The sequence below is a fragment of the Propionispora sp. 2/2-37 genome, from assembly GCF_001298735.1.
Taxonomy (GTDB): Bacteria; Bacillota; Negativicutes; order Propionisporales; family Propionisporaceae; genus Propionispora.
In genome coordinates this window covers 1-210,957 of sequence record NZ_CYSP01000008.1, presented here as the reverse complement: position 1 = coordinate 210,957, position 210,957 = coordinate 1, and the positions used below count along the sequence as shown (strand labels likewise).

The 210,957-nt window shown below is 45.8% G+C and carries 212 protein-coding genes, 2 tRNA genes, 1 pseudogene and 4 riboswitches; of the genes and pseudogenes, 182 read left to right on the top strand and 33 right to left on the bottom strand.

Annotated elements, in window-relative coordinates; translation table 11 throughout:
• Positions 1–134: 134 nt before the first annotated feature.
• The 4 genes and pseudogenes from mqnE to P22_RS10655 all read left to right on the top strand — a co-directional run bounded on the left by mqnE (position 135) and on the right by P22_RS10655 (position 4,044).
• Positions 135–1,217: an aminofutalosine synthase MqnE gene (gene mqnE, locus P22_RS10670; RefSeq protein ID WP_054260211.1), complete on the top strand. Its 1,083-nt coding sequence runs from the start codon at positions 135–137 to the stop codon at positions 1,215–1,217.
• Between the two features lie 90 nt (positions 1,218–1,307).
• Positions 1,308–2,237, top strand: coding sequence for an ABC transporter ATP-binding protein (locus P22_RS10665; protein ID WP_054260210.1), 930 nt, complete (start codon positions 1,308–1,310; stop codon positions 2,235–2,237).
• A gap of 126 nt (positions 2,238–2,363) precedes the next feature.
• Positions 2,364–2,974 (top strand): annotated as a pseudogene (locus P22_RS21010) (ABC transporter permease).
• A 152-nt stretch (positions 2,975–3,126) separates the two neighbouring features.
• The gene (locus P22_RS10655) at positions 3,127–4,044 is read left to right on the top strand and encodes a DUF2156 domain-containing protein (protein WP_306341165.1); all 918 of its coding nucleotides are present in this window, start codon (positions 3,127–3,129) and stop codon (positions 4,042–4,044) included.
• A 105-nt stretch (positions 4,045–4,149) separates the two neighbouring features.
• Here P22_RS10655 and P22_RS19935 read toward each other — a convergent pair whose 3' ends face one another.
• Positions 4,150–5,106: an HD domain-containing phosphohydrolase gene (locus tag P22_RS19935; RefSeq protein WP_069972805.1), complete on the bottom strand. Its 957-nt coding sequence runs from the start codon at positions 5,104–5,106 to the stop codon at positions 4,150–4,152.
• Between the two features lie 337 nt (positions 5,107–5,443).
• Between P22_RS19935 and P22_RS10645 the strand changes: the two genes are divergently transcribed.
• On the top strand, positions 5,444–6,349 hold the full coding sequence (locus P22_RS10645; RefSeq protein WP_054260207.1) for a DMT family transporter: 906 nt from the start codon (positions 5,444–5,446) through the stop codon (positions 6,347–6,349).
• A gap of 37 nt (positions 6,350–6,386) precedes the next feature.
• A complete protein-coding gene (locus P22_RS10640; protein WP_156318928.1) occupies positions 6,387–7,082 on the top strand; it encodes a TVP38/TMEM64 family protein in 696 nt (231 codons plus the stop codon).
• A gap of 82 nt (positions 7,083–7,164) precedes the next feature.
• On the opposite strand, the gene P22_RS10635 is transcribed toward P22_RS10640, so the two are convergent.
• Positions 7,165–7,659 (bottom strand): acyl-CoA thioesterase, encoded by a 495-nt coding sequence (locus tag P22_RS10635; RefSeq protein WP_054260206.1) that lies wholly within the window; start codon positions 7,657–7,659, stop codon positions 7,165–7,167.
• 223 nt (positions 7,660–7,882) lie between these two features.
• Here P22_RS10635 and P22_RS10630 point away from each other — a divergent pair, with 223 nt between their 5' ends.
• Entirely contained in the window at positions 7,883–9,241 is a 1,359-nt protein-coding gene (locus tag P22_RS10630; protein ID WP_054260205.1) for an MATE family efflux transporter, read from the top strand.
• Between the two features lie 10 nt (positions 9,242–9,251).
• Here the strand turns inward: P22_RS10630 and P22_RS10625 are convergent, their stop codons facing one another.
• On the bottom strand, positions 9,252–9,893 hold the full coding sequence (locus P22_RS10625) for a YigZ family protein (RefSeq protein ID WP_054260204.1): 642 nt from the start codon (positions 9,891–9,893) through the stop codon (positions 9,252–9,254).
• A gap of 319 nt (positions 9,894–10,212) precedes the next feature.
• Here P22_RS10625 and P22_RS10620 point away from each other — a divergent pair, with 319 nt between their 5' ends.
• Complete coding sequence (locus tag P22_RS10620) at positions 10,213–12,090, top strand: LTA synthase family protein (protein WP_082378465.1); 1,878 nt, start codon at positions 10,213–10,215, stop codon at positions 12,088–12,090.
• Between the two features lie 64 nt (positions 12,091–12,154).
• Here P22_RS10620 and P22_RS10615 read toward each other — a convergent pair whose 3' ends face one another.
• Positions 12,155–13,417, bottom strand: coding sequence for an Nramp family divalent metal transporter (locus tag P22_RS10615; RefSeq protein ID WP_156318927.1), 1,263 nt, complete (start codon positions 13,415–13,417; stop codon positions 12,155–12,157).
• 107 nt (positions 13,418–13,524) lie between these two features.
• On the opposite strand from P22_RS10615, the gene P22_RS21170 reads away from it, so the two are divergent.
• Together P22_RS21170 and P22_RS10605 are read left to right on the top strand one after the other, a co-directional pair.
• Positions 13,525–13,854, top strand: coding sequence for a hypothetical protein (locus P22_RS21170; RefSeq protein ID WP_054260202.1), 330 nt, complete (start codon positions 13,525–13,527; stop codon positions 13,852–13,854).
• 161 nt (positions 13,855–14,015) lie between these two features.
• Positions 14,016–14,231: a (2Fe-2S)-binding protein gene (locus P22_RS10605; protein ID WP_054260201.1), complete on the top strand. Its 216-nt coding sequence runs from the start codon at positions 14,016–14,018 to the stop codon at positions 14,229–14,231.
• Here the strand turns inward: P22_RS10605 and P22_RS10600 are convergent.
• The 6 genes from P22_RS10600 to P22_RS10575 form a co-directional block, all read right to left on the bottom strand.
• Positions 14,228–15,130 carry a hypothetical protein gene (locus tag P22_RS10600; protein ID WP_054260200.1) on the bottom strand — a complete coding sequence of 301 codons (903 nt, stop codon included), beginning with the start codon at positions 15,128–15,130 and terminating at the stop codon, positions 14,228–14,230. The two genes, P22_RS10605 and P22_RS10600, sit on opposite strands and share 4 nt — an antisense overlap.
• 74 nt (positions 15,131–15,204) lie before the next feature.
• On the bottom strand, positions 15,205–16,008 hold the full coding sequence (locus P22_RS10595; RefSeq protein ID WP_054260199.1) for a triose-phosphate isomerase family protein: 804 nt from the start codon (positions 16,006–16,008) through the stop codon (positions 15,205–15,207).
• Positions 16,008–17,015 carry a 4-hydroxythreonine-4-phosphate dehydrogenase PdxA gene (gene pdxA, locus P22_RS10590; RefSeq protein WP_216598065.1) on the bottom strand — a complete coding sequence of 336 codons (1,008 nt, stop codon included), beginning with the start codon at positions 17,013–17,015 and terminating at the stop codon, positions 16,008–16,010. The genes P22_RS10595 and pdxA overlap by 1 nt, the downstream gene beginning before the upstream one ends.
• A 65-nt stretch (positions 17,016–17,080) precedes the next feature.
• Positions 17,081–18,382, bottom strand: coding sequence for a four-carbon acid sugar kinase family protein (locus P22_RS10585; protein WP_054260197.1), 1,302 nt, complete (start codon positions 18,380–18,382; stop codon positions 17,081–17,083).
• The gene (locus P22_RS10580; RefSeq protein WP_235814621.1) at positions 18,357–19,694 is read right to left on the bottom strand and encodes an MFS transporter; all 1,338 of its coding nucleotides are present in this window, start codon (positions 19,692–19,694) and stop codon (positions 18,357–18,359) included. The genes P22_RS10585 and P22_RS10580 overlap by 26 nt, the downstream gene beginning before the upstream one ends.
• A gap of 74 nt (positions 19,695–19,768) precedes the next feature.
• Positions 19,769–20,746: a MurR/RpiR family transcriptional regulator gene (locus P22_RS10575; protein WP_054260195.1), complete on the bottom strand. Its 978-nt coding sequence runs from the start codon at positions 20,744–20,746 to the stop codon at positions 19,769–19,771.
• 359 nt (positions 20,747–21,105) lie between these two features.
• Here P22_RS10575 and P22_RS21470 point away from each other — a divergent pair, with 359 nt between their 5' ends.
• Genes P22_RS21470 through P22_RS10565 form a run of 3 tightly spaced genes read left to right on the top strand, consistent with a single transcriptional unit; the run spans position 21,106 to position 23,167 of the window.
• A complete protein-coding gene (locus P22_RS21470; protein WP_235814620.1) occupies positions 21,106–21,381 on the top strand; it encodes a hypothetical protein in 276 nt (91 codons plus the stop codon).
• Positions 21,285–22,103, top strand: coding sequence for a dihydroxyacetone kinase subunit DhaK (locus tag P22_RS10570; RefSeq protein WP_306341164.1), 819 nt, complete (start codon positions 21,285–21,287; stop codon positions 22,101–22,103). The genes P22_RS21470 and P22_RS10570 overlap by 97 nt, the downstream gene beginning before the upstream one ends.
• Before the next feature lie 50 nt (positions 22,104–22,153).
• Positions 22,154–23,167 carry a DnaJ C-terminal domain-containing protein gene (locus P22_RS10565; RefSeq protein WP_235814619.1) on the top strand — a complete coding sequence of 338 codons (1,014 nt, stop codon included), beginning with the start codon at positions 22,154–22,156 and terminating at the stop codon, positions 23,165–23,167.
• 224 nt (positions 23,168–23,391) lie between these two features.
• On the opposite strand, the gene P22_RS10560 is transcribed toward P22_RS10565, so the two are convergent.
• Entirely contained in the window at positions 23,392–24,150 is a 759-nt protein-coding gene (locus tag P22_RS10560) for a DeoR/GlpR family DNA-binding transcription regulator (protein ID WP_054260193.1), read from the bottom strand.
• A 378-nt stretch (positions 24,151–24,528) separates the two neighbouring features.
• On the opposite strand from P22_RS10560, the gene P22_RS10555 reads away from it, so the two are divergent.
• The 19 genes from P22_RS10555 to P22_RS10470 all read left to right on the top strand — a co-directional run bounded on the left by P22_RS10555 (position 24,529) and on the right by P22_RS10470 (position 48,342).
• Entirely contained in the window at positions 24,529–25,383 is an 855-nt protein-coding gene (locus P22_RS10555) for a sugar phosphate isomerase/epimerase family protein (RefSeq protein ID WP_054260192.1), read from the top strand.
• A gap of 24 nt (positions 25,384–25,407) precedes the next feature.
• Positions 25,408–26,277, top strand: a complete 870-nt coding sequence (locus tag P22_RS10550) for a class II fructose-bisphosphate aldolase (protein WP_054260191.1) — start codon at positions 25,408–25,410, stop codon at positions 26,275–26,277.
• Positions 26,278–26,296: 19 nt separating this feature from the next.
• Positions 26,297–26,785, top strand: a complete 489-nt coding sequence (locus tag P22_RS10545) for a PTS sugar transporter subunit IIA (protein WP_054260190.1) — start codon at positions 26,297–26,299, stop codon at positions 26,783–26,785.
• Between the two features lie 108 nt (positions 26,786–26,893).
• Complete coding sequence (locus P22_RS10540; RefSeq protein WP_054260189.1) at positions 26,894–27,193, top strand: PTS fructose transporter subunit IIB; 300 nt, start codon at positions 26,894–26,896, stop codon at positions 27,191–27,193.
• Between the two features lie 16 nt (positions 27,194–27,209).
• Positions 27,210–28,232 (top strand): PTS fructose transporter subunit IIC, encoded by a 1,023-nt coding sequence (locus P22_RS10535; RefSeq protein ID WP_216598064.1) that lies wholly within the window; start codon positions 27,210–27,212, stop codon positions 28,230–28,232.
• Positions 28,233–28,259: 27 nt separating this feature from the next.
• Positions 28,260–29,177: a cupin domain-containing protein gene (locus P22_RS10530; protein WP_054260188.1), complete on the top strand. Its 918-nt coding sequence runs from the start codon at positions 28,260–28,262 to the stop codon at positions 29,175–29,177.
• Between the two features lie 143 nt (positions 29,178–29,320).
• Complete coding sequence (locus P22_RS10525; RefSeq protein ID WP_054260187.1) at positions 29,321–30,331, top strand: dihydroxyacetone kinase subunit DhaK; 1,011 nt, start codon at positions 29,321–29,323, stop codon at positions 30,329–30,331.
• Position 30,332: 1 nt separating this feature from the next.
• A complete protein-coding gene (gene dhaL / locus P22_RS10520; protein ID WP_054260186.1) occupies positions 30,333–30,983 on the top strand; it encodes a dihydroxyacetone kinase subunit DhaL in 651 nt (216 codons plus the stop codon).
• Entirely contained in the window at positions 30,970–31,635 is a 666-nt protein-coding gene (locus P22_RS10515; RefSeq protein ID WP_054260185.1) for an HAD family hydrolase, read from the top strand. Before dhaL ends, P22_RS10515 begins: the two co-directional genes overlap by 14 nt.
• Before the next feature lie 753 nt (positions 31,636–32,388).
• The gene (gene licT, locus P22_RS10510) at positions 32,389–33,207 is read left to right on the top strand and encodes a BglG family transcription antiterminator LicT (protein WP_054260184.1); all 819 of its coding nucleotides are present in this window, start codon (positions 32,389–32,391) and stop codon (positions 33,205–33,207) included.
• A 133-nt stretch (positions 33,208–33,340) separates the two neighbouring features.
• Positions 33,341–35,245, top strand: a complete 1,905-nt coding sequence (locus P22_RS10505) for a beta-glucoside-specific PTS transporter subunit IIABC (RefSeq protein ID WP_054260183.1) — start codon at positions 33,341–33,343, stop codon at positions 35,243–35,245.
• 46 nt (positions 35,246–35,291) lie between these two features.
• Positions 35,292–36,590, top strand: a complete 1,299-nt coding sequence (locus tag P22_RS10500; RefSeq protein WP_054260182.1) for a hypothetical protein — start codon at positions 35,292–35,294, stop codon at positions 36,588–36,590.
• 172 nt (positions 36,591–36,762) lie between these two features.
• On the top strand, positions 36,763–39,000 hold the full coding sequence (locus tag P22_RS10495) for an arylsulfatase (RefSeq protein WP_054260181.1): 2,238 nt from the start codon (positions 36,763–36,765) through the stop codon (positions 38,998–39,000).
• A gap of 306 nt (positions 39,001–39,306) precedes the next feature.
• Positions 39,307–40,551, top strand: coding sequence for an anaerobic sulfatase maturase (locus P22_RS10490; protein WP_054260180.1), 1,245 nt, complete (start codon positions 39,307–39,309; stop codon positions 40,549–40,551).
• A gap of 406 nt (positions 40,552–40,957) precedes the next feature.
• Complete coding sequence (locus P22_RS21560) at positions 40,958–41,038, top strand: hypothetical protein (RefSeq protein WP_373432671.1); 81 nt, start codon at positions 40,958–40,960, stop codon at positions 41,036–41,038.
• Between the two features lie 80 nt (positions 41,039–41,118).
• Positions 41,119–42,477: a prolyl oligopeptidase family serine peptidase gene (locus P22_RS10485; protein WP_054260179.1), complete on the top strand. Its 1,359-nt coding sequence runs from the start codon at positions 41,119–41,121 to the stop codon at positions 42,475–42,477.
• Positions 42,478–42,519: 42 nt separating this feature from the next.
• Positions 42,520–43,935 (top strand): glycoside hydrolase family 1 protein, encoded by a 1,416-nt coding sequence (locus tag P22_RS10480; RefSeq protein WP_054260178.1) that lies wholly within the window; start codon positions 42,520–42,522, stop codon positions 43,933–43,935.
• A gap of 56 nt (positions 43,936–43,991) precedes the next feature.
• On the top strand, positions 43,992–47,615 hold the full coding sequence (locus P22_RS10475) for an alpha-L-rhamnosidase (RefSeq protein ID WP_069972804.1): 3,624 nt from the start codon (positions 43,992–43,994) through the stop codon (positions 47,613–47,615).
• 415 nt (positions 47,616–48,030) lie between these two features.
• A complete protein-coding gene (locus tag P22_RS10470; RefSeq protein ID WP_054260177.1) occupies positions 48,031–48,342 on the top strand; it encodes a PTS sugar transporter subunit IIA in 312 nt (103 codons plus the stop codon).
• Between the two features lie 101 nt (positions 48,343–48,443).
• Here the strand turns inward: P22_RS10470 and P22_RS10465 are convergent, their stop codons facing one another.
• The 4 genes from P22_RS10465 to P22_RS10450 all read right to left on the bottom strand — a co-directional run bounded on the left by P22_RS10465 (position 48,444) and on the right by P22_RS10450 (position 52,451).
• The gene (locus tag P22_RS10465) at positions 48,444–48,788 is read right to left on the bottom strand and encodes a hypothetical protein (RefSeq protein WP_235814617.1); all 345 of its coding nucleotides are present in this window, start codon (positions 48,786–48,788) and stop codon (positions 48,444–48,446) included.
• 130 nt (positions 48,789–48,918) lie between these two features.
• Positions 48,919–49,938 carry a Gfo/Idh/MocA family protein gene (locus tag P22_RS10460; RefSeq protein WP_054260175.1) on the bottom strand — a complete coding sequence of 340 codons (1,020 nt, stop codon included), beginning with the start codon at positions 49,936–49,938 and terminating at the stop codon, positions 48,919–48,921.
• Complete coding sequence (locus P22_RS10455; RefSeq protein WP_235814616.1) at positions 49,938–51,359, bottom strand: sugar porter family MFS transporter; 1,422 nt, start codon at positions 51,357–51,359, stop codon at positions 49,938–49,940. The genes P22_RS10460 and P22_RS10455 overlap by 1 nt, the downstream gene beginning before the upstream one ends.
• A gap of 237 nt (positions 51,360–51,596) precedes the next feature.
• A complete protein-coding gene (locus P22_RS10450) occupies positions 51,597–52,451 on the bottom strand; it encodes an AraC family transcriptional regulator (protein WP_054260174.1) in 855 nt (284 codons plus the stop codon).
• A 478-nt stretch (positions 52,452–52,929) separates the two neighbouring features.
• Between P22_RS10450 and P22_RS10440 the strand changes: the two genes are divergently transcribed.
• From P22_RS10440 to P22_RS10415, 6 genes are all read left to right on the top strand, one after another.
• On the top strand, positions 52,930–53,655 hold the full coding sequence (locus tag P22_RS10440; protein ID WP_054260173.1) for a cysteate racemase: 726 nt from the start codon (positions 52,930–52,932) through the stop codon (positions 53,653–53,655).
• A 113-nt stretch (positions 53,656–53,768) separates the two neighbouring features.
• Complete coding sequence (locus P22_RS10435) at positions 53,769–55,172, top strand: DASS family sodium-coupled anion symporter (protein WP_054260222.1); 1,404 nt, start codon at positions 53,769–53,771, stop codon at positions 55,170–55,172.
• A 50-nt stretch (positions 55,173–55,222) separates the two neighbouring features.
• Positions 55,223–56,653 (top strand): aspartate ammonia-lyase, encoded by a 1,431-nt coding sequence (locus tag P22_RS10430; RefSeq protein ID WP_054260172.1) that lies wholly within the window; start codon positions 55,223–55,225, stop codon positions 56,651–56,653.
• Positions 56,654–56,766: 113 nt separating this feature from the next.
• A complete protein-coding gene (locus P22_RS10425) occupies positions 56,767–57,663 on the top strand; it encodes a LysR family transcriptional regulator (protein ID WP_054260171.1) in 897 nt (298 codons plus the stop codon).
• 319 nt (positions 57,664–57,982) lie between these two features.
• Positions 57,983–59,167 (top strand): SAM-dependent methyltransferase, encoded by a 1,185-nt coding sequence (locus P22_RS10420; RefSeq protein ID WP_054260170.1) that lies wholly within the window; start codon positions 57,983–57,985, stop codon positions 59,165–59,167.
• Positions 59,168–59,478: 311 nt separating this feature from the next.
• Entirely contained in the window at positions 59,479–59,865 is a 387-nt protein-coding gene (locus P22_RS10415) for an MBL fold metallo-hydrolase (protein ID WP_235814615.1), read from the top strand.
• A gap of 385 nt (positions 59,866–60,250) precedes the next feature.
• Here the strand turns inward: P22_RS10415 and P22_RS19930 are convergent, their stop codons facing one another.
• The 3 genes from P22_RS19930 to P22_RS10400 all read right to left on the bottom strand — a co-directional run bounded on the left by P22_RS19930 (position 60,251) and on the right by P22_RS10400 (position 63,035).
• Positions 60,251–60,427 (bottom strand): ribbon-helix-helix domain-containing protein, encoded by a 177-nt coding sequence (locus tag P22_RS19930; RefSeq protein ID WP_069972803.1) that lies wholly within the window; start codon positions 60,425–60,427, stop codon positions 60,251–60,253.
• A gap of 137 nt (positions 60,428–60,564) precedes the next feature.
• Positions 60,565–60,753 (bottom strand): ribbon-helix-helix domain-containing protein, encoded by a 189-nt coding sequence (locus tag P22_RS10410; RefSeq protein WP_054260169.1) that lies wholly within the window; start codon positions 60,751–60,753, stop codon positions 60,565–60,567.
• Between the two features lie 1,412 nt (positions 60,754–62,165).
• Positions 62,166–63,035, bottom strand: coding sequence for a LysR family transcriptional regulator (locus tag P22_RS10400; protein ID WP_054260167.1), 870 nt, complete (start codon positions 63,033–63,035; stop codon positions 62,166–62,168).
• A gap of 124 nt (positions 63,036–63,159) precedes the next feature.
• Between P22_RS10400 and P22_RS10395 the strand changes: the two genes are divergently transcribed.
• The 7 genes from P22_RS10395 to P22_RS10365 all read left to right on the top strand — a co-directional run bounded on the left by P22_RS10395 (position 63,160) and on the right by P22_RS10365 (position 69,013).
• The gene (locus tag P22_RS10395) at positions 63,160–63,417 is read left to right on the top strand and encodes a hypothetical protein (protein ID WP_054260166.1); all 258 of its coding nucleotides are present in this window, start codon (positions 63,160–63,162) and stop codon (positions 63,415–63,417) included.
• Between the two features lie 140 nt (positions 63,418–63,557).
• Positions 63,558–63,812, top strand: coding sequence for a hypothetical protein (locus P22_RS21155; protein ID WP_235814614.1), 255 nt, complete (start codon positions 63,558–63,560; stop codon positions 63,810–63,812).
• A 1-nt stretch (position 63,813) separates the two neighbouring features.
• Positions 63,814–64,215, top strand: coding sequence for a phenylalanine--tRNA ligase beta subunit-related protein (locus P22_RS21150; protein WP_235814613.1), 402 nt, complete (start codon positions 63,814–63,816; stop codon positions 64,213–64,215).
• Positions 64,216–64,288: 73 nt separating this feature from the next.
• Positions 64,289–65,209 (top strand): DMT family transporter, encoded by a 921-nt coding sequence (locus P22_RS10385; RefSeq protein ID WP_054260165.1) that lies wholly within the window; start codon positions 64,289–64,291, stop codon positions 65,207–65,209.
• An 892-nt stretch (positions 65,210–66,101) separates the two neighbouring features.
• On the top strand, positions 66,102–66,806 hold the full coding sequence (locus tag P22_RS10375) for a hypothetical protein (RefSeq protein WP_054260163.1): 705 nt from the start codon (positions 66,102–66,104) through the stop codon (positions 66,804–66,806).
• Positions 66,807–67,004: 198 nt separating this feature from the next.
• Positions 67,005–67,691, top strand: coding sequence for a DUF2971 domain-containing protein (locus P22_RS10370; protein WP_054260162.1), 687 nt, complete (start codon positions 67,005–67,007; stop codon positions 67,689–67,691).
• A 176-nt stretch (positions 67,692–67,867) separates the two neighbouring features.
• Positions 67,868–69,013, top strand: coding sequence for a DUF362 domain-containing protein (locus P22_RS10365; RefSeq protein ID WP_054260161.1), 1,146 nt, complete (start codon positions 67,868–67,870; stop codon positions 69,011–69,013).
• 48 nt (positions 69,014–69,061) lie between these two features.
• Here P22_RS10365 and pflA read toward each other — a convergent pair whose 3' ends face one another.
• The 3 genes from pflA to P22_RS10350 form a co-directional block, all read right to left on the bottom strand.
• Positions 69,062–69,784 carry a pyruvate formate-lyase-activating protein gene (gene pflA, locus P22_RS10360; RefSeq protein WP_054260160.1) on the bottom strand — a complete coding sequence of 241 codons (723 nt, stop codon included), beginning with the start codon at positions 69,782–69,784 and terminating at the stop codon, positions 69,062–69,064.
• Between the two features lie 22 nt (positions 69,785–69,806).
• A complete protein-coding gene (gene pflB, locus P22_RS10355; protein WP_054260159.1) occupies positions 69,807–72,035 on the bottom strand; it encodes a formate C-acetyltransferase in 2,229 nt (742 codons plus the stop codon).
• Between the two features lie 75 nt (positions 72,036–72,110).
• A riboswitch (ZMP/ZTP riboswitch) is annotated at positions 72,111–72,190 on the bottom strand.
• An 86-nt stretch (positions 72,191–72,276) separates the two neighbouring features.
• Positions 72,277–73,158 (bottom strand): hypothetical protein, encoded by an 882-nt coding sequence (locus P22_RS10350; protein WP_054260158.1) that lies wholly within the window; start codon positions 73,156–73,158, stop codon positions 72,277–72,279.
• A gap of 227 nt (positions 73,159–73,385) precedes the next feature.
• Between P22_RS10350 and P22_RS10345 the strand changes: the two genes are divergently transcribed.
• The 40 genes from P22_RS10345 (at position 73,386) to P22_RS20520 (ending at position 113,536) form a co-directional block, all read left to right on the top strand.
• Entirely contained in the window at positions 73,386–74,537 is a 1,152-nt protein-coding gene (locus tag P22_RS10345; RefSeq protein ID WP_054260157.1) for an NAD(P)/FAD-dependent oxidoreductase, read from the top strand.
• A complete protein-coding gene (locus tag P22_RS10340) occupies positions 74,515–74,760 on the top strand; it encodes a hypothetical protein (protein ID WP_054260156.1) in 246 nt (81 codons plus the stop codon). Before P22_RS10345 ends, P22_RS10340 begins: the two co-directional genes overlap by 23 nt.
• A 344-nt stretch (positions 74,761–75,104) precedes the next feature.
• Positions 75,105–76,214 (top strand): citrate/2-methylcitrate synthase, encoded by a 1,110-nt coding sequence (locus P22_RS10335; protein ID WP_054260155.1) that lies wholly within the window; start codon positions 75,105–75,107, stop codon positions 76,212–76,214.
• Between the two features lie 95 nt (positions 76,215–76,309).
• On the top strand, positions 76,310–78,250 hold the full coding sequence (locus tag P22_RS10330) for an aconitate hydratase (protein ID WP_054260154.1): 1,941 nt from the start codon (positions 76,310–76,312) through the stop codon (positions 78,248–78,250).
• Positions 78,243–79,238 (top strand): isocitrate/isopropylmalate dehydrogenase family protein, encoded by a 996-nt coding sequence (locus P22_RS10325; RefSeq protein WP_054260153.1) that lies wholly within the window; start codon positions 78,243–78,245, stop codon positions 79,236–79,238. Before P22_RS10330 ends, P22_RS10325 begins: the two co-directional genes overlap by 8 nt.
• 371 nt (positions 79,239–79,609) lie before the next feature.
• A complete protein-coding gene (locus P22_RS10320) occupies positions 79,610–79,849 on the top strand; it encodes a hypothetical protein (protein ID WP_054260152.1) in 240 nt (79 codons plus the stop codon).
• 37 nt (positions 79,850–79,886) lie between these two features.
• Complete coding sequence (locus tag P22_RS10315) at positions 79,887–81,179, top strand: hydantoinase/carbamoylase family amidase (RefSeq protein ID WP_054260151.1); 1,293 nt, start codon at positions 79,887–79,889, stop codon at positions 81,177–81,179.
• The gene (locus P22_RS10310; RefSeq protein WP_054260150.1) at positions 81,180–82,508 is read left to right on the top strand and encodes an amidohydrolase family protein; all 1,329 of its coding nucleotides are present in this window, start codon (positions 81,180–81,182) and stop codon (positions 82,506–82,508) included. It abuts the gene before it with no gap.
• 37 nt (positions 82,509–82,545) lie between these two features.
• Positions 82,546–83,748: an aconitase X catalytic domain-containing protein gene (locus P22_RS10305; RefSeq protein WP_054260149.1), complete on the top strand. Its 1,203-nt coding sequence runs from the start codon at positions 82,546–82,548 to the stop codon at positions 83,746–83,748.
• The gene (locus P22_RS10300; RefSeq protein ID WP_216598063.1) at positions 83,748–84,158 is read left to right on the top strand and encodes an aconitase X swivel domain-containing protein; all 411 of its coding nucleotides are present in this window, start codon (positions 83,748–83,750) and stop codon (positions 84,156–84,158) included. The genes P22_RS10305 and P22_RS10300 overlap by 1 nt, the downstream gene beginning before the upstream one ends.
• Before the next feature lie 9 nt (positions 84,159–84,167).
• Positions 84,168–85,142, top strand: coding sequence for a C-terminal binding protein (locus P22_RS10295; RefSeq protein ID WP_054260147.1), 975 nt, complete (start codon positions 84,168–84,170; stop codon positions 85,140–85,142).
• A gap of 112 nt (positions 85,143–85,254) precedes the next feature.
• On the top strand, positions 85,255–86,277 hold the full coding sequence (locus tag P22_RS10290; protein WP_054260146.1) for an ABC transporter substrate-binding protein: 1,023 nt from the start codon (positions 85,255–85,257) through the stop codon (positions 86,275–86,277).
• A 112-nt stretch (positions 86,278–86,389) separates the two neighbouring features.
• Positions 86,390–88,417: a urocanate hydratase gene (locus P22_RS10285; RefSeq protein WP_054260145.1), complete on the top strand. Its 2,028-nt coding sequence runs from the start codon at positions 86,390–86,392 to the stop codon at positions 88,415–88,417.
• Between the two features lie 7 nt (positions 88,418–88,424).
• Positions 88,425–89,675, top strand: coding sequence for an imidazolonepropionase (gene hutI / locus P22_RS10280; protein ID WP_054260144.1), 1,251 nt, complete (start codon positions 88,425–88,427; stop codon positions 89,673–89,675).
• A complete protein-coding gene (locus tag P22_RS10275; RefSeq protein WP_156318925.1) occupies positions 89,660–90,520 on the top strand; it encodes an ABC transporter permease in 861 nt (286 codons plus the stop codon). Before hutI ends, P22_RS10275 begins: the two co-directional genes overlap by 16 nt.
• A 37-nt stretch (positions 90,521–90,557) precedes the next feature.
• The gene (locus P22_RS10270; protein ID WP_054260143.1) at positions 90,558–91,346 is read left to right on the top strand and encodes an ABC transporter ATP-binding protein; all 789 of its coding nucleotides are present in this window, start codon (positions 90,558–90,560) and stop codon (positions 91,344–91,346) included.
• On the top strand, positions 91,339–91,971 hold the full coding sequence (locus P22_RS10265) for a HutD family protein (RefSeq protein WP_054260142.1): 633 nt from the start codon (positions 91,339–91,341) through the stop codon (positions 91,969–91,971). The genes P22_RS10270 and P22_RS10265 overlap by 8 nt, the downstream gene beginning before the upstream one ends.
• A 57-nt stretch (positions 91,972–92,028) precedes the next feature.
• A complete protein-coding gene (locus tag P22_RS10260; protein WP_054260141.1) occupies positions 92,029–93,003 on the top strand; it encodes a C-terminal binding protein in 975 nt (324 codons plus the stop codon).
• 22 nt (positions 93,004–93,025) lie between these two features.
• Complete coding sequence (locus P22_RS10255; RefSeq protein ID WP_172675832.1) at positions 93,026–94,891, top strand: thiamine pyrophosphate-dependent enzyme; 1,866 nt, start codon at positions 93,026–93,028, stop codon at positions 94,889–94,891.
• Position 94,892: 1 nt separating this feature from the next.
• Positions 94,893–95,510, top strand: coding sequence for a 2-oxoacid:acceptor oxidoreductase family protein (locus tag P22_RS10250; protein WP_054260139.1), 618 nt, complete (start codon positions 94,893–94,895; stop codon positions 95,508–95,510).
• Between the two features lie 15 nt (positions 95,511–95,525).
• Positions 95,526–97,559, top strand: a complete 2,034-nt coding sequence (locus tag P22_RS10245) for an acetate--CoA ligase family protein (protein ID WP_054260138.1) — start codon at positions 95,526–95,528, stop codon at positions 97,557–97,559.
• A 251-nt stretch (positions 97,560–97,810) separates the two neighbouring features.
• A complete protein-coding gene (locus P22_RS10240) occupies positions 97,811–98,473 on the top strand; it encodes a TerC family protein (RefSeq protein WP_054260137.1) in 663 nt (220 codons plus the stop codon).
• 498 nt (positions 98,474–98,971) lie between these two features.
• Positions 98,972–99,610, top strand: coding sequence for an ABC transporter permease (locus P22_RS10235; protein WP_054260136.1), 639 nt, complete (start codon positions 98,972–98,974; stop codon positions 99,608–99,610).
• A 23-nt stretch (positions 99,611–99,633) separates the two neighbouring features.
• On the top strand, positions 99,634–100,554 hold the full coding sequence (locus tag P22_RS10230) for a glycine betaine ABC transporter substrate-binding protein (RefSeq protein ID WP_054260135.1): 921 nt from the start codon (positions 99,634–99,636) through the stop codon (positions 100,552–100,554).
• 105 nt (positions 100,555–100,659) lie between these two features.
• Complete coding sequence (locus P22_RS10225; RefSeq protein ID WP_054260134.1) at positions 100,660–101,634, top strand: ABC transporter ATP-binding protein; 975 nt, start codon at positions 100,660–100,662, stop codon at positions 101,632–101,634.
• A gap of 19 nt (positions 101,635–101,653) precedes the next feature.
• On the top strand, positions 101,654–102,310 hold the full coding sequence (locus tag P22_RS10220) for an ABC transporter permease (RefSeq protein ID WP_054260133.1): 657 nt from the start codon (positions 101,654–101,656) through the stop codon (positions 102,308–102,310).
• Between the two features lie 184 nt (positions 102,311–102,494).
• A complete protein-coding gene (locus P22_RS10215) occupies positions 102,495–103,673 on the top strand; it encodes a MalY/PatB family protein (protein ID WP_054260132.1) in 1,179 nt (392 codons plus the stop codon).
• Positions 103,674–103,860: 187 nt separating this feature from the next.
• Positions 103,861–104,547: an HAD family hydrolase gene (locus tag P22_RS10210; protein ID WP_054260131.1), complete on the top strand. Its 687-nt coding sequence runs from the start codon at positions 103,861–103,863 to the stop codon at positions 104,545–104,547.
• Positions 104,548–104,578: 31 nt separating this feature from the next.
• Positions 104,579–105,100 carry a MarR family winged helix-turn-helix transcriptional regulator gene (locus P22_RS10205; protein ID WP_216598062.1) on the top strand — a complete coding sequence of 174 codons (522 nt, stop codon included), beginning with the start codon at positions 104,579–104,581 and terminating at the stop codon, positions 105,098–105,100.
• 159 nt (positions 105,101–105,259) lie between these two features.
• Entirely contained in the window at positions 105,260–106,078 is an 819-nt protein-coding gene (locus P22_RS10200; RefSeq protein WP_054260130.1) for a nitroreductase family protein, read from the top strand.
• 61 nt (positions 106,079–106,139) lie between these two features.
• Positions 106,140–107,303, top strand: coding sequence for an ABC transporter substrate-binding protein (locus tag P22_RS10195; RefSeq protein WP_054260129.1), 1,164 nt, complete (start codon positions 106,140–106,142; stop codon positions 107,301–107,303).
• A 26-nt stretch (positions 107,304–107,329) separates the two neighbouring features.
• The gene (locus tag P22_RS10190) at positions 107,330–108,202 is read left to right on the top strand and encodes a branched-chain amino acid ABC transporter permease (protein ID WP_054260128.1); all 873 of its coding nucleotides are present in this window, start codon (positions 107,330–107,332) and stop codon (positions 108,200–108,202) included.
• Complete coding sequence (locus P22_RS10185) at positions 108,202–109,179, top strand: branched-chain amino acid ABC transporter permease (protein WP_054260127.1); 978 nt, start codon at positions 108,202–108,204, stop codon at positions 109,177–109,179. The genes P22_RS10190 and P22_RS10185 overlap by 1 nt, the downstream gene beginning before the upstream one ends.
• A gap of 3 nt (positions 109,180–109,182) precedes the next feature.
• Positions 109,183–109,944 (top strand): ABC transporter ATP-binding protein, encoded by a 762-nt coding sequence (locus tag P22_RS10180; protein WP_054260126.1) that lies wholly within the window; start codon positions 109,183–109,185, stop codon positions 109,942–109,944.
• Position 109,945: 1 nt separating this feature from the next.
• Positions 109,946–110,671: an ABC transporter ATP-binding protein gene (locus P22_RS10175; RefSeq protein WP_054260125.1), complete on the top strand. Its 726-nt coding sequence runs from the start codon at positions 109,946–109,948 to the stop codon at positions 110,669–110,671.
• Position 110,672: 1 nt separating this feature from the next.
• A complete protein-coding gene (locus P22_RS10170; protein ID WP_054260124.1) occupies positions 110,673–111,176 on the top strand; it encodes an L-2-amino-thiazoline-4-carboxylic acid hydrolase in 504 nt (167 codons plus the stop codon).
• 114 nt (positions 111,177–111,290) lie between these two features.
• Positions 111,291–112,019: a thiamine diphosphokinase gene (locus tag P22_RS10165; protein ID WP_054260123.1), complete on the top strand. Its 729-nt coding sequence runs from the start codon at positions 111,291–111,293 to the stop codon at positions 112,017–112,019.
• Positions 112,020–112,079: 60 nt separating this feature from the next.
• Positions 112,080–112,182: riboswitch (TPP riboswitch) on the top strand.
• A gap of 86 nt (positions 112,183–112,268) precedes the next feature.
• A complete protein-coding gene (thiT, locus tag P22_RS10160; RefSeq protein WP_054260122.1) occupies positions 112,269–112,886 on the top strand; it encodes an energy-coupled thiamine transporter ThiT in 618 nt (205 codons plus the stop codon).
• Positions 112,887–112,968: 82 nt separating this feature from the next.
• Positions 112,969–113,157: a hypothetical protein gene (locus tag P22_RS10155; protein ID WP_054260121.1), complete on the top strand. Its 189-nt coding sequence runs from the start codon at positions 112,969–112,971 to the stop codon at positions 113,155–113,157.
• Positions 113,158–113,374: 217 nt separating this feature from the next.
• Entirely contained in the window at positions 113,375–113,536 is a 162-nt protein-coding gene (locus tag P22_RS20520; RefSeq protein ID WP_156318923.1) for a hypothetical protein, read from the top strand.
• 69 nt (positions 113,537–113,605) lie between these two features.
• Here the strand turns inward: P22_RS20520 and P22_RS10150 are convergent, their stop codons facing one another.
• Positions 113,606–114,835, bottom strand: a complete 1,230-nt coding sequence (locus P22_RS10150) for an aminopeptidase (protein ID WP_054260120.1) — start codon at positions 114,833–114,835, stop codon at positions 113,606–113,608.
• 44 nt (positions 114,836–114,879) lie between these two features.
• Complete coding sequence (locus tag P22_RS10145; RefSeq protein ID WP_054260119.1) at positions 114,880–116,358, bottom strand: class I adenylate-forming enzyme family protein; 1,479 nt, start codon at positions 116,356–116,358, stop codon at positions 114,880–114,882.
• 262 nt (positions 116,359–116,620) lie between these two features.
• Between P22_RS10145 and P22_RS10140 the strand changes: the two genes are divergently transcribed.
• Both P22_RS10140 and P22_RS10135 read left to right on the top strand, forming a co-directional pair.
• Positions 116,621–118,180, top strand: coding sequence for a DUF4127 family protein (locus P22_RS10140; RefSeq protein WP_054260118.1), 1,560 nt, complete (start codon positions 116,621–116,623; stop codon positions 118,178–118,180).
• Between the two features lie 76 nt (positions 118,181–118,256).
• The gene (locus tag P22_RS10135; RefSeq protein WP_054260117.1) at positions 118,257–118,820 is read left to right on the top strand and encodes an NUDIX hydrolase; all 564 of its coding nucleotides are present in this window, start codon (positions 118,257–118,259) and stop codon (positions 118,818–118,820) included.
• 137 nt (positions 118,821–118,957) lie between these two features.
• Here the strand turns inward: P22_RS10135 and P22_RS10130 are convergent, their stop codons facing one another.
• Positions 118,958–121,636 (bottom strand): sigma 54-interacting transcriptional regulator, encoded by a 2,679-nt coding sequence (locus tag P22_RS10130; protein ID WP_054260116.1) that lies wholly within the window; start codon positions 121,634–121,636, stop codon positions 118,958–118,960.
• Between the two features lie 329 nt (positions 121,637–121,965).
• Between P22_RS10130 and P22_RS10125 the strand changes: the two genes are divergently transcribed.
• From P22_RS10125 to P22_RS10080, 10 genes are all read left to right on the top strand, one after another.
• Entirely contained in the window at positions 121,966–122,301 is a 336-nt protein-coding gene (locus tag P22_RS10125; protein WP_054260115.1) for a PTS lactose/cellobiose transporter subunit IIA, read from the top strand.
• 13 nt (positions 122,302–122,314) lie between these two features.
• Entirely contained in the window at positions 122,315–122,623 is a 309-nt protein-coding gene (locus P22_RS10120; protein WP_054260114.1) for a PTS sugar transporter subunit IIB, read from the top strand.
• A 36-nt stretch (positions 122,624–122,659) separates the two neighbouring features.
• On the top strand, positions 122,660–124,069 hold the full coding sequence (locus tag P22_RS10115) for a GH1 family beta-glucosidase (RefSeq protein WP_054260113.1): 1,410 nt from the start codon (positions 122,660–122,662) through the stop codon (positions 124,067–124,069).
• A gap of 66 nt (positions 124,070–124,135) precedes the next feature.
• Positions 124,136–125,476 carry a PTS sugar transporter subunit IIC gene (locus P22_RS10110; RefSeq protein WP_054260112.1) on the top strand — a complete coding sequence of 447 codons (1,341 nt, stop codon included), beginning with the start codon at positions 124,136–124,138 and terminating at the stop codon, positions 125,474–125,476.
• Between the two features lie 223 nt (positions 125,477–125,699).
• Positions 125,700–127,007, top strand: coding sequence for an S-layer homology domain-containing protein (locus tag P22_RS10105; RefSeq protein WP_054260111.1), 1,308 nt, complete (start codon positions 125,700–125,702; stop codon positions 127,005–127,007).
• A gap of 428 nt (positions 127,008–127,435) precedes the next feature.
• A complete protein-coding gene (locus P22_RS10100) occupies positions 127,436–128,500 on the top strand; it encodes a hypothetical protein (protein WP_054260110.1) in 1,065 nt (354 codons plus the stop codon).
• A 140-nt stretch (positions 128,501–128,640) separates the two neighbouring features.
• Positions 128,641–129,621, top strand: a complete 981-nt coding sequence (locus P22_RS10095; RefSeq protein WP_054260109.1) for a zinc ribbon domain-containing protein — start codon at positions 128,641–128,643, stop codon at positions 129,619–129,621.
• A 340-nt stretch (positions 129,622–129,961) separates the two neighbouring features.
• A complete protein-coding gene (locus P22_RS10090) occupies positions 129,962–132,133 on the top strand; it encodes a PAS domain-containing sensor histidine kinase (protein ID WP_054260108.1) in 2,172 nt (723 codons plus the stop codon).
• Between the two features lie 18 nt (positions 132,134–132,151).
• Positions 132,152–132,862: a GNAT family N-acetyltransferase gene (locus tag P22_RS10085; RefSeq protein ID WP_054260107.1), complete on the top strand. Its 711-nt coding sequence runs from the start codon at positions 132,152–132,154 to the stop codon at positions 132,860–132,862.
• Position 132,863: 1 nt separating this feature from the next.
• Positions 132,864–133,550, top strand: a complete 687-nt coding sequence (locus P22_RS10080) for an aspartate/glutamate racemase family protein (RefSeq protein ID WP_054260106.1) — start codon at positions 132,864–132,866, stop codon at positions 133,548–133,550.
• Between the two features lie 134 nt (positions 133,551–133,684).
• On the opposite strand, the gene P22_RS10075 is transcribed toward P22_RS10080, so the two are convergent.
• Positions 133,685–134,962 (bottom strand): LCP family protein, encoded by a 1,278-nt coding sequence (locus tag P22_RS10075; protein ID WP_054260105.1) that lies wholly within the window; start codon positions 134,960–134,962, stop codon positions 133,685–133,687.
• Between the two features lie 339 nt (positions 134,963–135,301).
• Between P22_RS10075 and P22_RS10070 the strand changes: the two genes are divergently transcribed.
• The 8 genes from P22_RS10070 to rbsB all read left to right on the top strand — a co-directional run bounded on the left by P22_RS10070 (position 135,302) and on the right by rbsB (position 143,395).
• Positions 135,302–135,877: a TetR-like C-terminal domain-containing protein gene (locus tag P22_RS10070; protein WP_054260104.1), complete on the top strand. Its 576-nt coding sequence runs from the start codon at positions 135,302–135,304 to the stop codon at positions 135,875–135,877.
• 40 nt (positions 135,878–135,917) lie between these two features.
• A complete protein-coding gene (locus tag P22_RS10065; RefSeq protein ID WP_054260103.1) occupies positions 135,918–137,156 on the top strand; it encodes a multidrug efflux MFS transporter in 1,239 nt (412 codons plus the stop codon).
• A 328-nt stretch (positions 137,157–137,484) separates the two neighbouring features.
• Entirely contained in the window at positions 137,485–138,513 is a 1,029-nt protein-coding gene (locus P22_RS10055) for a LacI family DNA-binding transcriptional regulator (RefSeq protein ID WP_054260101.1), read from the top strand.
• Between the two features lie 2 nt (positions 138,514–138,515).
• Entirely contained in the window at positions 138,516–139,493 is a 978-nt protein-coding gene (rbsK, locus tag P22_RS10050) for a ribokinase (RefSeq protein ID WP_235814612.1), read from the top strand.
• Positions 139,468–139,863, top strand: coding sequence for a D-ribose pyranase (rbsD, locus tag P22_RS10045; protein ID WP_054260100.1), 396 nt, complete (start codon positions 139,468–139,470; stop codon positions 139,861–139,863). The genes rbsK and rbsD overlap by 26 nt, the downstream gene beginning before the upstream one ends.
• 46 nt (positions 139,864–139,909) lie before the next feature.
• On the top strand, positions 139,910–141,430 hold the full coding sequence (locus tag P22_RS10040) for a sugar ABC transporter ATP-binding protein (protein WP_235814611.1): 1,521 nt from the start codon (positions 139,910–139,912) through the stop codon (positions 141,428–141,430).
• The gene (locus P22_RS10035) at positions 141,414–142,364 is read left to right on the top strand and encodes an ABC transporter permease subunit (RefSeq protein WP_216598061.1); all 951 of its coding nucleotides are present in this window, start codon (positions 141,414–141,416) and stop codon (positions 142,362–142,364) included. The genes P22_RS10040 and P22_RS10035 overlap by 17 nt, the downstream gene beginning before the upstream one ends.
• A 92-nt stretch (positions 142,365–142,456) precedes the next feature.
• Positions 142,457–143,395: a ribose ABC transporter substrate-binding protein RbsB gene (rbsB, locus tag P22_RS10030; RefSeq protein ID WP_054260099.1), complete on the top strand. Its 939-nt coding sequence runs from the start codon at positions 142,457–142,459 to the stop codon at positions 143,393–143,395.
• Positions 143,396–143,575: 180 nt separating this feature from the next.
• On the opposite strand, the gene P22_RS10025 is transcribed toward rbsB, so the two are convergent.
• Both P22_RS10025 and budA read right to left on the bottom strand, forming a co-directional pair.
• Positions 143,576–145,597, bottom strand: a complete 2,022-nt coding sequence (locus P22_RS10025) for a methyl-accepting chemotaxis protein (RefSeq protein ID WP_235814609.1) — start codon at positions 145,595–145,597, stop codon at positions 143,576–143,578.
• 131 nt (positions 145,598–145,728) lie between these two features.
• Complete coding sequence (gene budA, locus P22_RS10020; protein ID WP_054260098.1) at positions 145,729–146,511, bottom strand: acetolactate decarboxylase; 783 nt, start codon at positions 146,509–146,511, stop codon at positions 145,729–145,731.
• Positions 146,512–146,886: 375 nt separating this feature from the next.
• Between budA and P22_RS10015 the strand changes: the two genes are divergently transcribed.
• The 10 genes from P22_RS10015 to P22_RS09980 all read left to right on the top strand — a co-directional run bounded on the left by P22_RS10015 (position 146,887) and on the right by P22_RS09980 (position 156,152).
• A complete protein-coding gene (locus tag P22_RS10015; RefSeq protein WP_054260097.1) occupies positions 146,887–147,822 on the top strand; it encodes an ABC transporter substrate-binding protein in 936 nt (311 codons plus the stop codon).
• Between the two features lie 3 nt (positions 147,823–147,825).
• A complete protein-coding gene (locus P22_RS10010; RefSeq protein ID WP_054260096.1) occupies positions 147,826–148,578 on the top strand; it encodes an ABC transporter ATP-binding protein in 753 nt (250 codons plus the stop codon).
• Positions 148,575–149,321, top strand: a complete 747-nt coding sequence (locus tag P22_RS10005; protein WP_054260095.1) for an ABC transporter permease — start codon at positions 148,575–148,577, stop codon at positions 149,319–149,321. The genes P22_RS10010 and P22_RS10005 overlap by 4 nt, the downstream gene beginning before the upstream one ends.
• 325 nt (positions 149,322–149,646) lie before the next feature.
• On the top strand, positions 149,647–150,669 hold the full coding sequence (locus P22_RS10000; protein WP_054260094.1) for an HlyD family secretion protein: 1,023 nt from the start codon (positions 149,647–149,649) through the stop codon (positions 150,667–150,669).
• A 170-nt stretch (positions 150,670–150,839) separates the two neighbouring features.
• The gene (locus P22_RS09995) at positions 150,840–151,103 is read left to right on the top strand and encodes a hypothetical protein (protein WP_156318922.1); all 264 of its coding nucleotides are present in this window, start codon (positions 150,840–150,842) and stop codon (positions 151,101–151,103) included.
• 43 nt (positions 151,104–151,146) lie between these two features.
• A riboswitch (FMN riboswitch) is annotated at positions 151,147–151,274 on the top strand.
• Between the two features lie 77 nt (positions 151,275–151,351).
• Positions 151,352–151,939: an ECF transporter S component gene (locus tag P22_RS09990; protein WP_054260092.1), complete on the top strand. Its 588-nt coding sequence runs from the start codon at positions 151,352–151,354 to the stop codon at positions 151,937–151,939.
• Between the two features lie 47 nt (positions 151,940–151,986).
• Positions 151,987–153,780: a bifunctional homocysteine S-methyltransferase/methylenetetrahydrofolate reductase gene (locus P22_RS09985; protein ID WP_054260091.1), complete on the top strand. Its 1,794-nt coding sequence runs from the start codon at positions 151,987–151,989 to the stop codon at positions 153,778–153,780.
• Between the two features lie 163 nt (positions 153,781–153,943).
• Complete coding sequence (locus P22_RS20515; RefSeq protein ID WP_216598060.1) at positions 153,944–154,108, top strand: hypothetical protein; 165 nt, start codon at positions 153,944–153,946, stop codon at positions 154,106–154,108.
• A 264-nt stretch (positions 154,109–154,372) separates the two neighbouring features.
• A riboswitch (SAM riboswitch) is annotated at positions 154,373–154,473 on the top strand.
• A 78-nt stretch (positions 154,474–154,551) separates the two neighbouring features.
• A complete protein-coding gene (locus P22_RS20510) occupies positions 154,552–154,719 on the top strand; it encodes a hypothetical protein (protein WP_156318920.1) in 168 nt (55 codons plus the stop codon).
• A gap of 152 nt (positions 154,720–154,871) precedes the next feature.
• Positions 154,872–156,152, top strand: a complete 1,281-nt coding sequence (locus P22_RS09980; protein ID WP_054260090.1) for a TolC family protein — start codon at positions 154,872–154,874, stop codon at positions 156,150–156,152.
• 51 nt (positions 156,153–156,203) lie between these two features.
• Here P22_RS09980 and P22_RS09975 read toward each other — a convergent pair whose 3' ends face one another.
• Positions 156,204–156,617, bottom strand: a complete 414-nt coding sequence (locus P22_RS09975) for a C-GCAxxG-C-C family (seleno)protein (RefSeq protein WP_054260089.1) — start codon at positions 156,615–156,617, stop codon at positions 156,204–156,206.
• 160 nt (positions 156,618–156,777) lie between these two features.
• On the opposite strand from P22_RS09975, the gene abc-f reads away from it, so the two are divergent.
• Positions 156,778–158,334 carry a ribosomal protection-like ABC-F family protein gene (gene abc-f, locus P22_RS09970; RefSeq protein WP_054260088.1) on the top strand — a complete coding sequence of 519 codons (1,557 nt, stop codon included), beginning with the start codon at positions 156,778–156,780 and terminating at the stop codon, positions 158,332–158,334.
• A gap of 6 nt (positions 158,335–158,340) precedes the next feature.
• Here abc-f and P22_RS09965 read toward each other — a convergent pair whose 3' ends face one another.
• The gene (locus P22_RS09965) at positions 158,341–159,870 is read right to left on the bottom strand and encodes a MocR-like pyridoxine biosynthesis transcription factor PdxR (RefSeq protein ID WP_054260087.1); all 1,530 of its coding nucleotides are present in this window, start codon (positions 159,868–159,870) and stop codon (positions 158,341–158,343) included.
• Positions 159,871–160,208: 338 nt separating this feature from the next.
• On the opposite strand from P22_RS09965, the gene P22_RS09960 reads away from it, so the two are divergent.
• From P22_RS09960 to P22_RS09930, 7 genes are all read left to right on the top strand, one after another.
• Positions 160,209–160,934 carry an amino acid ABC transporter ATP-binding protein gene (locus P22_RS09960; protein WP_054260086.1) on the top strand — a complete coding sequence of 242 codons (726 nt, stop codon included), beginning with the start codon at positions 160,209–160,211 and terminating at the stop codon, positions 160,932–160,934.
• A gap of 37 nt (positions 160,935–160,971) precedes the next feature.
• Positions 160,972–161,781 carry a transporter substrate-binding domain-containing protein gene (locus tag P22_RS09955; RefSeq protein WP_054260085.1) on the top strand — a complete coding sequence of 270 codons (810 nt, stop codon included), beginning with the start codon at positions 160,972–160,974 and terminating at the stop codon, positions 161,779–161,781.
• Positions 161,781–162,452, top strand: coding sequence for an amino acid ABC transporter permease (locus P22_RS09950; RefSeq protein WP_054260084.1), 672 nt, complete (start codon positions 161,781–161,783; stop codon positions 162,450–162,452). The genes P22_RS09955 and P22_RS09950 overlap by 1 nt, the downstream gene beginning before the upstream one ends.
• The gene (locus tag P22_RS09945) at positions 162,449–163,099 is read left to right on the top strand and encodes an amino acid ABC transporter permease (RefSeq protein WP_054260083.1); all 651 of its coding nucleotides are present in this window, start codon (positions 162,449–162,451) and stop codon (positions 163,097–163,099) included. The genes P22_RS09950 and P22_RS09945 overlap by 4 nt, the downstream gene beginning before the upstream one ends.
• Positions 163,100–163,261: 162 nt before the next feature.
• Positions 163,262–164,134 (top strand): DMT family transporter, encoded by an 873-nt coding sequence (locus P22_RS09940; RefSeq protein WP_054260082.1) that lies wholly within the window; start codon positions 163,262–163,264, stop codon positions 164,132–164,134.
• Positions 164,135–164,405: 271 nt separating this feature from the next.
• Positions 164,406–164,481, top strand: a tRNA-Gln gene (locus tag P22_RS09935).
• A gap of 6 nt (positions 164,482–164,487) precedes the next feature.
• A tRNA-Lys gene (locus P22_RS09930) sits at positions 164,488–164,563 on the top strand.
• A 131-nt stretch (positions 164,564–164,694) separates the two neighbouring features.
• Here the strand turns inward: P22_RS09930 and P22_RS09925 are convergent.
• Together P22_RS09925 and P22_RS20240 are read right to left on the bottom strand one after the other, a co-directional pair.
• Entirely contained in the window at positions 164,695–165,867 is a 1,173-nt protein-coding gene (locus P22_RS09925) for a tyrosine-type recombinase/integrase (RefSeq protein WP_054260081.1), read from the bottom strand.
• Positions 165,868–165,913: 46 nt separating this feature from the next.
• Positions 165,914–166,801, bottom strand: coding sequence for an XRE family transcriptional regulator (locus P22_RS20240; protein WP_054260080.1), 888 nt, complete (start codon positions 166,799–166,801; stop codon positions 165,914–165,916).
• A 221-nt stretch (positions 166,802–167,022) separates the two neighbouring features.
• Between P22_RS20240 and P22_RS09915 the strand changes: the two genes are divergently transcribed.
• From P22_RS09915 to P22_RS09675, 53 genes are all read left to right on the top strand, one after another.
• Positions 167,023–167,253: a helix-turn-helix domain-containing protein gene (locus P22_RS09915; protein ID WP_054260079.1), complete on the top strand. Its 231-nt coding sequence runs from the start codon at positions 167,023–167,025 to the stop codon at positions 167,251–167,253.
• 110 nt (positions 167,254–167,363) lie between these two features.
• Positions 167,364–167,555, top strand: coding sequence for a hypothetical protein (locus P22_RS09910; RefSeq protein WP_054260078.1), 192 nt, complete (start codon positions 167,364–167,366; stop codon positions 167,553–167,555).
• A gap of 11 nt (positions 167,556–167,566) precedes the next feature.
• Positions 167,567–167,752 carry a helix-turn-helix domain-containing protein gene (locus P22_RS09905; RefSeq protein WP_054260077.1) on the top strand — a complete coding sequence of 62 codons (186 nt, stop codon included), beginning with the start codon at positions 167,567–167,569 and terminating at the stop codon, positions 167,750–167,752.
• A gap of 28 nt (positions 167,753–167,780) precedes the next feature.
• On the top strand, positions 167,781–167,984 hold the full coding sequence (locus P22_RS09900; protein ID WP_054260076.1) for a helix-turn-helix domain-containing protein: 204 nt from the start codon (positions 167,781–167,783) through the stop codon (positions 167,982–167,984).
• Positions 167,985–168,120: 136 nt separating this feature from the next.
• Positions 168,121–168,498 carry a hypothetical protein gene (locus P22_RS09895; protein WP_054260075.1) on the top strand — a complete coding sequence of 126 codons (378 nt, stop codon included), beginning with the start codon at positions 168,121–168,123 and terminating at the stop codon, positions 168,496–168,498.
• Position 168,499: 1 nt separating this feature from the next.
• The gene (locus tag P22_RS09890) at positions 168,500–169,723 is read left to right on the top strand and encodes a DUF2800 domain-containing protein (protein ID WP_069972801.1); all 1,224 of its coding nucleotides are present in this window, start codon (positions 168,500–168,502) and stop codon (positions 169,721–169,723) included.
• 212 nt (positions 169,724–169,935) lie between these two features.
• Complete coding sequence (locus P22_RS09885; protein ID WP_054260074.1) at positions 169,936–170,517, top strand: DUF2815 family protein; 582 nt, start codon at positions 169,936–169,938, stop codon at positions 170,515–170,517.
• A gap of 59 nt (positions 170,518–170,576) precedes the next feature.
• Positions 170,577–170,867, top strand: coding sequence for a hypothetical protein (locus P22_RS09880; protein WP_054260073.1), 291 nt, complete (start codon positions 170,577–170,579; stop codon positions 170,865–170,867).
• A 4-nt stretch (positions 170,868–170,871) separates the two neighbouring features.
• The gene (locus P22_RS09875; protein WP_054260072.1) at positions 170,872–172,869 is read left to right on the top strand and encodes a DNA polymerase; all 1,998 of its coding nucleotides are present in this window, start codon (positions 170,872–170,874) and stop codon (positions 172,867–172,869) included.
• 2 nt (positions 172,870–172,871) lie between these two features.
• Positions 172,872–173,684, top strand: coding sequence for a sigma-70 family RNA polymerase sigma factor (locus tag P22_RS09870; RefSeq protein WP_054260071.1), 813 nt, complete (start codon positions 172,872–172,874; stop codon positions 173,682–173,684).
• Positions 173,685–173,699: 15 nt separating this feature from the next.
• Complete coding sequence (locus P22_RS09865; RefSeq protein WP_054260070.1) at positions 173,700–174,218, top strand: hypothetical protein; 519 nt, start codon at positions 173,700–173,702, stop codon at positions 174,216–174,218.
• A 133-nt stretch (positions 174,219–174,351) separates the two neighbouring features.
• Positions 174,352–174,906, top strand: coding sequence for a hypothetical protein (locus tag P22_RS09860; protein ID WP_054260069.1), 555 nt, complete (start codon positions 174,352–174,354; stop codon positions 174,904–174,906).
• A 12-nt stretch (positions 174,907–174,918) separates the two neighbouring features.
• Positions 174,919–176,280 carry a helicase-related protein gene (locus P22_RS09855; RefSeq protein ID WP_054260068.1) on the top strand — a complete coding sequence of 454 codons (1,362 nt, stop codon included), beginning with the start codon at positions 174,919–174,921 and terminating at the stop codon, positions 176,278–176,280.
• 1 nt (position 176,281) lies between these two features.
• A complete protein-coding gene (locus P22_RS09850; protein ID WP_054260067.1) occupies positions 176,282–177,268 on the top strand; it encodes a DNA-methyltransferase in 987 nt (328 codons plus the stop codon).
• Positions 177,269–177,274: 6 nt separating this feature from the next.
• Positions 177,275–178,465 carry a DNA cytosine methyltransferase gene (locus P22_RS09845; protein WP_054260066.1) on the top strand — a complete coding sequence of 397 codons (1,191 nt, stop codon included), beginning with the start codon at positions 177,275–177,277 and terminating at the stop codon, positions 178,463–178,465.
• Positions 178,449–180,863 carry a virulence-associated E family protein gene (locus P22_RS09840; RefSeq protein ID WP_054260065.1) on the top strand — a complete coding sequence of 805 codons (2,415 nt, stop codon included), beginning with the start codon at positions 178,449–178,451 and terminating at the stop codon, positions 180,861–180,863. The genes P22_RS09845 and P22_RS09840 overlap by 17 nt, the downstream gene beginning before the upstream one ends.
• Before the next feature lie 310 nt (positions 180,864–181,173).
• Entirely contained in the window at positions 181,174–181,422 is a 249-nt protein-coding gene (locus P22_RS09835; RefSeq protein ID WP_054260064.1) for a VRR-NUC domain-containing protein, read from the top strand.
• Positions 181,409–182,770, top strand: coding sequence for an SNF2-related protein (locus tag P22_RS09830; RefSeq protein ID WP_054260063.1), 1,362 nt, complete (start codon positions 181,409–181,411; stop codon positions 182,768–182,770). The genes P22_RS09835 and P22_RS09830 overlap by 14 nt, the downstream gene beginning before the upstream one ends.
• Positions 182,763–182,996, top strand: a complete 234-nt coding sequence (locus tag P22_RS09825; protein WP_054260062.1) for a hypothetical protein — start codon at positions 182,763–182,765, stop codon at positions 182,994–182,996. The genes P22_RS09830 and P22_RS09825 overlap by 8 nt, the downstream gene beginning before the upstream one ends.
• Before the next feature lie 237 nt (positions 182,997–183,233).
• The gene (locus P22_RS21380; protein WP_255351797.1) at positions 183,234–183,356 is read left to right on the top strand and encodes a hypothetical protein; all 123 of its coding nucleotides are present in this window, start codon (positions 183,234–183,236) and stop codon (positions 183,354–183,356) included.
• A 41-nt stretch (positions 183,357–183,397) separates the two neighbouring features.
• The gene (locus P22_RS09820; RefSeq protein ID WP_054260061.1) at positions 183,398–183,898 is read left to right on the top strand and encodes a hypothetical protein; all 501 of its coding nucleotides are present in this window, start codon (positions 183,398–183,400) and stop codon (positions 183,896–183,898) included.
• Positions 183,876–185,315, top strand: coding sequence for a phage terminase large subunit (gene terL, locus P22_RS09815; protein ID WP_082378458.1), 1,440 nt, complete (start codon positions 183,876–183,878; stop codon positions 185,313–185,315). Before P22_RS09820 ends, terL begins: the two co-directional genes overlap by 23 nt.
• Before the next feature lie 11 nt (positions 185,316–185,326).
• A complete protein-coding gene (locus P22_RS09810) occupies positions 185,327–186,799 on the top strand; it encodes a phage portal protein (RefSeq protein WP_216598059.1) in 1,473 nt (490 codons plus the stop codon).
• Positions 186,726–187,178, top strand: a complete 453-nt coding sequence (locus P22_RS21555; protein WP_156318919.1) for a GNAT family N-acetyltransferase — start codon at positions 186,726–186,728, stop codon at positions 187,176–187,178. The genes P22_RS09810 and P22_RS21555 overlap by 74 nt, the downstream gene beginning before the upstream one ends.
• Positions 187,168–188,937, top strand: a complete 1,770-nt coding sequence (locus P22_RS19920; protein ID WP_069972800.1) for a minor capsid protein — start codon at positions 187,168–187,170, stop codon at positions 188,935–188,937. Before P22_RS21555 ends, P22_RS19920 begins: the two co-directional genes overlap by 11 nt.
• Positions 188,921–189,091, top strand: coding sequence for a hypothetical protein (locus P22_RS20505; protein WP_156318918.1), 171 nt, complete (start codon positions 188,921–188,923; stop codon positions 189,089–189,091). Before P22_RS19920 ends, P22_RS20505 begins: the two co-directional genes overlap by 17 nt.
• A 76-nt stretch (positions 189,092–189,167) precedes the next feature.
• Positions 189,168–189,458, top strand: coding sequence for a hypothetical protein (locus tag P22_RS09795; RefSeq protein WP_054260059.1), 291 nt, complete (start codon positions 189,168–189,170; stop codon positions 189,456–189,458).
• A gap of 37 nt (positions 189,459–189,495) precedes the next feature.
• A complete protein-coding gene (locus P22_RS09790; RefSeq protein WP_054260058.1) occupies positions 189,496–190,092 on the top strand; it encodes a phage scaffolding protein in 597 nt (198 codons plus the stop codon).
• 28 nt (positions 190,093–190,120) lie between these two features.
• Entirely contained in the window at positions 190,121–191,194 is a 1,074-nt protein-coding gene (locus tag P22_RS09785; protein WP_054260057.1) for a hypothetical protein, read from the top strand.
• Between the two features lie 4 nt (positions 191,195–191,198).
• Positions 191,199–191,348: a hypothetical protein gene (locus tag P22_RS20500; RefSeq protein ID WP_156318917.1), complete on the top strand. Its 150-nt coding sequence runs from the start codon at positions 191,199–191,201 to the stop codon at positions 191,346–191,348.
• 9 nt (positions 191,349–191,357) lie between these two features.
• A complete protein-coding gene (locus P22_RS09780; protein ID WP_054260056.1) occupies positions 191,358–191,729 on the top strand; it encodes a hypothetical protein in 372 nt (123 codons plus the stop codon).
• The gene (locus P22_RS09775; RefSeq protein ID WP_054260055.1) at positions 191,723–192,085 is read left to right on the top strand and encodes a hypothetical protein; all 363 of its coding nucleotides are present in this window, start codon (positions 191,723–191,725) and stop codon (positions 192,083–192,085) included. Before P22_RS09780 ends, P22_RS09775 begins: the two co-directional genes overlap by 7 nt.
• Positions 192,085–192,678: an HK97 gp10 family phage protein gene (locus P22_RS09770; RefSeq protein ID WP_054260054.1), complete on the top strand. Its 594-nt coding sequence runs from the start codon at positions 192,085–192,087 to the stop codon at positions 192,676–192,678. Before P22_RS09775 ends, P22_RS09770 begins: the two co-directional genes overlap by 1 nt.
• Positions 192,675–193,103, top strand: a complete 429-nt coding sequence (locus tag P22_RS09765; RefSeq protein WP_054260053.1) for a phage tail terminator family protein — start codon at positions 192,675–192,677, stop codon at positions 193,101–193,103. Before P22_RS09770 ends, P22_RS09765 begins: the two co-directional genes overlap by 4 nt.
• A gap of 4 nt (positions 193,104–193,107) precedes the next feature.
• Positions 193,108–193,338, top strand: coding sequence for a hypothetical protein (locus tag P22_RS09760; protein WP_054260052.1), 231 nt, complete (start codon positions 193,108–193,110; stop codon positions 193,336–193,338).
• A 7-nt stretch (positions 193,339–193,345) separates the two neighbouring features.
• Positions 193,346–194,698, top strand: a complete 1,353-nt coding sequence (locus tag P22_RS09755; RefSeq protein ID WP_054260051.1) for a phage tail sheath family protein — start codon at positions 193,346–193,348, stop codon at positions 194,696–194,698.
• A 13-nt stretch (positions 194,699–194,711) separates the two neighbouring features.
• Entirely contained in the window at positions 194,712–195,191 is a 480-nt protein-coding gene (locus P22_RS09750) for a phage tail tube protein (RefSeq protein ID WP_172675830.1), read from the top strand.
• Positions 195,192–195,215: 24 nt separating this feature from the next.
• Positions 195,216–195,647 carry a phage tail assembly chaperone gene (locus P22_RS09745; RefSeq protein WP_054260050.1) on the top strand — a complete coding sequence of 144 codons (432 nt, stop codon included), beginning with the start codon at positions 195,216–195,218 and terminating at the stop codon, positions 195,645–195,647.
• Positions 195,648–195,889: 242 nt separating this feature from the next.
• Positions 195,890–196,687 carry a hypothetical protein gene (locus tag P22_RS09740; RefSeq protein WP_054260049.1) on the top strand — a complete coding sequence of 266 codons (798 nt, stop codon included), beginning with the start codon at positions 195,890–195,892 and terminating at the stop codon, positions 196,685–196,687.
• 68 nt (positions 196,688–196,755) lie between these two features.
• The gene (locus tag P22_RS09735) at positions 196,756–198,744 is read left to right on the top strand and encodes a tape measure protein (protein ID WP_054260048.1); all 1,989 of its coding nucleotides are present in this window, start codon (positions 196,756–196,758) and stop codon (positions 198,742–198,744) included.
• Positions 198,744–199,448 (top strand): hypothetical protein, encoded by a 705-nt coding sequence (locus P22_RS09730; RefSeq protein WP_054260047.1) that lies wholly within the window; start codon positions 198,744–198,746, stop codon positions 199,446–199,448. Before P22_RS09735 ends, P22_RS09730 begins: the two co-directional genes overlap by 1 nt.
• Positions 199,408–200,412 carry an XkdQ/YqbQ family protein gene (locus P22_RS09725; RefSeq protein ID WP_235814607.1) on the top strand — a complete coding sequence of 335 codons (1,005 nt, stop codon included), beginning with the start codon at positions 199,408–199,410 and terminating at the stop codon, positions 200,410–200,412. Before P22_RS09730 ends, P22_RS09725 begins: the two co-directional genes overlap by 41 nt.
• Positions 200,409–200,816: a DUF2577 domain-containing protein gene (locus P22_RS09720; protein ID WP_054260046.1), complete on the top strand. Its 408-nt coding sequence runs from the start codon at positions 200,409–200,411 to the stop codon at positions 200,814–200,816. The genes P22_RS09725 and P22_RS09720 overlap by 4 nt, the downstream gene beginning before the upstream one ends.
• Positions 200,817–200,820: 4 nt before the next feature.
• Positions 200,821–201,228: a DUF2634 domain-containing protein gene (locus P22_RS09715; protein WP_054260045.1), complete on the top strand. Its 408-nt coding sequence runs from the start codon at positions 200,821–200,823 to the stop codon at positions 201,226–201,228.
• Entirely contained in the window at positions 201,228–202,322 is a 1,095-nt protein-coding gene (locus tag P22_RS09710; protein ID WP_054260044.1) for a baseplate J/gp47 family protein, read from the top strand. Before P22_RS09715 ends, P22_RS09710 begins: the two co-directional genes overlap by 1 nt.
• Positions 202,315–202,941: a putative phage tail protein gene (locus P22_RS09705; protein WP_054260043.1), complete on the top strand. Its 627-nt coding sequence runs from the start codon at positions 202,315–202,317 to the stop codon at positions 202,939–202,941. Before P22_RS09710 ends, P22_RS09705 begins: the two co-directional genes overlap by 8 nt.
• A gap of 4 nt (positions 202,942–202,945) precedes the next feature.
• Complete coding sequence (locus P22_RS09700) at positions 202,946–203,656, top strand: phage tail-collar fiber domain-containing protein (protein WP_054260042.1); 711 nt, start codon at positions 202,946–202,948, stop codon at positions 203,654–203,656.
• A gap of 394 nt (positions 203,657–204,050) precedes the next feature.
• Positions 204,051–204,362 carry a gp53-like domain-containing protein gene (locus tag P22_RS21550; protein ID WP_373432670.1) on the top strand — a complete coding sequence of 104 codons (312 nt, stop codon included), beginning with the start codon at positions 204,051–204,053 and terminating at the stop codon, positions 204,360–204,362.
• Positions 204,363–204,403: 41 nt separating this feature from the next.
• Positions 204,404–204,853, top strand: coding sequence for a gp53-like domain-containing protein (locus tag P22_RS09690; RefSeq protein WP_054260040.1), 450 nt, complete (start codon positions 204,404–204,406; stop codon positions 204,851–204,853).
• 21 nt (positions 204,854–204,874) lie between these two features.
• Entirely contained in the window at positions 204,875–205,174 is a 300-nt protein-coding gene (locus P22_RS09685; RefSeq protein ID WP_054260039.1) for a Rossmann-fold NAD(P)-binding domain-containing protein, read from the top strand.
• Complete coding sequence (locus P22_RS21375) at positions 205,175–205,303, top strand: CD1375 family protein (RefSeq protein WP_255351796.1); 129 nt, start codon at positions 205,175–205,177, stop codon at positions 205,301–205,303.
• 12 nt (positions 205,304–205,315) lie between these two features.
• Positions 205,316–205,657: a hypothetical protein gene (locus tag P22_RS09680; protein ID WP_054260038.1), complete on the top strand. Its 342-nt coding sequence runs from the start codon at positions 205,316–205,318 to the stop codon at positions 205,655–205,657.
• Positions 205,654–206,175: an N-acetylmuramoyl-L-alanine amidase family protein gene (locus P22_RS09675; protein ID WP_054260037.1), complete on the top strand. Its 522-nt coding sequence runs from the start codon at positions 205,654–205,656 to the stop codon at positions 206,173–206,175. The genes P22_RS09680 and P22_RS09675 overlap by 4 nt, the downstream gene beginning before the upstream one ends.
• A gap of 21 nt (positions 206,176–206,196) precedes the next feature.
• Here the strand turns inward: P22_RS09675 and P22_RS09670 are convergent, their stop codons facing one another.
• A complete protein-coding gene (locus P22_RS09670; RefSeq protein ID WP_054260036.1) occupies positions 206,197–206,427 on the bottom strand; it encodes a helix-turn-helix domain-containing protein in 231 nt (76 codons plus the stop codon).
• A 172-nt stretch (positions 206,428–206,599) separates the two neighbouring features.
• On the opposite strand from P22_RS09670, the gene P22_RS09665 reads away from it, so the two are divergent.
• The 5 genes from P22_RS09665 (at position 206,600) to P22_RS09645 (ending at position 210,081) form a co-directional block, all read left to right on the top strand.
• A complete protein-coding gene (locus P22_RS09665; RefSeq protein ID WP_054260035.1) occupies positions 206,600–206,830 on the top strand; it encodes a hypothetical protein in 231 nt (76 codons plus the stop codon).
• Positions 206,831–207,114: 284 nt separating this feature from the next.
• A complete protein-coding gene (locus tag P22_RS09660; protein WP_054260034.1) occupies positions 207,115–207,378 on the top strand; it encodes a hypothetical protein in 264 nt (87 codons plus the stop codon).
• Positions 207,379–207,391: 13 nt separating this feature from the next.
• On the top strand, positions 207,392–207,634 hold the full coding sequence (locus P22_RS09655) for a hypothetical protein (RefSeq protein ID WP_054260033.1): 243 nt from the start codon (positions 207,392–207,394) through the stop codon (positions 207,632–207,634).
• Between the two features lie 870 nt (positions 207,635–208,504).
• The gene (locus P22_RS09650) at positions 208,505–209,335 is read left to right on the top strand and encodes a DUF2971 domain-containing protein (protein WP_054260032.1); all 831 of its coding nucleotides are present in this window, start codon (positions 208,505–208,507) and stop codon (positions 209,333–209,335) included.
• A 242-nt stretch (positions 209,336–209,577) separates the two neighbouring features.
• Positions 209,578–210,081, top strand: a complete 504-nt coding sequence (locus P22_RS09645; RefSeq protein ID WP_054260031.1) for a hypothetical protein — start codon at positions 209,578–209,580, stop codon at positions 210,079–210,081.
• A 36-nt stretch (positions 210,082–210,117) separates the two neighbouring features.
• Here the strand turns inward: P22_RS09645 and P22_RS20055 are convergent, their stop codons facing one another.
• Positions 210,118–210,282, bottom strand: coding sequence for an aspartyl-phosphate phosphatase Spo0E family protein (locus P22_RS20055; protein ID WP_072169791.1), 165 nt, complete (start codon positions 210,280–210,282; stop codon positions 210,118–210,120).
• A 447-nt stretch (positions 210,283–210,729) separates the two neighbouring features.
• On the opposite strand from P22_RS20055, the gene P22_RS09640 reads away from it, so the two are divergent.
• On the top strand, positions 210,730–210,933 hold the full coding sequence (locus tag P22_RS09640; protein ID WP_172675828.1) for a hypothetical protein: 204 nt from the start codon (positions 210,730–210,732) through the stop codon (positions 210,931–210,933).
• Positions 210,934–210,957 lie beyond the last annotated feature (24 nt).

Sequence of the window (210,957 nt, the reverse complement as noted above, 5' to 3'; positions counted from 1 at the left end):
AGCTGCTAGGCTGCAGATACATCCGAGAGATAAGTCAAGACTATCCGGAACCGAGCTATACTAAAGAGTTATGCCGGTTTAGCAGGAAGAAAGCCATTCCGTGCTGAATATACATAAGCGAAGGAGTGTCACTAATGGATGCACATTTACAGGCAATCGAAATGAAGATAAGAGATGGCGCACGACTGACAAAAGAGGATGGTTTAGCGTTATTTGCGAACCAAGATTTGGCCTGGCTGGGATCCCTGGCGGATTTTGCCCGGAAAAGAGTCAGTGGTGACTATGTATATTTCAATGTCAACCGGCATATCAATCTTACGAATATCTGCACAGCCCGCTGTAAATTTTGTGCTTTTGGCTGTGATGCCGACAGCCGGCAAGCCTATGCTATGACAAAAGAGCGGGTGCTGGAAATTGCCAGGGTGGCGACGGAAGATCCTGAACTGAAAGAACTGCATATTGTCAGCGGCCTTCATCCCCAGTGGCCGTTTGAATATTATGTAGACATTATCGCTATGCTTAAGGAAGCTTTGCCGCATATTCATCTGAAAGCCTTTACGGCAGTTGAGATATGTTATTTTGCAAAAATTTCAGGGAAATCTATACCGGAAGTATTAACCACTCTTAAAACGGCTGGAGTCAATTCCATGCCAGGCGGCGGTGCTGAAATTCTATCCGACCGGGTGCGTACAGAACTTTGTCCCAATAAGGCGACGGCAGCAGAATGGCTTAACGCTACGTATCATGCTCATCGTTTAGGTATACGCAGCAATGCCAGTATGTTGTATGGTCATATTGAAACTATGGAAGAGAGAATTGATCATCTGTTGTCATTGCGGGCACTGCAGGATGAAACCGGCGGGTTTCAGACTTTTATCTGTTTTCCCTTTCATTCGAAAAATACCGAACTGGCATATATGCCCCGTACGTCGCTGTGGGACGATTTAAAGACAATTGCCATTTCCCGTCTGCTGCTGGATAATTTTAAAAATATAAAAGCCTACTGGGTAATGCTTACCGTGCCGGTTGCCCAGTTGGCGCTGGGATTTGGCGCCAATGATATTGACGGTACGGTCAGTGAGGAAAAAATCATGCATGCGGCCGGCGCTAAGTCCGAGAAAGCTTTACAGCAGTCGACCATCATTGATGTGATCAGGCAAATCGGCCGGATCCCGGCTCAACGGGATTCTATGTATAATATTTTAAAAGTGTTATAATATAGGAAAAAGCAGCCGCATACATCGAACGACGGCTGCTTTTTCCTTCCTATCATAATCTTAAGTATGAAACAGGATTGGAGGACTGCCATGGGATGTGTTGTACGGGCAGAGAATTTAGCTAAGTCTTATGGTGAATTCAGAGCGTTAAAGGGCATCTCGTTTATCATTGCCAGCCGACAGTGTGTTGGATTTCTCGGGCATAACGGGGCAGGAAAAACAACTACCATGCGCATGCTGTACGGATTGACTACGATTGATGAGGGGACCTTATGGTTGTTCGGGGAGAAAGTGAATACTCTTACCCCTTCCCGCCTGAAACAGCGGCTGGGTATTGTCCCGCAGGAGGATAATCTGGACATTGAATTGACCGTTCTGGAGAATCTGGAGATATATGGCGGATATTTCGGCCTTAACCGTTCACAAGCCCGGCAGCGCGGACGGGAATTGCTGAGCTTTATGGGTTTGCTGGAAAAGGAAAATGCGGCAGTGGAGGCCCTGTCCGGCGGAGCAAAACGGCGGTTGGTTATTGCCCGGGCTTTATTAAATGATCCGCAAGTTATTATTTTAGACGAGCCGACCACCGGGCTTGATCCGCAGGCACGCCGGCTGGTATGGCAAAAACTGCGTCAGCTTAAAGAAGAAGGAACCACCCTGATATTGACTACTCATTATATGGAAGAAGCGGCACAGCTATGTGATCAATTGCTGATCATGAATGAAGGCCGGATACTGGCGGAAGGAAGCCCGGCACAGTTGATTCAGGAGCATGTCCTGCCCGAAGTCATTGAAGTGCGTGTTTCACCGGAACAGATTCCGCCGGATTTTATCAGCCAGATCACACTTCTGGGCGGTCAGGTTGTTCAAATTGCGGAAGATCTGTTTGTTTTTGCCCGGAATGGGAAACAATTATGGGGGCAGATGGAAATGCTGGGGATACCGCAGCATGCCTGTTATTTGCGCAGTTCTCATTTAGAAGATGTTTTTTTACTGCTTACCGGGAGGAGAGGCGGAGAATGACAGGCAGTCTTTGGGCGATTTTGCGGCGGCATATGACGGTGTTCCGCCGAACGCTGATTACCAACATGACCTATAGTTTGATAGAGCCCCTGCTGTATCTTCGGTCTGGGCAACTTTGTCGAAGACATGAACGGAATGAGTTATATTCAGTTTATTGCTCCGGGAATGGTGGCATCTTCAGCTATGTGGGCTTCGACCTTTGAGTGTACCTACGGCAGTTTTGTCCGGCTGCACTATGAAAAAACGTTTCACGCCATGCTGGCCACCCCGATTTCGATTGACGATATTGTGGCAGGTGAGATTGTGTTTGCCGCTATTAAGAATGTTGTTTTTGGTTCGGTTGTTTTATGTGTGGTGGCCGTATTAGGCCAAATACAGTCGTATTGGGCTTTATTGATACCATTGTTTTTAATTCTGCCCGGATTTGTATTTGCCATGCTGGCATTAATGTATACAGGTATTATCAAACATATTGATTACCTCAACTATTATATTACGCTTGGAGCTACTCCTGTGTTCCTTTTTCCGGGGTTTTCTTTCCGGTTTCCTCATTGCCGGAATGGGCGCAAAATCTCATCTGGCTGAATCCGTTATATCATGCGGTGGAGGTTTGCAGGTCTTTGGCTTTGGGGCAGCTACACAGCGGAATCTGGGTGCATGTGGCCGTTTTGTCTGCATTAACTTTGCTTTTGGCGAAGCTACCTGTTCGGTTAATTCGCAAACAACTGATTAGTTAGTGACAATCCCATGCTGCCGGGTATAAAAATTTCAGAGTGTCAATTCGTTAAAAATATTGTAAAATATATAGATGCAAGCTGGCGGTAAATATATAAGGTTGTGCATACATTAAAGTGACGGCTTTATATATTAGCCGTTTTAGGCAGGTAGCATCTTCCAGGGAGGGTTTATTATTAATTTTCATCCGATTACCTTAGCGGATAAGCCGCTATTTGACAGTTTTTTTCATAAGTACCGTTATGATAATGCCCATTCTAATTTCACCAATCTTTTTATGTGGCGTAACGGCTACCATATTCAGTGGGCGTTGGCGGGAGAACATTTATGCATTAAAGCGGAATGGGAGGGGGAACATTATATTTTGCCGCCGTTTGGCCCTGAAAATGAGGGCATGAATACGGCCTTGGAACAATTCATGGACTATTTTGCTGCGAACGGATGGCCTTTGGTCATCCGCGGAGCCGAACAGTTTATGGTTGCGGCACTAGACCGGTTAAAACCCGGACAGTTTCAGTGGGTGGAAGACCGGGATAATTTTGACTATGTATATAACACGCAGGATCTGATTGAATTATCCGGACGGAAATATCATTCCAAGAAAAACCATCTTAACAGTTTTAAACGGTTATACAGTCAATATGAGTATGTTGCACTTACGCCAGAGTTGGTTCCTTCCTGTCTGGATGTCGCCCGAACGTGGTGGCGCCAGCATAGTGATAACGATGATATCAATCTTGGACTGGAACAGCAGGCTATTGCTGATGTCCTGCAGAATATGGAATATCTGGGGCTTTGCGGTGGCGCTATCTCACTGGATGGGCAGGTGATTGGCTTTACGTTTGGTGAACGGCTGAATGAAGACACTGTAGTAGTTCACGTAGAAAAAGGCAATCCGGAAATACGCGGTGTGTTTACTGTTATTAATCAGGAGTATTTAAAAAATTCGTGGCAGCATATTCCTTATGTCAACCGCGAGGAAGATATGGGCATTCCCGGACTGCGTAAAGCGAAAGAGTCCTATCATCCGGTAAAAATGATTCAAAAATATGTGGGAAGATTGCTGAAATAATGCAGCCCCCAAACGTGTGGGTAATACATTCACACGTTTTTTTATTGGTTTTATGGACAAGGGTATGGCCGATAACTGTTTCGCTTTAAATAAGAAAAAAGCCTGTCAAGGCAGGCCGTTATATTTATCTTTATACAATTTCAGAAATACAGAGACAATAACAGGGTCAAGCTGGCTTCCTGCACACCGGGCAATTTGCTCGATGGCTTCCTGGTGGGGAAGACTCTCCCGGTAAGGGCGGTTGGATACCATCGCCTGGTATGTATCGGCAACGGCAATAATGCGGGAACCCAAGGGGATGGAGCTGCCGGCAAGGCTGCTGGGATATCCGTTGCCGTCCCAGCGGGCATGGTGGTGCAGGACGATTTCAGCGACATCCTTTAATAAGGGTATGCCGGCAAGGATGCGGGCTCCAATCGCCGGATGCTCTTTAACAATATTGAATTCTTCTTCAGTCAGTTTTTCCGGCTTATTGAGCACATGACCGGGGATGCCGATTTTCCCGATATCATGCAAAATGGCGGCGAAATTAATTTTAAAAAGCTGGTCATCGGGCAGCTTCAGCGCGCGGCCGATGGTCAAGGCGATATCGGCCACTTCGGAGGAATGGCTGTACGTATAAGTATCCTTAGCTTCTAAAGCGTTGACCAGGGATTCGATGACGGAAAGCAGCATATTTTCCTGTTCGTTGCTGAGTTTGTTGGCTAAATGATTGATCCGGGCAGCCAATGCCGCCAGTTCATCACTGCCGGTTACTTTCAGGTCGATATCCAGCTTACCGCACGTCAATTGCGTAATAGCGGCATCTATCCGATTGATGCGGCGGGTAAAATGGTAGTGTATCAGGCTATAGCCGCACAAGGCTGTTAGGGCTCCGGCAATGGCTAAAGCCAATAACATATTGCTTAGTTGAAAGTGTGGCGGCAAATAAACAGCCTGCCATATCATATTGTTGGAAAAAAGTCCGGAAAGAATAACCGTCAGGGTAATGAAAAAAAAGGTAAAAAGCAGACAGGCAAAGAATAATTTCACTCGTAACGAAAAGATGGATTCGATTACCATATACACCTCAAGGACAAAGGTTCACTCATGTGAGTTATTAAGCTATCTTTCGCGAAAAAAGCGCCAATACCTGCTTTTCTATGATTAATGGCTCAGATTTCTATTTAAGGCTATAGTACGGGGCAGATAAAAATATGGTTTTTAACCAAGTCAGGTATGTGGATTTTTCACGATTGAAAAACTAGTGGTATAATAAGAAAGAGTCAGTTTACCTGATTGGAGGAATGGCCATGTTGTCAAAACCTTTATTCGAGAATGATGTTCCCGTCATCCCTGTACCACGATAAAGCAGGGAGGGAAAAGTACCTCCCGTTACATTGACAATGGGAGGAATACAATGAAAAGATATCTTGGTTCATTATATTTGGCAATGGCCGCCAGTATATGGGGCGGCATGTATGTAGTCAGTAAAGTCGTCCTGACGGTTATCGCGCCTCTGGAATTAGTTTGGATTCGTTATGCAGTCGCGCTGGCGGCGCTCGTTAGCGCCGGCAGCTTGTCCAGACAGTCCTGGCGTATCCGCCGGCAGGATTTGCCGTTGATTGCCTGCATTGGCATTATCGGGTATTTTGTTTCCATTTGGGCTCAGTTTTGGGGAACTCAGCTTTCCACGGCCCAAATGGGAGCGGTGATTACTTCGGCAACTCCGGCATTTATGGTTTTGTTTGCCCGGGTGTTGCTCAAGGAAGCCATTACGGTCAAAAAAGCAGTAGCTGTTTTTCTGGCAACAGCAGGAGTGCTTTGCATTGTCGGAATCGAAGCAAACGGCAGTTCATTCCAGTTGGGCGGACTCATTCTAGGTGTTGCCGCCCTTACGTGGGCCCTTATGTCGGTACTGGTCAAAAAAGTGCCTGCCGATTATTCGGCACTGGTGGTTACTACCTATGGTATTTTGGCGGCGGCTATCGCTTTGACACCGTTATTCGTAACCCAAGCCAATATTGAGAAACTGCAGCTGGCAGTGTCGGAGCCCGCCATCTGGCAGGGAATATTATATCTAGGCATTGTATCCACTGCCGGTGCTTTCTATTTGTGGAATAAGGGGTTGCAAATGGTGGATGCCACACAAGGCAGTCTGTATTTTTTCTTTCAGCCTTTGGTAGGAACACTGCTGGGCTGGTTGTTTCTTGGCGAACAAGTCGGACTGGCATTCTGGCTGGGAGCCATACTGATTCTTAGCGGAGTTTTACTGGTTATCCGGCAGGAACAGCCGGCAGCTGCCCGGCAAGAACAGAAGGCCTAGCCGATTGCTATACGATTTCCAGGGGAGGCAGCCGTAATTGAAGGTAAACGGTATAAATCATAATCTGTTCCGTCTGATGCTATTGGGATTATTAGTTGTTGTTCTGGCAGGAATTTATTTCACTCAGCCGCAGTTTATCCGTACCATGACCGGGTATATTGTCCACGGGGATGTTAAAGGAAGTATAGCGTTCATTCAATCCTATGGTCCCTATGCTCTTGTGGTCAGTTTTGTCCTTGTGGTTATCGTTAATGTTCTGGCGGTGTTGCCGAATATTTTTTTGCTGGCTGCCAACGGTATTTTGTTCGGTGTTGTTACCGGAACCATTGTCTCCTGGTTAGCTGAATCGGTAGGTGTCATTATCAGTTTTCTGCTGATGCGCTATCTATTCCATGATTGGGCACATAGCATTATTGAGCGCAGTGAAGGGTTGAAAAGGGTTGACGAATTCAGCGGCAAGCGCGGGTTGGTCATTATGCTTCTGGCCCGTTGCATACCTTACATCCCTTCGGGACTAATCACGGCTCTGGGCGCAGTTAGCAGCATCCGGGTGCGCGATTATGTAATTGCCACCTTTATCGGCAAACTCCCCTCAGCGGCTATTGAGGTGACGATGGGACATGATATGCTGTCTTATCAAGAGCATTCGCCGCGGTTGTTGTTTTTGCTGTTGGTTTCAGTACTGGCTTACTATGCTTTTCTGCAATACCGGAAAACAGGTGGTAATCGCTGAATAACTGCCTAGCAAAAGAAGACTCAGGCTGATCCGGGGCCGGACCAGCCTGAGTCTTCTTTCGTTGTTGCTTACGTACGTACTATAAGGTGATGGTACAAACGGGCGGAGAATCTTTTTTTTGTTTGTAAGCCAGATGGCGTTGTTGGCCTTGTTCAAATAAACAGCGCTCTTCCTCGTTGGTAATCTCCAAGCCAGGCACTGGCTGCGGTTTTCCATTCTTATCAAGTGATACGAAAGTAAAGAAGGCTGTCAGGGCCGTTTTAGCCGGTTCTTCCTTAAATGAGTCCTCGACAGTTACGGTAATGGATATTTCCATCGACGTTCTGCCGGCAAAGGTAAGCTGTCCGTAGCAGGTAACTACATTACCAATGCGTATAGGATGGTGAAATTCCAGTTCATCGACTCTGGCGGTTACTACATTGGAACGGGCATGCCGTTGGGCGACAACGGCGGCGGCTGTATCCATCAATTTCATAATCTCGCCGCCGTGGACATTACCTGCGGGATTGGCATGCTGGGGCAGCATAACCGAGGACATAATTACTTTGGACTGGCTGACGGTTTTGGTCTTCATCGAATTCCTCCTGGTGTGTGATGTAAAGTGATATGAAATATTTTCAAAAAAGTAAAATTAATGAACAATAGTTATCTTTTGATATTTATACTATATCATTAACAGTCAAACCTATGCAAGAAGAAATCCCTCTTTATTAGTTTTGTATGATAAGCATACGCTGAATTTTAAGAGAACGTCAAATCATTCTAGATCATTAGTTTTATACAGCAAGAGGTGTTTTATGAAAGAAGCTCATTCCTGGAAACAAAAACTAAAGTTATTTATGTTTATTTTATACCCCATTTTGATCACGCAAGTCGCTTTTTGTGCGTTTAATTTTTTTGATACAACTATGTCCGGACACGCCGGGCGGAACGATTTAGCGGGGGTGGCTATCGGCAGCAATTTATGGATGCCGGTATTTACAGCCATCAATGGAATATTAATGGCCATTACTCCCAATCTGGCGCAATTGCACGGTGCGAAGAAACAGGCGCAAGTGCCGTACATGGTAATTCAGGGACTCTATTTGGCGCTGTTTCTTGGTATGGCCACCATTGTTGGCGGTGCTTTGGTTCTTTCGCCGGTACTTTTTCTGCTGAACCTCGAAGCGGAAGTCTACCGGATCGCCTATGGCTTTTTAGCGGCTATTTCATTAGGGGTCATTCCATTTTTTGTCAACATGGTATTACGCAGTTTTATCGATACGTTGGGCTATACCCGGGTGAGCATGTTCATCTCGGTTAGCGCCCTACCGGTCAATATTTTATTAAATTATGCATTTATTTTCGGTAAAATGGGACTGCCGGCCTTCGGCGGGATTGGCGCCGGTTATGCTTCGGCGCTTACTTATTGGTTTATGGCCGTTGTCAGCGCGATGGTCATTCACTTTTTACCACCGTTTAAAGAATACCGGATATTTGGCGCAAAGCATTCTTTATCGGTGAGTACGCTTAAAGATTTGCTGTATATCGGAATTCCCATCGGTTTTGCGATTTTTTGTGAAACCAGTATTTTTGGAGTGGTTGCTCTATTAATGGCTAAGTTTGGCACGATAACGATTGCCGCGCATCAGGCGGCAATCAACTTTGCTTCCCTGGTTTATATGCTGCCGTTAAGTATTTCCATGACGCTGACCATCATCGTTGGCTTTGAGGTTGGGGCCGGACGCCTTACGGACGCCCGCCGCTACGGATTACTGGGAATCGTCACAGCGGTTTGCCTGTCGGTCATGTCGGCACTGGGGTTGATTTTTTATAATCATCAGGTGGCTGCTTTTTATTCCGATAGTGCGGAAGTTCTTCCTTTAATTGAAGCCTTCCTGATATATGCCGCCTTTTTTCAATTATCCGATGCCGTTGCGGCTCCGATTCAGGGCATTCTGCGCGGGTATAAAGATGTAAAGGTGACCTTTATCATGGCGCTGGTTTCTTACTGGTTAATCGGTCTGCCGGTAGGTTATCTGTTAGCCAACTATACGGCTCAGGGAGCTTTCGGCTACTGGATCGGGTTTATTACCGGCTTAGCCGCCGGAGCGGTTGGCCTGGCCCTGCGGCTTTGCTATGTACAGCGTATGGCCGCCAAACTGTCATCAGTGTAATAAAAAAAGCCTACTCCGATTTTAGCGGTATATCCAGATACTGTGGATCAAGATGAGTGATTTTAGCGGTTCCTGCCGTCCAGTCATTGATTTTTGCTTCAAAGAGTTCTTCCTGGCCAACCCTTTCCAGGGTTAGAATGTTAACTCTTTCATAATATTCTTTCGTGAGAATGTGATAGCCGCCGGTACGCAGATGGTTCTCAACAATTCCCTGCAACGTATAATCAATTTCGATACCCACTGTGGCATAAAGAACCCGTTCCACCAAACCGGCGGCTTTAAGGCCGGCAGCAGCCCCTTTCCCATAGGCCCGGATCAGTCCGCCGGCACCCAGCTTAATACCGCCAAAGTAACGGGTTACTACGGCAACCGTATCTCTGAGAGCCGCCTTTTTGATAACTTCCAGGATGGGTCTGCCTGCCGTACCACTTGGTTCGCCGTCATCGTCGGCTTTTTGGTATTGTTCCTGTTCACCGATGATATAGGCCGAACAGTTGTGGGTAGCATCCCAGTGCTTTTTTTTGATCCGGGTAATGAACTGCTGGGCGCTTTCTTCCGTTTCAACCCGGTCAACGTAGATGATAAACCGTGATTTATTTACTTCCAAAACAGTTTCGCCGTAACCGGCAACCGTCCGATAGCTTGTTAGCATATTCGCACCTCATTATTAAGGCTGACATAGTATTAGCATAGCATAACTGGATTTTCTTAATCAATCTTTACGTAATACAATCCGATGCCAACTTACAATAACCCGCTGCTTATCCGGCAGCGGGTTTAAGTTGTTTCGTTTATGAGGTCCTTTAATACTGACTGCTGCATAACAACGGTATTTTTAGTGAAAATGATGCGCTGACCACAGTTATTTTAGAATTTTAGAATTTTTTACAGTTATGGCATTTACATCAATCAACAGGATTTGATATTATTTTAACGGTATAGTCGTTCTTATTTTGTCAAATGGAGGCAGAATGATGGAGTTACAGACAAAATCAGCATCCAGTCAGGGGCTGGGTCAATTTTTGTTGCAGTTAAAAGAAAAGTGCAGAAAAGCAGCCGTTCCTCATACTTTTCTTTTTCTATATACAGCTTTTTCGATTGTTTTAAAATCGGTGGTTATTATCGCCATTGTCAACAAAACACACTATGTTTTTTCTTCCTGGATTGATATGGCATACATTGTGCCTACCTATCTGGTTTATTTTGCTTTTATTTTTATTTTTTTATCCTTTTCTTTTTTGTTAAGCGGAAAAAAGCGATTTTGGTACTTCCTATCGTTTATTGTGGCGTTTTCCACTTTGTTATTGTTCGATTTATGGTATTTCCGGGCCTTTGGCACGTTTATATCCATACATGTTGTCAAACAGTATGCTAATCTGCAAAATCTCACCGGAAGCATCATGTCGATGGGCAGTATGCTGGATGTGCTGTTATTTTTAGATATACCCTTTCTGATCTATTGGTGCTGGAGACGCAGGGAAGTTTACTGCCTGGCCAAAAGAAGCATACCGGCCTGTCTGGGACTTATCGCCTTTTCCATTAGTTATCTTTCCTATGCACATTATGTTTTTGATCTTTCGGATGAGCGGGGCCAAAAGCAGTTTTTGTTTGAAATTTGCTGGACACCGATCCAGACGGTTACCGACTTGTCACCGATGGGATATCATTTATTTGATGCCTATAATTATTTTACTGATTGTCAACAGCTTGTTTTGACGGATGCCGACCAGCGGGAAATCGACAAATGGTATCAGGATAAGCAGGAGAATGTGCCGGATAATATTTATAAAGGCATGTTCAAGGGGAAAAATCTGCTAGTGATTCAGGTAGAATCGCTGGAAACCTTTTATTTAAAAAATGAATTGGACGGGCAGGAGATTACTCCGGTACTAAACCGCCTGTTAAAGCATAGCATTTATTTTCCTGATTTCTATGAACAGGTAAATGTAGGAACGACGTCCGATGCCGAGTTTATGGCCAATACCTCGGTGTATCCGGTGCGTATGGGGTCAACGTACTACCGTTATCCCGATAATACGTATAATTCATTGCCGAAATTATTTGATCATATGGGATATTCCGTGATGGCGGCTCATCCGGATAACCGGGGCTACTGGAACTGGATGCATGCCATGCAGTCCATCGGTTATGACTATTGCATAGATTCCAACTATTTTAAAATTGATGAGGTCATTGGTCTTGGCCTGAGTGACGGCTCTTTCCTGCAGCAGCTGGTGCCGTATATTAAAGAGCAGCAGCAGCCGTTTTTTACCTTTTTGATTACGATGACCAATCATGGACCATTTGAACTGCCTGATAAATATAAAACGTTGAAAGTGGACAAGAAATTTGAAGGAACCAAAATGGAAGCCAGCTTCCATACTGTACGTTATACCGATGAGCAAATCGGCAAATTCCTGGATAGGCTGGATGAAGAGGGGCTGCTGGATAACACGGTTGTAGTCATTTATGGCGACCATAACGGAGTGCACAAATTCTATAATGACGAAATACCCAAGATACAACCGGCAGAGGACTGGTGGCTTACCAACAATCATCGCGTTCCGTTCCTGATTTATCAGAAGGACTTGCCAGGTGAGGAAGTCTGGACCAAGGGCGGTCATATTGATATCTTGCCGACTATTTCCTATGTAATGGGCGTGGAAGAGAAAACCTATTCCCATACGGCTATGGGCCGCAACCTGCTGAAGACCAATAAGGATTTTGCCGTGCTGGTGGACGGCCAGTTTGTTGGACAGGCTGCGGACAGTCAGGAGGAAGAGCATGCCGTGCATGGATTGGAACTGGCAGACAAGATGATCCGCAGCAGTTATTTTGGCAAACGGTAAAATTATAGAGAAGAAAGAGGCCGTGGCTTTGCTATATAAGCCACGGCCTTTCGCACGCCGTTCACTAAGAAGACAGCAAATCTATTAACAGCAGGATATTAAGCAGGCTGACCAGTAAGCCGATGACCGACAGTATCAGCTTCAGGTGTGGTTTATTGGCGTATTTTCCCATTACCCTGGATGAGGAAGTCAAATAAATCTGCAAAAAAATAGTAATCGGCAACTGGACGCTTAGTACGATCTGTGAAATCACTAAACCGGCGAAAGGATCGGAAATAAAGTAAATGATCAAAACGGCAAACAGGTAGGTAATGGCTACGCCCCAACGCGTGTGGACATCCCTGATATTATAGGGTTCACGAAACATACCGGCGAAAATACTGCCACCGGCCATCCCGGCCGTACTGGTGGAGGAAAAGCCGGAAAATAACAGCGCCAGGGCAAAAATGGCGGAAGCCGTGCCGCCAAGCAGCGGGCGGAGCATTTCTTCGGCCTGCTCCAGTGTTCCCACATGGACGCCGACCTGAAAAAAGGTTGCAGCCGCCACCAGAATCATGGCGCTGTTAATGGCCCAGCCAATCAGCATGGAAAACAGCGTATCAAAAAATTCGTATTTTAACTGCCGCCGGATTAACGAGTCATCCTCAAGATTCCATTGCCGGCTCTGGATGACCTCGGAATGTAAAAACAGGTTGTGCGGCATAACCACGGCGCCGAGCACACTCATGACAATCGGCAGTGCGCCTGCGGGAATCTGGGGAGTTACCCAGCCTTTAGCCGCCTGCAGCCAGTCGATATTGGTCAGATAGAGTTCCAGTAAGAAAGAGAATCCAATGAGTGAGACAAAACCGACAATCCATTTTTCCAGCCGGTTGTAAGAATTGGTTAACAGCAGTGTGGAAGACATGATGGCTGCCAGTATTGCTCCCAGCATAAGCGGCAGGCCGGTCAGAATACGCACTGCAATTGCCATGCCCAGAATTTCGGCCACAGCTGTGGCAATGGCGGCGCCGACAGCAGAAAGCAGGATACCGCGGGACAGCCAGTTGGGCAGAAAGATGGCGGCGGCTTCCGACAGGCAGTAGCCGGTAGCAATACCGAGGTGGGCTACATTGTGCTGGAGTACAATCAGCATGATCGTGGACAAAGTAACCATCCACAGCAGCGCATAGCCGTAATCGGCACCGGCGGCAATGTTGGCGGCCCAGTTTCCCGGATCAATAAAGCCTACGGTCACTAAAATCCCGGGACCAAGATAGCGCAGAAATTCCCGGGCCTTTACATCCGGAAGATGGATGGTTTTTGGAAATATTTTCGACCACAGCAATTATGGGCACCTCCTTTGCTGGTTATTTGGATATTCTCTTTCCGGCAAGGCAACTCCTGCCGGATATGACCTGTCGGGGTACCGATTTGAAATGGAGGTGTGTCTTTATGATACGGAAATATCCCGGAAAGGACGTTATTTCTTTTTGCGAGGATATGTCCAGCAGCGACGGCTTTTCCCTGATGGTGGAGGCACTGGGCTTTGCGGCTCAGGTCGAAGTCCCTATTGTGATTGTCAATGCCCAGCGGGGCGGTCCCAGTACCGGACTGCCCAGGTCGATCTTAATTTCGTTGTCCATGCCTCACAGGAGAATTCCCACGCATTGTGGTGGCTCCCGGCGATGTGGAGGAATGTTTCCGGGAAACCTTCCGCTAAATATCTGGCCGATTCAGGCATTATTCATGAGTACTTTGAATTTAATGGATGAGTTGGCCTAATTGCCGGAGTTTTTCTGAATTCACCGGATAAACTATATACCGGGTCTATTTTTTGAAACTTTCCGTACCACCGGTCAACCAACAAAATAGGCACCTGTCATTTTGCCAGATGCCACATTTCTTCTTTATATGTTTATAAAAAGTTAAGGGTGGTGAGCTGTTTGGAGGAAAAGCTAAATGCGGATATCCTGGATAAATTGACCAAGATTTGCCTATGTAAAGGAATAAGCCGCGCTACGATAAAGAAAGCCATAACCGCGGGAGCGGATACGGTAGAGAAAGTACAAAAAGCCACCGGTGCCGGTTCCGGTCCTTGCGGGGGGCGGCGCTGTACTCCGAAGATCCAGGACTTGCTGGTTAATCATGTGGAAGATTAGGCCTGTTGAGGATAAATATAGAAAGCGAAATTGCTAAGATCCGAATAAAGCAATTGTTCAAAGTGGATTTGGTTGTTTGCGCTCTGCTCCACAATGATGCGATCGGGATAGACGGCTTTGACCAATCGGGCTTCGGCTATTTTTCTGTTCTTATAAGTGAGCAGCAGGGCGCCTGTTTTGGCAGAACGCGGGTCCAGTGAAACTTTCAGTCTGTTTGCTTCCGCTAAAGCCAGCCATTGCTCCAACTGATCCGTCCAGGCGATGGACTGGGAATGGAGCCTGTCAAACTCTTTCAATAGCGGAATGAGCGGCGAGCCAGGAGGTAGTCCCTTGTAGCTTTCGTCCGGTTCTACTGAAGGCAACCGGGCGGCGTTAAAACTGAAGGCCGAAGCCGCAGCCTGGCGGGGTACAATCAGTCCGATAAGTTTATAACCGCCAAGATTTTTATCGCTGTAGTTTAAAGTAAACAACGACGGCAGTCCCTCGATGTTCGGCATTTTGTAGTATAGTTTATCGGCATATACCTCGGTTACCAGGCCGGCATAAGTACCGTAGGAATCGCTTAAAATTAGCAGTGCTCCCACTTCGGCAGCTGTTATTTCCCGTGATACCAGCCAGCCTTTTTTTTCGGCAGCCGTTACCCAGTCTTTTAATGCGGGCAGGAATTTCTTGTTGCCGGAACTGCTTGTCCAGTCGGAACCCAGTGCGGCGGCATAGGCGTCAAAGCCTTTTAAAGCATAAACGGGATACCAGTTGGCGGGGATTCCCTTATATAAATCGTCGCTTGCACGGGGTAATGAGCGTATTTCGTAAGTATCCGTTTCAGCCGAAGCTGCAGTTGGCAGGAAAGCGCCGGTAACTGTTAAGCAAAATGCAACTAAAAGCAAGAGATGACGCATGGGCTGTCCGCTCCTTTAGGCTTGGAGAACTTAGAATTTCTTATGTTTATTATAACATAAAAAGTACAGCGATATTAGCACAAGGAGTGAGATTGTTGTTGTGAAGTGAGGGCCATTTCAAGCAAGTCGGCCAAACCGTCCGCTTCCAAGGCGGCGCGTCCGATAAACAGACCGTCGACATTCGGCAACGTGGACAGCTCGGCAGCGTTTTTCCGGCTAACGCTGCCGCCATAAAGGAGCGGTATGGCATTGGCAATGGTTTCTCCATATTTTTCAGCCAGCAGCTGCCGCAGCAGGGAATGAACCTGAGCTATATGGATGGTAGGAGCTGCTTCGGCCGCGCCAATGGCCCAAAGCGGTTCATAGGCCAGAATCAGGTTTGTCGCCACTTCGGGGCCAATACCGGTCAGCAGCTGTAGCAACTGATAACGAAGAAAGGCTTCTGTGAGCGGCCATTCTTCCCGTTTTTCATCCCCCAGGCAAATGATGGGAAACATACCGTGGCGCAGGACGGCATGAATCTTCCAGTTGGCCGTCTCATTCGTTTCGCCGAACCAGCGGCGACGTTCCTGATGATTGATTTCAACGAACTGGCAGCCGATTTCTTTCAGCATGGGCGCCGATACTTCGCCGGTGAAAGCGCCATAATCGTCCCAATGGACATTTTGTGAGCCGATGATGATGTTACTGCCGGAATGCTGCAGGAATTTGCAGGCATCGGACAGTACGCTAAACGGCGGCAAGATAAAGACGGATGCGGCAATCGTCTTAACCCGTTCCTGCAGGCGTGTCAAATAGGCAATTGCTTCCCGGTTGGTTTTGTTCATTTTCCAGCTTGTGCCGATTAAAGGCTTTTGATAAGAAACTGCCGGTGCCATTATACATCACCCCTTGACGATTGAATGAGCCTGATATACTGACCGGTTACCCGGATGGATTCTTCCATGCTTTTGGAGCTGGCGATGCCTTTGCCGGCGATGTCAAAGGCTGTACCATGGTCAACCGACGTGCGGACGAACGGCAGGCCGACAGTCACGCTAACGGTATTGGCCAAGTCATGCACTTTGGCGGCGATATGGCCCTGGTCATGATAGAGCGAAAGCACGGCGTCGCACTGATCAATGTCAAACAGACGGAAGACCGAATCGGCAGGGATGGGGCCGAAGGCCTGGATGCCGCGCTCCCGGGCCGTTTTTATTGCCGGAGCTAATGCTGTTATTTCTTCATCGCCGCACAGGCCCTGTTCGCCGCCGTGTGGATTCAGGGCCGCCACAGCCAGGCGGGCGTCAGGCAGGCCCAAGCGTTTCATGGCGGCGTCGCAGTTTTCAATAAAGGGCAGGACGTTGTCGTAGGTTACGTACTGGCAGGCTTTGATCAGCGGCAAATGCCGGCTTAGGAAGAAGATGCGCATTTTGTTTACATGAAACATGGTGACCGCCTGGGGAGAATTGGTGAGCCCGGTGAACATTTCCGTATGGCCGATATAGGGAATGCCGGCGCGGTGAATGGCTTCTTTTTGTATTGGCGCGGTGGCCACGCCGTCAATCTTTTTGTTCAGCGCCAGGTCAATGGCGGTTTGTATATATTCAAATGCCGCCTGACCGGCCTGGGCGCTGACGACGCCGAAGGGAACGTCGCCGTTGATATTGTCGATATCCAGGAGGTCGATGGTGCCGTGAATGTATTGTCCCTCATCCGGACTATTTACTGTGTGCAAGGTAAAATTACTGTTTAAAATGGCTAAGGCGCGTTTAACAATTTTTTGATTGCCAATCACCAGCGGGCGTATCTGGGTATAAATCTCCGGATTCTGCAGTGCACGGATAACGATTTCCGGGCCGATTCCCGCCGGATCTCCAATAGTAATGCCAATAAGTGGACGCATGAACAAGACACTCCTTTTTGACATGTAGTTATACGCTATAGATACGAAGCGTAGTCCTGCATAGTTTAATACTTAAGTATATATTTTGCACAGGTGATAACGGTATCGGCCTCCCCGATCAAACCGCCTTTGGTAACCAGGGGAATCTGGTGCAGCGGGCCGCCAACCAAAGTGCCGAAGGATATGTGCGGCTGAATTTCTTCAATCAGTTCAATGGCGGCAACCTGGTTTTCCCGGCAGAAAGCCACTGTCATGTCGCCGCCGGTCAGGTAAATACCTTTTAAATAACTGATTCCCGGTTCTAGTGCTTTACGGGCCACGCGTGCCAGGCCATAGGTGATACGCCGGGCAATATCATCCTGGGTAATGCCGCGTTTGCGGGCTTCTTCCTGAATATCAATCAACTGGTCTTTGCTGCCGGCGGCGCGAAGTCCGAAAATGTCGGCGTACTGGCTGCTTTGCCAAATATCATTGGCTATATCTTTTTCGAAAGGCTGTTCGTCATCGGTATCCAGAAAATGCCGTATATCCACATCGGTAATTTTGGCAGAACATTGATCCTGTAAGTGAGCTAACTGGCTGCGCGTTAAATCGGAAGCGCTGGCGGCGACGAAAAAAACTTTGCCGGAAGTTTTTTTCGTCGTACGCCGTCTGCCGCTATAGGCAAGTTCGCAGGCTTTTTGCGTAAACGGCCCCGGATCAACTGCAATCCAGGGGATTTCCAGCTTGTGAACGGCTTCGGCGATGGCGCCGATGTCGGTAAATGAGATGGCGTCAAAAACAATAATACGTGCCCCTTGATTTATTTGCAGTTGTATTGCCTGAGCGATGGCGGGGCTGCCCTGCATGGTGGTAGCCAAAGGAACAAAACCTTGCGGCAGTACGGTTTGTTTACGGATTTCATCGGCAAGGAAACTGCTGCCGACAGGCTTTACCGGATCTTTGCCGGCCGGCGTTTTATGTACCGGGACTCCGTTTACCAATTGATGGCCGCCGACGATTATGCGTCCGGAAGCGGGGTATACCGCTACAACACAGGCGATGGTCCCGGACGGCAGGGCGTCCAGCATGCCTTCGATTTCGGCGCCCAGGTTGCCGCGAATGGTGCTGTCGATCCGTTTGGAAAAGTGGGTAATGCCATGCTGGCAAAGTTCCCTGGTACAACTGTATACCCGTTCATAAGCCTCTCTGGCGTCCAGTGTCCGGCTGGACGCATTGATCACAATCGCATCGTAATCCGGTAAAGGAAATTTATCGATGTTCCGGTGCTCGATCGTTGTTAAGGTCCGGAAGTAACTGTTCGTTAACAAAACTCCTGCCGTATTGGCGCCGGTTAAATCATCAGCAACTACTGCCCACTCTGCCATTTATGTCTCTCCCCTCCGCTGTTTTCAATTGTACGGGTTCGTCCAAGGTAAGGATAATGATAAAACCGATGATTGCGGCCACGCCGAAATAGGTAAAGACAAAATCATAGTTTTGAAATTTATCCAGCAGGGCTCCGGCGATCATCGGGGAAAAGAAGCCGCCTAAGTTGCCGCCGCTGTTGACCAGGGCAATGGCAATAGGATAGGTGCTGCCGGTGGTTAGCCCCATGGGATACGCCGTAAAGGCGGGCCAGCCTATATTGAGTAAAAAGCCGGTCATGAACAGGGCTGTAGCCACGGCGGTGGAGCTTTCCGGCAAATTAACCATGACGATCATCATGAAGCAGGTTGAGAGCGCCGTAAGCAGCATGGTCGGTTTGCGGCGTTTATGCAGTAGCTTGTCCGAAATCCAGCCGCCCAGTATAGAGCCGATCAGACCGCCTACCCAGGGGGCCGCGGCGACGAATCCCATTTTAATGAAGGAGTAGTGTTTGGCATTGACCAGATAAGATGGAATCCAGGTCATTAAACCATACAAAACGCTTACCATCATAAAATAAGCAAAGCAATTGCCCCAGATGTTCCAAGATGTAAAAATATTTGATCTTGCGTCAATTTTCTTGATTTTTTTGGCGCGGATCAGTCTATCCAGCCAGCCTAGTGAAACGGCCTGCGTTTGGATTTGTGAAGTTTGCTCAGCAGTGCTTTCCTGGATGTAGTTTATTTCCTGTTCATTTACATAAGGGCTTTCCGCCGGCTGGTTCCGGACCAGCCAATACCAAATGCCGGCCATAATAAAGCCGGGAAGGGCAAACGTGTAAAAAATAGTCCGCCAGCCAAATTCAGTGGCAATCCATACACACAACGGTGGAATAACAATCGGGGCAAACATGGTGGAGGCGATGTACACACCGACCCCGGTTGCTTTTTCCCTGGCCGGAAACCAATTGTTAATGGTAGACGTCAGGCCCACCGGAGTAGGCCCTTCAAAGATTCCCAGTCCCAGGCGGAACCATTTAATCGCGGCAACAGACTGGGCGGTTCCGATTAAATAAGTAAACAGGGAAAATCCCAGGATGGAAACCGGCACCATGCCGCGTGCACCAAACTTACTGAGCCAGAAGCCCGCCGGAATCTGGCTTATGGCATACCCCAGGAAAAAGAAACTTGCGATAGCGCCGGCTTCGAAGTTGTTAAAATGAAACTCTTTCTGAATAAACGGCAAGGCAACGCCGATATTGCTGCGGTCAGCAAAATTGATAGCATAGGTTACAAAGATAATCGCCAGAACAACCCAACGAAAACGAGTCACAATAAATCCCCTCCTAAATATTAGTGGACATGTTGTGGACTCTCGCCGTGCTTTTGGTGCCTGACCCCTGTGAATTACACTTTTTTTACCAACAGAGATTTACGGGTTTTTTGCAGATTGGTGAGAAACAAATCTTTTTTCATTACGGCGATACTGACATAAAGAACATCAAGGATGTAGATCTGCGCAATTAAATTTTCCATAGACTCGCTGCGATACATCGATTCCTGCGAGGTGGTAATAATCTTCAGATCGCAGGCTTTGGCCAAGGGGGAGCCGGGGCGGCTGGTTAAAGCCACCGTTGTTGCCCCTGTGTTCTTGGCTTGCCGAATAGCGTCAAGTACATCTTTGCTGCTGCCGGCAGTACTGATGCCGATAGCCACATCTCCCGGCTTTAACAGGGAAGCGTACATGGATTGCAGGTGACTGTCGTTAGGGACACGCACATCCATTCCCAGGCGAAAAAACTTATTCAGCGCGCTCTGGGCGGCTACCCCGGCATTGCCCATTCCGTAAACGTCCAGGCGGGTTGCTGCAGCTATGGCTTCCACAACTCGCTTGATTTGCTGCATATCAGCATTCTGCTGGGTAAAACGGATGGAGGAAATGTGTGAATCGGCCAGTTTGGTTGCTATATCAGGTATTTGGTCTGTTTCCCCGATCTCCTCGTGTATATTCTCCAGTGGTTTAATAAAGGTCCGCGACAAAGCCAGCTTGAGTTCCTGATAGCCTGATAAACCAATGGTCTTGCATAAATGGGTTACTGTAAACTGACTAACCTGACATTGGTCGGCCAGTTCGGCAATACTCAGAGATACAACGCTTTTCGGATTTTTTAGCACATAATCCGCCACCAGCTTGGTTTGTCTGCCTAAAGCATGGTACTTTTCCGTTAGCCGGGTTAAAACCACATCGGTCTCCGCCGTTTGTATAGCTTCAGTATGGTCGGAGCCTGGGTGATCAGGTACATTCCGCTTAACGGATTCTTCGGGCGGACACGATGCACTGGCATTGATAAAGGCGCCGCTCTCATGCGAACGTGAATGAGTCATCGTACCGTTCCTCCTATGTAATTTTCTAACAATTTAGATTATATTATATAATATTATATAAGTCAATAAATTAATTTATCTTATAAAATATTATATTATGGGGTAAATAAGGGTGGATATAGTGGTGAGTTTATATATAATAAATCTAAAAACGGTACGCCTACAGAGAAACTGAGGAAGACTATATGCCTGCTATACGGCATATAGTCTTAAGGAGGAGTCTGTATGCTTGAATAAATATGGTGATTTTGTAGCAAGGGACAGCTTTTGAAGAGGAATAATAAGCGGTACTGTAACCTGGTTTGGGACATAACATGGTGGTTACCAGCTTAAAAAAGATTTATGCGGAGGTGCTGGCTGTGAGAAGACTGCTTAATGATCCGGAGCATGTGGTGGAGGAGATGCTGGAAGGGTATGTTTTGGCCCATGGTAAACATGTAAGGCTGCTGGAAGACGACGGACGGGTTATTGTCAATAATAGAAGTCCGGTCCGGGACAAAGTGGCTATTATTATCGGTGGAGGGTCGGGCATGAGCCGCTGTTTATCGGATATGTCGGGGAAGGCTTTGCCGATGCGGCTGTTGTCGGCAATATCAATACATCGCCTTCACCGGAACCATGCTATAACGCGGTGAAAGCTGTGGACTCGGGCAAGGGCTGTCTGTTTATGTACGGTAATTACGCCGGTGACGTCATGAATTTTGACATGGCCGTGGAAATGGCGGCTGCCGACGGCATACGGGTGGAGACGGTTCTGGTAACGGATGATGTGTATTCTTCGTCCCAGTTTGCCAGACGCCGGGGGGTTGCCGGTGATTTCTTTGTCTTTAAAGTAGCGGCAGCCAAGGCGGCCATGGGTGCCGGCCTGGATGAGGTGAAAGCGGCGGCCGAACGGGCGAACCGTTATACCCGGTCGATGGGGGTGGCGCTGTCGGCAGCAACCCTTCCGGCAACCGGGAAAATTATGTTTGAAATAGCCGATGGTGATATGGAAATCGGCATGGGAATTCATGGTGAACCGGGAGTCAAGCGGGGCAGCCTGGAAGCTGCCGACCGGGTCGTTGACCAAATCATGCCGTTTATTTTGCAGGATCTTCCTTTTGTCAAGGGTGATGAAGTCAGTGTACTGGTAAACGGTTTGGGCGGATTGCCCTTAATGGACCTGCATATTGTTTACCGGCGGGTGGTGCGGATTCTGCAGGGAGAGGGGATTGGGGTTCATAATTCGTTTGTTGGAAATTACGCTACCTCTATGGATATGGTCGGTATGTCCATCACTTTGATGAAACTGGATAAGGAATTAAAAAGCTTGCTGGATGCACCCTGTGATACGCCTTATTGTGTAATTAGAGACTAGCGTTAGCCAGTGGACACGGGACCGGGTATGTAAAGAGCGGAGGGGGTGATGTGTTGAAGTATATTGATTACTATGAAGTGCTCGAAGTTCCGAAAACGGCATCGGAAAAAGAAATTAAACAGGCTTACCGCAAGCTGGCCCGCGAATATCATCCCGACCTTCATCAAGGAAGAACCAAGACGGAGGCGGAAGAAAAATTCAAATTGATTAACGAAGCTTACGAAGTATTAGGTGATGCTGAAAAGCGGGCCAGGTACGATCAGCTGGGGATGGGCTGGAAAGAGGGCGATGAAATTAACGTCGATCCGTCAGACATGAACGGTTATACTTATACTGACCATGGCCCCGCTGATTTTGACCTGGGTCCTTTTGGCTTTAGCGACTTCTTTTTCAATATTTTCGGTCAGGATTTTATCCACACCCGCCAGGAAAGCAGGCGGACACAGCCAACCGCTTTTAAAGGGGAGGACATAAACGCCGAAATCGGCCTGACGATAGACGAACTGATTCATGGTACGGAAAGAGAACTATATCTTACTGCTCCCAGCCTGTGTATTGCTTGCGCCGGGCAACGTTTTACCCGCGAAGGTATATGCTGCTCTTGTAAAGGTACGGGTATAACTGATGAATTCAAAACGGTCAAAGTCAAAATACCGGCGGGACTTCATCCGGGAGCATCGCTGCGGCTTAAAGGATTAGGCGGAAAAGGATATGGAAGTGGAGCGAGCGGCGATCTGTATCTTCAAATCCGGGTAGTTCCACACGGTCCCTGGCAGATTCAAGGCAGTGATCTTGAGTCAGAGATTGTCATTTATCCTGACCAGGCCGTATTGGGTGATACCATGCAGGTTACCACTCCCCATGGTACTGTGCAGGTAAAGATTCAATCGGGTACACATACCGGACAAAAGCTTCGGCTTAAGGGCAAAGGATTGCCAAAAGAAAATGGATTTGGTGATCTGTACTTCCGCATTTGTATTGATATCTTGCCGGCAGAAACGGAAAGAGAAAAAGAACTCTACCGGAAACTCCGCGAACTTCGCCGGAACGGCAGAAAAATGTAAGGGAAAACGACGCTTTCTACATAGAAGGCTGCAGTAATCCGAATCCGGTTTGTATTTTGCCGTAGGATTTCTTGCCGCCAAGAAAAAGGCAGGAGCAAGGTCGAAGTAAGGACAAAATAAAAAACAAAAAACAGAAAGGCTCTCCTTATGCCTCAAGGAGAGCCTTTCTGTTTTTTGCAGAGACAATGGGGGACAGTTTGCGCTGATGCCCGGTTAACGGATGGTTAGTAATCCATGATGGTTAATGTCTCCGGGAAATGCTTTCTTTCTTCCGGCGATAATTTTCTTTCGGTAATCATGAAAGCAAATGCGGAAAATGTTGCATAGCGATAAAGGCTTTCTTTCCCGATTTTGCCAGTGTTGGCCATCAAAATTGTTTTTTTTGCACTTGTCATGATAGCCTGTTTTATTTCCAGCTCACGATAAGAGTGGATTGACGGTCCGTCAGCGTGAAAGCCGCTGCAGGAAAGGAAGGCAATATCAATTTTAATTTGCTTAATTGCCTGTAAAGCCCAATTGCCGACATAAGAAAAGCTTTTTTTGCGCAGTTCACCGCCGGTAATCAAAATTTGATTCGCTGAAGTTGACAATACCTGTGCGGCTATTGCCGAGTTGGAAACGATAATCAAGTCATTTCTCAAATTTAAGATTTTGGCCAGCTGCAGAGCGGTCGTGCCCGAATCGAGAAATACAACGCCGTTTTGCGGAACTTGTGTTGCCGCTCTTTGGGCGATGTGAATTTTAGCATCCAGACTTTCCTGTTCTTTTAATGCGAATTCGTTTTCCAGGTAGGAACTGGCGGCAGTAACTGTTCCATGTCCCTTGCTTAGAATATTATTTTCGTGCAGATAGGAAAGATCCTTGCGGATGGTTTCGGTTGACACCTTGAATCTTTCGGACAGTTCATTTACGGTTGCGGTACCGTTAGTAATGACATAGTTGACAATCTGATTTCGGCGCTCATTATTAATTGGCTTTGCCAAGTTAACATCCCCTATTTGTGATTATATCCAAATTATATATAGCATTAAGATTTTAAGTCAAGTAAAAAAAGAAAAATAATTAGGTTTTGTAATTGACAACAACTAAATAAAGATATATAATTTGCTTATAGTTGGTTTTGTAGCGAAAAAACAATGATTTAAGTTGGAATACAAATTGATTTATTGATTTTAGCTGGAAGCCGGCTTATCGCTGCCAAGATATATTTATTTCATGCATGAAATATGTATCCGGACGATGTGCAGGCAAATGAATTAAGAGCTAAGGCCGCTATTTTTTTACTTTGATAAGACTGAAAATTTCCATTGTAAAAAAAATAGCGAAATTTATAAATTTAATATCAATGGGAGGGAATTTAAATGCAGTTTGGTGTCGACACGTTTATTTGGACAGAAGTATTTAAGGAAAAAGATCTGTGGATCATCCAAAAGGCAGAAGAGCTGGGTTTTGAAGCTATCGACTTTGCCATTGCTCATCCGGAAACATTTCCTGTCCAGCAGGTAAAAAAGGAATTGGCCAAGACGAAACTAAAAGCCGTAACCAGCACAACCTTAAATGCAAAAAACAGTCTTATTTCCGATGAGCCTGCTGTCCGGCAAAAAGGGATCGAATCGTTGAAAAAATTGGTGGATATTAATTTGGAATTAGGCTCGGATATTCTCGGTGGCGTAAATTATGCCGGATGGGGTTGCTTAACCGGAAAACCCAAAACCGAGAAGGAATGGGAGCATTCGGTGAGCAGTATGCGTATCGTGGCCGAATATGCATTACAAAAACACCCGAAGTTGAAAATTTGTGTTGAACCGGTGAATCGGTTTGAGACCCATTTCATCAATACGGCCGAAGAGGGAGTGCGCTACTGCAAGGCTGTGGGAACAAGCAACATGGCGGTTCATCTGGATTGCTTCCATATGATCCGCGAAGAAACAAGTTATACCGAAGCTGTTGAAACCTGCGGTAAAGAGTATCTCGGATATGTCCATGTTTGCGAGAATAACCGGGGGATTCCGGGAACCGGGTTAGTGCCCTGGAAAGAATTCTTTACCGCTCTAAATCATATCGGTTATGAAGGGCCCTGTGTGATTGAGTCATTTGATCCTAGTTTTGAAGAATTGAACGGCCAGTGCGCGATTTGGAGAAAGTTTGCCGATACGGGCGAGGAATTGGCGGTGAAGGGGTTAGCTAACCTGAAGAAAATTGTTCAGGAACTATAAATAAAAACTAGGGGGAATTCAGACATGTTAGTCAACATGCAAGAAATCTTGAAAGATGCAGAAGAAAAAAAATATGCGATTGGCTGCATTAACACACCGAATGTAGAAACAATCCGGGCTATTATTGGTGCGGCGGAGGAACTGAATGTTCCCATTATTATTGATCACGCAGAAGTGCATGATCCGTTAATTCCCATTGAAAGCATTGGTCCTAAAATGGTGGAATATGCCAAAGCCGCTAAAGTGCCGGTATGTGTGCATCTTGATCATGGTACCGATTACAACTTTATTATGAGAGCCATCCGGTGCGGTTTCTCTTCTATCATGTACGATTGCAGCGCCCTGCCGTTTGAAGAAAATGTTGCAAAATTACAATCGTTTACTAAAATTGCGCATAATTTGGGGTTAACGGTAGAAGCTGAATTGGGGATCATGTCCAGCACGGAGGAAGATTCGCATGGCGGTAAGCCGCTGACCCGTAAAGATATCCGCAAAAGTTTCACAGACCCGGCTCAGGCGGCCGAATTTGCCGAAAGAACCGGAATTGATGCATTGGCCGTATGTTTTGGGACCATGCATGGCATTTATGCGGAAGAACCTTTGCTGGATATTGACCGGGTAAAAGCCATCCGGGCGGCGATGCCCAGGGACTGCCGCGTGGTCATGCATGGCGGCAGCGGTGTTGATGCGGCTCAGGTGCAGGCTGCGATCAGTGCCGGATGCTCTAAGATTAATTACTATTCCTATATGGCTAAAGCAACCAGCAAGCATGTTTATGAAAAATTAAACGCAGTGAACGGCAATGCATTCTATCATGAAATCCAGGAGGACGCTTATCACTTTATGAAAACCTATATCAAAGACGTGTTGACCGTCTTTAAAAACGGCAAATAAAAGGCAGGAGAATTTGTATATGAGTCAGATTGATTTAGCAGAAGTCTTAGTTAAAGAGGCAGTTATACTGGACGCTGGCAATGTGGCAAGCAAACAAATGGTGTTTGCTTGCTTAGCCAGCCAGTTTAAAAAGGCCGGTGTAATAAGAGATACTGATGAATATATCAAATCTTTGGAAGAAAGAGAAAGTATTGGCTCCACCTTCATGGGGAATTTTATTGCCCTGCCGCATGGCCGGAGCGAAACGGTGATAAGGCCGGGAATTGGTTTTCTCAGATGCAAAGAACCGTTCCGCTATCAGTCTTTTGATGAAGAAGGAGATGTACGGTATGTTTTTATGCTGGCGGTCTCCAAAGGGGAAGAGGGCTCTAATGAACATTTGCGCGTTTTGGCTTCCCTGGCACGATTGCTGGCACACCGGGAATTCATCGAAAAGCTGGAACAGGTTGAAACGTATGAAGAGCTGCTTGCAATCGTGAAAACATGTCAGCAGGAGATTGCAGGCTGAACCAGAGGGTGCAAGATTGATGGCTGCGCAAAATAAAGTCATCAATCCCTGCCTGCTTGGGTCGGGGTAACTGTCGGATACACAAATACGGTAAGGGAGGAAAAAACAATGAAGGTGATTGGTGTTACTTCCTGTGCGACAGGTGTTGCGCATACGTATATGGCGGCAGAGGCCATAAAAAAAATATGTAAAGAACGAGGCTACGACTGTAAGGTAGAATGTCAGGGTGCATTAGGCATTGAAAACAAACTTTCCAGCAGTGATATCGCGGCAGCTGACCTGATCGTATTTGCAAATGATGTAAAAGTAAGCAAGGAGGAAAGATTTGACGACTATACCGCTAAAATTTTTAAATGCACACCGCATCAGGTCATTCAGGATCCAACAATTATCTTTAAAAATAAATAATGGGGAGAGATGATGGATGATGAAAGAAAAGTTACGTGAGATACAAGAGGCATTATTGTCCGGGGTGTCCTATATGTTGCCTTTTGTCATTTCAGGCGGGATCTTAATCGCTCTGGGGTTTGCCATCGGTGGCTATGATATTCCCACGTCGGTCAAGGAGTTTGGCAGTTTCTCCTCCACGCTGTTTTGGGTAGGGAAAAAAGCGTTCGCGTTAATGACCCCGGTGCTGGGCGCTTATGTTGCTTATTCCATTGCGGACAAGCCGGCGATATGTGCCGGTATGGTTGGCGGTTTGTTGGCCGATTATCTGGGAGCCGGGTTTTTAGGGGCTTTGATTGCGGGTATTTTTGCCGGCTATCTTGTCAATGAATTGAAAAAAATTCCCCTTCCGGCTTCTTTGCGTTCCTTGCTGCCAACGTTAATCATTCCTTTATTAAGCGTTTCGATTATGGGACTTTTTATGGTATACATCCTCGGAGGGCCTATTGCGACGTTAAACCATGTTTTGCAAAGTTTCCTCAAAAGTTTACAGGGCGGCGGCTTAATTGTTCTCGGAATTATTCAAGGCTGTATGTTGGCGTTTGATATGGGCGGCCCTTGTAACAAGGTTGCCTATGCTTTTGCGCTTGCTGCGGCGGAAGCCGGAAACTGGGCGCCCATGTCGGCTAACTTTGTTGCTTCCATGGTACCGCCGCTGGGAATTGCGATTGCCTGCCTGGCGGCAAAACAGAAATTCACGGTTAATGAAAAGGCGGCGGTTCCCGGTTTATTTGCCGGTGCTTTTGGTATGATTACGGAATTTGCCATCCCCTTTGCCGCTGCCGACCCGCTCCGCGTTATTCCTTCTCTGATGGCAGGTTCGGCTGTTGGCGCTACTTTATCTTATCTGTTTGGCCTGACCATGAATGCCCCGCACGGCGGATTGTTCGTATTCTTCTTATCCAACAATATTTTGTTATTCTTAGTTGCTTTGCTCTGTGGCGGATTGGTTACAGCGACCTGTTTGTCCCTTGCCAAAAAGACAAAGACAGCAGAATAATCTTATGAAACCGGGAGGACTTTTATTATGGCAAAGTTAGTTGATATTCTAGAGAAATTTCCGTTTGAAGCAAAGGATAAAAAACCGATGCTAATTAGGAAACGTGATTATTCAACCGCGTTATATCCGCCGGATAACGCGTTCACCAGTGACAATACCTTTACGATGGTTTCCACCGATACTTTTATGCTGGGAATTTATGAATTGGGTCCGGGCGGTGTATTTGCTCCGTTGGATATTCATCCCGGCGATGAGTCCTATTATATTTTGAACGGCCCGGTGGTACAGCGGAGCGGCAACGGCCAGTTTGCTTACCTGCAGACCGGAGAAGGGTTATTCATGCCGGAAGGGGCATGGCATTGCTGCCATAACTTTTCCGATACCAAAGCAAGAATTTTATACTTCATTACCCCCAAGGCCTGGAGTGAAAATATTCCGCCGGCTGTTATCCCCAGTGATGAGGAAACTAAGTATTATAAGGGCGCAAATAATGACAAGCTTCCGAATATGAAAGGGAAAATAGCGGATATTTCGCGCCAGGGCTGTACGGACGATATCGGTGCGTGGCCGGTTGATCCTCACGAGGCGAGAAAAACCGGAGCCGTTTATGGAGTCAGGGATTTTGAAAAGCTGAATAATATTCATGGAACCAAACATCCCATGCTTATGCGGTTTATTACCAGCAATGATTATGGCCATTTTGGCGAATTCGTTCTTCCGAACGGCGGAGGGTACGGCCCCAGATGTTCTGATCCGGATACGCATGCCGGTGATGCGGCCCTGTATTGTATTGACGGGCCAATGACCATAAACCTGGTGGATTTACAGGAAAGTTTCGTTATGGATCCGGAAGATACATTTTTCATTCCGGCCGGTGTCAAGTACCAGCTGGTGAATTTTGAGAATCATCAGGTGAAAGCTGTTTTCGCCATCACAAAACTATAAAACAAAAAGCATACAGCCGTTGACCGCACAACGGCTGTATGTTATCTAGTGTAGTTTTTATCAAATGGAATATCGGTAAACAAGAGAAATCGATTGACTAGGTAAATAAGCATATAGGTGCACATAGTAAGGAGGAGAAATAAATGCAGAGAATCATTAATGATCCCGATTTTGTAGTGGAAGATATGCTGAAGGGGTTTGCCAAATGCCATAAAAATCTAATTCATGTTGATAAGAAAAATCCCAGAGTGGTTGTTTCGAATTTTTGCAAGAGCAAGAAAAAGGTTGGTATTGTGACCGGCGGCGGTAGCGGCCATAAGCCGGCCTTCATCGGGTATTGCGGTAAAAATATGGTAGATGCTGTTGCCGTCGGGGAGATATTTTCCTCGCCTACTGCCAAAGCTTTTTACGACGCGATTTGTGCGGCGGACCAGGGAATGGGAGTAGCCTGCCTGTATGGAAATTATGCCGGCGACAACATGAATGTAAAGATGGCGATGGAACTGGCCGCCGATGATGGGATCCATGTCAAGACTGTGGTTGCCAATGATGATGTTGCCAGTGCGCCAAAGGAAGAGATAAAAAAACGCCGTGGTGTTGCCGGCGAGGTTTTTATGTGGAAAGTCGGAGGCGCTAAAGCCAATCAGGGAGCCGATTTGGAGGAAGTCATACGGACAGCGCAGAAGGCCATTGACAATACGCGAAGCGTTGGCGTCGGCCTGGGGCCCTGTACAATCCCGGCCAATGGCAAACCTAATTTTTTAATTGAACCGGGAACGATGGAATTTGGTATCGGCCACCATGGCGAGCCGGGGATACGTGTAGAGAAATTAGCCAGTGCCGGAGAAATGGCGGCCGTCATGACCAGACTTGTGGTAGAGGATATTCCGTTTGGTCGGGGCGATGAACTGGCTGTGCTGGTTTCCGGGTTAGGTGCTACACCGGTTATGGAGCAGTATATTTTCTTTGATGAAGTGGAAAAACTTCTGAGTTGCCAAGGCATGTCGGTGTATAAATCCTATGTAGGAAACTATTTTACTTCTCTGGAAATGAATGGAATAACCTTAACCGTTATGAAACTGGATGACGAATTAAAAGAGTGCCTGGATGAAGAAGTGGAAACAATGGGGATGACTCAGGTTAGGAGGAAATGAAATGGAGTGCATTAAAAACAGTCATAATGCCGTCATCGTACTGGAAATTATCGAGGCCATTCACCAAAATGCCGGTTATTTAAGTGAAATTGACGGGGCAACCGGTGACGGTGATCATGGCATCAACATGAACAAAGGCTTTATGCTTGCCAAAGAGCGGATTACGGCGGATATGTCGTTATCCGAAGCCTTTAAGATACTGGGGCAGACGCTGGTTATGGATATCGGCGGTTCTATGGGACCGATATACGGTACGTTTTTTTCGCAGTTTAGCAAAGTTACCAAAGGGATAGAAAATATAATCCCGGAGACCGTGCTGGCAGCACTGGAGGCTTCTACGGAAAAGCTTATGGAACTGGCAGGCGCAAAACCGGGTGATAAAACGCTGATTGATACTATTTATCCAGCTAAAGAAGCATTTAAAAGAGCGCTTGAAGGCAATAAAGGATATGCAGAAGCGCTTCAGGCAATGGCCGCAGGTGCGCAAGCGGGAAAAGAGCATACCAAAGAATTGGTGGCTAAAATCGGCCGGGCGGCCAGACTCGGCGAAAGAAGCAAGGGGTTTCTGGATGCGGGTGCGACCTCCTGCTGCATTATTTTAGAAACCATGTCCGGAGCCATGCAAAGGGTGATTGTCAATGAGCAAATATAAAGGCATCATCTTTGATTTGGACGGCACACTGCTGGATACGCTGAGCGATTTGGCCAATAGTGTGAATGAAGCGCTGGAAAGTTACAGCTATCCTACACATGCCAAAGACGCATACCGGCTTAAGATCGGCAGGGGCTTTCGCAATCTGATCGAACAAAGCATGCCGGAAAATACCGATCCGGCCATTATTGATGCAGGATTGCAGCGCTTTCTTGCGGCTTACAGTGAAAACTACAACAAGGAAACAAAACCCTATGAGGGGATTGTTTCCTTGCTTACAGCCTTGCAACAAAAAGGGATAGCATTGGCTGTAAACTCAAACAAGCGTGATGACTACACCCATAATTTGCTTCGGCAGTTACTGCCGGAACTTGATTTTATCGCTGTTTACGGTGAGCGTCATGATGTTGCCAAAAAACCGGATCCGCAAGCGGCGTTGAAGATTGCCGGGCTAATGAAGCTGGAGCCGCAAGAAATAGTCTATATTGGCGACTCTAAGACGGATATGGTTACTGCGCACAATGCCGGTATGGATAGTATCGGGGTATTGTGGGGGTTTCGCGATGAAGCGGAATTAAAACAATATCATGCGACTTATCTTGTAAAGCGGCCACAAGAAATCTATGATATTATATTTCCGGAATCGGAATAATACTGCGGACTATCAGAAGGCTGGATACAATAAAGATAAGATTAAATTCAACCTGACTGTGGTTTTTAATGAGTAAGACCTGTGCCATTTGCAATGCAAAGCAGGATAGAACGCGCTGATATATGATTTTTTAGATCTTCAAAATTATTTGACTATTTACAAAAAACGTGGTACAATACCAAATAATTAATTGAACGGAATGCTGGATGGTGACATTGAGTTGGCCAAACCTTCAAAATCAAGTTTTTGGAGGTGATTTTTGTGAAATGAATAGTCTGAAGATAAGACGAAAAATGACAGGATAAGGAAAGCTGTCGGTTTTTCGTCTTTTTATTTGCTTGTCCAGAATAGCCGGACAAGCCTGATTAGCAGAATGCTTACGGTACATAAGGTATTACCCAGATTGTTGGAACGTTATTGTAAGAATTTGAACAGGAACGCATACCGTTAAAGACGCCGAATTATTGGATTGGAGCCGACCTACGAGTCTTTATTCAAAAATCAGGGTTTAAGTACAATAAAAACAACCCCAAAACACCTGGCTGATAACGGCAGATGTCGTATAAGATTGAGCTTGTAAAGCTGCTGGGTAATCAATGAGCAGACAGAAAAATATTAAAAAATGTAGGAGGAAAGATCTAATATAGCTTGATGATATGGAGATTTCTCCGCCTGTTACTCTAGCAGCAGTTTTACAAGAGATCAGGTCAAGATTAATTAAGGAGCTGATTTCACATATGATCATCAAAAAAAATACTGAATAATAATGTAATTATTTCGGAAGATACGAAGCGGCGGGAAATTGTTGCGGTAGGCAGAGGCATAGCCTTTAAAAAACGCTGCGGCGAATATGTTCCGGACAATGCCGTTGACAAGATTTATACGCTTTCCAACCACGATGTTTTAGAAAAGTTTAAGATGCTGCTGGCAGATCTTTCACCGGAATACATGGAAGTTTCCGGTAAAATCATTGAGATGGCGGAGCAGAAACTTCAGAAAAAGCTTAATGAGAGCATCTATATTTCACTTACCGATCATCTTCATATGGCAATACGAAGGTTTCGTGACGGTACCGTTGTACGGAATATGATGCTTTGGGAAATTAAGCGTTTTTATCCGGAAGAATACGCTCTGGGAGAAAAGGCGCTTGCCATCATTCATGCAAAGTTTGACTTGGATCTTCCGGAAGATGAAGCGGGCTTTGTGGCGCTCCATATTATTGATGCCCAGATGGGAAACAGGCCGCTGGCAGACAATATTACTCGCTTAATACAGGAAATTACGAATATTGTACGTTATACCTGTGCTGTGGAGTTCAATGTAGATTCACCGCAGTATTGTCGTTTTGTGACCCATTTGAAATTCTTTGCCAAGCGTATGTTTACGGAGAAGGCATCCGTAGGTGAAGTAGATGAAGAAATGGAAAAGATGGTCCAGAAAAAATATATGACGGCCCATCTATGTGTTCAAAAGATCGCGGAGTTTCTTGCCGGAAAATATCATTACGAGCTCAACGCGGATGAAAGGTTTTATCTGATCATCCATATTGCCAAGGTGGTAGGAAAGCGATAAGTTGCTGTAAGCTGATAAAGTCAGTTTTATAGAATCCCGCATAAAGGAGGATAGGTAGTACAGCCGTTTTGGATGGTGACATTAAGTTGGCCAAACCTTCAAAGTTATTTTGAAAATTTTGGAGGAATCAGCGATGAGAAAATATGAAGAACTGGCAAAGGCCATCGTGGAAGGCGTTGGCGGAAAAGACAATATCATATCGTTGGCGCACTGTTATACGAGACTGCGCTTTAAACTGCACGATGAAAAGAAAGCTGCGACGGAGACTATCAAAAATCTCGACGGCGTTGTGACGGTTGTGCAAAGCGGCGGTCAGTATCAGGTGGTTATCGGCAATGAAGTCGGTGAGGTACACGATGAAATCGTAAAGTCCCAGGGCATTGCCGACGGCAGCGCCGCCGAAAAAACAGAACCGGATAAAAATATGAATTTGCTCGATAAATTCGTAGATATTATATCCGGGATTTTTACGCCTATTTTAGGGGTGCTGGCGGCAAGCGGAATGATCAAGGGCTTTACGGCTTTGTTCGTCGCATTGGGCTGGATTGAGGAAAAAAGTGGAACTTATCAGATATTGCAAACCATTGGGGACGGACTGTTCTATTTCTTTCCGATATTTTTAGGGATCACGGCAGCGCGTAAGTTTAAAATGAATGAGTTTAGTGCCATGGCCGTAGGCGCCGCACTGGTTTATCCGACGCTTAGCGTTATTTTTACCGGACAACCGCTTTACCGGATGTTTGAAGGAACCATCTTTGCATCGCCGGTACAGCTCGAATTTCTGGGAATACCGGTTATCCTCATGAACTATGCATCCAGTGTTATTCCGATTATTGCGGCGATTTATTTTGCTTCAAAGGTGGAAAGAGGCCTTGCGAAGGTCATTCCTGCGATGGTTAAGGGGTTTATGGTGCCGTTCTTTACGCTTTTGATCGTCATTCCGGTTACCTTTATAGTCATTGGACCAATCTCTACCTGGGCTGGGCAGATTGTTGGTGCGGTTACAACAGGGGTTTTTAACTTTAGCCCGATTTTAGCGGGATTTTTTCTCGGAGCCTTTTGGCAGGTATTTGTTATTTTCGGCCTGCACTGGGGGCTTGTACCGATTATGATCAACAATATCGCAACTTCCGGGACGGATCATATTGTGGCCATGACGTTTGCGGCTTCCTTCGCCCAGACAGGAGTTGTTCTTGCAGTTCTACTTAAAACGAAACATGCGAAGCTGAAATCTCTCTGTGTACCGGCATTTATTTCCGGTATTTTCGGCGTAACGGAACCGGCAATCTATGGGATAACGCTGCCACGCAAAAAAATGTTTGTGATTAGTTGTATCGGAGCGGCTATTGGTGGAGGAATGCTTGCTTTTTTTGATTCTCAATACTATATGTTTGGCGGGTTAGGCATCTTCGGCTATCCTAGTTTTGTAAATTCGGCGATAAATGATATGGCAGGAATGAAGGGCGCCATGATGGTTTCGGCGGCAGCATTTATGCTCGGTTTGCTTATGGCATATCCGTTGTATCGCGATAAAGAAGAAATAAAATCGACTGTCGTGCCCAAGGATGGTAACGGGCTCGTCGAAAAAGAATTTTTCACAAGCCCGCTGACCGGCACAGTAAGAACTCTTGAAGATGTGCCGGATGAAACGTTTTCTTCCGGGGTACTTGGTAAGGGGGTTGCTGTTGAGCCAATCGAAGGCAGGGTGGTGGCGCCGGCAGACGGCACCGTGGCAACGCTGTTTCCGACAGGGCATGCGCTTGGTCTTATCACGGAAAAGGGGACGGAAATCCTTATTCATATCGGGATCGATACCGTTAAATTGAATGGACAATATTTCAGTACAAAAGTGAAACAAGGAGATCGGGTGAAGCAGGGACAGATTCTTGTCGAGTTTGATATGGACAAGATCCGGGAAGGGGGCTACTCGGTTATTACGCCGGTGCTCATTGCTAACTTTCAACAATATTTAGATATCATTGTGACGGAAAAGAAAGAGATTTCCTATACGGAAAATCTCATTACAGTTATTGCCTGAAACCTGATAAAAAAGTCCATAACAATTGACGGGGGAGAATTTAATAATGCATAAAAAGTTAGCGATAGTCATTATTTCTTCATTTCTACTCTGCGGTGGAACGAATGTACAGGCTGCACCCAGTTTTTTTGCCGCTGTACCGGCGACGGACTGGTCTTACGCTGCGGTAAACGAACTTATTCGCACGGGAAATATTAAGGAATATCAGGAAACTATACCGGAAGGCCGTGTGATGAGCCGCCTGGAAATGGCGATGATCGTCAGTAAAGCACAAAAAAATATGAGTGCCTTTAGCGAAGTGGATCAAAATATAATTTTGAAACTAAATGCTGAATATTTATACGATTTAAAAAAATTGGAAGTTTTAGAGAAAATTGATAAACTGGAAGAAAGTAAAGCAACAGAAAAACAAAGTTCTGCATTGGAAGTAAAAAGTGCGGAAAAGAAACCAAGTCCGGTAAACATCAGTGGTTATGTTCGGAATCGGGTAGATTATGAAAAAATAGGCGATAAGGCAAGCAATAGCCATTCAAGTAATATTTACAGCTATATCAAAATCGAAAATAAAATCAATGACAACTGGACAGTCGGCTTGGTGAATGAAAGCTATCAATGGCTTAAAACGGCAACGGGTTTAGATTCGACCATTCAGCCCGGAAACTCTACGGATTTATATTTCAGGGGACCTTTTCTTCACACAGAGGCAACGTTTGGTAAATTTAATCTTTTCACCAATGGTGGTTTTATAGCCGATTCAAAAGTAAGTGGTATGAAGATGGAATGGGGCGATAAGCTAAAATATAACTTCACTATCGGTCATTTGGAAAATGCAGAGGATCTTCAGGGAGCAAAAAATTACTATCCATCTACTGGGGGGGCTCCATCCTATCAGGCGTTTACGGTAAATTACCCTATAGCGCCAAAATCTAATATTGCAGCAGAGGTCCATAGAATGACTTATGGTGGAAAAACTAAGAATTTTTTCGAACTTGGTTATAATACGCCAATTGCTGAAAATGTTAAATTTGTGGGTCTGTGGGGTAAAGGTGATAGCACTGTCGATGACACGGGCAGTTCCGGCTACGTAACTACATTGCAATTTAGAGAAATCCATCCGATGAAAGCGGGTAGTTGGGATACGTATGTAAAATATTTCCATTTACCGCGAAATTCTAATATAGATACTACGTATAGCTGGTGGAATGGCAAGAGAGGACCACGTATTGGTGTAGACTATGTTATTGACAAAAATTTCACAGTCGGTGCGATGTACGATTTCCAAACCCCTTTGGATGGAAGCGAAAAGGTAAGGGCAGCTCGTCTTGAAATGTATCTATTCTTCTAAATTTAGTAAATGGAGAAGCGGTTTTCAGATGGTTAAACCAGTGGTTTATCAGCTTTACAACAAGCGGATTATAGGTTAATGAGCCGCTGATTTAATATTAAATAAACTCAAAAAGATTTTGGCGGAAGCATCGTGTTTCGATGTATTCCGCAAAAAATGGGGGGTAGGAAGCATGAGAAAGTATTTACAGAAAAAATACTTGAAAAAAGTATTATTAGTTGGACTTGCTTTGACGACGGTCAATGTGCCTGCCAATGTAGTGCAGGCTAGTGCAGGGACACCGGAGGGCGTGTCGGCAAACATTAAGCATGGTAGCAAGGAGAAGACAAACTTTGTGTATATCGTTATGGACGATATGGGTTTTAGTGATTTTGGGGCATATGGTTCTGAAATCAAAACGCCGAATATTGATAAATTGGCGGCAGAAGGGCTTGTTTACAATAATTTTAATGTTTGTCCACTTTGTTCGCCTACACGTGCGTCGCTTCTGACGGGACGTGACAATAATGCGGTTGGCATGGGGCATATCGCCAGTGTGGATTTGGGCCTAGAGCATCCGAATTTTCGCGGGAGAGTTACAGAGCAGGCTGCTACGGTAGCAGAAATTTTGCAGTCAAACGGCTATAGCACGATGGCGGTTGGTAAATGGCATTTAGCGCCGAATGCAGAAATCTCACCGGCTGGTCCGATGGATAGTTGGCCGTTGGGTAGAGGCTTTGACCGCTTCTATGGTTTTTTAAGTGGGGAAACGGATGAATACAATCCGTTATTGGTATATGACAATCATGCAATTACGCCGCCTAAGGAAAATTATTATTTTGAAGCTGATGTGGCGAGAATGGCAAAAGAGTTTTTGACGGATCAGGTTTCTGCATATCCTGATAAGCCATTTTTCCTCTATACGGCATTCCGTGCGGTGCATTCACCATTACAGGCACCAAAAGAATATATCGATATGTACAATGGTGTATATGATCAAGGCTATGATAAGATCCGTGAAGTACGGTTTGAGCGTCAAAAGCAGCTTGGTATTATGCCAGCGGATGCAAAACTAACGCATGATCCAAGGATTCAGCCTTGGGATTCCTTAAGTACAGATGAAAAGGCAGTGAGCGCCCGTTATATGCAGATTTACGCTGGATATTTGACATATACCGATGAACAAATTGGTAAAATCGTAGATCATCTTGAGGCACTCGGGCAATATGACAATACGATGATTGTGCTCATTTCTGACAACGGTGCGACTGATTTTGCTGGTAATGAGGGCACGGACTTTAGCTTAAAGGCTTATACCCCGATTAAAACGCCTATCGCAGACGTAAAGAAACATATCAATGAACTGGGCAATGCAGATTACGGGGTTGCATATCCGAGGGGCTGGGCGAATGTTTCAGGAACGCCATTTGAAAATTATAAAGGGTCATTATTTGCCGGCGGGGTTCGCGCACCATTGATCGTTCATTGGCCCAATGCGATTGCGGCAGGCAAGGATCATGTGCGTTCGCAGTATGTGCATGTCACTGACATTACACCAACGGTGTTGGATATCGCTAATTTGAAAGCACCGGAAACCTTTAAAGGGATTCCACAATTACCGATGGATGGGACAAGCATCGTTTCAACATTTGATCGTGCGGACGCACCGTCACCAGACAAGGAAAAGTATGCTTTACATGTGAATCAGCGTTCGATGTATAAAGATGGCTGGAAAGCAGTTTCCATCCATAAGAAAGGTACTTTTTTCGAGGAAGATCAGTGGAAGTTGTATCATGTAGCTGAAGATCTTTCAGAATCTACGGATGTAGCAGCGCAATATCCGGAAAAATTAAAAGAGCTGAAAGATGCTTGGAAAATCGAAGCTGACCGTCATGGTACTGCATTGACAGAAGTTTCTATCGGTTTGGAGAGCTTTGGAACTCGTAAAGAAAAAGTATTTAAATATTATCCAGGAACCGGGACGATATTCCATTTAGCAGGACCCAATACGCTGGATAAATCTTTTACGATTACGGTTCCGGTAACGAGGAATAAGAAAGCAGAGGAAGGTGTGCTCTTCTCTACGGGCAGCTATAATTGGGGCTATACGCTGTTTGTAAAAGATAATAAGCTTAAATTTGAATATAATTCTTTCGGACAAATTAGCCGCATGGAAGCTCCTATGCCGCTTGGCAAAGCAGAGGTTCAATTTAAGATGGAAAAAACAGGACCAATGGCTGGAATTGGACATTTGTTCATCAATGGGAAACAGGTGAGCGAAACAAAAATCCCATATCGCTTCTTCCTGAATTCGGAAACCTATGATGTTGGTCGCGATCGGTATGATGCGGTAAGCAAGGAATATAAGAAAAAAGGCGAGTTCCCTTTCTCTGGACAGTTTGATTATGTGATGGTCGAAATAGAGGATTAATCAAATGAACGATTAGAGGAGTGCTTTTAAAGTTGAACGGATCAATCTGCCAGGGGATCTGTTCAACTTCTCTATATTTTGGTTTCGTATTATATATGGCATATAGTCGATTTTATATTAAGATTAAATTTAGCTGTAACTGACGCGAGTATATAAGTGGAGTTTATTAAAATAAATTTGATTTTGTTTGATGTTGATTTAGGGATCATCAGTGTGGAGAAAGTAGTAAATCATATGGAAAAGCTTAAACTTAGAAAATGATGATTCGCCTTTGATAAAAATAAATAAGAACAAGGTGAAAGAATTATGATGCGCAAATATAACTCAGTTCATATATTAGCAAAACCGATTGGGCCTGTATGCAATTTAAATTGCCAATACTGTTTTTATACTGAAAAAAAAGCCCTGTATCCAAAGCAGGAAGATTACGTCATATCTGATAAGATTTTAGAAACTTTTATTCGTAAATATATTGAAGCGCAATCGGCATCGGAAGTACCTTTTGTTTGGCAGGGGGGTGAACCGACTTTATTAGGCGTGGAGTTTTTTCAGCGGGTGGCAGCCTTACAAAAGAAATATGCCGGAGAGAAAAAGATCGTCAATTCTCTGCAGACAAATGGTACGTTGCTGAATGAGAAATGGTGTGATTTTCTCAAAGAGCATGATTTTCTGGTTGGTCTCAGCTTAGATGGTCCAGAAAAAATTCATGATCGTTATCGTTTTGCATGTTCTGGTGAACCCTCTTTTAAAAATGTCATGCGAGGGCTGGAACTGCTGCAAAAGTATCAGGTGTCTTTCAATGTGCTAAGTTGTGTAACGAAAGAAGCATCTTACGAACCCCTGCAGATCTACCAGTTTTTTAAAAAGAATGGCGTGAAATTCATTCAGTTTATTCCAATTGTTGAACGGCTTCCGGATGAAAAGGCAGTTGCAATGGGATTGCGCCATGCAGCACCGACATCGCCGGGAGCAGTCGCTAGCGTACAGGTTGCACCATGGACAGTGGAGGCGGAAGCGTATGGTGATTTTCTCATCGCTGTTTTTGATACATGGGTAAGGAATGATGTAGGTAGAATTCACGTGATAAATTTTGAATGGGCGTTGGAATCCTGGCTGGGGTTAGATTCTACAATATGTGTTTTTGCGAAACAGTGCGGTGCAGCACTCGTTATGGAACACGATGGTGCGGTGTATTCTTGCGATCATTTTGTGTATCCAGCGTACGAATTGGGGAATATTCTTACATCGGAACCGGACGATTTGGTGCAGTCTCAAAAACAATGGCAATTCAGCTTAGCTAAAAAAGAAGGCCTGCCCGATTATTGTAAGGTCTGCGAAGCAGAATTTGCCTGCCATGGGGAATGTCCAAAACATCGTTTTCTAGAGACACCGGATGGGGAGGAAGGGCTAAATTACTTGTGTGCGGGATATAAAAAATATCTTCGGCATATTCATCCTTATATGAAAGTTATGCGGCAATTAATTGAGAATAGCTTACCGCCGGCGAAAGTAATGGATGTAATTCGGGGACCGCTCATCGTCAAACATTGAACTTTTGTCAAGAGCATCAACGCGAGAAAAGTGCGGATTTATTGCCGGCAAAGGAGAGAAAGAATTTTAGGACATAGAAGGGTATCGTGAAATTATAAAACATTTATGTTGCGGATAAAAACGGCAATGCCGCAAAAACCTCCAGATCAATACGTAGTGCCTACATATAAACGGTTTTTGGCTGCTGGAGTAAAAAATGTACAGTTTAGTTTCTTTGATGATGTACGTGACCGTACGGGTCTTTTATCAGAAAGAAGATAAAACGCCGTTTGAGTATAATGGACACTAGTCTTGGATATACGTTTATAACAATGAATGATAAGTACAATTGATGGTCGCCAAGCTACGCTTATGGAATGGCTTGCAGAACAACATAAATAATTCATAAAGTAAGAACGGAGATAACATCTACCTAATCTTTGAAGTCAAAGACAACGGCACACCGCCGCTGACGCGCTACGCGCATGTGATCGTTACGGTAGAATAAGGCCGGGCGTATCTATCCTACATATACTATTGGCTGTTTGTGCAGACAGTAGATATAGATTTTGAAAGGAAGCGAAACAGATGGGAAAAAGAGTTTGGAAAATTTTTGGCCTCGCGGCAGTGTTTGTGCTGGGGTTCGGCGTGGCTGCTGCTCCCTCTTTGGCGCACAGTACTGTGGCGACATATCGCACGGTTACGGAAGTCCATGACTGGGGGGCGGCGATTCCAAGGATTATCGTGGATCTTGGAAAAGAAGTGAAAGCAGATGCAATTGCCATGGATGCTTTCAAGGTGTATGTAAAACGAAGCATTCCCCGGACTCCTGCCGATAGGCAGGCGGCAGATTTGTATAAGAAGCTTTCTCCGAACGTGAATGATACGAAGATTCTCGGTGATACGGAAGGATACCGGGAAATCACCGGGATTTATGTAGCCGATAAAAGCGGAAAGGCAGTACAACAGGGACGCTATGCGGTGATTGAAATGGAAATAGGACCGGACATCACGCTTGGTTCTCCCCTTAATTTTGATGTGAAAACCATGCGCAACAACTGGGTACAGTGTGATTATACGATCATCCAGGAGAAGGATGTCCCGGCGGTCAAGGGAAAAATAACCGGACTTAAGGTAACGAAGACGGCAGGCAATATCCGTCCGGATATAGACATGTTCCGTTTCGGTGCAGCAGAACATGACGGCATTACTTTACATTATGCAAGCTATGAACCGGAAGGTTCGGCCAAGCATCCGCTTATTATCTGGCTTCACGGTATGGGAGAGGGCGGAACGGACCCGGCGATCCCGATTGCGGCGAATAAAGCGAACCGTTTTGCCGATCCTGTGCTGCAGGCCTATTTTGGCGGCGCCTATGTGTTGGTTCCGCAGTCGCCAACCTTTTGGATGGATGGTTTCCAGGGCTTTGGCGATGGTACTTCCAAGTATGAAGCATCGTTGATGGAACTCATCAAAGAATATGTGGCGGAACATAAGAATATTGATGAGGACCGTATCTATATCGGCGGCGATTCCAACGGCGGTTATATGACAATGCTTATGATCCGCGACTATCCGGATTATTTTGCGGCGGCGTTTCCGACCTGTGAAGCTTTGAAAGACAGCCTTATCCGGGATAAGGATATCGCGGCAATGAAAAAACTGCCGATCTGGTTTACAGCGGCAAAAACCGACCAGGTCGTACCCCCGGCGGAGTATGTCGTTCCTACGTATCAACGTCTTTTAGCTGCCGGAGCAAAAAATGTGCATTTCAGCTTTTTTGATGATGTGCATGATATGACAGGACTGTATAAGAAGGATGACGGGACGCCGTTTGAGTACAACGGCCATTGGTCCTGGATCCATGTTTATAATAATACCTGCGCAAGTATGATCGACGGCAAACTGGTTACGCTTATGGAATGGCTTGCGGCGCAGCATAAATGAGGTTTTCTGAGACTTGACAAAGAAGAGAAAGGGAGAGGAACTATGGATAAAAAATTCCCGGAAGGATTTTTATGGGGCGGCGCTGTAGCCGCCAATCAGTGCGAAGGTGCTTATAATGAAGACGGAAAAGGGTTGAGCATTCAGGATGTTATGCCGCACGGCATAGCCGCGCCGCGTACGGAGGAACCAACCGAGGACAATATGAAACTTAAAGGAATTGATTTTTATCACCGTTATCCTGAAGATATCAGGCTTTTTGCCGAAATGGGATTCAAGGTATTCCGTACGTCGATTGCTTGGAGCCGTATCTTTCCCCATGGCGATGAGGAACAGCCGAACGAAAAGGGGCTTGCCTTTTACGACAAGCTGTTTGCCGAATGCCATAAATACGGTATTGAACCGCTCGTTACCTTATCGCATTATGAAACACCGCTGCACCTTGCTAAACAATATGACGGCTGGACAAGCCGCAAACTCATCGGTTTCTATGAAAACTATGTGCGTACAGTTTTTGCCCGTTATAGGGATACGGTGAAATACTGGCTGACGTTCAACGAAATCAATTCCGTGCTGCACGAACCGTTCATGAGCGGCGGTATCTATACCGATAAGGAAAAGCTCTCCAAACAGGATCTTTACCAGGCAATCCATCATGAACTTATCGCCAGTGCACTGGCAACGAAGATTGGGCACGAAATGATGCCGGACGCCCAAATCGGCTGCATGGTCCTGAGTATGCCTACCTATCCGTTGACGCCCTCGCCGGATGATATGATAGCGGTCATGCAGGCGGAGCATATGAATTATTTCTTTGGCGACGTACATGTGCGCGGCATGTATCCGGGCTATATAAAACGTTATTTCCACGAAAATGGGATCCGGATTAATATGGAACCGGGCGATGAGGAAATTCTCAAAAATACGGTGGATTTCGTATCCTTCAGCTATTATATGAGTGTTTGTGAAACCGCTGATCCGGCGAAGAAGAAAAAAGGCAGGGGAAATCTTATGGGCGGTGTGCCGAACCCTTACCTTAAAGCATCGGAATGGGGCTGGCAGATCGACCCGCAGGGTATCCGCTATGTGCTCAATATGTTCTGGGATCGCTGGCAGAAGCCGCTCTTTATTGTCGAGAACGGCCTGGGAGCCGTAGACGAGCTTATCGATGATGGCATGGGCGGCAAAACGGTCGATGACGGGTATCGTATCGATTACTTAAATGATCATCTCCTGCAGGTGCGTGAAGCCATTGCCGACGGCGTGGACATTATGGGATATACGACATGGGGCTGCATTGATCTTGTAAGCGCCTCTACGGCCGAACTGAAGAAACGATATGGATTTATTTACGTTGACCGCAATGACGACGGAACAGGAACTTTCGCGCGTTATAAAAAGAAATCCTTTGACTGGTATAGAAAAGTGATCGCGAGCCGGGGTGAAATTCTTGAAGGCTGAAAAACAGGTTCCGGCAAATCGCCGGAACCTGTTTTTTGGGAAATTGGAGGAAAGTAATGCATAAAATAGTAAAATGGGCAGGATTTCTCTGTGTGTCTTTTTTGCTTTTTTCCGGTCGGCCGTGTTATGCGGTAGAACAGGCGGCGGAGTTTTATCTGCATAATCTGCAAGTGGAGCATATGACCGAACCGTTGGGACTGGACGAGAAAGTGCCCCATTTCAGTTGGCAGATGCAAGCCGCGGCAAAAGAGCGCGGCTTGCGGCAGACGGCGTATGAAATTATTGTAAAAGACAACCGGGGACAAGTGGTTTGGAATACAGGAAAAGTAGAGGACGGAATTTCGCTGAATATTGCCTATGCGGGTGCTCCTTTACAGCCGGAGACACGGTATACGTGGACGGTTAAAGTATGGAATCAGGCCGGGCGAGTGCAGGAAAAGTCTTCTGTGTTTGAGACCGGGCTAAATCTGGAACGCCAAGGAGAGGGGGACTGGAGCGGTGCGCAATGGATCGGCGGGGATGACGATTTACCGCTTGCGGCCCATAGCCTGGCCGTCTATAAGATCAGTTATGATATGCGTCTGATGCCGGGAGCGGAGCGGGCTGGATTCGTATTTGGTGCGAACGACAGCCGGCTTATGGATCGAAATAAAAATATGTATCAGTTGGAAAATAAAAAAGATCAAAGCTATATTAAGCTTGTAGTTGATGTGGCCGGACTGAAAAAAAGTCCGGCAGAACCGGCAAAACTCAAGATTTATCGCAGCGGGTACAGTCCGACAGATTCACCGGGGCAGCCGCTGACGTCTCTGGATATACCGCCGGAGGCCATCAATGCCGGCAATCTTTATACCCGGCATAACGTGGAAGTCAGCAGCAACCACGGAATACTTCAATTCAACATCGATGGGAAAAAGATCGAACTGCCGCAGGTGAATTTTTGGACAGCCGGTTATAATGTAAATCCTGTCGGTCCGGGCGGCGACTACATCAGCTTTCCGATGGTGGCGGATATCGGGTTTGCGCTTGATAAGGGGCAAAGGGCGGAGTTTTCTTCGGTTAGGATATTGAATTACCGCAGTCCGGGCAACACGGTGTTTTTTGAGAAAATTACGCCGGATAGGCCGTATACAGGGATATTTTCTACTAAGAAAACAGAAGGGTTTTCCGTAAGCCGCGACACCTACCTTTTGGATGGCGGAAAAGATGGTTTGCTGCTCACGGCGGACCCGTCACATGGTTCCATGCCGATGCTGCGGTCGGTGTTTAAGGTACCGGCGAAACAGATGGCAGCCGCACGGCTTTATGTAACAAGCCGGGGTGTTTATGAATTTTACATTAACGGACGGCGCGTCGGGCAGGATTATCTTGCGCCGGGATTTACCCAATACAATGTGACCCAGCTCTATCAGACCTATGATGTGAAGGAATTTATCAAAAAAGGGCAGCTGAATGCCATAGGGGCGCAACTGGCTGAAGGATGGTGGAGCGGAGCTATTTCTTTCCAGGGTGAAAATTGGAATTACTTTGGTGACAGGCAGTCGCTGCTGGCCAAACTTGTGCTTACCTATAAAGACGGTACGCAGTCAGTTATAACGACCAATCCGGAAACGTGGAAATATTTTGGACAAGGACCGGTTGTTTTAGGCAGTATTTTTCAGGGAGAAATCTACGATGCGGGAAAGGAAAAAGCCGTAGAGGGTTGGAGCAGGGCGGACTATGACGATGCTCTCTGGAAAAAGGCAAAGGCTGTTCCGGCAGATGAGAACACGGCTTTTATCGGTACATGGAAGCATTGTATGACCGGTACGGTGAAAGAGCAAAATTATGCGAATGTTTCACTTATCGGTCAAGAAGGAGCCGGAGTGAACGAAGTGCTTACGCTTACGGCAAAAGAGGTAAAAGAGGCGGCTCCACAAACGTTTATTTATGATATGGGGCAAAATATGGCCGGGGTGCCGGACATCAGGATCAAAAATGGCAAAGCCGGCACGAAGCTTACGCTGCGTTATGCCGAAATGCTTTATCCGGAAAATGAAGCAGCCGGAGCCAACGCGGGACAGCTCATGCTGGAAAATATTCGCGGTGCATTGGCGCAGGACACCTATATCCTGAAAGGCGGCGATGAACGCATTCGGCCGCGGTTTACGTATCACGGATACCGGTATCTTGAAATCACGGGACTTGATAAAGCACTGCCGCTCCGGGATGTGCGAGGGAAGGTGCTGAGTTCCGTCAGGGACATCCGGGCCGGTTACGAGACTTCCAGCGAAACGGTGAACCGGCTCTGGCAAAATATCGTATGGTCGACCCGGGCCAATTTCCTGTCCATTCCGACAGATTGCCCGCAGCGCAATGAACGTATGGGCTGGTCGGGCGACCTGTCAATGTTTGCCCGTACGGCCGGCTATATTACCGATACGGACCGCTTTTTGGATCGTCATTTACAGGCACTCAGAGATTTGCAAGATCCGGATGGCCGGTTCGGTGATATTGCACCAATTGGCAACGGTTTTGGCGGCATTCTTTGGGGAAGCGCCGGGATGACGGTTCCCTGGGAACTGTATGAGCAGTATGGCGATACGGGTATTTTGCAGAAACACTATGAGGCCATGAAGAAATATATGGCGTATCTTGATACTAACGTAGCTGCAGACGGTCTTATTGGTGAACGCACCTTACTTGAGCTTGGCGACTGGCTGGGACCGGAATACAGCAAAAATGAACCGGTATTCTTGTGGACCGTCTACCATATTTATGGCCTGGATATCATGGCGCGTACCGCAGCAGTCTTGGGGCAGCAAAAGGATGCCGATTTTTATCGTGGGAAATACATACAGCGAAAATCCTGGTTTAATAAGAAGTTTATCGACCCGGCGACACATAAAACAATAAAGTCGGACGGTTCGGTGATGGATACGCAGACTTCCTATGCCGTGCCGCTTGCGCTGGGAATTTTTGATCAAGATAATGCTCCAGATGCGGCAAAGCATCTCGTGGCAGCCTGTACACGGGAAAATACAGATGATAACGGTGTAAAACGGGGGCCGTACGCACTGATGACCGGTTTTATTGGTACCGCCTGGATCAGCAAAGCACTTTCCGACTATGGGCATAGTGATATCGCTTATAAGATGCTGGAGAATAAGGCCTATCCTTCCTGGTTGTATCCTGTACAGCAGGGCGCAACGACAATCTGGGAACGCCTGGATTCCTATACGAAAGAGAGAGGCTTTGGCGGCAACAACAGTATGAATTCGTTCAATCATTATTCCTTTGGTGCTGTAGGCGCATGGCTGTGCAATTATTCCTTAGGGATTCAGCGCGATGCTGCCGCAGCGGGATTTAAGCATTTTGTTTTACAGCCGCAGCCGGATTTTGCCGGTGCATTGCAGCGGGCAGAAGGGTATTATGATTCGCCATACGGGCGCATAGCAAGCGGATGGAGGCTGGAAGATCATCAATGGTTTTACGATGCGGTGGTTCCGGCGAATACGACGGCTACGCTTTACCTGCCGGTAAGCAGTCTGCCGGTTGCACGCAGGATTTTGGAGAACGGGCAGCCGATAGACGGGAACGAAAATATAGTGTTCAAAGGGTACCGGGAAGGCAAGGCACTGTATGAACTGCAGTCCGGTTCCTATTATTTTGTAATTCCGGATACGGGAAAAGAAATATGACTGGGAACTTTGAATGCAGTAAATAGTTTAAAAAACATTTTAGGACTATGCTTTGGGTTGGTACGGAACAATGAATATGATCCAGACTAGGCTCAGGTAAGCATGAACAGGAAAAGAGGTCGTCTAAAAGCGGGAAAGCTTTCGGACGACCTCTTGCATTTCTTGCGGGCAAGTATTCACTTGAGCTTTTTTATTTTAACAGTTAATCTCTGCTTCATAAAATATAGAGAAAGAAAAATTAAACGTCCATTACGCCGGGGAATGTCAAAATATTCGTACTTGAAACAAAAGATAATATAAACCCCTTTCGGCAAATTATGCTGGCAATATTGGATTTCGAAAAGTATGATAGAGGGAGAGAGAGTAAAAAGGTAGGAATTAATCAAGTAACTTAAAAAAAGGGGCGGGAACTTTCATGGAAAATGTAGACCAAATTGCTTTTTCTCTGATTGCCGACGCAGGTGATGCACAAGAGCTAATGATGCAGGCGCTCGAATGGGCAAAGATGGGAAAATATGAGCAGGCTGATACCCTGCTGGCACGGGCGGAAGAGAAAATGCTGAAGGCGCATCGCGTGCAGACAGGGCTGATTAAAAAAGAAGCCGAAGGGGCGGAATTTCATTGTTCCGTTTTGATGATGCATGCAATGGATCATCTGATGAATGCGATGCTGGCAAAAAAGTTAATTCAGGAAATAATCTATCTTCACAAAACATACGAAAAATAACAGGTCATGAGGTGAGCGATGAGCAATTTGTCATCAATGACTATGGATAATGACAGAACTCCTGCAAGAATTGTAAGGTAAATTCTTGCAGGAGTTTTTAGTTACCTTTTTATGATGTTTATTTGTTTTTGCAAGTATTCAATTTGATCCTGGAGTTTTTTGATTTCGGATTTTAATTCCTGAGTGCTTTTTTTCTCTTCTTTCGCTTTTTCAGCATCTTTCTTTTCTTGTTGGGCATTTATGGCGTCATTAAGTAACGTCCGCTGGGAGGCAATGACAAACATTACCTGTGCCGTTTCAACAAGTCCATTAGCCAGAACATTAAGCTCATCAATGGTTAATGACTGGGAAACAGCAACACCTAAAGCATAGAAAAACAAGCTGGTTTCATCGGGGGTTATGTCGAAAAAAATTGATTCGTCCGGGACTAGTTTGAATTCTCCCAAGATATTCCACTCCGGCAGGTAGGAATTAATATTTCTACAACATATGCACTATAATTTATATTTGTGTATTTTTGTAACATCTCTTAAAGGTTTACAGTAGCTTTCGGAATAGTCCCGGTGTGCTTCTAACTTAATATGTTATCGGCAGCACTCTTCTTTTTCTATAAGCTTCCATGGTTGTAAACGCAATCTGGGTTGACTTAGTTCCATCGTAGACGGTAATGGCCGGTTTTTCTTTTTGCTGGATACAGCGGATGAACTCTTCCATTTCAAGACGGTACGCATCAGCGAACCTTTCAGGAAAACCACTGACACATTCTTTCACTGCTCCATGTTGATTATAAATCAGACAAAGATTTTTTTCCGGAACAGGACTGATACGTATACTTCCATCTGTCCCGATAATTTCTGTTTCCACATGATAGCCATGAGGCGCCGTTCTCCCCATATGTGCAAACGCAATAGCGCCATTAGCGCACTTATACATGGCAGCTCCGGTCTCATCATCGCCGACAGCCTGGAATTCTTTATGTTTAAAGGTAGTACCTGCAGCATAGACTTCTACCGGATCGGATTCTAAAAACCAGCGCATCAAGTCAATATCATGTATCGCCATATCAATAAAAATTCCACCGGATTTTGACGAAAAATTAATAGCTCCTTCGACTAAGGCCTCGGGATCAATACCGGTTGCTTTCAGCATGTAAGGCTTACCAATAGCTCCCTGTTTGATTTTTTCTTTGGCATAAGCATACGATGGATCAAACCTTCTCATGAATCCTAAAAAGAAAGTAAGTTCTGGATGGCGTTCAACGGCTTTTTCTGCCGTTTTACATTCTTCGATCGTTACTCCTAGCGGTTTATCCGTAAAAACATGCTTGCCCGCGTCAAGGGCGGCAGCAATCTGCCAACAATGTTGATCGCTTGTCGTCACAATAACTATCGCTTCCATAGCAGCATCTTTTAGCATCTCGTGAAAATCCGGATAAACCTTCTCTACACTCAACTCGTTTTTCGCATATTCCAATTCGCTGGGAACAATAGAACAGGCTGCCGTAAGTTCAGCATTGGGAATTTTAAAGGCAAGGTTTTTCGCATGTTCTTTTCCTAATCTGCCCAGCCCTGCTATGCCAACTTTAATTTTTTCCATTATAAAGTCTCCTCTAGCTGATGTTTTGTTTCCAAGTTTTTTTTACCATAATGATGCATGAAAAACTCCTCCAGCTTTTCCAAAGACTGCCCTTTTGTTTCCGGCAGACATTTGACGACAAACCAAACTGACAATACACTCATTAAAGCAAATGTAAAAAATGTATTCGCCAGGCCCACCTGTTCAAGCAAAATCGGAAATGTTAAGCCTACACAAAAATTGGCAATCCATAATACACAGACGGCAATCCCCATTCCCAGGCCCCGAAGCCTTAAAGGAAATATTTCGGAGATAATTAACCAGTTTACCGGTCCAATTAGCCCCTGGAAAAAAGCAAGATAAACGATAATCAATGACAGCATGATAAAAGGGAAATAGGCAGCAGTATGTAAAACATTCGAAGCCACTCCGATGAGAAAAAGAGTCACCGTAACTCCTGCTAACCCGGTAATAATCATTGGACGCCGTCCCACCCGGTCCATCATGCAAATTCCGCAGTACATAGCAACTAAAGAAATAAGCCCATTGGCTATATTGCCAATTAGTGCCGCTTCTGTACTTAGTCCGCAATTTTTAAGAATTTCTGTTCCATAATACATAATAGAATTTATCCCCGTAAACTGATTGATCAAGGCCATGCCAACACCCAACAATATCAAATATCTGACCCAGGGGATGCCTAAATCTTTAACTGTCATTTGCTGAACAACAGAGCCCTTTTCTATACTCTTTTTTATTTCAGCCACTTCATTTTCGGCTTCCTTTGGTGAGCGAATTTTTTCTAAAACTTCAGTCCCTTCCTGTACCCGGTTTTTACTAATTAGCCATCGGGGACTTTCCGGCATCCGAAGCATTCCTACTCCTAGAATAACCGCCGGAACAGCCGCTAGAGAAAGCATATAGCGCCAAACTCCGTCATTTTCCCCCCAGGTGATGCCAATAATAGCATTGCAAGTGAATGCAAGGAGCTGCCCCAAGACAATCATCAACTCGTTTTTCGTCACCACTTTGCCGCGCCGGTAGAAAGGAGAGATTTCAGCTAAATAGGTGGGGACATTTACCGAAGCTCCTCCCACCGCCAAACCAAGCATAAATCTGGAAACAACCATAACCGGTACGTTCGGAGACAGCGCGCAAGAAAGCGTGGCAACAAAAAACAGCAGGGAAAGCAGAATTAATGTTTTTTGCCTACCATACACGTCCGTAATTTTTCCAATAGCTATTGCCCCTGCTGCAGCGCCTAATTGCAAAATAGCCACAACCAATCCCTGGGTAAATGCAGTTAAATTCAACTGATCAGGCAGCGACATATAAGGCAATGCTCCATTGACTACGCCTGTATCATAACCAAATAGTAAACCGCCAAAGGTAGAGATAAAAATAATCAGCGATAAATTTTTATTTGGATGTTTATTTTGCATCATTTTCCTCCATTTAAGTATTTGCACATTTTTATTTATCAGAACGTTCTGTATATTAATAATAATCATAATATAATTTGCTGTCATTAACGCTATTTGCCCGGATATTTACACGGTTTGCCCAAATAAAAAGCAGGAATGTTTTCTATAAGAAGAGATCATCTATAGAAAATATTCCTGCTTTCCCAGGCCGAGATATAAAGATTATGTCGTCAGGGTTACCAGAGTAGTTCCCGTTTACAAATCAGAAAAAATGCTGCGAAATTTACTGGGCGTCAGATTTGTTGCTTTCTTAAATGCACGAATAAAATAGGATGAACTTTGAAAACCACTTTTTTTTGCTATATCCTCAATACTGTCGGAGGTTTCGCATAAAAGTTTTTTGGTATAAACCAATCGCATATTCAACAAATACAAATGTGGCGAAGTAAGCATGACCTTTTTGAATAACCTCGTAAAATAAAACAGACTGAAATTGACATGCTCGGCAATATCCGCAATCATGATCTGCCGGTGAAAATTCTCCTGCATAAAATGAATTGCCCTGTTTATCGCTATCATATTTTCACGTGAAGAGATAGTTGAAGCTAGCGGGGGAGTTGCTGCTTCACATAAAATATTGTAAATATTTCGCGAAACAAAGATTTCATTTTCGTCTTCAATTTTTATTGTCTCCATGATTTTGTCCACGTACCGATCTATTTTGAATGCTTTTGGACTTAAAAAATGTCCATTTCCATTTAATTTGTAAATATATTCTAAGATTGGTTTTATCGTATTGCCATTAAAATGAAACCATTTTACTTGTGCGGGGATTTCCGCCCAATAATGATTGGGCTCATGACAATCTAAAAGGACAAACTCATTTTCACTAGCAGTAAAATGCTGTCCGCGCAATTCAAAATGAACTTCCCCCCTGGTGATATACTGCAACATATAAGCATCCATATAGCTCCTTTTCACACGATAAGGAGCATCTAAATTATAGGTTGCCCCCCATAAAACATAAAAAAGATTGTTTTTGGCAAATAAGCTGGCAGAGCGAAAATATATCCCGTCTTTCCAAATGACACCCTTTTCCTCTTTTGGCATAGGCAACTCCCCATCTTTACAATATTTTTTAGAGGCTTTTTTCATTATTTATATTTTATAGTAAAGACAAAGTTGACCAAAACTAACATAAAAAATAATCAAAAAAATCAGTAATTTTATTGATATATTACCAAAAAGTGAAAGTGAAATCTACTTTTATTTGGATTAAAATGTCAATTGAAACAACAAAAGGAGTTGAACATCTTCCCGTTGCAGAACAAGAAGTACATGTCATGCTTATCGAACCTAAAACAACATTAAATACAGTAAATGAAAGAACAGTCGAAAAACTGGATACTATTTAGTTAACAACCTGGATATATCAGGTGAACAATATTAATGGACCCATGCTGCATGCTGTCAGCCTGGGTCCATTTTCGGTTGATAAAAAAAGTCTATTTTTAAATAGATACTTTTAATTTTTGTTCTGGCAGAATTTTTTGTAAAATAGAAAAGAGGCTTAAGGAGGTGATAGTAAATGCTTACAGTAGGAATACTGGGCGGAATGGGGCCGCTGGCAACCGTGGATTTATTCAAGAAAATTGTTGAATGCACACCGGCGGTTATCGATCAGGAGCATTTAAAAATGATTGTCTATAGCAATCCGCAGATTCCTTCCCGGATTGACGCCATTATGAGCGGCGCGCAAAGCCCTGAAAAAGAACTGATTCAGTCCGCGCAATTTCTGGAGAAAGCCGGAGCCGATATTTTAGTCATGCCCTGCAACACCGCTCATTTCTGGTACCAGGCCATTCAGGACAGCCTTAAGATTAAAATAATCAATATGATTGAAACCGCTGCCGAGTATGTCAAAAATCATTACGCTGCTGCCGGCCTGGGAAAAATAATGCTGCTTGCAACCGCTGCCACAGTGAAAGCAAAACTATATCAAACAGCCTTTGCCGCTAAAGGTTTTATCTTAATAGAACCTCAGCCGGACGAACAAAAAATTATATCCGGTGCAATAAACGAAACAAAAGCCGGCCTGCTGGCGCAAAACTCCTTCTTGCCAGCAATGCAGCAGCTCCTGCAAAAGTATCAGCAACTGGGAGTAAACTCATTTATTGCCGGCTGCACGGAAATGCCGCTAATCTTTGATCAGCTTTCCGGCAACTATCATGAGATTGACCCAACCAAATTACTGGCTCAGGAAGTCGTTAAACAAGCTTTGGCAGATTATATTGATACAACAGTCGGCCTTTAACGGCATCTGACAAATCTGATTGCTTGTTAATGTATACATAATTTTGTATACAAAATGCAGGAATTCTGTGTTCATCGTCTAATTAAATAATGAGCTTAAGAGGTGTTTCTATGATGGCCAATAAAGCCACCAAAGGTATCTTATGCCTGTTGATGGGGGTAATAATCTGGTTTCTGCCGATACCTGACGGAGTAAAACCGGATGCCTGGCATCTGCTGGCAATTTTCACCGCAACTATCCTTGCTTTTATTTTGCAGCCGGTACCAATTGGCGCAGCCTCGATCATGGGATTGACCGTTGTTGTTATTACCGGCGTTCTCAAGCCAGGTCAGGCCCTCGAAGGGTTTAGCAATACCGTGATATGGCTGATTGTTGCAGCATTTATGTTTGCCAAAGGCTTTGTCAAAACCGGATTAGGCCGAAGAATTGCTTATCTCTTAATGAGCCGTTTTGGCGACAGTACGCTAAAACTTGCCTATACTTTATCGGCAACTGATTTTATCGTAGCGCCGTTTACACCGTCCAATACCGCCCGGGGCGGCGGCATTATCTACCCGATAACCCGCAGTTTATGTTCGGCATTTGGCTCCGAGCCCGGAACTTCGGCCGGAAAAGTCGGAAAATTTCTAATGCTGAGCGCCTATAACAGTGTGATTATTTCCGCTTGCATCTTCCTTACCGGAGCTTCAAATAATGTCGTTGTTGTTAAACTGACCCAGGAACTGTTCGGCCGGACAATTGCCTGGTCACAATGGTTTATTGCCTGCATTATCCCCGGCCTGGCTTGTAGCATGATTATACCCTATATCCTATATAAGATATATCCGCCGGAGTTAAAACAAACCCCGGAGGCCAAACAACTGGCCCGGGAAGAATTGTCCAAAATGGGCATCATGACCCGTAATGAAAAATTGCTGCTTTGCATCTTTACCATAGCTTTGCTGCTCTGGGCCACCAGCTGCATTACCGGTTTTGATCCGGCCTTTGTTGCGCTACTGGGCCTGTCGCTGATGCTGATTGTCAAAGTTCTTGACTGGACGGATGTGTTGGAGGAAAAAGGAGCCTGGGACGTATTGGTCTGGATGGGAATTTTGGTTAATATGGCCGCTTATTTGGCCAAACTTGGTCTTATTTCCTGGTTTGCCCAACTTGTGTCAGGCTATCTGTCCGGCATTTCCTGGTTTGCTGTTTTACTCTTACTATCACTTGTTTATGTTTTCATTCATTATGGCTTTGCCAGCAATACCGCTCATGTTATGGCTCTGTTCGGCGCTTTTGCCATTGTTGCGGTAGCTGCCGGAGCACCCGTACTGCTTACGGCAATTTTACTGGGGGTCTTTGCCAACAGCTGTTCCACCTTAACTCACTATGCCTGCGGAGTTTCGCCGATTTTCTTCGGTTCAGGCTACATTACGCAAAGCGAGTGGTGGCGTTTGGGGTTTGTCATTACCATTATTCATTTACTTATTTGGGTTTTGATTGGCATTCCCTGGATGAAAGTTGTCGGCATCTGGTAATATACCGGGCTTTCCCAATGATCAATATAAATTACAGGAGGAATTCACCGATGCGTTACGAACATGATTTTTTAGGAGAAATGAGCATACCTGACGATGTGTATTATGGCGTGCAAACCCTCCGGGCAATGGAGAATTTTAAAATCACCCGCCAGAAAGTGGATCCCGTCTTTATTCAGGCCTTAGCCGTGGTTAAAAAAGCAGCTGCCAAAGCCAATATGTTCACAGGGCGGTTGGATAAAACAGTTGGTCAGGCGATTGTTGCTGCGGCCGATGAAGTCATTGACGGCAAACTCCATGACCAGTTTTGCGTCGACCCGATTCAGGGAGGTGCCGGCACTTCCTTTAATATGAATATAAATGAAGTCCTCGCCAACCGCGCCTTAGAATTGATTGGCGATGTCAAAGGCAACTATGGACGCATTTCGCCTAATAACCATGTCAATATGGCCCAATCGACCAACGATGCCTTCCCAACAGCCGTCAAAATATGCGCTGCCCGCAAAGGCCGCCTTCTCGTAACTGCATTGTTAAGCCTGTCAGCCGCACTTGATAAAAAAGGCCGGGAATTTATCAGCGTGTTAAAAATGGGACGGACACATTTGCAGGATGCCGTGCCAATCACATTGGGGCAGGAGTTTGCTGCTTACGCCGCCTCTGTCCGCCGGGGTGCCGAACGTATTGATCACGCTTTGCTCAGCCTGCGCAAGGTAAACATGGGAGCTACTGCCGTCGGTACCGGTTTAAACGCGGAACCCGAGTATATCAGAGAAGTGGTCAAACAATTAACGCAAATAACCGGTATCCCCTTTGCAACAGCGGAAAATCTGGTTGATGCTACTAACAACACCGATGCTTTTGCCGATGTTTCCGGTGCTATGAAAATAACCGCGCTGTCTTTAATTAAAATAGCCAATGACTTCCGGCTGATGGCCTCCGGACCCCGCTGCGGAATCAACGAACTGTTGCTGCCGGCCCGTCAGCCCGGTTCATCAATCATGCCCGGTAAAGTGAATCCGGTTATCCCGGAAGTTTTAAATCAAACCTGCTATCAGGTGATCGGCAACGATTTGGCCGTTTCCCTTGGCGTTGAAAACGGTCAGTTTGAATTAAATGTTATGGAACCCGTAATGGCTTTTAATATCTTTAATTCGATGACTTATCTGACCAATGCTGTTGATACCTTTAACAAATTATGTGTACAAAACGTGCAGGCCAATACCGCTCAGTGCCAGGCATGGCTCGAAGGCAGCGTTGGTATTGTTACCGCCCTGCTGCCTCATATCGGTTACGAAAAAGCTTCACTGCTTGCTAAAGAAGCCTATAATACCGGCAAGCCGGTTCGGGAAATCATTTTGAATCAAGGGTTGCTGACCAAGGAAGCCCTGGAAGTTATTTTATCGCCGGAGGAAATGACCCAGCCGGGAATTGCCGGTAAAAAGCTGCTCCAGGAAAAAGGCCCGATCGCCCGGTTAGCCTGATTCTTAGCAGGCTGATAAAGTTCGCCGTTAAATCGATGTGTGTGTTATCCAAGCCACATACTCATTTAGCGGCGAATTTTATGTGTACAATAAAATACCGGAGGTACCTTCATGTGGATCTAAGATTGCTCAAATCATTTTTATTAGTAGCCAAGCTCCTAAATATTACGAAAGCGGCGGAACAGCTCGGTTTTTCACAGCCGGCCGTTACCGCTCAAATCTATAGTCTTGAAGAGGCTTTTCATGTCCGATTGTTTAAACGAAACGGCAAGAGGCTAAGCTTGACTGAAGCCGGAAGCTCAATGATCACTTATGCTGAACGCCTGGTTAGCCTGTGGGAAGAAACCAGGAATGTCATGTGTTCCTTTGAGCACAGCACGGAAACCATTCGCTTAGGCGTATCAACACAAATGATCAACTATTTCTTACCCGATATTTTAGCTGAAACCCAGTCCCAAATGCCGCAAACTTGTATCAGTATTGAAGTCTGTATGAGTACCCAGAAAGTCCTCGAAGGAATCCTGGAGCACCGCTATGACCTTGGCTTTATTCATGGCGACAACAGCTATGAACCCATTTGTCAGCACGGTATCTGGATTGAGGATGTCTTATGGGTGGCAAGCAGCAATTATATTAAGAATCATAGCAATAAAGTCAATTTAAGTAAAGACCTGCTGATCAACTACACCAAGGGAACGGTTTTTCGTCAAAAGTTCGATGAAACCGTTGGCCCCATCGAACTTCAGTCTCCCATTGAATACAGTGATTCAGCGGCGATAAAGCGAGCAGTCATTGCCGGACTGGGTATTTCCTATCTGCCCGGAACATTGGTCAGGGAAGAGATCGAGCGGGGAGTATTAGGCATTCTGGAGCAAGGTCCCCGCATGCAGTTGAAAATATCACTGATCCATCACCAGGAACAGTCGTTTAGTCTGCCGATGTATTCGCTGTTATGCGTTTTGGCACAACAGGCCGACGCGGCTAAAAGTTTGAAAGATCTGATAGTATAATTGTCATTTCATTGCCAAAAGGGCTGTCGCCAGCGATTTTTTCTACCGCTGCGGCGGTTTTTTTATCTTTTGGACAGACCGATAATCTTGCCGTGATTCGGTACGCTCGTATTTCGCAGCCTGGATCAGATTTTCGCCTCCGGATCCAACAAATCTTTAGAGTTTCCTGTTGCTGCCGCATACCAGCGCCTTTAATTCTCCCTTGAGTTGTTTTTACAAATTATTCTAGAAAAGTTGACTGATAGTTCTTGTTCCGGAAGGGAAGAATATGGGCACTGCGTATAAACAAATAGCATACGGACAGTGGGGAGGCCCATCAATGAAAAAAACGTTTGTCAAGTCATTGTTTGAGAAAATTCAACATGGTGGATTGGAGGTAGTCTATTGGGATGGAGAGAAGGTAAGCTACGGAGATAAAACACCTTATTTTACATTAATTTTTAAGAAAGAGCCGCCTGTTAACTTCAAGATCGAAGACCCCATGGTTGCTTTGGGCGAAGCCTATATGGACGAGATAATTGACTTCCAGGGCCGCCTGGATGATGCCTTGCAAATAATGCACGACAACCAGCAATATTTTACCACGGGCAATTTGACGACAAGTTTAATGGCGAAAATAGTCAATGGTGTAGCCGATAAATTGCAGCAAAAACATAATATTGAACATCACTATGATCTGGGTAATGATTTCTTTTCCTTATGGCTCGATGAAACGATGAACTATTCCTGCGCTTATTTTAAAACACCGGAAGACTCATTACACCAGGCCCAACTGCAAAAGCTAGACCATATTTTAAAAAAACTTGACCTGAAACCGGGCGAGAGACTGCTGGATATTGGCAGTGGCTGGGGCTGGCTTATTATCAAAGCGGCCAGGGAGTACGGTGCCAAAGCCCTCGGTATTACGCTGAGTGAAGAACAATATCGCGGTACGCGAGAACGAATCGCAAGCCTGGGGTTGTCGGACCAAGTCGACGTACAAGTTGTTAATTACCTGGATTTAGATGAGAAACAGCTTCAATTTGATAAAATCGTCAGTGTGGGGATGTTTGAACACGTCGGCAAGGAAAACCTGCCCAAGTATATGGCAAAGATAAATCAATTGCTGACTCCCGGAGGCTTGTCTTTGCTCCATACCATCACCCATACTACCGAAGATGTACCGAATAATACTTGGATGAAAAAATATATCTTTCCCGGCGGTTATGTTCCTTCGCTGCGGGAAACCATGTGGCTGTTGCCTGAATACGATTTTCACTTGTTGCATACCGAGAGCCTGCGGATGCATTATGCCATGACCCTTGATCGCTGGTATGAAAATTTTACTCGCCATATTGATTTAATAAGGAAGAAATTTGGCCGGCGTTTCGTGCGGATGTGGAGTCTCTATCTGCAAGGCTGTGCAGCCTCTTTCCGTATTTCCGGACTGAATGTTCATCAAATTTTATTTTCTAAAGGGCTCAATAATGATTTGCCGCCGACTTTAGAGCATATCTATCGTTAGGTATTGATTAAGTTTTGATTATTAACTATATGATTTTTGTGTTATCAATTTACAGTTTCCATCAAAAACAACCAGGTCCTTCCGTTCATGATAAAGCTGTATATTAATAAATTGACGTGGATACTATTTTCACGTCAATTTTATGTTTTATATGGCTGAATAGAAGAACATAATAATGAAGAATAAGCAGAATATGGAGGTTTTCAGTGAATTTGGGGAGAAACTGGAAGCAACATAGGATCACGTCATGGCAATAACATAGCAATAAATATTTAGCAAGCTTGCCGGATCAGAAGGAGAAGATAGTTACGTTGCCGGAACCTAGTGAGACAGGAAATAGTATAATATTTTTTAGCGGTGATGGTGCCTATGGCCCGCACTTTAAGCTAATTGGCGATAAATATGGACCGTTTGACATCACTTTTATGGAATGCGGCCAGGCAAACGCCTTGTTTGGCCAGATTCATATGGTTCCGGAAAAGGCGGTGCAAGCACAGATTGATCTTAAGGGACAACTTATGGTGCCGATTCATTGGGGCATGTTCAGTCAGTCCAATCCTAACTGGACCAGCCAGGTGGAACGGCTGATTATTGAAGCGCAAAAAAAGGATGTACAGGTAGTCACGCCAATGATTGGCGAAGTAGTTACCATTGGCGACAACAACTCCAACCGTCAATGGTGGAGAGATTACAAGTAGAATGAAGAGATTGTTCAAATACCAGAAGCAGACTGCGTTATTGTGGAAACGCCGGTACAGGAGTAGTAAAGAGCCGGAGTTATTGACATTCTTAGAGAGCGAAAAAATCTGTCGATAACCCCGATATATATTTTGGCAGTCTCCGGTCTGATTTGCCAGGACTTAGGAATTCCTTGCACAGATTGTGTTCGTTCAATTTGATTATAATAAATATTAAAAACAGAGAATAGGGAGATAGAAAAAAGACCATGTAGCTACATGGCCTTTTTGTGGATACGAGTACGAATAAACATTTCCAATTTAACGAACCCCTTTTATTCTGTATGGGCTGGGAATCTTACCCCGCCATGGAGGAATTCCCACCCAAACCCTCATTATTAATGCTTTACTTAACTTGAGTTTTCCTTTTTTTGTGCTTCTTTAATAAATCCTCGATGGCTTCATCCAGAAGCCTAGTTTTGGGGATACGGGTCTCTTGCGCAAGTTCATTAAATTGTTCCAGAAGTTCATTTTTTAACGAAGAAGTAAATCTCGTCCGATAACGTAAATAGGGTTCTGCCATCTATTTTCCTCCAATGTTGATATTCAATTATAGTGTATTAGATAAGCTATATTAATGTAATTGGTTGTATATAGTTGCATATAGTGACTATATATTGTATATTTGTATTAACTGCTCTTAAAATCAAGAAAAGCTTATTACCGATTTTCTTCTTCCTCAGTTTTAATTTTCATACCATGTTTTACTAATAAATCAGTAAGGGCTTCATCCATCAACCAACTTTTCGGCTGTCTTTTCTGTGCTGCTAACTTAAAAAATGCATCCAGAATTTCATTTTTTATAGAAGTTGTAAACCGTCTGCGATATTTTAGATCATTATAGGCCATTTTAACATTTCCCTCCCGGCTTTTAGCAGGCTCTAAAGGGATTGTACCTTTTAAGTAAACTTAATATAATTGACGTAAGGTAGCTTAAGTTTAAGATATAAGCGTGGAAAAGGGTGAAAATACCATGTCTTTTAGCAAATTAAAACAGGAAAAAACACTTACTTTCCAAATGAACGATAAAACTTATGAATGCGTTCAACTGCCAGTTGATTGCCAATTATTGTATGAAGGAAATAGTAAGAATTATTATTTGTTAGTAGACCAATCTTTGTATGAAGCTGACAATGAACGAGGCATATTTTCTTTCAGATACCTGAGAGAAATACATAAATAAAAACCGGCTTTGGGAGAGCGGTTGAAGCGGGAATATAATATTCCATTTATTTGATCTGTCTGTAATACAAAAAGATGGCTTTACTGTACAAAAATCATTCATAGGCAAGAATGTCCGCAAATCATTGATACCTATTACTTGCCTATAGTTGAAACGCCAGTCAATATATCGATATGGGCTATAGAAAATGAAGATTACTGCATGATGCTATTACCTGATGAATGATATGACAGTGATAAAGAACTCAGGGACAGGGATTTTGTTTTCATCACTTCTTGTGCGCCGAAACAATATGCCTGCCCCCGTGTTTTGTCGCGGTAGTCAAAGCAGAATCCTACGATCAGCAAATCGTCGAGCAAGCCATGCAGGAATTGCTTGTTCATTTAGGCGGAATAGAAAAGTTCATACAACCAGGTGATAGAGTCTTAGTAAAGCCGAACATGTTAGACGCTGCAGACAAAGCGTCCGGGAGAACTACCCATCCGCTGGTAGTTCCCTAAATACCTTTTCAGATGCTTAAATATCATGTTATGGACTATAGAAGACTATTCCGTAGCATGACATACTATGTTCATTAAGTAATAAGTTCATTTAATATTAGCCTGGGAGAACCGTACTATGGTAACGGTTCTGGAATGTCTTCAAGTCTTGTAGTTTCAGGGCTTGAGGGCTTCTTTTTTTGTATGATTTTCAAACAAAGGAAAAAACTGCCCTGTTCGCCCTGCTGATTCATGAGAATCTGGCTAGTTGAGAGTGTTGTTGTTCTGTTGGATTGCCTTCATTTCAAATTGATGATTGCACCATCATTCCAGAGTAGTCTGCAAAAAGAACTCTAAAAGTACAAAAATGAGAAGGATTAAACTACGGGATGTTTTGAAAGAAAACCTACCAGCAGATGAAATGAAGTTGATAGGTCTTCTTGGCATGGGGTTGCTTGCGAAAGGAGTGTGACGAATGCTAAAAACGACTTAAGTGAGAAGATTCAAGGTTTGGCTTTACTTATGGAAGTTACTTTATGATTCGTACTAATTTATTTCGTAATCTGCTTTTGATGACGAAACGCTTATCTATACACTTTTTAACAAGTTAATCGATCTACAGCATATTTGACAAATCGTTTAACCGCCGGAGATGTATTTTCCAACGATGGAAGTGCGATACCCAATGTAATCTGTTGTGGGGGGGTAAGCGGAAGTTTTACAACATCACATTGCCAATTGCGCGTGATCAACTCATTCATAATACTCATTCCTAACCCTTGTTCAATCATAGCCATAGTAGCGAAATTTTCTAACGTAGAAAATTGGATGCTCGGATTTAAATTGTTATCTTGAAACAGTGCAACTACATCAACATCACGTCCAAGCGCAGGCATGATAAAACGCTCATATTCACAATTTTGAAGCGGGTACGATGCTTCTGCGGCAAGTGGATGTGTTTTCGGCAATACGGCCAGCATTTGATCTTCAGCAAGCGGTATCCAGTCATAGGGCATCGGGTCTTTGTAACTCAAAAAGGCCACATCTGCAATTTTTTCATCTAGCCATTTAGTTACTTCCTGCCGTATCCCTTCCATCAGTTTGATTTGGATTTGCGGATAATCCTCTTGAAAAGCCCGAATAACACTTGGTAGCCAGTGTGTTGCAATACTGGAGTATGCAGCGATTGTAATGCTGCCTATCAGAAGGCCATTCATTTCAGCCGCAAGTTGGTAAATGCGATTTTCCTGCAAAAGAAATTCCCGCACAGCAGGCAAAATTTTTTCTCCATTCTCAGTTGGTATTACCCCTTTTTTATTTCGGCGCAGCAGAGAAAAACCTAGTTCGTTTTCAAGGGCACTGACAAGTTGACTTACGCCGGAGGGAGTATAATTCAAAACTTCTGCCGCCTTTGAAAAACTTCCAGCCTCAACAGCGGCCAAAAACGCCTTGCATCTTGCGCTCTCCATAAGCTCTCCTTTTAAGTTATACTAAATATAGATTATACAAATCTTAGTTTTACTTTATGATAAGTTTATTCTACAATGGGGCCAAGGAAAACACAATGCTTTTGCTGTAGGAGCGTACAGAAATATGAAGTCTTTTGATATTGAATTGGTTGGAAAAATTGGTTCAATGGCCCTAATACGGAAGGCGGAACAAGATATTGACTACAACGTATTTAGTCGTATTGGACGGGAACTACAGCCGGGAATGATTTGGGTTAGTTCCGGTGCGGTAGAAATTGGTCGTTTGGATTATATCAAGCGCACAGGCCGGGACCTGGAAGGCTACAGCATAAAAGAAGTACTTGCCGGCAACTGTCTCCGGACAGTATTCCAAATCAGATAATACAAAGTATTTTGAAGATTGGCGAGAGTAATTATCAACTGAATAAAGGGGCCAGAATAAAGAGATAACGGGCAATGTTTATTACCAGATGTATCTCTATCCTTGAAATAACATGGAAAACAACAATTGGGAGGACAACAATGAAAATATCTATATCTGATGAAATCAAAACATTATGTCCGGGAACCGCACTTGGCTTTTTGCACTACAAAATAACTGTGGAGTCCAGCTCTGCCAAACTTTTTGACATTTTTGACAGTTCTATTGCTAAATTATCCGAAGGATATACATTGGATGCTATTGTCAAAATTCGCATATCGCGGCTACCCGTCAGGCATATAAGGCGCTTGGAAAGTCACCCCATGAGTACCGTAATGCGGCAGAAGCCATGCTGAGATGGATTGTAAAGAACTCTCAGAGCTATATCATATCAATAATGTTGTGGAAGTCAATAACCTGATCTCCGTTTCCTCCGGTTACTCCATTGGCTCCTATGATTTAGGCGAGCTGAAAGGGGCTGTTGAACTACGACGCGCAGAAGATAGTGCTCGTTACGATGGCATTGGAAAGGGCAGCGTGAATATTGAGTATCTCCCTGTTTTGTATGATGATCTTGGGCCGTTTGGCAATCCAAGTAGCGACGGCCGCAGGGCAATGATACAAAGTGGCAACCGAGATATTATTTCAATTCTTTATTCTTTTGACGGAAGTGAGGGACTCAAGCCATGGATAGAGCAGTTTTCTAGGAACTTGGAACAGTACTGTGGGGTCAGAGGTATTGAAATATGGATCGTGTAATGTGCGCTGCCAGTATCTGCAAAGTAAAGGTGGAAGCGTATAAAAAGGCATAATCGGAAGGGAGTATCTTTTAATGAGAGTATTACAAAACGAAGAGTTCGAGGGATATTTACAGGTTTTTATTGCCGGTGTATTATGGGGATGCATCGGTCCTTTTATTCAGTTGATGGAGCAATATGGGTCATCATTTGTATTTACAAGCTTCCTTCGTATGGCCTTTTCCTTCGTTATTCTCGCGGTAATTACCATCACAAAGTTTGGTTTTTTTTCTCTCCGTGTAAGCAAAAAGACCCTACTATTCTGTGCGCTTTTAGGCATTGTTTGCCATGGAATCTATAATGTGTTTTATAGCATAGCCGTCACCTTGACCGGCGTGACGGTGAGTGCCGTTTTGATGAATACTGCTCCGGTTTTTACTACCGTCTTTTCTTACTTTTGGTTACGCGAAAAAATCACATGGATAAAATCTGCTGCAATGATTGTAAATATCATGGGGTGTACTTTAGCTGCAACTGGCGGAAAGTTTGATGTAATGCTTTTCTCGCTGATCGGGGTTCTGTGTGGAATAGCATCGGGTTTCTGTTATGGCATGACCGCAATCATCGGAAAATTGGCCGGAGAAAAAAGCAATGCCTTTGTTATCAGCACATATAGCTATCTGTTTGCTGCAGTCTTCCTCGTTGTTTTTATGAATCCCTGGGGACAAGCTGTTCCTCTGAACGAGAGTGTGCTTCTATTAGGATTCCTCTATGCTTTGATACCAACTGCAATCGCCTATATTTTCTATTATCAGGGTCTGCAAAAAATCACAGAGAGCAGCAAGGTACCTGTGATTGCGTCGGTTGAAGCAGTCGTTGCAGCGGTCATTGGCGTTGCGATCTTTAGAGAGCAGGTAGATATGGCGAATATTATCGGTATCTTTCTGGTAATAGGATCAATTATGTTAATGAATCATAGAACACACTCCGAAATAAGCAATACTAGCAGTGAATAATTATTGCGGCAGGCGGTATTTGGAAAAAAACAGACATTTGACAAATTGTTGTCTAAGGTATTGACTCTTAAACAGTCCTTATAATAACAGCGACATCTCAATATACGAGATATCGCTATTATTTTTTTTTCTTCAATTGGCATGAAAAACTTAACTAAAAAATATAGGGACAGGGATTTTGTTTTTATCACCTCTTGTGCACCGAAACAATATGCTTGTCCCCGTGTTTGTTTCAAAATTTGCAATGGCAATTGCAGGAGCATCATAAGGAGTTTAATCCAATACCAGAAGACGTTAGCTATTAAAGAAAAAGAGCTGATAAAACATCAACATGCCATAGAACGGTTATATGAAATGCGGGAAGAGGACAGTTTTGATAAAATTGCTTTTCTGGAACGGAAAAACTCACGCGAAGAGCAAATTCAAGCTTTGAAGCACGAAATTGGCGGTTTGAAGCTGATTATTCGGAACAGAGCAGTATTCCTTTATTGGAGAAGTTGAAGCAAAAAATTAAGGTATTTAAAGAAAAATGGCGGCATTTAGAGAGCGTACAGGAACGAAATAGGCTGTTGAAGCGGATTGTGGGGAAGATCACGTATAATCGGGAAGCAAATAATGTGTATTTGGGGATTCAATATAACTGATAAAGCGTTAATCTTGTTATGTTATAGTAGATTTTAAAGGATTTTAAAAATGCATGACGAATTAACTGTTCAGGTAATTTACTATAGAAACCTGCCTTTTACGGCGGGTTTTCTTGTTATTTGGAGCAATTCGACAAGAAATGATAGAATGTAGTAGTGAGAGTAAGTTGTTTAATCAAGAAATTGGTAGCGATATTCCATGAACATCAAGAGGCTGTATAGAATTAAAGAAATCGGGGGAATCTGCTTTGGATAAAAAGGAATTTTTTAAAATTTTGATTACATCTTTTATTACGATGATTTTTACTACTGGTGCCACGACAGTTGCAACTTACTTTCTTAATAATGATCAATTTGAAAAAAATCGTAAATTGATGCTTGACCAATTAGATAAAACTCACGAAGAATGGGTAAAGCAAAATACAATTACTGTAAATCAGGAAAAACAAAAATATCAGTCTGAATTGTTTTACAAGTTAATTGAATTGAATGCAAGAATTGATGGATTAAGAACAAATTTTGCTATAACAACTATATTCTTCTTAAATAGAGCTAGGGCAGAAGCTTACTCCAACTCTCCTAAACTAGTAGATTATTATAATAATTATTTGGACACTTATCGAAAAATTGAAATTGATTCAATGGAACAATACAAAAGCGATAAAGCAAAATTTAAATCATTACTTGAGTCTGTTCGGCAAGAATATTCAAGAGAAAATATTCCCGCAATTTCAAAAAATGTTGATTGGGTAAATCAAGAAGTAGATAATTTCTATCCCCAAATTGAATCTAAAGTATTAATTGACAATTATGTAAATCGCATTAAATCTGGTGTAGATGAAAATAACGCAAATGAGCAACTGAAAAAAGAATTTTATGAACAATGCAATGCTAATTACAAACTCTCTGAAGCATTTAATTCGTTTAAAGCTTCTTTGGATATGGTAAGATAAGTATGACGAAATAATGCAGTTGATCAAAGTGAGCAGAATACCGAGTAAAAGCCTAAGTATGTGATTATTATTTAGGGAGGATTTATTGTGAACGAATAGGATGAATACGATAAAAAGGAAAAAATTTATCGATACTTGGATTTCATCAAATTCACCGATTTACTATCTAAATCTATATTGTATTTCTCAAGGGCAGATATGCAAAATGATAAATTTGAGGGTTCATTAAGTGAAGTCAATATGTTACAAAGAAAATATATGCCATATGGCTTTGAAGAAGAGGAAACTCCAGAGTTTTACGCAAATTTAAAGAAGTTATTCTTAATAAGCTGTTGGCACAGATCAAGTATAGAATCCTATGCCATGTGGAAAATTTATTCTAATGATGCCCAAGGGGTTGCTATTGAAACTACGATTGACAATTTGCATGATAGTTTTATCTGTAATGATGAGCATTTAAGAAAAACACCTTCCGATAAATGGGGGAAGGAAGAGATGTTAACTCATGAAATAATTCCCGGTAATGTTATTTACTATGATGGCAGGTATAAGGATATTCCAGATGGATATCCTTATAAATTTAGGCGCTTTTTTTATAAACAAAAATTCTTTGAGTATGAAAAAGAGCATCGATTAATAATTAATGGAGAAAGAATATGGTTAATGGTAAAAAATGATCCTCAAAATGATTATATTACTGAATATGGTTTTATGAATAATGGCGAAAGTTTAAGTGTTGATGTAAAAAAATTAATAAATAAAGTTATTGTTTGCCCAAATGCCCATCCATGGTTTATTAAGTTAGTAATTGATATAGTAAAGAAATATGGTCTTGATGAGAAAATTGTTCAAGAATCTATGATGAGTAAAGCACCATATAGTTAAAAAAAGCGCTTCTAAAAGATAGGGATTTTAAAGAAAGATGAGGAGGATGTTCCTATTTTGTCATGCGATGTCTAGAGTAGTCTTTTGGGGCTGCTCTATTTGGTATTATAGATAAAAGCGGTTTTGAATTCCCTTCCAATATCCAGTATGATTTAGTAAAGGAGGGCTGTAATCCAATGACAAAAGTAGCAATAGTAAAAGCCGATTCCTACGACCAACAAGTCGTAGAAAAGGCTATGCAGGAATTATTGGCTGAATTTGGTGGCATGGCACAGTTTGTTCAGCCTGGAGATAGAGTATTAGTGAAGCCCAACATGCTTGAAGGGGTGGACAAAGGTAAACATGTAACTACCCATCCGGAAGTGGTCCGGGCTGTGGTTAGAGCAGTGAAGCAGGCGGGTGGCAAGCCCATGGTGGGGGATTCACCGGGGGTGGGCAGTACGCGCAAGGTGGCTGAGAAATGCGGAATTTTACAAATCTGTGAAGAAGAACATGTTCCGCTGGTTTCATTTGATGAAGCGGTAAGTATCCCGTATCCCCAGGGCCGGATGCTGAAAAGGCTGATGCTTGCCAAACCCTTCACCGAAGCGGATAAGGTCATATCAGTAGCTAAGATGAAGACACATTCTTTTATGGGTGTAACTGGAGCGGTAAAAAATCTGTTCGGTTTTTTTGTGGGTGCCGATAAGGCGCAGTTTCATTTACGGATGAAAAATATGAGTGACTTTGCCAGGATGCAGGTAGATTTGTATGAATGTGTCGCGCCGGTTTTGTCGATTGTGGATGGTGTGACAGCCATGGAGGGAGCGGGACCCCGCAACGGGGACTGCATTCACTGCGGCATTCTTTTGGGCGGGCAGTCCGGGTTTGCGGTAGATTTGGTTATGGCTGATTGCATGGGCTTTGCAGCCGAGCAGCTGCCGATTGCGGCAGCCGCCCGGGAGGCGGGGATTTCTCCGGCACTGCGGGATATTCAACTGATTGGAAGTGGGAAGGAGCGGCGGTTTCATTTTAAAGAAGCCCATACGGTGCACAGCCTGGAAGGAAGAATTCCACCCTGGCTGGTACGCCTGGGCCAGAATCAGCTGACGGCCCGTCCCGCTGTCGCCGCACAATGTATGGCTTGCGGGCGGTGTGCCGGGCACTGCCCGCCGCGAGCCATTACTATGAGGGAAGGCCGGGCGGTAATTGATTATCGCAAGTGTATTCGTTGCTATTGCTGTCAGGAACTTTGCCCGGCGGATGCCGTGCTGCTAAAAGACGGATTCTTGCTTAGGCTGGCCAAACAGGTAAAGAAGCTGAGCGGTAAAAAGAATCAATGATAAAAAGGACAGACGGATGAATTAGCCGTCTGTCCTTTTTTGCGCAGCCTATAAAACTGTAACGTTCCGGGAACGGAGCAAGGAGGCGAATTGCTCGACCTGTTGATCGCTTGCCGGTGAAACGTCGGGCAATGAATAATTGAGACCTAAGGTCTGCCATTTTTCACAGCCGAGCGTGTGATAGGCCAACAGTTCAATGACCGGTTTACCGGGAAGAGAATGGAGAAATCCGGTTAAGTCTTCCATATCCTGGAGTGAATCGGTAAGACCGGGAATTACTACATAACGGATAACCAAAGGAGTATGTTGTGACGCAATATAGCGCAGGTTGTCAAGAATGAGTTCGTTGCCGCCGGCTGTTAAGAGGTAATGTTTAGCCTTGTCTACAGTCTTTAGGCTGAACTGCACCATGTCGGTGTACGGCAGCACTTGCCTTATATGCTCCTGCGGGCAATACCCGGAAGTATCAAGCAGGGTATGAAACCCGCGGTTTTGGCATTCTTTAAACAAGGAAGCGGCAAAGTCCGGCTGCAGCAGCGGTTCGCCGCCGCTTAACGTGAGGCCGCCGTCGGAAGAAAGGTAGTAGGAGCGATACCGTTCTATATCACTTAGTACTTCTTCAACGGTAATGGTTTTATCTGTCTGTTGCCAGGTATCGGGGTTATGGCAAAAGCGGCAAGCCAGCCTGCAACCGCTTAAAAACAAAACATAGCGGATGCCCGGCCCGTCAACCGTACCAAAAGTCTCAATAGAGTGGTAGTATCCTTTCATGACGACCTCCCTTTGCCGGTGCTTATACGGCATTGTAAAAAGTGCGGCTGATAACCTCCTGTTGATGTGCGGTGCTTAAATTAACAAAATGTACGGCGTAACCGGACACACGGATAGTTAGTTGCGGATATTCTTCCGGGTGTGCCATGGCATCTTCCAGAACCTCACGCTGCAGAACATTGATATTGATATGATGGCCGCCATGATTGGCATAAGCATCCAAGAGGGCAACCAGGTTGCTGATGCGGGCGGACGGTGTTTTGCCGAGCGCTTTGGGAATGATGGAGAATGTATAGGAAATGCCGTCCCGGCAGTCATCGTAGGAAATTTTAGCAGCCGAATTGATCGCAGCAAGTGCGCCGCGACGTTCCCGTCCGTGCATGGGATTGGCGCCGGGAGCAAAAGCCTGCCCGGCTTTGCGGCCATCGGGAGTTGCGCCGGTTTTTTTGCCGTACATGACATTGGAAGTGATAGTAAGGATGGAAAGCGTATGCTTGGCATTACGGTAGGCCGGATGCTGTTTCAGCAGGCGGGAAAATTCAGCAGGCAATTCCCTGGCGAAGGTGTCTACCCGGTCGTCGTCGTTGCCATAGCAAGGGAATTCGCCTTCAATTTGGAAATCGACGGTAATGCCCCGCTCGTCCCGGATGGGTTTGACTTTCGCGTAACGGATGGCGCTTAAGGAGTCGGCCGCCACCGACAGACCGGCAATGCCGAAAGCCATAAGCCTTTCTACCTGCGTATCGTGCAAAGCCAGTTGCGCACTTTCGTAAGCATATTTATCATGCATATAATGAATTACATTCATAGTATTGACATATAGACCCGCCAGCCATTTCAAAACAATCGAATAATTGCGGCGCACAATGTCATAATCCAGATAATCACCTTCCGGTATGGGCAAAATGGGGCCGATTTGCTCACCGCTCTTTTCATCGCGGCCACCGTTTATGGCCAGCAGCAAAGCTTTGGCCAGATTGGCGCGTGCCCCAAAATATTGCATCTGTTTGCCCACCTGCATAGCCGAAACGCAGCAGGCAATGGCATAATCGTCGCCGTAGACGGGACGCATGAGATCGTCGCTTTCATACTGGATAGCGCTGGTATCCACCGAAACCTTTGCGCAGAATTTTTTAAAGGCTTCCGGCAGGGCGCTAGACCAGAGTACGGTTAAATTAGGCTCCGGAGCAGGCCCTAAATTGTATAAAGTATGCAGTATACGATATGAAGTACGGGTAACCAGCGTACGTCCGTCCAGTCCCATGCCGCCGATGGCTTCCGTTACCCAAAGCGGATCGCCGGCAAAGAGTTCGTTATATTCCGGAGTGCGTAAGTGACGGGCCAGGCGCAGTTTGATTACCAGCTGATCAATGAGTTCCTGAGCCTCTTCTTCCTGTAAGACACCGTCGGCCAGGTCGCGTTCAATATAGATATCAAGGAAGGTGGATACCCTGCCCAGGGACATAGCCGCTCCGTTTTGTTCCTTAATACCGGCCAGATAAGCAAAATATACCCATTGAACGGCTTCCCGGGCAGTTGCCGCCGGCTTGGTGATATCGAAGCCATGTTCTTTGGCCATGGCAGCGATGGCTTGTAATGCCGTGATTTGCATAGCAACTTCTTCACGCAGCTTGATCGTGTCTTCCAATATGGGATACGCAGCCAGTTCGGTTAAATCATTTTTCTTGGCAGCGATCAACCGGTCAATGCCGTAAAGTGCCACGCGGCGGTAATCACCGATAATGCGGCCGCGGCCATAGGCGTCCGGCAGGCCGGTAATGATGCCGGCTTTACGGGCTTGTTTCATTTCCTTGGTATATACGTTAAATACTGCCGTATTATGAGTTGTGGTGTAATTGTGATAAATTTCGCTGATTTTGGGATCCAGGTGATAGCCATAAGCTTCGCAAGCCTGTTCAGCCATGCGTATGCCGCCGTTGACAATAACACTGCGTTTTAACGGGGCATCGGTCTGCAGGCCGACAATGACTTCGGACGGTTTATCGATATAACCGGGACGGTGCGAAGTAATGCCCGATACGACCGAGGTATCCACGTCCAGAACTCCCTTTTTGCGTTGTTCCTCTTTTAAAAGCTGACGGCATGTCTTCCATACCGTTTCTGTTTTTAACGTAGGTCCGGCTAAAAAATTGTCGTCACCATGATAAGGTTTGTAGTTCCGTTGAATAAAGTCCCTGACGTCAATGGTTTCGTTCCACTTTCCCTGCACAAAATTTTTCCAGGCATCCATGCTGTTCCCTCCTTGATGAGTTGTGCGCCGTCAATGGCGGCTCAACATAATAAAAACCACCTGGCACAAGAAAACAAATCTTGCCCAGGCGGTCGGCTTTTCCTGGATACGGTCCATGTGGTGAACTCCACTATCCGCCAGTTCCGTATCCATAACTCTCATTCTGTAGTTTCATTATAAAATAACGGGGGACCGGTAGTCAATATGAAAATATAAAGTGCTATGCCCAGGCAGGATGAGGTCAGCCGGTAAGCGTTAAGGTACTTAAGACAGCACCGGCCGGGTTTACAAAAGTCACTACAATCGGACTTCTAAAGTTCAGGAACGACCGGTCGAGCAGCACCCAGCTATCCGTCTGGCTGACCGAGGCTGTTTCGTCGGCTTGGGGGCTTTTGGTTCTCACGGTCACCGTGAAGTCGTTTCCTGTTTGTACTACCTTGCTGATGGCAATGCCATAGCCGTCGGCGGGAACGCCGGCAAGATGAGTATAGATGACGAATTGCTTGCTGAAGTCCACGGTACCGATTTGATTTAATACGCTGTCAGGTACCTGTGCGGTTGTACCGCTTGAGCGGGGATTTGTCAGCAGCATACCAAAGCCGATACCCGGATCAAAATCCTGATCCAGCCACTGCCAGCCGTCGAAATTGGTATTTTGATAGAGGATGAGTTGACTGGCTGCCGGACTGGAGGCAGTGTAACTGTCAAACAAGTTGGCCGGTACGTAGGTTGCCGCCTGATTGGAATTTCCGATGCCGCGAATGGTGGTGATAACCCAGCCGTTGCCGCTGCGGTTTAAATCGACTTTGTAGGTCTTACCGGCTGAACGGATCTGAACTGTAGCTTTATCACGGGTCACGGATAATAAGGAGAAGCGGTCGCGGTTGACGTTAAACCCGAAGGTGGAAGCATTGTCTCTGACCTCCTGTACCGGATCGCTGACCCTAACTGTCCGGGTATCTCTGGGCTCGGAGCTTCGTTCGTAAACCTGTGTCTCCCTGCCGGGACCTTCGGCAGCATAGACGCTGGGTAACATGGCAGAGGATACAACCGCAGCTCCGGCTACGGCCGCCAACAAGCGTTTGTATTTTTTTTCACCCAATTTACGAATGATGCGCTTCATGGCTAGTTCTCCTTTGTCTTCATAAAAATAGTATCTTTATTGTTTGCTGATTTTTTTAGGCCATGCCGTGTATTTTCTGCCAGCTTTTGCGGCAGGAATAAAAATTAGACAGCATAGATCCTGACTTTGGCTAGCTTACGTTCATCGGGAATGTTACAATGGAAATATCATTCAATTCATTAACGAAATGTACGAAACAGTGATGGCGGGGTAAAAGGTGATAAAGCATGGATCGGGTTGATATTTTGATTGTTGGTGCCGGTGTGACTGGCTTGGCTGCAGCCTGTTGCCTGGCGGAACGGTGGCCGGACAAAAGCATACTTCTGCTCGAAAAACATGAGACTTTTGGACAGGAAATCACTTCGCGCACCAGCGAAGTGATTCATTCCGGCATTTATTATCCTCCGGGAAGTCTGAAAGCCCGTCTTTGCGTTGCCGGCAATCGGTTGTTGTACGATTTTTGCGAGAAACATCAGGTTCCGTACCGGCGTTCAGGCAAACTGATTATAGCCCGGGATGAGGGAGAAAGCGCTCAGCTTGCCGTGTTAGCCCGGCAGGCTCAGGAAAATGGCGTCACAGATGTAGAATGGCTGGATCGTCCGGGGATAGCCCGTCTGGAGCCTCATGTCGAAGCCGTAGCCGCTCTGCTTTCACCGTCGAGCGGCATTTTTGATTCCTATCTGCTGATGGAAAAAATGGCGAAAATAGCCCGGCGCAATGGGGCCATGCTTGTCTATCGCCAGCTTGTTATCGGTATCCGGGTGCTGGAAGCGGGGTATCAAGTAGAGTATCAAGAGGAAAACGGCGCCCGGGATGTTCTGATGTGCCGCTGTCTGGTCAATGCAGCCGGGATGCATGCCGATGCACTGGCGGCTATGGCCGGGATACCGGTCGATCAGGCCGGATACCGTATCTATCGCTGCAAAGGAGAATATTTTACGGTAACCAATGCGAAAGCGCAGCTGGTTTCCAGACTGATTTTTCCGGCAGGAATACGGGAATTGAAGGGCAGCGGCCTTCCGGTTATTAAAGATGTAAGCGGCCGTTTGCGCATTGGACCCGATGCGCACTACGCTCCTTCCGGCTCGCTGGATTATAGCGTAAATCCGGCCAATGCCGCCCAGTTTCTGGCGATAGCCGGCAACTATCTGCCTTTTCTGGAAGCGGCCGATTTGCGTCCTGACCTGGCGGCAGTCCGGCCACGGCTGCTGGTGCCGTGCGGCAGCCCGCCGCGGGATTTTATTGTTTGTCATGAAACAGAACGGGGACTTTCCGGTTTTATCAATTTGATCGGTATTGAATCTCCGGGGATTACCTGCTGTTTCAGCCTGGCGCAAATGGTAGGCGATATGCTGAATGGCGTATTTGCCGGAACATGAACTGCTGGCTGCCGGGGATCAGTTGCGGATGACAGCAGGACGACCGGCCGGTTCCGGAGTTTACAGCGGACATGTCGGCCGTACAGCAGTCGTTTGGCAGCTGCTGGACTATTCTTTGGAGAAGTTTCCATGCGGCACATGCGGCATGTATCAGCGGATGTATAGCCAAGGCTGCAGGAGATCGCCGGCTAATACAACCATCAGTTCAAGAGTTAAGTGTTGACAGACATAACAACAGAAGGCTGCCGTAAGTAATGCCCGGCAGCCTTCTGTTGTGTTTTATTATCGGTGTTTTATGGCCGGTACACATTTAATTGTATAATCTTACAATTAACAACTGGAAGCAACGGTTTTCAAAAACGGGGAAAATTTAGGCCTGAAGCATTGTTTTTGACGATTAGCAGTTATCACGAGGAATCATAGTAAAATTTTCCGCATATCTTATTGCATGTTTGTCTTGATTATATTCCCGGTAAGGCATATAATCAATAAATATACATATTTTTTATACTAAGTATACCATAAAGGTATAGAAGAAAAAGGCAAGAGGCGTAAGGGGGCTGTTATATGTCTGGATTGACGGGGATCGTTGCCTGTGAAACAGCCATATCTTCCATTGAGAACGGTGTTTTGCGATATCGTGGCTATACCATTGATGATTTGGCTACCAAGGCAACCTTTGAGGAGATTATTTACTTACTGTGGTACGGACGTTTGCCGAACCGGCTGGAGCTGACCGCCCTAAAGCAGGATTTGTTGGAAAGTGCGGTTTTGCCGAAAAAAATTTATGATTTGCTCCATCTGTATGAGCCATGGGGCAATGCGATGGCCAAGCTTAGAACTTGTGTTTCGTTTCTGACTCATTTTGACGATGAAGTCATGGACCATTCTTTTGCCGCCGATCATCGGAAGGCCATCCGGATTATGGCTAGGATGGCTGCTATAGTTGCTGCGATTGAGCGTATCCGTACTGATTTGGAGCCGATTGAACCCGATGCTATTCAGTTTACTTCGCTGGCCGAGATGTTTCTCTGGCTGTTGAAGGGGGAAAAGCCGGAACCTCTTGCGGCAAAAGCACTGGATGTGTGCCTGGTGCTGCATGCCGAGCATGAGCTCAATGCCTCAACATTTGCTTCCCGTGTCACCGTGTCCACCATGTCGGATATTTATTCCGGCATCGTATCGGCCATCGGCACATTGAAGGGGCCGCTGCACGGCAATGCCAACGAGCAGGTGGCCAATATGCTGGAGGACATTGGCGATATCAGCAGGGTTGAAGAATATATTGCCGGAAAAATAGCGCGGAAAGAACGGATTATGGGTTTTGGGCACCGGGTTTATAAGCATGGTGATCCCAGAGCGAAATACCTTAAGGAACTGGCAAAGGAACTTGGTGAATGGCGGGGCGATACGCGCTGGTATGATATGTCGGCCAAAATTGAACAACTTGTATTTGCAAAAAAAGGGCTGATGCCCAATGTGGATTTTTACTCGGCATCTGTATACACTTACCTGGGAATACCCCGGGATCTGTTTACCCTGATTTTTGCGATCAGCCGTACCAGTGGCTGGATGGCACATATTTTGGAGCAGCATGACAATAATAAACTGATTCGTCCTCGGGCCCAGTACATCGGTAAGAAACATGACCAATGGCTGCCTATCGAGGATCGCTGAAATTTTTTGAGGCAGGCCATCACGTGAAGCAGAGTTTACCGAATTTGTGTTTATAAATAAGTCGTATGATACGAATGCAACATGGGGGGATCGAAATGAAACAAACTATGACGGCAAAAATCATCAGCGAACATCTGGTGAGCGGGAAGATGACAGCCGGTGAGGAAATCGGAATCCGGATTGATCAGACGTTAACGCAGGATTCGACAGGAACGATGGCTTATCTACAGCTGGAAGCCATGAATATACCGCGCGTAAAAACCAAACTGTCCGTAGCGTATATCGATCATAACACACTGCAGACCGGCTATGAAAATGCGGATGATCATTTGTATATTCAAACTGTTGCTGCTAAGCACGGCATTGTGTTTTCCAAACCGGGGAATGGGATCTGCCATCAGGTGAACCTGGAGCGTTTCGGCCGTCCCGGCTGGACGCTGCTGGGTTCGGACAGCCACACGCCGACCGGCGGCGGCATCGGTATGCTGGCCATTGGGGCCGGCGGCCTGGATGTTGCGGTGGCTATGGCCGGCGGAGCCTATTATTTAAAAATGCCGAAAGTATGCCGGGTAGAGCTAAAAGGCAAGCTACCGGCCTGGGTCAGCGGCAAGGACATCATTCTGGAACTGCTCCGGCGCCTTACCGTCAAAGGTGGCACCGGGCGCGTATTTGAATATACGGGGGAGGGCGCCGCCAGCTTGAGTGTTCCGGAACGGGCTACTATTACCAACATGGGTGCCGAACTGGGAGCCACCACATCCCTGTTTGCCAGCGATGAGAAAACCAGGGAATTTTTGGCTGCCCAGGGACGTGAAGATGCCTGGATTCCGCTGGCTCCGGACGAGGGCGTGGTGTATGATGAGACGGTGGTCATCGATCTATCGGAGCTTAAACCGCTGGTAGCCAAGCCGCACAGCCCCGATAACGTGTCGCCGGCGGCGGAGCTGGGCGATATCGAACTGGACCAGGTAGCCATTGGCAGCTGCACCAATTCTTCTTATCTGGATTTACTTAAAGTCGCCAAGATTTTAGAGGGTAAACAAGTCCATCCCCGGGTATCACTGGTTATCGCTCCCGGATCGCGCCAGGTTTTGGGCATGCTTTCCGACTGTGGAGCCCTCAGTATCTTGTTAAGAGCCGGTGCCCGTATTTTGGAGTGTGCCTGCGGTCCGTGCATCGGCATGGGGCAGTCCCCGAAATCCGGCGGAGTGTCACTGCGCACGTTTAATCGCAATTTTGAGGGCCGGAGCGGCACACCTGATGCCAAGGTGTACCTGGCCAGTCCGGAGGTTGCGGCTGTCAGCGCCATAACCGGCAGGATCACCGATCCGTACACATATGGTGAACCTCCGGTGGTTGCTATGCCGCAGCAGTTTATTTCCGATGACAATCTATTAGTCTTCCCTCCGGAGGCGGGACAAGCCATAACCGTCGTCAGAGGACCGAATATCAAACCTTTTCCTTTAGCCAAACCGCCGGCTGAAACGTTAACAGGCCAGGCTTTGTTAAAAGTCGGCGATAATATTACTACCGACCACATTATGCCTTCCCATGCCAGTTTGCTGCCTTACCGTTCCAATATTCCGCATCTGGCCAGGTATTGCTTCAGCGGGGTGGATGCCTCCTTCCCGGAACGGGCACTGGCTCAGGGCGGCGGCCTGATTGTCGCAGGCAATAACTATGGGCAGGGTTCCAGTCGGGAACATGCCGCCTTGGCTCCTTTGTATTTAGGGATTAAGGCGGTGATTGCACAGTCATTTGCCCGGATTCACCGCGCAAACCTGATTAATTTCGGCATTTTGCCTTTACTCTTTGCCGATGCCGCCGATTATGAAGGCATTCACCTTGACGACAAGTTGGAAATCGGGGGCCTGCGCAGCCAGTTGCAAACGGCGGACACTCTGCTTGTCTCCAATCTTACGACTGGCAGGGAGATTGCCGTGAAGTGGGAAGCGACCGAGCGGGAACGGGCCATCATTCTGGCCGGAGGGCTGTTGAACTATACCCGGAATGCAGGGGGTGTGACACATGCATAAGGTTACATTAATCCCTGGTGATGGTGTGGGCCCGGAAATTGCCGGCGCTGTCCGGAAAATTTTCGCGGCTGCTCAGGCGCCTGTTGAATGGGAGATCTGCCTGGCCGGGCAGGCTGCCATAGATCAAGCCGGAGTACCGCTGCCGGACGCTACCCTGAATAGTATCCGGCAAAACGGCCTGGCCCTTAAGGGGCCGCTGACAACCCAGATCGGCAAGGGCTACCGCAGCATCAATGTTACGTTGCGCCAGACCTTCGACTTATACTGCAACCTTCGTCCGGTACAAACGATAACCGGCATTGCCAGCCGCTATCAGAACATCAACCTGGTCATTTTCCGGGAAAATACCGAAGATTTGTATGCCGGAGTGGAACATAGAGTCGGCCTGGATGCGGCCGAATCCATTAAAATTATCACGCGTAAAGCCTCGCTGCGCATTGCGGAAGCTGCTTTCCAATATGCAGTCAAACATGGACGCAAAAAAGTAACTGCCGTGCATAAGGCCAATATCATGAAGCTTTCGGACGGCCTGTTCCTGGAATGTGTCCGGGAGGTTGCCGGGCGGTACCCGCAGGTAGCTTATGAGGAAGTGATTGTCGACAATATGTGCATGCAACTGGTTATTCGTCCGGAAACCTATGATGTGCTGCTGGCGCCGAATCTGTATGGCGACATCATTTCCGACCTTTGCGCCGGCCTGGCAGGTGGTCTGGGGGTGGTTCCGGGAGCCAATATCGGTACGGAATGCGCTATATTTGAAGCGGTTCACGGTACGGCTCCGGACATTGCCGGCAAAAATATAGTAAATCCGGCAGCCATGCTGCTGTCGGGGCTCATGCTGCTGGAACATGTTGGCGAGCAGGCGGTGGCCGACCGGATACGCAGTGCCGTGGGAAAAGTAATTGCCGCCGGAAAAACCGTTACTCCCGATCTGGGAGGAACGGCAACAACCGGGGACATGACGGAAGCGATTATCAGGGAACTGTAAAAAAATTGTCTGCAGTAAAAGGGGATTTAGGCAATAAATTGGATAAACCGGTTGACAAAGACTCCCGGGTATGTTACTTTATATACAAATAATAGCGGTTGCGACAATGATGTCCAAAAATATGTATATATTTTTGGACATTTTTTGTTTTACAGGAGAGGTTTCCTGAAGACAAAAGTTATGCGGCCATCTCTAAACAAAGGCGTTTAGAAGACGATAGCGGTCTTTTAAGCGCCTTTTTGCTGCTTTATATCGCTTGCTATATAAAAGTGATCGCGATTTTTTTTGCTCGAAAATTAATGCTGTCATTATTACTGAATATTTCATGAATGGATTCATCATTCCTTGTTCAGGGCATGAGGGGGGATAGTATGGGCGTAAAACCACGAATCGGAGAACTGCAGAGCCTGATACAAAAGATGGTTGGTATTTCACAGGATTCTCCTACCTATGAGAAACTGGCAGGCTATATAGAAAAAAACTATATGAGCATTATTTTTATGACAGCCGGAGAACTGGCGGCCGAAGCCAATATCAGTCAGGGAAGCGTATCAAGGCTTTGCAGTGTTTTGAGATACCGCGCTTATAACGATTTTTTACGGAACCGATGAATGACATGATTTCCCTAATAGAAATGAGTGATCAGACTTGAACGTATATGCAAGAAAGGAAAAAGAGCAAGAAACCTGTTATCAGGTCAACGCGGGCAGGCTGGGAAGCAATTTAAAATCATTGGCTGTTTTCGGCGCCAATCATCATACCGGAGGAATTGACCGGCCCTTCGGCAGTGAGGCCGACCAGCAGGCGCGGGAATTCCTACAGGCTTTGTGGGAAAAAGAAATCGGTGTTGCCACCCGGATCGATGCAATCGCCAATATGTGGACCGTGCTGCCCGGTTCCGAACAAATACCTCCCATTGTACTGGGTTCTCACCATGATACCGTTCCCAACGGTGGGGCCTATGATGGCGCCTTGGGCGTGTTGCTGGCAACCGAGGTACTGCAGACCATAAAAGAAAATGGCATAATCCTGCGGCATCCACTGACAGTGGTTTCCTTTTCGGGGGAAGAACCCAATCCTTACGGGCTGTCAACGCTGGGAAGCAAGACGGTTTCCGGTAAACTGGGCAAGGATATTCTCGTTAAAGTAGTAAGCAAGATCGATCAAAGTTCATTGCAGAATGCCGTGTCAAAGGCAGGCGGCAATCTGGAGAATGTCGAGGAGGCTTGTTTGCAGCCCGGCGAGATCAGCGCGTTTCTGGAATGTCATATTGAACAGGGAAGGCGCCTGTTTGACAAACAACTGTCTTTGGGAATCGTGACGCACATTACCGGAATATACCGGGAAAAAATTGTTATTACCGGTGAGGCCAATCATGCCGGAACAACCGTTATGAAGGACCGGAAGGACGCCCTTCTGGCGGCTGCGGCTTTTTCGTTGGCATTTGAAGAGTGTATTAAAGAATGTAACCGTGAGGATGTGGTAGGGACCATTGGCTCATTGGAAGTATTTCCGAACGCTGCCAACATTGTTCCCGGAGAAGTGGAGCTTACGCTGGAATTCAGATGCTCGCAGACGGCTGTCGGCAAGCAGATTATTGCCGCACTGGACCGGATTGAAGAGCGGATTGCGCAAGAACGGGGGGTTACTGTCCGGCGCGAGGTTATTCTTGATCAGGCGGCGGTGGCTATGGACCGGCAAATTATTGCTGCTCTGGACAAGAGTCTTAACAAGATGGAAGAACCCTTTTTAAATCTGGTAAGCATGGCCGGTCATGATGCAGCGCACATGGTCAACTTTGCCAAAACCGGTATGCTGTTTGTTCAAAGCATTGACGGCAAGAGTCATTGTCCGGAGGAGAAGACGGATATGAAAGATATCGTCAAGGCCGGTAATGGCTTGCTGCAGGCAGTGTTGATTCTTGATAAGGAGCTGAATTAAATGAAACGTCTCTATGTGCCGGAATACGTTTACGTTGGCAATAGTTTTCAAGAGAACATGGCTGTACTGGTTACCGATACGGTCATTACCAGAGTAGGTCCGGCGCGAAGGATGCTGGCCGAACATCCGGATGCGGTAGTGGAAACCTGGGAAGACAGTGTTATGGTACCCGGAACCGTAAATGCCCACAATCATTCTTTTCAAAGCCTGCTGCGGGGCATTGCCGCCGACCGGCCGTTTCTGGAATGGCGCGACAATGCGCTTTATAAATTCTCGCCCCGCTTAACGACGGAAGATATTTATACCGGGGCGCTGTTTGCCTTCGGAGAAATGATGCGCTGCGGTGTTACCACGGTGAGTGATTTCTTTTATGTTCACAACGACGGTACCGAGAGTGATGAAGCCGTTATTCGCGCAGCCAGGGATGTCGGTATTCGCCTTTGCCTGGCCCGTACCATGTATGACTGGGACGGGGCCCCTAAAGGATATTTGGAAACGGTTTCCCAGGCGGTGGAGAATACCCGGCAGCTGGCTTTAAAATACGCCGATCAGGACATGGTAACCGTAGTCCCGGCGCCACACAGCCTGCACGCCGCTTCTCTGGAAATGATTGAGGCCGGCTACCGGCTGGCTAAGGAGCTGAATACGGCTTTCCATATTCATGTGGCCGAAGAAATGTTCGAAGTGGAGGAAGTACAGCAAAAATATGGTCTGCGGACCATTGAACTGCTGGACAAAATCGGGGTTGTTGACAGCAGTATGGTCATTATTCACGGCGTATGGCTAAGCGACAGTGAAATCGATACGCTGGGAGCCAAGGGAGGCAAGCTGGCGTATTGCCCTTCCAGCAATATGTTTTTGGCCGACGGGGTGACCAACATTCCCGGAATGCTGCAGGCCGGCGTTGTTGTCAGCCTGGGCAGTGACGGGGCCTGCAGCAATAACCGGATCAGTATTTTTGAGGAGATGCGGATGGTGGCATTGCTGCAGAAAGCCAGCACCTTGAAGGCTATGTCGGTTACCCATCAACAGGCCTTTGCCATGGGGACAGCCGGGGGCGCCGATGTGCTGGGACTGCCGGTTGGCGGCATTCAGGCAGGGTACAAAGCGGACTTTGTCGGTATTTCCACCCAGGATCTTTCCATGCGTCCCATTTCGCGTTCCGGAGAACAGATTCTCCCGAATATTGTCTACTCCCTACAGCCGACAGCCATCCATTCGGTGGTGGTTAACGGCAAAACCTGTGTGAAGGACGGCAAGCTGGTGACAGTGCCGGAAAAGACAATTCTTCAGGCGGTCGAACGGGTCATGGAAAAATTTGAAGGGTAAAAATGAGACGGATGGTTATTAGATGGAGGGGAACGAAATGAAACTAACCAAAGAAGAACAAGCCATGCTGGATGGCAAATACGGTCCCGGAACGGCACTGGCCATGAAAATACAAGTGGCCATCGGCGAAGCCTACAACGCTGAAAAGATGGTGGCTGTTTCCCGGACACACGTTGCATTGAGCAATCAGGAGGCCGATTTGTGGTTTGTGGAGAAACTGGTTGCCGGCGGTGCTGTCTGCCGTGTTTCTCCGACGGTAAACCCAGGTTTTAATTTGGAATATTTTCAGGGCATTACCACCATTGCGCCGGAGGATGAAGCCATTATCAAGAGAACGCGGGAAGCGTACCGGAAGATCGGCGCTACGCTGACCTACAACTGTACACCCTACCTGGAGAAAAACGTACCGCGTTTCGGAGAGATTACCTCTTATTCCGAATCCAGCGCAACGCCCTTTATTAATTCGGTTTACGGAGCCAGAACCAACCGGGAGGCTGCTCAAAGTGCCCTGTGTGCCGCAGTAACCGGTGTAGCTCCTCTATATGGTTATTTGCTGGATGAAAACCGCAGGGGGCAAATTCTGGTGGAAGTGGAGGCCGACATCAAAAATGATTTCGATTATCAGCTTTTAGGCTATGTCACGCCGAAAAAAACCGGTTTTAAAATTCCCGTTTTCAGCGGCATGCCCTTGAATCCGAAGCCGGAGGCCTTGATGAATTTGGGTGCCCAGCTAAATACCGGAGGGAATGTGGCGTTATATCACATTGTCGGGGTTACGCCGGAAGCGAAAACCCTTGAGGATGCCTTCCAGGGTGAAAAACCGGCGGAAATGGTTACCATTACCAACCAGGACCTGAAAGAAATGCACGAAGCCTTAACCGATAAAGGCGGAAAAATAGATTTTGCGCTCTTTGGCTGTCCGCACTTTACCATCAACCAGGTGGCAACCGTGGCTAAACTGGTGGAAGGCAAAAAGCTGGCTGTTCCCCTCTGGATCATGACTTCGTCACTGACGACCGAGCTGGCCAAACGCATGGGTTATCTGGACATCCTTAGGGCAGCCGGCGGGGATTTGGCCCAGGATACCTGTATGGACCAGCCGTGCTGGCATTTCCTTTACGGTAAAAAAGGTGTTACGGATTCACCGAAATGCGCCTACTATACCCGGCGCCGTGATATGTCTTTTGTAATCCGCAGCCTGGAGGAATCTGTTGAAATCGCATTGAGGGGTGAATGTTAGTGGAACAGGTATTCAGCTGTCATAAAATTTCCGAAGGCAAGGCTTCAGGAGAGGTGCTGTTCTCCACCGATGATTTTTGTTTCTATTTGGTTGATCCGAAAACCGGCATTGTTATTGAAAAGAATCACTGCCTGGAGGGGCGGTCGATAGCCGGCAAAGTGCTGGTGTTTCCTAACGGGAAAGGCAGTTCGGTGGTGCAGGCGGACGGCATGTACCAGTTAAAAATGAATGGGACTGAACCCAAAGCCTTGATTATTAAGAATCCGGACACTACGCTGGTAGCCAGTGCAATTATTATGGAAACTCCCATGGTGGACCGGGTGGAGGATAGCTTTTACACCGCGGCCCAAGACGGCGATTACGTGGAAGTGGATGCGGATAAAGGGACGATTACCGTCCGGAAGAAATAGGAGGCTGTTATGTCAAACAATCCGTTTATCTGGATCATTGATGAAGAATGGCCGGATTATGAAATAGAGAAGGAAATTCTGAACAAAACCTATGCGAACTGCACCATTAAGTACTCGAACTATGACAATGCCGCCGATTTGGCCGCATTTGGCGATCAAGTGGATGCCGTCATCTGCCAGGTGTATGCCTATATTACGGCGGAGATGTTGGAGAAAATGCCGAGATGCAAGGCGATTGCAGTATATGGCGGCGGTTTTGACCGCGTGGATATCCAGACCGCCAAAGCCAAGGGCATTAAAGTGACCAACGTATCCGGCTATTGTGCCGAAGACCTTGCCGACTACGTGCTGGCTGGCATCTATCATTTCAATAAACGCCTTACCGCTTATTCAGGCAGCATAGCCAAAGGCTTGTGGGGGGCCCAGGCAGTTTCCAAACCCGTTCGCAGAATTAAGGGGTCCAAGCTGTTGATTGTCGGTTTTGGGCGGATTGGCCGGGTGGTTGCCCGCCGGGCGAAGGCTGTCAATATGGAAGTACTGGCCTATGATGCGTATGTGGACCGTGAAACGATGGCGGCCTGCGGCGTGGAAAAAGTGGAACTGGCGAAAGGGCTGGCACAGGCTGACTTTGTTAGTGTCAATGCCATTTACACTCCGGAGACAGAAGGGCTGCTTTCATACCGGGAGTTCAAGCTGATGAAACCGACGGCATATCTCATTAATACGGCTCGCGGCAGAATCCTGGTGGAAGAGGATTTGATCAAGGCAGTACAGGAAGGCGTGATAGCCGGAGCTGCGGTAGATGTAATTGCCCACGAGCCGCCTGCCGGCGATGAAGCTATCTTCCGCTGCGCCAACATTCTGGTTACACCACATATTTCCTATATTTCAATTGATTCGTATACAGAACTCAAGACTCGGGCGGTGGGCAATGTGATTACCATGTTGAAAGGTGAAATTCCGGCCGATCTTGTGAATCCTTAGAAAAATTCCCATTATTATGTGGTTCTATATTTGCGAATGGAGGTGGGCTCTTTTAACGATGCTGGTTGCAGGGTGAATCGAAATTATCAGAAATAAAAAGAGGTGTGTGGAAATGGGTAAATCGTTTAAGAAAATATTTTCTTTAATCTTGAGCATGATGGTTGTTGCGGCGCTGTTTGCCGGATGTGGCGGCAGCAAAGAAGCCAAGCCGGCGGAAACTTCCGCTAAAACGTATAGCGGTACGGTAAAAATCGGGGCTTCTTCCTGGATTGGCTATGCTCCGTTGTATGTTGCCGTGGAAAAAGGCTTCTTTAAAAAGCACGGTGTTGATGTAGAAATGCAAACCATTCAGAGCGCCGGTGACAGAAAAACCGCGCTGGCTGCCGATAAGATACAGGGTATGGCCAGCACGGTGGACACTCAGGTTATGACGCAGGCCGCCGGCATTAAGATTGTACAGGTGCTGGCTCTGGATACTTCCAGCGGCGGCGACGGGGTTGTAGCCAAGAAAGAAATTGCCAGCCTGAAGGATTTAAAAGGAAAAACGGTTGGCTTGGATACCACCGGTGGTGCCAGCTATTTCTGGTTCCAGTATTTGCTGGGCAAAGAAGGTTTGAGTTTCAGTGATATCAAGGTTCAAAGCATGACTGCCGGTGATGCCGGAGCGGCTTTTGTAGCCGGTAAAATCGATGCAGCCGTAACCTGGCAGCCTTGGCTGACTAATGCCACTAAAACGGATTTCGGTCATGTTCTGGTTTCCAGTAAGGAAACTCCCGGTGTGATTGTGGATTCCCTGGCTTTACGCAAAGATTTTGTCGATAAATATCCGGACAGTGTGGAAGGTATTGTTAAAGGCTGGTACGATGCGATCGAATATATGAAAACCAACCCGGATGATGCCAATAAAATCATGGCCAAAGCTATGGGCCAGTCGGTTGAAGAGTTTACCAAATCCTTACCGGATGTAGAGTTTTATGATCAGGCCGGTAACAAGAACTATTTCGGTACCGAAGCGAAAAAAGGCTTAATTTATGAGGTAAGCGAAAAAGCAGCCGATCTGTGGTTGAAAGAAAAATTGATCCAGGAAAAACCAAATCTTGACGAAATGATTAACGGCAGCTTTGTTGCCAAATAAACAGGTGTGATACAGGCCGGCAGTGAAAGGACAGCGGTCATAAAGGCCGCTGCCGCCTCACGGCGGCAGGCATGCACGCAGAACCAATGCACAGCTGAGGGGGCAGTACCAGATGGCTTATCAAGAGCAGATTAAGGATGCCATGCAAATCCGGCTTGATGAAACTTTGCCGGATATGCCGGGGTTTGTCGAGAATATCCGCAGGGCTCCGGCCAGAAGATTCAATTTATCCAAGGCACAGACCGAAATTGCGTTGAAAAATGCACTGCGATATATTGAGCCTAAATATCATGAACGACTTATACCCGAGTTTTTGGAGGAATTGACCAGCCGGGGCAGGATTTACGGCTATCGTTTCCGCCCGGCAGGAAGAATTTACGGCCGGCCGATTGAAGAATACAAGGGAAACTGTGTGGAAGGTCAAGCATTCCAGGTAATGATGGACAACAATTTGGATTTTGAAGTGGCCTTATATCCCTATGAACTGGTTACCTATGGAGAAACCGGCAGTGTATGCCAGAACTGGATGCAGTACCGGCTGATTAAGAAATATCTGGAGTGTATGACGCAGGACCAGACGCTGGTGGTACAGTCCGGACATCCGCTGGGACTTTTCAAATCGCATCCCGGCGCTCCGCGGGTCATTATTACTAACTCCATGATGGTCGGCATGTTCGACAATCAAGAGAACTGGGAAACAGCCGCCCAAATGGGGGTAGCCAATTACGGGCAAATGACTGCCGGCGGCTGGATGTATATTGGGCCGCAGGGTATTGTCCACGGTACGTACAATACTCTGCTGAATGTCGGGCGTATGCACTTTGATGTACCGATTGACGGTGATTTAAGCGGACTCTTATTTGTCAGTTCCGGCCTTGGCGGCATGAGCGGCGCACAGCCGAAGGCGATTGAAATTGCCAACGGCGTGGGGATTATCGCCGAAGTGGATGAATCCCGGATTCTTACCCGCCTGAACCAGGGCTGGATACAAAAATCCTCCGCCGATCTGGCCGAAGTGTTTGCCTGGGCCGCACAGGCAATGCAGGAGAAAAAGGCATTGTCGGTTGCTTATCACGGCAATATTGTCGACTTGCTGGAGTATGCAGTAACAAATCAAATTAACATACACATACTGTCCGATCAAACCTCCTGTCATGCCGTGTATGAAGGCGGCTATTGTCCGCAGGGGATTTCCTTTGCCGAGCGTACCGGACTGTTAAGCAAAGACCGGGCGTTGTTCAAAAAACTGGTGGATCAAACGTTGCAAAAACACTATGAACTGATCAAAGCCTGTGTGGCGAAGGGAACATATTTCTTTGATTATGGCAATTCTTTCTTAAAAGCTATTTATGATGCCGGAGTAAAAGAAATATCGAAAAACGGCATTGATGAGAAAGACGGGTTTATTTATCCGTCCTATGTGGAAGACATTATGGGACCGCAGTTGTTTGATTATGGTTATGGGCCGTTCCGCTGGGTATGTTTAAGCGGTAAGGACAGCGATTTATTAAAAACCGACCGGGCGGCGATGGAATGTATTGATCCCGCCAGACGTTACCAGGACCGGGATAATTACAACTGGATCCGGGATGCCGAAAAAAATCAGCTGGTGGTCGGCACTAAGGCCAGAATATTGTATCAGGATGCCGAAGGACGGGTTGCGATCGCACTGAAGTTTAATGATATGGTCCGGAAAGGTGAAATTGCTCCGGTCATGCTGGGCCGCGATCATCATGATGTCAGCGGTACCGATTCGCCGTTCAGGGAAACGGCCAATATTAAAGACGGCAGCAATGTCATGGCCGATATGGCGGTCCAGTGCTATGCCGGTAATGCGGCAAGAGGCATGAGCCTGATTGCGCTGCATAACGGCGGCGGAGTCGGCATCGGCAAATCGATCAACGGCGGCTTCGGTCTGGTGTTGGACGGCAGTGCCCGGGTGGACGACATTATCAGAAGCGCTATGCTGTGGGATGTTATGGGCGGTGTCGCCCGGCGCAACTGGGCACGAAATGAGCATTCCATCGAAACTTCCATTGAATATAACCACAAGTACCGGGGCTTGAGTCAAATCACGCTGCCATACCTTGCCGATGATGCGCTGGTTACAAAAAGTGTGAAAAAATATTGGAAAGAATGATGATGTTATGAAAGGTCTAGTCATACAGAATGCCGCGGAAGTAGTAACACCTACAGGCCGGGAGGCAAAATTCGGCCCGGCTATGAACGAACTTAACCGGATTGAGCACGCTTCCATTGTTGTTCAGGACGGAATCATCCAAGCGGTTGATACGGCGGAGAGGATTGCTTTCCGCTATGACCTGAGCGGGTACGAATGTATTGATGCAGCCGGACAGAGCGTTATCCCGGGGTTCGTCGATGCGCACACGCATTTTATTTTTGGCGGATACCGGGCGGATGAGTTTATGCTGCGTCTTAAAGGCAGCACTTACATGGAGATTATGGCAGACGGCGGCGGTATCGGCAGTACGGTGCGGCAGACCCGGCAAACGACGGAAGAGGAGTTGTACCGGTCCGGGAAAGAGCGGCTGGATGCCATGCTGGCGTTTGGGGTGACCACTGTGGAGGGAAAAAGCGGTTACGGACTGGATTTGGAAGCGGAAGTCAAACAATTAAGCGTCATGCAGGATTTGGCCCGGAATCATCCGCTGGAACTGGTCAGCACCTTTATGGGAGCCCATGCCGTTCCGCCGGAATACAGCGACGAGGAAGACCGTTACATCGATTTTCTGCTGGCAGACGTGCTGCCTGTTATAAAGGAAAAAGGGTTAGCCGAGTTTTGCGATGTGTTTTGCGAACAGGGAGTTTTTTCGCTGGAGCAGTCCCGGCGTCTATTAAGCAAGGCCCGGGAATTGGGCTTTGGTCTCAAAATTCACGCCGATGAAATTTGTTCCATGGGAGGAGCTGAATTGGCGGGAGAACTGCAGGCCGTTTCCGCGGAACATTTACTGCATGCCTCCGATGAAGGAATACGGGCTTTGGCTCAAAACCGGGTGATTGCTACATTGCTGCCCAATACGGCTTTTTGTTTGAACGAGCCGTTTGCAGCGGCACGCGCCATGATTGATTCCGGGTGCGCCGTCGCCTTGGCCAGTGATTTTAATCCGGGAAGCTGTTTTAGCCATTCGGTACCGCTGATTCTGGCACTGGCCTGCATCAAAATGAAAATGACGGCGGAGGAAGCCCTTACGGCCATGACGCTAAACGGGGCTGCCGCCCTGAACCGGGCGGGAAGCGTGGGCAGCATCGAGCCGGGAAAACAGGCCGATCTGCTGCTTTTAAAATACCCCAGCTATAAATTTTTAATTTATCACACGGGTGTCAATATTGTTCAAAAAGTAATCAAAAAGGGACGTTTACTATGTACAAACCATTAGAAATATCGAAAGGAGCGGAGTTTATGCCTAACGTCAATAACGAAGAGAAATCTCTGTTCTTCATGATCAAAGATTCGTTTACTCCGCGGCAAAGCATATCTCCGCAAGTGTACGCCGTTTTGGGAGCCGCCACCTTCGGCCTGGTCCTTATCCTGTGGGCCTTGTTAACCTACGGCGGCCTGGTAGATTCCTTGTTTATGCCTACGCCGACAGCAGCGGCGAATGCTGCCGTAAAATTATTTACCGAACTGGGCTATAGCGAAGATATTCTTATTACCATTATCCGTGTCATGGCCGGGTTTGTTATAGCTGCCGTTGTGGCTGTACCGCTGGGCATTTTGATCGGAACCTATACACCGGTTGAAGCGTTGCTGGAGCCGATCATGTCCTTTATTCGCTATCTGCCGGCGTCGGCTTTTATTCCGCTCTTTATTTTGTGGATCGGTGTGGATGAGCCGGAAAAGATCGCCGTTATTATTACCGGCAGCCTGCCGCAGCTGGTGTTAATGGTAGCCGTGGCAACGAGAAAGGTTTCCGGCGATCTGATCGAGGTCGCCTATACGCTGGGAACCTCCAAGTCGGCCGTACTATGGAAGGTTATTTTGCCCTCCAGCCTGCCGGCCATTCTGGATGCGGTCCGCATGGTGCTTGGCTGGGCCTGGACCTATGTTATTGTTGCCGAACTGGTTGGCGCCTCTTCCGGTATCGGTTACATGATCATTCAATCCCAGCGGATGTTGTCGACGGCTAACATTTTTGTCGGTATCCTGTCGATCGGCCTGATTGGTTTGGCCTTTGATTATTGCTTTAAAATTTTGCAGCGTAAATTATTCCCCTGGAGCTGACAACCGGAAGCGTTAAGTGAAGTTAGGAGTGAAACACATGGAAAGTAATCATGAATATTTGGTTGTTTACGGTGTCACCAAAGAGTTTGAAAACCGGGGAAAAACCATAACGGCACTGGAAGAAACCTATTTAAACGTTGCACCTAAAGAGTTTGTTTCGATATTGGGACCGTCCGGCTGTGGAAAGTCCACGCTGCTTAGAATGGTGGGCGGATTGACTAAGCCGACCAGGGGGCAGATCATTCTCGATAAAAAAGTAATTAGAGAGCCGGGGGCCGACCGGGGTATGGTGTTTCAAGCGTATACTCTGTTTCCCTGGCTGACGGTCGTGGAAAATATTGAATATGGGCTGGCGCAGAAACATATGCCGAAACAAGAACGCCGGGAGGTTGCCCAGAACTATGTGGAAATCGTGGGCTTGAAAGGGTTTGAAACGGCTTATCCCAAAGCCTTGTCCGGTGGAATGAAGCAGCGGGTAGCTTTAGCCCGGGCGCTGGCCAACAACCCGGAAATTTTGCTGCTGGATGAACCCTTCGGTGCTTTGGACATGCAAACCCGCGGGCTTATGCAGGAATTATTGCTGGATGTATGGCAAAAATACCCCAAAACCATTTTGATGGTTACTCACGATATTGAGGAAGCGGTGTTCCTGGCAGACCGGGTGGTGGTCATGACGTCACGCCCCGGATCGATTAAAGAAATAATTAACGTAGATCTGCCCAGACCGCGTGATTACCATGTGAAAACATCGGAACAGTTTATTGAATACAAACGTCAGGCAATGGAACTAATCCATGAAGAAAGTGTGAAGAGTATCAATGCATAACCACGTCCGTATTGTGCGATGCCAAGATTGTAAAACCACCTCCTGGGCTGGCGGCAAAACCACCGAGTTGTTGATTCATCCACCGCAGGCTTCTTACCGGGAAAGAAATTTTTCCTGGCGCCTGAGTGTAGCGACAGTAGAGGATGAACAATCAACCTTTACTTCGCTGCCAGGCATTAGGAGAACGCTGCTGTTATTAAAAGGCAACGTGCTTTTGGCACATGAAGGTTACCACCAAAGATCGCTGCAGCCGCTTACCCAGGACACGTTTTGGGGAGACTGGAAAACTACCTGCTATGGTAAAGCAACCGATTTTAATATCATGACCCGTAAGCCGCATGAAGGCAAAGTGGCCGCCATATCCCTCGGTAAACAGGAAACACATCTGCTTACGTATGATGAGACAGACAGTGAAGCCCAGGTATGTACGTATGTATTGTATGTTTGGCAGGGAAGCCTCAGGATCACCGTCGACGATCAGGTGAACATGCTTTACGAGGGGGATGTCTGTCAAATAGACATAAGAAGCGGTCAAAAGCCTCCGGCAATTATTCTGGCCAATCAGGATGATGCGCCGATAGAGTGCATTGTCAGTACAATCTATACGAAAATTAGCGACAAATGAAAATGGTTGCAGTAGAGATGATTTGAGCAAGTTGCGAATTAACAGGAGGTGGAAACATTGAGACCGTTAATTTGGATTATTGATGAAGAGTGGCCCGATTACGAAATTGAAAAAGAAATTCTAACCCGTAAATTTCCCGGCTGTACGATTCGATTTTCCGGAGAGCAGTTTGCGGCCGATTTGGCTGATTTCGGAAAACTAGCGGATGCCATTATTTGTCAAATCAATATCGAGATGTCGGCCGACATCATTGAGCAATTGGAACAATGTAAAGTCATTGCGGTATATGGCGCCGGATATGACAAAGTAGACGTAAAAAGTGCGAAAAGCAAAGGGATTCCGGTTAGCAATGTACCGGGCTATTGTAACGAGGATCTTTCAGACTATGTCATTGCCAGTATCTATCATTTTAATAAACAACTGACTTCCTGGCAGCTGCCGGTTAAAGAGGGGCGGTGGGGAGCGCAGGCCGTTAAAAATCCGGTAAAGCGTGTCAGCAAGTCGACGCTTTTTATCATCGGATTTGGCAAAATCGGTCGGATGACGGCAACGAAGGCAAAAGCTCTTGGCATGAGAGTACTGGCTTACAGTCCGCATCTGACGACAGAAACAGCGGAAATATACGGAGTTGAAAAAGTAGACTGGGACACCGGTCTTGCACAAGCCGATTATGTCAGCGTGCACACTATTTTTACCGAGGCTACGGCTTCACTCCTTTCCTATACAGATTTCAGCAAAATGAAGCCGACTGCATATTTTATCAATACGTCACGCGGCGGTGTGGTAAATCAGAAAGATCTTTTAAAGGCGGTTCAAGAGAATGTGATTGCCGGTGCCGCGCTGGATGTGCTCCAGCAGGAACCGCCCAATAGGAATGATGCCATTTTATACTGTCCGCATATTTTGGTGACACCGCACATTTCCTATCTATCGGAGGAAGCGCTGTATGAACTGAAATACCGGGCGGCGGATAATGCCGCAAAAATTCTAGCGGGCGAACATACCGATGATGTAATTACGGTTCTAGATTAGAAAAAAAGTGGAGGTTATGATTATGACGGCAAAAATGGTCAGTGGCAATGAAGCCATCGCCTTAGGCGCACTGCGGGCGGGGGTTAAAGTAGTTTCGGGGTATCCGGGGACACCGTCGACCGAAGTGATCACCAGTCTGTGGAATAAGGACCTTCCGGGGACCAGCGTGGAGTGGAGCACGAATGAAAAGGTTGCTTTTGAAGTAGCGGCAGCCAGTGCCATGGTTGGTTCACGGGCAATGTGTACCATGAAAATGTCGGGAGTCAATGTGGCCTATGACTCGATTATCGGGATCGCCTATTCGGGCTGTACCGGTGGTTTAGTTATTTATGTGGCGGACGATCCGGGCGTAAATGCCGGCATGTGTGAGCAGGATTCCCGTGATTTCGCCGTAATGGCAGACATGCCGATGCTTGAACCCGGGACATTGCAGGAGGCCTATGATTTGACCCAATATGCCTTCGAATTGTCGGAAGCCATTCAGTCTCCGGTCTTTATCCGTTCCACAACGAATGTCGCTCAGTCCCATGGCATGGCGGACGTAGCGGAACGGGTCCTGCCGGTTAACGAAAAACCCATGCTGGAAAGGAATATTGCCAAATATACCAAGGCCGGAGCAGTCATCGCGATGAATCAGCACCGTGAGCTTTTGGAACGGCTGGAAAAGGCCAAGGAGCTGATTGCCGCCAAACAGCTGAACCGGCTGAAGCTGTCAAAGCAACCGGGCGGTCTGGGTATCGTTTCGGTCGGTGTTGTTAACGGCTATGTGGAAGAAGCGCTCAGTATTGCCGACGAGCTTCGTATTCCGCTGCCGGAGATTTCCTCCTTACAATTGATTAATACCATTCCTTTCGCGGTTGACGAGATGAAACAATTACTAAAACACTGCTCTACGGTGCTTGTTGCGGAAGAATTGGAACCGCTGCTGGAAAACCGTCTGTACATGGAAGCCTACAAGCTGGGAGTTAAGGTTGAATTTGTCGGTAAAAACGATGCAACTTTCAGCCGTATTGGCGAATATGATGCCAAACTGGTTTTAAAAGGGATCTGCAAGGCATTACACCTAACCTGTCCGGAAGAAGTCCTGCCGCCGGTCATCCAGCCCGAACAGCATTGCGCCGCCCGGCCGATTACAACCTGTGCCGGCTGCCCGCATCGCGGAACGTATATGGCTATTAATAAAGCCCTCCGCAATTTGAAATTTAAAAGCAATGAAATTATTGTTACCGGGGATATTGGCTGTACCATCTTAGGCATTAATCCTCCGTTTAATACACTCTGGACGGAAGTATCCATGGGAGCCAGCATTCCGATGGCACAGGGCTTCATCTACGGCGGTGTTCAAAAGCCTGTACTGGCTACCATCGGCGATTCGACCTTTTTCCATGCCGGCATTCCGGGACTGATCAATGCCATTCAGCATAACGTGAATCTGACGGTCGTGGTTATGGATAACGGCTGGACGGCAATGACCGGTATGCAGGTTAATCCGGGAACTATTCCTGATTATCAGCAGGCTTCCTGCCGGCAGCTGGATCTGGAAAAAGTGATTGCCGGACTGGGTGTAGACCACTTAATAACCGTTGATCCCTACGATCTTAAGGCAACAACGGCGGCTATAGAAAAATCGATCGCCCTGCCGGGCGTCAAAGTCGTATTGGCCCGCCGCGAATGTGCTATCCAGGCTGCACGGCGCAAAGTGGCCTACGAGCCGATTGAAGTAAACATTGAAAAATGCACCCGGTGTAAAAGCTGTATCGTCATCACCGGCTGCCCGGCTATCAGCCTGGGAGAACATGCAATTACGATTGACCGTGCACAATGCAACGGCTGCGGCCTATGTATGGCTGTTTGCCCTACGGCGGCCATTGTAAAGGAGGGCAAATAATATGAGTTGCGATATTTATATTGTCGGTGTCGGCGGTCAAGGAGTACTGACGATTGCCGAAATTATATCCAGTGTGGCCTTTAAAAAAGGCATTCCCTGCAATTTCTATCCGACCAAAGGGATGGCGCAGCGCGGCGGTTTTGTCAAAGCACAGCTTCGCCTGGGTCGCAAGACGGTCGGTCCGAATATTCCGCAGCAGGAAGCCGACCTGGTGGTGTCCATGGAATTGTCGGAATCTTTGAAGGCCATTCGGTATGTAAAACCGGGTGCAGACTTTTTGCTGTACGGTTCCAAATGGGAACCAACCGCTGTTATGCTGGGAAAAGCATCTTATCCGGCGCTTGCGCAGGTGGGTAAAGAAGTAAAAGCAGCCGGTGGCAAGCTGCATTATCTGTCGCCTGAACTGTTACCGGAGTTTCAGGGTAAACAGGTACGGGACAATCTGTTTGTGCTGGGGGCTATTTTTGGCAGCACAGGTGTTGCCATGGGCTTTACGGCTGAAGAAGTGCTGGAAGATATTACCCACCGCTGGCCGAAAGCGGCAGAGCAGAATCTGTTTGCCTTACGGGCAGGGATGAATGCCGCAGCCAAAGAGGCTGTAGACGATATTTTAGTATAAGGAAGTGTCATAACCGTGGAATATCAAGCCCTATTTTCACCGCGCGGTGTAGCCGTGGTCGGATCGGCTTCCCCCGGAAAACTGGCCAACGTATTGATTCACCGCCTTATGGAGGGCGGGTGTGAAAATATTTATGCCATCAATCCCAAAGGACAAGGGGTTGAACGTGTACCGGGTATGAGTTCGTTTGCCCCGTTGCAGGGGCTGGTCGATTTGGCTATTATCGCCGCTCCGGCGGCAACGGTTAAGGATGTACTGGAAGACTGCGGCAAAGCCGGGGTAAAGGCTGCGGTCATTATTACCTCGGGTTTTTCCGAAATCGGCAATGATGCTGCCGAGGAAGAGGTGCGGGCTGTGGCCGGACGATACGGGATACGTTTTATTGGACCGAATTGTGCCGGACTGGTCAGTACGCATAGCAAGCTGATTGCCACTCTGGAAACCAGCCCGCCTCAGGGCAATATTGCCCTGATTTCCCAAAGTGGGGCGGTAGGTGGTGTGTTTATGGCACTGGCCAGGGAACAGGGACTGGGGATTTCCAAGTTTGTCAGTTTTGGCAACGGCCCCGACTTGAATGTTATCGAACTGCTGCAGTATCTAAAAGATGATGAGGAGACCAAAGTGATTGCCCTTTATCTGGAAACAGTGAAAAACGGCCGTGAATTTATGCGGGTGGTAAAGGACGTAACCTTAAAAAAACCGGTCATTGTTGTAAAATCCGGCCGTACCGATACCGGTCAGCGGGCAGCGCTTTCTCATACCGGCTCTATGGCCGGCTCGGATAAAGTGTTTGACGCCGCCTTAAAACAAGCCGGGGCGATTCGTGTCGAAAGTGTCGAGGAAATGTTGGATTTGTGTAACGGCTTTTCTTACTTGCCGCCGCTGCCGGGGAGAAAGCTGATGATTTTAACGAATTCCGGCGGTCCCGGGGTTATGTCCGCCGACAAAGCCGATCAGGTAGGGCTTGATGTGACTGATCCCAATCCGAAATTAAAGGCGGCGCTGCAAAGCTTTTTACCCGCCCATGCCGGTATAAAAAATCCGATTGATCTTACCGTTGAGGGAACGGGCGAAGAATACCAAAAAAGCCTGGCGCAGGCGCTGCAGGAATATGATGCGGCTCTGGTACTGTATATTGGCACCCCTTATCTTAAAGCCATGCCCATTGCCGAGGGAGTTGTATCTGCTGCTGTGGGCAGCGGTAAACCGGTCGTCTCTGTACTGCAGGTTGGCTCTGACCTGAAGGAAAGTCTGGAGTTTTTGCAAAACAATCAATTGCCGGTTTTTTCGTCCGGTGAACGTGCCGTGCGTGTTCTGGCTTATATGGCGGAATATGAGGCTTATAAAGCCAAGCAGCTGGCGATACCTGTGACAACAGGCGGCGAAAGGTGCCTGGCAGGAAAATCGTCACTGCTGGAACCGGAAGCCATGGCGCTGTTACAACAGAACGGCATCCGGGTACCGGAGCATTGTTTTGCAAAAACCAAAGAAGAGGCTGTTGCCGGCTGCCGTTCTGTAGGTTATCCGGTGGTGATGAAGGTGGTTTCGCCTGATATTTTGCATAAATCGGATTGTGGCGGGGTGGTGCTGCATATTGACAGTGACGCCAAAGCTGCGCAGGCCTTTGACAATATACAGGCAGCAGCAGCCGGCTGTGATTTTCGCGGTGTGGTCATCTATCCGATGCTGAAAGGCGGACGGGAAGTCATTCTGGGTCTGACCCGGGACGTCCAATTTGGTCCGGTAGTCGCTTTCGGCTTAGGGGGAATCTATACGGAAGTGCTTAAGGACATTATTTTGCGGGTTGCGCCCATTGACCGGAACGAAGCCAAGGAAATGATAGAAAGCATCCGTACCTACCCGATTCTAAAGGGAATCCGCGGGCAGTCCAAGGCGGATCTGGAGGCGCTGGCCGATGCTATTGTAGCGTTTTCCCAACTGCCGTTCCGTTATGAGGATATTGAGGAAGCCGATCTGAATCCGGTGTTTGTATTCCCGGAAGGGCTGGCTGTTGCCGATGCCCGGATTGTTGGTGAAGCAAAAGGATGATCCTATAGAAACAAGTTGTTGACAAAATAATTTGTTTCAGGATAGAATATACACAAATCATATATTCCAAGGGGAGTAACCTTAAAAAATAAAGTCGTCAGTTCGGTGCCTGCACCCGGCTTTATTTGCATTCATTGCTGGTAAGACCTTGCCTGAAACGAATTAGGCAAGGTCTTTTTTATTGCAAAACCGGCAACGGTATGGTCATTGTCTCTTGTGATTATAATAGTAAAATAGCAGGGGGAAATAACATGGAGAATTTTTTTACACTTACCACCTTATGGAGTTTGGCGGCCATCGTATTTATTGATTTGATTTTAGCCGGAGACAATGCCCTGGTGATCGGTATGGCAGCCCGCAATCTGCCGGCGGAGCATCAGAAAAAAGCAATTTTCTGGGGAACTTTCGGCGCTATTTTAATTCGGGCCATAACGACTCTGGTGGTGGTCTGGCTGCTCCGAATTCCGGCATTAATGATTACCGGCGGCGCTTTACTGCTGTGGATTGCCTATAATCTGATCGTTGAAGAAAAGAAACATGACGTGGACGCTCCATCCAGCCTTCCGGCGGCTATCCGCACGATTATCATTGCCGACGGGGTTATGGGAATCGACAATGTCATGGGGGTGGCCGGAGTAGCTCATGGCAATATGCTGCTGGTCATTATCGGAATATTGATCACCATCCCGATCATTATTTGGGGCAGCACCCTGTTTATTAAATTGATTGAACGTCATCCCTGGCTGATTTACGCCGGTGGCGGTATACTGGCCTGGACTGCCGGCGGCATGCTGACCGGGGACCCGCTGGTTAAAGGCAGCTTTGATCCGGCAACTCCGGTGAAATGGGCCATTAACGCGGCGATTACCGCCAGTCTGCTGGCGGTTGCCTGGCGGAAAAAACATATTGTCTGAGGATTCATCAAGAGAAAATAGCAAATTATGAACAATTCAGCACAAGCTTTACGCAGGTCATTACCGGGGAAAGTTCGGACCGGACCCGCTATAGTGTGGCTTTTCTGGATATGCAGGAGGAGATAATCAATTTAATCAACCGGCCGGGACTAAGTTTTGCCGTGTAGTGGACGCCGGCGTTTACAGTCCGGAGGGGAAGGCAAAATCAATTGACGCAGACGAGGATTTATGGTATAGTATGAAAAATATGTAAATAGTCTGACCGGCTGATCAAAAGATTGAAGGCTGAGAATAATCCGCTTGGGTTATACTCGGCCTTTTGCTGTTTAGTGCATGCGGTTTGGCTGATCCGCGTATAGTGTATCATACGGGTGGTTTGGACAAAATCCTGGAGGTAAAGCCGATTGACAGGAAATGAGTCTAAAAGTATAACCTCGTACTTGGCCTCTTTGGGCTTTTGACCGCTGGCTGAGAATCTTTTAGAAAGGATTGTGTTTTATGTCTCAGGGGATGCTGGCGTATTTGCTGTGCAATCTGGATAAGTATTATGAGGCGGTTGCAATACATATCACCATTAGTGTAGCCGCCATGCTGATCAGTATTTTCATTGCGGTGCCTGTAGGCGTGTTATGTGTCAAAAAGGGAGGCGTAGCGCACTCGGTCATGCATGCCTTTACTATTTTGCGGATTATTCCCAGCCTGGCCGTATTGGTACTGGTGATGCCGGTGCTGGGTACCGGGTTTATGCCGGCACTATTGGCGCTAACGCTGCTGGCGATTCCGCCGGTGCTGATCAATACGTACCTGGGCTTTAAAAATATCAGTCTCTCGGTGCTGGAAAGTGCCTATGGCATGGGCATGGATGCCGCCAGAATCTTACTTACAATTGAATTTCCGCTGGCGATGCCGTTGATTATCACAGGCATTCGCACCGCCTGCATTGAGGTGATAGCCAGCGCGACCCTGGCTTCTTATATTGGGGCAGGCGGTTTAGGTGATTTTATTTTTACCGGCATCGGCATGAACGATATGCAAATACTGCTGATCGGGGGGATTTCGGTGGCTCTGCTTTCCATTTGCGCCGAAATAGTACTGGCAATGATACAGTATGGTGTTACCAGATATCAAAGAAACTGACAACTGAAAAGGAGAGGATAGATATGGTTCGCAAAAAGGCAAAAGTAGTAATCAGTTCTGTTCTGGCGCTGGGAGTCCTGCTCCTGGCGGTGTCCGGCTGCGGCGGCAAGGCCGAAGATGCAAGCAGGGCGAGCGGCAAGCCGATCATTACAGTCGGTTCCAAAGATTTTACGGAGTCGTTAATTTTGGGGGAACTATATTCTTTGGCATTGGAAAACGCCGGCTATAAGGTGGAAAGGAAATTGAATCTTGGCAGCGCCATAGTACATACTTCGCTGGTAAATGGCGATATTGACTTTTATCCCGAATATACCGGTACCGGGTTATTAAGTATCTTGAAAGAGCCGCCTAAGTTTGATGCCAAAGAGGTTTATGACGAGGTCAGTGCCAAATACAAGGAAAAATTCAACCTTATCTGGCTGACCCCTTCCAGTGCCAATGACTCCCAGGGATTGGTGATTACGAAGCGGGCAGCAGATCAATACCATATCCGAACCATTTCCGATTTGCAGAAGCAGGCGGCCAATATCCGGTTTGCTTCCCAGGGACAGTTCGATGAACGGGAAGACGGACTGCCGGCTCTGGCCAAGGTATACGGCGAATTTAATTTCAAGGAACGCAAGCTGTACGATAATGGCTTAAAGTATGATGTGCTGCACAATGACCAGGCGGATCTGGCGGTGGCCTACACAACCGAAGGCCAGTTGAGCAAAGATGAATTTGTTGTTCTGGAAGACGACAAGCATGTGTGGCCGCCCTATCATATGGCTCCGGTTGTTAAACAGGAAGTTTTGGAAAAGAATCCGGACATTAAAGATATTTTAAATCATGTTACGGCGAAAATTGATAACAAGACCATTATAAAATTAAATGCCGAAGTGGATATCAATAAACGGGAATACACGGAAGTAGCCAAAGAATTTTTTGAACAGCAGCTAAAGTAACCTGCGCAGCAAGCGGTACAAATAACTGTATCGTATCTGGCAGCTATTCTTTCCAAGCCGGAATTGCCTGATTCGACAGCAGGTGAAAAGAGGAGGATCGAAAAATTGGGTAGAACCGCCATTGAATTTCAGCAGGTAAGCAAACAATACCCCAATTCACCGCAATACGCCGTAAAAGAAGTCAGTGTCAGTATTGAGGAGGGCAGCTTTGTTACCATCCTGGGAACATCCGGATCAGGCAAGACCACGTTTTTAAAAATGGTAAACCGGCTATACGAGCCTACTGCCGGCAGGATTTTGTTTTTTGGTGAAAGCATACAAAATCTTAATGCGGAAGAGTATCGCCGCAAGATAGGGTATGTGATTCAGCAGATCGGCTTGTTCCCCCATATGACGATTGAAGACAATATCGCAACCATTCCCAATGTCTTAAACTGGGATAAACAGAAAATAGCCGGCAGGGTGGAAGAACTGCTGGAACTGGTCGGACTTTCGCCGCAGGAGTACCGGAAGCGATATCCCCGCCAGCTGTCCGGCGGGCAGCAGCAGCGGGTTGGCCTGGCCCGGGCGATGGCGGCGGATCCGGCGATTATGCTGATGGATGAACCTTTTGGCGCGATTGATGCCATCACCCGCCAGACCTTACAGGAAGAATTGCTGCACATCCAAAAGAAGTTGCATAAAACCATTTTGTTTGTTACGCATGACATCGGCGAGGCCTTTAAGCTGGGTGATCAAGTTATTATCATGCATAATGGCGAGATTCAGCAGTTTGCTACGCCCTGTCAGATTATGCTGCAGCCGGCCAATGACTATGTGGCGCGGCTGGTGGCAACGGAAGATACCCTGCAGCATTTAAAAGTGCTGACCGCTGCCAGCGTCATGAGTGCGGCCGATTCGCCGCATACCGGTGCCGGCCGGGTAAAAAGCGACGCCAGCCTGTACTCGGTACTGACTTTCCTGCTGGAAAGTCCGCAGGAATATGTTTTGGTAGAAGACGACCTGGGGCATATTGTTGGCAAAATCACCTGGGATGAGCTGAAGTTAAAAAATAAGCGGCATACTCCGGTATCCGCTTGAACCGGCAGGGGGGAAAACCGTGGGGACTTATTTTATGAAATATCATCAGCAGATATTGGTGCTGCTTGGGGAACATCTGCTGCTGGTCACCGTTAGTGTAGTGCTATCCCTGCTGATTGCCATACCAACCGGCTTTTGTATCGCACGGTCAAAATGGCTGTCGACGGCGGCGTTATCGCTGTTTGGCGCACTTTATTCCATTCCCAGCCTGGCATTATTTTCGTTTTTGATTCCGGTTTTCGGGCTGGGAAAGACAACGGCCGTCTTTGTGCTGATCGTTTATAATCAATATATTCTTGTCCGGAACACCTTAGCCGGTTTTCAAGCCGTCGATCCGGCCATTATTGAAGCCGGACGGGCTATGGGGCTGGATACACGGCGTTTGTTTTTTACCATTGAATTGCCGCTGGCCCTGCCGATTATTCTGGGAGGCGTACGGATTGCCACTGTTTCCACCACCGGCATTGCTACCATTGCCGCCGTTATCCATGCCGGCGGGCTGGGTGTACTCTTATTTGACGGACTACGCATGAACTATCTGCCCAAGATGTTATGGGGAGCCTTGTTAGCTTCCGTTCTGGCTTATTTAGGCAATCAGGGAATTTTGGCATTGGAAAAAAGGGCTTTGCAGCATGCGCGGGGCGAAGGCGGTAAGGCAGAACGGGCCGAAGCATAATTTTTTGATCATAGTGTCAGGGAATTGGTAAAAGCGGTGGCTGCTTTTACCGGGCAAGCGGGGAATCCTGAGGAGGAGAAGGATTTTGCCGACGACAGGACAAATTTAATATAGAGAATGGAGAACGGGATGCCGCAAACATCTATACTTTGATCCGTATAAGCAATGTAAAGGAGAGTTTCGTATGCAATATAATTTTGATACCGTTGTTGACAGAAGCAATAACTTTGCCGCAAAGTACGATGAAGTAGGACGGAAGTTTGGCCGTGACGACCTGATTCCCCTATGGGTGGCGGATATGGATTTTAAGACGGCTGAACCGGTCATTGAAGCCATACGGCAGCGGGCCGAACAGGGGATATTTGGCTATACATCCAGGCCTGAATCTTATTTTGAGGTTGCCGGTCAATGGCTGAAGAAGCGCCACGGCTGGGATGTCGACCCGGGTTTGATGATTCACAGTCCCGGCGTTGTGCCTTCGCTCAGCATGCTCATCCGGTACTTTACGGATCCGGGTGATAAGATTATTATTCAGCCGCCGGTATATTATCCGTTTTTCGATGTGGTGAGAAGCAATGACCGTGTGCTGGTGGAAAATCCTCTAAAAGTTGCTGACGGGCAGTATGTAATGGATTATGAACATTTGGAGGAGTTGGCAAGGCAAGGAGCCTCTATGCTGCTCCTCTGCAGTCCGCATAATCCGGTGGGACGGGTCTGGCATAAGGAGGAATTAGTCCGCCTGGGGAATATCTGCCTTCGCTACGGCATCCGGGTGATTGCCGACGAAATTCATTCGGATCTAATCTACTCCCGGCATAAACACACCCCGTTTGCCGGCATAGCGGAGGATTTCCGGCGCAATACCATTACCTGCCTTGCGCCCAGCAAAACCTTTAATCTGGCGGGCTTGCAGGCCTCGATCGCCATTTTCCCGGATAAAAAAAGCCGGGCCAGGTTTGACAAGGTTCTGGGGGATTTGGATATCCGCCGGAATAACTGCTTTAGTTTGGTGGCTGTGGAAGCGGCTTATCGCTATGGTGAGGAATGGCTGGAACAGGTTAACCGTTATATCGCCGCCAACTTTGCTTATATACAGCACTATTGTCGGAAGTATATTCCTGAGATCCGTCCGAACTATCCGGAAGGAACTTATTTAGTATGGGTGGATTGCCGGGGCTTAGGGCTGGACAAAAATCAATTGCATGACTTTATGATTAATAAAGCCAGGCTGGCTTTGGACGACGGATACTGGTTCGGGGATAATGCAAACGGATATATGCGGATTAATGCCGCCTGCCCGCGGAGTATCCTTGCCGCAGCATTGGAGCAGCTCCGGCAGGCGGTAGAGGAGCATATACGGTAATGTGTCAGGTTCAGATGCTTGAAGCCTGCTGCTTTACAATCACTTTCACCGAAAGGTTCAGATACAAAATAACCGGCTGAGCGCCGATAGCCGGCCAGAAAAACTGAAGGCAAAACTTTGTCCTTTTTCATAAAGAAGTTTTGCCTTTGTTAATAATGTCAAGGATACGGGAAGGAGCAGTGCTATTATGAATATTGTGTTTTGGGATATTGACGGTACCTTGATTCGTACCTCCCGGGCAGGGTTGCTGGCTCTGGAAGAAGCCGCTTTTGAATTATGGCAGAAAAGTTTTGATTTTACCCAGATTGAATCAGCGGGAATGACGGATAATTACATCGCTGCTCAAATTATTCAGCAAGTACTGGGAAGAGAGGCGCTGGCAGTAGAAATTGATTCTCTAACCAGCCGTTATGAACAATTGCTGGCCGGGCACCTGCGGCAAAGGAAAGGCTGGCTGCTGCCGTCGATTGCCGGAATTCTGGAAAGCTTATATCAGGACAGTGACTACCAACTGCTGCTTCTGACGGGCAACAGTAGGACGGGGGCGGAAATAAAAATGGCCCACTTTGCACTGTCTCACTATTTTGATTTTGAAGCCAGCGCCTTTTGCGGTCCATACTTTAGGCGTGTGGATATAGCCAGGCAGGCGCTGGAAAATGTACGCGCCTGTTACGGCGAGGCGGCGGATAACCGGATTTTTGTCATTGGTGATACCCCGAACGACATTCAATGCGGAAAAGCAATCGGCGCCTTCACTATTGGCGTGGCAACCGGAGGCTATTCCCGGGAGGAACTTGACCGGCATTCTCCCTGGTGGGTGACGGACTGTCTGCCGTCAGCGGCGGAGTTTAAGGGAAAGTTGAAAGCCATATAGCCGTTACCGATAAAATTCGCGGTAAGTTGGTATGCTGGAATATTTTTATTTTCGACAGGGATTGACAATATTGTATAGTAGCTATACAATATTATATATGATGGATGACAAGCTGGAAATCAGCCAGTTGCTTTTAAATATCATAGCTGGATTTTATGAAAAAGATGCCAGGGTGAATTATTTTGATACCGATACGCTTTTGTACCATTCCGAGATTCATATGGTTCAGTTTATTAAAGAAAATCAAGAGCTTCATCTTGCGGCGATCGCCCGCAGACTGGGCGTAACGAGGGGGGCGGTGTCCCAGATGATTATGCGCCTGGAAAAAAAAGGGGTTGTCAGTAAGGAAGCCGATCCCGGTAATAGCCGGAAGGTGATCCTGCGTCTTACTCCAAGGGGCGAAACGGCGTACCGGGGTCATAAACGCAATCATGATTCCTATAATGCGGTTGTGAGTAAACTCCTGGAAAATGCCAGTCAGGCCGAACTCAATTTTTTAAAAGATTTTCTGGAAAAATATGAACAGTCGTTACACAAAACTTCTTCGCAATAAACTATTTTAATAAAAACTATTTCTCCACGCTAATCAGAAAACTGAAGGCTGGGCAGAGATGATTCTGCGCGGCTTTTTTGCATTTTCTTGCAAAATGCCGGTGCAATACATGAAAAACCTGAGATGAAAATGAAAAAACAATAATAAGGGGGATATGGTATGGCAAACATTACAAGGCAGGAGTATCTAACGATGGACGAGGCGGAATTCCGGGCAAGATTCCGGGAACGAGTGCATCATACCCTGGAAATACAAACCTATTCGGCATTGTATTATGGGAAAAAACTTTCCGCCAGGCAGACCGATACGGTAAAAGAATTAATTGGCATTTGGCAGGAGCGCGGATTACCGACCGATGCGGCTGATTATTCCTGGGGGCAGCAGGTTCTGCAGTTCGCAGAACAGGTGCAAGCCGGGTCAGCGGTCAATTTAGACGAGTTTGCGCCACACTGGCCTACGGCCCAGGAAATCAAAAGCTTCGAAAACATTCTGTATGAACGGCGTTCAGTCCGGCATTGGACAGACCGTGAAGTACCGGATGAGGTGATTGATAAGCTGTTGCAGGCAGGCTTGTGGGCAGCCCATTCCTGCAATTTGCAGTCGGTTCGTTATCTGGTGATACGGGAGAAAAATGAACCCGGGTTGTTTAAAGGCAGCGATATCCCGGGAGGACCGATCCATATCGTACTGCTGCAGGATGAACGGGTGTACCGGGCCAATGCGCTTATGCCGGTTAAAAACCGTTTGCTGGATTGCGGTGCGGCGGCTCAGAATATTGTGCTGGCCGCCCATGCCTATGGCCTGGGCGGTGTCTGGCTCACCTTTAATACGGAAGATATGATTAAAAGGCTGAACAAACGCTTCGAACTTCCAGAGTATATTAAAGTAGTGACCTACGTGGATGTCGGCTATCCCGATCAGAATCCGGCGCCGCCGAAACGGCTGGGACTGCCGGAAGTCGTATATGCCAGAATTTAAAGACAGGGTAAATGTCTAACAGTTTTATAAATTCAAAATAAAGCAGTAAAGGATGATAAATGTGAAACGGATTCGTTATGGTCTGCTGCTGGTGATGACAGTAATCATAGCCGTAGTATTGGGTGGCTGCGGCGGTTCTCAGGGAGTGAAAACAGAAGGAGACAATGCGCTTTATGTAGGCGTTGCCGGGCCTTTCAGCGGTGATGGGGCCGAATACGGGGCCATGTGGAAGAAGGGCCTGGAAATTGCTGCCGAAGAAATTAATGCCAAGGGTGGAGTCAAAGGGCGGCCGATTAAATTGATTTATGAAGACAGCCAGGCTGACCCGAAGCAGGCGGCCAGCATTGCCCAAAAATTTGTGAAGGATGAACGGATTATAGCCGAATTAGGTGATTTTTCTACAAATGCCACCTGGTCGGCCTCCCCGATTTATCAAAAAGCAGGTTTGGTTCAGTTCGCTTTTAATCCGTCACACCCGGAACTGACAAAACACGGTGATTATGTATTCCAGCTCTGCCCGACCCAGGCTGATCAGGCCATTGCCATGGCTAACCTGGCCACGGACAAGCTAAAAGCAAAAAGAGTTGCCGTACTTTATCTCAATACCGACTTTGGTAAAGCCGTGAAGGACAATGCCGTACAGGCGGTCACGGCAAAACAGGCCGAAGTGGTGGCAACCGAGGCCTATTTAAGCACCGATAAAGATTTTAAAGCCCAGCTGACAAAAGTGAAAGAGCTGAATCCCGATGTGATCATACTGGGTTCCTATTATACCGATACGGCGTTGATTATGAAACAGGCTAAGGATTTGGGGGTTAAAGCCACCTTTATCGCTTCCTCCTCCGTCCACTCACCGGCCCTGCTTTCACTTGGCGGCGACGCCGTCGAAGGGTTGGTGACCTTATCCGTGTTTAATATAGGCAATCCCGGAGAAACCCTGCAGCATTTCACCGCAAAATATCAGGAAAAATACGGGGCAAGCGAACCGGATACCTTTGCCGTTCAGGCTTATGATGCCTTGCGGTTGATTGCCAATGCTGCGGAAAAGAGTGCTGAACAGGGTGAAATTACGCGGAAATCAGTGCGTGATGAACTGGCAAAAACACAAAACTTTCCGGCTGCATCGCAAAATTATATTACTTACAGCCCGACACGGCAGTTAAGCCAGCCGGAATTATTTCCTATTATCGTAAAAGAGGGGAAATTTGTTCCTTATAATTTATAAACGGGAGACAAAAGGAGGACCGGAGTATGCTATTGCAACAAGTGATTAACGGCCTGACGCTGGGCAGCATGTATGCGCTGCTGGCAGTGGGCTTTGCCCTGATTTGCGGCATACTGAAGATGATCACTTTTGCTCATGGTGAAGTTTTCATGGTTGGGGCTTTTGCCGGTTTAACGGCCATCGCCGCCTTCCATCTTGGGCCTCTGGAAGGGCTGCTGGCTGCCATGGCGGTGTCTTTGGTATTGGGGCTGCTGACGGAACGGATTGCTTTTCGTCCGTTCCGGGAGGGGTCGGCGCTTTCGCCGGCCTTAATCACCATTGGCTTTTCTATTATTTTGCAGGCCGGAGTACTGCTGCTGGCGGGAGCGGATACCAAAGCCTTTCCTTATGACATTGGCATTTATTCCTTTAATCTGGGAGGAACCGTGATTTCCGGAATCGAAATCATTGTGATCGGTTTGACGCTGCTGCTCATGGTAGCTCTGCAGTTATTTATTCATAAAACCCGCTGGGGTCTGGCACTGCGTGCTACTTCCATGCATTTTGACGGAGCCGGATTGATGGGAGTAAATACCAACCATGTGGTGGCCTTGTCTTTTGCCTTGGCTTCTGCCCTGGCAGGGATTGCAGGACTGTTGGTTGGTGCATACTACGGCGCCTTTTATCCGCGGATGGGAGTCATTATTTCCCTTAAGGCGCTGGCCGCAGCCACATTGGGCGGTATCGGCAGCGTGAGCGGCGCAATGCTGGGGTCGTTACTGTTAGGCCTTATTGAAAGCTTAACCGTGGCGTATATTTCCGCCGGTTACCGCGATGTCATTGCGTTTGCCGTACTGATTGCGGTACTATTGATTCGTCCTTCCGGGTTGCTGGGACGTGTGGAGGAGGAAAAAGTGTAATGAGACCGCAACGAGTCACTTTTGGTTTATGGACGGCTGTCATTGTATTGGCGGCCATTCCGCTGATCGTCGATGATCAATATGTTTTTCACGTACTGACTATGGCGGGCATTTATTCCATGCTGGCCGTCAGCCTGAATTTACTGCTGGGCAGTACCGGACTTTTTTCTTTAGGGCATGCCGCTTTTTATGGCATCGGCGCTTATGCTTCGGCTCTGCTGACGCTGAAGCTGGAACTGCCGTTCATTCTTGCGTTTGTTCTTAGCGGCGTGGCTGCCGCATTGATTGGCGGGCTGGTTGCCTATCCGGCATTACGACTGAAAGGAATCTTTTTGGCAATTGGTACCATGGGTTTTAACGAAATCGTCCGTTTGCTGGCTATTAATTTGGATTGGCTGACCGGCGGACCGGCCGGCTTGCCAGGTATTCCGGTTCCCGAAATGTTTGGCATGGCCATCAGCCGGCCACGGGATTACTATCTGTTCATTCTGGTACTGGCTGCTGTTACTTATATCGTTTTTCAACAACTGATTTCCAGCCGGACAGGACGTGCGCTGCTTGCCATTCGTGATGATGAAATCGCGGCACGGTCGGTAGGTATTGACCTGACCCGTTACAAAGTGGGAGCCTTTATCCTGTCAACCTTTTTTGCCGGTCTGGCCGGTAGCTTTTTTGCGCACTATCTGACGTATGTAAGCCCTGATAATTTTGGACTGAATGAATCGTTTGCCATACTGGCCATGATTGCGCTTGGCGGTATCGGCAATTTTACCGGCGCGGTTGTCGGAGCCTTCCTTCTGGTGGTTATCCCGGAAGCGTTCCGCTCTTTGCAGGAGTACCGGGAATTGATTTATGGCTTTACCATTGTCTTAATCGTGCTGGTGTTGCCGTCCGGAGTGATCGGCTGGTATCCGCGGTTTGTGCGCCGGAGGAAATTAGCAGACAGACAGGCGCTTGCCGCTAAGGAGGAGGGATAAGGCATGTCTTTGATCGAGATACGGAAAATTACGAAAACCTTTGGCGGCCTTGTCGCTCTAAAGGACATCGATATGACGGTGGAAGCCGGTGAAATTCATGGCTTGATCGGACCAAACGGAGCGGGCAAGACAACCTTATTCAATGTGTTGTCCGGGAACTATAAGGCATCCTCCGGCAGCTTTGTCTTTGACGGGCAGGAGGCTATACACCTGCGTAATGATGAAAGAGTGGGCCTGGGCATTGTCAGGACCTTTCAAAATATTCGCCTGTTTACCTCGATGACGGTGCTGGATAATGTAAAACTGGGCTTTCACCGGCGGACTTTTGCCAATTGGCTCACTTCCATCCTGAATACGGGAAAAGTCCGCCGGGAGGAGGAGTTTGTGGAAGAGCACAGCCTGGATTTGCTCTCTAAGCTCGGACTTCGGGATGTGGCGCAGGAAGAGGCGAAAAACCTGTCTTATGGCGATCAGCGGCGACTGGAGATTGCCCGGGCTTTGGCGATGAAACCGCGTTTGTTACTGCTGGACGAACCGGCAGCAGGTCTAAACGAGTCGGAAGTAAAAAAGTTAATGGAACGTATCCGTGAAATCCGCGATATGGGGATTACGATTATTCTTGTCGAGCACGACATGAGTCTCTTGATGTCGGTTTCGGATCGAATCACCGTGCTGGCTCACGGACAAAAGATTGCGGAAGGGACACCGCAGGAAGTGCAGGAAAATCCGCGTGTTATTGCTGAATATCTGGGAAAGGGGGTATAACATGCTAAGCGTAAAGAACCTGCAGGCCTGGTATGGTAACGTGCAGGCGATTCACGGTATTGACCTGGAGGTAGGCAAAGGCGAGCTGGTTACGCTCATCGGTTCCAACGGAGCCGGTAAATCAACTACTTTGAAAAGCATTGTGGGGTTAATAAAAAAAAGGTCCGGTAAGATTATTTTTGACGGCAACGACATATCCGCCTATACGCCGTCCCATGCTTTAGCGCGCGGGATAGCGTTAGTTCCCGAGGGCAGGTGGATATTTCCGGATCTTACCGTGGAAGAAAATCTTAAAATGGGTTCTTTTTTGCAGCGGGACCGCCGGGCGGTAGCAATAACCCTGGAAGAACAATTTAAGCTCTTTCCGATTTTGAAAGAACGGCGCAGGCAAAAGGGTGGGACGCTTAGCGGCGGGGAACAGCAAATGCTGGCTATTTCCCGGGCCTTAATGGGTAAACCAACGCTGCTGTTTCTGGATGAACCATCTCTGGGACTGGCGCCGCAACTGGTACAAAGTATATTTTCTTTAATAGAAAAGCTGAATGATACGGGAATTTCCATCCTGCTTGTCGAACAAAACTCCACGATGGCATTAAGCATTGCCGACCGGGGTTATGTTATCGGATCAGGCAAGGTGCTTTTGGCAGGGGCAGCCCGGGATCTGCTGAACGATCCCAAAGTACAACAAGCTTACCTGGGTTATAATGATGCGGGCGGGGGGATTTAACATGGCGGAAGAGTTGATTACGAAGCAGGAAGCGGCGGCTCAAGTCCGGCAGATGGGACGTATGATGGCGGCGCTTTATTATCACTTGAGCCGCGAAATGGCAGACACAGTCGGCAAAGAAAAGGCAAAAGAAATTATCGGTAAAGCCATTTGGGCTTTGGGAAAAGAACGGGGTGAACAGCAGAAGGGTAAAGTCCTGGCGGCCGGATATGAGCATATACCGCAGAATTATGGTAAATTGCCGGATTTACCTTCACTGGGCTGGGACATGGAAAAAGCGGAGCAAGCTGAGAACGATACCCATGTCAAGATTACCTATTGTCCGTTTGCCGAAGTCTGGCAGGAAAAGGATTTTGCTGAACTGGGACGGCTTTACTGTTATATTGATCAGGCAAAGTATCAGGAGTTTCACCCTGACAGCAACATGGTTACACTGAAAAATGTGCTGGATGGTGATGCGTATTGTGAAATGGTATGCCGGAATAAATCTTTGGACAGCAAATAACAAACCGGTCCGGCGAGCTGCCACGGGCAGTTCAGCAGGAAGATTGTGCTCCCGGGCAGTTTCATGGTACGATAGCAATGATTAGCTTGAAAGCTAATGGGAGAGATCGATGGAATGAATAATTCTTTGGTATTGCCGCACTTGCGCTGTTCTTTTGCAAAAGAGCTGCCAGAAACTCAGGTTTTGCTGGTTGCCGGGGGGCGGCCGCCGGCAAAGGAGTGGCTGCTTCAGGCTGCTTCCCGCTTTTCCGTCTGGTGCGCAGATCGTGGCCTTGATGTCTGCCGGGAAAGTAATGTAATCCCTGAACGGCTGATTGGCGATGGGGACAGCGCCCGTTCGGAAGCGATAGAATGGGCCCGGAAGCAGGGAATTCCTGCAGACCTTTATCCGCCAGAAAAAGATTTAACGGATTTGCAGTTGGCGCTACAGACCATAGGTGCAGAATATAAACAAGCTGCGGTAGTCATCACCGGCGTGTGGGGAGGCCGTTTTGATCACACCTTCAGTAATATTTTTTCACTCAAAGGCTGTGACGTTTACGGTATACAAAGGTGCTGTGCCGTAGATGAAACGGAAGCGCTGATACTGTTAAAAGGGGCGGATTCCTTACGGCTGGCAGCAGCTGTCAGGCCGGATGTTATTTCATTGCTGCCCTTATCGGCCGAATGCTCCGGCGTAACAATTGATGGTGTCCGCTGGCCGTTAAACAACGTTAGTTTACAGCATGATTTCCCGTATGCGATTAGCAACCGGCCGCTTGACCATGCTGCGGAAATTACGGTGTCGGTAGCCGGCGGCGTGTTGGGGGTCTATCTGCATTGGCAGCAAAACAGTTTGCCATAATCACTCTTGCCATAGTTGACAAATAAAGTATGGCAACATAGAATAAGCATAAAAGTAAATAGCAAGTGCTAGGGGTGCCTTAGTGGCTGAGAAATGAATGGAATTCATTAACCCTTCACCTGATCTGGGTAATTCCAGCGTAGGGAAGCGTACGACAATGTATACCGCATCCTTATCCTGGGATGCGGTTTTATTTGCAACTGTTTATTTTACCGGTACGGCATAAGCCGTAAAAAGGGAGAGGATTATATGGAAACGACTTTTGTTACCAACGTTTCAATGATTTTGGGGAATCCGGCAAGTACGTTTGCTTTGGTGGGGCTTATTGTGTTAGTTCTGGCATTGCTATACATAAAACGAATTCCTATGGACACGCGGCTGGTTGTACATATTGGGCTGGCCATTGCCCTGACGGTTGTTTTGCACACACTCCGGCTCTATCACATGCCCCAGGGCGGCAGTGTGACGCTGGGGGCCATGATTCCCTTATTACTGCTGGCTTTCCGGTACGGACCGGCGGTTGGGTACTTGGCCGGTTTTGTGTATGGCTTGCTGAATTTAATTCAGGATCCGTATATTCTGCATCCGGTCCAGGTGCTGTTTGATTATCCGCTGCCTTATATGGTACTTGGATTGGCCGGTTATTTTAAGGAACGGGTTATGCTTGGGACGGTAGTCGCTATCATGGGGCGGCTGGTATGCCACTATATATCGGGGGTAGTATTTTTTGCCAGTTATGCACCGGCAGGGATGTCGCCCTATTGGTACTCGTTCGTATTTAACGCGGCCTACCTGATTCCCGAACTCATCATCTGCCTGCTGATTATGCGGTTTTTACCGGTTAACTGGCTGCTGCGCTTTAGATAATGGTACAAGATGATTAAATATTTATCGGCAGAATATGAAACACTAAAACTATCCAGTAAACAGTGCAGAAGGGATGATGGTTATGAAAAAAGCCAGAGCCGGTTATGCGCCAAATGAAAGAGGCTATTTTACCGAAAATCGCCGCAAATACAGGACTCATGCGGCCAGCGGGGTCAGGACGCTGCCTGAGCCGATAGAGGATGATATTGTTGCCAACAATATCTCCAATGTAGAGTTTGATTATACCTATAACCGGGGAGAACAGATATAGGGTTGGCGTTTTTTGGCAAGGAAAAGATCCTGACAATGGTTTATTGGCAGGATCTTTTTTGATAGAACGGACTTTCTTTGAATACTTACATTATTGATAAAACAATCAGTACCGGAAAGCAAGCGATTTTTATCCGTAACCGGTAATATCTTTGAATAATTCGATACGGTACGGTATGATTAAAAGAATGAGAAGATGAAAGAGGTGATTGGCCGGAATGCCGAAAATAAAAATATCCGATATTATTTTTGTGATTATGGTTGTCGTATACTTTGTTTTTCGTCCTGTAAGCAGCGAAATCTCTTTGAGTGATAAAATTATACTGGGTTCGATTGCGGTTATGATTATCAGCAAGGTGGCTGGCCGCCGCCGTTCCTGACCAAGCAGCACAAGTATAAAAAAGAAGCGCCTTTTCGGCGCTTTTTTCGTATCATGGCTTCTGTGGTTTTTAAAAAGCGAAATTACCCTTCGTGAAGACGGGGACCTTCTTTCCGTCGGCGGTCATGCCGGTAATCTCCAGATCGTCCGTGCCGATCATAAAATCTTCATGGACCAGCGAATCGTTGACTCCCAGACCGGCCAGTTCTTCCTTGGCCAGGTTTTCACCGCCCTGAATGCAGACGGGATAGGCTTTGCCGATGGCTAAATGGCAGGAAGCATTTTCATCAAACAGTGTATTGAAAAATAAAATTTTGGAATTGGATATCGGAGAATCAAACGGAACGAGTGCCACTTCACCCAGATAGCACGAGCCTTCATCGGTTTTGATCAAATGTTTTAGTATTTCCTGTCCCTTGGCGGCCTGAAAATCGACTATTTTTCCATCCTTGAGGGTAAGTGAAAAATCTTCAATCAGGTTGCCGTTATAGTTGAGCGGTTTGGAACTTACTACTTTACCGTTGATGCCGGTTTTTTTCGGCAGGGTAAAGACTTCTTCGGTCGGCATGTTGGCCACGAATTCGCGCCCCGCCGGGGTGTGCTCCGAGCCGCCCAGCCAGAGGTGATTGTCCGGCAGTTCAATGGTTAGGTCGGTCCCCAAAGCATTACGATAGTGCAATGTTTTAAACTTATGGGTATTTAAGAAATCCAGACGCTGCTGCAGATCCTGCTTATGCCTGTCCCAGGCGGCTACCGGATCATCGGTATCTACCCGGACAACTTTAAGAATCAATTTCCAAAGTTGTTCCACAGCCTCTGCTTCACTTAGGGCGGGAAAAACTTTTTTTGCCCAGGATTTGGTCGGAATCGAAACCACACACCAGGTATTTTTGTTGCTCATGAGACGTTCACGGTATTCCTGCAGGGCCGTGCTGCTTGCTTTTTGGGCTTTGGCAACCCGGCCGGGATCGACGTCTTTTAATAACTCGGGATCAGATGCGGAAATGCTGACAAAGGCGGCTCCCTGACGTACGTAGGACAGGTAAAACTCCTTTTGCCATTCGGGAAATTCGGAAAAAATGTCTTCCGGGGCATGGGTGTAACGGATTTTGCTGAACAGTTCATCACGCCAGTTGATGACGACGTCCCGGGCGCCTTCTTTGTAGGCGGTTTCCGCCAGCAAGCGGGTAAACGATGCACTTTCAATAGGAGAGTTAATCACAAGAACTTGGTTTTTTTCCAGATTGACACCGGTTTTGATAATCAAACGGGTGTATTTTTCGAGCAGTCTATCATTCATTCCTATCGTCCTTTCTTTTTTCGGCTCCGGCAAGAACCGTATATTTATTCCGTGCTTTCCTGGCGGAGCGCTCTTTTTAAGAGTTTTCCGGTCGGAGTTTTCGGCAGTGCAGTTACGACGACAAAGTCCCGCGGGATTTTGTAGGCGGCTAGTCTGGTTTTTAAAAATTCTTTGACAGCTTTTTTGTCAAGCAGGATGCCCTCCTTCATGACAATATATGCACGGACGGCCTGTCCTCTTAACTTATCCGGTACGCCGATAACGGCGGCTTCGATAATTCCGGGGTAAGTGTAAAGCAGTTCTTCAATTTCACGTGGATAAATATTTTCGCCGTTGCTGATAATCAGGTCTTTTAACCGGTCAACAATAAAGAAATAGCCGTCTTCATCCTGATAAGCAATGTCCCCGGTATAAAGCCAGCCCTGCCGTATTGCTTGGGCTGTCTGTTCCGGCAAATTCAAGTATCCTTTCATCACATGGGGACCTTTCGTGATGAGTTCGCCGATTTGTCCGGTGTCAGCCGTTTTGCCGTTTTCTTTGATTATTTTTACTGAAATTCCCGGCAGGGCTTTGCCGATCGAACCGTATTTGCGCTTTTCCGGCAGATTAAAGGTTACCACCGGTGATGCTTCGGACAAACCGTATCCTTCCGTAATGCCGGTACCATAAACTTCTTCAAACTGTTTGGCGACTTTTTCCGGCAGGGAGGCTCCGCCGGAAACGAAGAAACGGATACTGGACAAATCGGCCGGCTGATCCAAGCGGGACAACAGGCTGTATATCGGCGGGACACCATACATCACGGTTACTTGCTGTTTTTTTATCGTTGCTGCCGTTTCTTTTGGAGAAAAGGTTTCCAGTACGGTAATACCGGCCCCCTTTAACAATGGATTCAGTACGGCGCAGGTCCAGGCAAAGCAATGATACATGGGAAGAACGCACAAGACGTTATCCTGATGATCAATAGGCAGAATCTGTCCGAAGGCCTGGGCATTACTGGTTAAATTTTCATGGCTGAGAATGGCTCCCTTGGGTTTTCCCGTGGTTCCTGATGTGTAAATAATGGTGCAGTCATGGTGCGGGTCAAGGGGGTGTGCCGGTTCCGGAGCAGGAGCATAGACCCGTGTGGTTATTTGACGCTGAATTTCCGGAATGATGAATTGCGTGACCGGCTGATGATAGGCATGTTGTTTCAGCGAAAGCTCAAGCGCCAGCGGGGACATGGTGACCAGCCGCTTAATCCGGGCGTCCTGTATTATATAGGCCGTTTCATGTTCGGTAAGCTGAAAATTAACCGGGACAACAACGGCTCCTAAACTGATCAGGGCCATGTAAATGCAGACATATTCAACAGAATTCCGCGAAAAAAGGCCTATATTTTCATTGGCACGGATACCGCTGGCATAGAAATAGTTACGGTATTGGTCTATTTGCTGCCGCAGTTCGCCATAGGTCAGTTTTTGCGGGTGATAAAAAGCAATATCCTGTTGTTGTCCCTGCAGAACCAACTCATGTACTAACATGTACTTCATCCTTTGGCTGATAGAATGGATACTATTGGCATTGTAGCTCAAAAATAGTATGGTGTCTATGCCTGTTTCAACATTCGCTGCGCTAAGAAATCTTATCTTAGCGTTTTAACGGGCTGCCGTTTTTATACTGACATTTTTTTGCAGTTAACCGAATAATTGGTCATACCATAAATTTACAGGCTGTTCAGGCAGGATTCTCGGCGATAAAAGGGTAATAAATACAATAGTAAAACAAATGGAGGAAACAGGTGCAATGAAATCTGGCAAACTGTATATACTAGTAATTTTGGCAATGGTCTTTGTCTGGGGCAGTTCGACAGCCCAGGCCAAAACAATTTTGTATGTGCCGCAGGATGACCGTCCGGTAAGTTTTGAAGATGTGGTGGATACCGCAGCAGCGGCCAAACTTACGGTACTGGCACCGCCGCAGGAATTGATTGCCGGCCGGGATAAAAAGGGTGACCCGGATAAACTTTGGGAATGGGTTGAAGAACATGCCGGGCAGGCGGATGCTATGGTCTTATCGGGAGATGCCCTGATTTACGGCGGACTGGTCGATTCACGCACGCATTCGTTTACCGAGCAGGTTTTACAGGAACGGCTGGATAATTTTAAAAAGCTCGCTAAACAGCATCCTTTTGCGGGCCTGTATGTATATTCGACTGTGCAGCGGACACCAAAAGGCAGTGCCGGTGGCGTGGAACCAGCCTATTATGAGACTTATGGCCGGGATATCTTTCAGCTTACCGCGTTGAGAGATAAATCCGAAGTAGAGGGACTAAGCAGGAAAGAAAAAAAACTGCTGGCGGATTTACAAAATAAAATTCCGCAGGAAGCACTGACGGATTGGATGGACCGTCGTCAGAAGAACTATGCTATAAATGTCGGTCTTATCGATAATGTCCGTCAGGGTTTATTCCGTTTTTTCCTGCTGGGCAGGGATGATACCGCCCCTTATTCGCAAAGCCATAAAGAAGGGCGGGATTTAAGCAACCTGGCCGCGGATATTCCTTCTACGAAATTCCAGACCTTCCCCGGAGCCGATCAGCTTAGTATGGTTATGCTGGCAAGAGCCTTTAATGATCTTACCGGACGGATTCCGATCGTGCAGATTCAGTATGCTCCCGGCGTAGGCAAGGACAGTATCCCTACTTATGAAGATCAAAAAATCGGTCAATCCATTGCGGCTCATGTTATTGCGGCAGGCGGCATCGTGTTTCGCAATCCGATAAAGCCGGATCTCATTATTCAGGTGAATACGCCGTTCAACGGAAAAACCCCGGAGGCTGACTCACGCGAGAATACTACCGCGGTAACTCCGCAAATAAAACAATTCGTCGATGGCATTCAAAGTCAGATCGCCGCCGGGAAAAACGTGTCCGTTGCGGATATCTCCTTTGGCAATGGTGCCGATAATGCCTTAATGACCGAATTATCGCGGCGCCAGCTTCTGGATAAATTAACTTCCTATTCCGGCTGGAATACGGCAGGAAATACCGTAGGCTTTACCATTGGCCAGGGTATGCTGGCGGGTTCCATGGATGCCGAAGCGCGCAAACGCCTGCTGGCGGTGCGCTATCTGGATGACTGGGCTTACCAGGCCAATATCCGGAGAGCATTGAGTGAAGAAATTGTATATCCGAAGCATGGCAGCCTGGTTTATCTCAATGACCTAAAACCATTATTGACGACTGAGGCTGAGAAACGGGAAAGAGCGTTTGCCGCAGAACATTTATGGTTTTCTCCGGAAAAGGTTTCCGTATCGTTTCCCTGGAACCGGATGTTTGAAATCGGTATTCATATTGCAGAATAGAGAGCAGGGGAAGCCGACTGATTTTCAGGGCCGCTTCCCTGCTCTGTTGTTTATAACCGTTTATGGAGGGATGCTGTTGTCCTGGCTTGCAGCAATTGAGCAATACCAACCTTATACTGAGCAGGAAAGAAAAGATCAGCACCTGTTTTTGCATTGTGCGGCGATATTTCCGGATATACTGAACAGGAAAAACGAACTGGTTCATGTGACCAGTTCGGCTTGTGCCGTAAATAAAAAACGGGATAAGCTGTTAATGGTCCATCACAATGTGTACAAAACCTGGTCCTGGCCGGGGGGACATGCCGACGGCGAAGAAAACCTGCTGGCTGTAGCAATAAAAGAACTGAAGGAAGAAACGGGTGTACGAAACTGCCGTGTGGTATTACCGGATATATTCTCATTGGACATACTGCCGGTTTTAGGCCATTGTAAGCGGCAACAGTATGTTTCGGCCCATTTGCACCTGTCGGTTGCCTATCTGCTGGAAGTTAATGAGACGGAAACATTTTGTGTAAAACAAGATGAAAATAGTGCCGTAAAGTGGATGGCTATGGACGCAGTTAGTCAGTGCACACCGGAACCGCATATGCAGGAGGTATATGCAAAAATTGTAACGAAAATTAGAAGTTTGTCCGTATAACATGGCAGGAAACTACTGTTTTGGCCTGTTGTGAGGAGGGTTTATTTCACTTGGCAGACCGGCAACAGGCCATAAAATAATGTAAATAAAAAACTTTCCGGCACTTGTCCTGAGACGATGCCGGAAAGTTTTCTTATTTACATTTCCGTACTTCTGTTTACATTCGGGAAAAAGTTCATGATATAGCATATTTCATTGTCGGTGATTTCAATAAAATATTTATTATATAGAAAAATAAAGTTTTCTTTTACAACGGTGTATACCTCCGGATTTTGGTTGATGAAAGCTTCTCTATCAGGATAACTGATAGAACTTTTCCCCTTCTTTAGACGGCTGATGGTAAAACCCAGATGCAGGATGAGCCCGATCAGGCTTTCATCGCTTAATTTGACCGACAACTTGGCTTCCATCCGTTTGATGACATGGACAATATCGCCATATAATGCTTCTCCGTCAAAATTCTCAATATTTTCTTTGAGGATTAAGCCCATTTTTAACAGGGCGGATTTATTGTCCAGCGTTTCCTGCAACTGGCCCAGCACCTTCATGCTGATGACATCGTACATATTATACTGTTTAATGTCCAGGTCAATAGCGAACGAAGAAACGAGAAACAGTATTTCCTGCTTCTCCTGCAGCTTCAGGAGCTGTTCTTTAAAATATTTTTTATCAAGGCAGTTCAGGGGAATCACTTCAAAAAGATCTTTGTCAAATTTCAGGTGGTTGGTCAAAAAGCTTTTGATGGCCACCGAACCGCCCTCGCCGGTTAAACAGGCGGTAACGATGGCTATTTTTTGTTTTTCTCCGGATTTGACCGGCAATTTGCTGTTATCCAGATACGAATTAACGAGGAGAACGTCTTTGTAGATTTCATCCAAAGAAAATCCGAGCAATGCTTTCCGGGTAGCCTCAATTACATGCAGGGTGGAAGTCAGGGGAAAGACCTTGATAGGGACTCTGAACTCTTTTTCCATGATTTCGGCGAAGGTGGTTAACGATCCCATATCCACCAGCAGCAAGTAGCCGCTGGTATTGAAATTCTGTTTAATCACTCTGCGCAATTCTTCCAATACCACAGCGGGTTTTACTTCGATCGGGGAGTTGATGGCAATCACATAATTTTCACCCAGCAGTTCGTTGGCCACTTCGGCCATGGAGGTGGCTGTTGATTTGCCGTGGGCAATCAGTATGATCTTCACTTTATCAATATACTGTTTATTGTACTGCTCCTCCGGAACCAGGAAAATAGTCAGATAGCCGGCTTCATCTTCCGGGATCGGGCGGTGCAGGTAATCCTGAATCAAGGCGGTGGCTTCCAGTGCCGCCCTGAATTCTTCGGGATACAGCTGTTTCATTTTGCCCAGCTGCGGATTGACAATGTTTTTATTATTCGAGACCCGGTTAATCAACGTATTGATATGCAGTGCCAGTGCGGTATACACATTGTGGTTTACATTTCTTTTCAGCGTGGTGACCATGTGATATACTACTTTGTCGATCAAATCCAGAGCATCTTCCCCTAAAATATTCAACAGATTTTTTTTGTTGATTTCCTCGGAGATTCCGCTGATATATTTCTCAAAATAACGGGTGATATCCTTTTCCAAAATATTCTCAATATCAATATCCGAAATACCCCGGGCTTTGAGCTTTTCCAGTTTTTCTTCAATGAAATCATAAATCGTTTTGCTTTCGGTTCTGGACTCCCAGGGCAAATCGCTGGAGCAGCCGAATTTGAAATATTCAATATCTTCACTGACCAGCTTGTTCCATAGAATGCGATGTTCTTTTTCCTTATACAAGCCCTCTCTGATATGCATCGGCAGGCTGCGGCTGTTGATCCGGACATCTTCTCTAATGTTTGTCAGGAATTCAGAGTAGGCTTTGGCGCAAACCAGCTGGATATCACTTTTTAGCTGGCCGATATTATTGGTGCAATTGTAGGAGAGAAATGCCCGCATAGTATTCAGGGAAACGTAAATATCCCTGTTGAGCCGGATGCTTTCATGCTTGAAAAAGTACTTTATTAATGACAGACGTTCTTCCAGTGTCCGTTCCCGGAGTGCGGGAATGGTGATAATCATGGGAATTCTTCTGGTAAATGTTTTTAACAGGGCGGAATTAGGATTTTCCGTTGTGGCCGAAATAATCAGGACATCGGCAGTCCGGGTTTCATCATCACCCATGCGCCGGAAATACCCGGTGTCGAGGAAGGTAAACAGCGCTTCCTGTCCTTCCGGGGGGAGACGATGGACTTCGTCCAAAAACAGTATGCCGCCGCCGGCTTTTTCAATCAAGCCGGTTTTATCCGTTTCCGCACCGGTATAGGTACCTTTTTTAACGCCAAAAAGCTGTGCGGTAAGCAGATGAGGGTTGTTGGTGTAGTCGGCGCAGTTAAAAGTGACGAACGGGGAGTCGCCCGGTTTGACCCCCATCTCCACGGCATAGTTATGCATCAGTCCGGCAAACATGGACTTACCGACGCCGGTTTCCCCTAAGATCAGCGTGTTCATTCCTTTGGGAGGATAGAGAATAGCCGCCTTAGCCTGTTCCAAAGCCTGCTGAAGGCTGATATTGTCTTTACGCAGTTTATCCAGTTTCGTTTCCTGGGCAGTTGCCGTTTTATTTCCGGCAACAAAAAAACGGACAGGCCGGCCGGTTGATTTGTATACTTTACCCTCCTTACACAGGTTATTCAACTCATGGCTGACATTTGCCCTGCCAATGTTAAGTATGTCTGCTAAATTCTGGGCATCAATTCCCTCGCCGGCAGGCATGTCCTGCAAGGCTTTATAGATTAAGTCCTTTCTATTCATCAGGTTCTGCCCCCCAATTGAAAATGTAATTAATTGTATTATACATGAAACAACAAAACTGAGCTATACAGTGTTTAATATAAAAATTGAAACACTATACAGCTCAATTCGAAACACTAATAGGTTTTTTTACCAGGTTATGTCTGCTAAGCCTTACCATTTAAGCACTTTAGTGTTTTGGCACGATTATTGCGTATATCATGAGTGCAAGAAAAATTTATACAATCCAATATAAACCGGCAGGAAACGACTACTGTGATGTATTGATTAGTTCCGCAGGGATGAAACATGACAGTAAGACACGAGATGTGGTAAAGGAGGTATTTGAAATGACAGACATAGAGCAAATCGTTATGAGTATCATCATAAATTCCGGGGAAGCACGGGCATTTGCTTACGAAGCATTACGAAAAGCAAGAGATGGGGGCTGTGAAGAAAAAGATATTACTGAACTGCTGGATAAAGCTAATGAGGCCATCGGCAAAGCGCATGAGATACAGACCGCTCTGCTGCATAAGGAGGCCAGCGGCGAACCCATCACAATATCCATATTGTTTGTTCACGCCCAGGATCATCTGATGACGGCGATTTCAGAGAAAAATCTGATTATCGAAATGATTGAGTTGATGAAAAAGGTCAATGTTCTGACAGATAAAATCAATTAAGGGGGCATAACCAATGATTAAAATTGCTTTATTTTGTAACGCCGGTATGTCTACCAGCATGCTGGTTTCGAAAATGAGAAAGGCTGCCGAGGAAAGCGGTCAGGACATAGCCATTGATGCTTATCCGGAAGCGCAACTGACCAAACAACTGGACGGACTTGACGTAGTATTGCTGGGACCTCAGATTAAGTTTGCTCTGGGGAAAATTAAAGCTATTTGTGAACCCAAAGGCATTCCGGTGGATGTGATTAATACGGCTGATTATGGAATGATGAATGGAAAAAAGGTACTCAATCAGGCGTTGAAGCTCATTGGTAAATAGACATCATGCAGCGATTTTCTAAAAGGAGTTGAAGAAATGCGGTTTCCACACGATTTTCTTTTTGGAGCGGCTTCCGCGGCGTATCAGGTTGAAGGAGCATGGAATGAAGACGGAAAGGGTGTTTCCAACTGGGATGTATTTTCTAAAATTCCCGGCAAAACTTTTGAAGGCACCAATGGTGATGTGGCCGTCGATCATTACCATCGCTATAAAGAGGATATCAAACTTATGGCCGAGATGGGGCTGGAATCGTATCGTTTTTCGGTTTCCTGGCCCCGGATCATTTCCGATGGCAACGGGGAAATCAATCCCAAAGGACTGGAGTTTTACAATCATTTAATCAATGAATGCCTCGATTATGGCATTGTGCCCTTTGTTACCCTGTACCACTGGGATTTACCGCAAGTGCTGGAGGAGGCTGGCGGTTGGACCAACAAAAAAACGGTAGACGCGTTTGTCAAATATGCAACGGCTTGTTTTAAGGCCTTTGGCGACAGGGTTAAGCACTGGATTACCTTTAACGAGACGATCGTTTTTTGTTCGTTGGGTTATCTTGACGGAGCTCATCCGCCGGGAATCAGCAACGACCCCAAACGCTATTTCCAGGCTACTCATAATGTTTTTGTGGCCCATGCCCGGGCGGTGGAAGAATATAAGAAGCTCAAACAGTATGGTGAGATTGGCATTACCCATGTATTTTCTCCCGCTTTTCCGGTTGACGATAAACCGGAAAATGAGGAAGCAGCCTATCATGCCAATCAATATTCGCTGGCCTGGTTTTATGATCCGGTTCTAAAAGGGGCTTACCCGGAATATGTGGTCAGACGGATCCGGGAAAAAGGCTGGGAGCCGGACTGGACGCCGGAAGAATTAAGTTTTCTCAAGTGGGCAGCGCCTAAAAACGATTTTATCGGTTTGAATTACTATCAGCCGCAACGGGTTATAAAACATGATCCAGACGCCGAGTCCGGACCGGCATCACGCGAAGCGGTTACCGGTGCTCCGGGAAAGGTTTCTTTTGACGGAGTGTATAAAACCGTTCGTATGGAAGACAAAAAGTATACCAAATGGGGTTGGGAAATTTCGCCCGAAGGATTCCTGGACGGACTTAGGATGTTAAAAGCTGCTTACGGTGATATAAAATTATATATCACGGAAAATGGACTGGGTGATCAGGACCCGATTGAAAACGGTGAAATTGTTGATGTGGCGAGAATCCAGTACATTGAAGAGCATCTGAAGGCTGTAAAACAGGGCATCCGGGAAGGCATTCATCTGAAAGGATATTATGCGTGGTCAGTTATTGACTTGCTAAGCTGGTTGAACGGCTTCAAAAAACAATATGGGTTTATTTACGTAGACCAGCAAAATCATTTAGCAAGAAAAAAGAAGCTGTCTTTCACTTGGTACAAACAGGTGATTGCCAACAGGGGAGGCGATATCTAGTGTCCATCAAAACATGACGAATGGCAGTTAGACAGGGGAATTAAAAAATGAGGAGGTTTTTGATGAATGGCGAGTTTTGTGGAAACATTTGAAAAAATGACACCGGCGATTATGAAATTCGCTAATGCCAAGCCCATTGTAGCGATGAAAGACGGTTTGATGATTACCATGCCGTTAACTTTAGTCGGATCCATTTTCCTATTATTGGCGTTTGTACCTTTAGCCGGCTGGAACGAGTGGATGACAGGCTTGTTCGGAAAAAACTGGCAGGATCCGCTTTTTCAGGTTACCGGGGCAACATTTGATGTTATTGCTATGGTTGGTGTTTTTGGGGTTGCGTATCATTATGCAAAAAATGAAAATTGTGAGCCTGTATCGTCAGGTGTATTAGCATTGGTATCGTTTTTAATCGTAACTGCTTCATCAGTTGCTACAAAGAGCGGTGAAATCGTGGGCGGTGTTATTCCGAAATCCTGGACAGGTGGAAAAGGTATGATCGCAGCGATTTTAATCGGTATAACAGTAGCTTACATTTATTCCTGGTTTATTAAAAAGAAAATAACGATTAAATTGCCGGAAGGTGTGCCGGAAGGGGTAGCAAATGCGTTCTCAGCTTTAATTCCGGGAACAGTGACGATTACGTTGTCCTTTCTAGTCTATACATTATTTAAAGCAATGGCAGGAAAAACACTGATTGAAGTTATTTATCAAGTATTACAAATGCCTCTTCAGGGTTTGACGAGTTCGTTATTCGGCGCTATCGCTATTCCGTTTCTTATTTCCTTCTTCTGGTGGTTTGGAATTCATGGACCGGCAGTGGTTATGAACGGCGTTATGAGTCCGATTGTTGGAGCGAATGCATTGGCTAATCAGGACATTCTTAATGCCGGCGGACAATTGATTGCCGGGCAAAATGCCTATATTGTTACTCAACAGTTTGTTGATCAGTTTATTACCTTTGGTGGTTCCGGAATGACATTGGGTTTAGTTGTGGCGATGATCTTTTTAGCAAAATCCCAACAGATGCAGCAATTGGGTAAATTGTCGATTGTCCCTGGTGTATTTAATATTAACGAACCGATCCTCTTCGGTTTCCCGATAGTATTAAATCCGCTGCTGCTGATCCCCTTCATTCTGGTTCCGACTTTATCGGGTATTATCACCTATTTTGCGATTGCATCAGGATTTATGGCACCTTTTGGCGCTATGCAAGTTCCCTGGACGACACCGCCACTAATATCCGGGTTTATTCTCGGCGGGTGGCAGGCAGCATTGCTCCAGGCGCTGCTTATCTGCATGGCGGCTGTAATTTACCTGCCGTTCTTACGAATTGAGGATAAACGTCATGTACAGGAAGAAAAACAAGCGGCACAGTCAGAACAAAGCGGTGCTGGCCTTACACTATAAACCGTGAATAGAGTATTGAGAAGCGAACTTGTATCTGTCACTGACAGAACTGACTATAAAAAAGGAGGTGCCTGTCTGGTTTGCCACAGTTCTTGCAGTGTCCAGATAAAGGATTGAACAGAACCTGAGAAAGAAAATATTGAGAAAACACGGGGGACTCAAAAAAAGAATCTTAGGTGTGTTCAGGCCAACCCAAAACAGTAAGCTAAGGGGAGAGAAGACAATGAAGAAAAAATCACTTGCAGTGCTGGCGTTAGTGATAGCCATGGGATTTGGCGGCACGGCGCTGGCGGCTCCGGTCAATCCGTTTGACGATGTCCCGGCCAGCCACTGGTCCTATGCGGCAGTGGAAAAACTGGTACATGACGGTGTGGTAACCGGCTATGACGACAATACCTTTAAAGGCGACAAACCGCTGACCCGTTATGAGATGGCCGTGATAGTCGGCAAAGCCATTTCCAAACAAGAAAAAGCCGATGCGGACAATAAGGCTTTGATTGAAAAGCTGTCGCACGAATATTCCCGTGAACTGGATAATATGGGCGTACGCATTGACAATCTGGAAAGCCGGGTGGATAACGTCAAGTTCTTTGGTTATGTACGGGCTAATTATGACAGCGACACCGTGGAAGGAGAAACCAGCCCGGTCAACGGCAACGGCAACAAGCATTTCTATATGGACTTTGAAGCCAATATGAAAGTGAACGACCGCTGGGAAGCCCATTTCCAGAGCGAAACCAATGAAACCTACAGCACAAACCGGTCCTGGGGAGAAAACGACGGTACCTTCCAGAGAATCTGGGCCACCGGTTCGATTGGTGCAGTGGACGTCACGGCCGGTAAAAAATGGTGGGGATATGGATCCAACCTGGTATGGGGGCATTCGGGCAGCGGTGTCCAGTTTGACTATGCCGGACCGAGCTACAAAGTCAGCGTGTTCAATTTCCGGCCCACGCAGCTTGACGGCAACGGCAATTCCATCAATTTGACCAATGCTGCCAACACAACTATGTATGGGTTAAACCTGAATGCCGATTTATCCAAAGCGGTAAATGTCAACCTGCTGGTGGGGGGCAATGAAGCAACGGGAGACGAAACCCTAAGCAACGGCACCCTGCAAAAAGACAGCGGCATTACCAAATGGGGCGGAATCGATGTCAGCGCTAAAATCATGGATAATGTAAAAATCACCGGGTCCTATGCCAAAACCAATGCCGATGACTATGACTACAGCCAGCAATTCAGACTGGACTATAAGGGTATGGATTTGAAGAGCCCCGGGTCCTTCGGAGCCTATCTGCGGGTGCTGAAGCTGCAAAAATATGGCGATCCCTCGCATGATGACGAATGGAGTTCCCTGCCGTCAGATATGAAAGGCTGGATTCTGGGGGTTGACTACGCAATCGGAAAAGATATACAGTGGACAACCCTGTATGGCCACCAGAAGCTCAATATTTCCGGTACAGATACCTCTATGGACAAAGACAGCACCCGTAAACTAATCCGTACCCGGCTCGATTTCCATTTTTAAAGAAAATCGTAAGAAATATTGGAACTCTCGTGTATTGCGACTACACGGGAGTTCCTTTCATATATAAGACAAAGAACCCTTCTCATGTGTACCATGCGAGGGGTCATGTTGTTTATGTGAAATCGAAGAAGATTTGTTATACAAATTAATTAATTATAGCATAAGTAAAGGCGTTTTTCAAGAAGCTATTTGCAAAATATGTAAAAATTTGGAGAAAAATCCCAGACCGTTTTTGCAGCCTTTGCTAATTCTTGTCCAAATTTGGTTACCTATAGGAGAAAAAGTGGTATAATTAAATACCGGAGAGGGAGCGGCACGGTGTTGGTTGCTCACTGAAGTGAGGCAATTGACTCGGAGGACGGTCTCTTTTTATTTTGCGGCCGGACAGGCTGAAAAAGCAATATTATGTGTTGGTGTGGAGGGAAAACATGGGATTTGTAAGAAAACTGGCTTTGTTGGCTGTAGTGCTGTTTCTGCTGACGGCCTCGCCGGTACAGGCGGAGAAATACGGCCTGCAGGGAGTGGATGTTGAATTTTTGCCGGAGTGGACGGTCATTGCCAGTTCCGATTCAACCAAGCTGCTGCTTTCCGATAGTCCGGAGATGGTAAGCGAAGATGGTATTCTATATCAGGATCAGGTGGAAGGAAATGCGCGGTTGTTTTTCTATCATGTTAATGCCACGGCGCATGCCAAAAAATTTGATGTTGTGATTGAAAATAAGGGGCCGGCGGCAGCTACCGTAACGGTTAGCCGATATGGATTAGCGGGCCCGGAGTATGGTTGGATGAAGGTCGGGAAAGCGGCCCAGCAGTCTTATTTTACCAGTAAGCAGAGTTATCAAATTCATGTGCCGGCCAAGGGTATTAAGAGTCTGTCGCCTCAAATCGGTAAAGTCGCTATGTTGTCGAATATGCTGATCAATGGGATCTTTGACATTTCTGCCGACCGTCCGGTAACGGTCAAGGTAATGATGATGCCGGTTCTGGAGGACAGCGATATATTTGCCGCCAAGGCCAAGAGGCTGCCGCCGGACCCGGCATATCTCCGGGGTACATTTACCGGCGCCAACCGCTATGTGAAGCCGATTAAAGAATATGATCCCCAGGAACATGGCGTGGTGGCAATCACCCTGGCGGATAACCGGGAAGATCGGTATGTAAGAGGCACGGATGCCGTTAACGGGGCTGAGGTAATTAACTACGGCAATTATGGTGTTGCTTATCAAATCGATTTCCCTTCCAAAAGCGGGGGACGTTTTGCCTGTTATCTTGTTCCCCGGGGCGGGGAGTATGCCGGAATGATTGGCATACAAAATCCGGGGGTGTACTGGAGCCCGCTGGCTACACCGCAGGACCGGGTAAGCTTTGGCAATAATAAAAATGAAGATTTTTCTTTTCTAGGGACCTTCGACAGTGGTGAGCCGTTGTCGTTCACTTTCAGCCCCCCCGGAGCTTCGAACTTACCGGTAAAAATCGTTATTGTCCCGCAGTAAAGGCCGGCCTTTCCCGTAGCTAAGAGTGCAGGTGCTTTGGTTGTGGAGGATTTTAACAAAAAGAGTTGAATGATAGTATAGATGTAAGTCGCTGCTGCAGTGGCTGCCGAGCGGAATTTTTTTGTTATAGGGGGATGACTGTGCTGCAATTTTGTCCCGTATGTGGAGAAAAGCTGCCTCAGGCCGGTACGGTAAAGTTTTGTCCGGGCTGCGGACAAAAGCTGGCTGATTTTCTGGTTCCGGAAGCACCTCTTTTATCGTCGTTACCGGAGGTGCCGCGCTGTGACAGCGACATAGCTCACCAATATCCCGTAAAAAACTATGCCGATGCCTTACGATATTACGATGAGTTTATTGCTGAGCGGCAACGGCAGGGGCTGGATCAGGAAACCATCCGCCGTCAGGCCGGTGAGTTTTTTTCCCGGCTGAAGCAGCAATTGCCGCAACGTTCCGCAATGACGGTCAGGAAAGCAAAAGCCGTCAGGCCGTGCGGCCTATTGCCGGATCAAGTGTATAGTATAGTGTTAAAGTCGGTTGGCAGCAATAAGGAGCGGCTAATTCAGCGCCTAAGCCGGGTACTGCGACGCAGCCGGACGGCTGTTCGCATGGCCGTGGATCTGGTTCCGGGAATTATTGTGTATAAAAGCTATAAAGCCGAAGTACAGGCCGTGCTGGGTGTTCTGCAGGAAGAACAACTTTATTTTACCTTGATTCCAGGGGAGTTTGCCGCCGATGTCCGGATAGAAAGTCTGGTTTTTCAATTTGAAACACTAGATCATGAAGCCAGGCAATTATTACGGAGAGTGCCGCAGGGGTTTTGGCTGGGAGAAACCATACAGCTGGTGGCGTCCGAAATTGAACGTGAAGGCGAATTGGATATTCTGGTCGTGACCGGGCAGGCATTGTACCTATTTGGCCGCCGGTTAGCGGCAGGACAGCAACCGGAAGCCTATATTATACCATATAGCCAACTGGCTGAAATCCTGATGCATCAGGATGGAGGCGATGGAGAACTGGAATTGGTCTATAAAGAATATGGCCGGGAGGATTGGCTGCGTTTTGACAGTGAGGTACAATTGATGAAGGTCTATCAATATGTTAAGACGATCCTGGCGGAATAATTGTAGTGAAACTGCGAATGGTCGCTTTACATAATGCGAAAAATCGTATGTTGGGAAAAGAGAATCATAAACAGTAAGAAGTAAGGCCTGATGGCGCGCCATCAGGCCTTACTTCTTTATGACAAAATCCGGTTTTTACTTCTGTAGAGGATAAGAAGGTCCTGCATTTTTTGACGTGTTTTGCATATTTTGAAAAAATTTGACAAAAATAGCAGGTTATGTGCGAGAAATGGAGAATTATGATTTGTAAAATAAATTACAGTTTTTCAAAAATATAACACTGACTATGAAAAGAAAGTAGTATACGGTTTTATATTTTATTTTAGAGGATGATCTCCCATTGAAAAAAAAATCATTACGCGGAGAATTGCTTTTTTGGACATTTATTGCCTGCTTTATTCCCTATCTGCTTGGCTGTTTTTTTATCGAAAAAACTGTTGCCCGGCAGGTGCGCGAGGATTTTGGAGCCTATGCCCAGAGTGTGATCAGTAAGGTTCATACCAGAATTAACGATGGTGCGATTAAACCGGCTTATGAAGCGGTTACCTTGCTGGCAATGGATGACGGGACTTTATCGTTAATAAACTCTATTGGCAATCAACAAATTACTGATACGAATAATGAACTTTTAGATATTTACCAGGGGTTTACTAAGTATACTACCATATTTTCTCAAATTGAGGGGTTGGCGTTAGGAACAGAACAGGGTGGATATTTTGAATATCCCGATTATTTCACGCAGCAGGGTTATGACCCCAGAACCCGTCCGTGGTATCAGGCGGCAATGAAAAACAGAGGACAGGCCTGTCTTACCGACCCTTATATCATGCATACGACAGGAGAAATGGTGGTGGCTGTCGCCCGTGCCGTTGAACATCATGGGAATCCGGTAGGCGTGGTAGTAACAGGATGGAATTTGATGGAGTTTCAAAGAGAGGTGGAAGAACTTAAAATTGGTTTAAGCGGATATGTAATGATACTGAATAAAAATAATAAAATTATCGTGTCGCCCCGTCATAGAGAATGGCTGATGCGTACACCACAGGAACTTCACTTACCGGATGCTTTTTCTGAAGTGGAAGATGGGAAAATACAACAGATTATGCTGGACGGGAAAAACCGCCTGATTTGTGTGGATCGATCGGCTGAATCGGGGTGGAAAGTAGTTGCCGTGATGGACGAAGAGGAATTGCAGACTAAAGTGGGTATGGTCTTACGTCCGGTCCTGGTTGCCTATTTCGCCACGCTGATGATTATTTTCTCCTTTATTTTTTTGTTAACACAAAAGTATGTGGCTGAACCCATTAAATCTCTAAAGGAAGGAGCTGAGGCCATCGCTGCCGGGGATCTGGCAGCCAGGGTTAAATTGCAGAACCATAATGAATTTGGTGCTCTGGCGGCAGCTTTTAATGAAATGGCCGAGAAGCTGCAAAGTAACTTTGCCAGGATTCGGGAACAAAATGCCTTGCTGTATAAACGGGAGAAAGAATTTCAGACTTTGGTGGAAAACGCCCAGGATATCATTTTGCGGATTGACAGGGAAGGGGTTATTACTTATATCAATCCGGTGTTCGAATTGTATTTCCCGCGTCCGGTCCGGGAACTGTTTGGCAAAAAGCTGGACGTACTGGGTATGCCTCGCAGCTTTCAGGAGGAAATTGACACTGTGTTCCGCGAGGAAAAACCAGAGCCCCGCGAGCATGTAATCGAGTTTCCTTTCAGGAGCAGCCAGGGAAGCACTTATTGGCTGCAGGCGCATATCATACCGGAATTCTATGAACGGGAGCAGCCGGATACCATCTTATCCGTGATCCGCAATATTACCCAGCAGCGCAAGATGGAAAAACAGATGGCCCGTCTGGAGAAACTGGGACTGGTCAGGGAGATGGCGGCCGGACTGGCGCATGAAGTGCGGAATCCAATGACTACGGTACGGGGATTTTTACAGATGATTGCCTCCAAAGAGTCCGGCTCGTCTCATGCCTCATATTATCATATTATGATTGAGGAGCTGGACCGGGCAAATAACATTATCAGTGAATTTTTATCCCTGGCCAAAAATAAAGCCATTAATCCGGTATGCACCAATCTAAATGACGTTATCCATGCGATAGCGCCTTTGATACAGGCCGATGCGGCTATAAACAACAAAACGGTGTCGTTAGAGTTGGAACCGGTGCCGGATTTGCTGCTGGATAAGCAGGAAATTCATCAGTTACTGTTAAATATGGTCCGCAACGGCCTGGAAGCCATGCCGGGAAAAGGGACGGTACGGATTAAGACCTATCTGGAAGACAGGACAGTAGTATTGGCGATAGCCGATCAGGGAGGCGGTATTCAAAAAGAAATACTGGAGCATATCGGTATTCCATTTCAAACAACGAAAGAAAGTGCTGCGGGTTTGGGGCTGGCCATTTGCTACAGCATAGCCTCAAGGCATAAAGCCCAAATTACCGTTCATACCGGCAGCCAGGGAACGGAGTTTTTTGTTCATTTTCCCGTAATGCCGTAATTTTTTCGAGGAGGAGTTATGACGGATAGTCAACCAGGCTATGAGTTCAGATTTTTACATGCCGAGCATATACCGCAGATCCTGGCACTACAGGACTTAGTTATAGAAAACCTGACAGACAAAGAAAATTATTATAAGGAATCTATAGATTATTTTCAGGAAACATTAATAGGCGAAGAAAGTTCTCTGGGAATTTTTATGCAGGGGCAATTAATCGGTTACAACCTTGTTTCTTTCCCGAAAATGAAAGCTCACAATCTTGGTTTGGATGCCGGTCTTCATGAAAAGGATTTGTTGAAAGTTGCTCATTGGGGACCTGCGGCTATTCATCCGGCTTTTCAACGGCAGGGTCTACTAAAAAATATTATTACCAGACAATTGCATAAATTGACTAACAAAGGATATGAACATATTCTTCTTACTGTAGCACCCCGTAATTATCCTTCTTTACGTTTTGTATTGCAACAGGGCTTTCTTATTAAACAGTTAAAATTAAAATATGGCAATTTATTGCGATATGTTTTACATTTGAATATAAAACATCCTATTTCCAATCCGGTCTGCCGGGTCAGTGTGTCCGGTGCGGATCTGGATTCACAGCAGTTTATGCTGAATCTGGGCTTTTATGGGTATGCAGTGCGGGAGGGGCAAAACGGCGTAGAACTTTTATTTGGACATGACGGATTTTCTGGACAGATTTTGACCCGGCATACGGGAAAAGGCGGCTAAGATGAGAACCTGCGGTATTGTCGGCGGGATGGGACCGGATGCCACCGCCTTATTTTATCTGAAACTGGTCAGTAAGTTCCGTTTGCAGGAAAGCTATCCGCCTGTCTTGCTCTATAGTGTTCCCGAACCTTTTCAACTTACCGATGCTTGGCTGAAGTGCAAACAAGGAAGGCCGGTATTGCAGGACTTGGTGCTGGAGGGCATCCGGCGGCTTGGCCGTGAAGTCGACTTTTTGGTGATTCCCTGTAATACGGCTCATACTTTTTTCCCGAAAATCAGGCAGGCTTCACCGGTGCCGGTACTAAGTATTGTTGAGGAAACCTGTAAGTATATCGGCGACTCTATGAAATGGAAAAGAGTGGGCATTCTTGCCTCCACGGAAATCATACGGTCCGAATTGTACAGCAATGCTTTGTTTCAGAGGGGAATAGAAGTTTTGCTGCCGGGTCAAGGCCAGCAAGAACTATTAACCAATATTATTGTAAGAATTGTGCGGGGACAGCGGCTGTCAGAAGATGAGTCGGCCGTATGCAGCATAATCAGGCATTTGCAAGCCCGGGGTGCAGAAGGCGTTGTTTTAGCCTGTACCGATCTGCCGGTATTGCTGTCGCAGTGTATGGACGACTTACCGTTGCTGGACACCCTCGATGTGTTGGCTGAAGCGGCTAAAGCCCGTATTCTAGAGTAATGCACGAAGCAGGAATACCTGGATTCGGTAAATATCAGCCCGCAATTATGCCTGCGGAAGGCAGACAAAAGTAAAGCAAGCGGATCATCCTGATCAACGCTTGCTTTACTTTTGTCTGTGGAGACTTAGCCGGTTTAATTCACTCCTAAATCGCCGCTTCGGTGATCTTCAGCGACCTTTTTACCGGTGACCGGTTCTTGAGAAAGCCGGTTGGGAGGGGGAACTGGCGGCAAGGGAGAAAGGTTCGGTTTATCTGCCGGTGTTTTTCCGGTTTTATCGCCGGACTTAGAATCCGGTGTTTCTGTTTCCCTTTTTCCGGCCTTGCTTGGAGTTTTTCTCGTTCGTTCCGGCTCTGATTTCGTTTCTTCATAAGAATGTTTGTTGTCGGCAGCAGCCATAGCTACTTCAAAATCCCGAGGGATAGACAATTCATATTCCCTGGCCAGCCGTTCGGTAGCTTGTCTGTAATTTTCATTAAATGCATAGCCCTGGACAATAGCCATTTTGGCCCGCAAAGCCCTAATATCCGGCAGCCAGTAGCTGACTTCCCCCAGGTATGCCGGTGTGCCGGTTACCCACTCGGTTTGCAGGCCGTTTTTAGCCGCCTCACTGACAATGGGGATGAGGCTTATCATTTTCTTTATGGGCATATCGGTTTTTACGGTGGAGGCAAACTGACTGATGATTTCCGGCAGTTTAGTAATAATTTGTGGCTTGGTGCATTCGTTCACAAGGGCCTGCAGAAACTTCTGCTGCCGGGCTACCCGGCCGATATCGCCCTCTTCGTCGCGGTAGCGGACGTATTCGACAGCTGTCTGGCCGTTCAGGCGCTGTGTTCCGGGGCGAAGGTCAATATACAGTCCGCCGTTGTCGTCGTAAGGGTCGGAGTAATGCATGGCTTTGTCAACGGTGAGGGGGATCCCCCCCAGAATATCAATCATACGGACAAAACCGCTGGTATTGATTTCCACCGTGTAATCTATGGATATGCCTAGCAGATTTTCAACCGAGGCTCTGGAAAGTCTGGAACCGCCATAGGCAAAGGCGTGATTAATTTTGTCCCAGCCATGCCCGGGAATTTTTACCCGGGTGTCGCGCGGAATTGAAACCATAGTAAGCTTCTTGCTTTGAGGATTGACCGTCACCACAAAAATCGTGTCCGAACGTCCGGCATCGTCATTGCGTTCATCGACACCGAGTACTAAAACATTGACTTTTTCTTTTAGGGGCACCGTTAAAGTCTTAGCCAGTGTATTGGTTGCAGGCTGTTCGGTGATAAAGCCGTATATGGCCCCGGCCAGAAAAAAGATAGAGGTTAATAGCAATAAACCCAGCGTTATCCAGATTATTTTCGCCCACCGGGATTTTGGCTCTGGCGAAGCAGGAGGGGGGAGTATCGGGGATTGACCCACGCAATCACTTCCTTACTGTTTTCCGCCCAGCGGGAAACAGAGCATCTCAATTACCCGTTTAGAATAATATAACATGCTTTGCTATGTCAAGACTCGCGTTAATTATAGTCCTCTACATCCCAGATTAGCGGTATTTATGCAGGGAATAAAACGATAGCATGAAGTGCTGTTATGCTAAGAATAGCAAAGTGTAGCATACTTAGACATTTTTTGACGTAATCCTGCAGACAGAATAGGATATTTCCTTGACAAACTAATGATGTTAGTATTATCTTTATATTAGTTAGTTTAATTGTGTTATATGACAGATGTTGCCGAAGCATACGGGAGGTGCTTATTTTGGGCACGCGTGCAGGGCTTAGCTACCAGGTACTAATCGAGACGGCTGCAAACATTGCCGATCAATCCGGACTGGACAATGTCACATTGACAGCCATTGCTGAAGCATTAGGGGTCCGCAAACCATCCTTATATAATCATATACAGGGCTTACCGGACTTGCGCCGCGGCTTGGCGGTTTTTGGAAGCCGCGAGCTTAAAGCAAGGATTAGCGGCGCAGCAATCGGCAAAGCAGGGCGGGATGCTATTCATGCTGTTGCTGCGGCTTACCGGAATTTTGCGCATGAACGGCCCGGCTTGTATCAAGGCATTGTGTCACGGGCTTATCGGGATGATCAACTGGTAAAAGTGGCTACACAAGAGCTGATGGCCGTACTGTATGCTGTTTTGCAGCCCTACCATTTGCCGGAACATGAACTGATTCATGCTGTTCGCGGCTTACGCAGCATTATGCATGGGTTTGTGGCTTTGGAAGCCGGCGGCTGGTTTGCTCAGCCGGCAGACCGGGAGAAAAGTTTTATGCAATTGGTAGATACTTTCATCCGGGGGCTGGAGGTTGTGGCTGACGAACATTAATATTCTGCAGTGAGTGCAGATAGTAAGGAAGGCTTTCATTATGGAAATGTGGAAACGAAATTTATTTATTTGCTGGCTGGGGGCGTTTGCCACAGCCTCGGCATTAAGTCAGGTGGCGCCCGTACTGCCTTTATACATTGATCATTTGGGGGTGCATGACACTGCGGATATTGAAATGTGGTCAGGAATAGCATTTGGCAGTACCACGCTGGTATTGGCGATTTTTTCACCGCTGTGGGGAAAGCTGGCCGACACTTATGGCCGGAAAGCCATGCTGCTCAGGGCCAGCCTGGGAATGTCGGTGGTGATTAGCTGTACAGGTTTTGTTCAGAACGTATATCAGTTGGTGGGCTTGCGCCTGCTGCTGGGGACAATTGCCGGGTTTAATTCAGGTGCTGTCACGCTTATCGCTACCCAGACTCCGAAAGAACGGGCCGGCTGGGCTTTGGGGACACTTTCTACGGGAGTTGTCGGCGGCACACTGCTGGGCCCTTTACTGGGCGGCTATATGGTGGAGATTCTGGGTTTTAGAAATGTATTCTTTGCTATGGGGGCGCTGCTGCTGATTGCCTTTATGCTCACTTTATGTTTTGTCAGGGAAAAACCCCTGCATAAGCCGGAGGCGGTTCTTGGTTTTCAGGCTATCTGGCAGCGTCTGCCGGATAAGCATTTGCTGGTTTCCATGTTTGTCACTACTTTTATGCTGCAGCTGGCGTTATTTTCGATTGAACCGATCATTACCGTATATGTAAAGGTATTGTCCCCGGAAAATGAGCATATTGCCTTGCTTTCCGGCATGATTTTTGCTGCTTCCGGCATAGCCGGCATATTGGCTGCGCCGTGGCTGGGAAAGTTATCCGACCGTATTGGTGCACATAAAGTTATGCTGGCTGCGCTGGTTCTGGCAGGATGTTTGTTTGTTCCCCAGGCCTTGGTGGAGAATGAATGGCAGCTTTTGGGACTGCGTTTTTTACTGGGTTTGGCTACCGCAGCCTTGCTGCCGTCTATTAATACCCTGCTCAAGAAAAGTACTCCGGATGCTGTGGCCGGACGGGTTTTTGGCTATAACCAGTCTGCTCAGTTTTTAGGAACTTTTAGCGGTGCCATAGTCGGTGGCCAGATTGCCGCCCGTTTTGGAATTGCCTATGTGTTTTTTGTTACCAGTGCTTTGCTGCTGTTAAACGCCGCATGGGTCTACTGCAATGTATTCAGGAAGCTGAATCAAAAGCTGCCGATAGTGGAGGATTCCTTATTGGCTGGCAGAGTTCGACAGTTTTAGCAGAATAAATGATATATACTGATGTTGAGGAAACGGATTTCCTTGACTTCTATTTATACCTCCATGTTTATCATATGTTGTGTTTTGCTGGGTTTTGGTGTGAAAGTGTGTCCGGACACAGCGAATGCTCCTGGGGCACCCTGCTGTGCCTGCAGGGGCCTTTTTTTATCATGGCTATTAGCCGGAATAAAGTGGAGACGGTTTTATTTTTTTTAATTTAAAAATAATAAAAAATTTTCAGAAATATATTGACAGTTACTGTTGTAAACGTTTACAATACTCTTGTAAACGTTTACATGAAAATCTGGCTAATAAAGAGATATAACCTATGAAAAATACGAAAACAACAATTAAAGATGTTGCGCGGGCCGCAGGGGTATCCATCGCAACCGTTTCGCGAATTTTAAACGGCAGCGGCATTGTTTCGCCACAGCTAATGAAAAAAGTACAGACGGCGGTTGAAACGACGGGATATTATCCCAATGCCGTAGCCAGGGCGTTGAAAATTAAAGAGTCAAAAAGTATTGGGCTCATTATTCCGGATATCGAAAATCCTTTTTTTCCTGCCTTGGTACGGGGGATAGAAGATGCTGCCCGCAAACATGATTATGCCGTTATTTTGTGTAATTCGGACGGCTATGCCGCGGAGGAGAACCGGTACATCCATTTTCTCTATAGCAAACAGGTAGACGGAGTCATTTTTACCGGAGGCATTCATGGTGATGAAAATCTGGCTTTGCTGTCGGAGTTAGCCTTGCCGGTAGTCACCTTAGACAGACAGTCCAATGTAGCCAACGTGAATTCTGTCGGTGTGGATAACTACTATGGAGCCATGCTGGCGGTAAGACATCTGATTGAGCAAGGGGCAGAGAAAATTGCCTTTCTGGGAGGCGCAGCCCGGCTGTCTGTTGCGGCGGAACGGTTTCAGGGATATCAGGATGCTTTAGCAGAAGAGGGGATTTTATTTTCAAGTAATTTAATTCTGCACGGCGAGTTTACTTTTGACAGCGGGTACCAAAATGCGGCGCGGCTATTAAAAAATGAGGAGTCCTTTGATGCCATTTTTGCGGCCAATGATTTGATCGCCTTTGGTGCGATGGAGTGTCTTGCCGAGCGGGGGATTAAGGTGCCGCAGGAAGTAATGGTAGCCGGTTATGATGATATTTGGATGGCCAGATGGTATAAGCCGTCCTTGACTACGGTGCGTCAGCCGGTTTATCAAATGGGGCAAAAAGCGGTAGACATTTTGCTGACCCTGCTTTCTGATAAGGACCGTGCGGTGCAGGCGGAAAAATTCCGCCCGGAATTAGTCATACGTAATTCGACGTGCAGCGGAAACATACTACTGGAGGAGTAGGCATGAACAAGGAAACAATGGCAGCTTGCGCCTTGCCGGTACTGGTGATAGGCAGTTTGAATATGGATTTGGTTGTCACTGTCTGTCAATTACCGCAGCAGGGTGAAACGGTTTTTGGCAGGAATTTTGCAACATTTCCGGGCGGCAAGGGCGCCAACCAGGCGGTTGCCGCGGCAAAACTAGGGGCGCGGGTAACCATGGTCGGTTGTGTGGGACAGGACAATTTTGCGGCAGAACTGCTGGAAAGCTTGAGACTGGCCGGAGTGGAGACTTCACAGGTGCGGTCGGTGACAGGAAAAACGACAGGCGTGGCATTAATTACTGTGGCCGATAAAGGAGTAAATACTATCGTAGTGGTTGCCGGTGCGAATCAGGAATGCAATCCCGGCGACGTACAGGCTGCTTTAGCGAAAACGAAGAATCCGGGTATTGTGCTGCTACAAAATGAAGTACCGCCGGCAACCGTGGAATATGCCATTCGCACTGCCGGTGAGCAGGGCTGGAAAGTAATTTATAATCCGGCACCTGCCCGGACTGTGGATGCCGGGATCTTGGGGCTGGTAGATATACTGACTCCGAATGAAACCGAGCTGGCCGCTTTAACCGGTATGCCGGTACGTTCGCAGCAGGAGGCTGTTGCAGCAGGAAAAAAATTGCTGCAAACGGGTGTGAAACAAATCATCGTCACGATGGGGGCCGCCGGAGCGCTGCTGATTGCTGAACGAATGGTAAAGGCGGTCCCGGCTATTCAGGTACAAGCCGTCGACAGCACGGCGGCCGGGGATTGCTATACCGGAGCTGTAGCCGCCGGGCTTGCGGAAGGGCAGCCGCTTGAAACCGCCTTGCATTTTGCTGCGGTGGCTGCCGGCTTGTCAGTGACCCGAGAGGGGGCGCAATCCGCTTTACCTTCAAAGGATGCAGTCGAAAAGTATATGAGAAAAAAGGTGAAAATGTATGAAAAAAAATGGCGTGCTGAATAAAGAAATCAGCGAAGTGATTGCCGGCATGGGACATTATGATATGCTGGTGATCGGTGATGCGGGACTGCCTGTTCCCTCCGGTGTTAAAAGGATCGATTTAGCACTTACCAGGGGAATTCCGGATTTTCTTTCTACTTTAAAGGTTGTGCTGGAAGAGCTGCAGGTGGAAAATGCCGTGGTTGCAGCTGAGATGGAAAGCGTCAGCCCGCTGCTCCATCAGAACATGCTGAAAATTATTAAGGGGATCCCGGTTAGCAAGGTTACACATGAAGAATTTAAAAAAATAACGCATAGCGCGGCAGCCATTATCCGGACAGGTGAATTTACGCCCTATGCAAATGTCATTTTACAATCCGGTGTTGTTTTTTGAATGGACCGGTAATTCATGTTAGCAGATTTGCTAAGGAGGTAGAGCTGTGGAGAATAAGCCATTGCTCGAAATGCGGGGAATTGTCAAAGAATTTCCGGGCGTGAAGGCCTTGAAAGAGGTTGATTTCTCTTTATATAGCGGAGAAATACATGCTTTGCTGGGTGAGAATGGTGCGGGAAAATCTACGTTAATGAAAGTGTTAAGTGGTGTATACAGCAAGGACGCAGGAGAGATTCGGCTGTCCGGAGAGTCAATTGCATTTTCCGGACCACGTCAGGCCCAGGAAGCAGGCATCGGCATCATTCATCAGGAATTAAACCTGATTCCCGAGCTTACGGTTATGGAAAATATTTTCTTGGGACGTGAACCGCAAACTCATTTGGGCTTTGTAGATAAAAAAGATATGTATAGAAAGGCACAAGCCATTCTTGCGCAACTGGGCAGTACAATTAAACCGGACACAGTGATCTCCGAGCTGAGTATTGGCGCACAGCAAATGGTGGAAATCTCCAAAGCGCTGTCTTACAAAACGCGCATTTTAATCATGGACGAACCGACGGCGGCTTTAACGGAACGGGAAACGGAATCTTTATTTGCGATTATCCGGCAACTGGCCGCCCAGGGTGTTGCCATTGTTTACATTTCGCACCGGATGGAAGAATTATTTGCTTTAAGTGACCGTATTACGGTAATGCGGGATGGCAGCTATGTCGGTACGGTTGCAACGGCCGGGGCATCTTTTGACCAACTGGTAACCATGATGGTCGGACGCGAGATTACCGAGCGGTTTCCCAAGATAAGCGTCACTATGGGCAGGGAAGTTTTACGTGTCGAGGGTTTGAACCGCCCCGGAGTGCTGCAGGATATATCCTTATCCGTACGGGCCGGTGAAATTGTCGGTTTGGCCGGACTGATGGGCGCGGGACGAACAGAACTGGCGCGCGCTATTTTTGGCGCGGACCGGATTACCGGCGGAACGGTTTGGGTAGTAGGGGAGAAAAAAGCGATTCGTTCGCCTGCTGACGCAATCCGGGCCGGCATGGGCTTAATTACGGAAGATCGCAAGCATGAAGGGCTTGTGTTATCTATGACGGTCGGCCAAAATATTTCTCTGGCGGCGTTGCAGGCAGTTTGCCGGCAAACCTTTATCCAAACTTCGGATGAGAATAATTTAATCCGGCAGTATATTGATAAATTGAAGATTCGGACGCCCCATGCAAATAAAGCCGTGCGGGACCTCAGCGGCGGCAACCAGCAAAAGGTCGTTATTGCCAAATGGCTCTCGAATAAACCGAAAATTCTGATCATGGATGAGCCGACCCGTGGAGTAGATGTGGGGGCCAAGGCTGAGATCTACCACATTATGAATATGTTGGTTTCGGAGGGGGTAGGTATTTTAATGATATCCTCCGAACTACCGGAAATACTGGGAATGAGCGACCGGGTACTGGTCATGTCTAGGGGCAGAATAACAGGAGAACTGGCCATAGCCGAAGCTACGCAGGAAAAAATTATGGCTTTTGCAACCGGAAGAGGAGGGGGCGCAACCAGTGTTACAGGCAAATGAGTTGTTAACGTCGAAAACAAATCTTCTTAAAAAACTTGGTCCGCTATTGGGGCTGCTCCTTGTCAGTGTTTCACTTGCATTGATTTCCGAGGAGTTTTTGACGGTGAGCAATCTGTTGAACGTAGCCCGGCAAATATCCCTGAATGCGATTATCAGTGTAGGCATGACATTGGTTATCCTGACAGGCGGCATCGACCTGTCCGTCGGTTCGATTGTTGCGATTGCCGGCAGCGTTACCGCCGGATTAATCCTGCAGGGAACAGGCCTTGCCGTGGCGATTGGCGCCGCACTGTTGTTAGGTGCCGCCATAGGCGGCTTTAATGGGCTTTTGATTACCAGGGGAGGGGTACCGCCGTTTATTGCCACCATGGGCATGATGACCATCGTACGCGGTTACAGCCTGATTTACACCGACGGTCGTCCGATCACGGGGCTTAGTGAGCAATTCCGCTGGCTGGGTGGTGGTTATATTGCCGGGATTCCGGTTCCGGTCGTCCTTATGGTGATTATCTTTGCCGCTGCGTATATCTTTTTGAAGCAAAATCGCTATGGACGGTATATTTACGCAATCGGCGGTAATGAAGAGGCAACCCGGTTATCAGGAATTAATACGAAGGGAGTCTTGTTGTCCGTATATGTTATAGCCGGTTTTATGGCGGCTTTAAGCGGTATTATTTTAACATCCCGTTTAAATTCGGCGCAACCGACCGCAGGGGTCAGTTTTGAAATGGACGCCATTGCGGCGGTCGTCCTGGGAGGAACCAGTTTAGCGGGTGGTGTGGGGACCATTGGGGGAACGCTAATCGGGGCCATGATTATCGGCGTACTTGATAATGGTTTAAATCTTTTGAACGTTTCCTCTTTTTACCAGCAAGTGGCTAAAGGGGTTGTTATCCTACTGGCGGTGCTTTTAGATCGCAAAAAGAGCAAATAAATGATTTTCGATAGAGTATAGAAGGCGGGGAGGGAGGAAAGACAGGCGAGAACAGGTGAACGGGCACTATTAAAAAATAGGGGGGAAGAATTATGTTTTCGGTATGGCGGAAAAAAAGTCTGTGGATTATTGGTTTAGTGATGGTGTCTATTGTCGGCTTGGTGACCGGCTGCGGCGGTAATAAAGCGGCTCAGCCGCAAGAAAAGAGCGATAAAAAGGTCATTGGATTTTCGGTTTCTACTTTAAATAATCCGTTTTTTGTAGATCTAAGGGATGGTGCGCAGGCAGCCGCTAAAGAAATGGGTGTTGAATTGATCGTGATGGATGCGCAAAATGATACTTCAAAGCAAATGTCCAATATTGAAAATTTAGTGCAGCAGAAAGTAAGCGTGTTAATTGTCAATCCGGTTGATTCAAAGGCGATCGTTCCGGCAATTGAAGCAGCCAATAAGGCCAATATTCCGGTCATTACAGTGGATAGAAGTGCGGAAGGCGGCAAAGTTGTGAGCGCCATTGCTTCCGATAATGTAGCCGGCGGTAAAATGGCCGCCCAGCTCTTGATTGACAAGTTGGGCGGTAAGGGTAAAGTGGTTGAACTGGAAGGCATTCCCGGAAGCTCGGCAGCAAATGACCGTGGTAAAGGGTTTGACGACGCAATGAAAGCTGCGGCAGGCATTTCGATAGTAGCCAAACAACCGGCTGATTTTGACCGGGCCAAGGGCATGAAAGTCATGGAAAATATTTTACAGGCAAATCCGGAGATCCAGGCTGTTTTTGCGCAAAATGATGAAATGGCGCTGGGGGCAGTAGAAGCCATTAAAGCAGTTAACCGGACCAACGTACTGGTGGTGGGCTTTGATGCCACGGCCGATGCGGTGACGGCGGTTAATAGCGGTGATATGCTGGCAACGGTAGCGCAAAAACCTAAAGATATGGGCAAAATTTCTATTGAAACCGCTATAAAAATCATGAATGGTGAAGCGGTCGCTGCATCCATACCTGTTCCTCTGGAGCTGATTGTTAAAAAGTAAATCGTTCTTTTGGCAGCCGTTTTCCAGGTTGGAGCAGTGTCCAATGTAGCTGAAGCAGAAAAGATGGATAGCCACTTCGTACAATATAAGATAGAAACGGTGGCAAAGCAAAGGAGCCGGTTAAGATCGTAAGGCAGATGAATAAGCCTGTTACGATCCCGGCTCCTTTTGGTGCAGCGTCTAAATTTTAAATTTGCCCAACACGGCTTTCAGCTTGTCCGATAACTGGGCAAGATTATCGCTCGCGGCGGCAATTTCTTCCATCGAAGCTGATTGTTCTTCGGTAGCGGCGGAAACGGTCTGGGTGTGGGCAACGGTTTCTTCGATGACCTGGGTGATTTCCTGGGAGGAATTCTCTACGGTTATTTTACTATTGGCCAGTTGTTCAGCCGTGGCCAGTACCTCGGCAGTTCGTTCATATACCGTACTGATGATTTTGGAGATTTCTTCAAACTGTACTCCGGCTTCATGGACATTGGCAATACCTGACTCTACATCGGTTACTGCCTGTTCTACCGCGGTAACGGCATTGGTTACATTGGCATTGGTATCTTTGATCAAGGCAATAATCTGACCGGTTGCTTCCTGGGACTGCTCGGCCAAACGCCGCACTTCCTCGGCAACGACGGCAAAGCCCCGGCCGTATTCACCGGCCCGGGCCGCTTCAATAGCGGCATTCAAGGCCAGCAGATTGGTCTGGGAAGCGATATTGGAAATCAATTCGACAATTTCGCCGATTTTTGCAGAGCCGACAGATAATTGGCTTACCGTTTCACTTACCTTTTTCGCACTGCTGCCAATATTGTTCATTTGTGTTACCGCCGTTTGTACGGTGGAACCGCCCTGTTTGGTTTTTTCAACTGCAGTTGTAGCCAGGCTGCTGGCTGCTTCGGTATGGTTTTTCATATTGTCAATCTGTCCGATGATATCGGTAAATACTTCGCTGGATTTGCTGGCGGCCGCTTGTCCGCGCTGGGCACCCATGGCCACCTGGGATACGGTGGTAGCTACCTGATTGGCGGCTTGTGCCGACTGTCCGGCGCTTTCTTTCAGTTGTACGGAAGAACTGGCGACCTGATGGGCGGAGTCGGACACCTGGCTGATTAACGACCATAGTTGCGACCGCATTTGGATCATGGCATTGCGCAGGACGCCGATCTCATCCTGTGTACGGTATTGTGACCGGTCGGTCTGCTCGAGCGTAATTTCTCGCAAATCACCATTGGCAATGGCGCTGGCGTATTCCGACATTTCCCTGATCGGGCGCACGATTTTTCCGGCCATCCAATTAATGATGAATACGGCAATCAGCAAGCCAAGAATGAATAAACCGATAAAAATCCAGGTGATCCGGTAGAGCGCGGCGAATTGTTCCGAAGTGGGCGCCACGGTGAACACACCCCAGCGGTCCTGAGTCGGAACATAGGCAACAATGGACTCAACTCCGTCTATTCGAGTAATAAAATGTCCGCTGGTGCCGTTTTTTATGTCTTCCAGCGCTCTGGTCAGATAGGGGTTGTTTAAATCCTGGATGCTCTTTTGCATGACCAGTTCTTTATTCGGATGGCTGGTAATGACTCCGTCCGGGGCAATTAAAATACAGTAGCCCTCCTGACCAATTCTGGTTTCGTCAATATCTTTGGTGAACTTTTCCAGGGGGATTCCGCCGACAACGGCGCCGGTCACCTGCCCGTTGACGGTGATCGGCGCTCCCCCCACGACAATGGCCTGACCGGTGGTTACCGAGATGATCGGTTTATCGAGAAAAGGTATTCCCTGCGGAATGAGCTGTATATAGCTTAATTTGGAGGCGTCCACCAGTTTCCCGGCGCTGGTAGCTACTTCTTTGCCGGATAAGTCGGGCAGAAAGCTCACCGGATTCCATTGAGAATAATCTTCGTGCAGCTGCCTGGTAAATTGGAATTGTTTTTGCTGATCGGCGGTTAAAGCGGCAAATTGGTGAGTGCCCTGCTTGCCAAAGGTGGTCATGATGGTTTTTTCGCGCTGCATATCAATATCAATGGCATTGGCCAGTTGTTTGGCCTGAACTTCGAATTTTTCTTCCAAATTACGTTGGACAATCCGGGAGGTGTTCCAATAGCAGATAACCATGACGCTGAGTAGAATAATCCCCACGGTAACGGCAACGGCTAGCACCAGTTGTGTGCGTAAACTTTTCATTTGTGTGCGCAATTTTTCCAAAGTGAGACCTCCTTATAACGATGAGAATGTTCAAGGGTTTGATTGGGGATGATAAAACCTGCAAATGATATACGACAAATTTGCAGGTTTTTCATGAGACAATGCTATTGGAGAAGCATTGGAAATTTTATTTAGTTTTCTACCTTTTTCAATTCCCTGCTCAGATCTTTTTCTAAATTTACATGGCGGAAATCGCCATCAAGGGGCAGCGACATATAGAAATTAGTTATTTTATTTAACTGGTAAGCTGCGGTTGAAAAATGAAGATCTAAAACATGGCCGCCACTCTGGCGGTCTTCGGAAATAAAGTGCAGGTGATAGCCCGGAAGATTGACACCGTTAACATATTGGGGAGCCCAAAAGCCGACAATTGTCCCCTTCACGTTATGTAATTCAAAGACGTTCTGTTCTTTAGCCGCTTCGGATAAAGTTTTGTAAGGCTTATTCTGTGGAGGAATGCTCCTGGTTTTTACATAGTCAAATACTCCGTCCATACGGATGGCATAAAAATAATTCCTTTCTTTTATGATCGTATCGAAACGGTTTTCAAGCTCTCTAAACGAAGCAATATTCTGGATGGTTTGCGGTGCCTTGGCTTTAAAATGCATTACGGTGCCAAACGGTATCTTCATACTGTCATTGAGCAAAACGACTTTGCCGGTCGACTGGATTTGATAGAACTTTCCGTCAAGAGCAATGAGTTCACCGTCCAGACGTTCAGGGCAGCCTAAGCCGAAATCGCCATGCTGCTTCAAATCCTTAACGGTTTGTTCGCCGTCATATACACCCTGCATCAAGGCGTTAATAGTTGATACCTGGTACAGCTCGCCGGCTGGCTGGGCATAAGCGGCCACGGTAAGCAGAATTAATAATACTAAAGCGGTGATAGTGGTAAGAAATGCTGTTTTTTTCATAAAGAACCCTCCTGCTGGAATTGTTTTTAATTCTGTTCCTTTTATCGTAAAATCCTTATCTGGGAATAAACTAGAAATTTACCTACAAGATACCATAAGATGATAAAAAATCCTATTTAAGTATTTTTTTGGTGAAACTTGCCTGATTTTTAATGATTTTTACATATGTTCACATTTCTTGCAAAAACATTCATACGAATTAGGGGCAGGATTCTGTGTTTTAGCACAGAATTTGTAAATAGGTTCAAACAATAGATTGACATAATGTCAAGGAAAAGTACAAAAAATGAAAAGCCGGATAGAAAAGCGGTATGCCGGTTTATTTGTTTATGCCAATCGAAACGGGCTGTTTTTTGCGAAAGAGAGGTTTGTAACATGAAAAAAATAGGGTTATTGCTGAGCTTCACTTTACTGATGCTGATTTTCAGCGGCTGTGGTGTACAAAAAGAAACTGTGTCGGAACCGGTACTTGCTATTGGGCTAATGCCGGATGTGGATTCTATTCCGTTTATCATTGCACAGGAGAAAGGTTTTTTTAAAGAAGAGGGGGTCCAGGTAACTTTAACTTCCTTTAAAAGTGCCGTGGAACGGGACAGTGCGCTGCAAAGCGGCAACCTGGACGGTGCGGTGTCCGATGTGCTGGCGGAAGCCTTTGCCAAACAAGGCGGCTTTGATACCGTCATTACTTCGGCTACTACCGGCAGCTATAAACTGGTAGCAGGCCAACAGGAGGCGGTGACCTCGCTGCAAAATTTAAAAGGCAGGGACGTGGCTATATCCAAGAATACCATTATTGAATATGTTACCGATGAAATTGCAGCCCACAGCGGCTTGAGTGCGGCCGACATCAATAAAGTAATTGTCCCGCAAATTCCGGTGCGTTTGGAGATGTTGCAAAACGGCAAAATTGCTGCGGCCACACTGCCTGATCCGCTGGCAACCCTGGCAATCAAAAACGGCGGCAAACTGGTAAACAGCTCCGAGCAATTAGGGATCAATCCCGGAGTGATGCTTTTTACGGCCAAGGCGGCTAAGGAAAAGGGACAGCAAATTCAGGCCATGTACCGGGCTTATAATAAAGCGGTGGATTATATAAACAACGAACCGTTGGAGAACTACCTTGAACTGGTTATTGAAAAAAGCGGTTTTCCTCCGGCGATAAAGGACACTTTGGTTTTGCCGGAGTATCAAAAGGCAGCAGCGCCTAAACCTAAGGATGTTGAAGATGTGATTGCCTGGCTAAAACAAAAAGAGCTGATTCAGCAAGTTTACACCTATCAGGAACTGGTCAACGACCGCTTTGTGAGGTAGTCTATGATTACTTTGCAAAACCTCAGCGTGGGTTACCGCTCCGGAGGGGAAACATTTCAGGCGCTGGCGCAGGTGAATCTGGAATTGCCAACCGGAAAAACCTGTGCAATTATCGGTCCTTCCGGTTGCGGCAAATCGACCTTATTAAAAGTGCTGGCGGGTATTATTACCGAATATGAGGGCTTGGTGGAACTGGATGGAAAGCCAATCCGGCCCGAGTGTCAAAAAATAGGGTTTATTCCGCAAAATTATGGCCTGCTACCCTGGAAAACGGTGGCCGGCAATGCCCGCCTTGGGGTGAAAATTAAATACGGCTGTTTGTCCGGTGAAGGGGAAAACATGGAACAGTTATTGGCACAGCTCGGCTTGCTTGGCCTGGAAAATCGTTATCCAGGGGAATTAAGCGGCGGGCAGCAGCAGCGGGTTTCTCTGGCGCGCAGTTTTCTTCTGCAGCCCGATGTTCTGCTGATGGATGAACCCTTTTCAGCTTTGGATGCCATGACCAGGGAAGACATACAGAAAGTATTTTTGCGGGTCTGGAAACAGCATGCTGTTTCCACGGTGTTGGTTACGCATCATGTGGAAGAGGCTGTGTACCTGGGGCAGCAGATCATCATCTTATCCGGCTGCCCGGGAACGGTCAGCAAAATCATTGACAATCCTCTGTTCGGTCTGGAAGAAGCCCGGGATCAACCGGAATTTTTCCAAATGTGTCTTAAGCTGAGAAAAATGATAAAAGAGGATTGGTCGGCATGAAAGAAAATAGGTTGGGCGTGTGGTATCTGTATGGTATCATGATCTTTTTCGCATTGTGGCATGGGCTTGCCGGCTGGGTTGAACTGCCGATTATTCCTTATCCCTGGAGGGTTATTGTCAATTTATATGATGTGTTTGCCGCCAAGATTGCCATACATAGCCTTTACAGTCTGTGGCGTATGATGGCCGGTATGTGTCTGGCGGTTGCCGCCGGATTTCCCATCGGCCTTTGTATGGGGTATTTTCCTGGCTGGGACAGAACTTTGGCCCCTCTGGTCTATTTAACCTACCCTATTCCGAAAATTGCTTTGCTGCCGGTTATGATGCTGATTTTTGGCCTGGGAGATGTAACCAAAATATTGATGATATTTTTGATTATTTTATTTCAGGTCGTTGTGGCGGTACGCGACGGAGTAAAGAGTATTCCGAAAGAAACCTACTATCCCTTGTATTCGCTGGGAGCAGAATTTAAGGATATTGTGCGGGACATTCTGGTACCGGCTTCTCTGCCGTATTTTTTTACATCCCTGCGGGTGGCTATGGCAACAGCCATAGCGGTGTTGTTTTTTACGGAAACGTTTGGCACACAGTACGGCATGGGGTATTTTATCATGGATGCCTGGATGCGGGTCAATTATCTGGAGATGTATTCAGGAATTGTAATTTTAAGCGGTATTGGGCTGATTTTGTTTGGTACGATTGATTATCTGGAAAAAAAGCTGTGTTACTGGCAGTACAAATAAGAAGGAGCAGCAGACGGCCTTATCCATATGACTGACTGCTGTTTTTTTAAACAAGTGTTTAAATATATAAGAGGGTGCCTTATTCTTACAGAATGCAAAAAAAACAACTCTATTTGCGTATTTTACTGAAAAATAAGCTTTGCAGCTTTTTATAAAAGTTATTAATATTAATAATATTCGTGTTACTAATATTAAACTGATTTATCCTATTGCCGATAATGGCGGTCTTTTCTTCCGGAATTGGAAAAATAACTGTCCGCCGGCATGAAGTAGAGCTTGGCATTTACCTTTTGCGGCAATATTTGTTGAAATAGGAGCGTATAGCATGAGTCAGACAACAGGCAAATTAAGTAAACGGACAATTGGTATAATTGTTGGTATTTTGGTTATAGCCGCAGTTGCCGGTGGGGTATGGTGGTGGATTCGCAGCGGGAAAATTGTTTCCACCGATGATGCCCGGGTTAAAGGAACGATCGTCAGCGTCAGTCCCAAAGATAGCGGTCGTGTGGAAAAGGTACTGGTTAAAGAGGGCGATACCGTAACGGCCGGGCAAGTGCTTGCCACTCTGGAACAGCGGGAATTTATAGCGCAGTTGGAGCAAGCCAAAGGTGCTTTGTCAGCTGCTGAAGCCAAGCTGGCTTTAGCACAGGCCGGCAACCGGCCGCAGGAAATTGCCGAGGCCGGTGCGGCGGTAAGCCAGACCAAGGCTAATCTGGATAATGTCCGTAAGAATTATGAACGGGCGGAAACGCTGTATCAACAGGGGGCAGTATCCGCCCAGCAGCGTGATGCGGCAAAAACGGCGCTGGAAGTGGCCGAAGCCCAGCATAGCGCTTCTCAGGATTCCTATAGTGTCACCAATGAAGGCTCAAGAGTAGAAGATATTCAAATGCTGCAGGCTGAGGTAAAGAAGGCCCGGGCGGCAGTGCAAAGCGCCGAAATTCAGTATGAAGACACGGTCATCAGAGCCCCCGCCGGCGGTGTCGTTGCCGTAAAATCGGTAGAAGAGGGTGAAGTGGTGACAACAGGACAGCCGATCTTTAGTATCGCTAATCTGGACGATGTGTGGATTGCGGCCAATATTGAAGAAACCAATATTGGCAAGGTAAAGGTAGGACAGGAAGTCTCCTTCAACGTTGATGCGTATCCTGGAAAAACCTTCAACGGCAGGGTGACGGAAGTCGGACCTGCAGCCGGCTCACAATTTGCCTTGTTGCCTAATGAAAATACATCAGGTAATTTTACCAAGGTAACTCAGCGTCTTCCGGTTAAAATTCAGGCGACCGATCCGGGGCAGTTTCAGCTTAAGCCGGGAATGTCTGCGATTATTGATATTTATGTCCGTTAGAAGGGAAAGTACCATGACCGGAGTTATCCTGTTTATGGCCGCCTCTTTTCCCTGGGGCATGGCAGCGGACGTCAATACCTGATTCGGCCTGATTGTATTTCAGGAGAAGCGCTTTTGTCATTGCCGGCATATAGTATGATGTGCGATAATCGGTAGGGAGTGTGATGAATTTGGCATTGTCGAAGGATATAAATGATGTGCTCCAGGTATTTGTATATTCAAATTTAGCAGCTATTGCTGCCAATCAGCCGATAGCCGTATCACCGGCAGTTGAGCAAATTTTGCAGGTGCCGGTACTGAATAATCTGGGGAATATAGGGCTGCCGCCCGATATCCGGCAAATTGCCGAAGATTTTTTTGTGAATACCACTACTGCTGCCAGTACCATCTCCACCACTTCTACTGTTATTATTACTACAGAATCAACTACTTGAGAAATGCAGGATATTTTGGTATGATAAAAATAAAAATAGCTGTGAATATCTTCGGGGTAGGGTGAAATTCCCGACCGGTGGTAAGCAGTGCTGCTGCAAGCCCACGAGCCGCAAGGCAGACTTGGTGCGATTCCAAGGCCGACAGTACAGTCTGGATGAAAGAAGATATGAGAGAATCTTTACATCCCGGGATTTTCGGGATTTTTTATTTACCCCAACAGTGTTCTCAGGCACAATCAGGAGGTCTTATGGACAGGTATAAAGCGAATAATACAGCCAAAATCGGTTTGTTGGCGGCTGTTGCCACATTATTAATGTTTTTCGAGCTTCCCGTCCCAATGCTGCCGGTTTTTTTGAAGCTGGATATTAGCGAGCTTCCGGCGGTGATTGCGGCTTTTTCTCTGGGACCGGCCGCTGCGGTACTGGTGGATTTGGTCAAAAACCTGATTCATGCGACCAATACGCAAACGGCAGGAATTGGTGAAGTGGCAAATTTTATAGTGGGCGTTGCTTTTCTGGTGCCGGCCGGTATTGTGTATCGCAGGCGGCCTGCCTTTGGCGGGGCATTGCTGGCGCTGACTGCCGGTACGGCGTCGATGATTGCTGTAGCTTCGTTCATGAATTACTTTGTGCTGATACCCCTATACCAGGCGGTTTTACATTTCCCTATGGAACAAATCATTGCCATGGGAGCAGCCGCCAATCCGCATATTGTAGATTTGAAAACTTTTGTTACATTGGCGGTTGCACCCTTTAATGCAATCAAGGGTGCGGTTATTACCGCATTTACTTTATTGATATACCGCAAGGTACTGCCGCTATTGCGGGCCGGGTAATCACCGATGCAATGTTAGGCTGTCAGGAGAGTGGGGAGTTGTAGTACATGATCAGAGAATATGTAGCGAAAAACATGGTGATTGCCGACGGGGCAATGGGCACTTATTACGCCAGCCTGAAGGGGACGACGGTCGTTTTTTCGGAACCGGCCAATCTTACCGAGCCGGAGCTGATTGAAAGCATTCATAAACAATATATTGCGGCCGGAGCCAGACTGATCCGGACCAACACTTTCTCAGCCAATACGCTGTCGCTGGGGGTGACTCAGGCCGAGGTAAAGCAAATCATACAGGCAGGCTACCGCATTGCGGCTAAGGCTGCTGCCGGCCGTGACGTATTTGTAGCGGCTGATATCGGGCCGGTGCCGGCCCTGGTCTCCGGTGCGGACGATATCGATCATGACCGGATTATGGCGGAATACCGGTTTGTTGTGGATACCTTCTTAGCCGAGGGGGCGGCTATTTTTGTCTTTGAAACCTTCAGCAGCACGGAATATCTTGGTGAGATCAGCACATATATTAAACGGCAAAATAAGGCTGCCTTTATTCTGGCCCAGTTTGCGACTACCCCGGACGGTTTTACCCGTAGGGGGATTAGTAATGCCAGCATTGTGTCCGAGGCTAAAAATTTGACTGCAGTTGACGCTTATGGGTTTAACTGCGGTGTCGGCCCCACGCATTTATATAATGCCGTAAAAAAGCTGAATCATAGGTTTGCCGGAAATATCATTTCGGTTCTTCCCAATGCGGGATATCCGGAAGTCATCAATGAACGTACGGTATATGCACAAAACCCGGAGTATTTTGCCGAGGTGATGAAAAATATCAGCGCTCTTGGTGTGAAAATAATCGGCGGCTGCTGCGGGACCACACCGGAACATATTGCCTGCCTGGTGCGGAAGCTGTCACAGCAGCCGTCAGTTGTCGAACCAAGTCAGCCGGCCAATGGTAAAGCGAATGTAACCGTGAAAACTGTGCATAATAATTTTTCTGCAAAATTGCAGCAGGGAGAGTTTGTTGTAGCGGTGGAACTGGATCCGCCGTTTGATACCGGTATTGATAAAATCCTGGATAATGCGAAGGTTTGCCGCCGGATTGGTGTCGATTTGGTCACGGTTGCCGATTCGCCGATGGCTAAGGCCAGAGTGGATTCGATCATGCTGTCGGCCAAAATTCAGCGGGAAACCGGTATGGAAACTATGCCGCATATTTGCTGCCGGGATAAAAACTTAAATGCTTTAAAGTCCAGTTTGCTGGCCGGGCATATTGAGCAAATACGCAATGTGCTGGCGGTCACCGGCGACAGTGTTTCTGCCGCCGATAAAACGGAAATTAAAAGTGTTTTCAATTTGAATTCCTTTAAGCTGATCGAACTCATGAACCGGATGAATCGGGAGTTTTTTGCAGATGATGTCATTAACATCGGCGGTGCCTTAAATTTAAATGTGCCAAAGCCAGAGCTGGAAGTGGCCCGCATGGTAAAAAAAGCGGAAAAAGGAGCCGGTTTTTTTCTGACGCAGCCCATTTTTTCTTCTGAAGCGATCGATTTTCTTCCTACTGTCAAAAAGCCTTCGCAGGTCAAAATTCTGGGTGGTATCATGCCGCTGGTCAGTTACCGCAATGCCATGTTTTTAAATAATGAAATTCCCGGGATCTCAATACCGGAAGAACATATTCATCGCTTTGACCCCGCTATGGACCGCGCTGAAGCCGAACAGGCCGGCATCGCGCTAGCGGTGGAAATCGCCCGGAAGATTAAGCCCTATGTCGATGGGTTTTATTTCATTACTCCGTTTAACCGTATAGAAATGGTCGCTAAAATCTTGCAGGAAGTAGGGTGACATATCTCTGTGGTTCCGTTGCCAATGTGACAAAATACTTTAAATTTCGCAGAATTGACGCAGGAAAGCGTTTACTTTTAACATAAAACACAATATAATGATTTTATAATCCAAATTATGTTCATAGTAAACGGTGACTATAGCAGCAATAGAGGTGTTTGAAGTGACCAAGGAAGCAAACGGGGAAAGCAAACTGACCTATGAGATCAAAAAAATAAACCCTTCTTCTAAGCCGGAGTCGGAACGGGTAGATGTATTTAATACGTTTATTTATCGTTGTCATCAGGATAAAGAACAAACAAATAATGATAAAAAAACAAATGAATGATTGGTTTGTCCTATAAGCTGGAAAAAAGAAACGGTTGAATCCCGGGGGGAGTCAGCCGTTATTATTTTTGCGATTTAGATTTAATAAGGGTGAAATAGTTTTTACCTCCAGTAATGAAAATCAACATATCTTTACAATGATTATATAGATAGATAAAGCATAATACCTGCCGGTTAGTTAAATTTTTCTAAAAATCTTTTCCTCTTACAATTGACAGCCGGCCTCTGGTGCGGTAAAATTGATTCTAAATATAATATGGAAAATCTCTTATCCAGAGTGGTCGAGGGACTGGCCCGATGACACCCGGCAACCCGCAGCAATGCAGTGGTGCTAATTCCAGCAGGAGAAATCCTGAAAGATAAGAGGAAAGTATACACCCCTTTCCTCGGAAGGGGTTTTTTGTATTGTGTGAAGTAAAAAGGCGAGAAAGAGGGGGACGGCAAATGACCAAAAAAAATGTTGTGAATAAAGAGTTAGTGGAAGACCATGACAGTGAACGAAAGACAGGTGTCAGCGAAGTTAACATAACAATAAGAGATGGGAATGTAGTCAGATTTGAACATATTGTTCGCTTTTCAGAGGAGGAAGGCATGTATGGGGATGGAATCTAAGCTGATGGGCAGGCCGGATCCGCTCATGATGAGAGGATTCGGCCTGTTTATTAACCATTATTTAGTTAACAGAAATAGTTGTCAATAATAAAAAAATATGATATGATTTGACTGACTAGTCGGTCTAGTATAAGCAAAAAGGAGCAGGAAAAATGGCAAAGCAAAGGGTTTGGAAGAATTATTTGGTGGCAGCGCTGAGCACTGGTTTTATGATGCTTACTGCGGCCACCGCGTTTGCGGATTCAACCGAACTTACTTTGGATGACAGTATTGCTATGGCATTAAAAAATAATCCGTCCATGCAAATGGCTCTGCGTGATCAGGAAAAGGCCATGTTTGGCATTGATGAAGCCAAAGCCGGCAAGCTGCCATCATTAAGTCTGGGTGCCTCTGGCACGCGCGGGGACAGCGGTTTGGCTGAAATCGGCGAAAATTATAATACGTCGTTAAAACTCAGCGTACCCTTGTATACCGGCGGCCAGTTGGAAGGAAGCATCGACCAGGCAAAACTTAATGCAAGCGCTGCACAGCAAGGCGTGGTAAAGACGGAGGAACAGCTCCGCCTGGATACGACAACGGCATACTACAATGTGCTGCAGACCAGTAATTTGGTCAAGGTTAATCAGGCAACAGTGGACAGTCTGAATGAACATCTGAAAAATGTACAGGCCCAGTATGAAGCCGGGACGGTTGCCAAGTCGGATGTGCTTCGTTCAGAAGTGGAACTGGCTAATGCCCAGCAGAACCTGATTAAAGCGCAAAACAATTATGATGTTGCGGTTGCCAGCCTGAATAATGTGATTGGCGCTCCGATGGATACCGTCTATATTTATAAAGACGAACTAAGTTATGCTCCTTATGATCAGACTCTGGAAGAGAGCATTGCCATGGCTTTGAACAAACGCCCGGAAATCGTACAATCCCGCTACAGTGTGGAGGCGGCCAAGTCCGGCGTCCAAGTTGCGGAAAGCGGTAGACGGCCTTCTGTTAGTTTAAGCGGAGCACAGTCCTGGAGCGGTCCGGATTTTCCGGGAGATAATAAAAACTGGTCGGTAGGCGTAACCGCCAACTGGAATGTGTTTGATTCCGGGCTGACAAGTGCGAAAATAAAACAGGCTCAAACGGCTGTGGATAAAGCTAACGAACAGGATCGTCAAATCCGCAGTGCTATCGAATTGGAGGTACGTCAGGCTTATCTTTCGATGCAGGAAGCGGAAAAGCGAATTGAGACCGCCAGGATTGCGGTCAACAAAGCAGATGAAGACCTGAAAATTGCTAAGGTGAAGTATAGTGCCGGAGCAGGCACCAATCTGGATGTTATGGATGCCCAGGTGGGGCTTACACAGGCTCAAACTAATTATACCCAGGCCTTGTATGATTTTAACGCGAATAAGGCTAAACTGGCTAAAGCCGTTGCCTTACGTGTTCAATAACAAGCAGAAACCATGCAGTTTCAAAAGCAAATTTGAGCTGCATGGTTTTTTTTATTTGTTTTTTCCTTTTTCCCGCAGGACGATGGAATCTAAGATTTCCGCGGCCTTGTCAATGACCTGCAGGCATTTTACTTCCGGCAGGCAGTATTTTTCTTTCAGCGGGATACAGTCGGTGCAGCCCATCGCCTTTTCGTATTCAGCGAAAAGTTCCTGAGTCAGTGTTTTTATTTCGGGTGAAGCGTGAGCATTGTTTTTGACAAATAAATGACTCAGCACCATGACGGATGCCGTTAACGCACCACAGACACTGCCAATGGCCATGCCGCCGCCAAAACCGGCCGACAATTTGAGCGCTTTCCTGTCCAGACCAAGCTGATAGGCTTGATTGGCACCGTAGAGAATTTTCTCGGCACAGTTATAGTCTTCCTGTACACCGAATCCCTGTTTTATTAATTCGCTTAACATAGGTGACCTCCATTTGCCTTTTTATGCTACATTCGTTTTCAGGCAGGCATTCTCCTGTGCTTTTTGTCTTTTTGCAGGAAGCAACGGGTTTTTCTTTGACAGTTTTCCGGGGCTACGCTAAAATGAAAAGGCATTGCAAAATACGACAGGGAGACTGATCATGAGTGTATTACATGTTGACAATGTTTCGCATGGTTTTGGTGCGCGTAAAATACTGGAAAATGCTTCGTTTCGTCTTTTAAAAGGAGAACATGTTGGTCTTATTGGAGCCAATGGAGAAGGAAAATCGACTTTTTTAAATATTATTACTGGCCAGCTGGTGCCGGATGATGGGAAGGTGGTCTGGTCAAACCGGGTCACTGTCGGGTATTTGGACCAGCATGCCGTGCTGACCAGGGGGAAGACCATCAGGGATGTGCTGCGGGAAGCCTTTCAGGGCATGTTTAACCTGGAAGCGGAAATGCTGGCACTGTATGATAAAATGGGGGAAGCCGGACCGGAGGAACTGGATAAAATGATGGCCGACGTCGGGGAGATCCAGGATCTTTTAGATCACGGCGGGTTTTACATGATTGATGCTAAAATTGAGGAGGTGGCTAACGGACTGGGGCTTAAAGAGATCGGCCTGGACCGCGATGTTACCGACTTAAGCGGCGGTCAGCGGACAAAAGTACTGCTGACTAAACTGCTGTTACAGAACCCGACCATTTTAATTTTGGACGAGCCGACCAATTATCTTGATTTTGAACATATTGAATGGCTGAAAAGGTATTTGAAGAATTATGAGAACAGCTTCATCCTGGTTTCTCATGATATACCGTTTTTGAATGAAGTCATTAATGTGATTTACCATGTGGAAAATACCTTACTGACCCGGTATACCGGCAATTATGATCAGTTCCAGCAAATGCTGGCCGTGAAAAAAAGCCAGGAGCAAAAGGCTTATGAACGCCAGCAGCAGGAAGTGGAACGCATGGAGGACTTTATCGCCCGGAATAAAGCGCGGGTGGCGACGCGGGGTATGGCCAACAGCCGCCAGAAACGTCTCGACAAGATGGAAATGCTGGAAAAGCCGCGGGAAAAGCCCAAACCCTTTTTCCAGTTCCGGGAGGCCAGAACGCCCGGGCGCTTCATTGTGGAAGCTGACGGACTGGTTCTTGGCTATGATGAACCCCTGACCAGGCCGGTCAGGATTGCACTGGAGCGAGGCCAGAAAGTAGCCATTCGCGGCGTCAACGGGTTGGGCAAGTCCACGCTGCTCAAAACGCTGCTGGGGCAAATACCGCCGCTTGCCGGAAAAGTCAGTTTGGGTGATTATCTGTTTCCGGGATACTTTGAGCAGGAGTCAGGCCGTCATAATACCACTACGGCTCTCGAGGAAGTCTGGAACGAGTATCCCGGGCTGACGAATTTTGAAGTGAGGGCGGCTTTAGCGCGCTGCGGCCTGACAAATGAGCATATTACCAGTCAGATGATGGTTTTGAGTGGTGGTGAAAACGCCAAAGTACGTTTGTGCAAACTGATGCTGAAGGACATTAACTGGCTGGTGCTGGATGAGCCGACCAATCATTTGGATGTGGATGCGAAAGACGAATTGAAGAAAGCGCTGCGGGAATTTAAAGGCACCGTCCTGTTAGTTTCCCATGAGCCGGAATTTTATGAAGACTGGGTTACGGATATCTGGAATGTTGAAGACTGGACGACAAAAATTGTATGAGAGTGTTTAAATGATGGGCCGTCCGGTATAAAAGGCCGGGATGTACTCGGCTTTTCCGGCTTCCGGCAAGGCATGCAGCACTTTGGCCAGACGTTTGATGCCTTCGGCCAAAACGGTCTCCGGATGGGTGGCAAAGCAAAGGCGGATTTCATTCGTGCCGGACGGGGTTGCATAAAAAGCTTCACCGGGGACAAAAGAAACGCCGGCTTTGGAGGTTTCATGCAGCAAGGTCTGACAGGAGATCTGCCTGTTAATATTACACCAGAGATAAAAGCCTCCATGCGGCATCGTACAGGTAAGAGAGTCGCCGCAAAAGCGCCGGATGCTGCTTAACATAGCATTGCGGCGCTTTTTGTATTCGCGGCGCATACTTTCGATATGGGCGGGAAGCAGATTCTCCTGCAGGTAACGGTGAACAAGCCACTGGGTGACCGTATTACAATGAAGGTCGTTGTATTGCTTTTCCTGGGCAAGTCGGTTGATAACAACCTGAGGTCCGGCTATCCAGCCGGTTCTGAGTCCCGGAAAGAGCACCTTGGATAATGTTCCCAGATACAGCACACCACCGTAATGATCCAATGCTTTTAATGATGGCGGCGGAACCTCTTCATAATACAGCTCGCCATACGGATCATCCTCCAGGATAATCAGGCGGTGGCGGGCAGCCAGAGCCAGCAGTTTCTGGCGTTCTTCCAGCGGAAGAACCCGGCCGCTGGGATTTTGGTAAGTGGGTATGGTATAAAATAATTTGGGGCGATAGCGAATGAGATAATCTTCGAGAATATCGAGCGGGATGTTGCCGCCGTCAGAAGGCGGCAGGCAGAGTATGCGGGCGGAAGAGGACTGGAAGACCTGGATAGCACCCAGATAGGTGGGAGATTCGACGACGACATAATCCTCCGGTTCCAGCAAAGCTTTGGCAGTCAGATATAATCCTTGCTGAGATCCGGACAGAATGAGGATGTGATTATAATTCACCGCCATGCCTTTTTGCCGGCATATGGCGGCGATACTCTCCCGCAGCGGCTGGTAGCCTTCGGTGGCAAGATGGCCGAAATTGGCCAGATCAAGCTGCGAAAGATGTTCCTGAAAGAGGCGCTGAAAGGTGGCGGCAGGATAAAAGTTCGGGTCGGGCATGCCGGCAGCTAAAGAAATGCTGTTGCCTCTGTCGACCGGCCCGGCAATAAGGCTGCGCAGGATAGAGGAGATCGGCGTATTCAGATGGGGAAGCAGCAATTGTGTCCAGGGCATGGGAGTAACGCTCGGCAGGGTATCGTTATCGCGGCAGACATAGGTGCCGCTGCCGACCCGGATGGTTATCAGTTCTTGCTTTTCTAACTGGCGATAGGCATTAATGGCGGTAGTGCGGCTGACCTGAAACAGTTTAGCCAATTCTCTTTCCGGCGGCAGCTTGGTGCCTGCCGGCAATAAATTTTCCTGAATTTTGGCGGCAATGTGATCGGCTATTTGCAGGTATAAGGGCTGCGATGACGATGTATCCAATACGATATCTTTAACGATTATGGATATATCCATTTTTTAATATCCTCCTAAAATGAATTATTTTTCTTTAAATATAATAATTGGATATATTCAATTGTTTTTCCTTCCGTCCATAATCTATAAGAATTAATTGCCGTGTATCATATAGTGTACAAACCTTGAATATAATAGAAAAACTGTACATTCCGTAAGACCGTCTGCTGCTGTAGTGTGTGCAGGAAGGACATGGATAAAAAAAGTATATAGCCAAGAGAAAAAAATTATGGTAGAATGGATACATAAAAATGGGGAAAAGGCAGTGTTGCCACTGGAGCGAACGGGTTTCGTGCTTTGGTGGTTTTTTTTACTCGAAGGGGGAGGGTGATAATTGAGTGATTGAGTTAGACAATATACATAAATATTTTGGTTCGTTGCACGTATTAAAAGGGGTTAATCTTACCGTAAAATCCGGTGAAAAAGTGGTTATTATCGGCCCCAGCGGATCGGGGAAAAGCACGCTGATCCGTTGTATGAATTTACTGGAGCAGCCTACGGAAGGGAAAGTTACCGTTGACGGTGTGATATTGAATGCGCCGAAAGCGCCGGTAGCTCAGATGCGTCAAAGCATTGGCATGGTTTTTCAGCAGTTTAATTTATATCCCCATAAAACCGTACTGGAAAATCTGACGCTGGCTCCTACCAAGTTAAAAGGTGTGGATTTACGAGAAGCCCGGGAGTCAGGGCTGGCTTATCTGGAAAGGGTTGGTCTGAAGGATAAGGCCAACGCTTATCCGGCGCAGTTGTCCGGCGGGCAGCAGCAGCGGGTGGCGATAGCAAGGGCTCTCAATATGCATCCTAAGATTATGTTGTTTGATGAACCCACGTCGGCACTTGATCCGGAAATGATACAAGAAGTGCTGGATGTTATGGTGGGATTGGCCGGTGAGGGGATTACCATGGTGGTTGTTACGCATGAAATGGGTTTTGCCCGCAAGGTAGCCGACCGGGTAATCTTTATGGATGAAGGACGCATTCTGGAAGAGGGGCCGCCGGAACATTTCTTTACCAATCCTACGCACGAACGCACCAAACTGTTTTTAAGCCGGATTAACCATTAATGGAACATTATATATTAAAAAACAGGAGGGGTTATTTGTGAAAAAATTGTTATCTGCGCTGGCATTACTTACCGCGACTACGCTTGTGGCCGCCGGCTGCGGCAGCAGTGCGCCGTCTGCTACTTCGGGTGGCGGGGACGCAGCGGATATTAAGGCTATCAAGGATCGTGGCGTTTTGAAAGTGGGCGTGAAAGTAGATGTACCGAAGTTTGGCTTTAAAGATCCGCAAACCGGAAAAGTGGACGGTATGGAAATTGATTTAGCCAAAAGCATTGCAAAGAAAATTCTAGGTGATGAAAATAAAGTAGAAGTACAGGCCGTAACGGCAAAAACGCGCGGTCCGTTGCTGGATAACGGTGAAATTGACCTGGTTATTGCTACGTTCACCATTACTGAGGAACGTAAACAAAGCTATAATTTCTCCGATCCGTACTTTATCGATGGCGTGGCGCTGATGGTTAAAAAGGATTCCGGCATTAAAAGCTTAAAGGACTTGGATGGTAAGAAAATTGGGGTTGCCCAGAGTGCAACCAGCAAGAAAGCATTAGTGGAAGAAGCTGATAAGTTGGGCGTAAAACCCAGCTATCTTGAATTTGGTACTTATCCGGAAATTAAGACGGCCTTGGATTCAGGCCGTGTAGATTGCTTCTCCGTGGATGCCGCTATTCTTTACGGTTATCTGGATGATTCCACAGAAATTCTGCCTGATCGCTACAGTCCGCAAAAATATGGTATCGCATCGAAAAAATCAAATACCGACCTAGCCAAACTGGTGAATGACACGGTTGGCGAAATGCAAAAATCAGGAGAGTTGGATAAACTGATCCAAAAGTGGGGTCTTAAATAGTGACGGGACCGTTTGCCTGGTTTAAATGGGAGGCATTGTTTCGTGAATGGCCGGTTTTTGCCGAGGGATTTGTTATGACGGTTATTTTATCGGCATTGGCTCTGGGCCTGGCAATCGTACTGGGAGTTTTGTTTGGCATTCTGGGTACGGCGCACTGGAAGCCGTTGAGGGCTGTGAACCGGGTATACGTTGAATTCATTCAGAATACGCCTCTTGTTATTCAAATATTTTTCTTATACCATGGCTTACCCCATTTGGGCATTATGCTTCCGGTTTTTACGGTCGGTATTCTGGGAGTGGGTGTCTATCATGGAGCCTACATTGCGGAAGTGGTGCGGGCCGGTATTCAGTCTATCCCGCGCGGTCAGCATGAAGCGGCTTATTCGCAAGGGTTTTCCTACTGGGCGGCTATGCGTTATATTATCCTGCCGCAGGCCAAACGAATGGCTTTTCCGCCGCTTACCAATCAAGCTGTCAGCCTGATCAAAAACACGTCGGTTATGGCGATGATTGCCGGCGGTGATCTGATGTATCACGCCGATTCCTGGGCGAGTACCAACTTGTATTACGGTCCGGCTTATATTGTAACCGGCCTCTTATATCTGGCGATCTGCTATCCGCTGGCCCGTTATGCCAGAAATCTGGAACGCAAGCTGGAGGTGTCGCTGTGATTAGTGAATTGCTGCAACCCGAGCTGTTTATCTTCCTGGGTGAAGGGTTGCTTACGACGCTTTACATTGCCGGTGCTTCCATCGTTCTCAGCCTGATTCTTGGTACTTTGTTTGGGGTGGCCCGATTCTCCCAACATCCGGTCTTTGCACCGGCAGCCGCGTTTTATATTGAAACTGTCCGTAATACACCGTTGTTGTTGTTTATCCTGGCGATCCGTTTTATGACGCCTCTGCCGCCGGTGCAGGCCGGTGTGGCGGCTATGACGGTATTTACGGCCGCTATTGTTGCCGAAATTGTCCGGGGTGGCTTGAATTCAATCCATAAGGGGCAATGGGAGGCCGCCAGATCGCAAGGGTTCAGCTATTGGCAAACCCTGCGTTACATTATCCTGCCGCAGGCGTTCCGCAACATGATTCCTCCTTTAGTGTCACAGTGCACTACGGTGATCAAAGACACGTCTTTTGTATGGGCGGTAGGCATTGAAGATTTGACCGGTAAGGGAATGATTATCATGGGAAAATACGGAACCTCCGTTCAGGTGTTTTGTATCTTTGGCATGATCGCGCTGATCTATTTTGCTGTGAATTATGCGTTGTCCAGTTTTGCCCGGACGCAGCATCGCAAAATGGCCCAGCAAAGCTACTGAGTTATTTCACAAGAGCACAAGGTGGTATTTGCGAATTTCAGGCAAATACCACCTTTTTTGTTCCTGTTAGAAGGGGAAGCTGTTCTGTGCAGCGAATGTGTTACGAATTGCAACAATAGTATTAAACAGGATTTTTTTTAGTTAGAAAAGAGGTATTAGTTTATGCTGGACCGAAAACATGCTGTGATCTATCTTGCGCTAACGGCGATCTTCTGGAGTACCGGGGGAGTCATGATCAAATGGGTAACCTGGAATCCTATGGCGGTAGCCGGAATGAGAAGCCTGATTGCCGCGCTGGTCATCTGGTTTGCCTTCAGGCATGATAAGCTTTCCTTTACCAGGGCACAATGGGGGGGCGCAATTGCCTACTGTGCCACTGTCAGCTTATTCGTCATTGCCACGAAACTGACAACAGCGGCCAACGCCATCTTGCTGCAGTATACGGCACCGGTTTATATTGCTTTGCTGGGCGGATTGCTGTTAGGGGAAAAAGCGACCCGCAAAGACTGGCTGACCATTATATTGGTTTTTGGCGGCATGACTTTCTTTTTTGCCGATAAAGTAACTGCCGGGGGCATGCTGGGTAATTTGTGCGCTGTTGCCAGCGGGTTGACCTTTGCGTTTATTTCCATCTTTATGCGTATGCAGAAGAATGAGGCACCCTACGGCTCGGTGCTGCTAGGCAATATCCTTACCTTTGTTATCAGCATCCCGTTTTTGCAGGGAGTGGCGATTGATTATCCCAATGTAGGCGCCATATTGTTTCTGGGAGTTTTTCAACTGGGACTGGCTTATGTGCTGTATACGCATGCCATTAAGCATGTCAAGGCGCTGGACGCCGTTTTAATTACGACGCTGGAGCCGATTCTGAATCCGGTATGGGTGTTTTTCTTTATTGGCGAAGTGCCGGGCCTCTATGCGCTGATCGGCGGCTTGATTGTTGTGGGTTCCATTGTTATGCGCAGCTATCTGGAGAAACAAGAACCGGATGTTGCTATAACCGGCAATGAGAAGCTTTGCAATCAAAGTAAATAATTCGACTACCTTTCGGCCTGCCTATTGGTGCTGGGCGTCTTTTTAGGCTCCGTAAGCTGGTGGCTGGTATTAACAGGAATTGTGAGTAGCCTATTGCGGGATTTGGGGCAAAGCCATATTTGCTGGATTAACCGAATCTCCGGGAGTATAATTGCCATCTGCGGTATCTGGAGTTTAAGCAGTCTTTGTTTATCTTAAAATAAAGTCAATATATGGGGTTTGACAAAGGTCTAAATAAAGTATATAATATCTTATGTTGTTGAATGTTAATTGGGGCGTCGCCAAGTTGGTAAGGCACGGGACTCTGACTCCCGCATTCCTAGGTTCGAGTCCTAGCGCCCCAGCCATTTAATGACTCACTAGCTCAACTGGCAGAGCAACTGACTCTTAATCAGTAGGTTCGGGGTTCGATTCCCCGGTGGGTCACCAGAATATTAAAGGGATATAAGGCGCGAAGCCTTATATCCCTTATGTTTTTAGCAACTACAGATACGAGCATATGTTTGCATAATATGGCATGTTGAAGCATAAAATTTTTGATCAGGGTTGTCAAAAAGTTGTCAGGCTCTTTTTGACTTACTTCGTTTTTTGTTTAGTTTATTCACTATCTCGTCCTGGCTGTCAATGTTTAAATGCGTATATCGTTTTGTCATATCAAGCGTAGCGTGTCCTAATAAAGCTTGTACCTTAAATTGATTTACCCCCATTTCTATTAGCTCTGTAGCAATGGTATGTCGGGTTTCATGGAAATGAGCGTCGTCTCTCAAACCTGCTAATCGCGCTATTTTTTTAAACCTTTTGCTGATTTCGTAGTTCGGAATTAGAGCGCCGTCTTTTTTGGCAAATACATAGTCATTATCAATATAGTGTGTGCCGAACTCTTTGATTTCTTGCTCTTGCAAAACTAGATATTCTTTTAAAACAGCTAGAGAATTTTTTGTCATTTTCAAGGCCCTAACGGAGGACTCATTTTTTGTCGGCCCTTCTTTAGGGCCTTCTTTTGTCTGCTCTGTTGCTTGGTCGATAATAAAACGGCCCAAGATAATATCGACTTTGGATTTTTTTAAGTTTAGAAACTCACTCAATCTTGCCCCGGTATCTAAAGCTATGACACACATGGTATATAATTGAAAATCTTCTTTCTTGGCTATCTTGAAAAACTTTTGTTTCTCCTGCTCTGACAGGGTTTTAATAGGGACTGGTTTTACGGTGGGTTTTTCTATCGTCTCGCAAGGGTTTTCTGATATGATTTTATCTTTTCTCGCCTGCTCAAGAGCCGCATTTAACGTTACAAAAATGTATTGCAAGGTTCTGGCACTGATCTTTTTTGCCTTTTTTAAATCTTCTTCAGTAGGGGCTTTCTTTCTACACACAACTTTATTTTTACAATGAGTCAAAAACTCACGGATTATGGGTGTTGATACCTCCGATATCTTATAACTACCTAGATATGGCTTAATGTGTACTCTGATATTGCTTTCGTAACTCTGCAATGTCTTGTCACAAACATTATCTTCTTTGACATTCACTAACCAACTGTCAAGATATTCACCAAACGTAATATCCTGGTAATTTTTCGGTCTGACTTTTAATGCTTCTATATGGCCATCGCGTTTCTTTTCAGCATCTTTTTTAGATATCGTGCTATAAAAGTATTCCTTTTTTCCGTTTATTACCTTAGTAACCACAAATCGGCCGTCTGCCCTTTGGCTCTTCTTTCTGTCTTTTTTCAAAAAGAGTTACCCTCCTTTCAATTGAGTACCTCATACCCTGTAATCATCACATGTTGATGATTACTTTTTTTAATTTACCGACAATAAAGCATTCCCCGGGTTTATTACTGATTATTTGAGGCGGATATGCTGAATTCTCGGATTGCAGAATAACAGCGCCGTTCCTCTTGAACACGCGCTTTAAATAGATTCGATCTTCAAATTGTATTGCAGCTATTTCTCCATCTTCTACATCTGGTTGTCGACGAATTAAGACTAAATCTCCATCCTGTATGCGGGCACCTATCATACTATCGCCGCAAGCGCGAGTATAAAAGTACTCGCCCCCATTCAGCCAATCTTTCGGGGTCGGTTCATACCCTTCGATTTCTGAATAGGCGTATGTGCCATTCCCACATGAAATTTTGCCGACGATCGGTAATTTAACAAAATCAATATCGGTAGTGATATTTTGTTCTAAATTATTGGCGGGAGTCGGAAGGTAGTCTGTAAAGTCCTCTCTTGCGCTTCTTGTTGGTCCGTCAAATGAAGGGGATTCTTGCCGGGCGAATGCCGCACGAAGAACACCAGGAGATATTTTTAATGCCTCGGCAATTGAAGTGATATGTGCATAGTCAGATTCTTCAGGAACAATCTCATCAAGTTGCTCAAGAAACCTAAGAGGAACTTTCGCTTTTTCTGATAGTTGTTCTAAGGATAAACCTAATTCTTCAAGCCGATCTTCTATGATACTAATGGCTGCTTCTCCAGCTAACCGATCTACTGATACATTTAGAGCTTCTGATATTTTTTCAAGTGTAGTGAGGCTAGGGTTATATCTGTCATTCTCAACATCGGCAAGATAGGAACGTGACATTTTGGATCTGAAAGCTAATTCCTGTTGAGTGATCTTTCTAGATTTCCTGATGGCTTTTATACGTTGCCCTAATTTCATAATACCCTCCTTATGTCGTATATACCGACTATGAGAATATTATAGCCGGTGAATGACGGAAATACAATAGAATGAATGACGGAAATACAAGTAAATTAAAGCAAAATGACGGATTAACAAGTTATATCTAACTAATCCGCTAAAATGGTAATGTATGCTCTTATTTGCGTTTTTACAAAATGACGGAAATACAATACAATTAGATCGAGGAGGTGAAGAAATTGGAAACTGGAAAGGGCCAAATTGGAAAAGCGGTTCGTGATAAAAGGCAGGAAAAAGGGTTGACACAAGTTCAACTATCCCAACAGTCAGGAGTAGCTAGAAGTTACATTGCGGATATTGAGAAGGGTAGATACGCCCCAAGTGTAAAGACTTTGACTAAGTTGGCAAGAGTACTTGATTTAGACCTTAATTTTTTGCTCATTAATGACGGAAATACAAGTCAGAGGTGAACAAAAAAAAGACCACTTTAAAGTGGCCTAACAAAAAATATGCAAATCCATTGTACCACATTTTAAGGCGTTGTAAAGGTTCGGGGCTTTAGAGAAGGAGGGGAAGCAGATTGCTTAATGATCGATTAGGTGTGAATTTAGAATCCCGCCTTACTAATAAACGTCGGAGAATGGCTGAAGAAGGTGTATGTAAATCGAAGAGGGACAAGCTTAATCCGCTTGATGTGATCGCTGAGGATAAAAAGCTGATTGAGGGTTATGTAGCGATTGCTAAAGATATGGCGATTAAATACGGCAGCTAAGGAGAAAAATTATGGATCAACCAATCACATTGACCGTAAAACAAGCGGCAGAACTCTCTCAAATAGGGATAAAAGAAATTTACTGGCATATAAAAAATAATCCTAAATTTCCTTATTTTCATATTGGGAAGAAAACTCTAATCCCAAGAGGGCTATTTGAAGAATGGGTGATCGGTTTAGCAAGGTGTAATAAATAAGCACTAAAACACCCAGGGAGATGATGCCTTGAAGAAATTAACGCCCGGTGAGATTGTTAGACTGATTAGACAGTGTCAAGGCATGACGCAGGAGGAATTTGGCGTAAGTCTAGGTTACAGTACAGGACATATTTGCATGGTTGAAACCGGGGATAGACCGGTATCCCTGCAAATGGCAAAAAAGATCATTGCGCTAGATGACAATTATACACTGGATGATCTGCTGGGGTGATGAAGATTCTTACAAAAAATGAAAAGCGTTTAGATCGCTTTGCAAAGTGGGTAATAACGGTTAGCGTTATCTACCTGATTAGCCAAATTATAAGATCAATTATAAGATCAATTATTTAAAGGGAGAGGATCATATTATGAAAATTGATGTGCATGTTAGCGTGGAAGGTAAAGAGGAAATCGGGAAATTGGCTGCTGTATTTGCTGCATTTGAAGCCCAATCTGAACCGGCTAAATCTACCCGGACCAGAAGTACAAAGGCTACTGAGGACAAGCCCGCCAAGGAAGATGCAAAACCTGCAGAACCGGTAAAAACTGAACAGGCAAATCCCGTAGAAGCCGAAAAACAGTTTACGAAGCAGCAAGTCCGGGCAAAACTGGCGGCATTGGCGAAAGCTGGCAAGCAGAAAGAAGTAAAAGCGATTTTAAATTCCTTCGGGGTTGCGTCATTGCTGGAAATAAAACCGGAAAACTATGCTGCCATTATGGCCGCTGCTGAAGAACTGGAGGGCTAATATGGCACACGCATTATTGAGCGCTTCCAGTAGTAAGCGGTGGTTAAACTGCCCACCAAGCGCAAGGATAGAAACGCAATTCCCGGAGTCATCTTCACCCTATGCGGACGAGGGTACTTTTGCCCATAGCCTGGGTGAGCTTAAACTTCGGAAATATACCACTGTAATGCGTAAAAGCGAATATGATAACGAACTGCATAACCTTATGAAAAATCAGTACTATTCTAAAGAATTAGAAGATCATATTGACAATTACGTTGACTTTGTAAAAGAAAAGATCCATGAGGCAGATAGCCGCAATCCAGGAGAAAAAGCAAACGTACTATTGGAACAGAAACTTGATTACAGCCTTTGGGTACCGGAGGGCTTCGGAACTGGTGACGTGGTTATCATAACAAGCGGCTATCTGGATATTATCGACTTAAAGTATGGAAAAGGTGTCCCGGTAAGCGCGGAAGGTAATACTCAACTTCAGCTTTATGCACTTGGCGCTTATAACAATTTTTCCATGCTGTATGACATCCACACGGTACGAATGACAATTCATCAGCCACGGTTAGATAGTATTAGCAGCCAGGAAATGCCTATATTTGAATTATTGGCTTGGGCAGACAGCGAAGTTAGGCCCAAAGCGGAACTAGCCTTTAAAGGCGAAGGAGAATTGTGCTGCGGGGATTGGTGCCGGTTCTGCCGGGCAAAGGCGACTTGCCGGGCGAGAGCAGAGGATAGCCTGGAACTGACAAGACTTGATTTTAAAAAGCCCCCGTTACTAACTCAGGAAGAAATTGCCGAAATACTGGAAAAGGCAGAGCAAATTCAGGCATGGGCTTCGGATGTACAGGCCTATGCGCTGGATCAGGCAGAGAATCACGGCGTTAAGTGGCCAGGCTGGAAATTGGTCGAAGGCCGGAGCAACCGAAAGTATAAGGATGATTCTATCGTCGCTGATGAGCTTTTAATTGCCGGATATTCAGAAGAGCAGATTTATAATAAAAAGTTGCTTGGGATTACAGACATGGAGAAGCTTTTAGGTAAAAAGAATTTCGAGGCAGTTATTGGCGCATATATCATCAAGCCCCCTGGTAAGCCGGTGTTGGTAGTCGAAAGCGATAAGCGGCCAGAGCTTAATTCTTCTGCAAAGGCGGCTCAAGAATTCGGTGTATTCGCCGGAACCAAGAACATGAAAGAGCAGCACGATAAGGTTAAGAAGGTGATAGGGGCATGAATAGGGTGCAATTGGCGTCTTCTATCACAGAGGATGCAAAAAAAATTCAGGAGTTATTTGTCCAGAAGAACAGGGCATATGGGCAGGAGCAGGACGCATTTTACAATTTTACAAAAGGGGCTGAACTCTTATTCGGAGAGGCTACTTTGTAACCCTTGCACAGCCGGAAGCAATTTATAGTGAAAAAAGTGATAAAGAGGAGATTGATAACTATGGCAAATGATAACAAACAACTTGGTAAAGTAATTACGGGTGTGGTCAGATTGAGCTATGCAAATGTGTTTACTCCTAGAGCAGGGAAAAATGGCGGCGAAGCCAAATATGGCACGGCTATATTAATTCCGAAAAAAGATGAGAAAACATTAAAACTAATTCAAAAAGCAATTGCAGCGGTAAAGGCTGATCCCGCCAGTTTGAACAAATGGGGCGGCAAATTATCAGGGCTTAAAATGCCTCTCCATGATGGGGATGCGGACGAGGCCTTTGTAGAAGAACATCCCGAATATGCCGGTCATTATTATTTGAACGCTAGGAATTCTAGGAAGCCCGGAATTATTGATTTGGACGGCAATCCTATCATTGACCCAAATGAAGTTTATAGCGGCTGCTATGCGCGGGCAAGTATTACATTCTTCGCATTCAACAATGAAAGTAAGGGGATCGGCGTATCGCTTAACAATATCATGAAAGTGGCCGACGGCGAACGTCTTGGCGGTGGGCAGGCTGCTGCAGAAGATGATTTTGCCGAGTTTATCGGGAATGACGACGATGAATTAAACGCCCTGTTAGGGTAAAGGAAATAGGGCGGGTGCAATTCCCGCCCTTTTCTATCTATGATTGGGGGTAGGGAGAAATGGATATCAAAATTGCTGAAGTCTGCTTCAGGGGCAACAAGGAAAAAACTTATGATTTTTATACGACTTGTCCCTGCTTGACGGATGACGAAGATACTTTTGCAGTCGTCAACACTAAAAACGGTCCGGCATTAGGCACGATCATTAAATTAAAGTCCTTTTCTGAACGGTCTAAAGAATGCAATCAATGGGTGATACACCACTTTACGCAACATGATGTTTATCAAACAACACAATGCTATGAGCCAGATTTACAGGCGGCGGAGCTTAAAGAGTTATTAGGAGAGTGATGGTATGACAATGCTCTCCATTGATTTAGAAACCTTTTCTACCTTGGATATAAAAAAAGTCGGTGCTTACAAATACGCCGAAAGTTGCGAAATTCTACTATTTGGCTTCGCCTTTGATGATGACCCCGTAACGGTCATAGAACTGGTGAATGGTCAAGAAATACCGCGCGAAGTAAGAAAAGCCTTATGGGATACCCGAATCCCGAAAACAGCCTATAATGCGCAGTTTGAAAGGGTTGTATTATCGAATTACTTTACGGCCGAAAACTATATGGACGGAGATCCAACAGAATTATGGATGACTGCAGAAGATTGGTATTGCACTATGGTACATGGACTGTATTTGGGGATGCCGGGAAACTTGGATCAGCTTTCTAAGGTGCTATTCCCGGATAGCATAGATAAGCAAAAAATGACCGAGGGTAAGGCGCTTATTAAATATTTTTGCACTCCCTGCAAACCAACAAAGACGAATGGACAGCGTACCCGGAATATGCCGCAGCATGACCCGGAGAAATGGGCTAAATTCGTTGATTATAACCGGCGTGATGTGGAAGTCGAACGCAATGCCCGAAAGATCTTGGAAAAGATACCACTGCCCGAGATGGAGCGCCGCCTGTACCGGCTGGACCAGGATATTAATGATCGGGGCGTTATGGTGGATATGGGCCTTGTTAAAAACGCTATGGAGTGCGACGAATTGAATAAAGCGGAAATGGAAGCCGAGGCAATAAGGCTTACCGGGTTGGACAATCCTAATAGCGTATCACAGCTTAAAGAATGGCTTCAGGAAGCCGAGGGCGTAAAGATCGAATCTCTGAATAAAGAAACCGTGCCAGAACTATTAGCCAACACGGAGAGCGAAACGGTGAAACGGGTATTAGAATTGCGGCAGCAGATGGCTAAAACGTCCGTGAAGAAATATCAAGCTATGGAGTGCGCGGTTTGCCATGACGGTAGAGTCCGTGGGCTGCTTCAGTTCTATGGAGCTAACAGGACAGGCCGCTGGGCTGGTCGATTGGTCCAGGTTCAAAACTTACCGCAAAACAAACTATCGGACTTAGATCTCGCCAGGGAAATGCTTATAATTCATATGTTTAGTATGATCCAAATGCTTTACGGTAATACACAAGATATTTTATCTCAATTGATCAGAACGGCTTTTATCGCTGCTCCTGGTAAACGGTTTATCATATCGGACTTTAGTGCCATAGAAGCCCGAGTAATTGCCTGGTTGGCCGGGGAATCCTGGCGGCTGAACGTATTTAAAACTCACGGCAAAATATACGAGGCGTCGGCAGCGGCCATGTTTAAGGTGCCGGTAGAGAGTATCGACAAACATAACCCCTTACGGCAAAAGGGTAAAGTGGCAGAGTTGGCTTTAGGCTATCAAGGCGGGCCGAATGCCTTAATCAAAATGGGCGCTTTGAAACAGGGATTGACGGAAGAAGAACTGCCAGCACTGGTTAAAATGTGGCGCAATGCAAGCCCCCATATTGTTCAATTATGGCAAGATGCGGAGAATGCTGCAAAAGAGGCCGTACAAAATAGGACATCGGTACAACTAAAGCGCGGTGTGTCCTATAAGTATGAAAAAGGCATTTTATTTGCGGTTCTTCCATCTGGCCGGCAGCTTGCCTATGTAAAGCCAAGGGTTGAAATGGCCGAAACAAACGTAGGCGTTAAAGAACAGCTATCCTATGAGGGCCAGGACCAGACGACAAAACAATGGAAGCGGATGCCGACATATGGCGGGAAACTGGTGGAAAACTTGGTACAGGCCATAGCAAGGGATTGTCTGGCCGTGGCAATGGATCGGCTGGATCAGGCAAATTATGAGATTGTGATGCATGTTCATGATGAAATTATCACCGAAATGCCTAAAGGCTATGGCAGTCTGGACGAAATGAATAAAATCCTGGCGCAGCCTATCGGCTGGGCGCCGGGACTTCCTCTAAAGGGTGATGGTTTTGAGACTTTATTTTATAAAAAGGATGATTGACAATGATTGCCGTTCAAATGGTTGATGAAAATCAAATCCTTCAAGCTTACGAAAAGCTGGTCCATTACGCGATCCATAAATTTTACCCATACAGGAACGGTGTAGAATACGAAGATTTGTTTCAGATTGGCAGTATTGCGTTATTAGAGGCCTACCGGGCGTATAAACCTGACCGGGGCGCAAGTTTCTCCACATGGGCCATATTGAACATAAAAACAGCCATGTTTAAAACAATACGAAAGAACAAGGCCTTAAAAAGAAAAGGCTGCGTTCTATCACTGGACGCGGTTAGAAATGGAACGGAATTTCGGCTAATAGATGCCATTGATGATGAAAGGGCAATTCAAGATTTTGAAGAGGTTTTATTAAAAATTTGTTTGGAAGAGGGGAGTTATATCATGCCAACAAAGCCCATTAGAAAACAGGTACCGATAGCCCCTGCGGCGCCGGTCCACACTTCAATAGATTTATCCTCGTTTATAGTTTTCAATGCTAGCAACGCTGCTGTAAATAGTAGAGATACCGTCGCTATTGGTGTCACTAAAACCGGAAAGGTAACACTGTCGGCGGCTATTGGCGCCCGTTATCAGGCGGGCGAAACTCTGGAAGTCTTAATAAACAAAACCGCCAATATTATCGTTGTCCGCCAGTCGGAGAATGGGATTAAATGCCGGACAAACGGCAAAAACACGATCGGAAGAATATTATCCTGCCGAGCCCTTACGAATTATATTGGCGGTAAGAAAATTGATTTACCGATTCGCTTCCGTGCGGAATGGGACGATTCTGTACAAGGCTTTGTCGGTAAGAGATAAGAAGGAGAGGATATTATGACAAAAGCACAAGTTAGGGAGTTTTTAGCGAAAGTCAGATATAAAGCCGTTAAAGCGGTGATCGATAAGCATAGAGCGATTTATGAAAACGCTATTGAGGTCTATCTAGAATCAAACCCTGTGCTAAAAGAGGCTATTGCCAATTATGAGAAAGCTGGGGCAGCACTAGATGAAGCTGAAAAAGTAATAAAGCAATTTATACCTAGGCATTATTTATCAACAGGCTATACGAGAGAGCCTAAAAAACAGATGTTTTATACAGATCATCAGATAAAAAACATACCGGAATTGCAGGCATTGCTGGGCGCTTGGAATGCCGAAGTGGATAAAGTAAAGGAAGAGTATGCAAAAATAAATCGCGTCATAGGCAAAAAAAGAGATGGAGCAGCCGCTAGAAAATTTTTGGACAGCCTTGGCTTTGATACTTCCTATTTAGATAAAATCGAAAATCCGCCGGCGGATTCTTCGGAGATTGATACATCAGCTTTATTCCCTTGCAAGGAAAAAGGTATATAGGAGGGGTTTATATGACGATACCTGACATACTTAGAAAAATAATTTGTTTCATCATCGGCCATGAGTTTGTGCCTACTTCGATACTTGGACCTTACGAGTGCAGAAGATGCGGGCATAGAACGAGGCGGCCGTTATGAGGAAAGGCGATTGGATAGAAACTTACTCAGGGATTAAATTTTATCCATTAGAGCCGTATCCCGACGATATAAAAATCGCGGATATAGCCCACGCATTAAGTCTAACCTGCAGGTATAACGGCCATTGCAAGCATTTTTACAGTGTAGGGCAACACTCAATCAATGTCTATAAATATTTAGCAACGTTATACCCTACAGAGTACGCCTTGCAGTTGATTGGATTACTGCATGATGCAAGTGAAGCGTATATATCAGATGTTTGCAGACCGATAAAGCCGTTTTTGATTAATTATCAAAAAGTGGAATTTGTCATACAGCGGACAGTTTGGGCCGCATTTGGGTTAAGACCTACCGCTACGGAACTAAAAAGAGTAAAAGAAGCGGATACTCTTATCTTACATGCTGAAGCTATGGATTTGATGAGAAACATTGATTCCTGGGCTGAAAAAAATGATTTACGTATTGATATCGCTTTCAAAAATCCTGTAGATATAGAAAAAGAATTTTTGACTATTTTTATTAATCTATGCAATTTTTCATTAGGCTCCTAGGAGGTGGTTTCATTGGATTATGCTGAGTTTTTAAACCAAAAGCGCATTGTGGTTAGATCAGAGGGAATTGATGTACCCTCTGATTCCATCAATAGCGGTATGTTTGATTATCAGCGCGACATTACCCGATGGGCGTTAAAGAAAGGTAAGGCGGCGCTGTTTGAGGGCTGCGGGCTGGGTAAAACTTTTCAGATGCTGGAATGGGCAAAACATGTATATGACTATACTTGGCAGCCGGTTCTTATATTAGCCCCGTTGGCCGTAGCTGGACAAACAGCAGAAGAGGGCGCAAAGTTTGGCATTGAAGTTAAGCAGTGCAACAGCAAAGAGGACGTGATCTATGGGATTAACGTTACCAATTATGAAAAGTTGGATCGGTTCAACCCGGATGATTTTTCAGGGATTATTCTGGATGAAAGCTCAATCCTAAAATCCTTCACCGGGAAGATCCGCAATCAGATTATTGGGGCGTTCACCCATACACCTTTTAAGTTGGCCTGCTCCGCTACACCAAGCCCTAACGACTATATGGAACTGGCGAATCATGCGGAATTCCTGGGAGTCATGACACGGGCTGAAATGCTGGCTATGTTCTTTGTCCATGACGGCGGCGATACTAGCAAATGGCGCTTAAAAGGGCATGCGCAGGAAGATTACTGGCGTTGGGTAGCCTCCTGGGCTGTTATGATGCAAAACCCGGCTGACCTTGGATATGACGGCTCCCGGTTTATCCTACCGGAATTAGAGGTTATGCCGCATGTCATCATGACCGGCAAAGAACAGGTAAAAACCTTGACAGAACAACGAATAGCCGCAAAAGAAACTCTTGCCGCCCGCGTTGCCCGGTGCGCGGAGATCGTAAACAGCACGAATGATTCTTTTATAGTCTGGTGCAACTTGAACGATGAAGCCGATGCCCTCGTAAATACAATTGAGGGCGCTGTGCAAATTCGCGGCGGTGATAAGCCCGAATATAAGGAACGGGTATTGAAAGGCTTCAGCGACGGCACAATCAAACGGCTTGTTACGAAGCCGAGTATTGCCGGGTTCGGATTAAACTGGCAGCATTGCCATAATCAGGCCTTTGTGGGGTTATCACATAGTTTTGAACAATATTATCAAGCGGTGCGCCGGTGCTGGCGGTTCGGCCAGAAAAACAAAGTCAACGTCCATGTTATTTCTTCAGACGTTGAGGGCGCAGTTGTTGAGAATATACGGAGAAAAGAAGCGGAATTCAATATTATGCTGCAAAGTATGATCAGCGCCACGCAGGAAATTACGAAAGAAAACATTCAAGCGACAAAGCGGGATGCCGGAATTTACGATCCAGCAGTAAAGATGGTCCTGCCCGAGTGGTTAAGGAGGGCCAGCTAATATGAACGTACTTAATCAGGCTCACGGGGAACGATGGGCGCTGTATCACGGCGATTGCTGCGAAGTCCTGGACGGCTTGCCGGAAAACAGCGTTGACTATTCTATCTTCTCGCCGCCGTTTGCCTCCCTTTACACTTATTCAAACAGTGAAAGAGATATCGGCAATAACAAGGATTACCGGCAATTTGCCAAGCATATGCGGTTCTTAGCTTTGAAACTGTTCCGAGTGATGAAGCCAGGACGCAATGTATCTATCCATTGTATGGACATACCTTTGCTGAAAGAACGGGACGGCATTATAGGGCTTCGGGATTTTAGGGGGCACTTGATCAGGATTTTTCAACGGGCCGGGTTTATCTTACACAGTCAAGTCACAATATGGAAAGATCCCTTAGTCGAAGCTACGCGTACCAAGGCTATCGGGCTAATGCACAAGCAGCTTGTTAAGGATTCGGCTATGTGCCGGCAAGGGCTTCCTGATTATCTAGTCACTTTGCGAAAGCCTGGAGTAAATCAATATCCTATCACACATGAGAACGGGTTAACGGAGTTTGCCGGGGAGGATGCTCCGCAAACCACTGTAACCGAACGCCCGGGCCCGGACCCGGACCTATACGCAAAAAAGAAAAAGTATAATGAAACGCCGGTTTACTCCCATCAGGTGTGGCGCCGTTATGCATCGCCGGTATGGATGGATATAAGGCAGACCAATACCCTTAATAGAAATCCTGCAAGAGATACTGACGATGAAAGGCATATCTGCCCTTTACAGCTTGATGTTATCGAAAGAGCGTTAACCCTTTGGACAAATCCTGGTGATGTTACATTAGATCCTTTCAATGGCATAAGCAGTACCGGTTATCAGGCTATCAAAATGGATCGGTACTATGTCGGGATTGAATTGAAAGGGAGCTATTTCAATCAGGGAACGAGAAACTTATCTGAGTTAGAAAGTGAACTTTTTATTGAAAAGTATTTAGGCGGGTGACAGTGTATGAAGCTTGGATCGCTCTTTGATGGGATTGGAGGGTGGCCGCTGGCCGCAACACGCTATGACATAGTACCGGTTTGGGCTTCTGAAATCGAAGCCTTTCCAATAGAAGTAACGAAAATAAGATTCCCCAATATGAAACATCTTGGCGATATAACCAAAATTAACGGGGCTGAAATTGAGCCTGTTGATGTAATTACGTTAGGAAGTCCTTGCCAGGATTTAAGTATCGCGGGTAATCGAAACGGTATGCAGATAATTTGCCCGGTATGCGGCTGGGTATATGAGTATCGATCGATACAAGAAGCGGAATCCTGCCCGTTATGCTGCGCGGAGCCAGAACAAACGAGGTCAAATCTGTTTCATGAAGGTATGCGAATAATTGGAGAAATGAGGGAGGCCACAAATGGAGAGTATCCACGATTTGCTGTATGGGAAAATGTCCCCGGAGCCTTTAGCAGTAACAAAGGAGCCGACTTTAGAGCCGTGCTTGAAGAAGTCACAGAAGCCCAAATTCCAATACCTAGATCTGGAAGGTGGGCAAGCGCCGGAGTGGTCAGAGGGAACGGCGTTGAAGTCGCTTGGCGAGTCCTGGATGCCCGATACTGGGGAGTCCCCCAACGTCGTAAGAGAATCTTTCTTGTCGCAGATTTTGCAGGCCAATGTGCCGCAAAAATACTATTTAAGCCCGAAAGCTTGCGCCGGAATACTGCGGAGAGCGGAAGCCCGAGGGAAGGAACTGCCGGAGGTTTTGAGGATAGCGTTGGAACAACAGGCCGGTTAATGTTTTCATGCGCTGGATATAGCAATTATCAACTAGGGGAATTAGCGGCAACACAAAGAGCGGCCATGGCAAAACAAACTGATGTTGATCTAGTTGTCGCATTTCATACTGTAGCTGCTATAGATTGTCGCAGTTTATATGAAAGTGAAGAACTTAGCGGAACATTGCAAGCAAAGTCAGGCGGCGGTTACAGCTTAAATTATCAAAACCCTGTTCGTATTGATTATGCAGTTCGGCGCCTAACCCCTTTAGAATGTGAACGCTTACAAGGTTTTCCTGATGGGTGGACTGATATACCGGGAGCGAGTGACACGGCAAGATACAAGGCATTGGGAAATGGGATGGCACAGCCTTGCCCGGACTATATTATGCAAGGCATAGCGGAGGTACTTTATGATTTCCTCTACTGATAAATTACAACACGATGGGCCGGTAACTATTGCCATTGGCAAAAACCGTTTTGAATCAGAATGGAAGAACCGGCAAGTAAATTGGTCCTGGGTACTGGCGAAGCTGCAAACGCCCCGGGTTACTTCCGAAACGATGGCCGAATATGACAGCATGGTCAAAGCGGATCAGGACAATATCAAGGATGTTGGCGGCTTCGTTGGTGGTACACTCACCGGCGGGCGCCGGACTTTGAAAGCAATATCCTGGAGGACCATGTTTACCCTGGATGCCGACTTTGCAGAGGAAGGGCTATTTGAGGAATTTTGGCTCACTCATGGCTGCGCCTGTGCCGCTTATAACACGCATAAAGACCGGAAGGGAAAGCGCCGGATACGGATCATCGGGCCTTACAGCCGGTCCGTGACAGCCGAAGAACATGAAGCCATAAGCCGGATGCTTGCCCATAAAGTCGGCATGGATCAGTTCGATGATACAACCTATCAGCCTACTCGGTTAATGTACTGGCCTAGCGTATCAAGTGACCAGGAGCCGTATTTTGATTGCAATGACGCCCCTTGGTTAGATCCCGATAGCATCCTGGCTCTATACGGTCCGGGTGAAACGTGGAAAGATTCTTCTTTCTGGCCGGAATCCAGCCGGATTCATAAGGCGCGGAAAAAGGCGGCAGATAAGCAAGGCGATCCGACAGAAAAAACCGGTATAGTAGGGGCTTTCTGTCGGACCTACAATATCGTTGAAGCAATTGAAACCTTTTTACCGGATGTATACGCCGCCTGCACTATGCCGGATCGTTACACATATGTAGCGGGCAGTACCGCCGCAGGACTTGTCATTTATGACAATGATAAATTTGCTTACAGCAATCACGGCACGGACCCGATAGCCGGGCGTTTGGTCAACTCTTTTGATTTGGTCAGGATTCATAAATTCGGAGAACTGGACGAATCAGCAAAAGAAGGAACGCCGGTTAATAAGCTGCCGAGCTATCAGGCAATGGTTGATTTTGCTTTACAGGATAACACGGTAAAAGAAACGTTAGGTACAGAACGCCTAGAAGCGGCAAGGGAAGATTTTGCCAATGATTTAGTATCTACCGATTGGTTGACTAAATTAAAATACGATGCTAAAGGCAAGATAGATTCCATCCCGGAAAACATACTGCTGATTCTATTAAATGACCCGAATCTGGCCGGAAAAATTCAAATGGATGATTTTGCGCATAAGGTAGTTATCAAAGATGATTTGCCCTGGCGTAAGACGGAAGCGGGGCGCGGCTGGGAGGATGGCGACGATTCGGGGCTGAGAAACTATTTGCATCGGGTATATAAAATCAAAGGCGCTCCAATTATCCAAGACGCCTTGAATGAGTTAATGTATCACCAACACTTTCATCCGGTGCGCGATTTTTTAAACGGTTTGGAGTGGGATGGTAAGGAACGCATAGAAACCCTGCTAATTGATTACCTGGGCGCGGAGGATAACGGATATATACGAACGGTTACGAGGAAAATGATGGTTGCCGCCGTCGCCCGCATTATGCAACCTGGAGTCAAATTTGACACCATGCTTGTCCTAATTGGAAAGCAAGGCATAGGGAAAAGTTACTTTCTTAGCCGGTTAGGTGGGACTTGGTTTTCGGATTCTATAAAAGATATTAACCATAAAGATATTTACCAACTGATACAAGGCCGCTGGATTATTGAAATGGGCGAACTGGCCGGGCTGAAAAAAGCTGATGAAGAAAGCGTAAAGCATTTTTTAAGCAAGCAGATAGACCATTTTAGAATGCCGTATGGTAAAAACGTGATGGATTGTCCCAGGCAATGCGTATTTTGGGGCAGCAGTAATCGGGATGATTTTATAAGAGACAGCACCGGCGGGCGTAGATTTTGGCCGGTTCGGTGCGGGGTGCAGGATGTAACCAAGAGCGTATTTAAGGAATTGCCGGATTCGGAAATAGGGCAGATATGGGCCGAAGCCATGAGCTACTATCTGATAGGAGAGGATCTTCATTTAGATCAACATATGGCGACAGTAGCCCTTCAGGAACAGGAAAAACATATGGAGGATAATGAGAAACAAGGGCAGGTGCAAACCTATCTGGATACCCTTTTGCCAGAGGATTGGCAGCAAAGGGGCTTACCGGAACGCAGGGAATTCTTAAACGGCGATTTTATTACTCAAGCAGGGGCGGTAAAACGAGATAGGGTTTGTGTAATGGAAATATGGTGTGAGTTATTTGGCGGCGATTTGAAGTCACTAAATCGGATTCAGGCCATTGAGTTAAGAGAAATTCTAAACAGAATGCCAGGATGGACGAAATACACAAAAGGAACGGGCAAATTGTATTTTGGCAGTATGTACGGTCATCAAAGATGTTTTGTAAGGGCAGAATGACCAATTTTTGTGTCCGTTGTGTCCGTCAAAAATGCGACGGACACAGACCTTGGACACACCGCGAGGTCAGATAATTCAAGGGATTAACCTATTATGTGTCCAATATGTCCATACTTTCTATATATAAGATTATAAAATACATATACATATAACATTATATGTGAATATATCACAATATATGTGAAGTCATACATGCGTATTTATATATATAGGAAATCCGTGGAACGTTGGACACATGGACACAAAAAATTAAGCAGAACCCTTGAAAAATAAGGCTTCCCGGATGTGTCCGAAGAATTTGGAGGCCGGTATGTTAGAAAAACAGATCGAAAAGAAGTTTAAAAATAAAATTGAAGCCGCCGGAGGGCTTTGCCTAAAATTTGTTTCCCCCGGTTTTGCAGGTGTGCCGGATCGGATCATATTAAAACCCGGCGGTGAAATGTATTTTGCAGAAATTAAAAAGCCAGGAGAGCGACTTAGACCATTGCAGGAGAAACGGAAAAAGCAGCTTGAGGCATTGGGCTTTATGGTGGAGGTAATTGACTATGAGGACGTTTAATCCCCGCCCCTATCAATCCTACTGCAAAGATAGAATACTCCGGGAAAAAGCTCTTGGTTTGTTTCTACGTCCGGGCCTGGGTAAGACGGTAACGGCATTAACAGCTATATTTGAGTTGGTGTATGATTACTTCGATGCCGTCCGGGTTTTAGTGATAGCCCCTAAACGAGTGGCGCAGATGGTTTGGACTGATGAAATAAACGAGTGGAGTCATTTGCGGGGTTTAAAGATTATTCGCGTGCTGGGGACGGAGAAACAGCGGATAAAGGCTCTGAATACTCCGGTAGATATCTACGTAATAAACCGGGAAAACGTTGTTTGGTTGGTAGAGTATTTCGGCAAAGATTGGCCGTTTGATATGGTTATAGTGGACGAGTCTAGCAGCTTTAAAAACCACCAATCCAAGAGATTTAAAGCTTTACGGAGAGTTAGGCCATTAGTCAAAAGAATTGTTCTACTGACCGGAACGCCAGCGCCTAAAAGTTATTTAAACCTATGGCCGCAGCTTTATTTACTGGATCGCGGGGAGCGATTAGGCAAAACGATTACAGCCTATCGGGATAAATATTTTGAGCCGGACCAGAGAAACGGGGTAATGGTGTATTCCTGGAGACTAAAAGATGGCGCGAAAGAGCTAATAGATAAAGCGATAAGTGATATTTGTGTATCCATGAGCGGCAAAGATTGGCTGGATGTGAAAGAACCGTTTATTAACGATATTAAGATCGTGCTGCCAGATCCGGTTATGTCGGTATATAAACAGTTGGAACGGGATTTATTGCTGCCTTACAAAGATGGGGATGTGGTAGCCAGTACAGCGGCAGTATTGAATAATAAGTTGCTGCAGTTGGCGAATGGCGCTATATACGATGAAAACAAGAATGTCCGGCATATTCATGATTTCAAGTTGGATGCTTTGGAGGAATTAATTGACGAAGCACAGGGGGAGCCGGTATTCGTGCTTTATGCGTATCAGCATGACCGGGACCGGATCATGAAACGGTTTAATGCAAGAGAGTTAAAGACCGAAAGAGATAAAAATGATTGGAATGCAGGAAAGATACCGGTTCTGATTGCCCACCCTGCCAGCTGCGGGCATGGCTTAAATCTCCAATTCGGGGGGTATATAACTGTTTGGTTTGGACTTACCTGGGATTTTGAATTATATGATCAAGCCAATTGCAGATTAAACAGGCCGGGGCAAAAAGAACAGGGAATCATTCACCGGATTTTAACTGTCGGCACGATGGATCAGGTTTGTGCCGATGCTTTGAAAACGAAAGATATTACACAAAACGGCTTGATGGAAGCTATCAAAGCTAGAATACAGGAGGTGCTATATGGCTAATTGGATTGATGAAATATTGGCGGCTGATACTACGCCGTTATCTGAATACATGAGACAGCTATATGAGTTTACAAGTGATATGGCCCCTTGCCATGCGCTGCGGGAGGTAAAACCGATATACCCATATTCAAGCGGTGGTAGTAAGTCCAAATCATCCCGGAAGAAGGAGAAGAGCAAGAAGCCCAGTCTGGCTACGTTGAATCAGAGGTTGTATTCTAATGTATGACTTCACATAAATTGTTAACTTTTATTACAAGAAAGTGAGAAAATAGGAGAATGCAGGAACGGTAAAAATTTCTTTTAGGAATTAGGAAATATTTAGGTTTTGAGGTTATAGGGTATTTACTTTATCATAAAAATTGGATCGCAGACTCTAAAGCTTTTCGTTCTTCTTCTCCCTGTAAGAACTCCCGGCGTAAATGTCGGGAGTTCTTTTTTATGAATCAAATCGGAGGTTAAATTTATGGCCGATGACAAGAAAACGCCTGAAAAACCAAGACCGGAAATAACGCATACAGCTATCGTACATCCACCCACGCCGCCGCGAGGTAAAAAGGGCGTTAGGATATTGGCTGTGTTTAAATAAAGGTTAAAGTTTATTTTGCTGAAAGTGAGGTGATTCCTTCAATGGCTAAAGGGAAATATGAGCAATGGTTAACCGCTGAAGGGTTACTTCAGTTAGAGGCATGGGCAAGGAATGGTTTAATCGACGAACAGATTGCTTCGAATATGGGGATTACTAGATCCACACTAAGCGAGTGGAAGAAAAAGCATTCGGACATTTCGGACGCCTTAAAAAAAGGCAAGGAAGTTATCGATATTCAGGTTGAGAATGCTTTGCTTAAACGGGCATTGGGTTATCAATTTACAGAAGTTACCAAGGAGCGTATTTATAATGAGACAACTAGAAAATTTGAATTTAAGGTTACTAAGAAAGTAGTCAAAGAAGTTCAGCCGGACACTACAGCGCAAATCTTCTGGCTAAAGAACCGGAAACCTGCTGAATGGCGTGATAGGAAAGATATTGAACATGGCGGCGGTATAGACATTAGGAAAGTATATGAGGATATGAGCGAGGCTGAATTATTGGAATTGGCCGAACGGTATGAAAAGATCAATAAATCCTAAGAGTATCAGCTTAGTTGAATATATTTTTGTTCAACGTGCGCTTGCGATTAAAAAGGCCAGAACAAACTTCTGGTCTTTTTGCTGCTTTCTATACCCTGAATTCTATAAGGATAGCCGCCCGTATTTAAAAGATTTGTGTGAGACATTGCAGGCGTTTTATGAGGACCGAATTGATAAGCGGATTTTAATCATAAACATGCCGCCGCGACACGGGAAAACCTTTACCGCTCGTTTATTTGTTTTATGGATTTTTGGCAAAGATCCTAAACTCAAAGTTATTACTGGCTCTTACAATCAAATCTTATCAGGACTGTTTGCACAACAAACCAGGGATGGTATAGTTGTTGAAAATAATAGCGTCAAAAATGAATATTTCTCAAATATCTTTCCCAATACCACCATTAAACAAGGTGATGCCGCAAAGGGATTTTGGAGTTTAGATGGTTCTGAAGAAAAAAATTACTTAGCAACTTCTCCCGGTGGTACATCAACGGGTATTGGTGCTAATTATATTCTTGTTGACGATATTATTAAAAGCCATGAGGAAGCGTCTAACGAGCTTGTTAAAGATAAGCATTGGGATTGGTATAACAACACCTTAGTTCAGCGCATGGAGCGTCCCAGAAAACAAATTCTTATTATGACACGTTGGGCTTCAGATGATCTTGTTGGAAGAATGTTAAAAAAGAAACCTAATAAGTGTCATTTAATAACATATAAAGCTGTTCAAGATGATGGAAGTATGCTTTGTGACGAAATCATGACAAAAGCTGAATATGATGATGTTACTTCTGAAATGGGTGCTGATATTGCTTCAGCCAACTATCAGCAGGAGCCGATTGACTTGAAAGGTCGCTTGTATACCCGATTCAAGACCTATGACCGGATTCCTACCGATGAAAACGGTAATCCCTTATTCACCGCAATCAAAAACTATACGGATACTGCCGATACTGGGGAAGATTACCTTTGCAGTATCAACTATGGCGAATATAACGGCGAAGCGTATGCCCTAAATGTGCTATATACCAAGGCACCTATGGAAGAAACTGAACCGGCTACAGCTAAAATGCTGCATGATGATGGCGTTACTATTGCCGATATTGAAAGCAATAACGGTGGTCGTGGTTTTGCTCGTGCTGTTGAACGTATTTTACAAACTAAACACCACAGCAACCGGACACGGATAAATGCTTTCCATCAGTCGAAGAACAAGAAAGCCCGCATTATTTCAAACAGTACTTGGGTTATGGACCATATTTATTTTCCGGTCAACTGGCGTGACCAATGGCCTGAGTATCATGATGCCATGATTAAGTATCAAAAGGAAGGTAAGAACAAACATGATGACGGCCCGGATGCTACAACGGGTATAGCTGAAAAATGCGGTCAGGGCAGCAGAATGGGTTTTGAATGAGGTGATAAACAGTGTATTGGACAGATCAGACCGGACAAATTAACCAACTTATAAAAATAGGTGCGGCCAGCCGGATGAGTGATTTGAAATTTATCGAACGGGAATTGATTAAATTTCAAAACTCACCAGAACGGCGGGGCATGATAATCGGTGAAAAGTACTATCATGGTGATCATGATATCCTACGTCGTAAGCGGACGGTTATTGGTGAAGGTGGAGAATTAACCGAGGTGACAAATCTGCCCAATAACCGTGTTGTAGATAACCAATACGCCAAGTTAGTTGATCAGAAAGTCAATTATCTATTGGCTAAACCGCTCACCTTTGAAAGCGAAGCCGAGGGCTATAGTAAACTACTCCAAACAGTTTTTAATAAAGGCTTCCTGCGGACTTTAAAAAATGTCGGTGAAGACGCTATAAACGATGGGATAGCTTGGCTGCATCCTTACTATGACGATCAGGGAGAACTTGTTTTTAAGAAGTTCCCCGGATATGAGATTCTACCCTTTTGGGCTAATGCCGAACATACAGTTTTAGACTTCGCCGTCCGGGTGTACAGTGTAGAGGCATATGAAGGAACTATTGAGGTTGCTATTACAAAAGTTGAGATATACGATAAGCAAGGCATTCACCGTTTTGAATTGAAGGGTAACAGCTTAATCCCTGATGTTGAAAACCCATCAAGTACTCATATGGTTATCGAAAATTCTGAAGGTAATGTTACGGGCTACAACTGGGAGAAAATCCCGTTAGTGCCCTTTAAATTTAATAACAAGGAAATACCGCTTATTAGGCGTGTTAAGTCGCTTCAGGATGGTATAAATGACTTAATCAGCGATTTTAAGAACAACATGCAGGAAGATAAGCGGAATACCATCCTGATTTTGAAAAACTATGATGGTACTAACCTGGGAGAATTCCGGCATAATCTCAGTCAGTACGGCGTAGTCAAGGTGAAAACGGTTGATGGCGCGGATGGCGGTTTAGAGGCGTTGGAAATTGCGGTCAATAGCGAGAATTATAAAGTTATTTTGGATCTACTAAAAAAGGCCTTAGTTGAAAACGGGCGCGGATTCGATGCCAAAGATGACCGCATGGGCAATAATCCAAACCAGATGAATATTCAAAGTATGTATTCAGATATTGACCTGGATGCTAACGGCATGGAAACAGAATTTCAAGCTGCTTTTGAAGAATTATTGTGGTTTGTGAATATGCATCTTGCCAATACTGGTCAGGGTGATTACAGCGGCCAGACAGTGAATATTATCTTTAACCGAGACATTCTCATCAACGAATCTGAATCAATCGAAAACTGCGGTAAATCAGTCGGTATCCTATCTAACGAAACTATTGTTAGTCAACATCCTTGGACTACTGACGTAAAAATAGAACTGAAGCGTATAGCCGATGAAAAAGCACAGCAACAGTCTGAAATGGACCAGTATAAAGCCATGTTTGGCAACACTGGTGGCGGTGGATAAACCCCCAGAGCCGTTCCGGGTTAGATTCACAGGCGTGGTGCTTTTCCTTGATTCTGTACACGAAAGGAGCGGGAGCAGAATAAATAACGTTGAACGCTACGAAGATGAAGATTTTATTCAGACCAAATTTGGTTATTGTTTTTACTTATTGGGAACTTGTCCTCTTATATACAACCTTTACGTGCATCCTCAATATAGAAGACGTGGGCATTCCCGCATGCTTTTGCAGTGTGTTATCAGCGAAATCAGAAAAACTGGCTATGAGGGAAAAATACACATACAGGCAGAACCAAAAGAAAATAGCATAGAGTTAACTGACCTAATAAAGTATTACAAAAGCATGGACCTTGTTATATTAGGTGATGGCAATGGAGAATAGAGATTATTGGCGTAAACGGTTTGAGCAGTTGGAAGAATCCCAATTAAAAAAGGGTTTGGATTATTATAACGATTTGGAACGTGAATATAAAAAAGCGTCTGAAACGATTGAACAGCAAATTACGGCATGGTATAACCGCTTTGCTAAAAATAATCAAATTTCCTTTGCCGAAGCGAAGCAGCTTTTGAATTCCTCTGAACTGGACGAATTGCGCTGGACGGTCCAGGAGTATATCAAATACGGTAAGCAAAACGCCGTTAACGGCCAGTGGATGAAGCAGTTAGAGAATGCCTCTGCCAAAGTTCATATTTCACGGTTGGAAGCTTTAAAGCTTCAAATGCAACAGCAGGTGGAAGTCTTATACGGCAATCAACTTGATGGCCTGGACAAGACCATGCGGAACATTTATTCTGAAGGTTATTATCATTCAGCCTATGAAATACAGCGCGGTTTTAACGTTGGCTATGATCTGCATAGGTTTAACAATCAGCAGTTTACTGCCGTAATCAGTAAACCCTGGACACCGGACGGCAAGAATTTTTCGGATCGGATCTGGCAAAGTAAAGATCAGTTAATCAATACTCTGCACACCGAATTAACACAGTCCATCATCCGGGGGGATGCACCGGATAAAGCTATAAAAACCATAGCGCAAAAATTAAATACTTCCAAGAATACAGCAGGGCGGTTAGTAATGACCGAATCTGCTTTTTTTGCGTCCGCTTCTCAAGAGCGTTGTTTCAATGATTTGGAAGTAAAAAAGTATGAAATTGTTGCTACACTGGACAGTCATACTTCACCGATCTGTCAGAGCCTGGACGGCGAAGTCTTTGAAATGAAGGATTATCAGGTTGGCGTTACCGCGCCGCCGTTTCATTGTTGGTGCCGGACGGTTACGGTGCCATATTTCGATGATTCCGCTGGATACAGAGCAGCCAGGAACGCCAAAGGAAAAACCTACTATGTGCCTGATAGCATGAAATATGAGGATTGGAAAAAATCATTCGTAGACGGAGGCTCAAAAGATGGATTGAAGGAAATCGCTAAACCGGATATACTGAAGGTAAAATTCACACCGGCCAAAACTATCAAAGAAGCTGAAAAGTATGCGATGGATACGTTAGGCTTTTCCAAAGTCAGCTTTAAGGATATTGATGTTGGTGTGGCTAATAGCGTTAATCAAGGTATTGGTGAGTTTTATAATAAATACCCTGCATTAAACGGCTTTATTACCAACATGGAAACGAGTGGACGTATGCGGGCTGTCGCTTCTGCAGGTATGGCTTTTAAAGACGGTCAGCTAATAACGAGATTGAAGCTGTCTAAGGACTATTTAAACGATTTGGCAAGTATCGACACCATGATCAAAAGAGCAGTAGACAGTAAATGGTGGACGCCTAAAAAGGATGTATCCGGCATTATTGAGCATGAATTAGGCCATATGCTTGAGTATATAACCACAATGAAAAAGTACGGCGTTGATCTTAAAACGACAAACCCTGATCAAATAAATGCTGCTTTTAGAGCTATCAATAATGCGGAATTGTCCGCTAAGATTAAAGACCAGGCTTTAAAAAATCTTCAGCTTACAAATGATAAGACTGTCATAACTGAAAATTTAAGCACCTACGGCTATAAACATCCTGCAGAATTTCTAGCGGAAGCCGTATCTGAATATAATCCCCGGCCATTGGCTCAAGAGGTTCTAAAACTATTACAAGAAGAAATGGAGGCGGTGTTCAATGGTGATCCCACCTAAAGAGATACTTCATTTGCTCTATTATGACGAAAAAACCAAACAAACGGCTATCCGAGAAGATGCCACGGAGGAAGAAAAGCATATCTTTAAAAAATTTCTCCAGGAGGTTGAGGATGGCACTTTAACTGATAGGGAAATTGAGCTTATCCCATAACTTATTTAATTAAGCATCTACACGTTAGCGTGTGGGTGCTTTTTTATATGCAAAAATTTAAAAGGAGGAATCTATAATGATTCAGAAAGTGTTTGAGTATTTAGCAAAGGTGTTAGTGATCTTTGCTAGTGTGGTCACTATGGTGGAGGGCACAGGCGAAACCGGGGAAGCCAAGAAGGAACAGGCCAAAACGGAAATTAAGAGCCTATTTGAGCAATTGGCGGCAGATGGTAAGGTTCCTACTTGGTTATCTTCCATTGTTACTAATGATATGGTTTTGGACTTTCTGATTGATAAGATTGTGGCCTATGCCAATGATCAAAACTGGTTTGAAAAATCGTATGAAATTTTAAAGGGTGCTGAGTAATCGGCACCCTTACTTTATGGGAAAGGTTGGTTATTAAATGACAAAAGAACAATTGATTGCGTTGGGATTGGACGATGCTGCAGCTACTAAAGTGGCCGCTGCCAGTACTGAAGAGTTGAAGGGTTATGTGGCTAAAGCTGACCATGAAAAAGTAGTTACGGCCAAAACTCAACTTGAAACCGATATTAAAACTCGTGATAAGCAATTGGAAGAGTTGAAAAAAGTGGACGCTGCTGGCCTGCAAAAGAAAATCGAAGAATTACAGGAAACCAATAAAACTACGAAAACCGAGTATGAAGCTAAAATCCGGCAGATGCAGATTGATTCTGCCGTTACTGCAGCTTTAACAGGTGCCAAAGCCAAAAATCTGAAAGCCGTTCGTGCTTTGCTTGATCTTGAAAAGGCTGAACTTGACGGTGAAAACGTTAAGGGTTTGGCTGACCAAATTAAGAAGCTTCAAGAATCTGAGGATACCAAATTCCTGTTTGATTCTGGAGCTCAGCAGACAAAATTTAAGGGGGTTAAGCCCGGAGAAGGTAAGGATAAGGGCTATCCTACCGATAAAAAGCCAAGTGAAATGAATTATACCGAGCTATGCGCCTATATGGAAGCAAATCCCGGCGCAGAAGTTTAATTTAAAAGGAAATGAGGTAATTTGACTTATGGGTAAATTTAATTCAAAAACGTTTAACCCGGAGGCATTTGGTAAGTATGTCAGCCGGATTCCGCAAACCAAGAAAAATGAATTAGTGAAATCCAAAGCACTAAAGGGAAATACTGATATCCGCAATGCTTTTAGCTCACAAACCGGGACGGCTTACGCTACGTTGCCGATGTATGGCCTTTTGGAAGGGGATGCCCTAAACTATGACGGCAATACCGATATTACGGCTGAAAGCACGACTACTTTTGAACGTAGCGTTGTTGTGGTTGGCCGAGCTAAAGCCTGGGTAGAAAGCGATTTTGCCGAAGATATCACCGGTGGCGCGGGTTTTATGGATAATGTCGCTGTTCAAGTGGCCGAATACTGGGATGGGATTGATCAAGCCACGCTATTAAGCATACTTAAAGGCCTTTTTTCCATGACCGGCACGAACAATTTAAAGTTCGTAGACAATCATACCTATGATATTACTTCTAAAGCCGCTGAAGCCGCTTTTGTCGGGGCCGCTACGCTTAACAGTGCTATTCAGCAGGCCAGCGGAGATAACAAGGCAAAATTCAAAATTGTTATTATGCATTCCGTGGTCGCCACGAACCTGGAAAATTTGAAATTATTGGCCTATATGAAGCAAACGGATGCTAACGGCATTGAACGTGAGCTTGGCTTGGCGACTTGGAATGGCAGGGTAGTACTGATTGATGATTCCATGCCTACGGAAGATGTACCGGAAAGCACCGCTGGGGCAGGAGATGGTTACACCAAATACACTACGTATATACTGGGTGAGGGTGCTTTTGACTATGAGAATATCGGTGCCCAGGTTCCTTATGAGATGAATCGTGACCCTAAAACTAACGGCGGTCAAGATACGCTTTACAGCCGTCAGCGGAAATGCTTTGCTCCTTATGGGATTAGCTATACTAAATCAAGCCAGGCAACGTTATCGCCGACAAATGCCGAACTGGAAAACGGGGCTAACTGGTCATTGGTTAATGATGGAGGCACAGGAGCAGCCAGAAAGTATATTAACCATAAGGCCATTCCGATTGCCCGAATTATCTCAAAGGGGTGATTATATGAAATGGTTTGACGCTTTATTAGGCGTCCTTGGTTTGGTCAAAAAAGCCGATGAAGTTAAAAAAACTAAGGATTCCACTGGAAAAATAGTCGGTGCGGTTGAAATCATTCAAGAAGCTGATCAATTACGCAAAAACCTGAAGAAGTAGGTGGCCGTTATGTTGGATGATGTTAAATCGCGTTTAGAATCGTTTGGATATACTCCGACTGCTGCCGATAATTGGGTGCTTGGTTTTTGCATTGGCAAGGTTGAAAACCATATCAAAAATAATTGCAATGTGGCCGCAGTACCGGAAGGATTGCGGCTTATTGCTATTGATATGGCCTGTGGGGGATTCCTTTTCGGCAAGAAACAGAGCGGCCAGAGTGTGGGTATTGACTTTGAGGCTGTAGTGAAGTCTGTCGCTGAGGGGGATACAACCATTACCTTTGATTCTAAAAATAGCGCAGAAGCCAAATATGACAGTCTGATAGCCTATTTATTGCATGGGGAAGTTGATTTTGCAAGATTCAGGTGCGTCAAATGGTAAATCCGGTTAGAAAAGCAATTGAAAGCATGTATGCCGGGGTCTGCACTGTTTATGAATATCAGTCGATTAAAGACCCTGTGACAAAAATAACCTCTCAGAAGGAAGTTGCTGTTTTGACCGATCAACCTTGCCGATTATCGTTCAAAAATATAACCGGAACTTCTTCCAATGATGGTGCTGCAGCGGTTACACAGGAAATTAAATTATTTATCGCCCCGGAAGTAACCATTAAGCCGGGAGCTAAACTCACCATTACCCAAAACGGCGTTACCGCCGATTATGAGGGTAGCGGTAAACCCGCCGTGTACACTCATCACCAGGAGATCATTCTGGATTTGTTCAAGGGATATGCATAATGGCTAAGTCGGATTTTTCGCAAATGAAACAGTTCACTGAACAGCTTGAAAAATTAGCAAGCGGGGAAGAGATAGAGCTATTGTGCCGGTCTTGTGCAAAAGAGCTAGCGGCGCGGTTTTTAACCAAGGTGATCAAACGGACGCCTGTTGGCAAAGGTACATTTGAAGCGGTTATTGACGATGACGGCAAAAGGGTTAAGCATAAGCGGGGCAAGAATAAGGGGCAAACCAAGCTGAGAAAAGTCAGTAACGGCGGCACTCTCCGCCGGGGCTGGACAGCGGCGACGGAAGCCGAAGCAAGAAACGGCAGCGGTAAAGACCCTGTTGCTTATGTGAATTCGATGCTAGTTGAAAGAATCGGTAAAAAATATCGGATCATCATTATTAATCCTGTTTCATACGCTTCCTACGTTGAGTATGGCCACAGGCAAAAAGCGGGAAGGTATATCCCAGCTATCGGTAAGAAACTGAAAAAGGGCTGGTCGAAAGGCCATTTTATGATGACAATTTCTGCAAATGAAATACGAAAGGAAGCCCCCGGCATTTTGGAAAAACGGTTTGAGGCCTTTTTGAAGGAGGTCTTAAGGAAATGATCAATGATGTAGCTACGGCCATTTCACAAGGGCTAGATGAAGCTTTTGGCGATGGCTACGAGCATTATATAGACGATATACCGCAGGGCTTTCAAACGCCTTGTTTTTTTATTCTTTTATTGCGGGGAACACAAACGCAGATCCGTGGTAGTCGGTATTTCCGGGAGCATGAATTTGATATTCATTATTTCCCGCAGGCGGTCAAACAGTATACCCAAGAAATCAATGCGGTGGCTGAACGGCTGATGATGAATTTGGAATACGTGAATCTTTCAACCGGGCCGATACGTGGTACAGATATGAGGTATGAAGTGCAAGATGGGGTATTGCATTTCTTTGTGCATTATGACTTCTTCATTTGGAAAGTGCCTGAAGAGGTTCCACTCATGCAGGAGCTCCATCAATCTCAAAAACTAAAGGGGTGATAAAATGGCGAAAGCATCGACTGCGGCGAACACCGATACACCGGTTGCGGAAGAGAAAAAAGTAGCGACGTATACCAGGGATCAGGTTTTGCAAGCTGACAAGTACCGACAGTACCGGGATATTGCCGGTATCGTGCTGGAAAAAGACAAGCAATACACGGCAGATGAGATACAGCAGAAGATTGATAGATTTCTAAAGGCACCAATTAAAGAAAAAGTGAATGGGAAGGAGTGAGTAACTGATGTCATTAGGTGGCGGCGGCTGGCTGTTTCAAAACAAGAAACTTCCTGGAGCTTATATTAACTTTGTCAGCAAGGTTCGTCCGAGTACGGATTTTGCTGACCGTGGCTATGGAGCTATGGCCTTAGAGTTAGATTGGGGGCCAGAAGGGGAAGTGTTTAAGGTAGAAGTAGCCGACTTTCAGAAGTCTTCTACTAAATACTTCGGATATGATTATACCAGTGACAAAATAACCGGTCTGAGGGATCTGTTTAAGAACCTCAAAACCGGTTATTTTTATAGGCTGAATAATTCAGCAGTGAAGGCGGCTTGCGCTTTAGCAACTGCGAAGTATGGCGGCGTGCGGGGCAATGACTTGACTATTGTTATACAGGCTAATATTGATGACGAGGGTATGTTTGACGTCATTACCTATCTCACAACGGATGGGGCAAAATCTGTTGTAGATAAGCAAACAGTTACCGATAAGGCGGCACTTGCGGATAATGATTACGTAACCTGGAAAGCGGACATGACGCTGGAAGCCACAGCGGGAACACCGTTAACCGGCGGCTCCAACGGCGAAGCGGTGTCCGGGCTGCAATACCAGGAGTTTCTAGATAAGATTGAACCTTATTATTTCAATGCGCTTGGGTGCCTGTCTACGGAATCAACTGTTCAAGATTTGTTCATCCAGTTTACCAAACGCATGCGCGACGACGTAGGGATGAAATTCCAAACTATAGTTTACGGCAAGGAGAACGTTGACTATGAGGGCGTTATCTCCATTAAAAACAAGGTAACGGATGCCGGGGCTTCTCCGGCAAGCTTGGTCTATTGGCTGACCGGCGCAGAAGCTGCCTGTGCGGTAAATGCCTCCTGCACAAACAAAACATACGACGGGGATTTTACGGTCGATACAAGTTATGGTCAGACCGAATTGGAGAAAGCAATTACATCCGGCATGTTGATCTTCCACCGTGTCACCGATGCTGTAGAGGGCGATATTACCGGGGATGTCAATATCCTGCAGGACATCAATACTTTTACATCATTTACGAAGCAGAAAAATGAAGACTTTTCCGCTAATCAGGTAATTCGAGTATTGGATCAAATTGCAACAGATGTTGCCAGATTGTTTAATAAAACGTATTTGGGCAAAGAACCAAATGACCCTGATGGACGGATTGCATTCTGGGGCGATCTAGTGGAATACCATAAAGAACTACAGCGGGTCCGGGCTATTCAAAACTTCACACCGGACGATATTCCAATCCCAACACAAGGCGAGTCTAAGGAATCCGTTTTGAGTGAATACCAAGTACAACCGACTATGTGTATGGAAAAATTGTATATGACCGTCGTGGTCGCGTAAGGAGGGATAATTTATGGCTGATGCAATCAGAACAATGCGAGCAAAGGACGTTATTGCCGCAAAGCTGGCTAGTTGCTATGCAACTATTGACGGAAACCGTTATTTGCTGATGCAGGCAAAAAGCTTGGAAGCGAAAGTTGAAAAAGATAAGCAGGAGGTCGCTATCCTTGGCCGGACCGGCAAGGGGCATAAAACAGTAAGCTGGAACGGAACCGGTAGTATGACGATTTATAATAATACTTCAATGTTCACGAAGCTGCTTAAAACCTATAAAGATACTGGACAGGATTTTTATTTCGATATTCAAATCACTAATGAAGATCCTACTTCTGACGCCGGTAGACAGACCATCATCCTGAAAGATTGTAACTTGGATAGCGGTGTCATTGCTGCATTTGATGCCGATGGTGATTGGCTGGAGCAGGATGTAGACTTTACTTTTGAGGATTTTGAAATGCCGGAAGAATTTAATCAGCTTGACGGCATGCAGTAATTATAATAAGTGGAGGTTTTACCTATGGATAATAATTTAGTAGCCTTTCTGGCCGAGAATGCGATTAAAGCTGAAAACATCAAATATGTGGCGTCAAAACGATTTAGGGATGCCAATAAAAATTCTATTGAATGGGAAATCCGGGTTTTAACGAGTGAAGAGGACGAAGCAATTAAGAAAACCTGCAAAAGAAAAGTTTTCGTTCCCGGTACACGTGATGCGAAAATTGAATTCGATAATGAAAAATATGCCGAAGAATTGATTGTCGCCTGTGTAGTGTATCCTAATTTGAACGATGCAGCGTTGCAAGATTCTTATGGGGTGGTCGGCGCAGTCCAATTAATACACAAAATGCTGACGCCGGGTGAATACACAGACTTGTATCTTATGGTGTCTCAGGCTAACGGCTTTGAGGTTGGCATGGACGATAAGAAAATCAAACAAGCAAAAAACTGATTAAGGGGGGCGATATTTACGCTAACGTAGCGTATTACGCCCTCCACAAACTTCATAAACTCCCGCATGAGATATTTAACTTACCTGTTAATGAACAGGCTTTTGTTTTTGCGGCAATATCTACAAAGATCGAAGCGGATAAAAAAGAAGCTGAAAGGGCTAAACGAGAAGCCAAATCTCGCAGACGCAGGTAAATCTATGGTATAATTTGGGTAACTATATCATAGATTGGTGGGGTTGTAGTGGCGAATGAAAAAGTAGAAGCCTTAAAAAACAGCATAAAAGCATCAAATCCGAATTTTCGAGATGGTAAATTAGTATCGGATTCTGCATTTAAACAGATAGTAAATTGCGTTCAACCTACTGAAATAAATTTTGGTTGTAGAATAAATAATGTAGGATTATTAATAGGTACTGTTGATAAATTGTTATTTGTTGAAAAAGTTACCATAGGGTCTACTATGCCAGATAAAACCCTCTACTATAATGATATTATAAACATATCCATAGCGCCAAAATTTATTTGTAATAAAATAACCATTGTCTCCGGGAGATTAGAAACCATAATCGAAGTAGATAAGACTGAATCAGACTATATAGTTAATCAAATTAGGCAAAGGATACAAAAACCAAATATAGAAAGAGAAACCGCCGTTCCGTTTGTGAGCAATGTTAATTTAAAAGGGATCAAGTTAGAAATTCTCAGTCAAAATTTTGAAAATGATTTTAAACTTGTTTCTACTCAAAAGGAGTTATACTTCCAACGTTCTACCAAACAAGGAAACGAAAAAATACAAATATTAGGGAATATAAAAGATGTTACGCAATTAACCGAAGAAAATAAACAAAGTCTGCTTAAAAAAGCAGGTTGGGGGTTTATCGGCAGTGTTGTAGCTGGGCCAATCGGTATGTTTGCAGGATTGCTGGCAAAAGGAAATAAAAAAGAGATAAGTTTTATTTGTGAATTACATACTGGGGAAAAGTTTTTAGCCAAGACAGATAATGAAACCTTCCAAAAATTATTATCAATCAGTTTATAAAGATTAAATAGGATCAAAACCGCTCCGAAAAGGGGCGGTTTTTTCATGCCCTTTAAAGGAGGGGTAGAATGGCGACTATACAAAATTCAATCGCTATCAGCGACGGGGCCACGGCTCCACTTCAGCGTATGGCGAAAGCAGCAGAAGTGACTACTGGACGATTTGAAGCTGCATCCGCTGCTGCTAACAGGATTGGCGAATCGGTATCAGGCACGGCCGAGCGAAAGGTATCGGGAATTGCATCCGCTGCTTATTCTACAGTCCCTGCATTTGAAGCGGCTTCGGTGGCGGCAACAGGCACGGCCAATAGCGTAGGATTGATCGGCGCGGCTTCAGCGACAGCCCGAGCGGGAATTATAGGTCTGGGGATGACCATAGCAACCGTGTTTGGCAGCATTATGGCCGTTATTGGGTTGATCATAACGGCATTACAATCCGTTTTTGGTTCAATCCATCTTTCTGATGAATTCTCACAAACGACAGCGCGACTAAATCTAATGAACGATGGCTTGCAAACCACGGCGCAGTTACAGGCTATGATATTTGCGTCGGCACAACGAGCGCGAAGTGAATACCAAGGAACAGCCGCTTTTGTTGCAAAAATAGGTATGATGGCCGGAAAAATATTTTCAAGTAATGCAGAATTGATCGGTGTAGCGGAAACTATCAATAAGATATTCAAAATATCCGGGACAGGCGCACAAGAGCAAGCTTCTGCAACTCTCCAATTAAGCCAGGCCTTAGCCTCTGGTGTGCTACGTGGTGAAGAATTAAATGCTGTATTTGAAGCCGCGCCAATGATGATCCAAAAGATTGCCGACTATCTCAAAGTGGACATTGGACAAATTAGGGCAATGGCAGCGGAAGGTCAGTTATCAGCGGCTATTGTAAAAAATGCTATGATCGCGGCTGCAGATGGGGTAAATCAAACCTTTGAAACTATTCCTAAGACCTGGAGCGACATTTGGACTAGTTTTAAAAATACGGCTCTTATGGGGTTGCAACCGTTGTTTGGTCAAATTAGCTCCTTGGCGAATAGCCCTGGAATACAAACCTTTGTTAACGGCATTGCCACTGGAACCGCTTATGCAGGCGTTATCCTTGCCGGTCTGATTAATAATTTAGTTTGGCTTGGGGGCGTGATCAGTGATGTCGGATCATATGTAAATAGTTGGTTAGTAGCTGGTTTTGTGATTCTGGGTGACATTGCGAATGCTGTTCTCCCTTATATAATCGGCGCTCTATTTGCCTATGCGATTGGATGGGCTACAGTAAATGCGCAGATGGTGGTACATAATACGATACAGAAGGTTGTTCTTTTGTGGGATATTGCTATCACTAATGCTAAAAAAGCGTGGACGGCGGTTACAGTAGCCTTGGCCGGTGCTCAGGCGTTATTAAATGCTGTGTTGACAATGAATCCTATCCCCATTTTGATATTCCTTGTTGGTGCGGCTATTGCGGCTTTTATGGGGTGGCAAATTCAGACAATGGGATTACGGAACGCTATCGCCTCTGCTTTTTCATCCATAGCGGAAACTGCCGGGGAAGCCATCAACTTTATGATAAGGCGCGTAAACGATTTGATAGGAATATTAAATAAAGCCGCAAGCCTGATAAATGGGGTGTTCGGCACCAACATTGGCACTGTTGGAATGATTGCGGAAGTGGACTCCAAAGGCTGGGGAAAATCAGCTGGTGATTTTGTAAAGAATTTTGATATTCATAATCTGGGCGGTATGCTAGGCCTGCCTGAAATGCCTAATGCAAATACAATCCCTGATGTGGCCGGTGATATTGCCTCTGCCGGTAAAGATACGGCAGATAATACAAAAGGTATTAAAGACGCTATGGAGATCACTGAAGAGAGTCTTCAATACATGCGTGATATTGCCGAGCAGGAAGTCATTAACCGTTATACTACGGCTGAAGTCAAAATTGAACTGGCTCAAACGAATACGATAAATAACCCGGATGACTTTGACGGCATGGTTCGACACATGGAGGAAAGCTTATTTGAAGCTATGGTATCCGGGGCAGAGAAGGTGCATCTATAATGGCGTATTATTTTTTCTTAGGAAATACGATGTTACCCGTTCCACCGGAAAAGATGGATTTAAAAATAAAAAACAAAAATAAAACTATCAACCTTATCAATGAGGGTGAAGTCAATATCATCAAAACGCCGGGTTTGACTGAAATATCGTTTGATGCACGGTTGCCGAATAGAAGCTATCCGTTTGCCAGTTATGACACCTCTTTTTCAGATTCGTTAAAGACTAACCTTTTGGGCAACAGCTTCAGCTTTAAAAAGGCTGATTATTTTATGTCGTATTTCAAGCAGGCCAAGGCTACACAAACGCCTTTCCGGCTCATTATTGCGCGTATGACGCCGCAGTTTCAGATGTTAAGTGATACAAACATACTGGTTACGTTAGAAGAATATAGCAATAACGAGGATGCAAGAAACGGTTTTGATGTAGTTGTGCCTCTTCGACTGAAACAGTACCGGCCATTTGGGACAAAGGAACTGGTCAAAACGACGAACGCAAAGGGCGAGGAAGTGTACACGGTCAGGGAAACCAGGATAACCACCCAAGAAGTACCTTCGGTATACCAAATCAGAAATGAGCAATCCATATGGGAAGCCTGCAAAAGAATATCGGGTGGTAGCTTGGATTGGCGAGCAGTAGCCGGAATGAACGGGTTGTCTAATCCGATTGGCAGTATTACGAAGGGGACGGTGCTGCACCTTGGCTGATGTGACGATTATTATTGAAAACAGTAATAAAAAAATGTTGCAGCCTGCCGCCCTGGATGGTGTTACATGGGAGACAACCAGGAAAGGAGCGCCGGGAAAGTTAGCTTTCCAAGTGGTGAAAGATGAACTGCTGGACTTTCAGGAAGGAAACCCTGTCCGCATGTGGCATGGTGATAAAGCCGTATTTAAAGGGTTTGTGTTTTCCAAAAAACGCAATAAAGACGGCGTGATTGCGGTGACGGCATATGATCAACTACGATATTTGAAAAACAAGGATATTTATTATTATACGAACCTGAAAGCCGGTGAAGTTGTTAAACGGATAGCCGCTGATTTTCAGTTAAATATGGGTGAAATCGACGATACTGAGTATGTGATCCCTAAGTACAGGGGCAGTAATGAGACTCTTTTTGATATTATCCAAACTGCCTTAGATTACACCTTGCAAAATAATAAAACAATGTACGTCCTGTATGATGACGTAGGCAAACTAATGCTCAAAAACGTGGATAACCTGCATGTGCCCATCCTGCTAGATGCGGAGACAGCCGAGGACTTTGATTATGAGTCCAGCATTGATAAAGAAACCTATAATAAAATCAAGCTTTATTATGATGATAAAGATGAAGGAAAACGCAATATTTATATCTCCCAAGATAGCGGGAACCAAGCAAAGTGGGGAATATTGCAGCTTTGCGAATCGATTAATCCTAAAAAGGCTATAAATCCGGCAGCTAAATCTGATGCACTATTAGATTTATATAATCGGGTTCGCCGGTCATTGTCCATAACCAATGCCGCCGGTGATAACCGAGTACGGGCCGGTTCCGGCGTCATGGTTAATTTGAATTTGGGGGACATGGAAGTCCAGGGGAAATGGATGTTGGTAGAAACGGTCAAGCATAAATACTCCAATAACCAACATACTATGGATCTGACTTTACGAGGGGGTATAATCGGATGAGCGCGGAACTTTTACAGGTGTTTCAGACGCTGATTGGACAAACCATGCAAGCCGGTCAATTAGCCGATTACGTTTTAGGCGTTGTTGAATCCTCGTCCCCTCTCTCTATCCGAATTGAACAGAAGGAAACAATCACGGAAGAATTTTTAATCTTAACCGATGCCGTTCGAGATTATGACGTAGATATTGAAGTCAGCCACGTAACGGAAAACCGGGCAGGCGGCAGCGGTGATCCGGCATTTGCTTCGCATAACCATGACTACACAGGACGGAAGAAGATCCGGGTATATAATGGTTTGCATGTCGGTGAGAACGTTATTTTACTTCGGCAGGCAGGTGGGCAGGAGTTTGTTGTACTAAGCCGGGTATTCAATCACACGAATTTGACAGGGCAATGGGGGTGAGTGTATGGCATTGTTGCCTGAAGCGGCCACAACGAGTACAGAATTGAATTTAACAACACAGCCTAATAAATCCTATAAAATGCGTATTGATGATGAAAAGGTACTCGGCACGGTAGATGCTTTGGAAGCAGTAGAACAGGCCTGTTATAAAATCCTAAACACCGAACGATATCAATATGTAATCTATAGCTGGAATTATGGCATAGAGCTTCAAGACTTGTTTGGCAAACCTATCCCTTATGTCTTTTCAGAGTTGCCACGGCGTATCCGGGAGGCTCTTACCCAGGATGACAGAGTTAATGATGTCACGGACTTTGATCTCAGTCACAATAAAGGGGATGTACTGGCAACGTTTAAAGTGGTTACAGCCAGCGGCGTGATTGAAATGCAGAAAGGGGTGAGGATACTGTAATGTATGAGAACCAGACAGAGCAAGTCGTATTTGAACGCATGATGCAAAGCGTGTCACCGAGCTTGGATAAGCGGGAGGGTGCCATCATATATGATAGCTGCATGCCAACAGCAATAGAAGTCATGCTGCTGTATGCTATGGCTGACTTTTTCTTGAAAAACACATTTGGTGATACGGCAGAGCGGGAATACCTTATTGAACGGGCAAAGGAGCGCGGTTTAACGCCGGATGAAGCCACTTATGCCAAGGTCAAAGGCAATTTTACACCGGCAAGTTTGAATATACCGATAGGCTCCCGCTTTTCCTACGATGATGTGAATTACGCTGTTACTGAAAAAATCAGTGACGGCGTTTATTTTTTGGTTTGTGAAACAGCAGGCACGTCAGGAAATAAACCGGCGGGGGCTATGGTAGCGATTGATTACGTGGCTGGGCTTCAGACGGCGACGTTATCGGAGGTCACTGTTCCCGGCGAAGAGGAAGAAGCAACGGAAACATTTCGCGCCAGGTATCTGGCGAGTTTTAGTAGCCAGGCCTATGGCGGCAATATTGCTGACTATCGGGAAAAAATGAATAAAATTCAGGGTATCGGCGGGGTTAAGGTTTATCCGGTGTGGCAGGGCGGCGGTACGGTTCGCCTTGCATTCATGACATCAGAATACAAAGTGCCAACGGCTGAATTTATCGACGAAGTACAAACTCTTGTTGACCCAATACCAAACCAAGGGCAAGGTTTGGGAATAGCTCCTATCGGCCATATTGTCACGGTGCAGGGGGTGTCAGATTCACAAATCAATATCGGACTGCATTTAACCTTTTCTAATGGTACTTATGACGATTATAAATCAGATGTTGAGGACACTATTGACGCCTATTTTACCGAGTTAAATAAAAGCTGGCAATCAACACAAGTAGCTGAAATTGATCAGTATAGCAATACCGGCTTAGTGATACGAATCTCCCAAATAGAGAGCCGGTTACTTGGTATTGACGGCATAGTCGATATTCAGCATACGACAATAAACGGTGTCGAGGAAAATTTGACGCTGGGCGTCGATGAATTGGCGGTGCGCGGGGTGGTGACAAATGGATGAACTAGTACGTGATGTGCATGTAGAGCGGTATTATCCGCAAGTCATAGCTCCGGCCAAGGAGTTCAAGGCGATTGCTGAAGTCGTAAATCCTGAATTGACTTTGATTTGGAAACGACTCTGGCAGCTATTTTGTAACACTTTTGTCTATGACATTGACGAGGCCGGGGCTACACGTTGGGAGATTATGCTTAAGCTACGTCCCAAAGCAACGGATGATTTAATAACCCGGCGGCGGCGTATTTTGACCAAAATCAATGCACAGCTTCCATACACTCACCGGCAACTGGAAAACATGCTGGCCGCGACATATGGAGCCGGGAAAACAAAAGTATCTATTAACTATAACGACTATGCTTTATGGGTAGATATCTTGGCGAGTATTTTAACACGGACACCGGAAATGCGGACTTTCCTCCGGGCTATTGTCCCGGCCAATATGACAATCGGGATATCCAATACACAAACGCTAAATCAAAGCATATATGCCGGTGGATATATCCGCGTAAGTAAACGGGTTGAAATACATCCCAGCCTATCATTTGGATCGGCTGAAATGGAAAACAATTTAGGGGCAATCGGTTTTATACGGAAGGTCGCTCATACCGTAATAAGGAGTTGATGAAATGGCAGAGTATCCTAAAATTGTACTCACCAATATAGGGCTAGATATGATTGCTGAATCGCAAACAGGTCGCAGCCTTATTTTTACAAAGTTAAAAATCGGAGACGGAGTATTGGGGACAGGCGAAAGCATATCGACGTTAACAGCCTTAAAAAGCTTTAAGCTTGATGTACCTATTCAAGGTTTTTTAAATCAGGGGAATGGTCAGATAAGATTGCGCTATTTGGTAGACAATAGCGGCGTTCCGGCAGACCAAGGATTTTTTGCCCGTGAAGTTGGCATATATGCGAAGCTGGATGAATCCGGGACGGAGAAACTTTATGCCTATGTGAACGGCGGGAATAGAGTAGATTGGATACCAGATAAAAATACGCCAATGGATGCACAGATTTTTGATGTTTTTGTATTGATCGGTAATGCGTCTAACGTAACAGTTGTGATCGACGGCAGCGCGACGTATGCGACAAAGCTAGATTTGGAAGAACATAATGAGGATGAAAACGCTCATGAAGTGGCGATCAGCCAACACAACACCGATTTGAACGCTCACGCCGACTTGTTGCATCTTTGGCAACCTTCCCATGCCTACGCGGTGGGCGACATTGCATTCTCGCCCAAACTTCCATCATGGGCGTATTTGGAATGCACTCAAGCCGGGACATCAGGCGAAGACGATACAATATTTACAAATATTTCCAACGGGGGGAGGTAATTGAAGATAATTCCATTTTCTGGATTGTCCGAGATATGAGGCAAGCCGACACACAATTTGACGCAAGCACTAAACTTGCTACAACAAAGTTTGTACAGCAGGCACTGGGAAATTTTCGGGGTTTGCAATATATTACAGGCGACACCGTTCTCACAACTGCAGCAGTAGGATTGGTGTTTGAGTTTAATATATCGGCTTCGTGCAAGGTAACGTTACCCTCACCAGTCGGTCGACAGGGCGCAACTCTGACTTTTATAGCAAATCAAGCAAGCGCGAGTAATACCGTTACATTGAAATCTGCTGCAGGGAGTCAGATTTGGATTAATGAAGCTGTTGTATCAAGCTTACAGCTGCAGCGAGTTAACACGTACCAATTTGTTAGCGATGGCGAGAATTGGGTGTTGATCTCTGGAGCCGGTTCAGCTGTTTTAGGCCCCTCGGCTACCAAAAATTGCCGAGTGGGTTGATATTACAATGGGTGGTATCGCCTGCTATTGCAAGTGGAGCGAATACGGTAGTTACTTTGCCAATAGCATTTCCAAATGCCAACTTAGGACAATATACAACAATATCAAATATGTCTGCAGACCTTAGCGTTGGCAGTACATATATAGGGCAAATACGTAATATCAGTTTATCCAATATTACAATACGGAATTTAGGACAATCCAATGCACAATACTGTGTATTGTGTATTGGATACTAAGAACGATGGGATAACTTCTATAAAAACAGAGAGGTGATAACATGGCAAACATAACGGATGGAAGTGTACAATGGGCAATCCGTGACAAACGTGTTGCAGCGGATTCATCGGACAATAGCACAAGACTATCAACTACCGCATGGATACGAAGCAACATCCAATCTCTTGTTGCTGGGTGCATCGCTGCCGTAGCTACAGCCGCCGGATTTGCATACTCGTTTGGGAGTACCAATGGATATATAAAATTTCCCTCATGGCTTGGAGGATTGATCATCCAATGGGGACAAGCCACTGAAGAACTGTTTTCGTCTGGGATTGCAACCGTAACCACTGGTATAGCCTTCCCGAGCACTTTTCAGCAAGTGTTTGCAGTACACGGCGGTTCATCCCCAAAATATTATGGGACGTTAATTGACAGTACTAGCCAATTTAGAATTTTTGCATCTGCGACAAGTGTTCTATTTGCACGATGGTTTGCTATTGGTCGCTAAGATAAGAGAAAGGAGGATATTATGGTAAAAGTAAATTATGATGCTGTAACAGGTGAGATACTTGGATTTTACCCTGACTTTGTACAATACGAATCTATCCCTGAGCCACATATTGAAATTGATGAAGCAGCATGGCAAGATTGTACGGACAATCCGGGTCGTCGCCGGGTAGACCTGGCGGCATTAAAAATTGTTGAGTATACGCCTGAACCTGAAACGCAAATTATAACGCCGCCGGTCGATGAAGAAAAGGCTGACCTTTGGGAAGCGATACTGGCGCTAACTGAAAAAATAGAAACATTGGAAGGAGGTAAAGCATAAATGGCTACACTGATTGACTATAAAATCATGGCCTATGCGTATTTGGTCAAGGCCGGACGCAAGGTGCTTGAAGCAGACGTGCCGGAAGAATACCGGGAAGAAGTAGCAAAACGACTGATTGCAGAATAATGGGGTGATCGATTGGAAGCAGTATCAATATTACCGTATATAGTTCAAAACCCGAATTTAATCGGGTTTATTTTATTTGTCATTGTTTTTTTACCCTTGCTAGCTTATGTCATCCGTAATGCCGACAAGCAAGCCGGTAGGCAGCAAGATTTTTTCAATCGCAGCATGGATGATGCAAAAGATCGTGAGGAACGGTTAGGCGATTTGGTGAACAATACCCTGACTAAACAAACCGAGGCGTTAAATAACATCAATACTACACTGGTGGGCATGAATCAAAACCTTATGGATGTGAGAGTCCGTGTCGATGTTATTGAAGATCATATCGGATTAGAAAAGGAGAAGGTATCATGAAAATTACTATTAATGGCGGTCATTGTCCGGGAATGGAGCCCGGAGCGGTAGGCGCAAGTGGTTTGCAGGAGGCTGTTGTAGTACAGGACATTATGCATCGCGTGGCCGGTTATCTCCGGACGGTAGGGTATGAAGTCCTGGAAGTCCAGAAAAATGAACTGTATGAAATTACGAATGTATCAAACGGTTTTAATGCGGATCTGTTCGTAAGTATTCATTGTAATTCAGCGGCCAATACCGCTGCCAAGGGGACGGAAACCTATTGTTATTCATTAGGCGGCGAAGGAGCAAAACTTGCGCAGTGCATTCAGAAGCAAATCGTTAACAGCCTTGGTACTGTGGACCGGGGGATTAAAACAGCCGGTTTCTATGTATTGAAATACACGGATTGTCCGGCTGTGTTAGTGGAAACGGCGTTCATTAGTAACCCGGACGATGAACAATTACTTGCTGATGCCGGTAAACGTGACGAATTTGCCAGGGCTATAGCAAGAGGCATAACGGATTCCTTACAATAAATATTAAGCCCGGATAGCGGTTTATTCGCTGTCCGGGCTTTTTTCTGTTTCATCAGGCATGTATTCCATTATGTCATACGGCTGGCAATTAAAAGTTCTACATACCCGGTCAATAATCTCTATGTTTACTGGTCTATGGCCGGATAATTTGGCTACGGTAGCTGAAGATAACCCGGTCATTTGAGCAAACTGACCTTTAGATATTCCTTGCCGCTGCAGCATATCCAATAATTTAAAATATTTGATTGCCAAGTCAAACACCTCCATTTACAGACTAACATTAATTTATGTATTTGTAAATATTATTTTATATAAACAAAAATATTTTTGCGAATACGCTTGACAATTATTTACGTTCGCAGTATATTATATTTAAAGATAAAAATAATTTTGCGAATACAGATAATAAACGGAGGCGGTAAGGATGGCAACCATTAGACATTTTAATAGTGAAGGCATCGTTTCCGAAGAACATTATTTCGATAAAGATTCAGCGGGGAATTTGGTCAAAGTAGCGTCATGGTATTTTGATGGTGAAATATTAACCGTTATCCAATACCGTAACAGAGACAATATTGGAAATTATTACAAGACAGAACATAAATACACTGATTGCGAATACTGGGTAAAGAATAAACGCAAAGAATTATTTTAAGTTCACCAAATAAATAAGCGGTGGAGTACAGCCCACCGCTCGAGGGAGGATAATTGAAAAATGGTACAAGAAAAATTATACCATTGCTGTAATACCTGCAAACACAAGGTGAACAACCTTTACGGATGCAACATTCCAAAAGAGTGTTTTAACGGTTTTAGTGCCTATGAACCAAATAAAGAAATGGTAAAACAGGAAACAGAATCCCCGGCCTAGCCGGGGTAATGCTGGCAGGCAGACGGTCACAACCATCGAGAGCCAGTATAACGAAGGGAGCAATAAAAATGGAAAAATTCTACTCAAAGCAGGAGTTAATTCACAGGTTAGGTTATCGTCCTTACGATTTACACGAAGCAGAATTTATAGATCACTTCTTGGAGAGAAACGGCAGGTTATTCTTAAACAAAGAAAACTCGAAGGTTTACGACGACAATTACCGCTGCTATGCCCCGGAAGAATGGAAATATCCTCCTGGTATCAGGTTGCCAGAATGGGACGCGTGCAGCCTACAGGAAGCCATAGATTTTATTGACAGTTACGGACAATGAGAGGAGCATGTATATGACCAGAACAGAAAAATGGTATGTTGTAAAGGTAGATACCGACAATGGAATCCGGTTAGGAATCGCACAGTTTTTATTGGATGATTTTATTGACGGGTTTATTCCTGATACTCTGGGCGAATATACTGCAGATGATCAAGCTAGCATCGCCGCCTATGAGTTCTCAGAAAAAACTGGAATACCTGTTTTCGACGAAACGAATGATATTTTTTATGACTATATTGAAAAGAAACCTGATTAATGAAAAAACCCGGATAGTCCGGGTTTTTTTTATTTGATTGTGTCCGTTGTGTCCGTCAAAAATGCGACGGACACAGACCTTGGACACACCGCGAGGTTAGATAATTCAAGGGCTTAACCTATTATGTGTCCAATATGTCCATACTTTCTATATATAAGATTATAAAATACATATACATATAACGTTATATGTGAATATATCACAATATATGTGAAGTCATACACGCATATATACATATATAGGAAACCCGTGGAACGTTGGACACATGGACACAGCATTAAACGATTTGCAATAGGCTTTCACACATAAATAGAAAGTTGTCAAAAAGTTGTCGATTTAGCAACTGAATTTGACAACTATTGCACTTCAATCCGTATTTTATAGTTGTTGTGGTGAAATGACGATTCTTGTTTTTAACTGACTCTTAATCAGTAGGTTCGGGGTTCGATTCCCCGGTGGGTCACCAGGAAAAAATTCAGGTGTATCAAGGCTTAACGGCTTTTGATACACCTTTAATTATGTCAACATGTGTCCAAAGTTGTGTCCATCTAAAGGTGAAAAATATAATTTTATATCTTCACCGCTGGCCAATAAATGGCTGGCGTGAGTGTGGCGCAGACAATGGAACCCTAGCCTGGTAATACCTATCTGTTTGCAAAATTAGGAACTATGTGCTGATTGTGTCCGGGTGATTGTGAACTCCATCTTCCCGGCAAAAAATCAGCTTACTTTTTTTATCATATTTAATATCTCCTCCGTTTGTTTTCTGGTTAATGAATCGCTTGAGCAGAGAAAGCTAACAGAAATTAAGTTAAATACTGAATTTAGATCTGATAAAATGCATATTATAATTTTGCAAAGGTGATTGAATTGAGTAATGATATTTTTAGTGAAGAATATTCGGATAAGTACTTGTATCATTATACGAGCGCAGACAAGGCTAAAATAATGCTCGAGACATACAAGATTCGCTTTGGACTACTCGAAAAAACAAATGACCCTAGAGAAAGTATGGAGTGGGATTTTATTTCAGATATAAATCTAGGAGAAGGTTTTCCAGGTGATCTATTTAAACATGTTACAAAAACGCTTACTAATGAAATAAAGAAAAGATGTAAAATTGCCTGTTTTACGCAAGATTATAATGGGGAAGTATATATGGGTGAATCTGTCTGTGCAAATAAAGGTTTTTCTAAACCTAGAATGTGGGCACAATATGCAGACGGCCATAAGGGCGCATGCATAATTATTGATCGCAAAGCACTTCTTGCTACAATATATAAAGATTTTGACAAAAAATTTGTTTATTCTGAGAACGTACTGTACGATAGAATTTCTCCACTTGAAAAGTGTTTCCGGTTTAATTTTAATAAAATAAATTCACCTGAATCTAGAGATAAAACCATTGACTCAATGATTGATGAATATTATCACAGTTATTTCTTTACAAAAAATTGGGATTGGGAACAAGAACATGAGTTTAGAATAGCAATAAGAGCATTTGGTGAAGAACCTATTAATATTTCACTTGATGGAGCACTTAAGGGAATTGTTGTAGGAGCAGATTGTTCCAATGAAGACGCTGAAATAATTAAGAATGTATGTAGCATAAGAAACTTAAAATACGAGAAGATAAAATGGAAAAATGGAGTACCGTATTTGGGTGAAAAGCCCTACTTAAAATTAAGAATAGGTTATTAGCTTTAACGGCACTCTCCGGGGTGCTTTTCTTATGCCTAGTTCTTAAATTTTATCTATTGCAGGAATAATTCCGAATTCTTTCCGCAAAAGAATATGTTCTTCAGGCTATGACGGTAAGATAAAAATCTATAAAGCCAAAGGTCGCTCTCAATAAGGGAGCGGCTTTTTAATTACACGTGTAGAATATCCCTGGAAATTTTTGCAGATAATAGCAGTAAAGTGAAGATGTGAGGGTATCGGATATGGATTTATTTACACGAGGATTAACATCGGGGGTTCTTTCGGGAATCATTTTAAACATATTCAGTTTTATAAGCGAATCTCTAGGTATAACTACACTTCCGATGGCTACATGGACAGCAATCATTATCTTTGGACGAACTCCACCATTTAGTTTTAGCGAAACTATATTTGCCATGTTAGGAAATCTCATGTTTACAGGACTTTTAGGGGTAGTTTTTGCTTTTCTAGTTCCTGTTATCACAAAGGAAAAATTATACTTAAAAGGCTGGTTTTTTTCTACTGTTGTGTGGTTTATTATTTATGCTGTTACAACCTTATTTAAGGTAGAGGGAACTATGTCCTTAGAATTAAACACAGTAGTATCAAATGCAGTGTCCGCTTCTGTCTTTGGTGTATTTTTAACATATTTTCTAAATCTATTGTCAATAAGTGAAGAATCTGTTTTCTATAAGATGAAGATGGCACCAGCTATGAAACCGAATCAAGACGATAATAAAGAATAGTGAAATCCCGGTAGCCGAGGCTGCCGGGATTTTGCATTACACCCTTTTACTTATGAGCTTTTGATACTTCGTTAACAGCGCATCAAGTTCATGGCTGACTTTTAGAATTTCGGGGTCAGTAAGTTTATTGATGGTATCTATGTTGTTTATTTTTTTGCGTAGTTCTTCAATCTCTTTTAGCAGTCTATGTAAGTATGGCATATGAACTCCTTCTTAAAATAGTTGTCGAGGCTGTCTCGAAATAAAAATGCCAGGTGATTCAGTTTATACTGCAATCTGGCAATCATACTACAAAAGTTATATTTAGTATAATGCTTTTTTGTGACGAAATTGTGACAAGAATTCTGTAGGACCCCCGATGGTTCAAAAAAGCCACTATCTATCCGCTGGATAGATAGTGGCTTTTTTGAGATTGACAGGGTACTGGATATCAGGCAGGATGTGGGAGCCGATTAAAGCGTTGTAAAATTATCTGAATTTAAACATACAAACGGCAATAGCCATTATTTAAATAAATGATGTCCTGGCAGCCTGATAGTGGTTTTTTGTGTAAACAGTTGTCTAATATTTTAGAATGATCTTTTAAATTGACAACAATTCCTATTGGTAATATATTTTTCTTAAATGTTTATTAGAAAAGGAAGGATTATGATGGCTAGCAATTATTATCATAACTATTTTGACCTCTTGAATACTGGGGAAGGCAATAATACATTATCTTCAAGTGATAGTGATATACTACCTGTGGTTGCCGGGATAGCCTTGTTTGTCATGGTTATTTCCATAGCTTTAGCGGCTATTTTCTATGCAGACGCTCATGGTTTTCTAGTGGATCCCATAAAGTTTCTGTAATTTTAACCAGGTGATGCCCAGCGG

Excerpts from the sequence above, each read along its gene's own strand:
- P22_RS10345 (WP_054260157.1), top strand. The coding sequence starts at position 73,386 with ATGGATCGGGTTGATATTTTGATTGTTGGTGCCGGTGTGACTGGCTTG.
- P22_RS10270 (WP_054260143.1), top strand. The coding sequence starts at position 90,558 with ATGGAAAGTAATCATGAATATTTGGTTGTTTACGGTGTCACCAAAGAG.
- P22_RS09690 (WP_054260040.1), top strand. The coding sequence starts at position 204,404 with ATGGCAAACATAACGGATGGAAGTGTACAATGGGCAATCCGTGACAAA.
- P22_RS10550 (WP_054260191.1), top strand. The coding sequence starts at position 25,408 with ATGTTAGTCAACATGCAAGAAATCTTGAAAGATGCAGAAGAAAAAAAA.
- P22_RS09675 (WP_054260037.1), top strand. The coding sequence starts at position 205,654 with ATGAAAATTACTATTAATGGCGGTCATTGTCCGGGAATGGAGCCCGGA.
- P22_RS20510 (WP_156318920.1), top strand. The coding sequence starts at position 154,552 with ATGACCAAAAAAAATGTTGTGAATAAAGAGTTAGTGGAAGACCATGAC.
- P22_RS10370 (WP_054260162.1), top strand. The coding sequence starts at position 67,005 with ATGCAAAATGATAAATTTGAGGGTTCATTAAGTGAAGTCAATATGTTA.
- thiT (WP_054260122.1), top strand. The coding sequence starts at position 112,269 with ATGGAAACGACTTTTGTTACCAACGTTTCAATGATTTTGGGGAATCCG.
- P22_RS09755 (WP_054260051.1), top strand. The coding sequence starts at position 193,346 with ATGTCATTAGGTGGCGGCGGCTGGCTGTTTCAAAACAAGAAACTTCCT.
- rbsB (WP_054260099.1), top strand. The coding sequence starts at position 142,457 with ATGTTTTCGGTATGGCGGAAAAAAAGTCTGTGGATTATTGGTTTAGTG.
- P22_RS10165 (WP_054260123.1), top strand. The coding sequence starts at position 111,291 with ATGAATAATTCTTTGGTATTGCCGCACTTGCGCTGTTCTTTTGCAAAA.
- P22_RS10155 (WP_054260121.1), top strand. The coding sequence starts at position 112,969 with ATGAAAAAAGCCAGAGCCGGTTATGCGCCAAATGAAAGAGGCTATTTT.
- P22_RS10115 (WP_054260113.1), top strand. The coding sequence starts at position 122,660 with ATGCGGTTTCCACACGATTTTCTTTTTGGAGCGGCTTCCGCGGCGTAT.
- rbsD (WP_054260100.1), top strand. The coding sequence starts at position 139,468 with ATGAAAAAAAATGGCGTGCTGAATAAAGAAATCAGCGAAGTGATTGCC.
- P22_RS09715 (WP_054260045.1), top strand. The coding sequence starts at position 200,821 with ATGGCATTGTTGCCTGAAGCGGCCACAACGAGTACAGAATTGAATTTA.
- P22_RS09840 (WP_054260065.1), top strand. The coding sequence starts at position 178,449 with ATGATTTCCTCTACTGATAAATTACAACACGATGGGCCGGTAACTATT.
- P22_RS10085 (WP_054260107.1), top strand. The coding sequence starts at position 132,152 with ATGACGGATAGTCAACCAGGCTATGAGTTCAGATTTTTACATGCCGAG.
- P22_RS09830 (WP_054260063.1), top strand. The coding sequence starts at position 181,409 with ATGAGGACGTTTAATCCCCGCCCCTATCAATCCTACTGCAAAGATAGA.
- P22_RS09720 (WP_054260046.1), top strand. The coding sequence starts at position 200,409 with ATGAGCGCGGAACTTTTACAGGTGTTTCAGACGCTGATTGGACAAACC.
- P22_RS10140 (WP_054260118.1), top strand. The coding sequence starts at position 116,621 with ATGAAATCTGGCAAACTGTATATACTAGTAATTTTGGCAATGGTCTTT.
- P22_RS10600 (WP_054260200.1), bottom strand. The coding sequence starts at position 15,130 with ATGCGTCATCTCTTGCTTTTAGTTGCATTTTGCTTAACAGTTACCGGC.
- P22_RS09645 (WP_054260031.1), top strand. The coding sequence starts at position 209,578 with ATGGATTTATTTACACGAGGATTAACATCGGGGGTTCTTTCGGGAATC.
- P22_RS10215 (WP_054260132.1), top strand. The coding sequence starts at position 102,495 with ATGCAATATAATTTTGATACCGTTGTTGACAGAAGCAATAACTTTGCC.
- pflA (WP_054260160.1), bottom strand. The coding sequence starts at position 69,784 with ATGAAAGGATACTACCACTCTATTGAGACTTTTGGTACGGTTGACGGG.
- P22_RS21150 (WP_235814613.1), top strand. The coding sequence starts at position 63,814 with ATGGATTGTAAAGAACTCTCAGAGCTATATCATATCAATAATGTTGTG.
- P22_RS10365 (WP_054260161.1), top strand. The coding sequence starts at position 67,868 with ATGACAAAAGTAGCAATAGTAAAAGCCGATTCCTACGACCAACAAGTC.
- P22_RS09835 (WP_054260064.1), top strand. The coding sequence starts at position 181,174 with ATGTTAGAAAAACAGATCGAAAAGAAGTTTAAAAATAAAATTGAAGCC.
- P22_RS10055 (WP_054260101.1), top strand. The coding sequence starts at position 137,485 with ATGAAAAATACGAAAACAACAATTAAAGATGTTGCGCGGGCCGCAGGG.
- P22_RS10430 (WP_054260172.1), top strand. The coding sequence starts at position 55,223 with ATGCGTTACGAACATGATTTTTTAGGAGAAATGAGCATACCTGACGAT.
- P22_RS10635 (WP_054260206.1), bottom strand. The coding sequence starts at position 7,659 with ATGAAGACCAAAACCGTCAGCCAGTCCAAAGTAATTATGTCCTCGGTT.
- P22_RS09705 (WP_054260043.1), top strand. The coding sequence starts at position 202,315 with ATGGATGAACTAGTACGTGATGTGCATGTAGAGCGGTATTATCCGCAA.
- P22_RS10285 (WP_054260145.1), top strand. The coding sequence starts at position 86,390 with ATGGCTTATCAAGAGCAGATTAAGGATGCCATGCAAATCCGGCTTGAT.
- P22_RS10205 (WP_216598062.1), top strand. The coding sequence starts at position 104,579 with ATGCTGGAATATTTTTATTTTCGACAGGGATTGACAATATTGTATAGT.
- P22_RS09990 (WP_054260092.1), top strand. The coding sequence starts at position 151,352 with ATGGACAGGTATAAAGCGAATAATACAGCCAAAATCGGTTTGTTGGCG.
- P22_RS10630 (WP_054260205.1), top strand. The coding sequence starts at position 7,883 with ATGAAAGAAGCTCATTCCTGGAAACAAAAACTAAAGTTATTTATGTTT.
- P22_RS09880 (WP_054260073.1), top strand. The coding sequence starts at position 170,577 with ATGGATATCAAAATTGCTGAAGTCTGCTTCAGGGGCAACAAGGAAAAA.
- P22_RS10495 (WP_054260181.1), top strand. The coding sequence starts at position 36,763 with ATGAGAAAGTATTTACAGAAAAAATACTTGAAAAAAGTATTATTAGTT.
- P22_RS10480 (WP_054260178.1), top strand. The coding sequence starts at position 42,520 with ATGGATAAAAAATTCCCGGAAGGATTTTTATGGGGCGGCGCTGTAGCC.
- P22_RS09845 (WP_054260066.1), top strand. The coding sequence starts at position 177,275 with ATGAAGCTTGGATCGCTCTTTGATGGGATTGGAGGGTGGCCGCTGGCC.
- P22_RS09850 (WP_054260067.1), top strand. The coding sequence starts at position 176,282 with ATGAACGTACTTAATCAGGCTCACGGGGAACGATGGGCGCTGTATCAC.
- P22_RS09820 (WP_054260061.1), top strand. The coding sequence starts at position 183,398 with ATGGCTAAAGGGAAATATGAGCAATGGTTAACCGCTGAAGGGTTACTT.
- P22_RS10275 (WP_156318925.1), top strand. The coding sequence starts at position 89,660 with ATGTACAAACCATTAGAAATATCGAAAGGAGCGGAGTTTATGCCTAAC.
- P22_RS19930 (WP_069972803.1), bottom strand. The coding sequence starts at position 60,427 with ATGGCAGAACCCTATTTACGTTATCGGACGAGATTTACTTCTTCGTTA.
- P22_RS10235 (WP_054260136.1), top strand. The coding sequence starts at position 98,972 with ATGTCTCAGGGGATGCTGGCGTATTTGCTGTGCAATCTGGATAAGTAT.
- P22_RS09685 (WP_054260039.1), top strand. The coding sequence starts at position 204,875 with ATGGTAAAAGTAAATTATGATGCTGTAACAGGTGAGATACTTGGATTT.
- P22_RS10450 (WP_054260174.1), bottom strand. The coding sequence starts at position 52,451 with ATGCCAAAAGAGGAAAAGGGTGTCATTTGGAAAGACGGGATATATTTT.
- P22_RS10000 (WP_054260094.1), top strand. The coding sequence starts at position 149,647 with ATGAGTCAGACAACAGGCAAATTAAGTAAACGGACAATTGGTATAATT.
- P22_RS09940 (WP_054260082.1), top strand. The coding sequence starts at position 163,262 with ATGCTGGACCGAAAACATGCTGTGATCTATCTTGCGCTAACGGCGATC.
- P22_RS20505 (WP_156318918.1), top strand. The coding sequence starts at position 188,921 with ATGGTGATCCCACCTAAAGAGATACTTCATTTGCTCTATTATGACGAA.
- P22_RS10180 (WP_054260126.1), top strand. The coding sequence starts at position 109,183 with ATGTCTTTGATCGAGATACGGAAAATTACGAAAACCTTTGGCGGCCTT.
- P22_RS10575 (WP_054260195.1), bottom strand. The coding sequence starts at position 20,746 with ATGACTCATTCACGTTCGCATGAGAGCGGCGCCTTTATCAATGCCAGT.
- P22_RS10130 (WP_054260116.1), bottom strand. The coding sequence starts at position 121,636 with ATGAATAGAAAGGACTTAATCTATAAAGCCTTGCAGGACATGCCTGCC.
- P22_RS10385 (WP_054260165.1), top strand. The coding sequence starts at position 64,289 with ATGAGAGTATTACAAAACGAAGAGTTCGAGGGATATTTACAGGTTTTT.
- P22_RS09985 (WP_054260091.1), top strand. The coding sequence starts at position 151,987 with ATGATCAGAGAATATGTAGCGAAAAACATGGTGATTGCCGACGGGGCA.
- P22_RS10150 (WP_054260120.1), bottom strand. The coding sequence starts at position 114,835 with ATGAATGATAGACTGCTCGAAAAATACACCCGTTTGATTATCAAAACC.
- P22_RS20055 (WP_072169791.1), bottom strand. The coding sequence starts at position 210,282 with ATGCCATACTTACATAGACTGCTAAAAGAGATTGAAGAACTACGCAAA.
- mqnE (WP_054260211.1), top strand. The coding sequence starts at position 135 with ATGGATGCACATTTACAGGCAATCGAAATGAAGATAAGAGATGGCGCA.
- P22_RS10200 (WP_054260130.1), top strand. The coding sequence starts at position 105,260 with ATGGCAAACATTACAAGGCAGGAGTATCTAACGATGGACGAGGCGGAA.
- P22_RS09735 (WP_054260048.1), top strand. The coding sequence starts at position 196,756 with ATGGCGACTATACAAAATTCAATCGCTATCAGCGACGGGGCCACGGCT.
- P22_RS09825 (WP_054260062.1), top strand. The coding sequence starts at position 182,763 with ATGGCTAATTGGATTGATGAAATATTGGCGGCTGATACTACGCCGTTA.
- P22_RS09785 (WP_054260057.1), top strand. The coding sequence starts at position 190,121 with ATGGGTAAATTTAATTCAAAAACGTTTAACCCGGAGGCATTTGGTAAG.
- P22_RS10335 (WP_054260155.1), top strand. The coding sequence starts at position 75,105 with ATGTCTGGATTGACGGGGATCGTTGCCTGTGAAACAGCCATATCTTCC.
- P22_RS09890 (WP_069972801.1), top strand. The coding sequence starts at position 168,500 with ATGGCACACGCATTATTGAGCGCTTCCAGTAGTAAGCGGTGGTTAAAC.
- P22_RS10310 (WP_054260150.1), top strand. The coding sequence starts at position 81,180 with ATGAAACGTCTCTATGTGCCGGAATACGTTTACGTTGGCAATAGTTTT.
- P22_RS09700 (WP_054260042.1), top strand. The coding sequence starts at position 202,946 with ATGGCAGAGTATCCTAAAATTGTACTCACCAATATAGGGCTAGATATG.
- P22_RS10175 (WP_054260125.1), top strand. The coding sequence starts at position 109,946 with ATGCTAAGCGTAAAGAACCTGCAGGCCTGGTATGGTAACGTGCAGGCG.
- P22_RS09870 (WP_054260071.1), top strand. The coding sequence starts at position 172,872 with ATGATTGCCGTTCAAATGGTTGATGAAAATCAAATCCTTCAAGCTTAC.
- P22_RS10210 (WP_054260131.1), top strand. The coding sequence starts at position 103,861 with ATGAATATTGTGTTTTGGGATATTGACGGTACCTTGATTCGTACCTCC.
- P22_RS10540 (WP_054260189.1), top strand. The coding sequence starts at position 26,894 with ATGAAGGTGATTGGTGTTACTTCCTGTGCGACAGGTGTTGCGCATACG.
- P22_RS10515 (WP_054260185.1), top strand. The coding sequence starts at position 30,970 with ATGAGCAAATATAAAGGCATCATCTTTGATTTGGACGGCACACTGCTG.
- P22_RS09655 (WP_054260033.1), top strand. The coding sequence starts at position 207,392 with ATGACCAGAACAGAAAAATGGTATGTTGTAAAGGTAGATACCGACAAT.
- P22_RS10255 (WP_172675832.1), top strand. The coding sequence starts at position 93,026 with ATGACGGCAAAAATGGTCAGTGGCAATGAAGCCATCGCCTTAGGCGCA.
- P22_RS09865 (WP_054260070.1), top strand. The coding sequence starts at position 173,700 with ATGACAAAAGCACAAGTTAGGGAGTTTTTAGCGAAAGTCAGATATAAA.
- P22_RS21380 (WP_255351797.1), top strand. The coding sequence starts at position 183,234 with ATGGCCGATGACAAGAAAACGCCTGAAAAACCAAGACCGGAAATAACG.
- budA (WP_054260098.1), bottom strand. The coding sequence starts at position 146,511 with ATGAAAAAAACAGCATTTCTTACCACTATCACCGCTTTAGTATTATTA.
- P22_RS10110 (WP_054260112.1), top strand. The coding sequence starts at position 124,136 with ATGGCGAGTTTTGTGGAAACATTTGAAAAAATGACACCGGCGATTATG.
- P22_RS09770 (WP_054260054.1), top strand. The coding sequence starts at position 192,085 with ATGGCTAAGTCGGATTTTTCGCAAATGAAACAGTTCACTGAACAGCTT.
- P22_RS09795 (WP_054260059.1), top strand. The coding sequence starts at position 189,168 with ATGATTCAGAAAGTGTTTGAGTATTTAGCAAAGGTGTTAGTGATCTTT.
- P22_RS10625 (WP_054260204.1), bottom strand. The coding sequence starts at position 9,893 with ATGCTAACAAGCTATCGGACGGTTGCCGGTTACGGCGAAACTGTTTTG.
- P22_RS10145 (WP_054260119.1), bottom strand. The coding sequence starts at position 116,358 with ATGTTAGTACATGAGTTGGTTCTGCAGGGACAACAACAGGATATTGCT.
- P22_RS10185 (WP_054260127.1), top strand. The coding sequence starts at position 108,202 with ATGAGACCGCAACGAGTCACTTTTGGTTTATGGACGGCTGTCATTGTA.
- P22_RS19935 (WP_069972805.1), bottom strand. The coding sequence starts at position 5,106 with ATGGTAATCGAATCCATCTTTTCGTTACGAGTGAAATTATTCTTTGCC.
- P22_RS10250 (WP_054260139.1), top strand. The coding sequence starts at position 94,893 with ATGAGTTGCGATATTTATATTGTCGGTGTCGGCGGTCAAGGAGTACTG.
- P22_RS09660 (WP_054260034.1), top strand. The coding sequence starts at position 207,115 with ATGGAAAAATTCTACTCAAAGCAGGAGTTAATTCACAGGTTAGGTTAT.
- P22_RS09745 (WP_054260050.1), top strand. The coding sequence starts at position 195,216 with ATGGATAATAATTTAGTAGCCTTTCTGGCCGAGAATGCGATTAAAGCT.
- P22_RS10230 (WP_054260135.1), top strand. The coding sequence starts at position 99,634 with ATGGTTCGCAAAAAGGCAAAAGTAGTAATCAGTTCTGTTCTGGCGCTG.
- P22_RS10395 (WP_054260166.1), top strand. The coding sequence starts at position 63,160 with ATGAAGTCTTTTGATATTGAATTGGTTGGAAAAATTGGTTCAATGGCC.
- P22_RS10530 (WP_054260188.1), top strand. The coding sequence starts at position 28,260 with ATGGCAAAGTTAGTTGATATTCTAGAGAAATTTCCGTTTGAAGCAAAG.
- P22_RS20240 (WP_054260080.1), bottom strand. The coding sequence starts at position 166,801 with ATGAAATTAGGGCAACGTATAAAAGCCATCAGGAAATCTAGAAAGATC.
- P22_RS10325 (WP_054260153.1), top strand. The coding sequence starts at position 78,243 with ATGCATAAGGTTACATTAATCCCTGGTGATGGTGTGGGCCCGGAAATT.
- P22_RS10555 (WP_054260192.1), top strand. The coding sequence starts at position 24,529 with ATGCAGTTTGGTGTCGACACGTTTATTTGGACAGAAGTATTTAAGGAA.
- P22_RS10620 (WP_082378465.1), top strand. The coding sequence starts at position 10,213 with ATGATGGAGTTACAGACAAAATCAGCATCCAGTCAGGGGCTGGGTCAA.
- P22_RS09750 (WP_172675830.1), top strand. The coding sequence starts at position 194,712 with ATGGCTGATGCAATCAGAACAATGCGAGCAAAGGACGTTATTGCCGCA.
- P22_RS10490 (WP_054260180.1), top strand. The coding sequence starts at position 39,307 with ATGATGCGCAAATATAACTCAGTTCATATATTAGCAAAACCGATTGGG.
- hutI (WP_054260144.1), top strand. The coding sequence starts at position 88,425 with ATGAAAGGTCTAGTCATACAGAATGCCGCGGAAGTAGTAACACCTACA.
- P22_RS09965 (WP_054260087.1), bottom strand. The coding sequence starts at position 159,870 with ATGGATATATCCATAATCGTTAAAGATATCGTATTGGATACATCGTCA.
- P22_RS09860 (WP_054260069.1), top strand. The coding sequence starts at position 174,352 with ATGAGGAAAGGCGATTGGATAGAAACTTACTCAGGGATTAAATTTTAT.
- rbsK (WP_235814612.1), top strand. The coding sequence starts at position 138,516 with ATGAACAAGGAAACAATGGCAGCTTGCGCCTTGCCGGTACTGGTGATA.
- P22_RS09780 (WP_054260056.1), top strand. The coding sequence starts at position 191,358 with ATGTTGGATGATGTTAAATCGCGTTTAGAATCGTTTGGATATACTCCG.
- P22_RS10475 (WP_069972804.1), top strand. The coding sequence starts at position 43,992 with ATGCATAAAATAGTAAAATGGGCAGGATTTCTCTGTGTGTCTTTTTTG.
- P22_RS10525 (WP_054260187.1), top strand. The coding sequence starts at position 29,321 with ATGCAGAGAATCATTAATGATCCCGATTTTGTAGTGGAAGATATGCTG.
- P22_RS21170 (WP_054260202.1), top strand. The coding sequence starts at position 13,525 with ATGATACGGAAATATCCCGGAAAGGACGTTATTTCTTTTTGCGAGGAT.
- P22_RS10460 (WP_054260175.1), bottom strand. The coding sequence starts at position 49,938 with ATGGAAAAAATTAAAGTTGGCATAGCAGGGCTGGGCAGATTAGGAAAA.
- P22_RS09640 (WP_172675828.1), top strand. The coding sequence starts at position 210,730 with ATGATGGCTAGCAATTATTATCATAACTATTTTGACCTCTTGAATACT.
- P22_RS09710 (WP_054260044.1), top strand. The coding sequence starts at position 201,228 with ATGTATGAGAACCAGACAGAGCAAGTCGTATTTGAACGCATGATGCAA.
- P22_RS10010 (WP_054260096.1), top strand. The coding sequence starts at position 147,826 with ATGATTACTTTGCAAAACCTCAGCGTGGGTTACCGCTCCGGAGGGGAA.
- P22_RS10015 (WP_054260097.1), top strand. The coding sequence starts at position 146,887 with ATGAAAAAAATAGGGTTATTGCTGAGCTTCACTTTACTGATGCTGATT.
- P22_RS10435 (WP_054260222.1), top strand. The coding sequence starts at position 53,769 with ATGGCCAATAAAGCCACCAAAGGTATCTTATGCCTGTTGATGGGGGTA.
- P22_RS21555 (WP_156318919.1), top strand. The coding sequence starts at position 186,726 with ATGAAAAAGCACAGCAACAGTCTGAAATGGACCAGTATAAAGCCATGT.
- P22_RS09975 (WP_054260089.1), bottom strand. The coding sequence starts at position 156,617 with ATGTTAAGCGAATTAATAAAACAGGGATTCGGTGTACAGGAAGACTAT.
- P22_RS10350 (WP_054260158.1), bottom strand. The coding sequence starts at position 73,158 with ATGAAGCGCATCATTCGTAAATTGGGTGAAAAAAAATACAAACGCTTG.
- P22_RS10320 (WP_054260152.1), top strand. The coding sequence starts at position 79,610 with ATGGGCGTAAAACCACGAATCGGAGAACTGCAGAGCCTGATACAAAAG.
- P22_RS10120 (WP_054260114.1), top strand. The coding sequence starts at position 122,315 with ATGATTAAAATTGCTTTATTTTGTAACGCCGGTATGTCTACCAGCATG.
- P22_RS10190 (WP_054260128.1), top strand. The coding sequence starts at position 107,330 with ATGCTATTGCAACAAGTGATTAACGGCCTGACGCTGGGCAGCATGTAT.
- P22_RS10400 (WP_054260167.1), bottom strand. The coding sequence starts at position 63,035 with ATGGAGAGCGCAAGATGCAAGGCGTTTTTGGCCGCTGTTGAGGCTGGA.
- P22_RS10665 (WP_054260210.1), top strand. The coding sequence starts at position 1,308 with ATGGGATGTGTTGTACGGGCAGAGAATTTAGCTAAGTCTTATGGTGAA.
- P22_RS10440 (WP_054260173.1), top strand. The coding sequence starts at position 52,930 with ATGCTTACAGTAGGAATACTGGGCGGAATGGGGCCGCTGGCAACCGTG.
- pflB (WP_054260159.1), bottom strand. The coding sequence starts at position 72,035 with ATGGATGCCTGGAAAAATTTTGTGCAGGGAAAGTGGAACGAAACCATT.
- P22_RS10080 (WP_054260106.1), top strand. The coding sequence starts at position 132,864 with ATGAGAACCTGCGGTATTGTCGGCGGGATGGGACCGGATGCCACCGCC.
- P22_RS10505 (WP_054260183.1), top strand. The coding sequence starts at position 33,341 with ATGAGAAAATATGAAGAACTGGCAAAGGCCATCGTGGAAGGCGTTGGC.
- P22_RS10500 (WP_054260182.1), top strand. The coding sequence starts at position 35,292 with ATGCATAAAAAGTTAGCGATAGTCATTATTTCTTCATTTCTACTCTGC.
- P22_RS10125 (WP_054260115.1), top strand. The coding sequence starts at position 121,966 with ATGACAGACATAGAGCAAATCGTTATGAGTATCATCATAAATTCCGGG.
- P22_RS20520 (WP_156318923.1), top strand. The coding sequence starts at position 113,375 with ATGCCGAAAATAAAAATATCCGATATTATTTTTGTGATTATGGTTGTC.
- P22_RS09905 (WP_054260077.1), top strand. The coding sequence starts at position 167,567 with ATGGATCAACCAATCACATTGACCGTAAAACAAGCGGCAGAACTCTCT.
- P22_RS10290 (WP_054260146.1), top strand. The coding sequence starts at position 85,255 with ATGGGTAAATCGTTTAAGAAAATATTTTCTTTAATCTTGAGCATGATG.
- terL (WP_082378458.1), top strand. The coding sequence starts at position 183,876 with ATGAAAAGATCAATAAATCCTAAGAGTATCAGCTTAGTTGAATATATT.
- P22_RS10455 (WP_235814616.1), bottom strand. The coding sequence starts at position 51,359 with ATGCAAAATAAACATCCAAATAAAAATTTATCGCTGATTATTTTTATC.
- P22_RS10645 (WP_054260207.1), top strand. The coding sequence starts at position 5,444 with ATGAAAAGATATCTTGGTTCATTATATTTGGCAATGGCCGCCAGTATA.
- dhaL (WP_054260186.1), top strand. The coding sequence starts at position 30,333 with ATGGAGTGCATTAAAAACAGTCATAATGCCGTCATCGTACTGGAAATT.
- abc-f (WP_054260088.1), top strand. The coding sequence starts at position 156,778 with ATGAGTGTATTACATGTTGACAATGTTTCGCATGGTTTTGGTGCGCGT.
- P22_RS10295 (WP_054260147.1), top strand. The coding sequence starts at position 84,168 with ATGTCAAACAATCCGTTTATCTGGATCATTGATGAAGAATGGCCGGAT.
- P22_RS09730 (WP_054260047.1), top strand. The coding sequence starts at position 198,744 with ATGGCGTATTATTTTTTCTTAGGAAATACGATGTTACCCGTTCCACCG.
- P22_RS10265 (WP_054260142.1), top strand. The coding sequence starts at position 91,339 with ATGCATAACCACGTCCGTATTGTGCGATGCCAAGATTGTAAAACCACC.
- P22_RS10585 (WP_054260197.1), bottom strand. The coding sequence starts at position 18,382 with ATGGCAGAGTGGGCAGTAGTTGCTGATGATTTAACCGGCGCCAATACG.
- P22_RS10340 (WP_054260156.1), top strand. The coding sequence starts at position 74,515 with ATGGCGTATTTGCCGGAACATGAACTGCTGGCTGCCGGGGATCAGTTG.
- P22_RS09765 (WP_054260053.1), top strand. The coding sequence starts at position 192,675 with ATGATCAATGATGTAGCTACGGCCATTTCACAAGGGCTAGATGAAGCT.
- P22_RS10005 (WP_054260095.1), top strand. The coding sequence starts at position 148,575 with ATGAAAGAAAATAGGTTGGGCGTGTGGTATCTGTATGGTATCATGATC.
- P22_RS10535 (WP_216598064.1), top strand. The coding sequence starts at position 27,210 with ATGATGAAAGAAAAGTTACGTGAGATACAAGAGGCATTATTGTCCGGG.
- P22_RS21155 (WP_235814614.1), top strand. The coding sequence starts at position 63,558 with ATGAAAATATCTATATCTGATGAAATCAAAACATTATGTCCGGGAACC.
- P22_RS21375 (WP_255351796.1), top strand. The coding sequence starts at position 205,175 with ATGGCTACACTGATTGACTATAAAATCATGGCCTATGCGTATTTGGTC.
- P22_RS20500 (WP_156318917.1), top strand. The coding sequence starts at position 191,199 with ATGAAATGGTTTGACGCTTTATTAGGCGTCCTTGGTTTGGTCAAAAAA.
- P22_RS10470 (WP_054260177.1), top strand. The coding sequence starts at position 48,031 with ATGGAAAATGTAGACCAAATTGCTTTTTCTCTGATTGCCGACGCAGGT.
- P22_RS10065 (WP_054260103.1), top strand. The coding sequence starts at position 135,918 with ATGGAAATGTGGAAACGAAATTTATTTATTTGCTGGCTGGGGGCGTTT.
- P22_RS10170 (WP_054260124.1), top strand. The coding sequence starts at position 110,673 with ATGGCGGAAGAGTTGATTACGAAGCAGGAAGCGGCGGCTCAAGTCCGG.
- P22_RS09775 (WP_054260055.1), top strand. The coding sequence starts at position 191,723 with ATGGTAAATCCGGTTAGAAAAGCAATTGAAAGCATGTATGCCGGGGTC.
- P22_RS10410 (WP_054260169.1), bottom strand. The coding sequence starts at position 60,753 with ATGGCCTATAATGATCTAAAATATCGCAGACGGTTTACAACTTCTATA.
- P22_RS10305 (WP_054260149.1), top strand. The coding sequence starts at position 82,546 with ATGAAACTAACCAAAGAAGAACAAGCCATGCTGGATGGCAAATACGGT.
- P22_RS09895 (WP_054260075.1), top strand. The coding sequence starts at position 168,121 with ATGAAAATTGATGTGCATGTTAGCGTGGAAGGTAAAGAGGAAATCGGG.
- P22_RS09790 (WP_054260058.1), top strand. The coding sequence starts at position 189,496 with ATGACAAAAGAACAATTGATTGCGTTGGGATTGGACGATGCTGCAGCT.
- P22_RS10240 (WP_054260137.1), top strand. The coding sequence starts at position 97,811 with ATGGAGAATTTTTTTACACTTACCACCTTATGGAGTTTGGCGGCCATC.
- P22_RS09885 (WP_054260074.1), top strand. The coding sequence starts at position 169,936 with ATGGCAAATGATAACAAACAACTTGGTAAAGTAATTACGGGTGTGGTC.
- P22_RS10595 (WP_054260199.1), bottom strand. The coding sequence starts at position 16,008 with ATGGCACCGGCAGTTTCTTATCAAAAGCCTTTAATCGGCACAAGCTGG.
- P22_RS10100 (WP_054260110.1), top strand. The coding sequence starts at position 127,436 with ATGGGATTTGTAAGAAAACTGGCTTTGTTGGCTGTAGTGCTGTTTCTG.
- P22_RS10420 (WP_054260170.1), top strand. The coding sequence starts at position 57,983 with ATGAAAAAAACGTTTGTCAAGTCATTGTTTGAGAAAATTCAACATGGT.
- pdxA (WP_216598065.1), bottom strand. The coding sequence starts at position 17,015 with ATGCGTCCACTTATTGGCATTACTATTGGAGATCCGGCGGGAATCGGC.
- P22_RS09665 (WP_054260035.1), top strand. The coding sequence starts at position 206,600 with ATGGCAACCATTAGACATTTTAATAGTGAAGGCATCGTTTCCGAAGAA.
- P22_RS09875 (WP_054260072.1), top strand. The coding sequence starts at position 170,872 with ATGACAATGCTCTCCATTGATTTAGAAACCTTTTCTACCTTGGATATA.
- P22_RS19920 (WP_069972800.1), top strand. The coding sequence starts at position 187,168 with ATGGAGAATAGAGATTATTGGCGTAAACGGTTTGAGCAGTTGGAAGAA.
- P22_RS10545 (WP_054260190.1), top strand. The coding sequence starts at position 26,297 with ATGAGTCAGATTGATTTAGCAGAAGTCTTAGTTAAAGAGGCAGTTATA.
- P22_RS10105 (WP_054260111.1), top strand. The coding sequence starts at position 125,700 with ATGAAGAAAAAATCACTTGCAGTGCTGGCGTTAGTGATAGCCATGGGA.
- P22_RS09760 (WP_054260052.1), top strand. The coding sequence starts at position 193,108 with ATGGCGAAAGCATCGACTGCGGCGAACACCGATACACCGGTTGCGGAA.
- P22_RS09980 (WP_054260090.1), top strand. The coding sequence starts at position 154,872 with ATGGCAAAGCAAAGGGTTTGGAAGAATTATTTGGTGGCAGCGCTGAGC.
- P22_RS10330 (WP_054260154.1), top strand. The coding sequence starts at position 76,310 with ATGAAACAAACTATGACGGCAAAAATCATCAGCGAACATCTGGTGAGC.
- P22_RS10485 (WP_054260179.1), top strand. The coding sequence starts at position 41,119 with ATGGGAAAAAGAGTTTGGAAAATTTTTGGCCTCGCGGCAGTGTTTGTG.